Source organism: Arthrobacter sp. zg-Y877, from assembly GCF_030373105.1.
Lineage (GTDB): Bacteria > Actinomycetota > Actinomycetes > Actinomycetales > Micrococcaceae > Arthrobacter_B.
In genome coordinates this window covers 1-228,138 of the sequence record NZ_JAUCPU010000003.1, presented here as the reverse complement: position 1 = coordinate 228,138, position 228,138 = coordinate 1, and the positions used below count along the sequence as shown (strand labels likewise).

At 66.4% G+C, this 228,138-nt stretch carries 213 protein-coding genes, 3 tRNA genes and 1 riboswitch (1 of these 217 only partly in view); of the genes, 157 read left to right on the top strand and 59 right to left on the bottom strand.

Going from position 1 to position 228,138, the window contains the following annotated elements; all coding sequences use genetic code 11:
* The 5 genes from QNO03_RS08540 to sufU all read left to right on the top strand — a co-directional run.
* A protein-coding gene (locus tag QNO03_RS08540; RefSeq protein WP_289602968.1) for a LuxR C-terminal-related transcriptional regulator crosses the window boundary here: on the top strand, positions 1–19 show its final stretch. It extends 2,213 nt beyond the left edge of the window; 19 of the gene's 2,232 nt are visible here — the last part of the coding sequence; its start codon lies beyond the left edge, outside the window; the stop codon is at positions 17–19.
* A 295-nt stretch (positions 20–314) separates the two neighbouring features.
* Positions 315–3,074: a helix-turn-helix transcriptional regulator gene (locus tag QNO03_RS08535; RefSeq protein WP_289602967.1), complete on the top strand. Its 2,760-nt coding sequence runs from the start codon at positions 315–317 to the stop codon at positions 3,072–3,074.
* Positions 3,071–5,824, top strand: coding sequence for a helix-turn-helix transcriptional regulator (locus QNO03_RS08530; RefSeq protein ID WP_289602966.1), 2,754 nt, complete (start codon positions 3,071–3,073; stop codon positions 5,822–5,824). The genes QNO03_RS08535 and QNO03_RS08530 overlap by 4 nt, the downstream gene beginning before the upstream one ends.
* Positions 5,825–5,943: 119 nt before the next feature.
* Positions 5,944–7,260, top strand: a complete 1,317-nt coding sequence (locus QNO03_RS08525; protein WP_283995894.1) for a cysteine desulfurase — start codon at positions 5,944–5,946, stop codon at positions 7,258–7,260.
* Positions 7,261–7,722: a Fe-S cluster assembly sulfur transfer protein SufU gene (gene sufU / locus QNO03_RS08520; RefSeq protein WP_289602965.1), complete on the top strand. Its 462-nt coding sequence runs from the start codon at positions 7,261–7,263 to the stop codon at positions 7,720–7,722.
* A 156-nt stretch (positions 7,723–7,878) separates the two neighbouring features.
* Here the strand turns inward: sufU and QNO03_RS08515 are convergent, their stop codons facing one another.
* The 3 genes from QNO03_RS08515 to QNO03_RS08505 form a co-directional block, all read right to left on the bottom strand.
* A complete protein-coding gene (locus QNO03_RS08515) occupies positions 7,879–8,709 on the bottom strand; it encodes a hypothetical protein (protein WP_289602964.1) in 831 nt (276 codons plus the stop codon).
* Positions 8,710–9,238: 529 nt separating this feature from the next.
* Positions 9,239–10,552 (bottom strand): UDP-glucose dehydrogenase family protein, encoded by a 1,314-nt coding sequence (locus QNO03_RS08510; RefSeq protein ID WP_289602963.1) that lies wholly within the window; start codon positions 10,550–10,552, stop codon positions 9,239–9,241.
* A 69-nt stretch (positions 10,553–10,621) separates the two neighbouring features.
* The gene (locus QNO03_RS08505; RefSeq protein ID WP_289602962.1) at positions 10,622–12,217 is read right to left on the bottom strand and encodes a sensor histidine kinase; all 1,596 of its coding nucleotides are present in this window, start codon (positions 12,215–12,217) and stop codon (positions 10,622–10,624) included.
* Positions 12,218–12,409: 192 nt separating this feature from the next.
* On the opposite strand from QNO03_RS08505, the gene QNO03_RS08500 reads away from it, so the two are divergent.
* Positions 12,410–13,234 (top strand): response regulator transcription factor, encoded by an 825-nt coding sequence (locus tag QNO03_RS08500; protein WP_289602961.1) that lies wholly within the window; start codon positions 12,410–12,412, stop codon positions 13,232–13,234.
* 96 nt (positions 13,235–13,330) lie between these two features.
* On the opposite strand, the gene QNO03_RS08495 is transcribed toward QNO03_RS08500, so the two are convergent.
* Both QNO03_RS08495 and QNO03_RS08490 read right to left on the bottom strand, forming a co-directional pair.
* Positions 13,331–15,007, bottom strand: a complete 1,677-nt coding sequence (locus tag QNO03_RS08495; protein ID WP_289602960.1) for a sensor histidine kinase — start codon at positions 15,005–15,007, stop codon at positions 13,331–13,333.
* A gap of 101 nt (positions 15,008–15,108) precedes the next feature.
* On the bottom strand, positions 15,109–15,483 hold the full coding sequence (locus QNO03_RS08490; RefSeq protein WP_229949817.1) for an Hpt domain-containing protein: 375 nt from the start codon (positions 15,481–15,483) through the stop codon (positions 15,109–15,111).
* 611 nt (positions 15,484–16,094) lie between these two features.
* Here QNO03_RS08490 and QNO03_RS08485 point away from each other — a divergent pair.
* The 5 genes from QNO03_RS08485 to QNO03_RS08465 all read left to right on the top strand — a co-directional run bounded on the left by QNO03_RS08485 (position 16,095) and on the right by QNO03_RS08465 (position 19,539).
* Positions 16,095–16,601, top strand: coding sequence for an alternate-type signal peptide domain-containing protein (locus tag QNO03_RS08485; protein ID WP_289602959.1), 507 nt, complete (start codon positions 16,095–16,097; stop codon positions 16,599–16,601).
* Between the two features lie 85 nt (positions 16,602–16,686).
* Positions 16,687–17,235, top strand: coding sequence for a hypothetical protein (locus QNO03_RS08480; protein ID WP_289602958.1), 549 nt, complete (start codon positions 16,687–16,689; stop codon positions 17,233–17,235).
* A 14-nt stretch (positions 17,236–17,249) separates the two neighbouring features.
* A complete protein-coding gene (locus QNO03_RS08475; RefSeq protein ID WP_289602957.1) occupies positions 17,250–18,011 on the top strand; it encodes a signal peptidase I in 762 nt (253 codons plus the stop codon).
* Complete coding sequence (locus tag QNO03_RS08470; RefSeq protein WP_289602956.1) at positions 18,011–18,952, top strand: hypothetical protein; 942 nt, start codon at positions 18,011–18,013, stop codon at positions 18,950–18,952. Before QNO03_RS08475 ends, QNO03_RS08470 begins: the two co-directional genes overlap by 1 nt.
* Complete coding sequence (locus tag QNO03_RS08465) at positions 18,949–19,539, top strand: hypothetical protein (RefSeq protein ID WP_289602955.1); 591 nt, start codon at positions 18,949–18,951, stop codon at positions 19,537–19,539. Before QNO03_RS08470 ends, QNO03_RS08465 begins: the two co-directional genes overlap by 4 nt.
* On the opposite strand, the gene nhaA is transcribed toward QNO03_RS08465, so the two are convergent.
* The 4 genes from nhaA to QNO03_RS08445 all read right to left on the bottom strand — a co-directional run bounded on the left by nhaA (position 19,536) and on the right by QNO03_RS08445 (position 22,599).
* On the bottom strand, positions 19,536–20,900 hold the full coding sequence (nhaA, locus tag QNO03_RS08460) for a Na+/H+ antiporter NhaA (RefSeq protein WP_289602954.1): 1,365 nt from the start codon (positions 20,898–20,900) through the stop codon (positions 19,536–19,538). The genes QNO03_RS08465 and nhaA overlap by 4 nt on opposite strands.
* Positions 20,901–21,067: 167 nt before the next feature.
* Positions 21,068–21,289 carry an SCO4848 family membrane protein gene (locus QNO03_RS08455; protein ID WP_289602953.1) on the bottom strand — a complete coding sequence of 74 codons (222 nt, stop codon included), beginning with the start codon at positions 21,287–21,289 and terminating at the stop codon, positions 21,068–21,070.
* Positions 21,290–21,292: 3 nt separating this feature from the next.
* Entirely contained in the window at positions 21,293–21,796 is a 504-nt protein-coding gene (locus tag QNO03_RS08450; RefSeq protein ID WP_289602952.1) for a DUF2505 domain-containing protein, read from the bottom strand.
* A gap of 125 nt (positions 21,797–21,921) precedes the next feature.
* Positions 21,922–22,599 (bottom strand): hypothetical protein, encoded by a 678-nt coding sequence (locus QNO03_RS08445; protein WP_289602951.1) that lies wholly within the window; start codon positions 22,597–22,599, stop codon positions 21,922–21,924.
* 280 nt (positions 22,600–22,879) lie between these two features.
* Between QNO03_RS08445 and mfd the strand changes: the two genes are divergently transcribed.
* Positions 22,880–26,479, top strand: a complete 3,600-nt coding sequence (mfd, locus tag QNO03_RS08440) for a transcription-repair coupling factor (RefSeq protein ID WP_289602950.1) — start codon at positions 22,880–22,882, stop codon at positions 26,477–26,479.
* Between the two features lie 9 nt (positions 26,480–26,488).
* On the opposite strand, the gene QNO03_RS08435 is transcribed toward mfd, so the two are convergent.
* The 4 genes from QNO03_RS08435 to QNO03_RS08420 form a co-directional block, all read right to left on the bottom strand.
* On the bottom strand, positions 26,489–26,626 hold the full coding sequence (locus tag QNO03_RS08435; RefSeq protein ID WP_229949839.1) for a hypothetical protein: 138 nt from the start codon (positions 26,624–26,626) through the stop codon (positions 26,489–26,491).
* Positions 26,627–26,777: 151 nt separating this feature from the next.
* Complete coding sequence (locus tag QNO03_RS08430; RefSeq protein WP_229949840.1) at positions 26,778–27,029, bottom strand: hypothetical protein; 252 nt, start codon at positions 27,027–27,029, stop codon at positions 26,778–26,780.
* Between the two features lie 39 nt (positions 27,030–27,068).
* Entirely contained in the window at positions 27,069–27,743 is a 675-nt protein-coding gene (gene deoC / locus QNO03_RS08425) for a deoxyribose-phosphate aldolase (protein WP_289602949.1), read from the bottom strand.
* 135 nt (positions 27,744–27,878) lie between these two features.
* A complete protein-coding gene (locus tag QNO03_RS08420; protein WP_289602948.1) occupies positions 27,879–28,040 on the bottom strand; it encodes a hypothetical protein in 162 nt (53 codons plus the stop codon).
* A 232-nt stretch (positions 28,041–28,272) separates the two neighbouring features.
* Between QNO03_RS08420 and QNO03_RS08415 the strand changes: the two genes are divergently transcribed.
* The 3 genes from QNO03_RS08415 (at position 28,273) to QNO03_RS08405 (ending at position 31,494) form a co-directional block, all read left to right on the top strand.
* Positions 28,273–29,304, top strand: coding sequence for a hypothetical protein (locus tag QNO03_RS08415; RefSeq protein WP_289602947.1), 1,032 nt, complete (start codon positions 28,273–28,275; stop codon positions 29,302–29,304).
* 283 nt (positions 29,305–29,587) lie between these two features.
* Positions 29,588–29,929: a DUF7793 family protein gene (locus QNO03_RS08410; RefSeq protein WP_289602946.1), complete on the top strand. Its 342-nt coding sequence runs from the start codon at positions 29,588–29,590 to the stop codon at positions 29,927–29,929.
* Positions 29,905–31,494 carry a putative bifunctional diguanylate cyclase/phosphodiesterase gene (locus QNO03_RS08405; protein WP_289602945.1) on the top strand — a complete coding sequence of 530 codons (1,590 nt, stop codon included), beginning with the start codon at positions 29,905–29,907 and terminating at the stop codon, positions 31,492–31,494. The genes QNO03_RS08410 and QNO03_RS08405 overlap by 25 nt, the downstream gene beginning before the upstream one ends.
* A gap of 20 nt (positions 31,495–31,514) precedes the next feature.
* On the opposite strand, the gene QNO03_RS08400 is transcribed toward QNO03_RS08405, so the two are convergent.
* From QNO03_RS08400 to QNO03_RS08390, 3 genes are read right to left on the bottom strand one after another with little or no spacing between them, the layout of a single operon-like run.
* Positions 31,515–32,078, bottom strand: coding sequence for a dihydrofolate reductase family protein (locus QNO03_RS08400; protein WP_289602944.1), 564 nt, complete (start codon positions 32,076–32,078; stop codon positions 31,515–31,517).
* A 17-nt stretch (positions 32,079–32,095) separates the two neighbouring features.
* On the bottom strand, positions 32,096–33,859 hold the full coding sequence (locus tag QNO03_RS08395) for a phospho-sugar mutase (protein WP_289602943.1): 1,764 nt from the start codon (positions 33,857–33,859) through the stop codon (positions 32,096–32,098).
* A gap of 55 nt (positions 33,860–33,914) precedes the next feature.
* Positions 33,915–34,715 carry a purine-nucleoside phosphorylase gene (locus QNO03_RS08390; RefSeq protein WP_229949857.1) on the bottom strand — a complete coding sequence of 267 codons (801 nt, stop codon included), beginning with the start codon at positions 34,713–34,715 and terminating at the stop codon, positions 33,915–33,917.
* 91 nt (positions 34,716–34,806) lie between these two features.
* Between QNO03_RS08390 and QNO03_RS08385 the strand changes: the two genes are divergently transcribed.
* Both QNO03_RS08385 and QNO03_RS08380 read left to right on the top strand, forming a co-directional pair.
* The gene (locus QNO03_RS08385; RefSeq protein ID WP_229949859.1) at positions 34,807–36,213 is read left to right on the top strand and encodes an NAD(P)H-quinone dehydrogenase; all 1,407 of its coding nucleotides are present in this window, start codon (positions 34,807–34,809) and stop codon (positions 36,211–36,213) included.
* Between the two features lie 222 nt (positions 36,214–36,435).
* Positions 36,436–37,851, top strand: a complete 1,416-nt coding sequence (locus QNO03_RS08380) for an MFS transporter (protein WP_229949861.1) — start codon at positions 36,436–36,438, stop codon at positions 37,849–37,851.
* A gap of 92 nt (positions 37,852–37,943) precedes the next feature.
* Here the strand turns inward: QNO03_RS08380 and QNO03_RS08375 are convergent, their stop codons facing one another.
* The gene (locus QNO03_RS08375; RefSeq protein ID WP_289602942.1) at positions 37,944–39,746 is read right to left on the bottom strand and encodes an acetyl/propionyl/methylcrotonyl-CoA carboxylase subunit alpha; all 1,803 of its coding nucleotides are present in this window, start codon (positions 39,744–39,746) and stop codon (positions 37,944–37,946) included.
* A 431-nt stretch (positions 39,747–40,177) separates the two neighbouring features.
* Here QNO03_RS08375 and QNO03_RS08370 point away from each other — a divergent pair, with 431 nt between their 5' ends.
* The gene (locus tag QNO03_RS08370; protein WP_289602941.1) at positions 40,178–40,930 is read left to right on the top strand and encodes an endonuclease domain-containing protein; all 753 of its coding nucleotides are present in this window, start codon (positions 40,178–40,180) and stop codon (positions 40,928–40,930) included.
* A 191-nt stretch (positions 40,931–41,121) separates the two neighbouring features.
* Here the strand turns inward: QNO03_RS08370 and QNO03_RS08365 are convergent, their stop codons facing one another.
* From QNO03_RS08365 to QNO03_RS08345, 5 genes are all read right to left on the bottom strand, one after another.
* Positions 41,122–41,757, bottom strand: coding sequence for a Maf family protein (locus tag QNO03_RS08365; RefSeq protein ID WP_289602940.1), 636 nt, complete (start codon positions 41,755–41,757; stop codon positions 41,122–41,124).
* Between the two features lie 93 nt (positions 41,758–41,850).
* A complete protein-coding gene (locus QNO03_RS08360) occupies positions 41,851–43,242 on the bottom strand; it encodes a dicarboxylate/amino acid:cation symporter (protein WP_289602939.1) in 1,392 nt (463 codons plus the stop codon).
* Between the two features lie 183 nt (positions 43,243–43,425).
* Positions 43,426–45,156 carry a DUF885 domain-containing protein gene (locus QNO03_RS08355; protein WP_502874567.1) on the bottom strand — a complete coding sequence of 577 codons (1,731 nt, stop codon included), beginning with the start codon at positions 45,154–45,156 and terminating at the stop codon, positions 43,426–43,428.
* Positions 45,157–45,199: 43 nt separating this feature from the next.
* A complete protein-coding gene (locus tag QNO03_RS08350; protein ID WP_289602938.1) occupies positions 45,200–45,457 on the bottom strand; it encodes an acyl-CoA carboxylase epsilon subunit in 258 nt (85 codons plus the stop codon).
* Positions 45,454–46,977, bottom strand: a complete 1,524-nt coding sequence (locus tag QNO03_RS08345) for an acyl-CoA carboxylase subunit beta (RefSeq protein WP_442860273.1) — start codon at positions 46,975–46,977, stop codon at positions 45,454–45,456. Before QNO03_RS08345 ends, QNO03_RS08350 begins: the two co-directional genes overlap by 4 nt.
* A gap of 320 nt (positions 46,978–47,297) precedes the next feature.
* On the opposite strand from QNO03_RS08345, the gene QNO03_RS08340 reads away from it, so the two are divergent.
* The 6 genes from QNO03_RS08340 to QNO03_RS08315 all read left to right on the top strand — a co-directional run bounded on the left by QNO03_RS08340 (position 47,298) and on the right by QNO03_RS08315 (position 52,119).
* Positions 47,298–48,155, top strand: coding sequence for an SDR family oxidoreductase (locus QNO03_RS08340; protein WP_229949878.1), 858 nt, complete (start codon positions 47,298–47,300; stop codon positions 48,153–48,155).
* A 79-nt stretch (positions 48,156–48,234) separates the two neighbouring features.
* Positions 48,235–49,095 (top strand): biotin--[acetyl-CoA-carboxylase] ligase, encoded by an 861-nt coding sequence (locus QNO03_RS08335; protein ID WP_289602937.1) that lies wholly within the window; start codon positions 48,235–48,237, stop codon positions 49,093–49,095.
* A gap of 34 nt (positions 49,096–49,129) precedes the next feature.
* Entirely contained in the window at positions 49,130–49,699 is a 570-nt protein-coding gene (locus QNO03_RS08330; protein ID WP_289602936.1) for a PH domain-containing protein, read from the top strand.
* The gene (locus QNO03_RS08325) at positions 49,692–50,837 is read left to right on the top strand and encodes an adenylate/guanylate cyclase domain-containing protein (protein WP_289602935.1); all 1,146 of its coding nucleotides are present in this window, start codon (positions 49,692–49,694) and stop codon (positions 50,835–50,837) included. Before QNO03_RS08330 ends, QNO03_RS08325 begins: the two co-directional genes overlap by 8 nt.
* 106 nt (positions 50,838–50,943) lie before the next feature.
* Positions 50,944–51,774 carry a PP2C family protein-serine/threonine phosphatase gene (locus tag QNO03_RS08320; RefSeq protein ID WP_229949885.1) on the top strand — a complete coding sequence of 277 codons (831 nt, stop codon included), beginning with the start codon at positions 50,944–50,946 and terminating at the stop codon, positions 51,772–51,774.
* Between the two features lie 27 nt (positions 51,775–51,801).
* Complete coding sequence (locus QNO03_RS08315) at positions 51,802–52,119, top strand: DUF6457 domain-containing protein (protein ID WP_229949890.1); 318 nt, start codon at positions 51,802–51,804, stop codon at positions 52,117–52,119.
* A 75-nt stretch (positions 52,120–52,194) separates the two neighbouring features.
* Here QNO03_RS08315 and QNO03_RS08310 read toward each other — a convergent pair whose 3' ends face one another.
* A complete protein-coding gene (locus QNO03_RS08310) occupies positions 52,195–54,543 on the bottom strand; it encodes an FdhF/YdeP family oxidoreductase (protein WP_289602934.1) in 2,349 nt (782 codons plus the stop codon).
* 233 nt (positions 54,544–54,776) lie between these two features.
* Between QNO03_RS08310 and ligA the strand changes: the two genes are divergently transcribed.
* Together ligA and QNO03_RS08300 are read left to right on the top strand one after the other, a co-directional pair.
* On the top strand, positions 54,777–57,032 hold the full coding sequence (gene ligA, locus QNO03_RS08305; RefSeq protein WP_289602933.1) for an NAD-dependent DNA ligase LigA: 2,256 nt from the start codon (positions 54,777–54,779) through the stop codon (positions 57,030–57,032).
* Positions 57,029–57,823, top strand: coding sequence for an inositol monophosphatase family protein (locus QNO03_RS08300; protein WP_289602932.1), 795 nt, complete (start codon positions 57,029–57,031; stop codon positions 57,821–57,823). The genes ligA and QNO03_RS08300 overlap by 4 nt, the downstream gene beginning before the upstream one ends.
* On the opposite strand, the gene QNO03_RS08295 is transcribed toward QNO03_RS08300, so the two are convergent.
* Both QNO03_RS08295 and QNO03_RS08290 read right to left on the bottom strand, forming a co-directional pair.
* The gene (locus QNO03_RS08295; RefSeq protein WP_289602931.1) at positions 57,792–58,388 is read right to left on the bottom strand and encodes a GNAT family N-acetyltransferase; all 597 of its coding nucleotides are present in this window, start codon (positions 58,386–58,388) and stop codon (positions 57,792–57,794) included. The two genes, QNO03_RS08300 and QNO03_RS08295, sit on opposite strands and share 32 nt — an antisense overlap.
* A 56-nt stretch (positions 58,389–58,444) precedes the next feature.
* Complete coding sequence (locus QNO03_RS08290; protein ID WP_289602930.1) at positions 58,445–59,197, bottom strand: class I SAM-dependent methyltransferase; 753 nt, start codon at positions 59,195–59,197, stop codon at positions 58,445–58,447.
* 147 nt (positions 59,198–59,344) lie between these two features.
* Here QNO03_RS08290 and QNO03_RS08285 point away from each other — a divergent pair, with 147 nt between their 5' ends.
* From QNO03_RS08285 to QNO03_RS08250, 8 genes are all read left to right on the top strand, one after another.
* Positions 59,345–59,812, top strand: a complete 468-nt coding sequence (locus tag QNO03_RS08285) for a TraR/DksA family transcriptional regulator (RefSeq protein WP_289602929.1) — start codon at positions 59,345–59,347, stop codon at positions 59,810–59,812.
* Between the two features lie 143 nt (positions 59,813–59,955).
* Positions 59,956–60,450 carry a GNAT family N-acetyltransferase gene (locus QNO03_RS08280; protein WP_229949908.1) on the top strand — a complete coding sequence of 165 codons (495 nt, stop codon included), beginning with the start codon at positions 59,956–59,958 and terminating at the stop codon, positions 60,448–60,450.
* Between the two features lie 173 nt (positions 60,451–60,623).
* The gene (gene gatC, locus QNO03_RS08275) at positions 60,624–60,920 is read left to right on the top strand and encodes an Asp-tRNA(Asn)/Glu-tRNA(Gln) amidotransferase subunit GatC (protein ID WP_227924393.1); all 297 of its coding nucleotides are present in this window, start codon (positions 60,624–60,626) and stop codon (positions 60,918–60,920) included.
* A gap of 8 nt (positions 60,921–60,928) precedes the next feature.
* On the top strand, positions 60,929–62,431 hold the full coding sequence (gatA, locus tag QNO03_RS08270; RefSeq protein ID WP_289602928.1) for an Asp-tRNA(Asn)/Glu-tRNA(Gln) amidotransferase subunit GatA: 1,503 nt from the start codon (positions 60,929–60,931) through the stop codon (positions 62,429–62,431).
* Positions 62,432–63,949: an Asp-tRNA(Asn)/Glu-tRNA(Gln) amidotransferase subunit GatB gene (gene gatB / locus QNO03_RS08265; RefSeq protein WP_229949914.1), complete on the top strand. Its 1,518-nt coding sequence runs from the start codon at positions 62,432–62,434 to the stop codon at positions 63,947–63,949.
* 98 nt (positions 63,950–64,047) lie between these two features.
* On the top strand, positions 64,048–64,947 hold the full coding sequence (locus tag QNO03_RS08260) for an aminoglycoside phosphotransferase family protein (RefSeq protein ID WP_289602927.1): 900 nt from the start codon (positions 64,048–64,050) through the stop codon (positions 64,945–64,947).
* Between the two features lie 20 nt (positions 64,948–64,967).
* Positions 64,968–66,125, top strand: coding sequence for an NAD(P)/FAD-dependent oxidoreductase (locus tag QNO03_RS08255; RefSeq protein WP_289602926.1), 1,158 nt, complete (start codon positions 64,968–64,970; stop codon positions 66,123–66,125).
* A gap of 184 nt (positions 66,126–66,309) precedes the next feature.
* Positions 66,310–67,197, top strand: coding sequence for a hypothetical protein (locus QNO03_RS08250; protein WP_289602925.1), 888 nt, complete (start codon positions 66,310–66,312; stop codon positions 67,195–67,197).
* 230 nt (positions 67,198–67,427) lie between these two features.
* On the opposite strand, the gene QNO03_RS08245 is transcribed toward QNO03_RS08250, so the two are convergent.
* Positions 67,428–67,727, bottom strand: a complete 300-nt coding sequence (locus QNO03_RS08245; protein ID WP_229949921.1) for an acylphosphatase — start codon at positions 67,725–67,727, stop codon at positions 67,428–67,430.
* A gap of 95 nt (positions 67,728–67,822) precedes the next feature.
* On the opposite strand from QNO03_RS08245, the gene QNO03_RS08240 reads away from it, so the two are divergent.
* The 3 genes from QNO03_RS08240 to QNO03_RS08230 are packed head-to-tail and all read left to right on the top strand — an operon-like array spanning position 67,823 to position 71,046.
* A complete protein-coding gene (locus tag QNO03_RS08240) occupies positions 67,823–68,383 on the top strand; it encodes a dihydrofolate reductase family protein (RefSeq protein ID WP_289602924.1) in 561 nt (186 codons plus the stop codon).
* A gap of 42 nt (positions 68,384–68,425) precedes the next feature.
* Positions 68,426–69,214 (top strand): CPBP family intramembrane glutamic endopeptidase, encoded by a 789-nt coding sequence (locus QNO03_RS08235; protein ID WP_289602923.1) that lies wholly within the window; start codon positions 68,426–68,428, stop codon positions 69,212–69,214.
* Between the two features lie 29 nt (positions 69,215–69,243).
* Positions 69,244–71,046 carry a glycoside hydrolase family 2 protein gene (locus QNO03_RS08230; RefSeq protein ID WP_289603257.1) on the top strand — a complete coding sequence of 601 codons (1,803 nt, stop codon included), beginning with the start codon at positions 69,244–69,246 and terminating at the stop codon, positions 71,044–71,046.
* Between the two features lie 118 nt (positions 71,047–71,164).
* Here QNO03_RS08230 and QNO03_RS08225 read toward each other — a convergent pair whose 3' ends face one another.
* Together QNO03_RS08225 and QNO03_RS08220 are read right to left on the bottom strand one after the other, a co-directional pair.
* Positions 71,165–72,109 (bottom strand): hypothetical protein, encoded by a 945-nt coding sequence (locus QNO03_RS08225; protein ID WP_289602922.1) that lies wholly within the window; start codon positions 72,107–72,109, stop codon positions 71,165–71,167.
* 169 nt (positions 72,110–72,278) lie between these two features.
* Positions 72,279–72,929, bottom strand: a complete 651-nt coding sequence (locus QNO03_RS08220; protein ID WP_229949929.1) for a VOC family protein — start codon at positions 72,927–72,929, stop codon at positions 72,279–72,281.
* A 159-nt stretch (positions 72,930–73,088) separates the two neighbouring features.
* Positions 73,089–73,205: riboswitch (SAM riboswitch) on the top strand.
* A 77-nt stretch (positions 73,206–73,282) separates the two neighbouring features.
* On the opposite strand from QNO03_RS08220, the gene QNO03_RS08215 reads away from it, so the two are divergent.
* Positions 73,283–74,599, top strand: a complete 1,317-nt coding sequence (locus QNO03_RS08215; protein WP_289602921.1) for a bifunctional o-acetylhomoserine/o-acetylserine sulfhydrylase — start codon at positions 73,283–73,285, stop codon at positions 74,597–74,599.
* 38 nt (positions 74,600–74,637) lie between these two features.
* Positions 74,638–75,762 (top strand): homoserine O-acetyltransferase MetX, encoded by a 1,125-nt coding sequence (metX, locus tag QNO03_RS08210; RefSeq protein WP_289603256.1) that lies wholly within the window; start codon positions 74,638–74,640, stop codon positions 75,760–75,762.
* 16 nt (positions 75,763–75,778) lie between these two features.
* On the opposite strand, the gene QNO03_RS08205 is transcribed toward metX, so the two are convergent.
* A complete protein-coding gene (locus QNO03_RS08205; RefSeq protein WP_289602920.1) occupies positions 75,779–76,558 on the bottom strand; it encodes a VOC family protein in 780 nt (259 codons plus the stop codon).
* A gap of 111 nt (positions 76,559–76,669) precedes the next feature.
* Between QNO03_RS08205 and QNO03_RS08200 the strand changes: the two genes are divergently transcribed.
* Positions 76,670–77,110 (top strand): SRPBCC domain-containing protein, encoded by a 441-nt coding sequence (locus tag QNO03_RS08200; protein WP_229949936.1) that lies wholly within the window; start codon positions 76,670–76,672, stop codon positions 77,108–77,110.
* 9 nt (positions 77,111–77,119) lie between these two features.
* On the opposite strand, the gene QNO03_RS08195 is transcribed toward QNO03_RS08200, so the two are convergent.
* Positions 77,120–77,971, bottom strand: a complete 852-nt coding sequence (locus tag QNO03_RS08195; RefSeq protein WP_502874566.1) for an SGNH/GDSL hydrolase family protein — start codon at positions 77,969–77,971, stop codon at positions 77,120–77,122.
* Between the two features lie 84 nt (positions 77,972–78,055).
* Here QNO03_RS08195 and QNO03_RS08190 point away from each other — a divergent pair, with 84 nt between their 5' ends.
* Positions 78,056–78,718, top strand: coding sequence for an alpha/beta hydrolase (locus tag QNO03_RS08190; RefSeq protein ID WP_289602919.1), 663 nt, complete (start codon positions 78,056–78,058; stop codon positions 78,716–78,718).
* On the opposite strand, the gene QNO03_RS08185 is transcribed toward QNO03_RS08190, so the two are convergent.
* Positions 78,715–78,945 (bottom strand): RNA-binding S4 domain-containing protein, encoded by a 231-nt coding sequence (locus QNO03_RS08185; RefSeq protein WP_229949942.1) that lies wholly within the window; start codon positions 78,943–78,945, stop codon positions 78,715–78,717. The genes QNO03_RS08190 and QNO03_RS08185 overlap by 4 nt on opposite strands.
* Positions 78,946–79,016: 71 nt before the next feature.
* On the opposite strand from QNO03_RS08185, the gene QNO03_RS08180 reads away from it, so the two are divergent.
* The 8 genes from QNO03_RS08180 to QNO03_RS08145 all read left to right on the top strand — a co-directional run bounded on the left by QNO03_RS08180 (position 79,017) and on the right by QNO03_RS08145 (position 90,599).
* The gene (locus QNO03_RS08180; RefSeq protein ID WP_502874565.1) at positions 79,017–80,063 is read left to right on the top strand and encodes a DMT family transporter; all 1,047 of its coding nucleotides are present in this window, start codon (positions 79,017–79,019) and stop codon (positions 80,061–80,063) included.
* Between the two features lie 155 nt (positions 80,064–80,218).
* Entirely contained in the window at positions 80,219–81,607 is a 1,389-nt protein-coding gene (locus QNO03_RS08175; protein ID WP_229949946.1) for a glycine--tRNA ligase, read from the top strand.
* Positions 81,607–82,512 (top strand): GNAT family N-acetyltransferase, encoded by a 906-nt coding sequence (locus tag QNO03_RS08170; RefSeq protein ID WP_229949948.1) that lies wholly within the window; start codon positions 81,607–81,609, stop codon positions 82,510–82,512. Before QNO03_RS08175 ends, QNO03_RS08170 begins: the two co-directional genes overlap by 1 nt.
* Before the next feature lie 115 nt (positions 82,513–82,627).
* Positions 82,628–83,800, top strand: coding sequence for a tRNA dihydrouridine synthase DusB (dusB, locus tag QNO03_RS08165; protein WP_289602918.1), 1,173 nt, complete (start codon positions 82,628–82,630; stop codon positions 83,798–83,800).
* A gap of 8 nt (positions 83,801–83,808) precedes the next feature.
* Positions 83,809–85,092, top strand: coding sequence for a deoxyguanosinetriphosphate triphosphohydrolase (locus QNO03_RS08160; RefSeq protein WP_289602917.1), 1,284 nt, complete (start codon positions 83,809–83,811; stop codon positions 85,090–85,092).
* Between the two features lie 124 nt (positions 85,093–85,216).
* Entirely contained in the window at positions 85,217–88,267 is a 3,051-nt protein-coding gene (locus tag QNO03_RS08155; RefSeq protein WP_289602916.1) for a thioester domain-containing protein, read from the top strand.
* 113 nt (positions 88,268–88,380) lie between these two features.
* On the top strand, positions 88,381–90,453 hold the full coding sequence (gene dnaG / locus QNO03_RS08150) for a DNA primase (RefSeq protein ID WP_289602915.1): 2,073 nt from the start codon (positions 88,381–88,383) through the stop codon (positions 90,451–90,453).
* A 73-nt stretch (positions 90,454–90,526) separates the two neighbouring features.
* Positions 90,527–90,599 (top strand) — tRNA-Asn (locus tag QNO03_RS08145).
* Between the two features lie 34 nt (positions 90,600–90,633).
* Here QNO03_RS08145 and QNO03_RS08140 read toward each other — a convergent pair.
* The gene (locus QNO03_RS08140; RefSeq protein WP_289602914.1) at positions 90,634–91,080 is read right to left on the bottom strand and encodes an NUDIX hydrolase; all 447 of its coding nucleotides are present in this window, start codon (positions 91,078–91,080) and stop codon (positions 90,634–90,636) included.
* A gap of 112 nt (positions 91,081–91,192) precedes the next feature.
* On the opposite strand from QNO03_RS08140, the gene QNO03_RS08135 reads away from it, so the two are divergent.
* The 8 genes from QNO03_RS08135 to QNO03_RS08100 all read left to right on the top strand — a co-directional run bounded on the left by QNO03_RS08135 (position 91,193) and on the right by QNO03_RS08100 (position 98,217).
* Positions 91,193–91,265, top strand: a tRNA-Asn gene (locus tag QNO03_RS08135).
* 268 nt (positions 91,266–91,533) lie between these two features.
* Positions 91,534–92,970 carry a sugar porter family MFS transporter gene (locus QNO03_RS08130; RefSeq protein ID WP_289602913.1) on the top strand — a complete coding sequence of 479 codons (1,437 nt, stop codon included), beginning with the start codon at positions 91,534–91,536 and terminating at the stop codon, positions 92,968–92,970.
* Positions 92,971–93,068: 98 nt separating this feature from the next.
* Positions 93,069–93,857: a phage holin family protein gene (locus QNO03_RS08125; protein WP_289602912.1), complete on the top strand. Its 789-nt coding sequence runs from the start codon at positions 93,069–93,071 to the stop codon at positions 93,855–93,857.
* A 36-nt stretch (positions 93,858–93,893) separates the two neighbouring features.
* Positions 93,894–94,529 carry a CDP-alcohol phosphatidyltransferase family protein gene (locus QNO03_RS08120; RefSeq protein WP_289602911.1) on the top strand — a complete coding sequence of 212 codons (636 nt, stop codon included), beginning with the start codon at positions 93,894–93,896 and terminating at the stop codon, positions 94,527–94,529.
* A 48-nt stretch (positions 94,530–94,577) separates the two neighbouring features.
* The gene (locus QNO03_RS08115; protein ID WP_289602910.1) at positions 94,578–95,507 is read left to right on the top strand and encodes a DMT family transporter; all 930 of its coding nucleotides are present in this window, start codon (positions 94,578–94,580) and stop codon (positions 95,505–95,507) included.
* Positions 95,507–96,700: a glycosyltransferase gene (locus QNO03_RS08110; RefSeq protein ID WP_289602909.1), complete on the top strand. Its 1,194-nt coding sequence runs from the start codon at positions 95,507–95,509 to the stop codon at positions 96,698–96,700. Before QNO03_RS08115 ends, QNO03_RS08110 begins: the two co-directional genes overlap by 1 nt.
* A gap of 60 nt (positions 96,701–96,760) precedes the next feature.
* Positions 96,761–96,834: transfer RNA gene (locus QNO03_RS08105), tRNA-Ile, on the top strand.
* Positions 96,835–97,032: 198 nt separating this feature from the next.
* Positions 97,033–98,217, top strand: coding sequence for an acyl-CoA dehydrogenase family protein (locus QNO03_RS08100; protein WP_229949972.1), 1,185 nt, complete (start codon positions 97,033–97,035; stop codon positions 98,215–98,217).
* Between the two features lie 74 nt (positions 98,218–98,291).
* On the opposite strand, the gene QNO03_RS08095 is transcribed toward QNO03_RS08100, so the two are convergent.
* Positions 98,292–98,867, bottom strand: a complete 576-nt coding sequence (locus QNO03_RS08095) for a M23 family metallopeptidase (RefSeq protein ID WP_289602908.1) — start codon at positions 98,865–98,867, stop codon at positions 98,292–98,294.
* A 458-nt stretch (positions 98,868–99,325) separates the two neighbouring features.
* Between QNO03_RS08095 and rpsB the strand changes: the two genes are divergently transcribed.
* The 6 genes from rpsB to QNO03_RS08065 all read left to right on the top strand — a co-directional run bounded on the left by rpsB (position 99,326) and on the right by QNO03_RS08065 (position 104,643).
* Positions 99,326–100,231 carry a 30S ribosomal protein S2 gene (rpsB, locus tag QNO03_RS08090; RefSeq protein WP_229949976.1) on the top strand — a complete coding sequence of 302 codons (906 nt, stop codon included), beginning with the start codon at positions 99,326–99,328 and terminating at the stop codon, positions 100,229–100,231.
* 129 nt (positions 100,232–100,360) lie between these two features.
* Positions 100,361–101,200 carry a translation elongation factor Ts gene (gene tsf / locus QNO03_RS08085; RefSeq protein ID WP_229949986.1) on the top strand — a complete coding sequence of 280 codons (840 nt, stop codon included), beginning with the start codon at positions 100,361–100,363 and terminating at the stop codon, positions 101,198–101,200.
* Positions 101,201–101,335: 135 nt separating this feature from the next.
* Complete coding sequence (pyrH, locus tag QNO03_RS08080) at positions 101,336–102,067, top strand: UMP kinase (RefSeq protein ID WP_229949989.1); 732 nt, start codon at positions 101,336–101,338, stop codon at positions 102,065–102,067.
* Between the two features lie 292 nt (positions 102,068–102,359).
* Positions 102,360–102,917, top strand: coding sequence for a ribosome recycling factor (frr, locus tag QNO03_RS08075; RefSeq protein WP_229949991.1), 558 nt, complete (start codon positions 102,360–102,362; stop codon positions 102,915–102,917).
* Between the two features lie 77 nt (positions 102,918–102,994).
* On the top strand, positions 102,995–103,882 hold the full coding sequence (locus QNO03_RS08070; protein WP_229949993.1) for a phosphatidate cytidylyltransferase: 888 nt from the start codon (positions 102,995–102,997) through the stop codon (positions 103,880–103,882).
* Positions 103,883–104,064: 182 nt separating this feature from the next.
* Positions 104,065–104,643 (top strand): DivIVA domain-containing protein, encoded by a 579-nt coding sequence (locus tag QNO03_RS08065; protein WP_229949995.1) that lies wholly within the window; start codon positions 104,065–104,067, stop codon positions 104,641–104,643.
* 56 nt (positions 104,644–104,699) lie between these two features.
* Here the strand turns inward: QNO03_RS08065 and QNO03_RS08060 are convergent, their stop codons facing one another.
* The 4 genes from QNO03_RS08060 to QNO03_RS08045 are packed head-to-tail and all read right to left on the bottom strand — an operon-like array spanning position 104,700 to position 108,562.
* The gene (locus tag QNO03_RS08060; protein ID WP_289602907.1) at positions 104,700–106,196 is read right to left on the bottom strand and encodes a sodium/solute symporter; all 1,497 of its coding nucleotides are present in this window, start codon (positions 106,194–106,196) and stop codon (positions 104,700–104,702) included.
* Between the two features lie 26 nt (positions 106,197–106,222).
* Complete coding sequence (locus tag QNO03_RS08055) at positions 106,223–106,603, bottom strand: hypothetical protein (protein WP_229950000.1); 381 nt, start codon at positions 106,601–106,603, stop codon at positions 106,223–106,225.
* Complete coding sequence (locus QNO03_RS08050; RefSeq protein WP_229950002.1) at positions 106,600–107,340, bottom strand: LytR/AlgR family response regulator transcription factor; 741 nt, start codon at positions 107,338–107,340, stop codon at positions 106,600–106,602. The genes QNO03_RS08055 and QNO03_RS08050 overlap by 4 nt, the downstream gene beginning before the upstream one ends.
* A 10-nt stretch (positions 107,341–107,350) precedes the next feature.
* A complete protein-coding gene (locus QNO03_RS08045; protein WP_229950004.1) occupies positions 107,351–108,562 on the bottom strand; it encodes a sensor histidine kinase in 1,212 nt (403 codons plus the stop codon).
* Positions 108,563–108,788: 226 nt separating this feature from the next.
* Between QNO03_RS08045 and QNO03_RS08040 the strand changes: the two genes are divergently transcribed.
* Both QNO03_RS08040 and QNO03_RS08035 read left to right on the top strand, forming a co-directional pair.
* Complete coding sequence (locus tag QNO03_RS08040) at positions 108,789–109,160, top strand: DUF485 domain-containing protein (RefSeq protein WP_229950006.1); 372 nt, start codon at positions 108,789–108,791, stop codon at positions 109,158–109,160.
* Positions 109,161–109,228: 68 nt separating this feature from the next.
* Positions 109,229–110,785 carry a monocarboxylic acid transporter gene (locus QNO03_RS08035; protein ID WP_289603252.1) on the top strand — a complete coding sequence of 519 codons (1,557 nt, stop codon included), beginning with the start codon at positions 109,229–109,231 and terminating at the stop codon, positions 110,783–110,785.
* A gap of 37 nt (positions 110,786–110,822) precedes the next feature.
* Here QNO03_RS08035 and QNO03_RS08030 read toward each other — a convergent pair whose 3' ends face one another.
* Positions 110,823–111,311, bottom strand: a complete 489-nt coding sequence (locus QNO03_RS08030) for an Lrp/AsnC family transcriptional regulator (RefSeq protein ID WP_289603251.1) — start codon at positions 111,309–111,311, stop codon at positions 110,823–110,825.
* Positions 111,312–111,489: 178 nt separating this feature from the next.
* On the opposite strand from QNO03_RS08030, the gene pdhA reads away from it, so the two are divergent.
* Genes pdhA through QNO03_RS08015 form a run of 3 tightly spaced genes read left to right on the top strand, consistent with a single transcriptional unit; the run spans position 111,490 to position 115,003 of the window.
* Positions 111,490–112,623, top strand: a complete 1,134-nt coding sequence (pdhA, locus tag QNO03_RS08025; RefSeq protein WP_502874564.1) for a pyruvate dehydrogenase (acetyl-transferring) E1 component subunit alpha — start codon at positions 111,490–111,492, stop codon at positions 112,621–112,623.
* Positions 112,620–113,639 carry an alpha-ketoacid dehydrogenase subunit beta gene (locus tag QNO03_RS08020; RefSeq protein WP_289602906.1) on the top strand — a complete coding sequence of 340 codons (1,020 nt, stop codon included), beginning with the start codon at positions 112,620–112,622 and terminating at the stop codon, positions 113,637–113,639. Before pdhA ends, QNO03_RS08020 begins: the two co-directional genes overlap by 4 nt.
* Complete coding sequence (locus QNO03_RS08015; RefSeq protein ID WP_289602905.1) at positions 113,639–115,003, top strand: dihydrolipoamide acetyltransferase family protein; 1,365 nt, start codon at positions 113,639–113,641, stop codon at positions 115,001–115,003. Before QNO03_RS08020 ends, QNO03_RS08015 begins: the two co-directional genes overlap by 1 nt.
* A gap of 81 nt (positions 115,004–115,084) precedes the next feature.
* Here QNO03_RS08015 and QNO03_RS08010 read toward each other — a convergent pair whose 3' ends face one another.
* Together QNO03_RS08010 and QNO03_RS08005 are read right to left on the bottom strand one after the other, a co-directional pair.
* Positions 115,085–115,552: a GNAT family N-acetyltransferase gene (locus QNO03_RS08010; RefSeq protein ID WP_229950012.1), complete on the bottom strand. Its 468-nt coding sequence runs from the start codon at positions 115,550–115,552 to the stop codon at positions 115,085–115,087.
* 62 nt (positions 115,553–115,614) lie between these two features.
* Complete coding sequence (locus tag QNO03_RS08005) at positions 115,615–116,244, bottom strand: TetR/AcrR family transcriptional regulator (RefSeq protein WP_289602904.1); 630 nt, start codon at positions 116,242–116,244, stop codon at positions 115,615–115,617.
* Positions 116,245–116,386: 142 nt separating this feature from the next.
* Here QNO03_RS08005 and QNO03_RS08000 point away from each other — a divergent pair, with 142 nt between their 5' ends.
* From QNO03_RS08000 to QNO03_RS07915, 18 genes are all read left to right on the top strand, one after another.
* A complete protein-coding gene (locus QNO03_RS08000) occupies positions 116,387–117,991 on the top strand; it encodes a carboxyl transferase domain-containing protein (protein WP_289602903.1) in 1,605 nt (534 codons plus the stop codon).
* A 6-nt stretch (positions 117,992–117,997) separates the two neighbouring features.
* Positions 117,998–120,184 carry an acetyl/propionyl/methylcrotonyl-CoA carboxylase subunit alpha gene (locus QNO03_RS07995; RefSeq protein WP_289602902.1) on the top strand — a complete coding sequence of 729 codons (2,187 nt, stop codon included), beginning with the start codon at positions 117,998–118,000 and terminating at the stop codon, positions 120,182–120,184.
* Positions 120,171–121,334, top strand: a complete 1,164-nt coding sequence (locus QNO03_RS07990) for an acyl-CoA dehydrogenase family protein (protein ID WP_229950019.1) — start codon at positions 120,171–120,173, stop codon at positions 121,332–121,334. Before QNO03_RS07995 ends, QNO03_RS07990 begins: the two co-directional genes overlap by 14 nt.
* A gap of 44 nt (positions 121,335–121,378) precedes the next feature.
* Complete coding sequence (locus tag QNO03_RS07985) at positions 121,379–122,161, top strand: CoA transferase subunit A (protein ID WP_289602901.1); 783 nt, start codon at positions 121,379–121,381, stop codon at positions 122,159–122,161.
* Between the two features lies 1 nt (position 122,162).
* Positions 122,163–122,804, top strand: coding sequence for a CoA transferase subunit B (locus QNO03_RS07980; protein ID WP_289602900.1), 642 nt, complete (start codon positions 122,163–122,165; stop codon positions 122,802–122,804).
* Between the two features lie 31 nt (positions 122,805–122,835).
* Positions 122,836–123,342, top strand: a complete 507-nt coding sequence (locus tag QNO03_RS07975; protein WP_289603249.1) for a MaoC family dehydratase — start codon at positions 122,836–122,838, stop codon at positions 123,340–123,342.
* Positions 123,343–123,387: 45 nt separating this feature from the next.
* A complete protein-coding gene (locus QNO03_RS07970) occupies positions 123,388–124,200 on the top strand; it encodes an HpcH/HpaI aldolase/citrate lyase family protein (RefSeq protein WP_289602899.1) in 813 nt (270 codons plus the stop codon).
* Between the two features lie 31 nt (positions 124,201–124,231).
* A complete protein-coding gene (locus QNO03_RS07965) occupies positions 124,232–124,909 on the top strand; it encodes an NAD(P)H-binding protein (RefSeq protein WP_289602898.1) in 678 nt (225 codons plus the stop codon).
* Between the two features lie 69 nt (positions 124,910–124,978).
* On the top strand, positions 124,979–126,223 hold the full coding sequence (gene dxr, locus QNO03_RS07960; protein WP_289602897.1) for a 1-deoxy-D-xylulose-5-phosphate reductoisomerase: 1,245 nt from the start codon (positions 124,979–124,981) through the stop codon (positions 126,221–126,223).
* Between the two features lie 37 nt (positions 126,224–126,260).
* Complete coding sequence (locus QNO03_RS07955; RefSeq protein WP_289602896.1) at positions 126,261–127,604, top strand: M50 family metallopeptidase; 1,344 nt, start codon at positions 126,261–126,263, stop codon at positions 127,602–127,604.
* Positions 127,605–128,030: 426 nt separating this feature from the next.
* The gene (locus QNO03_RS07950; RefSeq protein WP_289602895.1) at positions 128,031–128,498 is read left to right on the top strand and encodes a hypothetical protein; all 468 of its coding nucleotides are present in this window, start codon (positions 128,031–128,033) and stop codon (positions 128,496–128,498) included.
* A gap of 494 nt (positions 128,499–128,992) precedes the next feature.
* On the top strand, positions 128,993–129,631 hold the full coding sequence (locus QNO03_RS07945) for a MarR family transcriptional regulator (protein ID WP_289602894.1): 639 nt from the start codon (positions 128,993–128,995) through the stop codon (positions 129,629–129,631).
* Positions 129,632–129,988 carry a hypothetical protein gene (locus QNO03_RS07940; RefSeq protein ID WP_229950035.1) on the top strand — a complete coding sequence of 119 codons (357 nt, stop codon included), beginning with the start codon at positions 129,632–129,634 and terminating at the stop codon, positions 129,986–129,988. It abuts the gene before it with no gap.
* Positions 129,989–130,036: 48 nt separating this feature from the next.
* Complete coding sequence (locus QNO03_RS07935) at positions 130,037–130,327, top strand: YciI family protein (protein WP_229950041.1); 291 nt, start codon at positions 130,037–130,039, stop codon at positions 130,325–130,327.
* A gap of 137 nt (positions 130,328–130,464) precedes the next feature.
* Positions 130,465–131,631 carry a flavodoxin-dependent (E)-4-hydroxy-3-methylbut-2-enyl-diphosphate synthase gene (ispG, locus tag QNO03_RS07930; protein WP_229950043.1) on the top strand — a complete coding sequence of 389 codons (1,167 nt, stop codon included), beginning with the start codon at positions 130,465–130,467 and terminating at the stop codon, positions 131,629–131,631.
* Entirely contained in the window at positions 131,606–132,490 is an 885-nt protein-coding gene (locus tag QNO03_RS07925) for a GNAT family N-acetyltransferase (RefSeq protein ID WP_354003890.1), read from the top strand. Before ispG ends, QNO03_RS07925 begins: the two co-directional genes overlap by 26 nt.
* 172 nt (positions 132,491–132,662) lie before the next feature.
* On the top strand, positions 132,663–134,462 hold the full coding sequence (locus QNO03_RS07920) for a proline--tRNA ligase (RefSeq protein WP_289603247.1): 1,800 nt from the start codon (positions 132,663–132,665) through the stop codon (positions 134,460–134,462).
* A 6-nt stretch (positions 134,463–134,468) separates the two neighbouring features.
* Entirely contained in the window at positions 134,469–135,266 is a 798-nt protein-coding gene (locus QNO03_RS07915; RefSeq protein WP_289602893.1) for a sulfite exporter TauE/SafE family protein, read from the top strand.
* On the opposite strand, the gene QNO03_RS07910 is transcribed toward QNO03_RS07915, so the two are convergent.
* Together QNO03_RS07910 and QNO03_RS07905 are read right to left on the bottom strand one after the other, a co-directional pair.
* Positions 135,263–136,249, bottom strand: coding sequence for an aminoglycoside phosphotransferase family protein (locus QNO03_RS07910; RefSeq protein WP_289602892.1), 987 nt, complete (start codon positions 136,247–136,249; stop codon positions 135,263–135,265). The genes QNO03_RS07915 and QNO03_RS07910 overlap by 4 nt on opposite strands.
* Positions 136,250–136,334: 85 nt before the next feature.
* Positions 136,335–137,576: a DUF4439 domain-containing protein gene (locus QNO03_RS07905; RefSeq protein WP_289602891.1), complete on the bottom strand. Its 1,242-nt coding sequence runs from the start codon at positions 137,574–137,576 to the stop codon at positions 136,335–136,337.
* A gap of 86 nt (positions 137,577–137,662) precedes the next feature.
* On the opposite strand from QNO03_RS07905, the gene rimP reads away from it, so the two are divergent.
* The 5 genes from rimP (at position 137,663) to rbfA (ending at position 143,268) form a co-directional block, all read left to right on the top strand.
* Positions 137,663–138,289 (top strand): ribosome maturation factor RimP, encoded by a 627-nt coding sequence (rimP, locus tag QNO03_RS07900; RefSeq protein WP_502874563.1) that lies wholly within the window; start codon positions 137,663–137,665, stop codon positions 138,287–138,289.
* Positions 138,290–139,261 (top strand): transcription termination factor NusA, encoded by a 972-nt coding sequence (gene nusA / locus QNO03_RS07895; RefSeq protein ID WP_229950054.1) that lies wholly within the window; start codon positions 138,290–138,292, stop codon positions 139,259–139,261.
* A gap of 48 nt (positions 139,262–139,309) precedes the next feature.
* Complete coding sequence (locus tag QNO03_RS07890; protein WP_331460344.1) at positions 139,310–139,705, top strand: YlxR family protein; 396 nt, start codon at positions 139,310–139,312, stop codon at positions 139,703–139,705.
* A gap of 132 nt (positions 139,706–139,837) precedes the next feature.
* Positions 139,838–142,723, top strand: a complete 2,886-nt coding sequence (infB, locus tag QNO03_RS07885; RefSeq protein ID WP_289602889.1) for a translation initiation factor IF-2 — start codon at positions 139,838–139,840, stop codon at positions 142,721–142,723.
* 71 nt (positions 142,724–142,794) lie between these two features.
* Positions 142,795–143,268 carry a 30S ribosome-binding factor RbfA gene (rbfA, locus tag QNO03_RS07880; RefSeq protein ID WP_229950058.1) on the top strand — a complete coding sequence of 158 codons (474 nt, stop codon included), beginning with the start codon at positions 142,795–142,797 and terminating at the stop codon, positions 143,266–143,268.
* A gap of 80 nt (positions 143,269–143,348) precedes the next feature.
* On the opposite strand, the gene QNO03_RS07875 is transcribed toward rbfA, so the two are convergent.
* Together QNO03_RS07875 and QNO03_RS07870 are read right to left on the bottom strand one after the other, a co-directional pair.
* Complete coding sequence (locus tag QNO03_RS07875) at positions 143,349–146,195, bottom strand: glycoside hydrolase family 3 protein (RefSeq protein ID WP_289602888.1); 2,847 nt, start codon at positions 146,193–146,195, stop codon at positions 143,349–143,351.
* Between the two features lie 167 nt (positions 146,196–146,362).
* Positions 146,363–147,520 carry a pyridoxal phosphate-dependent aminotransferase gene (locus tag QNO03_RS07870; protein WP_289602887.1) on the bottom strand — a complete coding sequence of 386 codons (1,158 nt, stop codon included), beginning with the start codon at positions 147,518–147,520 and terminating at the stop codon, positions 146,363–146,365.
* A gap of 75 nt (positions 147,521–147,595) precedes the next feature.
* On the opposite strand from QNO03_RS07870, the gene truB reads away from it, so the two are divergent.
* The 8 genes from truB (at position 147,596) to QNO03_RS07830 (ending at position 155,547) form a co-directional block, all read left to right on the top strand.
* Positions 147,596–148,504, top strand: a complete 909-nt coding sequence (gene truB, locus QNO03_RS07865; RefSeq protein ID WP_289602886.1) for a tRNA pseudouridine(55) synthase TruB — start codon at positions 147,596–147,598, stop codon at positions 148,502–148,504.
* Positions 148,505–148,879 (top strand): hypothetical protein, encoded by a 375-nt coding sequence (locus tag QNO03_RS07860; protein ID WP_289602885.1) that lies wholly within the window; start codon positions 148,505–148,507, stop codon positions 148,877–148,879.
* Entirely contained in the window at positions 148,876–149,325 is a 450-nt protein-coding gene (locus QNO03_RS07855; protein ID WP_229950068.1) for a hypothetical protein, read from the top strand. Before QNO03_RS07860 ends, QNO03_RS07855 begins: the two co-directional genes overlap by 4 nt.
* An 84-nt stretch (positions 149,326–149,409) precedes the next feature.
* A complete protein-coding gene (locus QNO03_RS07850) occupies positions 149,410–150,072 on the top strand; it encodes a DUF4345 domain-containing protein (protein ID WP_289602884.1) in 663 nt (220 codons plus the stop codon).
* Between the two features lie 103 nt (positions 150,073–150,175).
* Positions 150,176–151,159, top strand: a complete 984-nt coding sequence (locus QNO03_RS07845) for a bifunctional riboflavin kinase/FAD synthetase (RefSeq protein WP_289602883.1) — start codon at positions 150,176–150,178, stop codon at positions 151,157–151,159.
* Between the two features lie 145 nt (positions 151,160–151,304).
* Complete coding sequence (gene rpsO / locus QNO03_RS07840) at positions 151,305–151,574, top strand: 30S ribosomal protein S15 (RefSeq protein WP_229950074.1); 270 nt, start codon at positions 151,305–151,307, stop codon at positions 151,572–151,574.
* A gap of 346 nt (positions 151,575–151,920) precedes the next feature.
* On the top strand, positions 151,921–154,146 hold the full coding sequence (locus QNO03_RS07835; RefSeq protein WP_229950076.1) for a polyribonucleotide nucleotidyltransferase: 2,226 nt from the start codon (positions 151,921–151,923) through the stop codon (positions 154,144–154,146).
* A complete protein-coding gene (locus QNO03_RS07830; RefSeq protein WP_502874562.1) occupies positions 154,147–155,547 on the top strand; it encodes a M16 family metallopeptidase in 1,401 nt (466 codons plus the stop codon). It abuts the gene before it with no gap.
* Positions 155,548–155,628: 81 nt separating this feature from the next.
* Here the strand turns inward: QNO03_RS07830 and QNO03_RS07825 are convergent, their stop codons facing one another.
* Both QNO03_RS07825 and moaA read right to left on the bottom strand, forming a co-directional pair.
* Entirely contained in the window at positions 155,629–155,889 is a 261-nt protein-coding gene (locus QNO03_RS07825) for a MoaD/ThiS family protein (protein WP_289602882.1), read from the bottom strand.
* A complete protein-coding gene (gene moaA, locus QNO03_RS07820) occupies positions 155,890–157,053 on the bottom strand; it encodes a GTP 3',8-cyclase MoaA (protein ID WP_442860277.1) in 1,164 nt (387 codons plus the stop codon). It abuts the gene before it with no gap.
* Positions 157,054–157,091: 38 nt separating this feature from the next.
* Here moaA and modA point away from each other — a divergent pair, with 38 nt between their 5' ends.
* The 9 genes from modA to QNO03_RS07775 all read left to right on the top strand — a co-directional run bounded on the left by modA (position 157,092) and on the right by QNO03_RS07775 (position 164,496).
* Positions 157,092–157,916, top strand: coding sequence for a molybdate ABC transporter substrate-binding protein (gene modA / locus QNO03_RS07815; RefSeq protein WP_289602881.1), 825 nt, complete (start codon positions 157,092–157,094; stop codon positions 157,914–157,916).
* 43 nt (positions 157,917–157,959) lie between these two features.
* The gene (locus QNO03_RS07810) at positions 157,960–158,760 is read left to right on the top strand and encodes a molybdate ABC transporter permease subunit (protein WP_289602880.1); all 801 of its coding nucleotides are present in this window, start codon (positions 157,960–157,962) and stop codon (positions 158,758–158,760) included.
* Positions 158,757–160,334, top strand: coding sequence for a molybdopterin-dependent oxidoreductase (locus tag QNO03_RS07805; RefSeq protein WP_289602879.1), 1,578 nt, complete (start codon positions 158,757–158,759; stop codon positions 160,332–160,334). Before QNO03_RS07810 ends, QNO03_RS07805 begins: the two co-directional genes overlap by 4 nt.
* A gap of 110 nt (positions 160,335–160,444) precedes the next feature.
* Positions 160,445–161,761 carry a molybdopterin molybdotransferase MoeA gene (locus QNO03_RS07800; protein ID WP_289602878.1) on the top strand — a complete coding sequence of 439 codons (1,317 nt, stop codon included), beginning with the start codon at positions 160,445–160,447 and terminating at the stop codon, positions 161,759–161,761.
* A gap of 46 nt (positions 161,762–161,807) precedes the next feature.
* Entirely contained in the window at positions 161,808–162,302 is a 495-nt protein-coding gene (gene moaC / locus QNO03_RS07795; protein ID WP_283995895.1) for a cyclic pyranopterin monophosphate synthase MoaC, read from the top strand.
* Positions 162,299–162,790: a MogA/MoaB family molybdenum cofactor biosynthesis protein gene (locus QNO03_RS07790; RefSeq protein ID WP_229950087.1), complete on the top strand. Its 492-nt coding sequence runs from the start codon at positions 162,299–162,301 to the stop codon at positions 162,788–162,790. Before moaC ends, QNO03_RS07790 begins: the two co-directional genes overlap by 4 nt.
* Positions 162,780–163,217, top strand: coding sequence for a molybdenum cofactor biosynthesis protein MoaE (locus tag QNO03_RS07785; RefSeq protein WP_289602877.1), 438 nt, complete (start codon positions 162,780–162,782; stop codon positions 163,215–163,217). The genes QNO03_RS07790 and QNO03_RS07785 overlap by 11 nt, the downstream gene beginning before the upstream one ends.
* A 17-nt stretch (positions 163,218–163,234) precedes the next feature.
* A complete protein-coding gene (gene dapB, locus QNO03_RS07780) occupies positions 163,235–163,993 on the top strand; it encodes a 4-hydroxy-tetrahydrodipicolinate reductase (RefSeq protein WP_289602876.1) in 759 nt (252 codons plus the stop codon).
* Positions 163,994–164,001: 8 nt separating this feature from the next.
* Positions 164,002–164,496: a hypothetical protein gene (locus tag QNO03_RS07775; protein WP_289602875.1), complete on the top strand. Its 495-nt coding sequence runs from the start codon at positions 164,002–164,004 to the stop codon at positions 164,494–164,496.
* On the opposite strand, the gene QNO03_RS07770 is transcribed toward QNO03_RS07775, so the two are convergent.
* Both QNO03_RS07770 and QNO03_RS07765 read right to left on the bottom strand, forming a co-directional pair.
* Positions 164,493–165,680, bottom strand: a complete 1,188-nt coding sequence (locus QNO03_RS07770) for a heparan-alpha-glucosaminide N-acetyltransferase domain-containing protein (protein ID WP_289602874.1) — start codon at positions 165,678–165,680, stop codon at positions 164,493–164,495. The two genes, QNO03_RS07775 and QNO03_RS07770, sit on opposite strands and share 4 nt — an antisense overlap.
* A gap of 35 nt (positions 165,681–165,715) precedes the next feature.
* Complete coding sequence (locus tag QNO03_RS07765; RefSeq protein WP_289602873.1) at positions 165,716–166,387, bottom strand: SDR family NAD(P)-dependent oxidoreductase; 672 nt, start codon at positions 166,385–166,387, stop codon at positions 165,716–165,718.
* An 86-nt stretch (positions 166,388–166,473) separates the two neighbouring features.
* On the opposite strand from QNO03_RS07765, the gene QNO03_RS07760 reads away from it, so the two are divergent.
* From QNO03_RS07760 to QNO03_RS07730, 7 genes are all read left to right on the top strand, one after another.
* Positions 166,474–167,280, top strand: a complete 807-nt coding sequence (locus tag QNO03_RS07760) for a helix-turn-helix transcriptional regulator (RefSeq protein WP_289602872.1) — start codon at positions 166,474–166,476, stop codon at positions 167,278–167,280.
* Positions 167,281–167,346: 66 nt separating this feature from the next.
* Entirely contained in the window at positions 167,347–168,264 is a 918-nt protein-coding gene (gene dapA / locus QNO03_RS07755; RefSeq protein WP_229950097.1) for a 4-hydroxy-tetrahydrodipicolinate synthase, read from the top strand.
* Positions 168,265–168,270: 6 nt separating this feature from the next.
* Entirely contained in the window at positions 168,271–169,962 is a 1,692-nt protein-coding gene (locus tag QNO03_RS07750) for a ribonuclease J (RefSeq protein WP_229950099.1), read from the top strand.
* A gap of 96 nt (positions 169,963–170,058) precedes the next feature.
* A complete protein-coding gene (locus QNO03_RS07745; protein ID WP_289602871.1) occupies positions 170,059–172,950 on the top strand; it encodes an FtsK/SpoIIIE family DNA translocase in 2,892 nt (963 codons plus the stop codon).
* Positions 172,929–173,561 carry a CDP-diacylglycerol--glycerol-3-phosphate 3-phosphatidyltransferase gene (gene pgsA, locus QNO03_RS07740; RefSeq protein ID WP_442860278.1) on the top strand — a complete coding sequence of 211 codons (633 nt, stop codon included), beginning with the start codon at positions 172,929–172,931 and terminating at the stop codon, positions 173,559–173,561. Before QNO03_RS07745 ends, pgsA begins: the two co-directional genes overlap by 22 nt.
* A complete protein-coding gene (locus tag QNO03_RS07735) occupies positions 173,558–174,043 on the top strand; it encodes a CinA family protein (protein ID WP_289602870.1) in 486 nt (161 codons plus the stop codon). The genes pgsA and QNO03_RS07735 overlap by 4 nt, the downstream gene beginning before the upstream one ends.
* 146 nt (positions 174,044–174,189) lie before the next feature.
* A complete protein-coding gene (locus tag QNO03_RS07730; RefSeq protein WP_269437869.1) occupies positions 174,190–174,615 on the top strand; it encodes a helix-turn-helix domain-containing protein in 426 nt (141 codons plus the stop codon).
* A gap of 165 nt (positions 174,616–174,780) precedes the next feature.
* Here the strand turns inward: QNO03_RS07730 and QNO03_RS07725 are convergent, their stop codons facing one another.
* Complete coding sequence (locus QNO03_RS07725; RefSeq protein ID WP_289602869.1) at positions 174,781–175,377, bottom strand: MarR family winged helix-turn-helix transcriptional regulator; 597 nt, start codon at positions 175,375–175,377, stop codon at positions 174,781–174,783.
* A 105-nt stretch (positions 175,378–175,482) separates the two neighbouring features.
* Between QNO03_RS07725 and QNO03_RS07720 the strand changes: the two genes are divergently transcribed.
* The 8 genes from QNO03_RS07720 (at position 175,483) to dapF (ending at position 183,909) form a co-directional block, all read left to right on the top strand.
* Positions 175,483–175,707 carry a DUF3046 domain-containing protein gene (locus QNO03_RS07720; RefSeq protein WP_289602868.1) on the top strand — a complete coding sequence of 75 codons (225 nt, stop codon included), beginning with the start codon at positions 175,483–175,485 and terminating at the stop codon, positions 175,705–175,707.
* A 239-nt stretch (positions 175,708–175,946) separates the two neighbouring features.
* The gene (recA, locus tag QNO03_RS07715) at positions 175,947–176,999 is read left to right on the top strand and encodes a recombinase RecA (protein ID WP_229950108.1); all 1,053 of its coding nucleotides are present in this window, start codon (positions 175,947–175,949) and stop codon (positions 176,997–176,999) included.
* A 129-nt stretch (positions 177,000–177,128) separates the two neighbouring features.
* On the top strand, positions 177,129–178,055 hold the full coding sequence (locus QNO03_RS14645; RefSeq protein ID WP_354003889.1) for a regulatory protein RecX: 927 nt from the start codon (positions 177,129–177,131) through the stop codon (positions 178,053–178,055).
* A 137-nt stretch (positions 178,056–178,192) separates the two neighbouring features.
* Entirely contained in the window at positions 178,193–179,461 is a 1,269-nt protein-coding gene (locus QNO03_RS07705) for an aggregation-promoting factor C-terminal-like domain-containing protein (RefSeq protein ID WP_289602867.1), read from the top strand.
* Between the two features lie 101 nt (positions 179,462–179,562).
* Complete coding sequence (locus QNO03_RS07700; RefSeq protein ID WP_289602866.1) at positions 179,563–180,363, top strand: aggregation-promoting factor C-terminal-like domain-containing protein; 801 nt, start codon at positions 179,563–179,565, stop codon at positions 180,361–180,363.
* Positions 180,364–180,434: 71 nt separating this feature from the next.
* Complete coding sequence (gene miaB / locus QNO03_RS07695) at positions 180,435–181,955, top strand: tRNA (N6-isopentenyl adenosine(37)-C2)-methylthiotransferase MiaB (RefSeq protein WP_289602865.1); 1,521 nt, start codon at positions 180,435–180,437, stop codon at positions 181,953–181,955.
* A complete protein-coding gene (gene miaA / locus QNO03_RS07690; RefSeq protein WP_502874561.1) occupies positions 181,955–182,953 on the top strand; it encodes a tRNA (adenosine(37)-N6)-dimethylallyltransferase MiaA in 999 nt (332 codons plus the stop codon). The genes miaB and miaA overlap by 1 nt, the downstream gene beginning before the upstream one ends.
* Positions 182,950–183,909, top strand: coding sequence for a diaminopimelate epimerase (gene dapF, locus QNO03_RS07685; protein ID WP_289602864.1), 960 nt, complete (start codon positions 182,950–182,952; stop codon positions 183,907–183,909). Before miaA ends, dapF begins: the two co-directional genes overlap by 4 nt.
* A 12-nt stretch (positions 183,910–183,921) precedes the next feature.
* On the opposite strand, the gene QNO03_RS07680 is transcribed toward dapF, so the two are convergent.
* A complete protein-coding gene (locus QNO03_RS07680; RefSeq protein ID WP_289602863.1) occupies positions 183,922–184,533 on the bottom strand; it encodes a class I SAM-dependent methyltransferase in 612 nt (203 codons plus the stop codon).
* Positions 184,534–184,699: 166 nt separating this feature from the next.
* Between QNO03_RS07680 and hflX the strand changes: the two genes are divergently transcribed.
* Together hflX and QNO03_RS07670 are read left to right on the top strand one after the other, a co-directional pair.
* Positions 184,700–186,271 carry a GTPase HflX gene (hflX, locus tag QNO03_RS07675; RefSeq protein ID WP_229950123.1) on the top strand — a complete coding sequence of 524 codons (1,572 nt, stop codon included), beginning with the start codon at positions 184,700–184,702 and terminating at the stop codon, positions 186,269–186,271.
* Complete coding sequence (locus QNO03_RS07670; RefSeq protein ID WP_289602862.1) at positions 186,264–188,309, top strand: ATP-dependent DNA helicase; 2,046 nt, start codon at positions 186,264–186,266, stop codon at positions 188,307–188,309. Before hflX ends, QNO03_RS07670 begins: the two co-directional genes overlap by 8 nt.
* Before the next feature lie 85 nt (positions 188,310–188,394).
* Here the strand turns inward: QNO03_RS07670 and lexA are convergent, their stop codons facing one another.
* Positions 188,395–189,204 (bottom strand): transcriptional repressor LexA, encoded by an 810-nt coding sequence (gene lexA, locus QNO03_RS07665; RefSeq protein ID WP_289602861.1) that lies wholly within the window; start codon positions 189,202–189,204, stop codon positions 188,395–188,397.
* Between the two features lie 470 nt (positions 189,205–189,674).
* Between lexA and QNO03_RS07660 the strand changes: the two genes are divergently transcribed.
* The 8 genes from QNO03_RS07660 (at position 189,675) to QNO03_RS07625 (ending at position 195,811) form a co-directional block, all read left to right on the top strand.
* Complete coding sequence (locus QNO03_RS07660; protein WP_229950128.1) at positions 189,675–190,085, top strand: LysM peptidoglycan-binding domain-containing protein; 411 nt, start codon at positions 189,675–189,677, stop codon at positions 190,083–190,085.
* A gap of 80 nt (positions 190,086–190,165) precedes the next feature.
* The gene (locus QNO03_RS07655; RefSeq protein ID WP_289602860.1) at positions 190,166–191,266 is read left to right on the top strand and encodes a histidinol-phosphate transaminase; all 1,101 of its coding nucleotides are present in this window, start codon (positions 190,166–190,168) and stop codon (positions 191,264–191,266) included.
* A gap of 136 nt (positions 191,267–191,402) precedes the next feature.
* Positions 191,403–192,020: an imidazoleglycerol-phosphate dehydratase HisB gene (gene hisB, locus QNO03_RS07650; RefSeq protein WP_229950133.1), complete on the top strand. Its 618-nt coding sequence runs from the start codon at positions 191,403–191,405 to the stop codon at positions 192,018–192,020.
* A complete protein-coding gene (gene hisH / locus QNO03_RS07645; RefSeq protein WP_289602859.1) occupies positions 192,017–192,655 on the top strand; it encodes an imidazole glycerol phosphate synthase subunit HisH in 639 nt (212 codons plus the stop codon). Before hisB ends, hisH begins: the two co-directional genes overlap by 4 nt.
* Before the next feature lie 8 nt (positions 192,656–192,663).
* Entirely contained in the window at positions 192,664–192,822 is a 159-nt protein-coding gene (locus QNO03_RS07640) for a CG2302 family histidine operon protein (protein WP_229950136.1), read from the top strand.
* 22 nt (positions 192,823–192,844) lie between these two features.
* Positions 192,845–193,594: a bifunctional 1-(5-phosphoribosyl)-5-((5-phosphoribosylamino)methylideneamino)imidazole-4-carboxamide isomerase/phosphoribosylanthranilate isomerase PriA gene (gene priA, locus QNO03_RS07635; protein ID WP_289602858.1), complete on the top strand. Its 750-nt coding sequence runs from the start codon at positions 192,845–192,847 to the stop codon at positions 193,592–193,594.
* Between the two features lie 2 nt (positions 193,595–193,596).
* Positions 193,597–194,445, top strand: a complete 849-nt coding sequence (locus QNO03_RS07630; protein ID WP_289602857.1) for an SseB family protein — start codon at positions 193,597–193,599, stop codon at positions 194,443–194,445.
* Between the two features lie 34 nt (positions 194,446–194,479).
* Complete coding sequence (locus QNO03_RS07625; RefSeq protein ID WP_289602856.1) at positions 194,480–195,811, top strand: MFS transporter; 1,332 nt, start codon at positions 194,480–194,482, stop codon at positions 195,809–195,811.
* 112 nt (positions 195,812–195,923) lie between these two features.
* Here the strand turns inward: QNO03_RS07625 and QNO03_RS07620 are convergent, their stop codons facing one another.
* Positions 195,924–196,352 carry a DUF1844 domain-containing protein gene (locus QNO03_RS07620; protein ID WP_229950142.1) on the bottom strand — a complete coding sequence of 143 codons (429 nt, stop codon included), beginning with the start codon at positions 196,350–196,352 and terminating at the stop codon, positions 195,924–195,926.
* A gap of 389 nt (positions 196,353–196,741) precedes the next feature.
* On the opposite strand from QNO03_RS07620, the gene infC reads away from it, so the two are divergent.
* From infC to QNO03_RS07595, 5 genes are all read left to right on the top strand, one after another.
* Positions 196,742–197,758 (top strand): translation initiation factor IF-3, encoded by a 1,017-nt coding sequence (infC, locus tag QNO03_RS07615; protein ID WP_229950146.1) that lies wholly within the window; start codon positions 196,742–196,744, stop codon positions 197,756–197,758.
* A 109-nt stretch (positions 197,759–197,867) separates the two neighbouring features.
* Positions 197,868–198,062 carry a 50S ribosomal protein L35 gene (gene rpmI / locus QNO03_RS07610; protein ID WP_146363238.1) on the top strand — a complete coding sequence of 65 codons (195 nt, stop codon included), beginning with the start codon at positions 197,868–197,870 and terminating at the stop codon, positions 198,060–198,062.
* 119 nt (positions 198,063–198,181) lie between these two features.
* On the top strand, positions 198,182–198,835 hold the full coding sequence (rplT, locus tag QNO03_RS07605) for a 50S ribosomal protein L20, sunset domain variant (RefSeq protein WP_289602855.1): 654 nt from the start codon (positions 198,182–198,184) through the stop codon (positions 198,833–198,835).
* Between the two features lie 18 nt (positions 198,836–198,853).
* The gene (locus QNO03_RS07600) at positions 198,854–199,771 is read left to right on the top strand and encodes a TrmH family RNA methyltransferase (RefSeq protein WP_289602854.1); all 918 of its coding nucleotides are present in this window, start codon (positions 198,854–198,856) and stop codon (positions 199,769–199,771) included.
* Between the two features lie 127 nt (positions 199,772–199,898).
* Complete coding sequence (locus QNO03_RS07595) at positions 199,899–200,846, top strand: cation diffusion facilitator family transporter (protein ID WP_289602853.1); 948 nt, start codon at positions 199,899–199,901, stop codon at positions 200,844–200,846.
* Here QNO03_RS07595 and QNO03_RS07590 read toward each other — a convergent pair.
* Positions 200,779–202,032, bottom strand: coding sequence for an MFS transporter (locus QNO03_RS07590; RefSeq protein WP_289602852.1), 1,254 nt, complete (start codon positions 202,030–202,032; stop codon positions 200,779–200,781). The genes QNO03_RS07595 and QNO03_RS07590 overlap by 68 nt on opposite strands.
* Positions 202,033–202,242: 210 nt before the next feature.
* On the opposite strand from QNO03_RS07590, the gene QNO03_RS07585 reads away from it, so the two are divergent.
* On the top strand, positions 202,243–203,055 hold the full coding sequence (locus QNO03_RS07585; protein WP_289602851.1) for a putative protein N(5)-glutamine methyltransferase: 813 nt from the start codon (positions 202,243–202,245) through the stop codon (positions 203,053–203,055).
* 9 nt (positions 203,056–203,064) lie between these two features.
* Positions 203,065–203,547, top strand: a complete 483-nt coding sequence (locus tag QNO03_RS07580) for a (deoxy)nucleoside triphosphate pyrophosphohydrolase (RefSeq protein ID WP_289602850.1) — start codon at positions 203,065–203,067, stop codon at positions 203,545–203,547.
* A gap of 4 nt (positions 203,548–203,551) precedes the next feature.
* Here the strand turns inward: QNO03_RS07580 and QNO03_RS07575 are convergent, their stop codons facing one another.
* A complete protein-coding gene (locus QNO03_RS07575) occupies positions 203,552–204,664 on the bottom strand; it encodes an Rv2578c family radical SAM protein (RefSeq protein WP_289602849.1) in 1,113 nt (370 codons plus the stop codon).
* 38 nt (positions 204,665–204,702) lie between these two features.
* Entirely contained in the window at positions 204,703–205,212 is a 510-nt protein-coding gene (locus QNO03_RS07570; RefSeq protein ID WP_289602848.1) for an eCIS core domain-containing protein, read from the bottom strand.
* 104 nt (positions 205,213–205,316) lie between these two features.
* Here QNO03_RS07570 and pheS point away from each other — a divergent pair, with 104 nt between their 5' ends.
* The 3 genes from pheS (at position 205,317) to QNO03_RS07555 (ending at position 209,675) form a co-directional block, all read left to right on the top strand.
* A complete protein-coding gene (pheS, locus tag QNO03_RS07565) occupies positions 205,317–206,414 on the top strand; it encodes a phenylalanine--tRNA ligase subunit alpha (protein ID WP_289602847.1) in 1,098 nt (365 codons plus the stop codon).
* A complete protein-coding gene (pheT, locus tag QNO03_RS07560) occupies positions 206,415–208,955 on the top strand; it encodes a phenylalanine--tRNA ligase subunit beta (RefSeq protein ID WP_289602846.1) in 2,541 nt (846 codons plus the stop codon).
* A gap of 102 nt (positions 208,956–209,057) precedes the next feature.
* On the top strand, positions 209,058–209,675 hold the full coding sequence (locus tag QNO03_RS07555) for an HAD family hydrolase (RefSeq protein ID WP_289602845.1): 618 nt from the start codon (positions 209,058–209,060) through the stop codon (positions 209,673–209,675).
* 11 nt (positions 209,676–209,686) lie between these two features.
* Here the strand turns inward: QNO03_RS07555 and QNO03_RS07550 are convergent, their stop codons facing one another.
* Together QNO03_RS07550 and QNO03_RS07545 are read right to left on the bottom strand one after the other, a co-directional pair.
* Entirely contained in the window at positions 209,687–210,073 is a 387-nt protein-coding gene (locus QNO03_RS07550; RefSeq protein ID WP_289602844.1) for a hypothetical protein, read from the bottom strand.
* Positions 210,074–210,135: 62 nt separating this feature from the next.
* Positions 210,136–211,098 (bottom strand): quinone oxidoreductase family protein, encoded by a 963-nt coding sequence (locus QNO03_RS07545; RefSeq protein WP_289602843.1) that lies wholly within the window; start codon positions 211,096–211,098, stop codon positions 210,136–210,138.
* Positions 211,099–211,218: 120 nt separating this feature from the next.
* On the opposite strand from QNO03_RS07545, the gene argC reads away from it, so the two are divergent.
* From argC to QNO03_RS07490, 11 genes are all read left to right on the top strand, one after another.
* Positions 211,219–212,250, top strand: coding sequence for an N-acetyl-gamma-glutamyl-phosphate reductase (argC, locus tag QNO03_RS07540; RefSeq protein ID WP_289602842.1), 1,032 nt, complete (start codon positions 211,219–211,221; stop codon positions 212,248–212,250).
* Positions 212,250–213,446, top strand: a complete 1,197-nt coding sequence (argJ, locus tag QNO03_RS07535) for a bifunctional glutamate N-acetyltransferase/amino-acid acetyltransferase ArgJ (protein ID WP_289602841.1) — start codon at positions 212,250–212,252, stop codon at positions 213,444–213,446. The genes argC and argJ overlap by 1 nt, the downstream gene beginning before the upstream one ends.
* 13 nt (positions 213,447–213,459) lie before the next feature.
* The gene (gene argB, locus QNO03_RS07530) at positions 213,460–214,386 is read left to right on the top strand and encodes an acetylglutamate kinase (RefSeq protein ID WP_289602840.1); all 927 of its coding nucleotides are present in this window, start codon (positions 213,460–213,462) and stop codon (positions 214,384–214,386) included.
* On the top strand, positions 214,379–215,677 hold the full coding sequence (locus tag QNO03_RS07525; RefSeq protein WP_289602839.1) for an acetylornithine transaminase: 1,299 nt from the start codon (positions 214,379–214,381) through the stop codon (positions 215,675–215,677). The genes argB and QNO03_RS07525 overlap by 8 nt, the downstream gene beginning before the upstream one ends.
* On the top strand, positions 215,674–216,639 hold the full coding sequence (gene argF / locus QNO03_RS07520; RefSeq protein ID WP_289602838.1) for an ornithine carbamoyltransferase: 966 nt from the start codon (positions 215,674–215,676) through the stop codon (positions 216,637–216,639). The genes QNO03_RS07525 and argF overlap by 4 nt, the downstream gene beginning before the upstream one ends.
* Positions 216,636–217,172, top strand: coding sequence for an arginine repressor (locus QNO03_RS07515; protein ID WP_229950188.1), 537 nt, complete (start codon positions 216,636–216,638; stop codon positions 217,170–217,172). Before argF ends, QNO03_RS07515 begins: the two co-directional genes overlap by 4 nt.
* Before the next feature lie 99 nt (positions 217,173–217,271).
* Positions 217,272–218,480 (top strand): argininosuccinate synthase, encoded by a 1,209-nt coding sequence (locus QNO03_RS07510; protein ID WP_289602837.1) that lies wholly within the window; start codon positions 217,272–217,274, stop codon positions 218,478–218,480.
* 4 nt (positions 218,481–218,484) lie between these two features.
* Positions 218,485–219,942 carry an argininosuccinate lyase gene (gene argH, locus QNO03_RS07505; protein WP_289602836.1) on the top strand — a complete coding sequence of 486 codons (1,458 nt, stop codon included), beginning with the start codon at positions 218,485–218,487 and terminating at the stop codon, positions 219,940–219,942.
* Positions 219,943–220,040: 98 nt separating this feature from the next.
* Positions 220,041–220,562 carry a pyridoxine/pyridoxamine 5'-phosphate oxidase gene (locus tag QNO03_RS07500; protein ID WP_289602835.1) on the top strand — a complete coding sequence of 174 codons (522 nt, stop codon included), beginning with the start codon at positions 220,041–220,043 and terminating at the stop codon, positions 220,560–220,562.
* Positions 220,563–220,629: 67 nt separating this feature from the next.
* Positions 220,630–221,487 (top strand): SRPBCC domain-containing protein, encoded by an 858-nt coding sequence (locus tag QNO03_RS07495; RefSeq protein ID WP_289602834.1) that lies wholly within the window; start codon positions 220,630–220,632, stop codon positions 221,485–221,487.
* Between the two features lie 59 nt (positions 221,488–221,546).
* Positions 221,547–222,224 carry a DNA-3-methyladenine glycosylase gene (locus tag QNO03_RS07490; RefSeq protein ID WP_289602833.1) on the top strand — a complete coding sequence of 226 codons (678 nt, stop codon included), beginning with the start codon at positions 221,547–221,549 and terminating at the stop codon, positions 222,222–222,224.
* A 97-nt stretch (positions 222,225–222,321) separates the two neighbouring features.
* On the opposite strand, the gene QNO03_RS07485 is transcribed toward QNO03_RS07490, so the two are convergent.
* Positions 222,322–223,314 carry an aldo/keto reductase gene (locus QNO03_RS07485; RefSeq protein ID WP_289602832.1) on the bottom strand — a complete coding sequence of 331 codons (993 nt, stop codon included), beginning with the start codon at positions 223,312–223,314 and terminating at the stop codon, positions 222,322–222,324.
* Between the two features lie 172 nt (positions 223,315–223,486).
* Between QNO03_RS07485 and QNO03_RS07480 the strand changes: the two genes are divergently transcribed.
* From QNO03_RS07480 to tyrS, 3 genes are all read left to right on the top strand, one after another.
* Positions 223,487–224,041, top strand: coding sequence for an adenine phosphoribosyltransferase (locus tag QNO03_RS07480; RefSeq protein WP_289602831.1), 555 nt, complete (start codon positions 223,487–223,489; stop codon positions 224,039–224,041).
* Positions 224,042–224,190: 149 nt separating this feature from the next.
* A complete protein-coding gene (locus QNO03_RS07475) occupies positions 224,191–226,452 on the top strand; it encodes a HelD family protein (RefSeq protein ID WP_289602830.1) in 2,262 nt (753 codons plus the stop codon).
* Positions 226,453–226,465: 13 nt separating this feature from the next.
* Positions 226,466–227,791 carry a tyrosine--tRNA ligase gene (tyrS, locus tag QNO03_RS07470; protein WP_289602829.1) on the top strand — a complete coding sequence of 442 codons (1,326 nt, stop codon included), beginning with the start codon at positions 226,466–226,468 and terminating at the stop codon, positions 227,789–227,791.
* Positions 227,792–227,856: 65 nt separating this feature from the next.
* On the opposite strand, the gene QNO03_RS07465 is transcribed toward tyrS, so the two are convergent.
* Positions 227,857–228,138, bottom strand: a 282-nt coding sequence (locus QNO03_RS07465; RefSeq protein ID WP_289602828.1) for a hypothetical protein, incomplete at its 5' end; no start/stop codon positions are given.

Genomic DNA, 228,138 nt, shown 5'->3' with positions numbered 1-228,138 from the left:
GGAGCGCACGCAGCTCTGAATTGCTGCCGCCGATTGCGTGCGGGCACAGGGTTGCAAGTGGTTTGGACCCATGAATTACGTAGAGGGGCACTGGGTGAACCCTCCATTTCCAAGTAACCGCGTATTGCGACTAGGGAGCGCTACTCGTGTAGCACCCGGGGGCCCTTCCTACTCTGGTGCCCAGCAGCAGCGGCGGGTCCGCAGCGGCACCCGCATGGCGGTGGTGCCGTGCTGCGGATCCATCCCAGGAACCTGTTCCAGAACCGCTTGTACGTGAACCGAAAAACCTGAACCGACAGAAACCGGGTCTCAAAGTGCAGCCTCATGATGATCAGCCGTCCTTCAACCATCTATCCACTGCCGACCTGCCGGCCGCTGCAGTGAATGCTGCAGTGAACGCCGCGGCCCGGCAGGGGGCACAGTCCGCCGTCGTGGGCAGGACAGAGCTGCTGGAGGAAATCCTGCGGCACCTGTCGGGGGCCGCCCGGGGGTCCGGCTGCCTCCTGGTGGGGGAGGCGGGCATCGGCAAGACCGCCGTGATGCAGCACGTACTTCGAAACCTGCAGGAAGATACCTACATTGTGCAGGTGCGTGGCTCGGAGTTCGCGGGGCGTACGCCCTTCGGTGCGCTGACGTTCCTGCTCTCGGACCTGGACCCGGAGCTTTCCACCCATCCGGTGATGATCCTGCGCGGACTGACCAGGCTGGTTGCGGAACGTTCCGGCGGGCGGCCCGTCCTCCTGGCCGTGGACAACGCCGAGGAGCTTGACGAGTTCTCCGCCATGGTGCTCACCCAGATGGTACTCAACCGCAGTGCGGGGATGCTCGTGGCGTTCCGCGACTTCAGTTCAGCTCCGGCGGAATTCGCCGGGCTGTGGCGTGACGGCATTCTCGCCCGGGTGGATCTTGAACCTTTGAGCGTGTCGGAAACCGCCGCGTATCTCGGTTCGCTGCTGGGAGGTACGGTCTCGCGGGCAGCTGCGGCCGCTGTCCATGGCTACGCCGGTGGCAACCCGCACCTGCTCTCCCTGGCACGGACGGACTTCCAGGACGCAGGACGGCTCCGGCAGCATAACGGCTGCTGGATCCTTGCACCAGGCCAGGAGCTGCACGGCGGACGGGTGGCCTCAGCAGTCATGGGCAGTCTTGCCGGCCTGACGCCCGCACAGACACGTTTGCTGCAGCTGCTGTCCATGGCGGAGTCGCTTCCGCTTCCTGTTGTCCTTTCGAGGCTGGACAGCCCGGACCTGGATGCATTGCAGGAACAGGGAATAGTCACCCTCGATGCACGTCCGGTTCCGGATGTGCTGATTACGAGCCCGGTAACGGCACGGTCTGTCCGTGCTGGACTGAGCCGTGCACGGCAGCGCCAGCTTTTCGAAGAACTCGCGCCGGCATTGAACGAGGGGCTGGTCCTGGATCCACTCGTCCTGGCCCGCTGGCTGAACGGAATCGGCGAACTGCCTGCCCCGGAGCTGGTGCTGCGGGCGGCGCGCCAGGCCACCGACTCGGGACAGCCGGAGACCGCCGTCGGGTTGCTGTCAGCAGCCTTCGACGGGGAGGGGACTGCCGGGGCCGCCGTCGAGCTGGCGCGGGCGCGCACGGCACAGGGGGAATACGGCGCAGCCCTGGGAGTGCTTGCCCGCTTCCGCGGCAGCGACTCGGTTCCCTCGGCCGAGGACCGGATCCGGCTGCAGCTCGCCGAAGGACGGGTGCTGTGCATCCAGGCAACAGGGCTGCGCGACCCCCGCTCCACGGAGGCTCCCACGGAACCGGCCAGGATGCGGCACACGGACCTTTTCGAACAGGCGGAACGGGAAATCGGTGCGCTCGCCACAGCGGACGGGGCGGATACCGCTGATCTGGTGCGGGAACTGGTCCTGGCCCGCGCCGAATGCCACTCCGCCCACGGCCGGTTCCAGGCGAATGCCTCCTACCTTGCCGATCTCGAGATCGCCGATGCGGACTTCCGGATCCTGCGGGCCGCCTGGCTATGCGAGGCCTGGAGCATGACCAACCGCCAGGACGACGCCGTTGAACAGGCTGCACGGGTGGAACGCCAGCTTCAGGGCGCCGGGCTCAGCACCGGAACACGTATCCGGGTAGTCAGCAGGCTGCTGCATACGTACGCGCTGGCGGGAGCGCTTCCGGCCTGCGAACGGCTGCTGGCACGGTCGGCTGCGGACGGCATGGAGGGAACGTACACCGAGTTGGCCGAGGGGTTGCTGCATGCCTTCGCCGGCAGGCCCGAAGCCGCGCTCGCCGCCCTGACTCCCGCCGTCAGCCAGTTGATGGCCAGCGGACCTGCCGCATTCCTTCCGCTGGCCGCGGCGGCGGCGGCGTACTGCCACGCGGCCGAGGGGCGGAGCGAGGAAGCCCGCCGCTACCTGCAGGTACAGCGTTCGGCGGCCGACGGCGGCCCCTGGGCGGTCCGGCGCGGTGCCCGGCATTTCGCGGCCCTCAGCGAAGCAGCGCTGGGATCGGAGACCGGCAGCGGACGCTTCTCATCCCTCGCCGCGCAGGACCATCGGCGGGGGGCCTACGCGTACGAACTCCTGGCCCGGTTTACCGCCATGCGGCTGGGGGATGAGGAAAGCCTGGATGATGTCCTCTCCGTGGCGGCGAACCAGCAGGGGGACTTCGCCGCGCTGTGCGAGCTGTACGCCAAAGGCCTGGGCAACGGGGACGCCCAGGTCTTGCTGCGGGCATCGGAGGTTGCCGCCGGGATTGGACACGTACTGTTGGCCCGGGAAATCTCCGAGCATGCCCTGGGGATCGCCTCCGGGGCAGGAGACCGGGCGACCGTACGTTTTATCCACCGCAGCCGCCGGGTGGCAGCCACCGATGCACCGCCCGAAGCCGCCGACGAGTTCCTTGGCGCGCTGACTGCCCGGGAGCGCTCCATTGCACGGAAGGCAGTGGCCGGCACGAGCAATAAGCAGATCGCCGAGGACCTGGGCATATCGGTGCGAACCGTCGAAGGGCATCTCTATCAGGTCTACTCCAAACTCCATGTCGGCAGCCGGCGGGAGCTCGCACGCACTATTGCTGAGCAGTCAGGGGCGAAGAAATGACGTATTGGGGGCAGGGCCGCCAGCTGTTCGGCCGGGACCGCGAACTTGCCGAAATCACTAACCGCCTGCTGGAACCGGGGCTGCGCGGCGTCGTGCTTCTCGGGGCCGAGGGGATTGGCAAGTCGTCGCTTGCAGAATTGGCAGCGGAACGGCTGGGCTCCATCATGGCTCCCTACTACGTGTGCGGAAGCCCCGTATTGTCACGGATGCAGTACGGCATCCTCTCCACTTATCTGGGTGCCGCCACAGCCGCTGAAATGGAGTCTCCGCTTGCGGTGCTGAGAGCGGTGCGGGCGCATTTCCAGCGGCTTGCGGAAACCAGTGGGATGCAGACCCTGCTGGTGGTGGACAATGCCCAGCACATTGACGAGGCCAGCGCCCACCTGCTCAGCCAGCTGGCCATGTCGGGGGAACTGCGGCTGATGGTTATTTCCCGGGCACGGGCACCAAGGATCCACGAGCTGCTCTCGCTGGCACGGGATGGTCTGCTGGCGCGGATAGACCTGGGTCCGTTGCCCCGCCAGGCAGTTCATGAGTTCTGTGTGAGCGTCCTCGGCGGGCCGGTGCTGCAGGCATCCAGTACCCTGCTGAGCCGGATGTCCGGCGGCAATCCGCTCTACGTCAAGGAACTGATGGCGCGCGCCCGGCGGCAGCAGCGGTTGATGGAGGTGAACGGGGCCTGGTACCTGACGGAGGAGCCTGACAGCCTCGACACCTCGCTGGTGGATCTGGTCAAGGGCATGCTTGCTTCCCGCAGCCCGGCGGAACGCCACGTCCTCGAGACCGTTGCCCTCGCCGAGCGCCTGCCGCGTTCCATCGTGTCTTCCGTCTCCGACGAAGAAGCCGTGCGCTCGCTGGTGATCGACGGCATCCTGGAGATCCTGCCGGACCGGGACGAATCGGCGCACCTCGTGCAGCCGCTGCATGAAGACATTATTCGCAGCCTGGTCCCGGCGGCCCGCAGCGCCGAAATCCGTGCCCGGATCATGGAACGCTACCACCCCGGATCGCTGCAGGATCCCGGCGGACCGGCAGCCCTGGACGCCCTGCTCCGCCACGCCGAGTGGGCAATGGACTGCGGCGAACGGCTTGCCCCGGAGGACCTGCTCGCGGCTGCCCGGGCGGCAAACGGGATGGGGGACGCTGCAAGGGGCCAGCGTTTCGCGTCCGCAGTGGATTCCCTTCCCCTCCGCAGGGCGGCGGAAGTGGAGGTTGCCGCTGCCTATGTATGGCAGGGCAGCTACGGCCTGGCCCGCACGCACCTGGAAGCCCTGGCTGCCGTGGCTGACGACGCCGGCCCCTGGGATGAGCGCAGCCTTCAGCGGGGGGCTTTCACCACCGCGATGATGCTCCGCCAGACCAACGCGCAGAGCACGGATGTGAACGCCCTGGCACACAGATGGATCGAAGTGGCGACAGGGCTGGTCCCGAAGGACGCGGCGTCCGCCCAAACCCCTCCCGGGGTGTCCGCCGGTGCGGGGGTGCTTACCTCCGCCGCGCTGATCCTCGACGGCGCGTATACCGAAGCCTGCAGCCGGCTGGCTGCGCTCGCCGCGGAAGAGGGTGAGCCGCAGACAATAGGCGACGCCGAGCGGGCACTGCTCATCCACGGGCTCTATGCGGAAGTCCTGGCGGCGTGCGGCGAGGTGGGGCAGGCGCTGCAGCAGGCGCAGGCCGCCACCAATCTGCTCGACGCCAGCGCCGGGCAGCTGAGGAGCTACTCGGGATTCGTGTTCGTACGCCACGCCCTGGCCCTGCTGCACGGCGGCCGGTTCGCCCAGCTGGAACAACTCATCACCCGGATGCATAACGGACCCCGCCACCTGCTGACCCTGCTGGGTGGAACGCTCGGCGTTTTCGAGGCGGCACTGGAAATCCACCGGGGCAGGCTGCATGAAGGGCTGCGGCGGCTCCGGCCGGCAGTGGAAGCACTGCGGGGGAGGGATCCTGAGTCGCTGCTTCCCTATGCGCTTGGACTGGCCGGCTACGCGTCAACGGTGGTCGGGGACGGCACCCCCGCCGCGGGGTTCGGGACCCAGGTGCATTCCGCCGGGTATACGGGTCCCCCGCATTTGTGGCTCACGGCTCAGGCGTACGCGGCGGCGGCTGAAGCCTCGCAGGCCACCGAGGGGCCCACCACCGGCGCGCTTGCCGGCCTTGCCGCCGAGGCGCGGGAGGCGGGACTCCGCAGCACTGAAAAGGACATCCTGGAACTGTGCCTCGCGGTGGGCGATCTGGGGCAGGTCACCCGGCTGGCCGAGTTGACGGCGGACTTCGAAGGAGGGGAAGCTCAGGCACTGCATGCCTACGCCGCAGCAGTTGCTTCCGGCAATCCGGACCGCATGGTGGCGGCAGCGGAGGACGCCATCCGCGCCCAGAAGTACCTGGTCGCCGTGGAGAGCATTGGACACGCCATCCGGTTCTACGGGAACCACGGCAACCTGCGCCGGCAACGCGCGCTCATCCAGCAGCTGCGCCGGCGGCGGGAGGAACTGGCCGGAGTAACGGTGTCGTATCTGAGCCCGTCCCTGCATCTGGTCCGCCTGACCCGGCGGGAGCACGAAATCGTGGACCTGCTGCTCTCCGGGGCGACCACCAAGGACATCGCTGCGCACTTCACCCTGTCGCAGCGGACCGTGGAGGGGCACGTGTACCGGATCTACGTAAAGCTGGGCATCAGCCGCCGGGCGGATCTGGAATCGGCGTACCGTGCGCTGGAGCCGGGCCCGCGCAGCGGCTCCCTGTTGTAGCGCCGGCACGGGCGCCCACTAAGGCTGCACTCACATGCGGCCGGTGTTCCCTGCATGGAATGATTAGGGCAGACTTGTCTTGCGAAATGCCTCGGGCAGTCCCTAATTGAGGAGTTTTTGTGTCGGTTGTTTCCACTCCCGCGAGCCTTCACCGTGCCGGCGGTTCCATGGACAATGCCGAGGTGGAGCGGATCCGGAACGACTTTCCGATCCTCGACCAGGAAGTCAACGGGCACCGGCTTGTCTACCTCGACTCCGGCGCCACCTCGCAGAACCCGCTGAGCGTCATCGAGGCTGAACAGGAGTTCTACGAGCAGCGGAATTCGGCCGTCCACCGCGGCGCCCACACACTGGCCGTTGCGGCCACCGATGTCTACGAGCAGGCCCGCGAAACGGTGGCCGCGTTCATCAACGCCCGCCCCAATGAGCTGGTGTGGACTTCCAACGCCACCGAGGGGCTCAACCTGCTGGCCTATTCCTTCTCCAACGCCTCCCTGGGTCGTGGGGGAGAGGCGGCGGCGCGCTTTGTCCTGAAACCCGGCGACGAAATAGTCGTCACGGAAATGGAACACCACGCCAACCTGATCCCCTGGCAGGAACTGGCGGCCCGCACCGGGGCCACGCTGCGCTATGTACCGGTGGACGACGACGGCGCGCTGCGGCTGGAAGAAGCCGAACGCATCATCGGTCCGCGCACCAGGATCCTGGCCTTTTCCCACGCCTCCAACGTGCTCGGGACCATCAACCCGGTGGACACCCTCGTGGCCATGGCCCACCGCCACGGCGCCCTGGTGGTGCTGGACGCGTGCCAGTCGGTGCCGCACATGCCGGTGGATGTGAAGGCCCTCGACGTCGACTTCCTGGTCTTCTCCGGCCACAAGATGCTCGGTCCCACCGGAATCGGCGCCCTTTACGGCAAGTCCGAACTGCTCGACGCAATGCCTGTTTTCCTCACGGGCGGCTCCATGATCACCACGGTCACCATGGACAAAGCGGAGTATCTTCCCGCCCCGCAGAGGTTCGAGGCAGGAACGCAGCGCATCTCCCAGGCAATGGCCCTGGGCACGGCGGCTAATTACCTCACCGAAACAGGGATGGACCGCATCCACGCCTGGGAGGCTGCGCTGGGCCAGCGCCTGGTGGAAGGCTTGGAGCGGATCGACGGAATCCGTGTCCTGGGCCCGAAAGCCGGCGTGGAGCGGATCGGCCTCGCGGCGTTCGACGTCGACGGCGTCCACTCCCACGACGTGGGCCAGTTCCTTGATGACCAGGGGATTGCAGTGCGGGTAGGCCACCACTGCGCACAGCCGCTGCACCGCCGGCTGGGGCTGGTTTCCACTACCCGTGCCAGCACATACCTCTACAACACCACCGGCGACGTCGACGCATTCCTGGCCGCCGTTGCCGGAGTCCGTCCCTTCTTTGGAGTGAAGTAAATGAGCTCGGACCTGCAGCAGCTCTACCAGCAGATCATTTTGGAGCATGCGAAGCGGCGCCGCGGCGACGGGCTGCTCGATGCTCCGGCCGGGGTTGCTTCAGGGGAATCCCATCAGCTGAACCCCACGTGCGGAGATGAAATCACGCTGCGCGCCGTCGTGGACGGTTCCACTGTGGAGGGTGTCAGCTGGGAGGGGCAGGGCTGCTCCATTTCCATGGCCTCGGCGTCGGTGCTGACCGAGCTTGCGACCGGCACGGACCGGGACACGGTTCTCTCACTTGTGGACGAGTTCCGGACGCTGATGCGCTCCCGCGGCAGCATCGAACCGGATGAGGAAGTGCTCGGGGACGCCGCGGCGTTTGCGGGCGTGGCACGGTATCCGGCGCGGGTGAAGTGCGCCATGCTGGCCTGGGTGGCGCTGGAGGAAGCGCTGCTGGCAGCGAACCCGCCGGTCGGCTAAGGGCTCCGAAACGGCTGAGGGCTCCGAAAGCAGCTCCCACCGGACCCGCGCAGGACCCACAAAGGAAGGACCCACGGCCCGGTGTGAACCGGGGCCGTGGGTCTGTGACCGTGATTGCTACTGCGGCTGCGGTGTCGTAGCCGCTTCAACCCGCAGCTACACGCTGTCCGTCCGCCGTCGGCTGATCATCACGGCTGCACCGCCTGCCAACAGCGTGCCGATGCCAGCTGCTCCCCACAGGGCCAGGGACCCATCGGCTCCCGTCGTGGCCAACGTGGCCAACGTGGCCGGGTTGCTCCGGACTGCTCCACCGCTGGAAAGCACGTTGATGCCGGCTGCCGGTGGAACGACCGGATCGTTGGGCGGGTCGATGAGCAGAACCTGCGGATCGGTTGGGTCGGCCGGTGGGAGCGCTATCTCAGTCGACGGGTCCGTGGGGTCCGCGGGCGGATCGATAACGGTGACGGGCGGGTCCGTCGGCTCCTCCGGTGGATCGGTAGGCTCCGGTGTCTCCGTTTCCTCGCAGTCATCGTCATGGCCGTGGCCGGGCTTGTCCTTGTCGGGTTTCCCGTGGCCGTGGCCGGGCTTGTCCTTGTCGGGTTTCCCGTGGCCGTGGCCGGGCTTGTCTTTGTCGGGTTTCCCGTGGCCGTAGCCGGGCTTGTCTTTATCCGGTTTCCCGTCGCCCCTGTCGGGTTTCCCGTGGCCGTAGCCGGGCTTGTCTTTATCCGGTTTCCCGTGGCCGTGGCCGGGCTTGTCTTTGTCGGGTTTCCCGTGGCCGTGGCCGGGCTTGTCTTTGTCGGGTTTCCCGTCGCCCCTGTCGGGTTTCCCGTGGCCGTAGCCGGGCTTGTCTTTATCGGGTTTCCCGTCGCCCCTGTCGGGTTTCCCGTCGCCCTTATCCGGTTTCCCGTGGCCGTAGCCTGGCTTGTCTTTATCGGGTTTCCCGTCGCCTTTATCCTCCCTTTCCCCGCCACTGCCGGATTTACCCATATCCCCAACATCTGGTTCACCATTGTCGGGCTCTCCTGCTGTTTCTGCGGGAGCAGCAGGAGCCGCGGGTAGCTCCAGGCCGGGAGAGGGCGCTGGGTCGGCTGGCTCTGTGGGTACGTCAGGTGCCTGGGTATCGGCGGGAGGTACCGCATCAGCGGCCGGATCCGTTTCCCCGGCCTGTGCAGTACCGGTCCCGGCGAGCATCAAAACGCCCGCAAGCATAAAGGCGGAAGTGGTTTTCTTCATATTGGGTCCCCAAAAGTCATTAGATATCGGAAGGCCGAACAATGTCGGCAGAGGCCGACCGGCAGGGGGAACCTAGCAGTCGGGCTGCAATATCTGAATGCGTATTTAGGCGACCAAGTAGGCATTACTCGGGTATCGAGAAACGCTGTGTTTTAAATGCGTTTACACCACGTAATTCGTTTGCACGTGTTTCTCCGGGCTTGGCGGGGAATGCGCAGCGTCGCCCGTGAAGGGCAGGCCGGGAGGGGCATTTAGCTTTCGTTGTCTCCCGGCCGGGTGGTCCTCAGGGCCGGCCCATGCCCTTGTAGTTCCAGCCTGCAGCCCGCCACGCGGCCGGGTCCAGGACATTGCGGCCGTCGATGATGTTCTTGTCGGCGACCAGTGGCCCGGTGGATACCGGGTCAAGAGACCGGTATTCCTTCCACTCGGTGAGGAGCACCACCGCGTGGGCACCGAGCAGGGCGTTTTCGGTGGCCGGTTCGTAGCTCAACTCGGGGAAGCGGCCCTTGGCGTTCTGCAGTGCCTGGGGATCGGTCACTGTGACGGTGGCACCCTGGAGCTGGAGCTGCGCTGCGGCACTGAGGGCGGGGGAGTCGCGGACGTCGTCGCTCTCCGGCTTAAAGGCCGCACCCAGGATAGTCACGCGTTTACCCAACAGGGATCCACCGCAGACCTCCCGCGTCATCTCCACGACCTTGGACCGGCGCCGCATATTGATGGCGTCCACCTCCCGGAGGAAGGTGAGGGCCTGATCGGCGCCGAGTTCGCCGGCACGGGCCATAAAGGCGCGGATGTCCTTGGGCAGGCAGCCTCCGCCGAACCCGACGCCCGCATTCAGGAAACTCCGCCCGATGCGTTCGTCCATGCCAATGGCATCGGCGAGGGCCGTGACGTCGGCTCCGGACGCGTCACACACCTCCGCCATGGCATTGATGAAACTGATCTTGGTGGCGAGGAAGGAGTTTGCGGCGGTCTTGACCAGCTCGGCCGTCGCGTAGTCCATGGTCAACCGGGGTGTGCCTGCGGCCAGCGGCGCCGCATATGCCTGGTCGAGGACCGCGGCGGCGGCAGCGCCTGACGGGCCTTCGGGCAGTCCGTAGACCAAGCGGTCAGGGGAGAGGGTGTCCTGTATGGCGTGGCCCTCGCGCAGGAATTCCGGGTTCCAGGCCAGGACGGCTCCGGGTGCTTCATGCGCCAGATACTCGGCCAGCCGGGCGGCGGTACCCACCGGAACCGTGGACTTGCCCGCTATGACGTCTCCGGGTGCCAGATGCGGTGCCAGCCCGGCGACGGCTGCATCCACGTAGCGCATGTCTGCCGCGTATTCGCCCTTTCGCTGCGGCGTCCCAACGCAGAGGAAATGAACCTCAGCGCCGGCCGCATCGGCCGGATCCGTGCTGAACGCCAGCCGGCCGCTCCCGAGCGCTTCCGCAAGAAGCTCAGGCAGCCGGGGCTCGAAAAAGGGAGCGCGTCCAGCGGCCAGGTCGCCGATCCTTGCTGCGTCGACGTCGATACCCACTACGTCGTGCCCCAGTTTCGCCATGGAAACCGCGTGGACGGCCCCCAGATAGCCGCAGCCAATAACGGAAATACGCACTGTTCCCCTATGTTTCATCACGGTTTTTCGGGCCGCAACAACCTTATCCTGCGCGCAGGACAGGCGGTATCAGGGGACTTCGACCGGCAGGACCACACGGAAGGTGCTTCCGGCACCGAGCTCTGAGGTGAAGGAGATGCGGCCCCCGTGTGCCTCGACAATGGACTTCGTAATGACCAGTCCCAGGCCGACGCCGGGGATGGCGGCCTTCTTTACCTGGCCTGTCCGGAAAAACTTAGTGAACACATCCCGCTGGTCCTCCTCACTCATACCGATGCCGGTGTCCTGGACCTCCAGGACTACGTGTCCGCCCTCCCGGCGGGAACGTACGGTGACCGAGCCGCCGTCGGGAGAGTATTTGACGGCGTTGGAGAGGAGGTTATCGAGCACCTGGGAAATCCGGTCCGGATCAACCTCTGCTTCCAGCGTCGGTTCACAGTCACAGTCCACGGTGACTCCAATGACCGAAGCCCGGGGCCTCACGGTATCCAGGCTGGCACGGACGAGTTCGGCGACGTCCGTTTTCCGGCGGTGCAGGTGCATGGTCCCTGAAGCGGTGGTCAGCAGATCGGCAACCAGCAGCAGCAGGCGTTCGGCATTGCGCTGGGCAACCCGCAGCGCGCTGTGGAGGTGGCCGGGGACCCCGTCCATCTCCGGGTCATCCAGGACCAGGTCGAGGTAGCCGATGATCGACGTCAGGGGTGTCCTGAGCTCGTGCGACACGCTGGAGACGAAGTCTTCCTTGGCATTGAGTGCGTTCACCATGTCGGTCACGTCGCTGTAGGCCAGCACCGAGCCGGCAAACTCCCCGTTGTCCCGCAGCGCCCGGGAACAGACGGCCAGAGCGCGCTGGTGGTTGGCCGGCCCGACCCACATGATGACATCGGAAAAGGACTCTTCACGCAGTGCCCGCTGGGCCGGGCGTTGGGCCGGCGCCAGGGGCGTGACCTGGTCCAGATCGAAAATGAGGGCGTCCTCGCCATGGATGGGTACGCCATCCGCGATGGCGAGGGCATGGTTGGCCCGTTGCCGGCTGTTCATGAGGATGGTCTGCCCCTTGGCGTCGATGGCCATAACGCCAACGTCCACCGTCTCCAGCACTCCATCAAGCAGCTGGGAGCGCAGCCGTGTTTCCTGCAGACTGCCCTGCAGCTGCGCCTCGGCCGCGGTGAGCCGTGCACGTTGAACGGATGTATCGTTCTCCACCGTCGAGACCACTATGGCGATGCCCATCATGACGAACGGAATAAGCAGCGGAGCGGCCAGTTCTACCAGCTCGGGTGATCCCTGGCTGAAAATCGGGGCCCACAGCACCAGCGTGGTGCAGACATAGCTGAGTATCCAGGCCGCACGTGGGGCCGCACCGGACCAGGCCATCCAGAAAACAGGGAAGACGGCCAGGAAACTCAGCCCGATTACGGAGTTTCTGCCGTCATGGTAAAGGCCGCCCACCACAGCGAAATCCAGCACAGGGATAATCCAATAAGCCAGCGGGGAATACCGCTCCCACGGCACCGCCACGCAGGCCGCAGTCAAGATGGCAAGAAGTACCAGGCCTAATTGAAAACTGCGGCTGCCGAAAACGGCGGGGGCGACGACGGCAGTAATCGGCAGCGCTACGGCAACCGAAATCACGAGTGGGAGCTGGCTTATCAGCAGTCTCAATCGAAGACTTAGTTCATTAAACTGCGATTTGATCCCCATCATGGCAGCCGCACGGTCTTGGAGACTGGACATATAAAATTGGAACCCCCGGATTCCTATAGTGGTAGCTCAGATTATAGGGGTGCTCCTGTAAGATACGGTGCAAGGGGTGCGGACAATCAGAACGTCCGCGGGACAGGAAAAAATACAGGCATGGAAATACAGCGCGTAGCCGTCATCATCGAAGACGACGCAGATATCCGGGATCTTCTATATGCAGTTCTGCAGCAGTCCGGTTTTAAGGTCTTCACTGCACCGAACGGCTCGGAAGGCGTCGAAACCGTGCGGCTGCATAATCCCACGGTCGTCACCCTGGATCTGGGCCTCCCCGACATTGACGGGTTCGAGGTGATTCGGCAGCTGCGGCAGTTCAGCGACGCGTACATCGTGATGCTCACCGCCCGCGCCGAGGAGCTCGATACCCTGATGGGACTCGAAGCCGGAGCAGACGACTACATCACCAAGCCTTTCCGGCCGCGGGAGCTCCGCGCACGGATCTCGGCCATGCTCCGCCGCCCGCGCGGGGAATCCGGTGCAGCGTCAGACATCCCCGATTCCGGCGGTACTGCTGCTTCCGCTCCCGAAGGGGCGCCGGTGGCAACCCTCACGGCATCAGCCCCCGTGTCCGCGCAGGTGGTCCCGGCCGCTCCGGGGACGTTCGCCCACAACGGCCTGACCCTGGACCCGGGCACCCGGACCACCGAGATTAACGGTGAGGGCGTGGAACTGACCCGCACCGAATTCGACCTGCTGCATGCCCTTCTGGAGGGAGGCCGGCTGGTACGGACCAAGACGGATTTGGTCCGGCGGCTGCGCGGCGAGGAATATGACACGGGCTCCTTCATCAGCGATGCGGATGAGCGGACCGTGGAAGTGCATGTGGGTAACCTCCGCCGCAAACTTGGCGACGATTCGAAGTCGCCGCGCTGGCTCGAGACCGTACGCGGCGTCGGCTACCGTCTGGCACCGCAGGTTTGATGGCGCGGTTCCGGGTCCCTGACCCGGAACCCCGCCGCCCGTGCCCGGGCCTAAACGCCGGCCGGGCCTAAACGCCGGCCATACGCGGCCCGGCGCCTATGCGCCGGCCGGCAGTTCGACGGTAAAGGCGGTGCCGCGTCCCTGGGCGCTTTCCACCCGGATGCTGCCGCCGTGCGCTTCGACAATATCCTTGGTGATCGCCATCCCGAGTCCTACTCCGGGGATGCCCGCCAGCCGCACCGTGCCGGCCCGGAAGAACTTCTCAAAGACATCCTCCACATCGTCGGCGGACATGCCCATACCGGTATCCGCCACACGGAACACCGCGCTGCCGCCTTCACGCCAGGCACTTACCGTAACCGTGCCGCCGTCGGGGGAGTATTTGACGGCGTTGGAAAGCAGGTTGTCCAGTACCTGGGTGATGCGGTGCGGATCCGCGGTCAGCGGCAGGTCGGCGGGGGTGTCGTCGACCAGTACGACGCCGGCCTCCCGGGCCTTTGTCTCTGCTGTGCCGAGACTGCTGCGGATGAGTTCAGCGAGGCACACAGGGCGGGTCTCCAAATGGACTGTGCCCGAGGCTGCGGTGAGGAGGTCCGACACCAGGCGAAGCAACCGCTCGCTGTTCCGCAGTGCAATCCGCAGGGATCCTGGGATCCCGCCCTGCAGCTGGCTGTCCTCGGCTTCGTCCAGCGCGAGCTCCAGATAACCCATGATCGACGTCAATGGGGTGCGGAGCTCGTGCGAGACGCTGGCAACAAAATCGTCCTTGGCTGCCAGCGCTCCGACAAGGGCGGTCACGTCGGAGAAAACGAGGACCGCGCCATTGAAGCCGCCGTCGTCGGTGCGGAGTACGGCCCCGGAAGTGTTGAGGGCCACCTGCGCGCCGGGAGGGCCCAGCCACAACTGGACGTCGCGGAAGTCCGAGCCTTGCAGGGCGCGTGCAACGGGACGCTGGTCATCGGGAACCGGAGTGGTGCGGTCAAGGGTGTAGAGGAGCAGGTCGCGTTCATGCGGGTCCACCGTCCCGGCCGGCAGGGCACGCTCCTGGAGGAGCCGTTGACGGCTGTTCATGTGCCGGGGCAGACCGTCCTCGTCCACCAGGAGGACGCCGACGTCGATCGCGTTCAGCACTCCGTCGAGCTGCTGGGACCGCCGCTTGCTCTCCGCCAGCGCAGCTTCAAGGAGCCGGTCCTTGTTCTCCAGGGTTTCGCGCTGGGAGCGGATATCTTCCCGGAGCACTGAGACAGTGACCGCGACGCCGAAGCTCACCAGTGGAACGAGCAGCGGGGCGGCAAGATCCGCTCCGTCGAAGGGCCCGGAACCGCCCAGGATGAACGGATGCCAAACCGACAGCAAGGGGCAGAAAAGACTCAGTGCCCGGGCGGCTACGGGGGAGACCCGGGACCACGACATCCAGAAGACCGGGAAAACGTGGAGAAGGCTCAGGCCGGTAAGGATGCCAGTGCTGCCATGGTGCAGCATGGCGATGGCGACGAAGTCGAGCAGTGGAATGATCCAATACGACGGGTACCAGAGGCGGTTCCATGGAATAGCGATGCACGCGGCGGTAACGAGCACCAGCATGATGAGTCCCGCAACGAATTCCTGCCGTTCGAAGACCTCCGGCAACTGCCAGGCAGCGACGGCGCTGATCACCCCCACAACGATGACCAGCGGTGCCTGGCTCAGCGCTGTCCGGAAACGCAGCGGCAGTTCATGGAATTGCGAGCTTATGCCGAAAAACCCCAGCGTCGACTGCGACAACCGCGACATGCGTGACCCCCTTGTAAGCACAACAGGGTCTAACGATACCGGTGGTACAGGTGTCAAATGACCGTGCCGGTCCGGTGCGGACCCGCCGGAAGGACGGTCCCTTACCGGGACACTTCCACATCCAGGGAAGCCGAGAGAAAAGACATGGTCTCGGTGCCGCAGCGGTCAATCGTCTGGACCATATTCCTTAGTCCGGCCAGGTCATAAGCGGCCACCAGATCCTGCGCCTGGCTGGCCAGGGCAGACAGGCGTTCGGCCCCTGCCATGTGGCTGGAAATCTTGATGCTCAGGACTACGTCCATCGCAGCATCGAAGTCCTGGTGTTCCACAGCCTGCACGAGGCGGGTGAACCGTCCGTCCCACATGGAGAGGTAATTCCCGATGTACTGCCGGCACGTACGTGCGCCCATCTGCTCACTGAGGTCCAGGAGGGTGCCCAGGGCAATCAGCCGGGGCTGTCCGCCGCGATGCATCATGCGGCACTTCCCTGATGGTGGTGGCGGGAGGCGGCCGGGCCGGGCCGGAGCCGGCAACCGGTGACGGCCAGCGGCTGGACCGGTGTCCCGGTCCGCTGGTCCCGCGGGAAAGAGAGGTACAAAAAAATTTCCTTCGAGTGTGGGGCTCGTCGATGGTCGTGAAACTGTCCTGGCAGGGAAACTTCCTGCGACACGTCCCACAGTGGCACTAAAACCTCAGGATGGAGTGCCCGCGACACTCAAGATCGAGGCAATATTTAGTGCGCGGTTTAGTGCGCCCTTTAAAGCGTTCCGGCGGGCTCCGCCGAACGCCGGGCGGCATCCCTCCCCAACGTTCCGGTGGATGCCCGCACCAGGACCGGTCCGTCGACGTCGACTGCCCCCGGCACTGCATTCCGGCCATGCAGGAGGTGCGTTTCGCTGGTTGACTCCGGTTCGTGGGACCCGGTTGAGGGGACATTGCGGTTGTCTTGCGCAGCAGTTGAGGTTTTGCGGAATGTTTCTCCAACCCTGTGTGAAGGGCGCCGCGATTCTTGAGGACGGCCGGGGAAAGTGGAAGCCAACGGCAGGAAGAACTTCCTGGCCCAAGACTTTCGAACAAGGGGAACAAGATGAACAAGATGGCTAAAGGCGCACTGGCAATCGGTCTCGGCTCGGCAATGCTGCTCGGCGGCGGCGGAACGCTCGCCGTCTGGAATGACAAGGCAACCGCCGATGCGGGAATCATCCAGGCCGGCAGCCTGGATGTCGCAGCCGAGCCGGGTGTCTGGACCAACGCCGCCGGCGTGATCGACATTGCCTCGTACAAGGTTGTACCGGGCGAGCAGCTCACCTTCACCCAGAACGTCGACGTTACCCTCGAGGGTAACCAGATGAAGGCCCAGCTGAGCCTGGACCCCGTCGCGGCCAACAGCTTCAAGGGCAGCGCGTATCCCGTGGTGACCTACACGAAGGGCGGCCAGAAGTTCGATCCCGCGAAGGACTTCCTGACCACCACCAGCGAGATCACCGCGAAGGCCGTCTTCACCTTCAACCCGAACACCACGGGTCAGCAGGACATGGGCGCGACCCTGGACCTCTCGAAGGTCAACTACATCCTGACGCAGGTCGCCAAGTAACACCCGCCCCACCCCCTTGTTCTAACCCTGGTTGTGCGCGGCGCCTACGCACCGCGCACAACCTGTTCCCCTGGAGGAAGAATCCGTGAAGAGCCTACTGAAAGCAGCCGGGTTGATCCTGGCCGCTGTCGTACTGGGGCTCATGACGGTCCAGGGGAGCTACGCACTGTGGAACGTTATGGTTCCCCAGAACGCCGGCACCGTCCAGGCAGCTGACTTCACTGTCCTGGTGAATGAAGCCAACATGGCCTCCACCCCGGCCCTGGCGCTTAACGCCGGCGGATTGAACCGCGGAACGGCGGCCTACACCGCCGTGCGGGTGACCAACACGGTCAACGTCACCGCGCAGTCCCCGTTGGTCCTGCAGCCGTCGGTATCGCTTCCCCCGGCCGCCAGCATGCTGAACGGGAACCTGACGGTAGCCACCACGGTTCTCCCGGGATCGGCCGCCTGCCCCGAAAACCTTGCCTACAAAGCGGGCGCCCCTGTTCTTCCGGTCCTGGCTACGGGAACCACCCAGACCATTTGCTTCAAGGTTTCGCTGAACAGCAATACCCCGGCGAACCAGCTCGGACAGCCGGTCAACATCCCGGTAAACCTCAGCGTGGCGCAGCTCGCGCCGGCAGCTAAGTGACGGATAGGAAAACCATGTCGAGTGGCCGCAGGACAGCAGAGAAGCCCGCCAGCCCGCTGCGTTTCATCGGAGCCGGTTTGAGCTACCTGGCCCTGTGTGCCACGGCTCTGGTTGCCCTGGTCCTGATAGTCATTCCGCTGGTGACCGGTTCGCAGACCTTCAGCGTCCTGACCAGCTCCATGGCACCGCACTACGCTCCGGGCACCTTCCTGGTGGTCAAACCCACACCGTTCGAGGAACTGCGCACCGGCGACGTGATCACCTACCAGATCGAGTCCGGCAGCTCTGCAGTCATCACCCACCGGATCAATTCCATTGGCACCGCCCAGGACGGGGAACGGACCCTGTTCACCAAGGGTGACAACAATGCCATTGTCGACCCCGAGCCGGTACGCGAGGTCCAGGTCCGCGGCAAGCTCCTCTACGCCGTCCCCTTTATTGGTTTTGCCGCCAACGCCCTGGGCAACTCGGACCGGGGCGAGGCCATCCAGTGGGGCGCGGTAGCGCTGCTCGGCTACGGCATCGTCACCATGGTCCGCGGTGCCCTGGCCAAGAAACGTGGAGAAGGCGACTCCGGGCCGGCTGAAGCCGACAACGGAAACCCCGGCAATGACCTCACCGACGGCGGCGCGGCCCCGGTGCAGGCTCCCCGTGCCAGCGTCCCCATGCAGGATCCCTTCGGCCATGACGATCCCCACCTGGAAGAGTGCGAGCACTGCAACCATGACAGTGCACACCCGCACATCCACAGCCGCCGGAAGCCCGTCGCTGTCTGATGCCCTTCCCTGGACGGGCGAAGCAGTGGCTCACCGCCGGCGCGGTGGGCTTTGCCGCCGCAGCCATCACGTTTGCCGGTTCCCCTGCGGCCGTTGCCGCCGGCAGCTACCTCACCTTCAGCCCTGACGGCAGCACGTACAGCCCCACCCTCGACGGCCCCGTCTTCGCCGAAAGCGCCCGGTTGGTCCCCGGTGGATCCACCGGCGGAAGCGTCTGGATCCGCAATGACGGTGCCGATGCGGCTTATCTTTCGGCCGGTGCCGTCAGCGCCGGGATGGATCCGGAGCTCGTGGGCATGCTCAGTGTGAGCGCATCCGCCGGTGCCGTGGGCGGGCCGCCGGCAGTCCTGGGCTCCAACGGGATGTGCAGCGACGTTTATCAGGGATGGGTGCTGGGGGCCGGGGACGCCGTCCGCATCCAGCTCACTGCCGGCCTGTCGCCGGACGCTCCGAACGCGGCCATGGGCCGCAGCGCCCGGTTCGACGTCGTGTTTTACCTGCAGTCCACGGACATCGCAGGTACCGGTCCCAGCGCCTGCGAAGCACTGGGGATTCTCGACGCTTCCGTGCCGCCGTCGGACACCGGAGTGGCGGCAGGCAACGCCCCCGGCAACGACGCCCGGACTACCGGCCGGCCGGCACCTGCGCCGCGGCCGGGATCCGGGACGGTGCCGGGCCTGGCACCAGCCGGTGACGGAGGCGCGGCAGCCCTTGCCGGATTCCCTGCCGCACCGGCGGCCCCCGGCGAGGAGGACAGGGACGCCGCCTTCAACACCAACGTTCCGCCCGTGGCCGCCGGACGTTTGGAAGAGTCATCGCCGGCGTCGTTCGAGAGCACGGTGGAACCCGTGATCCGTTCCCTGTCGGGTACGCTCCTGATAGCACTTTCGGTGGCCTTCTTCGCCACCGCGGGAATCCGACTACGAAGCAGGAGCCGATGAGCAGGAAATCGCAGCAGGGGGCTGCGGAGAGCGCCGAAGCTGGACAGGACACGCGGTCCGGACCGGCAGCGCGGCTGCGTCCCCAGCCGGGGTTACGCACCGCTGCGGCCGCGTTTATCGTGACTGTGCTCCTTGGCCTGGGCGGGACTGCCGCGTACGCCTACTGGAGCCAGTCCACGACGGCGACCATCACGGTCCTCCCGACGGCGAAGGTCCGGACGCCCGGCCCGCTTCATTGCAACCCCTGGGGCACGAATGAGCTTTCCTGGAAGACCGTTGCCGACGTTGATTCTGATGTGGTCTACGTGCTCACCTTCGCCGTGGGTTCGACCAGCAAGACCTATGCACTTCCGCTGACCACGACGGAGGTGAAACCCGTATATCTGTCCGGCCTGGCATCGGCGCTCGGGACCAGCAAAATGGTGCCGCTGACCGTAACCCTGCGGACCGCCACCGTGAACAAAGCCGTTCCGGCAGCCACGGCCATCGCCGCCTCCGACATTCTGGCCGCGTCGGAAGCGTCCACGCTCCAGATGTCCTACTGGTCGCTGGTGGCGGGGGCCGGCAACTATCCCTGCGCCGGCTAGTCGTCCCGGCCTTCGTACACGTCAGGGATCCCATCCGAGTCAGCGTCAACCCGCTCCCGGGCCTCGATGAGACGGTACCGCCGGTTGCGGGCGGTCAGCAGGACCGAGGCCAGCAGGGCGGCGAGGACCGAAGCCATCAGGATGCCCACCTTGGCATCGTCGTTGTGCAGTGACCCGACGTCAAAACTCAAATCGTTGACCAGCAGGGACACGGTGAAGCCGATACCGCCGAGGATGCCTATCCCGGCCAGGTCCACCCAGCGGACGTCCGGGTCCAGTTTGGCCCGCGTCCCTGTAGTGACAGCCCAGGTGGTGAGCAGGATGCCGATGGGTTTGCCTACCACCAGGCCCAGGATGATCCCGACCGCCACCGGGTCTGTGACGGCCGCACTTACCCCACTCCATCCGCCGAGGGCAACACCGGCGGAAAAGAAGGCGAAGATAGGCACGGCGAAGCCGGTCGAGACAGGCCGGAAGCGGTGCTCGAAGATTTCCGAGAGGCCCGGGCGCTCCGGGTCGGCGGGCAGTTTCTGCCGGTCCGGCCCGCGGCGCAGCACGGGCACCGCAAAGCCCAGCAACACCCCGGCCACGGTGGCGTGGACACCGGATGCATGCATCAGTGCCCACGTGGCGATACCGAGGGGCAGCAGGAACACCCAGGCGGGCCAGGCGCGGGAGCCGAAGAAGCGGGGGACGCGCTGGACCAGGAACGTGAACGCGGCCAGCGGCAGCAGCATCCAGAGCAGGTAGCTCAGGTGCACGTCTTCGGAGTAGAAGAAGGCAATGATGGCGATCGCGATGAGGTCATCCACCACGGCGAGGGTCAGCAGGAAGATCCGCAGTGCGCTGGGCAGGTGCGAACTGATCACAGCGAGCACGGCCAGGGCGAAGGCGATGTCGGTGGCGGTGGGGATAGCCCAGCCCCGCAGGCCGTCCGAACCGGCAATCACGTTGACGGCTACATAGACCAGGGCGGGGACGACGACGCCGCCCGCGGCGGCCGCGATGGGAACGATCGCCTGCCTGAGGTCTCTCAGGTCCCCCGCAATGAATTCCTTTTTCAGCTCCAGGCCGACCAGGAAGAAGAAGATGGCCAGCAGCCCGTCAGCCGCCCAGGTGCCGATGCTCAACTTCAGGTGCCACGGTTCGTAGCCGATTTCGAAATCACGTACGGCGAAATAGGTGTCTGCCGCCGGGGAGTTGGCCCAGACCAATGCGGCGACGGTCGCAATCAGCAGCAGGATCCCGCCCACGGTTTCCTTACGGAGGATCTCGCCAATGCGGAGCGTTTCACCGTAGCTGCGCCTGCCCAGGATGGTGCGCGCGCCGGTTGGCTTGGGGGAAGAGGGGTCTGAGGCCATGGGATGGATCCTAACGAATTCGGGTACGGCAAACTTATTGCCGACCAGACTTCCCGGCGCACCATGTACCAGTCTAACCGGCTCAGGGCGCCAGCGCGTGACGCACGCCGCACCGGGCAATGAAGCGCCCCGGCAGGAAACCTGCCGGGGCGCGTGACAAACGGAACTCAGCCGATGAGGCCGCGGACCCCGATCACGAGGGTGGCCAGTGCGAAGACCATGGCCGTGCTGATCTTCATCAGGTTCATCGTCATGTAACGGGTGGGTGCCCCGTTGGTGTCCCGTGCCTGCGGGGACCTCAAGACGTCCCGCAGATAGGGCGGCCACATGAGGAGGGACCAGAGGCCGGCGATAACCAGGACCAGTGCAAGGGGAGTAGGGAGGTCCATGGGTTAGTGCTGCCGGCTTTCAATCCACTTGCCGGCCTGGCCCGCCTGGATGGTCAGTGCCTTGCCGATCATCGGCTCGGCCGCCTTCGCGATCTTGTCGCCAAGGAACGGGATGGAGGAAGCCACCTTGCCGTCGACGTCGACGCGGGTGCCCTCGGGGGTGCTGATAAGGCGCTGTACGGCGTTGACCTTCAGCGGCACCCCGCCCACGGAGAGTTCCACTTCGGCTTCCCGGGATCCGTCTGCGGCAGGGGCGGCCCACTGTTCCTTCTGGGTGACCGTCAGGGTGGCGCCAACGAACTTCTTCACCATGTCCGGCAGCCGGTCCGTCGGCATGGTCCGCACAGCGGTGAGGACGAAGGCTCCCGCAGTGTCACCGTCTACGGAAGCGGACACCAGGGAGCCGCCGACGTGCTCGCTGATGCTGCGCAGGAAACCTTCATCGGCGAATGTGTCCGTCACGGTGCGTACGTCGTAGGGCAGGATGGTTGATGCGTTCAGGGCCATGGGTCCTCCGTAAGGTGGGCGGGAAGCCGGAATCCGCGGGACTGCAAGCCCGCCGACCGGCCAACCCTCATCCTAAACCGGACCTTTCGCTGCCCCGAAACTGCCCGGACCTCCGGGTGCCCGGGCTAGGGTTCCAGGTTGATGCAGCCCACCGGGTTCCCGGCTGCGCCGCCCGGTCCTGCGTCGAGGATGAGGAGGGACTCGGCGCCGTCGTCCGGCAGCGTCCACGGCACCGTCGTTCCTGCGGTGGCGGTGCCGGCGGCGTCGGTCGTGAAGTCCAGGACCAGGCCACCCTGCGGGCCCTGATACTCCGGGCCCGCATCGGCCGGGTCCTCGCCGCAGTCATCCCGGTGCAGCCGGGCACTGAACGTCGTATTCGCCGCGAAGCTCTGCGCCTGCAGCTGCACGGTAGTGTCCTCCGGGGTTTCCCCGACAGTCACGATGGCAACGGACTCGTCAGGGATCAATGCCGTGTTGTAGGTGGTCGCGACGGCGTCATCGCAATACGGCCCAAACGTTCCTTCAAGGATGCCGCCCGGAGTGGGGGAGGCGGTGAACCTTCCGCACCGGTCGGGGTTGGAGGTGCGGCCCGGAATGCCGGCCGCCTGGCAGTTTTCTTCGCCGGGGCTGTTCGGGGAGATGGTGGCGCAGGACGACGGGCCGGAAGCGGACTCCGTGCCGGTGGAGGTGGAACCACCCTCGGGATCGTTGTAGCCGTCGCCGTCGGGGTTGCCGGCGCAGCCGGCAAAGGTGAGCGCGAGTACGGCAAATCCGGTGGCCAGAAGGGTCGCGTTGCGAGCCATGGGGCAGTCCTTACGTCGGTCAAAGGCGAGACTGAAGAAAGGGGAATTGCTGTCCGGTTATGCCCGTGCCCTTCCAGCGTGGCAGGCGCTCCAGCGAAAATCCAGATCCACGGCGGCTGGGCGGTTCAGCTGGCCGGGACGGAGGCGCGTGGCCTGTTTTCCGCTCTCAGCGGCAGCGCCATACCACCGGGCCGGCAGCGGGTAATGTTGAAGAAAACCCCGGGGTTCCGTTTGTGAACTTCGGGTATTTGCGTTGCCGTCATGAAGGAGAAACCACCCCATGAGCCTGAACGGACTGCGTGCCGCCCTCGCTGAGGACCCCTCGTACGCAAGGGTGCGGACCCTTTCCTCCCGGCCACCCGCAGGCCGCAGTGAAGATCTTCAGATCGGAGCGCCGCAGGGCATGCGCGCTGCCTTGCTGGCGGAAGTCGTGGACGGGATTGCGGCGGCCGGGGCCGGCGACGGCGTCCCTCCGGTGGTGCTGGCCGTCACGGCAACGGGCCGCGAGGCCGAGGACCTGGCGGCTGCGCTGCGCAGCTACCTGCCGCTGGCCGGTATTGAGGAATTCCCCAGCTGGGAGACCCTGCCGCACGAGCGCCTTTCTCCACGCTCGGATACCGTGGGACGGCGCCTGTCCGTGCTCCGCCGGCTGGTTCATCCGGAAACCGCGCCGGTCCAGATAGTGGTTGCCCCCGTGCGTGCCGTGGTCCAGCCCCTGGTGGCCGGGCTCGGCGAACTGAAGCCGGTGGCCCTGAAGGTCGGCCAGGAACAGCCTTTCGACTCCGTGGTGCAGGCGCTGGCAGAGGCCGCCTACGCACGGGTGGATATGGTTTCCCACCGCGGCGAGTTCGCCGTCCGCGGCGGCATCCTCGATGTTTTCCCGCCCACCGAGGACCACCCCATCCGCATCGATTTCTTCGGTGACGAGGTGGATTCCATGCGCTGGTTCGCGGTCGCTGACCAGCGGACCCTCACCGGGGAGCACGTCACCCATCCCTCCGAGCTGTACGCCCCGCCGTGCCGGGAAATCCTGATCACGCCGTCGGTGATGAGCCGTGCCGCCAAGCTCAAGGACCAGATGCCCGCAGCTGCGGACATGCTGGAGAAGATCGCCGGCGGGATTGCCGTGGAAGGCATGGAATCCCTGGCTCCCGTTCTCGTGGATTCCATGGTTCCGCTGATGGGCGAGCTGCCCCGGGGATCCATCGCCGTGGTCATCGAGCCGGAAAAAGTACGTGCCCGGGCCCACGACCTGGCTGCCACGAACGAGGAGTTCCTGGCAGCGGCATGGGCGACGGCGTCCGACGGCGGCGCCGCACCCCTGGATCTTTCGGCCGGGCTCGCAGCGGACCTCGACGCCGCCAGCTTCCGCTCCCTGGCGGACACCCGCACGGCTGCGCACGCCAACGAAGTCGCCTGGTGGTCCATCACGTCCTTCAACCCCGATGACGAAACCGTCCTCGATATCGACACCCTGACCATCAACGCGCGCGAACCCCGCGGGTACCGCGGCGACGTCGCGGAAATGATGGACTTCATCGGCGGCCGCGTCCGGGACGCCTGGCGCGTGGTGGTGGTGACTGAAGGCCCCGGCCCGGCCGCCCGCCTGGCCGAACTGTTCCGGGAAAACGACATCCCCGTCTCCCTGGTCGATTCCGTGGACGAGGAACCGCGTCCCGGCGTCATCTCCATCACCACCGCCAGCGCCGGCCGCGGGTATGTCTTCGACAGCCTCAAGACCGGCCTGCTGACCGAGGCTGACCTGCTCGGCCGCGCCAGCACCTACTCCACCCGCGACATGCGCAAGATGCCCTCGAAGCGGCGCAACGCCGTCGACCCGCTGCAGCTGCAGGAGGGCGACTTCGTGGTGCACGAGCAGCACGGCGTGGGTAAGTTCATCGAGCTGATCCAGCGCGCCACCGGCGCCGGCACCAACAAGACGGTGCGCGAGTACATGGTGCTCGAATACGCGTCCTCCAAACGGGGTGCGCCGGGGGACCGGCTCTTTGTTCCCACCGACCAACTGGACCAGATCACCCGGTACGTGGGCGGGGAAACCCCTGTGCTGTCAAAGATGGGCGGCTCCGACTGGGCCAAAACCAAGAGCCGGGCGCGCAAGGCGGTCAAGGAAATTGCGGGCGAGCTGATCCGGCTCTATTCCGCGCGGATGGCGTCCAAGGGCCATGCCTTCGGCCCGGACACCCCCTGGCAGCGTGAACTTGAGGAAGCCTTCCCCTATGTCGAGACCCCGGACCAGCTGACCACCATCAACGAGGTCAAGGCGGACATGGAACGGGAAGTGCCCATGGACCGGCTCGTTTCGGGCGACGTGGGCTACGGCAAGACCGAAATCGCGGTACGGGCTGCATTCAAGGCCGTGCAGGACGGCAAGCAGGTGGCGGTTCTGGTGCCCACCACACTGCTGGCCCAGCAGCATATGGAAACCTTCGCCGAACGCTTCTCCGGTTTCCCCGTCCGCGTGGATTCCCTTTCCCGCTTCCAGACGGCCAAGCAGGCCAAGGCCACCATTGAGGACGTCAAGGCCGGCTCGGTTGACGTCGTCATCGGCACACACCGCCTGTTGTCCCAGGAGGTCCAGTTCAAGGATCTGGGCCTGGTGATCGTGGATGAGGAACAGCGCTTCGGTGTTGAACACAAGGAAGCGCTGAAGAAGATGCGCACCAACGTGGACGTGCTGGCCATGAGCGCCACCCCAATTCCGCGGACCCTGGAGATGTCCCTGACCGGGATCCGCGAGACCTCCACGCTGGCCACCCCGCCCGAGGAACGGCACCCGGTGCTGACCTACGTGGGTCCGTACACGGACAAGCAGGCTTCCGCCGCGATCCGCCGTGAGCTGATGCGCGAAGGCCAGGTGTTCTTCGTCCACAACCGGGTTTCGTCCATCGACCGCACCGCCGCGCACCTGCGCGAGTTGGTTCCGGAGGCACGCATCGCCGTCGCCCACGGCCAGATGAGTGAGTCCAAGCTCGAGCAGATCATCGTGGATTTCTGGGAGAAGCGTTTCGATGTGCTCGTGTGTACCACCATCATCGAAACCGGCCTTGATATCTCCAACGCCAACACCTTGATAGTTGACCGGGCGGACCACTTCGGCCTGTCGCAGCTGCACCAGCTGCGCGGCCGCGTGGGCCGTGGCCGTGAGCGGGCCTACGCCTACTTCCTGTACCCGTCGGAGAAACCGCTGGGCGAGGTCGCACTCGAGCGGCTGAAGGCCGTGGCGACCCACAACGAACTGGGTGCGGGTATGCAGCTTGCCATGAAGGACCTGGAAATCCGCGGCGCAGGAAACCTGCTGGGTGGGGAGCAGTCCGGCCACATTGCCGGCGTCGGCTTTGACCTGTACATCCGGCTGGTCGGCGAAGCCGTGGCGGATTACCGCGGCGAGGCCGAGGAGAAGGCCGCGGAAATGAAGATCGAGCTGCCGGTTAATGCCCATCTGCCGCACGAATACGTGCCGGGGGAGAGGCTGCGGCTGGAGGCCTACCGCAAGCTGGCCTCGGCACTGACCAACGAGGCCATCGACGAAGTCCTGGCCGAGCTGGTGGACCGCTACGGCGAGCCGCCGCAGGAAGTGAAGAACCTGATCGACGTCGCCCGTTTCCGGGTGGACGCACGCGCCGCCGGGCTGACCGACGTTGCGCTCCAGGGGAACTTCATCAAGTTTGCTCCGGCGGACCTGCCCGAATCGCGCACCATGCGGCTGCAGCGCATGTACCCCGGCGCACTGGTGAAGCCCGCGTTGAACGCCGTGCTGGTGCCCAAGCCGAAGACAGCCAGGATAGGCGGCCGGGATCTGGTGGACGCCGAAATCCTGGCCTGGGCCAAGCAGGTGCTTGACGCCGTGTTCAAGGAGTAAGGCGGCTGGCTAGCCTGTCACCGCTATAACGAAGACAGCTGCGGCAGCCACGACACACGAGGCGAGTACCGCGTAGCCAATGAGGAGAATCCGCTGCTGCCGGGCCCGGTCCCGGCGCCATTCCCTACGGGTCATGGTGGTAGTCATGAAGCCGAATCTAGGGACCGGCCGGCAGAGGCGCTAAGAGTAGGAGACACCTGCCTGTCCGCAGCCACTACTCAGTTAAACACTGATGCACCCGAGCCCGAAGGCTGGGGTGCATCAGTGTTTAGAGCAACTGGCCTGTGAACGGCCGGGCCTACTCGTTGTGCGAGTAACCCTTGGCGAGCTCCGTGGTGGTGTCGGAACGGCCGATGCTGAATGCCACGAGGTACATGCCGGTCGCAGCAATCAGCAGGACTGCCATGGGCCAGACATTGTCCAGGGTCAGCCAGTTAACCGCGTAGATGGCGCCAAGGAAGATGGCGAACATCACGGCGAAGATGAGGACGTTGCTGACCAGATGGCCCTCGCCCGAGTGTGAAGGCTGCTTTGACCGTGTTCCAACCATGAAGTTCTCCGTTTCAAAAAGTGTCAGTAGCTATGCCGGTCAGTAGTCCGACGTGGCTTTGCTTCCATTAACAATAGCGATTCCCGAGCTCGCTCCGATACGCGTGGCTCCTGCATCGATCATTGCCTGTGCGTCTTCGAGGGAACGGACACCGCCGGAAGCCTTGACTCCGAGGTCCGGGCCGACCGTACGGCGCATCAGCGCGACGTCGTCGGCCGTCGCTCCGCCGCCGTTGAATCCGGTGGAGGTCTTCACGAAATCAGCGCCGGCTTCGACGGAGGCTTCGCAGGCCAGAACCTTCTGCTCTTCATTGAGCAGCGAGGTTTCGATGATGACCTTGAGGATGCCACCGGCAGCGTGGACGGCGTCGGCCACTGCGGCGATGTCCCTGACCAGGGCAATCCGGTCGCCGCGGCGGGCGGCTGCGATGTCAATGACCATGTCGATTTCATCCGCACCGTCCTGAAGCGCCCCCTGGGCTTCGAAGACCTTCACTTCGGTGGTGGTGGCGCCCAGCGGGAAGCCAATGACCGAGCAGGTGAGCACTCCGCTGCCCTTCAGGGCATTGTGGACGGTGCCGACCCAGAGCGGGTTTACGCAGACGGACTTGAACTGGTATTCAGCGGCTTCGGAGCAGACCCGGAGGATGTCGTCGCGGCTGGCCTCGGGTTTGAGGAGCGTGTGATCAATATACGAGGCAATGGGTGTAGACATGGGTTCTATCTTGCCATAGCGGAGTTGAGGCGCGTGGCCGGGATCACTGCCGGCGCCGGAGAAGTACCGCGGTTAGTGCCATAGCAAAGACCCGGCCGCCTTATGTTCTTCGGCCGGGTCTTTGCGGTGACGCTGTTAGTCCCGCGTGGGCCACATTCCGAAAATGGAAACAACGTTCGTTTTCACGGTTACTTTTTCCGAGGCTGCCGCGGAAACAGATGCGGCCGACGCCGGTGCCGCCACACCGGCCCCGGTGATGACAGCGGTCAGCAGCATTGCTGCACCAAGCTTTTTCATGTTCTGCTCCTAGGAAGATGTAGGACTGAGGAATTCAGACACTTGGAGTATAGCCACACGTCAAGCTGAGAAAATATTGATTCTGTTGCTGGTGCGGCAATCCTGCGGGGAACCTGCGGTGGTGTTAGGTTTAGTGATTCTGGAGCCGGGCGGCGTTTGCTGGAAGGAACCGGTGGCAGCTCCCATAAGCCCGAATCCCTCTGGATGAATACCGTGAGAAGGTGCCTGACACGTGGATAGCAATACAGCGTTCGTCTTGAACGAATACCGTGCCATGCAATCGCAGCAGCAACGGGATTACCGGGCCGCCATAAGTCATTCGCGGTCCGCAGCAGAAGCCGCACGGAAAAGCGGGGACGCTTTAGGCCTTTGTCGCATGGAGTTTCAAACGGGTCAGCTCCAATTTGACCTCGGGCTGATTCAGGATGCCATTGCAACCTGCAGAAGGCTGCTGAATTCCGACGCGATAAAGCAGTATGCCGACTTCGAGTCCCGCACCCGAGTGCTCTTGTCGCGCATTTTCCATAATGACGGTCAAATGCACGATGCGCTCAAAGTCGCGAGGGAAGCCTCACGCATTCCGGCGGACGACCTGTCGCTGGATGCACGCCGAAGTGTTCAGCACGCGTTGGTCGCTGCGCTTGCTGAGGATGGCGATACTGAGGCGGCATGGGCCGAGGCCATGAATCTTGCCGGCATGCTGGAGGGGGAAACCAGCTACTACGATCTCGGAGTTGCACAGTGGACCATCGGGAACGTGGCGTTTATGTCCGCCCGGCTGGATGAAGGACTGGCGTACCAAAGCCTGGCAATGGAAAACCTGTCACGCTTGGACAACGTCAATCTCTGGGCCCAATTCAACAAGGCAACCGCGCACATGCGCTTGACGGCGGGGCTTACCGGGCCGGAAACGGCAGAGTTCGTAGAGCGGGCCGAGGTGGCCTTTGCTGTCGCCGGAGGTAAGGAAATCGATCTGTACGAAGTCCGGATCACACGTGCCTGGTGGGAACTTGCGTCCGGGAATCCATCCACCGCGGAAGAGCTGCTGCGTCCACTGGACAAGGAGCTTGCTGGTCCCTATCCCTTCCTTCAAGCGCGGGTGCTGCTGTTATTGGCACGCTGCTTCCACGCCCTGGGGCGCACCGGCGAGGCCCTGAGAAGTGCCAGACAGAGCGAAGGCATCTTCATCGAGGTCGGTGCCGACGTGTTTGCGTCCGAGTCCCGGGCGTTTGTTGCAGTCCTTCAGGAGGCGCCGACGTCATGATGTGCCATGAAAAATGGTTTCGGAGTGGGGAACTCGATATTTAAGCATCGAAGGCGCACAATACAGACTTAGGTACCGATCCGGGGCGGTCATGCTGTGGCCCTTCGGTACGGTGAAGCAGATCCGCTGCATTGAGGTCCTGCGCGGCGACTTGGGGGAAGCTATGGCAAGACACGACACCGCGGACCGCAGCGGCGCAGAACCGTCCACCGTCACACCGGGAAACGCACGTACGTCTCCCGGACAGGGGCTGCAGTGCCCGCCACCTCTTGGGACGGTCCAGGTGAGCCTGGCTGATGAGGGCCACCTGGTGCTGGTGCTCCCACCCGGAGAGGTGGTTACCGGGTCCATGGCTGCCCAAGCAGCCGAGGAAATCGACCGCCTGGCTTCCCTGCACAGCCTGCCAATGCTCCTGACCCTCTCCGGGGTCGAGTCTATTTCCCGCAGCGCCCGGGATGTCTTCAGCGCCGCGCGGTCCCTTACCGCCGTCGCCGTGCTGGGGATCTCCCCGGTGGATCGGGTGATAGCCAATTTCCTGCTCGGGGGAGAGGTCCAGCCGTGTCCCACACGGTACTTCTCCTCGGAAGATGCGGCGCTTAGATGGCTGAAGCGGTACAGCGCGTGACACTGGAGCACGGTCAGGATGTAACGTCGGATCCCCGCCTGGACCGGATCGTCGAGGGCATTGTCAGTATCGCGGCCGGAAACCTGACGGCCCGCATCCCCATCTCGCCGACCCGGGACCAGATCGACGCCGTCAGCACCGGTATCAACCTCCTGGCAGCCGAACTGGACGACGTCTACCAGGACATGGAACACCGGGTGGAGTCCCGCACGCTGGAACTGCGGGAAGCACACCGGCAAATGGAGCGGATGGCCTTGTCGGATCCGCTCACGGGGCTGGGGAACCGGATAGCCCTGATGCAGCAGGTGGAGCTGTCCCTCGAGGACATGGCCGGCGGAGCGGCGGCGCCCGGCGTCCTGATGATTGATTTGGACGGTTTCAAGGAAATCAATGACAGTTTCGGGCACCGGGCAGGTGACCTGGTGCTGCAGGAAGTCGCCTCCCGGATGCTCGCATCCGTCCCGGAGGGAAGCCTCGTGGCGCGGCTGGGCGGCGACGAATTCGCCGTGCTGCTCCCCGCCGTCGGGCGGCCCTCCGCACATGGCGTTGCCGAAGCGATCCAGGCCTCCCTCGGAGTCCGGATTCTCGTGGAGGAACTGGATGTCTGGCCCCGGGCAAGCATCGGTGCCCATGTGGCCCAGGCAGGGCAATCCGCGGAAGACCTGCTGCTGTATGCCGATACGGCAATGTACGTGGCGAAGGAGGAAGGCCCGGGGCTGATCAGGTCCTTCGAACCTGTGATGCTCTATGCCCGCCAACTGCGCCGGGAGATGGTTTCTGAACTGCGGAACGCCGTGGACCGGGACGAGTTCCGTCTGGCGTACCAGCCGGTGGTTGACCTGGTGACCGGCCGGATGCAGGGCGTTGAGGTCCTGCTCCGCTGGGAGCACCCGACGCAGGGGCTGACCATGCCGGATGCCTTCATTCCGATGGCCGAGGAAAGCGGTGCCATCCTGCGTATCGGGCGCTGGGTGCTGCGGTCCGCACTGGAGCAGCTGGCAGCCTGGCGTGCGGAAGGGCGGAGCCAGGAGGGATTCCACGTCCGTGTGAATGTTTCGCCGTCCGAGCTGCAGAACATGGACCTGGTGGACTATGTCCGGGCTGCCCTGCGGGACACGGGTGCGGCGCCGCAGGATCTGGTCCTCGAGATCACGGAGAGCGCCTTTGTTGGCGGCGGGGACGTGGAGACCTACTCCATGAGGTCACTCAAGGCTCTGGGCGTCCGCCTGGAAATCGACGACTTCGGTACGGGCTATTCATCCATCAGTTATCTGCGCAGGCTGCCGGTGGACACGGTCAAGGTGGACCGGGCCCTGATTGCCGATATCAGCCGTGACGAGGGCCAGCTGCAGTTTGTCGACGCAGTCCATCGGCTGATTCAGGCCGCCGGGATGGAAGCGGTTTTCGAAGGCATCGAAACACGCAACCAGGCGGGGCTCCTGCGCCGGATGGGCTGCTCCAGCGGGCAGGGGTACTTCTTCAGCCGGCCCCTGACGGCTGATCAGGTGGGGACGCTCCTGGCCAGCGGCAGCCGTCTGCCGCTGGCCACCGAACTGCTGGCCTGATCCGCTCCGGCGGACCTGGTTCAGGACCCTTTCAGGACCCGGTAGCGCAGGAACACGACCCCGTTGCCAAACCGTCTCTCCTCCAGCAGCTCGAGCTCCAGACGGAGCCCGTCCGGCAGGAACCGCTTCCCGCCGCCAATGACCACGGGTGAGAGCAGCTGCTGCAGCTCGTCGACCAGTCCCGCTTTCAGTGCCTGGCCGGCGAGGTTCGCACCGCCCACGGACACGTCGCCGTCGGACGCCTCGACCAGGGCCCGCACGGCAGCGGGAGCGAATTCCCGCTCCAGCCGGGTGCGCGGCGCGGTGACTTCGGAGAGGGACCGGGAAAAGACCACCTTGTCCGCCGCCTGCCAGATCCGGGCGTATTCCAGGATGGCAGGGGGCTCGCCTTCGGCCGGCACTGAATCCCAGTACGTCATCACCTCGTACAGCTGCCGCCCGAGCAGATACGTACCGATGCTGCGGTCGAGTCCGTTGACGAAGCTATGCACCTCTTCATCGGGCATGCTCCAGTCAAAGGATCCGGCCTCATCCGCTACGTACCCGTCGAGCGAAGTGATGCTGGTGTAGATCAGCCGTCCCATGCCGGCCTCCCGCCTGGTTAGAGTCCCAGGGCCGTCCGTACATCCGCCAGCACGGCGTCCAGCGTCGCGCGGGCATTCGAACGCGCCGCCGGCAGCTCCGCGGCCGAACCGACGGGCTCAATCACCTCGAGGTAGCACTTGAGCTTGGGTTCGGTTCCGCTGGGCCGGATGATGACCCGGGTGTTGTCCCGGGTAATGTAGCGCAGCCCGTCTGTGGGCGGAAGGCCGTTGGCGCCCTCCGCGAGGTCGACGGCGGTGTCCACTTCCGAGCCGGCGAAGGATTTCGGCGGGTGCTCGCGCAGCCGCTGCATCATTTCGGTCAGCAGCCCCAGGTTTTCCACCCGGACGGAGAGCTGGTCGCTCTGGTGCAGGCCGTGCTTCAGTGCGAGCTCGTCGAGTTCGTCAAAGAGCGTGCGCCCCGCAGCCTTCAGTGCGGCCGCAAGTTCCGCGATCAGGACTCCGGCGGAGATGCCGTCCTTATCCCGGACCTGCCCGGGTGCAACGCAGTATCCCAGCGCTTCCTCATACCCGTAGACCAGGTTCGGCACCCGGGAGATCCACTTGAAGCCGGTGAGGGTCTCCTGGTGCTCAAAACCTGCAGCGTCCGCAATGCGTGCCAGCAGGCGGGAGGAAACAATCGAGTTGGCGAAGACGACGCCGGCGCGGGTCTTCTCGCCCCGGACCTTCCAGCGGCCGTCCGCAATACGGCGGGCGATGTGGCGGCCCAGCAGGGCACCCACTTCGTCGCCGCGGAGCATGCGCCATTCACCGGTGGCCGGATCCTTGGCGGCGACGGCGGCGCGGTCGGCGTCCGGGTCGTTGGCCAGGACAAGGTCCGCGTCCCGGTCCACGGCAAGCTTCAGGGCCAGGTCCAGTGCACCGGGTTCTTCCGGATTGGGGAAGGCGACGGTGGGGAAGTCCGGGTCCGGCAGTGCCTGCTCCGGAACCAGGGTGACCGAGGTGAAGCCGGCGCCGCGGAGTACGGCGGACATGGTTTCGCCGCCGACGCCGTGCATGGGTGTGAGGACGATGTCCAGGTCCCGTGCGGGGTAGCCTTCGCGGTGCGCGAGGTCGTCCACGCCGCCGATGTAGTCGGCAATCAGTGACTCGGAGACTTCGGTGTAGCCGTCCGGTGCCAGCTCAATGGACTCCAGCGGCACGGTGTAGTCGATCCGGGCGGCAATCTCGGCGTCGTACGGGGTGACGATCTGTGCGCCGCGGCCCGGCCCCTTGACCGTGCGTCCACCGAGGTAGACCTTGTAGCCGTTGTCCGCCGCCGGGTTGTGGCTGGCGGTGACCATGACGCCCGCATCCGTGTCCAGCGCACGCACCGCGTAGGCGAGCAGCGGCGTCGGCAGCGTGCAGGGCAGCAGGAACGTTTCAATGCCCGCGGCACCGAAGACGGCAGCTGTTTCCAGGGCGAAGTCCTTCGACTTGTACCGGGCGTCGTAGCCGATGACGGCGCTGGGGGTCCAGCTGTCGCCGGCAGTGTCCTGGAGGAAGGACGCGATACCGGCAGCGGTGCGCCGCACCACCACGCGGTTCATCCGGTTGGGGCCGGCGCCCAGCTCCGCACGCAGCCCCGCCGTCCCGAATTCCAACGTGCCGGCGAAGCGGTCCGCCAGTTCTTCGGCCGCCGCCGCTGCCGCAGCGTCCGTACCGTCCGAGATGGTGCGCAGGAGGGTGCGGAGCTGGCGCACAGTGTCAGGATCGGGATCGCTGTCGGCCCATTCCTGCGCGACGGCGGTGAGTTCTTCGAGTTCAGCGGGAATCAGAGTCATGTTGTGTACCTACTGTTGTGGTGCTGGTGCGGATAGCTGAGCGGCGCCGAAGCTGCTAGATCTTGTTGATGATCTCGGCGAGCAGCTTGGAAATGCGCGGTCCGGCGGCCTGTCCGGCTTCCAGGACCTCACCGTGGCTCAGTGCCACCGGGCTGATGCCTGCTGCCAGGTTGGTGACCAGGGAGATCCCGAAGACCTCCATGCCGGCGTGGCGCGCGGCGATGGCTTCGAGGGCCGTGGACATACCTACCAGGTCGGCGCCGATGGTCTTGGCGTAACGGACCTCGGCGGGGGTTTCGTAGTGCGGCCCCGTGAACTGGGCGTAGACACCTTCATCGAGGGTGGGGTCCACGGTGCGGGCTACATCGCGCAGGCGCGAAGAGTAGAGGTCGGTCAGGTCCACGAACGTGGCGCCTTCGAGCGGGGATGCGGCCGTGAGGTTGAGGTGGTCGCTGATGAGCACCGGGGTGCCGGGCTGCCAGTCGGGGTTCAACCCGCCGCAGCCGTTGGTGAGGACCATGACCTTGGCGCCGGCGGCTGCTGCCGTGCGGACGCCGTGGACGACGGCGCGGACACCCTTGCCCTCGTAGTAATGCGTGCGTGCACCCAGGACGAGGGCGCGCTTGCCGTCGGTGGTGAGGACGGAGCGGATGGTGCCGACGTGCCCCTGCACGGCCGGAGCGGAGAAGCCCGGGATATCGGCGGCGGAGAGCGTAGCAGTGGTCTCGCCGATCAGTTCGGCGGCTTCACCCCAGCCGCTTCCGAGCACGAGGGCAATGTCGTGGGAGGGCACGCCGGTGTGCTCTGCAATGTAGTCGGCGGCCTGCTGGGCAAGTTCAAATGGGTCGTTAGTCACTTAACAAACTTACAGCCTGCAGGGACCACCGGAGTCCGCGCCGGAGGCCGCCGTTTGAGCAGCGTCACTCGATGGGACAGAATAGAGCCTTGTGACCAGCCAACTAGATTTTACTGCCCGGAAACTCGCGATTCTCGGAGGGGGCCCCGGCGGCTATGAGGCTGCCCTCGTGGCGGCATCCCTCGGTGCGGACGTAACCATTGTCGAACGGCAGGGGCTGGGCGGCTCCGCGGTGCTCACCGACGTCGTTCCTTCCAAGACGCTCATTGCCACCGCCGACGTGATGACCCGGATGAACGCTGCCCGGAACCTCGGCGTGGAATTCGGCGACGTGGCCTCCCCGGTCTTCGCGGACCTCAAGGTGGTCAACCACCGTCTGCTGGCCCTGGCCAAGGAGCAGTCCAATGATATCCGCAGCACCCTCGAACGGGTGGGCGTGAAGGTGAAGATCGGCGACGGCCGGCTGCTGGACAACTCCACCATTGAGGTCACGGCCCCGGACGGCACCGTGGAAACGGTCACGGCCGAGGCGCTGCTGATTGCCACCGGTGCAAACCCCCGCGAGCTGGACACATCCGTGCCGGACGGCGAGCGGATCTTCACCTGGAAGCAGATCTACAACCTCACCGAGGTTCCGGAGCACCTGATTGTCATCGGCTCCGGCGTGACCGGCGCTGAATTCGCGTCCGCCTACAACGGCCTGGGGAGCAAGGTCACACTGATCTCCAGCCGCGACCGCGTGCTGCCGGGCGAGGATGCGGATGCCGCCGTCGTCCTGGAGGACGTCTTCCAGGCCCGCGGCATGACGGTGCTTAGCCGGTGCCGTGCGGATTCCGTGAAGAACACCGGTGACGGTGTGCTGGTGACCCTCGCGGACGGGCGCACCCTTGAGGGCAGCCACTGCCTCGTGGCCGTCGGCGCCATCCCGAACACGGCCGGAATCGGTCTGGAAGAGGCCGGCGTGCAGCTCGACGAGCGCGGCCAGATCCGGGTCGACGGCGTCTCCCGCACCACGGCGGACAATGTCTACGCCGCAGGGGACTGCACCGGTGTGTTCAACCTGGCGTCCGTGGCGGCCATGCAGGGCCGCATCGCGGTGGCGCACCTCATGGGCGACGGCGTGAGGCCGCTGAAGCTCAAGACAGTGGCGTCGAACATCTTCACGTCCCCGGAAATTGCATCCGTGGGTGTCACCGAGGCCGACGTCGCCGAGGGCCGCTACCAGGGCGACGTCATCAAGCTCTCCCTGCACACCAACGCCCGCGCCAAGATGATGGACGTCAAGGAAGGCTTCGTGAAGATCATTGCCCGCAAGGGCTCCGGAAGCGTGATTGGCGGCGTCGTGGTGGGGCCGCGTGCCTCGGAGCTGATCTTCCCGATCGCCATTGCCGTCACGCAGAAGCTGCATGTGGATGACCTGGCCAACACCTTTGCCGTGTACCCGTCCCTCACCGGATCCATTTCGGAGGCTGCCCGGCGGCTGCACGTGCATCTGTAGGGATTACTCTTTTCATTCCCGCGTCCGCGGCGGATTATCCGTCGCGGGCGCGGGATTTTTTATGTCCGGATTAGTGGATTGCGGGAAGCCCATTGCCCGGTTTTCCGGAGCGGCAGATGACGGATGACGAAATATGTGTCCAGTATTTGGACAGAAATCTCACATGACGGACTCAGGCTCCTAGGATATGGATACTTCAATTCCTCTTGCGAAAGAGTTCCAATGTCTACAAAGAATCCCTCCGCGTCAGCGGCGCCGGCTAAAGCCAATTCCAAGGGCCGTGTGATTGTTGCCAGCCTCGTCGGAACCTCCATCGAGTTTTATGACTTCTACGTCTACGCAACGGCCGCGGTCCTGGTCTTTCCCCGGTTGTTCTTTCCAAACGCCGAGGGGGTAACCGCCCTGCTCAGCTCGTTCGCCGTGTTTGGGGTGGCCTTTATTGCACGGCCGCTGGGCTCCATCGTCTTCGGGCACTTCGGTGACAGGGTGGGCCGCAAGGGAACCCTGGTGGCCTCTCTGCTGACCATGGGCATCGCCACGTTCCTGATCGGCTGCCTGCCGACCGCGGAAAACGGCTGGACGATCCTTGCTCCGGCAATGCTGGTGGTCCTGCGGTTTGCCCAGGGCCTGGCCCTAGGTGGGGAATGGTCCGGAGCAGCGCTGCTCGCCACAGAGAATGCACCGGCCAACAAGCGTGCCGTCTGGGGAACCTTCCCGCAGCTGGGCGCGCCGATCGGCTTTATCCTGGCCAACGGCCTGTTCCTGCTGCTGAGCTTCCAGCTGGATGCCGAGCAGTTCGACTCCTGGGGCTGGCGCGTGCCGTTCCTGGCCAGCGCCGTCATGGTGATCATCGGCCTGTACGTCCGTCTGAAGCTGGTTGAGACGCCGGCCTTCCAGAAGGTTGTGGATTCGGGCGAGGTCAGCAAACTGCCCCTGAGCCGCGCCTTCAAATACAGCTGGCGCCAGATGATAGCCGGCACCTTCATCATGCTGGCAACGTATGTGCTCTTCTACTTGATGACCACCTTCACCCTGTCCTACGGCACCGCTGCCAAGTCCGAGGAAGCCGCCCGTGCCGCGGCGGAGAAGAGCGGCAAGGTATTCGACCCCGAAACCTTCGCCGCCGGCCTGGGCTACGCCCGCAACGATTTCCTGATCATGCTGATTATCGGCGTGGTGTTCTTCGGAGTCTTCACGCTCGTCGCCGGTCCGCTGGCGGAGAAGTTCGGACGCCGCAAGACACTGCTGGTGGTGACCGCCGGCATCTTCCTCTTCGGCTTCACGTTCTCGCCGCTGCTGGGCGGCGGAACCGTAGGGGTGATGGCGCTGCTGATCATTGGCTTCACCCTGATGGGGCTGACCTTCGGACCCATGGGAGCCCTTCTGCCCGAGCTGTTCCCGACCAATGTGCGCTACACGGGCTCGGCCATTGCCTACAACTTCTCCTCGATCCTGGGTGCGGCAGTGGCACCGTTCATCGCCGTCGCCCTGTGGCAGGCCGCGGACGGCAGCCCGTGGCTGGTGGGCATCTACCTGTCCTCCATGGCGGTGCTGACCCTGGTAGCCCTGTTCGTGACGAAGGAGACGCGCGACGTCGACTACGAAAACAACTCCAGTGAGGCCGTGAAGGTCGTCTAGCCGGTTCAATGCAGCAGGCCCGGTTCCCTTGGTGGGAACCGGGCCTGCTTTATTTTCGGTGCTTCTGCTGGTGTCTCCCCGTTTGTCCGGGATTAGTCCTGGATGGAGGCGATGACGGCACCGGCGGAGACTGTCACGCCGGGGAGGGCGCTCAGGCCCGTGATGGTGCCGGACTTGTGCGCAGTCAACGGCTGTTCCATCTTCATGGCTTCCAGCACCACGACGAGGTCGCCCTCGTTGACTTCGGCTCCATCCTCGACGGCAACCTTGACGATGGTTCCCTGCATGGGGGAGGTGAGGTCGTCGCCAGCGGCAGCGGTGGACGCTCCGCCCCGGGAGCGTTTGCGGGCCTTGCCGTTGCCCCGAGTGCCGTTGGACGCGCCGTTGGCAGGGGTGCCCAGCCCGGCCGGCAGCACCACTTCCAGCCGCTTGCCGCCTACCTCGACGGTGACGCGCTGGCGCTCGTCGTCGTCGCCTGTTCCCGGTTCGCCGTTCCACGCCGGAATGGTGTTCACAAACTCGGTCTCGATCCAGCGGGTATGCACGCCGAACGTGTCCTCGCCCGTGAATGCGGGGTCTGCTGTGACGGCGCGGTGGAAGGGCAGCACGGTGGGGAGCCCGGCGACGTCGATCTCCGCCAGCGCGCGCCGCGCCCGCTCCAGTGCCTGGCGGCGGGTGGAGCCGGTGACAATCAGCTTGGCGAGCATGGAATCGAAGTTCCCGCCCACGGTTTCACCGGCTTCGATGCCTGAGTCCACGCGGACGCCCGGCCCGGTGGGCAGCTTGAATTCGGAGACCGTGCCGGGAGCGGGCATGAAATTGCGGCCCGGGTCTTCACCGTTGATGCGGAACTCGAAGGAGTGTCCGCGCACTTCGGGATCGCCGTAGCCCAGTGCTTCGCCGCGGGCGATGCGGAACTGTTCGCGGACCAGGTCCAGCCCCGTGACTTCCTCGGACACCGGGTGTTCCACCTGGAGCCGGGTATTGACCTCCAGGAAGGAGATGGTGCCGTCCTTGCCGACCAGGAATTCGCAGGTTCCGGCACCCTGGTAGCCGGCCTCCTTCAGGATGGCCTTCGACGCCGAGTAGAGGCTGGCGTTCTGTTCCTCGCTGAGGAACGGTGCCGGTGCTTCCTCGACCAGCTTCTGGTTGCGGCGCTGCAGGGAGCAGTCGCGGGTGGAGATAACAACTACGTTGCCGTAGGCGTCGGCCAGGCACTGGGTTTCCACATGGCGGGGTGCGTCAAGGAACCGCTCGATGAAGCATTCGCCGCGGCCAAACGCGGCCGTTGCCTCGCGTACGGCGGAATCAAACATCTCGGGGATTTCCTCGCGGGTCCGGGCCACCTTGATGCCGCGTCCACCCCCCCCGAATGCAGCCTTGATGGCCAGGGGGAGTCCGTGCCGGTCCGCGAAATCCAGGACGTCCTGAGCGGATTCCACCGGATCCTGCGTGCCCGGAACCAGCGGGGCGCCGACCTTGGCGGCGATGTGCCGGGCCTGGACCTTGTCGCCCAGGGAGGAAATCGCGCTGGGGGAGGGGCCGATCCAGGTCAGTCCCGCGTCAATGACGCGCTGGGCAAATTCGGCGTTTTCCGAGAGGAAGCCGTAGCCCGGGTGGACGGCGTCGGCGCCTGCGCGGGCTGCGGCGTCGAGGATCTTTCCCATATCCAGGTAGGACTCGGCGGCGGTGCTGCCGCCCAGCGCGTAGGCCTCATCTGCGAGGCGGACGTGCAGGGCATCGCGGTCCGGATCGGCGTAGACCGCAACGGCGGCAATTCCTTCGTCTCGCGCGGCCCGGATAACCCGTACGGCAATCTCGCCGCGGTTGGCAATGAGGATCTTGGTGAGTGCCTTTGCGGGGGTCGCAGCAGGCGCGGGCGTGTTCTGGCTCATTGGTGCACTGGCTCCTTTTGATCTCTTCGGAGCCTAGCGCGGTTTTGTGGTCTCGGGCCATAATACGTGCTGTTTCTGCGTGGGAACGGTCCGTTCGTTGTGGGGATTCTACAAAGCGGAGGCTGCCCGGGTGTGAGGCGATGCGCCTCCCAGCTTTCCTCCACATGTCGATTGGGTTTGCTGGCCGCTTCACCGTCGGTGCTGCAGGGGTGGGGCAGACATGCTGGTGAGTAGTTGCTGGACTTATGAGACCACCCAGTCCGCTTCCTGATGCGCTCCGCACCCAACCCTTTACTGTCTTGGAAGCTAAAGTGCACGGCGTCGGAGCGGAACGTCTCCGTGCATCCGATCTGCGTGTCCCGAGCCGCTCGATCCGCGTGCCTCGGGGGATGCCTGGCGATCTGGCGGGGAGCTGCAGACCATATATCGACTTGCTGCCGGACGCGGTCATCAGCCACGCCACGGCTGCCAGGCTGCATGGCTTGGTGCTGCCGCGGCGGCTCGCGGAGGAACCGCTGCTGCACCTGAGCCGGCGTCCCGGGTATGGGATGCCGCGACGACGAAATGTGGTGGGACACCGGCTCGATCTGTCCGAGCCGGAGACCGAGGTGGTCATGGGCCTGCCCGTGACCGGGATTGCCCGCACCTGGATGGATCTCGCGGGCGCATTGTCGTCTGATGAGCTGATTGTTATGGGGGACCAAATCATCAGCGAGCATCACCGGAGCTTTGGCCCGCCGCGATTGGCTCTCGTTCCGTTGGAAGAGCTTAGGGAATTCATTACGGGTAAGGCACATGTTCCCCATCTCGCTAAGTGCCGAAATGCCTTGGACTGCCTGCGGGTGGGCGTAGATTCGCCGCCGGAGACCCTGCTGCGGCTTATGCTGCTGAAGGACCCACAGCTGCCCGAATTCCTGCCCAATGTTGCCATCTGCAATACCGGGGGAGAGGCCCAGGTATGGACGGACCTCGGGTGCCGGGAATTCCGAACATGTCTCGAGTACGACGGCGCGCACCATCTCACCCCGGAACAGCAGGCCCGTGACCACTACAGGGATCTCAAAACCGCCGAGCTGGGCTGGATGCAGGTGAAAATCAGCAAAACTGACTTCGCCCAGGGGCAGCACCGCGTCCGGGCAAAAGTGCGGCGCGGTCTGGCAATAGCTGGATGGCGTCCCGTATAGGGCAGCGGGGATCCGCGTTGATAGTACAGATAATGGGGCTCTGTGCCCCGGATAAGCCCGTTATCTGTACACCGATGGGTGATCAGCGCCGGATAAGCCCGTTATCAGTACACCGATAGGTGATCAGCGCCGGATAAGCCCGTTATCTGTACAGAAGATGCAGGGCAGGGGCGCCCGCCACGCGAAAGAAACTACTTCCAGAGGTCGATGATCCGCACGTCGGCGCTGGCCAGAAGCTGGCGGAGCGTCGACACGGAGAGCCCGACGACGGCGTGGGGATCGCCGTCGACCCGCTCGATGAACGCCCCGCCCAGGGAATCGATGGTGAAGGAGCCGGCCACCTGCAGCGGCTCACCGGTGGCGATGTACGCCTCGATCTCTTCCTCGGTCAGCTTCGCAAAATGCACCTCAGCCGAGGAAACCGCACCCAGGGTCGCCCCGGAGCCGTCTTCGTCGGTATCGCGGCAGTCCACCAGCCAGTGCCCGGTGTGCAGCACCCCGGAAGACCCGCTCATCCGGCGGATCCGTTCGCGCGCGACGTCGGCCTCCCACGGCTTGCCGTGCGCCTCGCCTTCGAACTCGAACACTGAATCGCAGCCGATCACCAGTGCCCCGTCCGCCTCCGGCAGGGAGGCTACGGCTTCTGCCTTCGCGCGGGCCAGCAGCAGGGCCGTGTCGTGGGGGTCCGTCATGCCGTAGCGGGCGGTGACGGCATCTTCATCCACGTCGGAGACGAGGACGGTATGGGCAATGCCGGCATCGGTCAGCAGCTTGGTACGGGCGGGGGACGCGGAGGCCAGGATGAGGCTCAGATTCGGGTTGGTCACGGGATCAAGCCTAGTGCCGGTGCGGACCGGCCCGGAAACCAAAAACGCCGGACCGCCCCCGAAGGGACAGCCCGGCGTTTACTGCAGGAGGAGTCAGCTCTTGGACTCGACGAGCAGCGGAACCTCGATTTCCTCGGAGTCATCCGCGAACGGATCGCCCTGCCGGCGGGCGTTGTACAGCCCGGCATCCAGCAGTCCGTTGCGCTTGGCCACGAGGGTGGGGACCACGGTCTGTCCGGCCACGTTGACGGCGGTGCGGCCCATATCCAGGATCGGGTCGATGGCCAGCAGCAGGCCGACGCCGGCCAGCGGCAGGCCGAGGGTGGAGAGCGTCAGCGTCAGCATCACGACGGCGCCCGTGGTGCCTGCCGTGGCAGCCGAACCCAGCACGGAGACCAAGGCGATCAGCAGGTACTGCGTGAAACTCAGGTCAATTCCGAAGAACTGGGCCACGAAAATCGCGGAGATTGCCGGGTAGATGGAGGCGCAGCCGTCCATCTTGGTGGTTGCACCCAGCGGCACGGCGAAGGAGGCGTAGGCCCGGGGTACACCGAGGTTGCGTTCGGTCACCCGCTGCGTCAGCGGCAGTGTTCCCACGGAGGAGCGGGAGACGAAGGCCAGCTGGATGGCCGGCCAGGCGCCGGAGAACCACTGGCGGATGGAAAGGCCGTGGGCCTTGATGAGGACCGGGTACACACCAAACAGCACCAGGAACAGGCCGATGTAGATGGTCAGGGCGAACATGCCCAGGGAGCCGATGGTGTCCCAGCCGTACGTCGCCACGGCGGTGCCGATGAGGCCGACGGTGCCGACCGGAGCCAGGCGGATGATCCACCACAGGACCTTCTGGATGACTGCCAGGGCAGAGGCGTTCAGCGCCAGGAAGGCTTCGGCGGGCTTGCCGACCTTCAGGGCGGCGATGCCGACGGCGATGGCGATCACGAGGATCTGCAGCACATTGAAGCTGACGCTCGTGGTGACGTCACCGGACTCCGCAACCTTGGAGCTCGCACCGAGGCCCAGGAAGTTAGCCGGCACCAGGCCGGTCAGGAATCCTACCCAGCTGCCCTGGCTTCCGCTGAACTCGCTGCCCTCGACGTCGGCATTGCTGCCGGGCTGCATCAGGACGCCCAGCAGGATGCCGATCGTTACGCTGATCAGCGCCGTGATGGCGAACCAGAGCAGTGTCTGCCAGGCAAGCCGGGCGGCGTTGGACACGGCCCGGAGATTGGCGATCGAGCTGACGACGGCCGTGAAGATCAGCGGGACGACGGCGGCCTTCAGCAGCGATACGTAGCTGGTGCCGATCGTGTCCAGCGTGGTGGTAAGCCAGTTCGGTTCGTCGTCAACGGTGCCCATGGACTTGGCCAGCAGGCCCAGCGCGAGGCCCGCAATGAGGGCGGCGATGATCTGCGGGCCGAAGGACGTTGCCCACTTGGGCAGCCGCCGGGCAGGGGATTTCGGGGAAGAGGTCTGTGAGGTCACCCGAAAGACTCTAGCTGCCGTTCCTTATCAGACCTGTCTCGAAGTTGCGAAATGTTACGCAGGCCTTGGCGGGCAGCGCCGGGTCGCCGGTTCGGCAATCCCCGGCAATCCCCGCCAGTCCCTGCAGCTGCGCCAGTGGCCCGGGGCATTCCCCGGGCCACTGTGACGAAGATCGCAGAACCGCTATCCGTCCAGCAGTGCCCGCCGCAGGGTGTCCAGGCCCACGGAACCCAGCTGCAGGGCACGGGTGTGGAAGGCCTTCTGGTCGAACGCGTCGCCCTCGCGGGTGCGGACCTCGTCGCGGATCTGCTCCCAGAGCCGCTGGCCCAGTTTGTAGGAGGGCGCCTGGCCCGGCCAGCCCAGGTAGCGGGTGAACTCGAAGTTCAGCTGCCCCTCGCTGATGGACATGTTTTCCTTCAGGAACGCGTAGCCCTTGTCGGCGGTCCAGGTGCCCTCGCCCCAGCGCTCGGGAATCTCCAGTTCCAGATGGACGCCGATGTCAAAGACCACGCGCGCTGCCCGCATCCGCTGCGCATCCAGCATGCCCATCCGGTCACCCGGATCGCTGAGGTAGCCCAGCTGCTCCATCAGCCGCTCGGCGTAGAGCGCCCAGCCCTCGCCGTGGCCGGAGACCCAGCAGACATTCCGCCGCCAGTCGTTGAGCAGCCCGCGGGACGCCGTCGCCGTCGCAATCTGGAGGTGGTGGCCCGGAACGCCCTCGTGGTAAACGGTGGTGGTTTCCTGCCAGGTGGTGAAGGTGTCCTCACCGGCCGGCACGGACCACCACATGCGGCCCGGACGGGAAAAATCGTCGCTGGGCCCGGTGTAGTAGATGCCGCCCTCCTGCGTGGGGGCAATCATGCACTCGATCCGGCGCATTGGCCCGCTGATCTCGAAGTGGGACCCGGCGAGGTCGGCAACGGCGCGGTCTGCCAGGTCCTGCATCCAGGCCTGCAGTTCATCCGTTCCGTGCAGCTGGCGTGCCGGATCCGCGTCCAGGATCCGCATCGCCTCGGCCACGGTCGCACCGGGCCGGATCTGCTGGGCCACGGCTTCCTGCTCCGCGATGATGCGGTCCAGTTCCTCGACGCCCCACCGGTAGGTCTCCTCCAGATCCACGGCGGATCCGAGGAACTGGCGGGACATCAGCGCGTAACGCTCCCGGCCCACGGCATCCGCCGCCGGTGCAGCGGGAAGGAGTTCCTCCTCCAGGAAGGAGGCCAGGCCTGCATAGGCGCGGCGGGCCGAGTCGGCTCCGCTCCGTACCTCTGCCAGCAGTCCCTCAGACAGTTCGCCGCCGTCGGACAGCGAGGCGTTGGCGGCGAGGGCAGCGAAGAATCCGCCGTCTTCGGCATATGCGGAGGCCTGCTCCATCACGATCTTTACCTGCCGGCGGGCAGCCACCCGGCCGCGTTCGATTCCGCTGCGCAGACTGGTGATGTAGCCGGCGACGGCATCCCCTACGTTGTTCAGGCGGCCCGCAATATGGTGCCACTGTTCCTCAGTGTCCGTGGGCATGAGGTCGAAGATGGTGCGGATGCCCTGCGCGGGGGAGGCAATGTTGTTCAGTTCGGCCAGGTCCCAGCCCGAGGCGTGGATCTCCAGGTCAAGGCCGAGGCGCTCGCGCATGGCATCGAGGGTCACGCGGTCGACGTCGTCCGCCGGCTCCAGGCCGTCCAGCCGGCTGAGCGTCTCCCGGACGGCTTCGGCGTAGGACTCAAGGCCGGCCGGCGAATAGTCACCGTATTCGGTCTCCCGCCCCGGGATGCCCAGGGACGTGGCGAAGGATGGATCCAGGTGCAGGAAGGTGGCGGTGAAGGCATCGGCAACGGCGTCGATGGCGGTGGGCTGGCGCGCGGGGGCGCTGCCGGCAGAGGGGAACTCGGGCGGGGAGGATGGTGTCGTTTGGCTCACAAACGTAGCCTAACCGCACACCCGCCCGGGGGTCCCAATGTGTCTAGCGGAAGCTCCGCCGCCAGGAGCCGGGACCGGGTTTCGGGTCCAGGCGCAGGTTCCGCCGGCGGACCCAGGCCCGGTGTGCCGGCCGGGCAGGGGGAAGCGGTGCGGCCTGCGCGCCGAGCCCGGCGACGACGGCGGCCAGGGCTGCCAGCTCCTCTGGGGTGGGGTTGCCGGAGACCACCGAAAGCAACGGCTTCGGTTCCAGGTCTCCGGTACCGACAGCGTCTGCGGTACCTACGGCGTCTGCGGAACTCACAGCGGCATGTTTCCATGCTTCTTGGCGGGCAGGGAGGCCCGCTTGTCCCGCAGGGCCCGCAGGCCGCGGATGAGCTGCAGGCGCGTCTCCGAGGGGGCGATCACTGCATCCACGTAGCCGAGCTCGGCAGCCTGGTACGGGTTGAGCAGCTCGTCTTCATACTGTTCGATGTATTGGCGCCGCACGTCCTCAACGTCGCCGCCGGCGTCGGCCGCTGCCTTGAGCGGGGCGCGGTAGAGAATGTTCACGGCGCCCTGGGCACCCATCACGCCGATCTGCGCGGTGGGCCACGCGAGGTTGATATCGGCACCGAGCTTCTTGGAGCCCATCACGATGTACGCGCCGCCGTAGGCCTTGCGTGTGATGACCGTCAGCTTGGGCACGGTGGCCTCGGCGTAGGCATAGAGGAGCTTGGCGCCGCGGCGGATGATGCCCTGGAATTCCTGGTCCTTGCCGGGCAGGAAGCCGGGGACGTCCACGAAGGTCAGGATCGGGATGTTGAAGGCATCGCAGTTGCGGACGAACCGGGCCGCCTTTTCGGAGGCGGCGATGTCCAGGGTGCCGGCAAACTGCATCGGCTGGTTGGCGACGATGCCCACGGTGTGCCCCTCGACCCGGCCGTAGCCGATGATCACGTTGGGTGCGTACAGGGCCTGCATTTCCAGGAAGTGTCCGTCATCAAGGACATTTTCGATGACGGCCCGGATGTCATAGGGCTGGTTGGCGGAGTCCGGGATCAGCTCATCGAGCGCCAGATCAGCTTCGGTGGGCTCGGGATCGGAGTCGAAGGCGGTCAGCGGCGCTTCGGCGAGGTTGTTCGAAGGGAGGAAATCGAGCAGTTCGCGGACGAACTCGATGGCGTCCTCTTCATCGGAGGCCAGGTAGGCGGAGGTTCCCGTATTGGCATTGTGCTGCCGCGCGCCGCCGAGGGTCTCCATGTCCACGTCCTCGCCGGTGACGGTCTTGATGACATCGGGGCCGGTGATGAACATGTGGGAGGTCTTGTCCACCATCACCACGTAATCCGTGAGGGCGGGGGAGTAGGCGGCGCCGCCTGCGGACGGCCCCATGATCAGCGAAATCTGGGGAACGACGCCGGAGGCGTGGACATTGTTGCGGAAAATATCGGCGAACATGGCCAGCGAGGCAACGCCTTCCTGGATGCGGGCGCCGCCGCCGTCCAGGATGCCGATCACCGGGCAGCCGTTGCGCAGGGCAAATTCCTGCACCTTGACGATCTTCTCGCCGTTGACCTGGCTCAGGGAGCCGCCGTACACACTGAAGTCCTGGCTGTAGACAGCCACGGGCCGCCCGTCCACGGTGGCGTAACCGGAGACCAGCCCGTCACCGAGCGGCTTTTTCTTCTCCATGCCGAAGGCGGTGGAGCGGTGTACGGCCAGGGCATCGAACTCCACGAAGGATCCCGCATCCACCAGCAGGTCGATGCGCTCGCGGGCGGTGTGCTTGCCGCGGGCATGCTGCTTTTCCACGGCAGCCGCACCCGAGGGCACCGCTGCCATGGCCTGGCGGCGCCGGAACTCGGCAATCTTGCCGGCCGTCGTATGCAGGGACAGGTCCTGGTCGATGCTCAAGGGGGCCTCCGGGTGCTTCAGTTGAGACGCCGTTCGGCCTCCACAGGGAAGGCGGTGCGGGCGTTAAGTAGGTTCCGCACAAAATGCGTGGCGGTTTATCCAGTCTAATGAGCGCATGCAGGGGGACCGAGTGTAGAAAACCTACAATTTCGTCTCCCGCCGGTTGGTCCGGGCGCGTCGTGGACGGACAGCGGCGTACTGATGTTACTCACTAGTAACATCGGTGGAGGGTGCATTACCCTGTGGCTATGAGCATCCCCAACAGCACCCCGGAAACGGCGTCGCGGTCTCTGGCCGGACGCACCATCCTGATGTCCGGCGGCAGCCGCGGCATCGGCCTGGCCATCGCCCTGCGCGCCGCAGCCGACGGCGCGAATATCGCCATGCTGGCGAAGACTGCGGAGCCCCATCCAAAGCTGGAAGGGACCGTGTACACGGCCGCCGAGCAGCTGGAGGCAGCCGGCGGCAAGGCACTGCCGATCATCGGAGACGTGCGCCGCGACGAAGATGTCGCCCGTGCCGTCGAAGCCACCATCGAGCAGTTCGGCGGTATCGACATTGTCCTGAACAATGCCTCCGCCATCGATCTCTCCGGCACCGACGCCGTGACGATGAAGAGCTACGACCTGATGGCCGATATCAACACCCGCGGCACCTTTATGCTTTCCAAGTTCTCCCTGGACGCCCTGCGCCGCTCGGACAACGGGCACATCCTGACCCTTTCCCCGCCCCTGAACCTTGATCCCAAGTGGGCGGGCGGCTACCTGGCCTACACGATGGCCAAGTACGGTATGTCCCTCACCACCCTCGGCCTGGCCGAGGAACTGAAGAACGACGGCGTCGCCGTCAACTCCCTCTGGCCGGTGACCGGCATCGACACCGCGGCCATCCGCAACATGCCCGGGGGAGCAAAGCTGGCTGCGGCCTCCCGCAGCACGGACATCATGGCCGATGCCGCCCACGCCATCCTCACGCGCCCCAGCAGTTCCTCCACCGGCAACTTCTACACCGACGAGGAGGTGCTGCGGGAGGAAGGCATCACGGATTTCAGCCGCTACGCTCCCGGGGTCCCGGCGGACAAGCTGATGCCGGACTTCTTCCTCTGACCTTCCCCGCGGGAGGGGGCGCCCGGGATTGTCCGGGCGCCCGCGTAAGATCGGAACCATGCAACTGCACTACTCCAGCATGGAAAGACCGGCACTGGATGCCGGCCGCCTGAGGGCAGCCCTGGTGGCCCCGAATGGTCCGTTGGCCGCGCTGGAGGTAGTGGAGGAGACCGGCTCCACCAATGCCGACCTGGCCGACGCCGCACGGCTGCGCCCCTGGGAAGCGGCGGACCTGACCGTCCTCACCGCTGAACTCCAGACCGCGGGCCGCGGGCGGATGGACCGCAGCTGGGTTGCGCCGGAACGTTCCTCATTATTTGTCAGCGTGCTGCTGCGTCCCGTAAATGCCTCCGGGCGCCCTCTGCCCACCATGTCCTACGGCTGGCTGTCCCTGCTTGCCGCCCTGGCCATGGCCGAGAGCGTCGCCGCGCGCACCGGCGTCGAGGCGCGCCTGAAATGGCCGAACGATGTCATGGTCGACGGCCGCAAACTTGCCGGTGTGCTGGCACAGCTGGTGCCCGCGTCCGACGGCGGCCCGCCCGCCGTCGTGGTCGGTGCCGGGCTGAACGTCAGCCTCACGGATGACGACCTGCCTGTTCCCACCGCCACCAGCCTGCTGATGGAGTACGCTTCCACCACCGACCGCAACATCCTCCTGCAGGATTACCTGCTGGCGTTCACCGCCCGGTACCGGTCGTTCTGCTCGGTCGACGGCGACCCGGAAGCCGTTGCATCCGGTGCGTCGCTCCGCGATGAGGTCACCGCACGCCTGGACACCCTCGGCCGCGCCGTGAGCGCCCAGCTGCCCGGAGGCGGCGTCCTTACCGGCCGCGCCGTGGCCCTGGCACCGACCGGTGCGCTGGTGATTGTCGACGACGCCGGCGCCACCCACACCGTCAGCGCGGCCGACGTCGTGCATCTGCGGCCCGAGCCGTCGTGAGGGCACCACTGAACCGCCTGCGCGGAGGGGTGCCGTGCGCCTGAAACTCTCTCCCGGCGAGCACATTATTGCCGCCGGCCGGCCGCATGCCCGCTCACTGTGGAAACCGCTGGTGCTTGCCGGAACCACCGGTGCCCTGGGTGGATACGCCATCGGATGGCTGGGGCGTGACTCGCTGCCCGGACAGCTGGGCGAGTGGAGCCCCTACCTGCAGGTCGCCGCCGTCGCCCTGGCCGTGCTGGTGCTGGCCCGCTACTGTGTTCCGCCCGTGCTGCGCTGGCTGGCTGGACGCATCATCCTCACGGACCGGAGACTGATCCAGCGGCAGGGAGTGCTCCTGCGCCGTGAACACGAAATCGCCCTTGCCGCCATTTACCAGCTGGAAATCCGGCAGTCCGTGCCGGACCGGATGCAGCGCAGCGGAACGCTCATCCTCGATCTGGGACACGGGCGGATCATGCAGTACCCCGCGGTACCCGAGGTGCACCGTTTCCGCTCCATTGTGGTCTCTGCCATCGGACAACTGCCGCTGACGGCAATGTTCGATGGTGTAGATATGGAAGGTGACGGGCAATACGACTACGAAGGGAGGGACGATGACTGACGCGCACGGCGGATTCGGCCCCGCAAACCACCCCGAACCGATACCGCAGCCGGTGGACGCCACGCCGACGCGACGTCCCGACTACTCGCTGGCCAGTACGGGCACCGAGATTGACCGCGAGGACGTGCGGCGGCTGGAAGCCCAGTTGCTGGGCGGCCCGCGTACCCTCCGGCGCCGGGAGGCCGCTGCCGAGGCAGGGGTGTCCCTGCTCTCGGCCCGCAAGCTCTGGCGGGCCATGGGGTTTCCAAACCTCGACGACGACGCAGTCTTCTTCACCGAACAGGACCGCGAGGCCCTGACCACCGTCATTGAGCTGGTGCGCGATGAGCAGCTCACCGAGGAAGCGGCCATTTCCATCATGCGGTCCATCGGGCAGATGACGGACCGGATGGTTGTGTGGCAGGTTGAAGCGCTGGTGGAGGAAATGGTGGTGCGCCGCGGCATCACGGACGCCGAAGCCCGCAAGCGGCTGGTCGAAGCCCTGCCCGATCTGATTGAGCCGCTGGAAAAGACCCTCGTTTATGCCTGGAAGCGCCAGCTCAATGCTGCTATTCAGCGCCTCGCCCTTCGTGCAGAGGCCGGACTGGCGAGCCACGACGACGGTGCCTCCGACGACGCCCCGCTGCCGCTGGCCCGGGCGGTGGGTTTTGCGGATCTTGTTTCCTACACCAGCCTTTCCCGGCAGATGAATGAGAAGACGCTGGCCCAGATGGTGCAGCGCTTCGAACACATGTGCGCGGAGATCATCTCGGTGGGTGGCGGACGGCTGGTGAAGACCATCGGCGACGAAGTCCTCTTCAACGCGGAAAGCCCCGAGGCCGGAGCCGAGATTTCGCTGGCGCTGGCCAAGGCCTTCACCGAGGATGATCTGCTGCCCTCGGCCCGGGTCTCACTGGTCTGGGGACGGGTGCTCTCGCGGTTGGGCGATATTTACGGTCCCACCGTAAACCTCGCGTCCCGGCTGACGTCCCTGGCCGAGCCGGGCACCGTCCTTACCGATGCATCCACCGCCGCGGCGCTGAAGGACAATCCCAAGTTCGTGCTTATCCCGCACCAGCCGCGCAATGTGCGGGGCTTCGGCGAAATCCATCCGGTGACCCTGGCCCGGGGGACCGGTTCGGGGCTGGTGCTGGACTAGCGACGCGGTTCCGTCACGGCGGAGCGGCAGGTGCCTGCGTCGGCTAGGGTATTCAAGAGACCTCGTAAGCCAGATCACTTTTGTGAACCTTCCGGATAGGGCGTGAATGAACTCCGACGAAACGACATCCCCGGATACTGACGTGCATGCCGTTTTTGGTTATGCGTCCGACCGGGGACTGCGCCGCGAACTGAATGAGGATTCACTTATCGCCGCCGATCCGATCTTTGCGGTCGCGGACGGTATGGGCGGCCACGAGGCCGGGGAAGTGGCCAGCAGCATCTGCGTGCGGACCCTGGGCGATTCCCCGATTGTGGGGAAGCACCTGCCCGAGTTCTCCCCCCAGCAGTTGGAGGCCCTGATCCTGGAGGCCGACGAACGCATTCGTACAGCCACCGGCGGACGTGCCGGAACCACGCTGACCGGTGCCGTTCTGGTCCGGGAAGGGGGACGGCCCCACTGGCTGGTGTTCAACGTGGGCGATTCCCGCACCTACCGGGTAAACCACGGGGTGCTGGAGCAGGTCACCGTGGACCACAGTGAAGTCCAGGAACTCGTGGACCTGGGGCAGATCACTGCCGCCGAAGCCCTGGTACACCCACGCAGGCATGTGGTGACGCGGGCCCTGGGCACGGGCAATGACGCCGAGGCGGATCTGTGGCTTATTCCGGTGGAGGCCGGCGACCGGCTCGTGGTCTGTTCCGACGGGCTGACCGGCGAGGTGGCCGACGAACACATCGAACAGATCCTTGCGTCCGCGGAGAACCCGCAGGACGCGTGTGCTGCCCTTGTGCAGGCCGCGCTGCGTTCGGGCGGACGGGACAACATTACGGTCCTGGTGGTGGACGCCGTGGGCGGTCCCGACCGTTCCGAATCCGCCGCCGTCACGCTGCCGGGAACGCCGGACCCCGCTGAGCCTAATAAGCTTGACGAATAACAACCGCACCACACTGAAGGAGCCGCAATGAGTACTGACCCGGATATGGAAGAGCGCCGCCTTAGTGACTGGAGCAGGCGCCTGACGCAGGCGCTGCAGATCCTCGATCTTGAAGTGGACCACAAGATGCTCGTGGAACTCGGGGAGAAGTCGGCCCAGACGGTGTCCGGCAACGCAGGCGTGATCAGCGCCTTCGTCGTTGGGTATGCAGCCGGACTTACCACCACCAGCGGCCGTAAGGGCGCAGACGAGGCCGTCCAGAAGGCTGCCGATACTGCTTTCCAGCTGGCCGAGACCGGTATCGACGGACCGGATAATCCGGGTTGGAAGGGCTCTGCCCAGTAAGCAGCCGCGTTAGATACACAGAGTTAGACACACAACAGGCCAGGACCGAAGTCCTGGCCTGTTGTGTATGCGGGATCAGGCGGTGGCTGCCGCGTGGCGCATCTTATCCTCGGGCTTGGCGTCCGGCTGCGCAGCCGGTTCCACCCGGACCACTACGGCCTTGGAGACCGGGGTGTTGCTGCCCTCGGCTACATGGTCCATCGGTACCAGGACGTTGGCCTCGGGGTAGTAGGCGGCGACGCAGCCCTTGGGGGTGGGGTAGGAAACCACCCGGAAGTTACGCACCACCCGCTCGACGCCGTCCTTGTAGACACCGTGGATATCGATCTGCTGGCCGTCCACCAGACCGAGTTCCTCAATATCCCCGGAGTTCATGAACAGGATGTGGCGGCCGCCCTTGATGCCGCGGTACCGGTCATTGTGTCCGTAGATAGTGGTGTTCCACTGATCGTGGGAGCGCAGGCTCTGCAGCAGCAGCGTGCCTTCCGGACGCTCAACGGCTTCGAGGTCATTGACCGTCAGGACGGCCTTGCCCGTGGGCGTGTTGAAGGTCCGCGAATCGCGGGGACCGTTGGGGAGCACGAACCCGCCGTCCTGGCGGATCCGCTCGTTGTAGTTTTCGCAGCCTACAACCACGCGGGAAATGTGGTCCCGGATCAGGTCGTAGTCCTTCTCGTAGCCTGCCCAGTCGGCATCGATCTTGTCACCGATCACCAGGGCGCCGAGGCGCGCCACGACGGCTGGCTCGGAGAGCAGGTTCTTGGACACCGGCTTCACTCCGCCGTGCGAGGCATGCACCACGCAGACTGTGTCTTCCACGGAGACAAACTGGCGGCCGGACTCCTGGTCGTCGAATTCCGTGCGTCCCAGGACCGGAAGGATGAGTGCTTCCTTGCCGGTGACGAGGTGCGAGCGGTTCAGCTTGATGGACATCTGGACCGTCATATCGGTCTTCACCATGGCGGCTTCGGCGAACTGCGTGTCCGAAATGGCGGAGATCAGGTTTCCGCCCAGTGCCATGAAGAACTTGATGCGTCCGTCATGCATCCGGTAGAACGTTTCGACGGCGTCGGCCCCATGCTCGCGGGGCGGGTCGAAGTTGAACTCCTTGCCCAGCGAATCGAGGAACGCCGGGGGCATCTGCTCCCAGATGCCCATGGTGCGGTCGCCCTGGACGTTGCTGTGCCCGCGGATCGGGGCGGCGCCGGCGCCAGGCTTACCGATGTTGCCACGCAGCAGCAGCAGGTTGATGATCTCCTTGATGGTGGCGACACCCTTTTTCTGCTGGGTGATGCCCATGGCCCAAGTGATGATCACCTTTTCCGCACGCAGGTAGCGGTCGGCCAGCTCGTCGATTTCCTCGACGCGCAGCCCGGTTGCTTCGAGGACTTCGGCGTCGTCGAGCAGCATGATGTGTTCCTTGAGGTCCGCGAGGCCCTCGCAGTGCTTTTCCAGGAAGTCGTGGTCAAGGACCGTTCCCGGATTCTTTTCCTCGGCCTCGAAGACCCGCTTGGAGATGGCCTGGAGCAGGGCCATGTCGCCGCCGAGCCGGATCTGCAGGAACTGGTCGGCCAGTTCCGTGCCCTTGCCGGCGATGCCGCGGGGCTTCTGCGGGTTCTTGTAGCGCTTCAGCCCTGCTTCGGGGAGCGGGTTGACGGCGACGATGTTGCCGCCGCTGCGCTTGCAGTGCTCCAGTGCGGTCAGCATGCGCGGGTGGTTGGTGCCCGGGTTCTGGCCCATCAGGATGATCAGGTCGGCTTTTTCGAAGTCGTCATAAGCCACCGTGGCCTTACCAATGCCGATGGTCTGGCCCATGCCCCAGCCCGAGGACTCATGGCACATGTTGGAGCAGTCCGGCAGGTTGTTCGTACCGTAGGCGCGGATGAACAGCTGGTAGAGGAAAGCGGCCTCGTTGGAGGTACGCCCGCTGGTGTAGAACGCGGCCTCGTCGGGGGAGTCCAGAGCCTTGAGTTTGTCGGCCACAATGCCGAGCGCCTCATCCCAGCCAACGGGACGGTAGTGGTCTTCGCCCGCAGGCTTGTACAGAGGCTCGGTGAGCCGGCCCTGCATACCCATCCAGTATTCGCTGCGTTCGCGCAGTTCGGTGAGGCTATGCTCTGCCCAGAACTCCGAGGGAATAACCACAGGAGTGGCTTCCCACGTAACGGCCTTGACGCCTTCTTCGCAGTATTCGAACGGGCTGCGGTCCTTCGGATCCGGCCAGGCGCAGCTCGGGCAGTCAAACCCGTGCTTCTGGTTCATGCGGAAGGTGGTACCGAGGGCACGGGAAAGACCCATGTGCTCGATGGCAGGCTTCATGGAGTGGTAGACAGCAGGGATTCCCGCCGCCCATTCCTTCGGATGGCCCTTAACCTGTATCTCGTTCTCGTCTACTTCTTTTACGCGGGGTTCATTCTTGGCCACGCCGCACTTCCCTTCATTGCATAACTTCAGGGCCACCGAAGCGGCTTCTGCCTCTCCCGTAGTTTACCTATGATCAGGCCTAGCAGCCCCGGCGCACCGCCCGCAAGCGTTGCGGGGTGTGCGGACATTGATCCCGGGGCGGGGGTGCAGGGCAGAACCAGGGGCGGCAACAGAACCCGTGGGGAAGCCTTCCGGCTCCCGCAGAACAGGCCCGATGGGGCAAGATTGGTTAGGTGAGCACAGCCAAGACATCCCCGGAAACCACGGACACCGCAGCCGCCGTTGAGTCGGTCAGCACAGATACCCCGCCGGCAGGGGACCTGCGCGAGGAGTACCAGGTACTGGCCGAACAGGTACGCCGCTACCGCTTCGCGTACTACAACGACGACGCGCCGCTGGTCTCGGACGCTGAGTTTGACCGGCTCTACCGCCGCCTCGAAGAGCTGGAGGGGCTGCACCCCGAGCTGGTCACCAATGATTCACCCACTCAGGAAGTGGGCGGCGAGGTGTCTTCCGCCTTCGCGCCGGTGGAACACCTGCAGCGCATGTACAGCCTCGAAGATGTCTTCTCCCTGGATGAACTCGACGCCTGGGTACGCAAGGCCGAGGCCTCCGTGGCCAACATTGCTCCCGGCACGAAGATCAAGTGGCTCACCGAGTTGAAGATCGACGGACTTGCCGTCAATCTGCTCTACCGCAACGGTGAACTGGTCCGGGCCGCCACCCGCGGCGACGGCACCACGGGCGAGGACATCACCCACAACGTGCTCACCATCACCTCCATCCCCCGCACCCTCAAGGGCGAGAACCTGCCGGCGGAAATGGAAATCCGCGGCGAGGTCTTCATTCCCTCGAAGGAATTCGCACACCTGAACGAAACCATGGTCGAAGCGGGCAAGGCCCCCTTCGCGAACCCGCGCAATGCCGCCGCCGGTTCGCTGCGGCAAAAGGATCCGGAAGTCACTGCCCGCCGCCCGCTGAGCATGTACGTGCACGGCATCGGAGCCCGCGAAGGCCTCAACGTGGCCAGCCAGTCCGAAACCTATGAGCTGCTGAAGCAGTGGGGATTGCCGACGTCGCCCTATTACAAGGTGCTGGACACCTACGAAGAAGTACTCAAGTACATTGCCGACAACGGCGAACACCGTCATGACCTCTCGCACGAGATCGACGGCATTGTGGTCAAGGTCGACGACTTCGGCCTGCAGCGTGCCCTGGGTAACACTTCCCGTGTTCCGCGCTGGTCCGTGGCGTACAAGTACCCGCCGGAGGAAGTGAATACCAAGCTGCTGGACATCCGCGTGAATGTCGGCCGCACCGGGCGGGTCACGCCGTACGGGATGATGACGCCGGTGCTGGTTTCGGGGTCCACGGTGGAAATGGCCACGCTGCACAACCAGGACGTGGTGAAGGCCAAGGGGGTGAAGATCGGCGACACCGTGGTGCTGCGGAAAGCCGGTGACGTGATTCCGGAAATTGTGGGTCCCGTCGTCGCGCTCCGGGACGGCAGCGAACGCGACTTCGTGATGCCCACGCACTGCCCCTCCTGCGGCACGGAGCTAAAGCCGGCGAAGGAAGGGGACGTGGATATCCGCTGCCCCAACTCCAAGTCCTGTCCCTCGCAGCTGCGTGAGCGCGTGTTCCATCTGGCTGGCCGCGGCGCGTTCGACATCGAAGCGCTCGGCTGGGAAGCGGCCATTGCCCTTACCTCGCCGGCCGAACCGGAAACCCCTCCGCTGACCAGCGAGGCGGGTCTGTTCGACCTGAAGATCGAGGACCTGGCCGAGGTGCGGATCGAACGGCCAAAGCGCGTCAAGGGTGTAGTGGACGGCACCGAACTGGTGCCGTACTTCTACACGAAGGGCACGGCCAAAAAACCGTCCGTGCCCAGCGCCACGACGCACAAGCTGTTCACCGAACTGGAGAAGGCCAAGACCCAGCCGCTGTGGCGGGTTCTCGTGGCGTTGTCCATCCGGCACGTGGGCCCGACGGCTGCCCGTGCGCTCGCCGGGTCCTTCGGCTCCATGGAGGCCATCCGGTCCGCTACGGAAGACCAGCTGGCCCACGTGGACGGTGTCGGGCCCACCATCGCCGCCGCGCTGAAGGAATGGTTCGCCGAGGACTGGCACCGCGAGATCGTGGATGCCTGGGCTGCCGCCGGAGTGCGGATGGCCGATGAACGGGACGAAGCCACACCCCGCACCCTGGAGGGCCTGACCGTCGTCGTGACCGGCACGCTGCCGAACTTCAGCCGGGACGAGGCGAAGGAAGCCATCCTGACCCGCGGCGGCAAGGCTTCCGGTTCGGTTTCCAAGAAGACCGACTATGTGGTGGCCGGGGAAAATGCCGGCACCAAGCTCGACAAAGCCGAGCAGCTGGGCGTGCGTGTCATCGACGAAGACGGCTTCCGGACGCTGCTGGCCGAGGGGTCTGTTCCCGGCGGGGCAGGGCCGGCTGCTGAGTCCGAGCCTGCTGGAGAATCCGAATGATGCCGCTGCCCGATGCGGCGGATCCGCTGGAACTGCTTGAGGTGGCCCGTGAAGCTGCGGCAGCCGGTGCCGCGGTGCTCGCCCAGCGTTCCACCGGCGGCCTGAACGCGGTAAACAAAAGCGCCGACGGCGACTGGGTCACCGATTTCGACACCGCCGCCGAGGTGGCGGTCCGGGAGGTCCTGGCCCGCCTGCGCCCGCACGACGTCGTGATGGGGGAGGAGCTGGAGCCTGCGGTTCCTGTGCACCCGTCCGGCATCCGCTGGTCCATCGATCCGCTGGACGGCACCACCAACTTCATCCGCGACATCGTTTATTACGGCACGTCCGTTGCGGCGGTGAACGACGACGGCGAGTGGCTGGCCGGCGTCGTCCACGCTCCGGCGCTGGTGCGGGTGTATTCGGCGGCGCGCGGGCATGGTGCCTGGTTGGCCGCGCACGGCAACGTGCGGAGGCTGACCGGTCCCGACACGCAGCGGGTGGGCAAGGTGCTGGGGACCGGGTTCTCCTACGACGCCGGGGTTCGTGCGGAGCAGTATGCCGCTTTGCCGGATCTGGCGGGGAACTTTGCCGATGTGCGGCGGCTCGGGTCTGCCGCCCTGGACCTTTGTATGGTCGCGGACGGGACACTGGACGCCTACATCGAGCGGGGTCTCAACGAATACGACTATGCTGCCGGTGCCCTGATTGCCGAGGAAGCGGGCGTGCGGGTGCAGCGCCCGCCGCAGCCGGCCAACGACGCCGAGCGGCTCGACGCGGTCACGGCTGCCGGGATTGTGCTGCCGGAGTAGCGCGCCATTCATCGGCCAGGAGCGCGTAACGGAGGTCGTCGAGCCAACGGCCCGAGCGGTGCAGGGACCCCTGACGGGACCTCCCCTCACACCGCATACCCACCTTTTCCATCACCCGCCAGGATGCGGTGTTGTCGGCGAAACACTCCGCGACAACGCGGCGCAGGCCCAGTTCCTCGAAACAGATGCGCACAAGTTCGGCCACTGCTTCGCTCGCATACCCCCGCCCGGCGAATTCCGGAGCTATGGTGTAGCCGATCTCCGCCTGCGTGCCGCGCGCCAGTTCCTCTACTTCCCGCTGGGCCCAGGCGTCCTGGCGGGCGAGATAGAGGTCACCGACCAGGGTTCCGGCTTGTTCCACGACGAGGATGGCGGCCAAACGCTCCGGCTGGCTAAGCCGCTCCACGAAGGCATCCATATCCGTGGCCCGGGCTGTTATCCATTGAGCGACCTCGGGCGTCCGGCGGTACTCAAACATGCGCGGCAGGTCTTCGACTACGGCGGGGCGGATAGACAGGCGTGGGGTGAGGACGGGCCAGCGGGGGCCGGGAGGATTGGCGGTCATGGCACCATCATGACCTATCCCCGTCCCCGGAGACGCCGGGATGTTCCGGCAGCCCGCTAACGTCGGGCGGCGATAATGATCTCCCGGCTCTCCGCTGCCAGGAACGGGCCGCCTTCCCAGTCCCCGAACCAGTCGACAGAAGTGAAGCCGGCCCGGTCCAGCAGATCCTTCAGTACCTCGGCCCGCACGAACTTCAGCGTGCTGCGGCTGACGAACCGTTCGCCGTCGGACCGGAAAACGGTGCGGTCCTCGAAGGTAACCAAAACACCGTCGGGCTGGTCTTCAGCCGCGATCAGCTCCCATTCCACCTCCAGCGTTCCCGCTGAGGAATCCTGGATCGCCGGTCCGGCCCTGCCGCTGTCCCACTCCAGCCAGGCCTTCGCCGTTGGATTGCGTGTCTCGAAATAGAAGGTTCCCCCGGGTACGAGCCGGGACCGGACGGCTGTCAGCGTCTCGAGAATCTCGGCCTCTGTCAGCAGGCACTGGAACGCGTGCCCGGTCATCAGGGCGGCATCAAACGGACCCGGAGGCAGATCCGGCGCGGCGCCCTGCAGCCAGGTAATATTCCCGCCGCCGTCGCGCGAACGCGCCACCTCCAACATCCCGGAGGCCGGATCGACGCCGGTCAACGTGTGTCCCGCCTGCGCCAGACGCACGGCGAAACTGCCGGTACCGCATCCGACGTCGGCAATCCGGAGCGGCTTATCGCCGATCAACCCTGCGTAGAAGTCGGTGTCCCACTGCCCGGCATTGTCTTCGTCATAGAGCGCCACCAGCCGCGGCTCGCTGTAGAACGTGTCAACCATCATTCCCCCGGATTTCCGACTGTTGACCCGAATCCTACCGGGATTAAGCCCTCAGGAAAGGACGGTCCGGAGCAGCCGTTTTGCGCGTTCGAGCGGCGGATAATTTATCCGATGCATCCAGTGCAGCACTGACTCACAGGAGGAATACGCATGCCTCGAAAAGCACCCCCGGCCCCGCGGAAGACTATCCACGGGACCTCCGGGCCCGGGCTGCCCTCGCAGTCGCCGCCCGCGCCCCAGGCCGTGCCCCAGACTCCACCGGACCTGGACGCCGCCTACTTCGCCCGCCTGATCGATGAGCGGATGGAGCACACCCGAGAGCAGATAAGTACGCTGACGGCAGTCATCCGGGAAGTCACGCTGGCCGCCAAGGATATTCCCGCAGACGACGAACATGATCCCGAAGGAACCACCGTGTCCGTGGAACGGGCCAACGAGGTGGCCCTGCTCGCCGCAGCGGAAACGTCCCTTCTGGAACTGATGGAGGCACGCGAACGCCTGAACACAGACGCTTACGGAATCTGTGAACGGTGCGGGACCCCCATCCCGGCAGCAAGGTTGGAGATCCGTCCGGAAACCCGTTTCTGCGTGGAGTGCGCGGCCGCCCGCCGCCGGTAGCGCGCGGCCGCCTGCCGCCGGTGGTGCGCGGCCGCCCACGGCGCGGAACCATGTGCGCCGCCTCACCGCTGTCCGGAGAGCCTCCCGGACGGGGATAGAATCTACGTGCACTTCAACCATGACCTTAAGGATTCGTACCACGCATGAGCATCACCATCCGGCTTGCCACCGAGGCTGACTATGAAGACATCCGCCGGATCACCCGTGAGGCTTACCTGCACGGCAACCACATCGAAGCCGACAATCCGTACGTCAAGGAACTGGAAAACGTAGAGGACCGGGCCAAGCACACCGAGCTCTGGGTCGCCGAGCTCGACGGCAAGGTGGCGGCCTCTGCCGCCATTACCTACACCGGCCAGCCCTACACGGACATTGCCATTGAGGGCGAACTGGAATTCAGGATGCTCGCTGTTGACCCCGCCCTCCAGCGCGGGGGAGTGGGCCGCGCGATGGTCAACGCCATCGTCGACTACGCCCGGAACAAGGAAGGCATCGAGGCGGTCAGCCTGACCAGCATGACCACCATGAAGAAGGCGCACGCCCTTTACCTGTCCTGCGGGTTTGAACGGGTTCCGGAGCGGGACTGGACCGTTCCCGGCGAAGACTACATTCTCTGGGTCTTCCGCAAGGCGGTTTAGTTCTCCGTCCAACACACGGCCCCTGCCGTCCCGGCGCCCGACGGCGGCGGGACGGCTTTTGCATGTCGGCGGGCATGTGGCGGCGGCCTCCATGCCGTGCCCCCGGACGCCGTAGACTGGAACCGATACCGGTGAAAGCCGAAACACGTTCCTATAAGACGCATGGGAGACTCATGTCTGAGATCAATCGTGAGGCTGTGGCGCATCTTGCGCGGCTGGCCCACATTGAGATGACCAACGACGAGCTGGACAAGATGGCCGGCGAACTCGATGTCATCGTGGATTCGATCAAATCCGTAAGCGAAGTTGCCGGCGAGGACATCCCGGCGACCTCCCACCCCATCCCGCTGGTCAACGTCTTCCGCGAAGACGTTGTGGGCCAGACGCTGACCAATGAAGAAGCCCTGTCCGGCGCCCCGGACAATGCCGCCGGCCGCTTCAAGGTCCCTGCCATCCTGGATGAGGAGTAAAAGCTTCCATGAGTGAACTGATTACATCAAGCGCCGCACAGCTGGCCGCCAAGCTGGCCAGCGGTGAGGTATCCGCCGTCGAGGTTACGCAGGCCCACCTGGACCGCATCGCCGAGGTCGACGGCGCCATCAACGCCTTCCTGCACGTCAACACCGATGAAGCGCTGGCCGTTGCCGCCGACGTCGACAAGGCCCGCGCCAACGGCGAGGACCTGCACGAACTGGCCGGCGTGCCCATCGCCATCAAGGACCTCATCGTCACCAAGGGCCAGCCCACCACGGCAGGCTCCAAGATGCTCGAGGGCTGGATGAGCCCCTACGACGCCACGGTGATCTCGAAGATCCGTGCCGCCCGTATGCCGATGCTCGGCAAGACCAACCTGGACGAGTTCGCCATGGGCTCCTCCACGGAACACTCCGCGTACGGCCCCACCCGCAACCCGTGGGACCTGGACCGCATCCCGGGCGGCTCCGGCGGCGGCTCAGCTGCCGCCGTCGCCGCCTTCGAAGCACCGCTGGCGCTGGGAACCGACACCGGCGGATCCATCCGCCAGCCGGCCGCCGTCACCGGTTCAGTGGGCGTGAAGCCCACCTACGGCGGCGTCTCCCGCTACGGTGCCATCGCCATGGCTTCCTCGCTGGACCAGATCGGCCCGGTTTCCCGGACCGTGCTGGACGCTGCGCTGCTGCAGGAGCTCATCGGCGGACACGATCCCCGCGACTCCACCTCCCTCACGGATCCGGTAGGTGCACTGGCCGACGCCGCCCGCAACGGCAACGTTGCCGGGATGCGCATCGGCGTCATCAAGGAACTGCAGGGCGAAGGCTACGAAGCCGGCGTCCAGGCCCGCTTCACCGAGTCCCTCGACATGCTGCGCGACGCTGGTGCCGAAATCGTTGAGGTGTCCTGCCCCAACTTCAAGTACGCACTCGGTGCCTACTACCTGATCATGCCGTCCGAGGCCTCCTCGAACCTGGCCAAGTACGACGGCGTCCGGTACGGCATGCGCGAGCTGCCCGCCGAGCCGCCGCTGACCATCGAACGCGTTATGGGTGCCACCCGCGCCGCCGGCTTCGGCGACGAGGTCAAGCGCCGCATCATCCTGGGTACCTACGCACTCTCCGCTGGGTACTACGACGCCTACTACGGCTCGGCCCAGAAGGTGCGCACCCTGATCCAGCGCGACTTCAACGCCGCGTTCGCCCAGGCCGATGTGCTTATTTCCCCGACCTCGCCGAACACGGCCTTCAAGCTGGGGGAGAAGCTGGACGATCCGCTGGCGATGTACCTGAACGACGTCGCCACCATCCCGGCCAACATGGCCGGCGTCCCGGGTATCTCCATTCCCGGCGGCCTGTCCGACGGCCTGCCCGTCGGCATCCAGTTCCTGGCCCCGGCCCGCGAAGATGTCCGCCTTTACCGTGCCGGTGCAGCCCTTGAGGGCATGCTGGAACAGAAGTGGGGCGGCCCGCTGCTGGCCTCGGCACCCGTACTCGGAGGAGTGAAGTAAATGTCCGTCCACATCCAGGATGAAACCCTGTCCTTCGAAGAGGCCATGGAGAAGTACGACCCGGTACTGGGGTTCGAGGTCCACGTGGAGCTGAACACCAAAACCAAGATGTTCTCCGACGCCCCGAACATCTTCGGCGACGAACCCAACACGGCCGTCACCCCGGTGGACCTGGGCATGCCCGGCGTCCTGCCGGTCGTGAACAAGAAGGCCGTGGAGTACTCGATCCTCATTGGGCTCGCGTTGAACTGCAAGATCGCCGAATCCTGCACCTTCGCCCGGAAGCAGTACTTCTACCCGGACACACCCAAGAACTTCCAGACGTCCCAGTACGAAGACCCCATCGCGTACGACGGCTACCTGGACATTGAGCTTGAAGACGGCACCATGTTCCGCGTCGAAATCGAACGCGCGCACATGGAAGAAGACGCCGGCAAGCTCACGCACATGGGCGGCGCCGCCGGGCGTATCCAGGGTGCCGACTTCTCCCTGGTCGACTACAACCGCGCCGGCGTGCCGCTGGTGGAAATTGTCACCAAGCCGATCGAGGGCGCCGGATCGCGTGCTCCCGAGCTGGCCAAGGCCTACGTGGCGGCCATCCGGGAAATCGTGAAGAACCTGGGTGTCTCCGATGCCAAGATGGAGCGCGGCAACGTCCGCTGCGACGCCAACGTTTCCCTGCGCCCCTACGGCCAGGAAAAGTTCGGCACGCGTTCGGAAACGAAGAACGTGAACTCGCTGCGCGCCGTCGAACGCGCCGTCCGCTTCGAGATCCAGCGCCACGCCGCCGTCCTGGACTCCGGAAACGAAATTGTGCAGGAAACCCGGCACTGGCATGAGGACACCCGTTCCACCACCTCGGGCCGGCCGAAGTCCGACGCCGATGACTACCGGTACTTCCCGGAACCGGACCTGCTGCCCGTGGTCACCACCACGGAGTGGATCGAAGAGCTGCGCTCCCGCCTGCCCGAGCCGCCGGCCGAGCGCCGCAAGCGGCTGAAGGAAGACTGGGGCTACTCCGACGCCGAGTTCCGCGACGTCGTGAATGCCGGAGTTATGGAAGCCATTGAGGAAACCATTGCCGCCGGTGCTTCCGCTCAGGTTGCCCGCAAGTGGTGGATGGGTGAAGTTGCCCGCCGCGCCAAGGAAGCCGAAGTGGACCCGGTGGACGTCGGCGTCACGCCCGAGCTGATCGTCGAACTGGACCGCCTGGTCCAGACCGGCAAGATCAACGACAAGCTGGCCCGCCAGGTCCTAGACGGCGTCCTCGCCGGCGAAGGTACCCCGGAGGAAGTCATCGAGAAGCGCGGCCTCGCCGTGGTGTCCGACGACGGCCCCCTGCTTGAGGCAATCGATGCAGCACTGGCGGCACAGCCGGATGTTGCGGACAAGATCCGCGGCGGCAAGGTCCAGGCCGTCGGCGCCATCGTCGGCGGCGTAATGAAGGCCACCCGCGGACAGGCCGACGCCGGCCGCGTGCGCGAGCTGATCCTGGAACGCCTCGGCGTACAGGGCTAACGTACCGGCAGATTGACGGGGGACCCCGGCAGGCATCGTGCCTGCCGGGGTCCTGCTGTTTCATGGCCGGGAGCACACTTCGCAGGTACGCTTTCGAAATGGCCAACCTTCCCGCCGCCGAAATCTCCGCCGATCCCGCGCTGGTGCGGCAACTGGTGCTGGAACAGCATCCGGAGCTGGGCGGGCAGGCACTGCGGCAGGTGGCGAGTGGGTGGGACAACTACATATACCGCCTCGGAACCGAGTACGCGGTCCGGCTGCCGCGCCGCCGCTCTGCTGCCGGACTGACCGCGAACGAACAGCGCTGGCTGCCGCAGCTGACCGCCGGTGTCCCCGTCCAGACCTCCGTCCCGCTGTACTGCGGAACCCCGTGCGAGCTCTACCCGTGGCCGTGGAACATCACCGCCTGGTTCGATGGCCAGGATGTGTCCCTGTCACCCCGCGACCGCAATGTTTCCCTGGCCGAGCCGCTGGCCGGTTTCCTCAACGCCTTCCACCGCCCGGCGCCACCGGATTTTCCCCGCAACGCGGTCAGGGGCGGGCCGTTGTCCGGGAGGGACGAAGCAGTGCAGGGCAGGTTGAACAGCGGGATGGTGCCGCACGCCGCCCGGGTACAGGAACTCTGGGACGAGGCACAGAACATCCCGGCATGGACCGGCCCCCCGCTGTGGCTGCACGGAGACCTCCACCCGGCGAACCTTGTGGCCAAGGACAACACCCTGCAGGCCGTCATCGACTTCGGTGATCTCACTGCGGGCGACCCGGCCACCGACCTTGCCGCCGCGTGGCTGGTGTTCGACGCCGAAGGCCGGCAGAAGTTCCGCAGTGCCCTGGGCAGCCAGTACGACGGCGACCCTTACGTGTGGGAGCGGGCCCGCGGCTGGGCGGTCTGCATGGCTACGAACCTCCTGGCGAACTCCGATGACGCGCCCGGGCTGTACCTCGTGGGCTCGGAAACCCTGATGGAAATCCTCACCGGTGACCGGGAGAGGTTCTGAGCAGTGGAAAGGATCATCCTGTGAGCCAGGCAGAGGCTGAAACCCGGCACGAGGACCTTGAATGCGAGGTCCTGGTGATCGGAGGCGGAATCGCCGGACTGTCCCTGGCCGGCGAACTGGCCTCACGGCTGGGCGCCTCGCAGGGGGCATCGGGAAACGAGGCCGCCCGCGTGGTCCTCGTGGAAGCTGAACCGACACTGGGCTACCACACGTCCTCCCGCTCGGCCCGGCAGCTGATTCCCAGCTACGGCCCTCCGGCCATCCAGGACCTGACCCTGCGGACGCTGGCCTTGATCCGGGCGGCGGAGGCGCGCCTGCCGGAACCTATCCTGGCGCCGCGGCGCTTCCTGCTGATCGGAGACGAAGAAACCGTGCGGGACCGGGCAAGCGCCCATATGCATCCGGTCATGCAGGCTGAAGCCCTCGGACTGGCGCCGGAACTGAGGCCGGAGGCCTTCACCGCCGCAGGCTTAGACACAACCTCGGTGGCCTGCAACACGGACGCGCTGCTGGAGTATCACCGGGCACGTCTGGCGGCCGCCGGCGGACGGGTCCTGACCGGCCGGCGGGTGGAGTCGGCCCGGCGGACGGGGGAGGGGGATGCGCAGCGGTGGGAAGTCAGGTCTGCGGGGACACGGTTCCAGGCCCGGGTGGTAGTCAACGCCGCCGGTGCCTGGGCGGACACCATTGCGGGAATCTTCGGGGCGGAACCACTGGCGCTCACGCCCTACCGGCGCACCGCCGCCGTCGTCGATGTTGAACGGCCGCTGGAAGCCGGGGCACCCATGGTGGCCGACGCTGCCGACCGGTTCTACTACCGGCCCGAGGGTGGGCAGGTACTGATCTCTCCCGCCGAAAGGGAGCCGAGCGTGGCGGAGGATGCCAGGCACCGGGACACGGAGGTGCAGGCACTGGTGGATCTGATCAACAGCGTCACAACCATGGGCATTACCGGGGTCTCGCGCGCGTGGACCGGACTGCGGACCGAGGCGCCGGACGGGCTGCCCGTGGTGGGGTGGGACCCGACCGTTCCAGGGTTTTTCTGGCTGGCGGGTCAGGGCGGTTACGGGTTCCAGACATCGTCCGCGATTGCAGAGCTGGCGGCGGGGATCCTGTGCGGTGAATCCGTCGGAAACGGCCCCGCCGAAGCACTGAGTCCCGCCCGTTCCAGAGTGTGACCAAAGTCTCATCCTTTGGCGCGTAACGAATCAGCCAACGTGCGCGGGAATGGTCATTAGGCTCCCGAGACATGCCTAGAGTTAGTACCAAGCCCGTCCGCGAATGCTTCAATGCCTCGCAAAAAAGTCAGTGCCCGAAAGGTTAGTCTCAGTGCCAGATTTCTTGCCGCCGAAAGTTGTTGGCGTGCAGCAGCGTCCGCTTTATATCCGGGTACGTTCGATCCTGACAATTCTTAGTACCCTGTGGCTGGTTTTCGCTGTTATCGGCATCGGGTTCTTTTCGGGAGGGACCACGTCCCTCGCATTTTCGCTGATTCTTCTTTACGGCACAGGCGCGGCCCTGTTGATCGTCATTTCGGCTCTTTACCGGGTCCTCACCCGTGCCGCCGTCCAGCGCGCGGAAGCTGTTCCCGAAGACAATGCCGCCGCTGTGTTCGTTGACACGACCCGGTCGGCAACCGAAGAGATCATGGCGGCCCTGCGCCCGGCAGTTCCCCATGGCCGGCCCGCCGTATCCGTGCGGATGCCCCAATCCGTGGACGCCGTGGACGTCGCTGCCGCCCTGGCGGCACGAACCGCCGTCATGACCTCCGCGGCTGCCGCGGACAAGGCCGCAGCCGCCGCCGCGGCGATGGTGGCCGGCGGGAAACCGGCAACGAGCAAGTCAGTTGTGAACAAGTCTGCCGTGAACAAATCGGCCACCAAGAAGAAAGCCACACCGAAGCAGCCTTCCCAGCCGAAGAAAACCCAGGCGGGTAAGTCCCGCCCCGCCAACAACGCGGGATCGCGCGGCACGGGTGGCCAGGCCGGCACGGCGCCGAAAAAGGGTACCGGCGGCAAGAAGCCCGGTTCGGCGGGCAAAGGCTCATCCGCGGGCAAGGGCTCAAAGAACGGGACAGCCAGTGGGACGAAGGGGCCTTCCGGGGCAGGCCGGTTGTCCATGACAGTAGCCGGCATCCGCACCGCCCAGCAGGACCTGCTGCCGCGGCTGGCCGGAGCTCCGTCCTGCCGCTTTCCCGGCGGCCCCGCAGGCTTGGGACCTGCAGGTCCGCACCAGCTCGTGGCCGCCTGAAGGCGAAATACTCAGGTAGCTATCAGGTTGCCTTCAGCGCCCACCCAGACGAGACGTTTATTGTCGTTAGTACCTCATAAGGGTGCGAGTGATGAATGGACCGAGTAGTGACCGGTCCGGACGCCGGCAGACTAGGTTGTTTCCCCCAACCAGCCCAAGTCTGCCGGCGTTTTCCCTTTTAACCGGCCGATGGGGCCCGGCCCGGTTTGGGGCAACCCAGCCAGACACAGTCATTCGGCGCGGAAATCCTCAAATTCCCCGGCAGCCGGGGAAAAGGATTCCTCGACGTTGGCCACGACTCCCGGTGCCTTCGGTCCGCGCAGAAATTCCAGCAGTCCGTCGAGCGCCGGCCCCCTGCCCTCGGCCACCACATGGACCGATCCGTCGGCTGCATTGGAGACGACGCCGGTCAGGCCCAGCTGTACCGCCTGGCGAAGCGTGCGGTACCGGAACCCCACACCCTGGACCTCTCCGGTGACCCGGGCGGTCAGTCGGCGGGCGGTTCCTTCCGGATGCTCTTCCTCGTTCATCCGCATAGCCTAGCGCGGAGAAACACGTGGGCGGCCGGTAGCCCGGGAATCTCCGCACCCTTGTTCTCCGCAATGCGTCCGGGTTGGGTTGTTGGATGGGAAAACTCATTTATTCGCTCTCCTCCACCTTGGACGGCTACAACTCAGACGCCCGGGGAGACTATTCCTGGGCCTTTCCCGGGGAAGCAGTGGTTGCGGCCATCACCGAAGACATGGCCAATGTGACCACACATCTGTACGGACGGCGCATGTACGAAACGATGGCCATCTGGGAGACCGATCCGTCCGCTGCGGAGGAGTCACCGGTATCGGCGGATTTCGCTGAATTCTGGAAACGGTCGCGGAAAGTTGTCTTTTCGAGGACCTTGGAAAATGTCTGGACGGAACGGACCCGCCTGGAGAGGGAATTCACCCCTGAAGCAGTGGAGCGGGCGAAAGCCGAAACACCCGGAGACCTCATCATTGAAGGCCCCACCCTGGCCGGGACCGCCCTCCTGATGGGACTGGTCGACATAGTGGAACTGATGATCTGGCCCGTCACGGTGGGAGGCGGCACCCGGGTCTTTCCCGACGGGCTGAGGGCAGGTTTCCGGCTGGTCCGCGAACGGCGCTTCGAGGAGAACGGTATGGTCCAGGTCCGGTACGAACCCCGGTGACCCTGCCGTGCCGGCCGGGTGGCATCCGGCACAATGGTGTCCATGCGTGCTGCCTTCCCCTCCGCCCCCGCCGGATCCCTGGATCCGGATGCACGGCGGATGCTGGTCTTCGAAATCCTGATTGTGCTGGGACTTTCGCTCGGCAGGTCCGGGGTTTACGCCGTCGTCGAGCTCATCGAGAAAGCCACCCAGGCACCGCTGGGCGACCAGACCACCACACTGAATCCGGTCCTCGACGAGCGGCCCTACTTCGACCTGGTGTACCAGCTGCTGGGCATCTTCTTTTCGCTGCTGCCGGTGGCGCTGGTCCTGTTCCTGCTGACCGAACCCGGAAAATCCGCATTCCGCCGCCTCGGCTTTACGTTCGCCCGGCCGCTCCGCGACTTCGGGCTTGGCGTCGGGCTGGCGGCCGTGATCGGCGTCGGAACCCTCGGAGTGTATGCGGCCGGCCGGGCGCTGGGAATCACCACCGCCATCATCCCGGCCGCGCTGGACACCTACTGGTGGACGCTGCCCGTGCTGATCCTCTCCGCCATGCGGCATGCCGTGCTGGAGGAAGTGATTGTGGTGGGGTACCTGTTCCTGCGGCTGCGGCAGCTGGGCTGGGGGACGCCGGCGATTATCCTCACCAGCGCCCTGATCCGGGCCAGCTACCACCTGTACCAGGGGATCGGTCCGGGCATCGGCAACTTCCTGATGGGTCTGCTCTTCGGGTACGCCTACTACAAGACCCGCCGCGTGATGCCGCTGGTGATTGCGCACGCGCTGGTGGACATTGCCGGGTTTGTCGGGTTTGCCCTGTTCGGATCGGCTATCGGGATCGGCGACTGAACGTCACATAGGCTGGTCCGGTGACACTGATGACCCCGTGGGGCGAAGCATTGAACCCCGAATCCGTCCTGCCCGAATACCCCCGGCCGCAACTCGCCCGGGACAGTTACCTGAACCTCAACGGCTACTGGCAGTACGCGTTCACTTCCGCCGGACAGGCGCAGGCACCGGACGACGGCGAGTGGGACGGCGAGATCCTGGTGCCGTTCTCACCCGAGGCCCCGCTGTCCGGAGTTCGCCGGCACCTGCAGCCGCAGCAGCTGCTCTGGTACCGGCGGACCCTGACCTTGCCGGAGGGCTTTGCAGGCGAACGGGTCCTGCTGCACTTCGGAGCCGTGGACTCCAGCTGCTGGGTCACCGTCAACGGCGTCCCGGTGGGCAGGCACGACGGCGGCTACCTGCCGTTCTCCCTCGACATCACGGACGCACTGGCCGCCGGTCCCGGTTCCCCCGGGGCCGAGCACGAAATCGTGGTCCGGGTGCGGGACCTGAGCAACACCGGATCCGCCAGCCGGGGCAAGCAGACGCTGGACCGCGGCGGCATTTGGTACACCGCGCAGTCCGGGATCTGGCAGACGGTCTGGCTGGAAGCCGTACCCCGGGTAAGCATCACCCGTCTGGCGCTTGTGCCGGATCTGGGCTCCGTGACCGCCACGGTCCTGGTGGATGACGTCCGCCCAGCCCCGGACAGCACTGGCCTGCGGGCGGAAGTCACCGTATCCGCGCACGGGCAAACGGTGGCGGACGCCGTCGTCGTTCCCGGTGTCCCGGTGCGTCTTCCTGTGCCCGACCCGCACCTCTGGTCCCCGGAGGATCCGTTCCTCTACGACATCACTGTGCGCCTGCTCGCCGACGGGATCGAGACCGATCGGGTCCGCAGCTACACAGGCCTGCGGACGGTGGGGATGGGGCGCGACGGCGCCGGGCACCTGCGTTTGCTGCTGAACGGGCAGCCGTATTTCCACGCAGGTTTGCTGGATCAGGGGTACTGGCCGGACGGGCTCTACACGGCGCCGTCGGACGATGCCCTTGCCTCGGATATCCGTGCCGCGAAGGACCTGGGGTTCACGATGCTGCGCAAGCACATCAAGATCGAACCCCTGCGCTGGTACTACCACGCGGACCGGCTGGGCATTCTGGTCTGGCAGGACCTGGTCAACGGCGGCAGCACCTACCGGCACTCCGTGGTCACTCCTCCCGCCCAGGAGGCAGCGCACCTGCGCGATGATGACTATCCAACTTTCGGGCGGTCCGACCTGCAGGGCCGGGAACAGTTCCTGGCCGAACTGCGCGGCACGGTGGAGACGCTTGGCAACAGTCCGTCGATCGCCGTGTGGGTGCCGTTCAACGAGGGGTGGGGCCAATTCGACGCCAATGCCGTCACCGACCTGCTGCGCGGCCTGGACCCGACGCGGACCATCGACCATGCCAGCGGCTGGCATGACCAGGGCGGGGGAGACCTCAAGAGCGTGCACGTGTACTTTGCGCCGTTCCGGCTGCGGAAGGGCTGGCTCGCCGGTGACCGCGCCGTCGTCCTGTCCGAGTACGGCGGATACAGCCTGCGCATCCCCGGCCACACCTTCAACGACAAGGAATTCGGCTACCGGCGGTTCCGGTCCCGGAGTGCCCTGGCCCGGGCCTACGAGCGGCTGCACCGGCGGCAGATCGAACCGGCCGTTGCGGGCGGGCTGGCTGCAACGGTTTACACCCAGCTCACCGACGTCGAGGACGAGGTGAACGGCCTGCTCACCTATGACCGCCGGGTGGTGAAGATTGATGCGGCGCTGGTGCGCCGGATCAATGCCCGGCTCATCCGGGCTGCGCGGCGCTGAGGGTTTTGCTGCCATTTTGCCTGCGGTTTGTGGAAATCGTACGGTTTGGGAAACAGCTGCCACGCCGCAGCGCAGGGATTTCCCAAACCGGCAGCAGAATCCCGAAGTGGTAGAGAAATCACCCGTGGCGGCGGCTTCGGAGCAGCCCGGCACCGAGCATTTTCCTTGTCAGACTCTCCGGATGTTCACCCGGCCTGCCGATGTCGTTCCAGGACCAGCGGACCACGACCGTACCGGTGGCCCGGATGGCGTCTTCCCGGCGTTTTTCCTGCGTAAGCGTCTCCCACGAAGGTTTAATCGTGGACACGTTTGCGCCGTATTTCACGGCACCGTCGAATTCACCCACAAGGTCGTGTTCCGCCCAGTAAAAATCCGTGCGGAAACGCCCCGCAGGTGTCCTGAATTCATGTTGCAGCTCGGGAGCTGGAAACCCCAGCCGGTGCAGGACGGCACGGGAATATGACTCACCGGCCGACTCAGAACGTGCATCTGCAAAGTCGACAACCCGTCGGGCCCGCAGCCGTTTGGCCTGGTCGGGCAGGTTCCCGGCTAGTTCCCTCAGGTTTTCTTTCTTCAGCCCGGGAAGGCCGCGGAGGGGGTCCGGGTTCATCACACGGTCCATGGCCGGAACTGCGCGCTCAAAGTCCAAATAGGCAGCCATGTCCAGGACCGTCTGGGCCCTGGAAGTTAGTGTCAACCCGTCCACGACCTCCAAGGGTTCCAACAGCCGGCGCGCGCTCCAGCGGAGGTCTCCCCGGCGTCGGCCGTGGGAGGCAGCGGATGCCAGCAGCAACACTTCGGAACCTGTGCCGATCACCGGCAGTCCCCAAATGGTGGCTGCTGATTGTTGAATGAGCACACGTTGTCCCGGCACCTGCTCCGCGGTGGCCCGCACCCGGACCAGATTCTGTTCCCAACGAGGTAGCTGCCGCCACACGTCCGAGCGGACGTAGATCCCGCTGCGCAGGCGGATCAGCTCGCCCGCCCGGCACCGCAGCGCCAGGGAACGCCGTCCGGAACCGTACAACTCCGCGTCGGACGCGAAAAGCAGTTCAGGTTTCATTCGCTCAGGCTGGAGAACCCGAGGTCGGACCGGGAGGGTGGACTACCTTCATGTGGAAAACCTGACCGGTTCCGGAGAAATCGACCGGTTTGGGAAACTGCTGCCACGCCGCAGCGCAGGGATTTCCCAAAACGGCAGCAGGAAACGAAACCGGCAGCAGAACCCAGAACTAGATCTCGACGGGACCGTTCGCGGTGTCGAAGGTGACCGACATGATGCCCGGCGTACCGGCAGGGGCAATCCAGGTGACGTCCACGTTCTCCAGCGGCTTCTCCACCGGATGGCCGAGCCAGTCTGTGACGCGTGCAGCGGATCCGGCGATGGTCAGCGACTTCAGCTTCACCGAGCCGGGCATGCCGGGGATCGCGTTGGAGGGGTGCAGTTCCTCGGTGTTGTCATCCCAGCGCAGCAGGTAGGGCACCTGCGGGTCAGCGATGAGACCGTTGATGCCGATCTGCCGCCAGGTGAGCTCCTGGCCATCGGGGAACTTGCGGTTGCCCGGCACGGAGGACCGGCCCAGGCGTTCCTCGAAGGGGGAGAGATCGTCCACGGCAACACACCAGCCCATCCAGCCGCCACCGCATTCGGAGCGCTGGCGCACGGCCTGCCCGAAGGGAGCCTTGTCCGACGCCGGGTGGTTCAGTACCTCCACCACCTCGACGTACTGGTTGTTGGCCAGGGGCAGGATCATATTGCGGGTACCGAACCGGGGGTGGACGCCACCCTTCACGAAGTCGGCACCGAGAGCAGCGGCAATCCTCTCTGTGGTGGCCAGAAGACCGTCGGATTCACAGGCATAAGAAACATGGTCCAAGCGCATGCGGCCCATTGTGGCACGTTGTGATACCCGTCTCGACCAAGGGATGCCTAAGTGCGGATTTTTTCCCTCTCCCGCGCCAAACCACCACCGTAGCGACGGGTTTTTCATGGTCCGTCACAGAGCTTGCAGAACGCCGCTAGATCGGTTTCCATTGGTGCAGGTCATGAGTGCCAGCAGATAGCCCCGGCTTGCTGGCCGGCAACCCTCCAACCGCGGTGGGGTGCCCCGGGTGAAGACCTGGCCGTACGCCAAACGGGCGTCCGGCAAGCGCGGGTCCCACGACCCCACCGGATATCCGGCGTACCCGGATGCACCCCGGCGGCGTTGTGCGGCCCCTGGTTTGAGGGAGCATCATGAGTGCAGATTGGTCATTTGAAACCCGCCAGATCCACGTAGGCCAGGAGCCCGACGCCGTCACCGGCGCACGTGCCCTGCCCATCTACCAGACAACGTCCTTCGTTTTCCCCAGTGCCGAAGCCGCAGCCAACCGGTTTGCGCTGGCCGAACTGGAACCCATTTACACCCGGATCGGAAACCCCACCCAGGAAGCGGTGGAAAACCGGATCGCGTCGCTGGAGGGCGGCGTCGGCGCCCTGCTGCTGGCTTCCGGACAGGCGGCGGAAACCTTCGCGCTGCTGAACGTGGCGCAGGCGGGCGACCATGTGGTCGCCAGCCCCAGCCTCTACGGCGGCACCTACAACCTGCTGAAGCACACCCTGAAGCGGTTCGGTATTGAAACCACCTTCGTGCAGGACCCGGACAACCTGGACCAGTGGCGCGACGCCGTCCGGCCCAACACCAAGGCGTTCTTCGGCGAGGTGGTTTCCAACCCCCGGCAGGATGTCCTGGACCTGGAAGGCATCAGTGCCGTGGCCCATGACGCGGGCATTCCGCTGATCGTGGACAACACGCTGTCCACGCCGTACCTGATCCGCCCGATCGAGTGGGGCGCCGACATTGTGGTCCACTCGGCCACCAAGTACCTCGGCGGACACGGAACCGCCATTGCCGGCGTGATCGTGGATTCGGGCAACTTCGATTTCGCTGCCGATCCGGAGAAGTTCCCCGGCTTCAACACGCCCGATGAAAGCTACAACGGGCTCGTCTACGCCCGGGACCTGGGCGTCAACGGAGCGCTGGGGGCGAACCTCGCGTTCATCCTCAAGGCACGCGTCCAGCTGCTGCGCGACCTCGGATCCGCGGTGTCGCCCTTCAACGCCTTCCTGATCGCGCAGGGCCTGGAAACCCTGAGCCTGCGGATCGAACGGCACGTATCCAACGCCGTCGCCGTAGCGAACTGGCTGGAACAGCACGACGACGTCGTGTCCGTGGCGTACGCGGGCCTGGAGTCCAGTCCGTGGTTTGACCGCGGCCGCACCTACGGTCCGCGCGGTACCGGCGCCATTGTCTCCTTCGAAATCGAGGGCGGCATAGACGCCGGCAAACGCTTCGTCGACGGACTGGAACTGCACTCGCACGTGGCCAATGTGGGCGACGTGCGCTCCCTGGTGATCCACCCGGCATCCACCACGCACAGCCAGCTCGGAGCTGAAGCGCAGCTGGCGGCCGGTGTCAGTCCGGGGCTGGTCCGCCTCTCCGTGGGCGTCGAACATATCGACGACATCCTCGCGGACCTCGACGCCGGGTTCCGGGCTGCCAAGGGAGCGTAGGCTCCGTGACCCGGAACCCGGCACCCCAGGGCAAGTCCCTGCAGGTGCCACCGCTGCAGCACCCCACCGCTAAGGACGGGGTGCTGCAGTATGCCTCCATAGGGGGACTGGAGCTGGAAACCGGCGGGTACCTGCCCGACGTCGTCCTCGCCTACGAGACGTGGGGCCAGCTGAACCCGGAGGCGGGCAATGCGGTCCTGGTTCCGCATGCCCTGACCGGAAGCAGCCATGTGGCGCGGGGGAGCAGCGGCGAGCCGGGCTGGTGGGAGGAGCTCGTGGGCCCGGGGCGGACCGTGGACACCAACCGGTACTTCGTGGTCTCGGTCAACATGCTCGGGGGGTGCTACGGATCCACCGGTCCGGCATCACCGGACCCGGACGGACTGCCCTGGGGGTCGAGGTTTCCGTTCGTCACCATCCGCGACTCGGTCCGGGCGGAGGCGCGGCTGGCGGACCGGCTCGGCATTGCCCGCTGGCATGCGGTGCTGGGTGGTTCCCTCGGGGGAGCGCGTGCCCTGGAATGGGCGGTGACCGAGCCGGACCGGGTGCTGCACTGCGGGGTGATCGCGGCGACGGCGGCCAGCACGGCGGAGCAGATCGCCTTCGCCCAGGCGCAGCTGACCGCGATCCGCCTCGATCCCGATTTCAACGGGGGCGACTACTACAACGGTTCCCCGCCGCTGGCCGGACTCGGGCTGGCCCGGAGGATCGCGCACATCACCTACCGGTCCGAACCGGAGCTGGAATACCGGTTCGGCCGTTCTCCGCAGGGGGCCGAGGACCCGTTCGGAGCGGCAGTCCCAGCGGGGAGGGGCCGGTATTCCGTGGAGAGCTACCTGGACCACCAGGCCCGGAAGCTGGCCGGCCGGTTCGACGCGAACAGCTATCTGGTGCTCACCGAGGCCCTGGTCAGCCACGACGTCGCCCGGGGCAGGGGATCCCTCCGCGCCGCGCTCGCAGGCACAACCGCGGCTTTCTTTATTGCAGCGGTGGAATCGGACCGGTTGTACTTTCCCCAGCAGTCGGCGGACCTGGCCGCAGCCCTTCCACGGGGGACCTCCGTCCACCTCATCCGGGCACCCATCGGGCACGACGGTTTCCTGACCAGCGTCCAGGAGATTTCCGGTGCCCTGAAGCGGGAGGTGTTCGGGCAGGCGGGCTAGGCGTGGGACAGGAAAGCTAGGCTTCGGTGGCCGCCATCAGCCAGAATGCTGCTCCGGTGGGGTCGGCGAGCTGCACCAGCCGCCCATAGTCGGAATCTTCGGGCAGGCGGAGCACCGATCCGCCCAGTTGTTCCGCCTGCTCCGCAGCGGCGCCAATGTCCGCATGGCCGAAGTAAATCTCCCAGTGGGAAGGGATGCCCCCGGGCAGTTCAGCGGCGGCGTCCATGACTCCGGCAACCGGGCGGTCCTCGCTCTGCAGGGTGGTGTACCTGAAATCCTCCGTGTCGGAGAGAACTTCCGTTTCCCAGCCGAACACGGTCCGGTAAAAGTCCAGGGCAGCCGCATAGTCGTTGGTCATCAGTTCGTACCAGACAGGGGCACTGGGTTCGTCAATACGGGCGAACCCGCGGTGGGTCTCCGGCTGCCAGACGCCGACGGTTCCGCCGGTCGGATCGCCCAACACCGCCACGCTGCCCTGGTCCACGGCCATGCCGGGGCCGAGCAGAACCTGCCCTCCGGCGGCGGTGGCCGAATCGGCAGTTGCACGGGCATCGTCGGACGAGAGGTACACGGTCCAGAAATCGGGAAAGCCCGTCTCCTGGGAGTTCTGCATCAGGCCGGCCACCACGGATCCGTTCCGCAGGAAATGGAAGTAATGTCCGTACTCCCGGCCCAGATCCACGGCATCCCAGCCCAGCAACCCCGCATAGAATTCCCGTGCCCGGCCGGGGTCCGAAGAAGAAAGGTCCGCCCAGCAAGGGGCGCCGGCAGGGAAATGGTCGGGTGCAGCGGGCATGGCGGTCATCACCTCTTCAAAGGGAGATACCGGCAGTTATACCAATCCCTATCCGCGGACAACAGGGATTTCCCCTTGCCCGCAGCAGCAATTCATGGGAGAACATTCCCCATGGCAGATCGGATCTCTCTTTCCGGCCGGGCGCAGTGCACCCCGGAGGTTCTATGGCACGTGCTCGTCGATAACCGGGCGGCCTGGTGGCCGGACATGGACTTCGCTCCGCACCCGGGTGCACCTCTGAAGGAACGGTGGAGTGAGGACGGCGTGGAGCACACCGCCACCGGTACGGTACTGGCCGTCGCCCCGGGTCGGCTGCTTTCCTTCCGCTGGACCGCACCCGAATGGGGTGCTCACACGGTAGTCAGTTTCGAACTGACCGATGAGGTCGATGCCACGGGGGTAGCGGTGACCGAGAGCGGCTTTGCGGGGCTCGACGCCGGAGTGGGCGCCGAACTCTCCGCAGCCCACCGGGAAGGGTGGGCCTTCCACCTGGCGAACCTCATTGAGCAGGCCGAAAAAACCGACCAGGCACAGCATTCGGGCGGTTCCTGACAAACAGCCCTAGTCCGCAGACCCCTGCGGCATGCGCTGCCCGAACATCGGACCGGCTTCGGGACGCTTCGCGGAAATCCCGTCACCCGAGGACTGGTGGCGCACCCGGCGGACGACCCAGGGGAAGAGGAATTCCCGTGCCCAGACCAGGTCCTCGGAGCGGGCCGTGCGCCAGTTCTTGGCCGGCAGCGGCTTGGTCTCCAGGGGCTGCAGGGAGTGCGGTACATGCAGGGTATCCAGCACCATGGCAGCGATGGTGTGATGTCCCAGCGGTGAGAAGTGCAGCCGGTCCGGTGCCCACATCTGCGGATCACCCAGTTCACGCAGCGCCCACATATCGGCGACGATGGCCTTATGCCGCTTGGCGACGGTCCGGAGGTTTTCGTTGTAAATGGCGGCCCGCCCGCGGACGGAACCCAGTACGGGAGTGTTGCCCAGATCCGGACCGGTGAACAGCACCACCCCGGCACCGGAGGCCCGGAGCCGGGCAACCGCACCGTCCATACGTTCGGCGAGCCGGTCCGGATCTCCACCGGGACGGATCACGTCATTGCCGCCGGCGCAGATGGTGACCAGATCGGGCTGAAGGGCAAGGGCCGGTTCCAGCTGCTCATCAATAATCTGGTCCAGCAGCCTGCCCCGGACAGCGAGGTTGGCGTAGGCGAAATCCGGGTGTTCGGAGGCGAGTTCCTCTGCGACGCGGTCCGCCCAGCCGCGGTTCCCGCCCGGGCTGTCCGGGTTGGGATCCCCGATCCCTTCGGTAAAGGAATCACCCATCGCCACGAACCGCGTCCAGAGGTGCAGGGGAGGCTGTTCCGGCTGGGTTTCGGTGGGAAGGGCGGCAGCAGGCGGAGTACTCACCGCTCAATACTGACAAACGGCCCTTCGGCTACGCGACCGTAGGTTTTAAACAGGTTGCAAATATCGGCATGCCAGAATAAAAGCATGACGAAATCCGCGTGGAATCCTGTTGTCCTCTGGTCAAAACCCGAAGCCGAACGGGCAGGTACCCCGCTGCTGGTGCTGTTCCATGGCTACCTGGCCAACGAAGAGGACCTGATGGGGCTGGCCGATTATCTGCCGGCGGAGTTCACCATCGCCTCCGTCCGGGCACCGCAGGCACAGGGGCCCGGGTACACCTGGTTCCCGCTGATGAGCGAGGCCGACTACTCAGTCGACGCGGTGGTGGAGTCCGTGGCGGATGTCGCGGCGTGGCTGGACACCGTTCGGGACGGCCACACCAGCGTGAGCCTGCTGGGCTTCTCCATGGGAATGGCGGTGGCTACCACGCTGCTGCGCCACCGCCCCCGGGACTTCGCCGCCGTCGTCGGGCTTTCCGGGTTTGTTGTCCCGTCGCAGGACAATCCGTTCTTTCACGACGACGACCTGCAGCCTGGCGGCGTGCCGTTCTTCTGGGGCCGCGACCAGGCAGACCCGGTCATCGACGCACCGCGGATCGAATACACGCACGCGTGGCTCAATGCCCGCACCGCGCTGACCAAAATCCTCTACTCGAACATGGGCCACGGCATCAACATGCAGGAACTGGGCCATGTGAAGGAGTTCCTGGTGCACACGGTGCTGCGCGCCGGCAACCGGGTGGGTTAGCCCTCGCGGGTAATCCGCAGCGTCTCACCGTTGACGGACACCACATCACCGGCATGCAGCTGGCGGCCGCGGCGCTCTTCGATGTCGCCGTTCACCTTCACCATGCCGTCTTCGATCAGCTGTTTGGCCTCGATGCCGTCTTCGGCCAGATTGGCAAGCTTGAGCAGCTGGCCCAGGCGGATCATTTCGTCACGAATGGGCAGGTCTTGGGGATTGGGGGAACTCATGCCTCCATTCTGCCCGATTTTGCCGCCCCGGCCTTCCCGAAGACGGCCGGCGTGAGCGGTAGGGTGGTCGGGTGCCACATGCTGTGCGGATGTCCCCGCTGATCGGTCTGCCCCTGTCCCTTCTGGCCGGAGTTGCCATTCCGTCCCAGGCCCGCGTCAACGGCGCCCTGGGGGAGCGGCTCGACGACGGCCTGGCCGCCGCGCTGGTCAGCTTTGTAGTCGGACTGGTGGTTATGGTCATCATCAGCCTGGCCCTGCCCCGCGGCCGCGCCGGAGCCGGACAGTTGATTCCCTCGCTGCGGGAACGCCGGTTCCCCCGGTACTACGTCCTGGCCGGCATGATCGGCGGATACTTCGTCCTCTCGCAGACCCTCACCGTCGCCGTGCTGGGTGTAGCGGTGTTCACCGTGGCTGCCGTCGCCGGGCAAACCCTCACCGGACTGGTGGTTGACCGGCTCGGCATCGGACCGGCCGGCAAGAAGGCGCTGACAATGATGCGCGTGGTGGGAGCGGTGCTGACCATCGCTGCGGTGGCGTGGGCAGTCAGCCCGAAGCTGAGCGGAGGGTCGGAGCCATCCGAATGGCTCCTGCCGGTGCTGCTGCCCCTGACGGCCGGCATGCTGATGAGCTTCCAGCAGGCCATGAACGGTACTACCGGCATGCATTACGGCACCCCCATCACGGCCACGCTCGTGAACTTCATCGCCGGCACCGTCCTGCTGGCCGTGATGTGGGGGATCAAGGTCGCCGTGTCGGGAGCCGGCAATCCGCTCCCCGGGGAATGGTGGCTCTACCTGGGCGGCCCGCTGGGCTGCATCTTCATCGGCGTCGGCGCCCTGTTGGTCCGCAGCCTGGGTGTGCTGCTCACCAGCCTCGGCCTCATCGGCGGGCAGCTGATCGGCTCGCTCCTGCTGGATATTGTCTTCCCCGCACCGGGCAGCGTGGTGGTGGCGGCCACTGTGCTCGGGACCCTGCTGACGCTGCTCGCCATCGTGCTGGCCACGCTGCCGTGGAACATGCCCGGCGGCGGGCCGTTCCGCCGTCGTCGTACCGGGACAACGGGGGCCGGGAACGTGCCGTCCCGGAACCGGAACGCCGCGCCCAAGCCGCCCCGGTAGGTCCGCGGGCGCTGTCGCCTTAAGCTGGTAGTTGTAGCTTTGCCCGGCGGCGAACTTCCGTGCACCCTTTTGGTGGTGGCGCGGATGCCAAAGGGACCAGAAGAGGACCGCACCCAGCGGCCCTCTAGACACGAAAAGAACGGCGGTACCATTCCATGGCTTCGACCAAATCCAAGCTGGATCCCATCATCTCCCTCGCCAAGCGCAGGGGGTTTGTCTTCCAGTCGGGTGAGATTTACGGCGGGTCCCGGTCCGCATGGGATTACGGCCCCCTGGGTGTCGAATTCAAGGAAAACATCAAGAAGCAGTGGTGGCAGCACATGGTCCGCGGCCGCGACGACGTCGTCGGGCTGGATTCCGCAGTCATCCTTCCCCGCCCGGTCTGGGAAGCTTCCGGACACGTGGAGGTCTTCTCCGATCCGCTGGTCGAGTGCCTCAGCTGCCACAAGCGCTACCGTGCCGACCACCTCGAAGAGGCCTACGAGGAAAAGAAGGGCCACGCCCCCGAAAACGGCCTGGCCGACATTGCCTGCGCCAACTGCGGCACCAAGGGACAGTGGACCGAGCCGCAGGAATTCTCCGGCCTGCTCAAGACCTTCCTCGGCCCGGTGGCCAATGAAGAAGGCATGCACTACCTGCGCCCGGAGACGGCCCAGGGCATCTTCGTAAACTTCAACAACGTGCTGACCACGTCGCGCAAGAAGCCGCCGTTCGGCATCGGCCAGATCGGCAAGAGCTTCCGCAACGAAATCACGCCGGGCAACTTCATCTTCCGCACCCGCGAGTTCGAGCAGATGGAAATGGAATTCTTCGTCGAGCCGGGCACGGACGAGGAATGGCACAAGTACTGGATCGAAAACCGCTTCAACTGGTACACCGGCCTGGGCATCAACCCGGACAACCTGCGCCTCTTCGAGCACCCGCAGGAAAAGCTGAGCCACTACTCCAAGGGCACCACCGACGTCGAATACCGCTTCGGTTTCCAGGGCTCCGAATGGGGCGAGCTCGAAGGCATTGCCAACCGCACCGACTTCGACCTCGGAACGCACTCCAAGCACTCCGGCACCGACCTGAGCTACTTCAACCAGGCCACCAACGAGCGGTTCACCCCGTACGTGATTGAGCCCGCCGCAGGCCTGACCCGTTCCTTCATGGCGTTCCTGGTGGACTCCTACACCGAGGACGAGGCACCCAACGCGAAGGGCGGCGTCGACAAGCGCACCGTCCTGAAGCTGGATCCGCGCCTGGCACCGGTCAAGGCCGCCGTGCTGCCGCTGAGCCGCAACGAGGACCTCTCGCCCAAGGCCAAGGACCTCGCCGCACAGCTGCGCCGGAACTGGAACATCGACTTCGACGACGCCGGCGCCATCGGCCGCCGCTACCGCCGCCAGGACGAGATCGGCACCCCGTTCTGCATCACCGTGGACTTCGACACACTCGAAGACCACGCAGTCACCGTGCGTGAACGCGACACGATGGCGCAGGAGCGGGTGAGCCTGGACAAGGTTGAGGGTTACCTCGCCGAACGCCTGATCGGCGCGTAATGGCTATCTCGTTCCGCGAATGGCGTGAAGATGACGACCTCAAACTCAACCAACTCTGGGGCGACCCGGAAAGCGCGCAGGCCGGGCAGTTCCGTGCCGTGCTGCGGCCCTCGTCCAACGAGCCGTGGAGCCGCTGCATCGTGGCCGAAGACGACGGTATCCCGGTAGCCGCCGGCGTCGTCTACGAAACGAGCCTGCATCCGGACCGGCTGTGGGCCTATGTGGAGGTTGCCCGGGAAAACCGGCGCACCGGACTGGGCAGCACCCTGCTCGACATGCTGCGCAAGGAAGCCGAGTCCGCGCCGTCGGGCGTGCGGAAGCTGCGCGCGAAGGTGGAGCCGGGCACCCCTGCCGCCGCGTTCGCCGAGGCCGCGGGATTGACTCTGATCCAGCGTTCCTGCGTGGTTTTGGTGGAGCCGGGCCGGTTGAAGCTGCCCGTGTTCACCGATGACGGGCCCCAGCTGGATGAGGCAGCCACCGGTTCGGTGGAGCTCACCCAGGCCGTGGTCCAGTTCTACAACGCGGTACACGGCTGGGACCGCGCCGACATGAACCTCGGCCGCGCCCAGCAGATGCTGCTCAACGATGCCACCGGTGCCTCCGGCGCCGTGGTGCTGCGTGACAAGCCGAAGAAGGACGGCGGCAAGATCGCCGCCTTCGCCGTGAGCTACACGCAGGAACGCACGGATGAGCCCGCCGACGTCCTGGTCGGGTACGACACCACCCTGGACCTCGACGAGGCACAGGCCGCGGTCGAGTCCTTGGTGGCCATGCTGGCGTACCAGTACCCGGTGCAGCTGGAAGTGGATGAATCCATGACCGCCGTGGTGCGGGCACTGGAACCGCTGATCAAGGCCGGCGTCGCCCGGCAGATCGGCAGCGAAACGCTGATCCTCAGCGACTAGCACGCAGCACCACAGGAGGCGGTTCCGGCATTATGCCGGGACCGCCTCCTGCGCGTTGGGCACATCACCTGCGGCGCGGCATTCCGGATTTGCATCGGCTTGCGAGAATAGTCAGGTGACTGTTTTATCTCCGGAACTCAAGCTTGAACTTCCCCCGCTGCAGCTGGGCCCCATCACCGTGGACACCCCGGTGATCCTGGCGCCCATGGCCGGCATCACCAACAAGGCCTTCCGCCGGCTCTGCCGCGAATACGGCGGTGGACTCTACGTGACTGAAATGGTCACCTCCCGCGCCCTGGTGGAACGTTCGCCGGAGTCCATGCGGATCATCAAGCACGACGACGACGAAAAGGTCCGGTCGGTCCAGCTCTACGGCGTGGACCCCAAGACCGTCGGTGCAGCCGTCCGCCTCCTGATCGAGGAGGACCGTGCCGACCACATTGACCTGAACTTCGGCTGCCCGGTCCCCAAGGTCACCCGCAAGGGCGGCGGCTCCGCCCTGCCCTGGAAGCTGGACCTGTTCACCGCGATTGTGCAGACCGCCGTGAAGGAAGCCTCCCGGGGAAACGTGCCGCTGACCATCAAGATGCGCAAGGGTATTGACGAGGACCACCTGACCTTCCTCGACGCCGGCCGGATCGCCCGTGATTCCGGCGTGGCCGCGGTGACCCTGCACGGCCGCACGGCATCGCAGTTCTACTCCGGCAAGGCCGACTGGTCCGCCATCGCCGAGCTGCGTGAAGCCCTGCCGGACATGAACGTCCTGGGCAACGGCGACATCTGGTCCGCCGAGGACGCCATCCGCATGGTGCGCGAAACCGGTGTGGACGGCGTCGTCATCGGCCGCGGCTGCCAGGGCCGCCCGTGGCTGTTCGGCGACCTGGAAGCAGCCTTTGAGGGGCGCTCCGAACGGCACCGGCCGGGATTGAAGCAGGTGTCCGACAGTGTGTACCGGCATGCCGAACTGCTGGTGGAGACCTTCGGCGACGAAGTCATTGCCCTGCGGGACATCCGCAAGCACATGGCCTGGTACTTCAAGGGCTACGTAGTCGGGGGAGACCTCCGCGCTAAACTGGCGACGGTACCGTCCCTGGCGGTGCTCCGTGAACTGCTGGACCAGCTGGACCCCGATGCACCGTACCCCGGCACAGACGCCGAGGGGCCGCGCGGACGGGCCGGAACACCCAAAAAGACAGCGCTGCCGGAAGGCTGGCTGGACGGGCGGGAACTTAACGCCGCCCAGAAATCCATCATTTCCGCAGCCGAACTCGACGTATCAGGCGGCTAAAGCACCCCATGACCTTCCCGCAGGCAGTCCAGACCGCTGGCTACACCGACGTTGACCTGGCCCGTTGGGTCCAGGAACCGGCGAAGAACACCAACCGCACCCAGTTCGGCCGCGACCGGGCACGGGTGCTGCATTCCTCCGCACTGCGCCGGCTCGGCGCCAAGACCCAGGTGGTCGCCCCGGACACGGACGACTTTGTCCGCACCCGGCTGACGCACAGCCTCGAAGTGGCGCAGGTGGGCCGGGAACTGGGCAACGCGCTGGGCTGCGACCCCGACGTCGTCGACGCCGCCTGCCTCTCCCACGACCTGGGGCACCCGCCCTTCGGGCACAACGGCGAGACCGCCCTGAATGATATTGCGCATGCGATCGGCGGCTTCGAAGGCAACGCGCAGACGCTGCGGCTGCTGACCCGCCTGGAACCGAAGATCATTGCTCCGGACGGCACCCCGGCCGGGTTGAACCTGACCCGCGCCAGCCTGGACGCCGCCACGAAGTATCCCTGGTCCATTGCGGACGCCCCGCTGGTGAACGGCCACCGCACCACGAAATTCGGTGTCTACGAGGATGACCTGCCCGTTTTCACCTGGCTGCGCGACGGCGCTCCGGCCGGCCGCTCCTGCCTCGAGGCCCAGGTGATGGACCTCGCGGATGACATCTCGTACTCCGTGCACGACGTTGAGGACGCCATTGTGGCCGGCCATGTGCAGCTCAAATGGCTGGACAACCCCGACCAGCGCGCCCGCGTGGTGGGCTACACCCAGCAGTGGTACCTGCCCGGCGTCGAGGCGGCCGCGATTGAGGCTGCACTCGCACGGCTGGAAGCCACCAACGTCTGGGTGCGCGAGTCCGACGGCAGCCGCCGGGCCATGGCCGCGCTCAAGGACATGACCAGCCAGCTGATCGGCCGGTTCTGCAACAGCGCACTGGAAGCCACCCGCGGCATCTACGGCACCGATCCGCTGACCCGGTACAACGCCGAAATGGTGGTCCCCGAGGGCACCCAGCTGGAAATCGCCGTCATGAAGGGGCTGGCGACCACGTTCGTTATGACCACCGACCAGCGCCAGCCGCTGTACGAGCGCCAGCGCGAAATCCTCACGGCCCTGGTCGCCCAGCTCGAAGCCACCGGCGACCGGCACCTGGAGCCCATGTTCGCGGCGGACTGGCGGGACGCGGCCGACGACGGCGCCCGGCTGCGCGTCGTCGTCGACCAGGTGGCTTCGCTGACGGATGGTTCGGCACTCGCCCTGCACGAGCGGCTCGTAGGCCCGGTTCCGGCGCTCTGGTAGGAATCCCCGCCTGCTCTCTGGTGGAGGGGCAGCTGGACCGTTAGCCTCTGGCGCGGGGTGGTTCAGCGTTCGGCGATTCACTATTGCCGGGCGGTCGGCCGGACACGCGCACCAGAGGACCGCTATGAGCACTCAGCAGACACCCCGTTCCCGCCAACCACGTCGCGTCAGGGACGGAAGTCGAAGGTTCCGCTCCCGGAGCCTCCTGGTTTTCCTGCTGGGCCTGGCGATGTTGCCGCTGGGGCTGCCCGCGCAGGCCGCCGTGGATCCCGGGCCTCTTCTGGGTGCGCCTCCTGGCAGCAACACGAACACGGACATCGTGATCACGTCGCTCGGCGCCGGGACAAGGGTGCAGGGAGGGTTGCCGCCCCTGGGGCAAACCTGGCCCATTGATGCGTATCCCGACGGTGTTCCGGCCGGGTACCAGACGGAAAACGTAAGCTTTGCCGGCATCATCAATACCCAGGACGCCAGCGGCACCACCACGGCCGAGATGTACTGCATCGACCTCCGCACCTCCACACGGGTCGGTATCGGCTACGGAAACGGCAGCTGGGACGAGTCCAACGTCCCCAACATCGGATACGTCAACCGGATCCTGAACAACTATTATCCGAGCACGAATCTTCCGGCGGGCGTGAACAACAACACGCGGGCCGCGGCCGTGCAGGCTGCCATCTGGTTTTTCACGGACGGATATGTGGTGAACCGGCAAAGCTCTCTCTACCCGATTGTGGCTTCGATCGTGAATGCCACCATTGCCGCCGGGCCGTTGGAGGAGCCCGACCCTCCGGCCATTGCCATCACACCGCCCACCACGGGAGCCCCCGTGACCGGTGTTGCCGGGCCGCACACGGTGACGTCGGAAGCGGATGAAATCGAGGTGACGATCGATGAAGGGTTCAGCCTCTACGCTGATGCCGAAGGTACTGTGCCGCTCAATAGTCCCGTGCCCAGCGGAGCGCAGTTCTGGGTGCGAAGCGATACCGGCGCCACGGGCCCGGCAAACATCTCGGCACGTGCGGCCGTCACCGTACCCACGGGCAACGTCTATCTATACGACGCCGGGACTGCGGGGGTGGAGAACGCGCAGAAGCTGATCCTGGCGGTCACCCGGGAGCTCAGCTCCAACGCGACGGCGGCCGCCGCGTTCACCGAAGTTGGATCGCTGACCGTTACCAAGTCCATTGCCGGCCCTGCAGCAGGCAGCCAGGGTGCCGTGGTGATCAGTATCGACTGCGGCACTGATAACCAGTTCACCTTTAGCATCGAGGCGGAGACCACCGGAACGCCGTCGCAGACCTTTAATGACATTCCCGCGGGGTCTACCTGCACCATCACCGAACCCACCACCGGAGCCAACGAAAGCGTCCAGGTGAGCACCATCCTGCCCGGCGCGGTCACCATCGTGTCCGGAACGACGGCGACGGCGGCGGTCACCGACACCTACACCTTCACGCCGGGAACGCTGGTGGTCACGAAAACCAATACCGGGGAGGCCGCCGGGGCCCAGGATGAGGTGACGATTTCTGTCGTCTGCACCCTGGACGGGGCCACCGTCCTGGACACCACGGTCACCATTCCGGAGGGGACCATTACCCCGGAGGCGGCCGAGTTCCCCGACCTTGCCGCCGGCACCAGCTGCACCGTGACGGAAACGGTTGACGGTTCAACCGCTGCTGTGGCCGTCACTGTGACCGGGGAAGGGACCGTAACGGTTCCGGCCGCGGGCAGCGTTACCGCCGCACTGGCGAATGACTACACCTTCACTACCGGAACCCTCGCCGTCCGCAAGGACATCGCCGGGACCGGGGCGGGCCGGCAGGGCGCCGTCACGCTGCAGGTGACCTGCTCCTCCGGCCTGAACCAAACCTTCACCATCCCGGCCGGAACCATCGAACCCACCACCGAGGAATTTGAGGGCCTTCCCTCCGGCACCACCTGCACGGTTACGGAGACCGCTAACGGGGCCACGACCGAGGTCAGCGTGACCACGGCTGTGACTCCTGCCGGCGGTGCCGTGACCATTCCTGCCGGTGACGGCGTGGAAGTGGTCTATACAGACACCTACACGGTGAACCCGGGCGCCCTGATCGTCGACAAGGTGATTGCCGGACCGGCAGCACGGCAGCAGGGCCCCATCACCGTGGAGGTCATCTGCACCGCTGGCGGACAAGAGGTGATACGGCAGGGCATCACCATCGAAGCAGGTGCCGGAGGAACCGTTCCCGGCACAGTCAGCGGAATTCCGGAAGGTGCCAGCTGCGGGGTCACCGAACCCGTTACGGGTGAAACTCCCGCGGTGGGCGTCACCGTGGACCTGCCGGAAGACGTAACCATAGCCGCCGGGGGAACAGCGGAAGCTACCATCACCAACACTTACGCGGTGAACCCCGGCACCTTGAACGTCACCAAAGTCATTGCCGGTGCGGGGGCCGGGAACCAGGAATCCGTGGAGGTCGATGTCCTGTGCACCCTGGACGGGGCCACAGTGTTCGAGGAGGTTTCCCAGGTGCCGGCCGGGACCACCGAAAACGTCGGGGCGCAGTTCTCGAATATCCCGGCAGGTGCCTCCTGTGCCATTACGGAACCGGTGACCGGGGCCACCGCCGCGGTCACCGTGACCACCGAATTGCCCGCGGACATCGAAATTCTCGCCGGCGATACCGTCGACACGACGGTGACGAATACCTACAGCTTGCTTCCGGGTGTCCTAGTGGTCACCAAAGTCATCACCGGGGCTGCTGCGGGCGAACAGGGTGAAGTCGTCCTGGAAGTCCGGTGCGGCACGGACGGGTCCGCCCTGGACGAGACGGTAACCATTCCTGCCGGCACCACAGGAGAGGTGACCACCGAGTTTGCGGGCCTCACCGCGGGCAGCGAATGCGCCGTCACTGAGACCAGCACGGGTGCAACCTCAACTGTGGAGGTGGAATCCACGTTGCCCGCAGCGGTGACGGTAGCGGCCAGCGACACTGTGACGGCCGTGGTCACCAACAGCTACGAATTCGCTGCCCGGCCCGCATTTGTTCGTCCCGAGCTGCAGCCCGCCCGTCCGGACCTGCCGGCTACCGGTGCCACCTCGGTTGCAGGTCCGCTGGCCCTGGCCGCCGGGCTGCTCCTGAGCGGGGGGCTGGGAATCTACCTCAGCCGCCGTCGGCAGGCAGAGGAGTAACGGATAAGGACACAACAGCGGGGGCGTTCCCGGCCGGCTTCGGACGGCAGGGACGCCCCCGCTGCTGTGCCGGGAAAGGTGCCGGTTTGGCGGGGAAGAATAGACTGGGTGTTATGGCCGGACTGATCAAGCGTGAAGATATCGATGAAGTGCGGCTGCGCACTGACATCAAAGCAGTGATCGACGGTTATGTGACCTTGAAATCGGCGGGCATCGGCTCCTTCAAGGGCCTGTGCCCCTTCCATGACGAGCGCTCGCCGTCGTTCCATGTGCGGCCGCAGGTGGGCTCCTACCACTGCTTCGGCTGCGGGGAGAGCGGCGACGTCATCTCCTTCGTGCAGAAGATGGACCACGGCACCTTCTCCGAAACAGTGGAGAAACTCGCAGCCCGTCTGGGCTACGAGCTGCACTACGAAGACGGCGGCACGGGTCCGCGCCGTGAAGACGTGGGCAAACGCCAGCGCCTGCTGGATGCCCACAAGGTGGCAGCGGAGTTCTTCCGCAGCCAGCTGGGCACGCAGGGCGCCGCAGCGGCGCGGAATTTCCTGCAGGAACGCGGCTTCGACCCGTCAGCGGCCGAACATTTCGGGGTCGGCTACGCACCGCAGGGCTGGGATTCGCTGCTCAAGCACCTCACGTCCAAGGGATTCACCCGCGAAGAGCTGGCTGAGACGGGCATGTTTTCCACCGGCTCGGACGCGTCGCGGTTCTATGACCGGTTCCGCGGCCGGCTGATCTGGCCGATCCGCGACCTCACCGGTGCCGTGATCGGCTTCGGCGCGCGCAAGCTCTACGAAGACGACCAGGGCCCGAAGTACCTCAACACCCCGGAAACCCCGCTCTACAAAAAGTCCCAGGTGCTCTACGGGATTGACCTTGCGAAGCGGGACATTGCCAAGACCCGGCAGATCGTCGTCGTGGAGGGCTATACCGATGTGATGGCCTGCCATCTGGCCGGCATCACCACCGCCGTTGCCACCTGCGGGACGGCGTTCGGCACCGACCACATCAAGATCGCCCGCCGGCTGCTTTCCGACGACGGCACCGGGGGAGAGGTCATCTTCACCTTCGACGGCGACGCCGCCGGACAGAAAGCCGCCCTGCGTGCCTTCGAAGAGGACCAGCGGTTCACTGCGCAGACCTACGTGGCCGTGGACCCTAACGGTATGGACCCCTGCGACATCCGGCAGACCCACGGCGACTCGGCGGTAGCCGAGCTGATCCATTCCCGCCGCCCCTTGTTCGAGTTCGCCATCCGGTCAACGCTGCGTAAGTTCGATCTCAACACGGTGGAAGGCCGCATCTCGGCCCTGCGTGCCGCGGCGCCGGTGGTCGCGGACATCCGTGATCCGGCCATGCGGCCGGCATACGCGCGGGAGCTCGCCGGCTGGCTGGGTACCGACGTCGACGACGTCACCCGGGCGGTCAACGCAGCAGCGAAGCGCGGGAAGGCCGGAGACAGCTCCGGCCAGCAGGTACCGGCCGGACGCCGCCAGGACGGACAGCAGAACTCGCAGCAGGTCTCTCAGCGCGGCCAGCAGCAGACCGGGCAGCAGTATGGGGGACAGCAGCGCGGCGGCCAGCAGCAGTACGGCCAGCAGCGCGGGGGGCAGGCACAGTACGGCCAGCGCGATGACCGGCAGCAGTACGGCCAGCGCGGGGGACAGCAGCAGTACGGCCAGCAGCAGGAACCGGAGGTCGCGCCCGCTTTCGGCCGTCCGGATCCGAATGATCCTGCCGCCAGGATGGAACGCCAGGCGCTGGAAGTCGCCCTGCAGCAGCCGGGCATGCTGGACGCCGGGCAGTGGGAACGCTTCAAGGCAGCCCGGTTTACCGTGCCCGCCTATGTCGCCGTCCACGACGCGGTCCGTGCGGCAGGGGAAGCCGGCGACTCGCCTGCCGCCTGGGTGGAGCGGGTACGCGAGGAGCTGCCGGACGCACTGCGTGGTTTCGTCAGCGAATTGGCTGTCACGCCGCTGCCCGCACGGGACGCCGATGCGCTGCTGCTGTACTGCCGTGACATCCTGAACCGGCTCTTTGAGCTGCAGGTGACGCACCTCAAGGCGGAGAAGCTGGGCCAGCTGCAGCGCCTGGATCCCAATGCCGATCCGGAACTGTTCCACCAGCTCAACCGGGAACTTATGGAGCTCGAGACGCAGCGCCGCGCACTGCGCGGAGACCAGTAACGGCCCGGGTTCCTCCGGCCGGGCGCCGATTTCGTTTCGGCGCGGAATCTCTGTAAAGTAAAACCTGCCGCTTTCCCCCGTAGCTCAATTGGCAGAGCATTCGACTGTTAATCGAAGGGTTACTGGTTCGAGTCCAGTCGGGGGAGCAACGATAAGACTCCTGGCCTGCAGACATGCAGGTCAGGGGTCTTTTTTGTACTGTCCCAGCTCACCCAGCATCGCGCCCAGCCCGGCAGCGAGGACGTGCGCCTGGGGAAGCGGCATCCACCAGCAGGTCCAGGAGGCGGGGGATCCGCCGTCGTCCGGATCCGGCTCCCCAGCCTCCCAGCGGGCCGAGAGGTCACTGACCGAAACCTCCAGCTGGTAAAAGTGCCGGGTAGCCAGCTCGAACCGCTTCGGCCGCAGATCGTAGACGGATTTGCCGAGGTACCTCTGCACCCTTCCGGTCAGTCCCGTTTCCTCCTGCAGTTCACGGACTGCAGCCTGAGCCGGCTCTTCACCGGGCCGGATGGTCCCGGCAGGGACCTGCACGCCCGTGACTTCGAGCGGCACCGCGTTGTGGGTGAAGACCAGCAGATGATCCTGCTGGACGGCATAGCAAACGACTTTCCGGACCGGTTTGATCATGCGCAACAGTCTCACAGTCCGGCAGTGCTCCAACCTGACAGCCCGCGGGAGAGGGGATTTATCTCCGGTTCGGATGCACCGGCAACGTCCTGTATAGTTGAGGACGCCGCTTTCCCCCGTAGCTCAATTGGCAGAGCATTCGACTGTTAATCGAAGGGTTACTGGTTCGAGTCCAGTCGGGGGAGCAACGCAAAGGGTCTGTGACCGGGTTTTCCCCGGGCGCAGGCCCTTTTTCTTTGCCCGCGGACGGCGCTCCCGGAGCGACCCATGGGGGAGTGCCCATTGGCGTTACCCGCGTACCGCACCCGGCATCGGAGCGGCCCTGTTCGGCGGCCGGAAGAGCGCTTCGGCTACCGTGCATGCACAAGCATGCTTAGGGTTATGCGTAGGCTTAAGTGTTTTGACACCAGTCACGTGTACGCAGCAAGTTGAAGAGAAAACGAGGAACGGTCGATGGGCGCGACTCAGCCAGGACCTAACAAGGGCGGATCCGAACGGATAGCCCACCCCGGCAAGGTGATCGGTGTCACCGTTGCCGCAGCGGTGGGTGGTCTGCTGTTCGGCTTCGATACCGCCGTCATTAACGGTGCCGTGGATGCCATTGGTGAGGAGTTCACCCTTAGCCCGGGCATCCTTGGTTTTACCGTAGCCATCACCCTGCTCGGCTGCGCTGCCGGCGCATGGTTCGCCGGCCAGCTGGCGGACAAGCTGGGCCGCAAATTGGTTATGGTCGGCGCCGCCGTACTGTTTGCCGCCAACTCCGTGGGGTCGGCCCTGGCCTTCTCCGAATGGGACCTCATGCTCTGGCGGCTGATCGGCGGCCTCGCCATCGGTACCGCGTCAGTGATCGCCCCCGGCTACATCGCGGAAGTGGCGCCCGCGAAATGGCGCGGCGCCCTGGGCTCCGTCCAGCAGTTGGCCATCACCCTCGGCATCTTCGCTGCCCTGCTGTCCGACGCGTTCCTGGCCAATACCGCCGGCAGCGCGCTCGGCGAACTTTGGTGGGGCCTGCCCGCCTGGCGCTGGATGCTGCTGGTCGGCGTCTTTCCCGCCATCGTCTACGGTGTCCTGGCACTGACCATTCCGGAATCCCCGCAGTACCTGGTCCGGAAGAACCGGGACGCGGAAGCAGCCAAGGTCCTCACCAGTATTTCCGGCGTCACGGACACGGACCGCAAGATCGCCGACATCCGTGAGAGCTTCAAGAGTCCCCAGCCGACGTTCCGCGACCTGCGCGGCCCCCGCTTCGGACTCCAGCCCATCCTCTGGGTCGGTATGGCCATTGCAGCGTTCCAGCAGCTGGTCGGCATCAATGCGATCTTCTACTACTCCACCACCCTGTGGCGGTCCGTGGGCTTCAGCGAGAGCGATTCATTCACGACGTCGGTGATCACCTCGATCGTGAACGTGCTGATGACCCTGGTCGCGATTGCCTTCGTGGACCGCATCGGCCGGCGCAAGCTGCTGATGATCGGCTCGGCGGGCATGTTCGTGGGCCTGCTGGCAGCCACGGTTTCGTTCTTCCAGGCTGTGGACGTAGACGGTGAGGTGTCGCTCCCCGGCATCTGGGGGCCGGTCGCCCTGGTCGGAGCGAACCTTTTTGTGGTCTTCTTTGCGGCCACCTGGGGTCCGGTCATGTGGGTGACGCTCGGCGAGGTTTTCCCGAACAACATCCGGTCGCTGGCCCTGGGCCTGGGCGCCATGGTCAACTGGATCTTCAATTTCATCGTTACCCTTGCCTTCCCGTGGGTCAGCGATAACTTCGGGGTCTGGATCATGTACGCCATCTTTACCGCATTCGCAGTGCTGTCCTTCTGGTTCGTGAAGACGAAACTTCCAGAGCTGTCCGGCCGCGAGCTCGAGGACCGCGAGGGCCTCGAAACGTCCTGACCTGCACATGATGCTGATGTGCTGGCAGTTATCGCTGAGGAGAATGGTAATTTGGGGTTATGGCAACGGTGAATACTCAACAGACGGAGGCTGGGCGCATGAACCGCTCCGCTAGCACTCGGACGCAGCGCACGGCAGGAAGCTCGTCGCTGGTGGGGCTGGCGAAGGTTCTGGCCCGCCTGACACCGCGTCAGCTGAATGACGAGTTTGCCCTCGCCACAGCGGAAATGAAGCAGAAGGGCATCAAAGCCGGCATCGCGGCGGCCTTTATGGTGGTGGCGCTGCTGATGGTTGCTGCGCTGGCCATTTCCCTGCTCGTGGCCGCCATCCTGGCGCTTTCACTGGTCCTCCCGGGCTGGCTGGCCGGTCTGCTGGTCGCCGCGCTCTTCCTTGTGATCGCAGGCATCGCCGGGTTTATCGGCTACAGCCGCTTCAAGAAGGCACTGCCCCTGCTTCCCGAAGAGGCCATCCGCGGCGTGCGCTACGACGTCGGCGTGCTGAAGGAAGGCCGCAGCTTCGACCCGGCAACCCTGGACAAGCCCAAGGAGCCGAAGGAGAAGAAGGACAAGAAGGCGGAGAAGGCCGACCAGCCCGAAGGCCCGAAGCCGCCCACGCCCGAGGAACTGCGCACCCGTGCCCGGCAGCGCCGCGAGCACCTCGCCGCCGTCCGTGACGGACTGGGCGAAAAGGTCGACGTCAAGGCACGCATCAAGGAGCTGAAATCCCGCCGCGCCGCCGCATCACGCGGCACCGGGGACAGCACCGGTGCGCCGTCCACGTCGGACGATGTCCTGGCCATGATCAAGGAACGCTGGCAGCCGCTGTCGGTAATGGCCGCATCCCTGCTTGCACTGCTCATCATGTTCCGGCGGCTCGCACAAAAGTAAGCTGTACTCGTACATCTTTGACGAGGGGAACGGACCGTGATCAGATTCATCGGTGCCGGAGCGCGTCCCGATACGGAAATCACCGTATTGGAACGGTTCTGGACCATACCGAATCTGGTCACGGTCCTTCGCTTTCTCGGCATCCCCCTGTTTGTGTTGTTCGTCAGCCAGGACCGCTATGGGAGCGCCTTCCTGACCCTGGCAGCGGTGGGGTGCACGGACTGGGTGGACGGATATCTGGCCCGCCGGCTGAACCAGGTTTCCACGACGGGTCAGTGGCTGGACCCCGTGGCGGACCGCGTCGCGCTCATCATCGTGGCGGCCACCTTCGTGGTGGACGGCATTGCCCCGGCCTGGCTGATCCTCAGCATCGCCATTCCCGACGCCCTCCTGACCATCAACTCGCTGCTGCTCTTCCGGGGCAGCCCCCAGGTGGAGGTCAGCATCCTTGGCAAGATCCGCACCGCGCTGCTGGTCCTTGGCGCGCTCCTGCTGCTGCTGGACCGGGTTGAAGGGTTTGGGTTCCGGGAGCTGGCGTCCGCCGGCCTGCTTATGCTCGCCCTGGGGTGCATCGGCCACGTCGCAGCCTCCGCCGGATACCTGGTCGCCGCCTGGCGGAAGTATCTGCACCAGCGCGGGCACGCCACGGCCGGAACCGGCCATGCACCCTAGGACTCCATCCCTCCGGCCGGTAGCCGCGCCAACCCCGGGAGCGCGACGATGGTAGGCATCGCCGTCGCCTGCGCCCTGGCCAGCGCCTTCTTCCTTGCCTTCGGCGCCCAGCGGCAGGGAAGCGCAGTCAGCGCCGACACCGGCGGGCTGTCCCTGAACTCGTCCCAGATCACCCGCCTGCTGCGCAATCCCCGCTGGCTTTTTGGGCTGCTCCTGCTGGGCACCGGCATGGCCCTGAATGTGGCCGCGCTGTCCATGGCTCCGCTGACGGTCGTGCAGCCCATCGGTTCCATTGCCCTGGTGATCACCACCGTGGTGAATTCACGGGACCAGGGCCTGCACCTGAACCGCATCACCGTCGCAGCGATCACGGCGTGCGTCGCCGGGAGCATGCTGTTCGTGTCGCTGGCCATCCTCGTGACGCGCACCGAACAGGTGGTGGAGCCCCGGCAGGAACTAACCATTGTCCTCATCCTCGCCGTCGTTGTGGTCTTCTTCGGCAGCCTGAACCTGGTCTTCGGCAAGCGGCTCAAAGCCATTGCCCACATCCTCGGTGCCGGCGTGCTCTTCGGGTTCGTGGCCGTCCTGACCAAGGTCATTGCCGGCGACCTGCTGAACCCCAACGGCCGGTTCCTGCTGAACGTCCCGTGGTACACCATCGTGGCCATTGCCGCTGCCGGTGCGCTGGGATCCTGGTTTGTGCAGAACGCCTACTCGAGCGGCCCGCCGGACCTGGTGATCGCCGGACTGACCGTGATCGACCCGATGGTGGGGATCGCCATCGGCATCGGAGTCCTGCACGAACTGCGCCCGGATGTCCCGGCCGTCGCCGCCGTGGCCATGTCGATTGCTGCGCTCATTGCTATTGTTGGGGTCGTTGCCCTTTCGAGGTACCACCCTGACGTCATCCAGCGTCGGAACGAAGAGCGGAGGCGGCAAAAGCCGGCCTCAAAGAATCCGAAAGCAGGACCTTCATAGTGACCGACGCCCCGGTAGACAAACCGCTGACGATCCTCATTGCCTGTGACACGTACCCTCCCCACCTGAACGGCGCCGCCCAGTTCGGCTTCCGGCTGGCCCAGGGAATGCACGGGCTCGGGCACAATGTGCACGTCCTGGCGCCGAACGACGTCGACGGCGGCAGCCGCAGCGACCTCGAGGGTGAATGGCCGGTCCACCGCCTGCGTTCCCACGGAGTTCCCACCCACGAATACTGGCGGATCTGCCTGCCGTGGGAGATCAAGAAGGAAATCACCCTGCTGTTCGACCGGGTGCAGCCCGACGTCGTGCATATCCAGTGCCACTACATGGTGGGGGAGTACACCCTCTACGAGGCCCGCAGGCGCGGCATCCGCGTGATCGCGACCAACCACTTCATGCCGGCGAACCTGGACCCGTTCCTGCCGTTCCCGAAATGGCTCAAGCGGATTGTGGCCACCAACTCCTGGAAGGACATGGGCAAGGTGATGGGCCAGGCCCAGGTAGTCACCACGCCTACGCCGCTGGCTGCCGAAGCAATGCACCGCCACGCCTTCCTGCACGACGTGATGCCGCTGTCCAACGGGATTGATGCATCGGTGTACGAGCTGCATGAGGGTGAGCAGATCACCCCGCACGAGGCTCCCACGGTCCTCTTTGTCGGCCGGCTGGCCGAAGAAAAACACGTGGACGTGCTGATTGATGCCGTCGCCAAGACCCCCACCCACCTGGGCGTGCGGGCGGAGATTATCGGCGGCGGCGAGGTCCGCTCTGCCTTGGAAGCCCAGGTGCAGCGGCTGGGCCTGCAGGACCGGGTGGTCTTCCGCGGGCTGGTCTCCGATGAGGAACTGCGCGAGGCGTACCTCCGGGCGGATCTGTTCTGCATGCCCGGCACCGCCGAACTGCAGTCCCTGGTCACGCTGGAGGCCATGTCGGCCTCGAAGCCCGTACTGCTCGCTGACGCGATGGCCTTGCCCCATCTGGTGGACAAGGGCCGCAACGGGTACCTCTTCACGCCGGGGGACAGCGACGAGCTGTCCGGCCGCATCACGGAGATCCTGGAACTGCCCCCGGAGCAGCGGCGGGAAATGGGCAAGTTCAGCCGCGAGATGGTGGACCGGCACAGCCTGCAGGCCACGCTGGCCACCTTTGAAGGCCTCTACCGCGGGAAACCGGCGGAAGGCGTCGTGTGAACTGATTGGTTGTCCAGTCCCCGGACCCACTAGGATGGCATCGTTGCCTTTTGGGCATCCGGGGCTGTAGCTCAGCTGGTCAGAGCAGCGGACTCATAATCCGTGGGTCGTGGGTTCAAGCCCCACCAGCCCTACCGGCAAAACCCGCCAGGTCATGTACCTGGCGGGTTTTTCATTGGAGATCCCCTGCCCCGGCAGGCCGCGTGGTGCCCTGGCGGGAACAAATCCGGCTGGACGTTGTGATCGTTGTTACTCGTGGGTAACATGGTCCCTGCCGGTTCCCGAAGGGTTCCAGCAGATCACCGATGATCAGCAGCGAAGGAATATTTTCCATGGGAATTATCGACGTCGACAACCTTCCGTACCCGGACGGCGACTTCTACGCATTCGAGGACCTGCTCACTGACAAGGAGCGCGACCGCCTGCACGAAATCCGTGCCTGGCTCGCAGCAGAGGTCAAGCCGCATGCAGCGGACTGGTGGAACGCCGGTGAATTCCCGCACCACATGATCCCCAAGCTTGCCGAACTGGACGTTATGAGCCCGGTGTACCGCCAGGGCTACTCCAACCTCTTCGCCGGTCTCTGCCACGCAGAAGTGACCCGCGCCGACACGTCCTTTGCCACCTTCCTCGGCGTTCACGACGGTCTCTTCACCGGCTCCATTGAAGCGCTGGCTTCCGAGGAGCAGAAGGCAGCCTGGCTCCCGGACATCTACGCCATGAAGAAGATCGGCGCGTTCGGCCTGACCGAACCGCTGGGCGGATCCGACGTCGCCGGCGGCACCCGCACCACCGCCCGCCGCGAGGGGGACAACTGGATCCTCAACGGTGAAAAGCGCTGGATCGGTAATGCCACGTTCTCCGACTGGGTAGTCATCTACGCCCGCGACCTTGAAGACAACCAGGTCAAGGGCTTCCTCGTGGACACCAAGACCCCGGGCTACAGCGCAACCAAGATCGAAAACAAGATTGCCCTGCGGACGGTACAGAACGCGGACATCGTTCTCGACAACGTTGTGGTGAGCGATGACTTCCACCTCAAGGGCGCCAACAGTTTCCGTGACACCAACAAGGTCCTGAAGGTCACCCGCCTGGCTGTCGCCTGGCAGGCAGTCGGCCAGCAGATGGCCGCCTTCGACGTCGCCCGCAAGTACGCCGTGGAGCGCAAGCAGTTCGGCAAGCCGTTGGCATCCTTCCAGCTGGTGCAGGAACAGCTGGTAAAGATCCTGGGCAACACCGTCGCCTCACTGGGCATGATGGTGCGCCTGGCACAGCTCGAAGACCTGGGACAGGCCAAGGACGAACAGTCCGCCCTGGCCAAGGCCTTCACCACCGCACGGATGCGTGAATCCGTAGCCCTGGGACGCAGCATCCTGGGCGGCAACGGCATTGTCACCGACTACGGCATGGCGAAGATCTTCGCCGACGCCGAAGCTATCTACTCGTACGAAGGCACGTATGAGATCAACACTCTGGTCACCGGACGCGCGATCACCGGAGTGGCTGCGTTCGTCTAGCCCTCCCGGGATCCCGTCTGCGGGACCAGTAAAGAACCCCGGCCGGGTCCTGCACAAGGACCCGGCCGGGACGTTTAACGGGACGGCACCGGCAGCAGCACCGAGGGCCGCCGGTCGGAAACATAATTCAGCGGATCCACGTAGTCCCCATTCAGACGCACTCCCCAGTGCAGGCATGCCAGGCTGCAGTGCGCTCCGGAGCCGACCGACCCGATCGCGGTGCCTTTAGTCACTTCCGTGCCCACCGGAACGGAAGCCTCGACGGGTTCGAAACTGCTCTTCAGGCCGCCGCCGTGGTCAATCGTCAGGACCGGCCGGTCCACCACCCGGCCGGCAAAGACAACGAGTCCGTCCGCCGGGGCCAGTATCTCCATGCCGCTGGAGGCTGCGAGATCCACTCCCCGGTGTCCCGCAAGCCACGGCTGCGCCGGAGGATCAAAGTAGCGGATACGGGTGGGTGCCGGGTCCAGCGGCCAGTCCCAGGGCGGCGAATACGCGGCAGCCGTGCCGGGTGTTGGAACGGCAGCCTGACCGGGGGCGGAAACAGCAGAGGAAGCGGGGTCCGCGGGGGCGGGGTCCGCCGTCGCCGCCGGTGCCAGTGCGGCCGCAGCCAACACCGCGGCAAGCAGCAGCGGATGGGGTTGGTTCATTTGGCAAGAGTGCGCCCGGACGGGTTCCGTCAGATCCCAACCCGGGCGGCCTGTGGAGCGCGGGGGGACCGAAGCCGGGCGGGGAGGCAGGGTGCAGGAGCGGGGGAAGGAGCAGCCGGGCGCTGTAGTACACTTGACGGAGCAGCTTGCTGTGCCATGGGACCCTGCCCGGACGCTCGCGTCCGGATCTGGTCCAGGTTCAGCCCCTGGGGATTTACCCCCGGGGATTGAATAACAGGCACGGAAATCTGACTACGCGTGTCCCAATTATCTCCGCCACGGCGGGGGTGCATCTCCAACGGTCCGGCAACGCCGGCAGGGGAAGCATGCTGAAGCCCTCAGGGGTAACGGCTGATGGACACCAGGAGCTCCGCCCGCCCGGGCGTACAGCTAAAACCGTCAATTGGCAGTAGGACCAGTGCGCCGTGCGCACGGCTGCTGCCGGAAGGAGTGACGACATGCCCGTCGTTACCATGCGCCAGCTGCTCGACAGCGGCGTTCACTTTGGTCACCAGACCCGCCGTTGGAACCCGAAGATGAAGCGTTTCATCTTCACCGAGCGCAACGGCATCTACATCATTGACCTGCAGCAGTCGCTGTCCTACATCGACCGTGCCTTCGAGTTCGTCAAGGCCACTGTCGCCCACGGCGGAACCGTCCTGTTCGTCGGCACCAAGAAGCAGGCACAGGAAGCCATCGCAGAGCAGGCCACCCGTGTTGGCCAGCCCTACGTGAACCAGCGCTGGCTCGGTGGCATGCTCACCAACTTCCAGACTGTCGCCAAGCGCATCCAGCGCATGAAGGAACTCGAAGAGATCAACTTCGACGACGTTGCTTCCTCCGGCCACACGAAGAAGGAGCTGCTGCTCCTCCGTCGTGAACTGACCAAGCTGGAAACCAACCTCGGCGGCATCCGCAACCTGACCAAGGCTCCGTCCCTGCTCTGGATTGTTGACACGCAGAAGGAACACCTCGCCATTGACGAGGCCAAGAAGCTGAACATCCCCGTTGTTGCCATCCTGGACAGCAACTGCGATCCGGACGACGTCGACTTCCCGATCCCGGGCAACGACGACGCCATCCGCTCCGTGAACCTGCTGACCCGCGTCATTGCCGACGCCGTGGCTGAGGGCCTGATCGTCCGCCACAACAAGTCCGGCAACACGGAAGCTCCGGCTGAGCCGCTGGCTGAGTGGGAGCGCGAGCTCCTCGAAGGCGCTGCTGAGACCCCGGCCGCTGACGCCGCTGCTGAAGCTCCGGCCGCTGAAGCTGCCGAAGCTCCCGCCGCCGAAGCTGCTGAGGCTCCCGCCGCTGACGTCGACGCCATCGTTGACGCCCCGGCAGCCGAAGTAACCGAGAAGTAAAGAACGTATTTCCTGAGTCCGGGGATCGATTCCCACGGACCTTAGGTTGTGGTGCGGCTGGCCGGTATAACCGGCCAGCCGCACTGGCAGAACCGCACCAATACTTATTACGGGAGGACTGGAGTCCAAATGGCGAACTACACTGCTGCTGATATCAAGGCACTGCGCGAACGCACCGGCGCAGGCATGATGGATGTAAAGAAGGCTCTGGACGAGGCTAACGGCGATGCCGACAAGGCCATGGAGCTTATCCGCATCAAGGGCCTGAAGGGTGCGACCAAGCGTGAAGGCCGTTCCACCGCTGAGGGCCTGGTTGCTGCCAAGGTCATCGACGGCACCGTCGGCGTCATGGTCGAACTGAACTGCGAGACTGACTTCGTAGCCAAGTCCCCGAAGTTCATCGAGCTGGCCGACAAGGTCCTGGCCGCTGCTGTTGAGTCCGCTGCCGGCGACGCCGAAACCCTCCTCGCTTTCAACGTCGACGGCAAGCCGCTGTCCGAGGTTGTTGTCGAAGAAGGCGCCATCCTCGGCGAGAAGGTTGTTGTCCGCCGCGTGGCACGCATCGAAGGCAAGACTGTCGACGCTTACCTGCACAAGACCTCCAAGGATCTTCCGGCGCAGGTCGGCGTGCTGTTCGCTGTTGACGGCGAAGGCGCAGAAGCTGCAACCGCAGCCCACGACATTGCCGTGCACACCGCTGCATACGCTCCGACCTACCTGACCCGCGACGAAGTTCCGGCAGAAACGGTCGAGAACGAACGCCGCATCGCTGACGAGACGGCCCGTGCCGAGGGCAAGCCCGAAGGCGCACTGGCGAAGATCGTGGAAGGCCGCCTGACCGGTTTCTTCAAGGAAATCGTCCTGGTGGACCAGCCGTTCGCCAAGGACGCTAAGAAGACCGTAGGCAAGGTGCTCGAAGAAGCCGGTGTTGCACCGGCAGGCTTCGCCCGCTTCCGTGTAGGCGCCTAATTATTTAGGCAGCAACGGCTTCGACGGAAACGTCATCAAGACAGAGGGGGTGGTCACCGAGGTGACCACCCCTTTTGCCTGTCCAGAACAGCTCACTAGTCTTAAAGCAGTAAGCACCTATGCCCGGGAGGCACAATGGCCCACGTACTGAAAGAAACCGATTCCCCGCGACGACGGGTCCTGCTGAAGCTCTCCGGCGAGGTGTTCGGCGGCGGCAAGCTGGGCGTGGATCCCGACACGGTGCGGGCAGTGGCGAAGCAGATCGCAGCGACTGTCGGTGAAGTGGAGGTGGCCATCGTCGTCGGCGGCGGAAACTTCTTCCGCGGCGCCGAACTGTCCACCAGCGGCATGGACCGCTCCCGCGCGGACTACATGGGCATGCTCGGCACAGTTATGAACTGCCTTGCCCTGCAGGATTTCCTGGAGCAGGCCGGCGTCGAGACCCGGGTCCAGAGCGCCATCACGATGGGACAGGTTGCTGAGGCGTACATCCCGCGGCGCGCCATCCGCCACTTGGAAAAGGGCCGCGTTGTCATTTTCGGAGCCGGTGCCGGACTGCCCTACTTCTCCACGGATACTGTTGCCGCCCAGCGTGCCCTCGAAGTCCACGCTGACGAGGTCCTCATGGCCAAGAGCGGCGTTGACGGTGTCTACACCGCCGACCCCAACAAGGATGCCAGCGCAGTGCGGCTCCAGACCCTGACCTACGACGACGCCCTGCGCCAGGACATCCGGGTGATGGACCAGACGGCCATGACCATGTGCAAGGACAACGACCTGGACATGGTGGTCTTTGGCATGGAGGGTGAAGGCAACGTGACCCGCGCCATCCGTGGCGAGAAGATCGGCACCATCGTTTCGAACTAGGGTCCGGTGATGGTCCCTGCGGGACCTGGAACGGCGGCAACGAAATCCCCTCGGCCGCAGGCGGCCTCCGGAATTTAAAGCCGCCTTCCTCCAGGTCCCTACGGGACCGAGCGGGCCCCCTGATTTCGAAACGCAATACCTTGTTCTCCGCAGCGGGGCGGTTGCCGTTCAACCTTCAGCCCTGAGGCGGGGCTCGGTGCAGGGAACCCGCACCCTTTTGGCTTAGGATGATATTAGAGTCCAGCCACTAAGCGGGTAGCGCTTTGTGGACACTGTTTTATGAGGAGAGACCGTGATCGAAGACACCTTGAAAGAGGCCGCCGACAAGATGGACAAGGCGGTGGAGGTCGCTAAGGAAGACTTCGCTGCTGTCCGCACGGGCCGCGCCAACCCGGCACTGTTCAACAGGGTGCTGGTGGACTACTACGGTTCCCCGACCCAGCTGCAGCAGCTGGCGTCGTTCGCCACGCCGGACGCACGTACCCTGCTTATCACTCCGTACGATGTCTCCGCCCTGCGGGCCATCGAGCGGGCACTGAGCGACTCCGAAGTGGGAGCCAATCCGTCCAACGACGGCAAGGTCATCCGGGTCATCATGCCCGAGCTGACGCAGGACCGCCGTAAGGAATACGTCAAGATCGTCCGCGGCAAGGCTGAGGATGCGAAGGTCTCCGTCCGTAACATCCGCCGCAAGGCCAAGGACGGCATTGACCGCCTGGTCAAGGACAGCGAGGTGGGCGAGGACGACGGCGCCCGCGCTGAAAAGGATCTTGATGCCCTGACCAAGGCGCACACCGATTCCATCGATGAGCTCCTCAAGCGCAAGGAAGCCGAGCTTCTCGAGGTCTGATGAGTGACGCCCAGCCTCCCACCCAGGCTGGCGGTTCACCGTCCGTCGAGACAGTTCCGGCAGCAAAGGCCACGGACATGAGCGCAGCTGAACCCGGACAGGTCCGGAGCCGCCGCTCCCGCGACCGCCGGGGTACGGACAAGCCCGTAAAGGTCTCACGAGCCGGACGAAACCTGCCTGCAGCCATTGCCGTAGGCGTGATCCTGCTGGGGTCACTGCTGATCGGTCTGCTTTTCTTCCCGTTCGCGATTGTGATCATCGCCGTCGGCTTCGCCGCCGTCGGCGTCTGGGAAGTCAACCGTGCCCTCGAAGTCCGCGGCATGAAGGTGCCGCAGGTGCCGGTCCTGGTCGGCTCCGTCGCGCTGCCGTTCGCGGCGTTCTTCGGCGGGACCGAGGCCTTGGCCTTTGCCATGGTGGCAACCGCCGTCGCAATCCTCCTGTGGCGCAGCATCGACACTGCCGCTGAAGCGATCCAGAGCATCCTCGCGGGAATCTTCGTGGTTCTCTGGGTGCCGTTCCTGCTGAGCTTCGCCCTGTTGCTGCTGCGCGAACCGGACGGACAAATCAGCGTTGCGGTGCTGCTCCTGCTTGTGGTTTCCAATGACACGTTCGGCTACCTGGTAGGCGCGTTCTTCGGCAAGCATCCGATGGCGCCGAAGATCAGCCCGAAAAAGTCCTGGGAAGGCTTCGCGGGATCCGCCGTCGGCGCCGCCGTCGTAGGCGTTGGTGCCGCGGTCCTGTTCCTGGACCAGCCCTGGTGGTTCGGCGTGGTTCTAGCCGTCGCCACCGTTGCTGCAGCCACTGCCGGTGATTTCTCCGAGTCCATGGTCAAGCGGGAACTCGGCGTGAAGGACATGTCCAACCTCCTGCCGGGCCATGGCGGAGTGATGGACCGCCTGGATTCAGTCGTCTTCGCTTCTCCGGTGGTCTTCCTGCTGTCTGTCCTGCTTTCCTCCGTTTCCTAGGCCGGCCGGCGTAAAACCGTAACGGTCCGGCAACGTCCGGTGTGCCTTGGCAGGTCCTTTGGTGCGGGCATCGTAAGATGTTTCACAGTTTTTAGACGTTGCCGGGCAGGAATCCTGTGGTAGAAAACCGGCTCCACCGGCAACGACTCCATAGGCAATAACCACAGAGGAACAGTAAATTCATGGACGATGCGCGGCAGGCCAGTGCCCCTTTCGAACGGGTGGGACGAAGGGACTACGGCTACAACATCCGCCAGGTCGATGAGTTCCTGACCAAGGCCCGGAACTACTACAACTCCGATTCGACGTCGGCCCACCGGGTCACCAGCGCCGATGTCCGGTCCATGGCCTTCGATCCGGCCAAGGGCGGCTACGAGCCGCAGGCGGTGGACGCGGCCCTGGACCGCCTGGAGGATGTCTTCGCGCAGCGCGAGCGTGACCACCTCATTGCCGAGCGCGGAGAAGAAGCGTGGCTGCTGCAGATCGGCCGGATGTCAGCGGTGCTCCGTGCCCGGCTGCACCGCAAGCCGGGGGAGCGGTTCCGCCGGCCGGCCAAGAAGCGCGTGACCAGCTACAACGTCAAGGACGTTGATGCCCTGTGCAACGAGCTCCTCGGCTACTTTGAACATGACCGGCCGCTCAGTGTTGACGTGGTGCGCCGCGCCGTCTTCCGCGAGACGAAGGGTGGCCAGGGCTACGAGGAAAGCCAGGTGGACGCCTTCCTGGACCGCGTCGTCGAACTGATGGCGTCCATAGACTAGGAACGCCCCACGCCCCGCGCCCCACGTCCCCACGCCTACGGCGTTCCGGCCCACGCCTACGGCGTTCCGGCCCCCGGCCGGTCCCGGTCGAGGGGCTCCGGGGTATGCAGCCGGGCCAGGAATTTTGCCGCACCGCCCGGCGCGGAACCGGCAGTCATCCGGGACACCAGCACCATCACGCCAAAAGCCGCAGGCACTGTCCACGCAGCAGGCTGCTCGATCCAGGCGGGAATTGCCGCGCCGGTCCGGGGCAGGACAGCGCCGGCCGCCATCGCACCGCCGCACAGCAGCGCACCCGTCAGCATCCCCGCACCGGCACCGGGTGCCGTGAGCCGGCGCCACCAGACCCCGAGCACGAGCAGGGGGCAGAGGGTGGACGCGGTGAACGCAAACACCATGCCGACGCTCCCCGCCAGCGCCGAGGATTCGGTGAGCAGGGCAATGCCCAGCGGTACGACGGCGGCCAGCACGGCTGAGACCCGGAACCCACGGACGCTGCCGCGGAAGAATTCCTGGCTGATCACCCCCGCCAGCGAGACGGTCAGTCCGCTGCTCGTGGAGAGGAACGCGGCAAACGCTCCGGCAGTGACCAAAGCTGCCAGCAGGTCCCCGGAGGCCCCGTCGAAAACACGCCCGGGCAGCAGCAGCACGGTTGAGTCCGACGCCCCCTCGGCCGCAAGGTCCGGGGCATAGATCCTGCCCAGCACCCCGTAGGTGATCGGGAAGATGTAGAACAGCGAGAGCAGGCCCAGGACAATCAGCGTGGTCCGCCGGGCGGACGCTCCGTCCGGGTTGGTGTAAAAACGCACCAGCACGTGCGGAAGGCCCAGGGTGCCGCAGAGCAGGGCGATGCTCAGGGAAATGTTCCGGTAGAGCGGTGCATGCGTTTCCGGGTTCAACGCCTCGGCCAGGAGCTGCCCGCCGTCGGCCCCCGGCGGTCCGTCGCCGGCAAGCCGGAACAGAATGAAGAGCACCGGCACCGCAATGGCCACCAGTTTCAGCCAGTACTGGAAGGCCTGGACAAACGTAATGGAGCGCATTCCTCCGGTCACCACGCTCAGGCAGACGACGCCGGTCACTACCAGGCAGCCGATCCACGCGGGGAGCCCGGTGGTGATGCGCATGGTGAGGGCCGCGCCGTGCATCTGCGGCACGATGTACAGCCAGCCGATTGTGATCACCAGCAGGCTGGTCAGCCTCCGCACCGGAAGGGACTCCAGCCGGGCGGCGGCGAAGTCCGGAACCGTGTAGGCCCCGGAGCGGCGCAGCGGAGCCGCCACGAAGAGCAGGAGCATCAGGTAGCCGCCGGTATAGCCGATGGGGAACCACAACGCATCCACGCCGGAAGCGACAATCAGGCCGGCCACCCCTAGGAAGCTGGCCGCCGAGAGGTATTCACCGCCGATGGCCGACGCATTCCACCAGGGCTTCACGGTGCGTGATGCTACGTAGAAGTCGCTGGTGGTCCGTGAAATCCGCAGTCCGTAGAACCCGATCAGCAGTGTTGCGGCGCAGACCAGGGCCAGCGCTGTGTAGCCGATGCCGGGACTCATAGCCGCTGCCGTGTCCAAGGCCACTGCTACTGCCCGTCCATCAGGTCGCGGTACCGGTTTTCGTTGCGCTGGGCGCTGAGCACGTAGAGCAGACCGCAGCCGATGACGAGCGGATACACTCCGACGCCGAGCAGGATCCACGGTGCGGGGACGCCGAAGACCGACAGTTCGGCGATCACCGGCAGGAACGCCAGCAGCACCGGGACGCCAAGGAGGATCAGCAGGAATCCGCCGCCGACCACCAGTGCCAGCCGGAGCTGGCTGCGGATCAGCGAGCCGATGATCAGCTCGCCCACTTCGGACTGTTCATCAAGTTCCCGGGACACGGGGAAGGGTGCCGCCCCGGTGCCGGGCGCGGTGACGCGGATCCGCTCCGGCACCGGATCCGGGGTGGACTGCCCGTTCACTGCGTGGGCCGGACGCGGCCGGCGTCGAGCGTGGTGCGCACTGCCGGCAGATGCCGCCGGCTGACCGGCAGGTCCACGTCGCCCAGCCGCACACTGGTCCGGCCGCCCGTCAGCCGTACCTGGCGGATGTGGCTCCGCGCCACCAGGAACGACCGGTGGATCCGCACGAAACCGGCACCGGCCCACTGTTCTTCCAGATCCGCCAGCGGTACCCGGATCAGGTAGCTCGCGTCCGCGGTGTGCAGCCTGGCGTAATCGCCCTGCGCCTGGACGTAACGGATCTCGCCGCGCGGGATGATTTTGGTCGTGGCACCCTGGACTACGGTGACGACGTCGGCGTCTTCGGGCTCGGCGTCGGAAACGGTCTCGCAGATCCGCCGCACAGACTCGGCCAGCCGCTCCGGCCGTACCGGTTTAAGCAGGTAGTCCAGTGCGGCCAGGTCGAAGGCGTGCAGGGCCTGGTCCTCGTCCGCGGTTACGAAGACGACGGCGGGGGGACGTTCCCGCCGGCCCAGCGCCTTCGCAATCTCCAGTCCGGAGAGGGCGGGCATGTGGATGTCGAGGAACACGGCGTCGACGTCGCGGGTCTCTATCTCGTGCAGTGCCTGGGCGCCGCTGGCGGCCCGGTGGACCGTGCCGATGCGGGCATCCTGGCCCAGGAGGTAGGCGAGCTCCTCGACGGCGGGGGCTTCGTCGTCGGCCACTACGACGGTGAGCGGCCGGAGGGGTTTGCGCATGGTGAACAGGTTACGCGTTCGTTGGGCGGTTCTCGGGCTGCGACTTGGGAACACGCATGGTGATCAGGGTTCCGGCGCCGGGGGCAGTGTCAATGACCAGCCCGTGGTTTTCGCCGTATACCTGCCGCAGCCGCACGTCCACGTTGCGAAGACCCACGTGGTCGCCGTCGGCATGCCCGGCCAGGACGGAGCGTAGGTAGTCGGGGTCCATGCCCACTCCGTTGTCTTCGATGGTGATCACCGCGTCCGCGCCGGCGTCGACGGCGGCAATGCTGATCCGTCCCTGTCCGTCTTTGGTTTCCAGGCCGTGGCGGACAGAGTTCTCCACCAGCGGCTGCAGGGACAGGAACGGGATGACAGTGCCCAGCACCTCGGGGGCAATCTGCAGGGCGACCTTCAGCCGTTCCCCAAAGCGCGCCCGTTCCAGCAGCAGGTACCGGTCAACCGATTCCAGTTCCTGGGCGATGGTGGTGAAGTTGCCGTGCCGGCGGAACGAATAGCGGGTGAAATCGGCGAATTCGACCACAAGTTCCCGGGCACGGGAAGGATCGGTATTGATATAGGAAGCGATGGCGTTCAGCGAGTTGTAGATGAAGTGCGGGCTGATCTGCGCCCGGAGCGCCCGGACTTCGGCCTCCATCAGCTGGGCCCGGGAGGCGTCGAGCTCGGCCAGTTCCACCTGCGTGGCAAGCCAGGCCGCCACCTCGTTGACCGCCCGGACAAGTCCGGCGCGGACCTCCGGGGCGAAGATGGCGACGGTTCCCACCGTCTGGCCGTTCACCGGCAGGGGAGAGATCAACAGTTCGCGTCCGGTGTCCTGCAGCCCAAGGGCCCGCAGCGCGGCACCACGGAAGACCCGGGTCCGGCCGGAACCCAGGACCAGTGCCGCAGCGGCCAGCAGCCGCTCCCGGCGGAAGGGCGAGTCATTGACCGTGCCGTCCCAGGCCAGGACGGCCGACGCATCCGTGATCACCAGCGTGTCGCAGCCCAACAAGTCACGCAGGTGACGGCTGGCCCGGCCCGCCCCGGCGGGGGTCAGCCCGGCGCGCAGATGTGCGGACGCGAGCGAGGCGGTGTGGAGGGTGGCGTAGGTGGCCCGCTCGGCGTCGGACCCCAGATCCCGCTGCGATCGGCTGAGCCGGAAACCGAGGGTGCCCACCGCTGCCACTGTCAGGACGGCTATGGCGCAGACCAGGGCGATGTCGACGGCGGGACTCAGCATGGACCAACCCTAACGTCCCGGAGCCCGCACTGCCGTTTAGCGCTGTTGAGTGCTGTTCGGCGCCGTTCACCGCATGGAACTGACCGTTCACCGACGCCGGAGCGCGCTGGGCGGACACGTATGACGTGAGTGTAGGAAAGTGATGAGCGTCACAGCTTGCACAGCGTCGTGTCCTGACCTCCACAGGTGGATGCCGCGCCGAGCGGGCCCCTATGAAGGAGGAACAATGGCTGAAGAGCAGCCGGTTTCACACGCTGCGCACCCGGAACAGGTGGACTTCCGGGAAGTCCAGAGCTCGCCCGAGTTCCAGGAACTGCGCAAGCGCCAGCGCAGCTTTATTTTCCCGATGGCCGTGGTTTTCCTGGTCTGGTATTTCGCCTACGTCCTGCTGGCCGATTACGCGCACGGGTTTATGTCCACCCCAGTGATCGGGAACATCAACATGGGCCTGATCCTCGGCCTGCTGCAGTTCGTGAGCACGTTCGGTATCACCATGTGGTACGTCAGCTACGCCAACCGCAAGATGGACCCCATCGCGGCGGACCTCCGCCGTGACCTTGAGGCACACGGAGTGCGCCGCCCGGAGGAGACCAAGTGAACAGCCTGCACATTTCCGCCGCCACCGAAGTCACGGCGGAGTCCATCAAGGACACCGGACTGCTGAACATGATCATCTTCGGCGTGTTCGTTGCCGTCACCCTCGTGGTGGTGCTGCGCGCGAGCCGCAACAACAAGACGGCCGCCGACTACTACGCGGCCGGCCGGTCCTTCACGGGCCCGCAGAACGGCACCGCCATTGCCGGCGACTACCTCTCGGCCGCCTCCTTCCTGGGTATTGTCGGAGCCATCGCGGTCAACGGCTACGACGGCTTCCTGTATTCGATCGGGTTCCTCGTCGCCTGGCTGGTGGCACTGCTCCTTGTCGCCGAAATGCTCCGCAACACAGGCAAGTTCACGATGGCGGATGTGCTGTCGTTCCGCCTCAAGCAGCGTCCTGTCCGCATCGCCGCAGCCATCACGACGCTCGCTGTCTGCTTCTTCTACCTCCTGGCGCAGATGGCAGGCGCCGGCGGTCTGGTGTCCCTGCTGATAGGTATTGACAGCAAGGTCGGACAGTCTGTGGTGATCAGCGTCGTCGGCGCCCTGATGATCATCTACGTACTGGTCGGCGGCATGAAGGGCACCACCTGGGTGCAGATCATCAAGGCCTTCCTGCTGATTACCGGTGCGGCCGTCATGACGGTGTGGGTCCTGGCCCTGCACGGGTTCAACCTCTCGGAGCTCCTTGGAGCGGCCGTCGAGACGACCGGCAACGCCGCCATCCTGGATCCGGGGCTGCAGTACGGCAAGTCGGAGACCTCCAAGCTGGACTTTGTCTCCCTCGGACTGGCCCTGGTGCTCGGCACCGCAGCCCTGCCGCACGTGTTGATGCGCTTCTACACCGTCCCCACGGCAAAGGAAGCCCGCCGTTCGGTCGTGTGGGCCATCTGGCTGATCGGCATCTTCTACCTGTTCACGCTGGTTCTCGGCTACGGAGCCGCGGCCCTGATCGGTTCGGAAGCCATCGCGAGCGCTCCAGGCGGAGTGAACTCGGCAGCACCGCTGCTGGCCTTCGCACTGGGTGGACCGGTGCTGCTGGGACTGATCTCCGCCGTTGCCTTCGCCACCATCCTCGCGGTGGTTGCCGGCCTTACCATCACGGCAGCAGCGTCCTTCGCCCACGACATCTACGCCAACGTCATCCGCAAGGGTGAGGTCGACGCAGACGGTGAGGTGAAGGTAGCCCGCAGCACGGTGGTGGTGATCGGCATCATCTCGATCCTGGGCGGCATTGGTGCACAGGGGCAGAATGTCGCCTTCCTGGTGGCCCTCGCCTTCGCAGTGGCGGCCAGTGCCAACCTGCCCACGATCGTCTACTCGCTCTACTGGAGGAAGTTCTCCACGCAGGGTGCCCTGTGGAGCATGTACGGCGGCCTCGGGTCGGCAATCCTGCTCATTGCGTTCTCGCCCGTGGTTTCAGGTGCGGAAACCTCCATGATCGCCGGTATGGACTTCCAGTGGTTCCCGCTCAACAACCCCGGAATCGTTTCCATCCCGCTGGCCTTCTTCCTGGGCTGGCTGGGCACGGTGTTGGATAAGAACACCGAATCCGCCGTCAAGCAGGCGGAAATGGAAGTCCGGTCCCTGACCGGCGTCGGCGCCGAGAAGGCCGTGGACCACTAAAGGTCCCGTTCAACCGCAGTACAAAGGCAGGCTCCGCTTAGGCGGGGCCTGCCTTTGCTGCAGCAGCGCCGCGGTGCAGCAGGGGAGCGGCGCGCAGGGGAATGAGTTCGCCCATGGCCAGGTTGGTGTCGCAGCGTTCAACGCCCTCAATGGCCAGGATCTGTTTGTTGATGCGGAACAGGTCCTCGGCGTCCGCCGCCACCACACGCAGCAGGAGATCGGCATCTCCGGTAAGGCCGTGGGCCTCCGTCACCTCCGGCAGGCCGGCCAGGTCCGCAGTGATCCGGGCCAGGCTGGGTTGGTGGACATGCACATGGACAAAGGCCATCAGCGGATAGCCGAGCGCCGCAGTGCTGATCCGGCGTTCAAACGGCAGGAACGCCCCCTTGCGTTCCAGGCCCGCCAGCCGGGCCTGGACAGTGTTGCGAGAGAGGCCGAGTTCCGCTGCCAGGGCCACCGCCGTCCGGGTTGAATCCTCCGTGAGGGCCAGCAGAAGCCGGAGGTCGGTGGCGTCCAGGGGCTGCATAGTGCGCAACGCTAGCACGGGGATTTTCCTCTTTATAGGGCAGGATGCCCAGTTTTTCCGGGAATGGTTGTGCCGGGTGCTGGGTGTGAGTAGGGTCACACTTACCCGGGCAATGGAGCCCGGGCATCGGTTTGGTCCCGCCACCCAGGGGCCGAAACACGGAAGGATGCGTATCCAAGTGTCCCTGCATTCCCCGGTGCGGCACCCGGAAAACTCCGGCAGCACACCCACCGACCCCTACGTCCAGCTGATCACTCCGGACGGTGTCCGCACCCCGGACCCCCTCTATGACCGATGGGTCCAGGACATCGACGGTGCCCGCCTGCGGGAGCTGTACATCGATATGGCCGTCATCCGCCGGATCGACACTGAAGCCACCGCCCTGCAGCGGCAGGGCGAACTGGGGTTGTGGCCGCCGCTGCTCGGCCAGGAAGCCGCGCAGATCGGGTCGGGACGCTCGCTGCGAACCTCGGACTTCGTTTTCTCCAGCTACCGGGAGAACGGCGTCGCCTACTGCCGCGGGGTGGGCATGGAGGACCTGATGCGGGTCTGGCGCGGCAACGCCGCCGCCGGCTGGGACCCCTACACAGTCAACATGGCACCCACTCAGGTGATCATCGGTGCCCAGGCACTGCATGCCGCCGGCTATGCCATGGGCATCACGCGTGACGGTTCAGACGACGCCGCCGTCAGCTACTTCGGCGACGGAGCCACCAGCCAGGGGGACGTCAACGAAGCCATGGTCTTCGCCGCCAGCTTCAGCGCCCCCGTGGTCTTCTTCTGCACCAACAACCAATGGGCGATTTCCGAGCCGGTGACCCTGCAGGCCCAGGTGCCCATCGCCAACCGCGCCCCCGGTTTCGGCATCCCGTCCATCCGGGTGGACGGCAACGACGTGCTGGCCGTGATGGCCGCAACCCGGGAAGCCTTGGACCGTGCCCGCACCGGCAACGGACCCACCTTCATTGAAGCCGTGACTTACCGGATGGGTCCGCACACCACGGCGGACGATCCCACCCGCTACCGCGACGACGCCGAACTGGAACAGTGGCGCGCCAAGGATCCGCTGTCCCGGGTCCAGGCACTGCTGGCGTCCATGGGACTTTTCACCGACGAATTCGAGGCAGAGGCCCGCACCCGTGCCGACACCGCAGCTGCCGAGCTGCGTGCGGCCTGCCTGGGCATGCCCGACCCTGTACCCGCGGACGTTTTCGCCCATGTCTATTCCGAGCCGCACTCCTGGCTGGACCGCCAGCAGGAGCAGTATTCGCGCTATCTCAGCGCTTTCGCCGGCGAGGAGAACCGTAAATGACCAGCATGACTTTCGGCCGGGCGATCACCGCCGGCCTGCGGCGCGCAATGGAGCAGGATCCCCGGGTCCTGATTATGGGTGAGGACGTTGGCAAACTCGGCGGCGTCTTCCGGATCACCGACGGACTCCAGCAGGACTTCGGGCCGCAGCGAGTGGTGGATACCCCGCTCGCCGAGTCGGGAATCATGGGTACCGCCGTCGGCCTGGCCTTCCGCGGCTACCGGCCCGTGGTGGAGATCCAGTTCGACGGGTTCATCTACCCGGCCTTCGACCAGATTGTGTCCCAGGTGGCGAAGATGCATTACCGCACCCGTGGAGCCGTGAAGCTGCCACTGACCATCCGTGTTCCGTTCGGCGGCGGCATCGGCTCACCGGAACACCACTCGGAATCACCCGAAGCCTATTTCACCCACACCTCCGGGCTGCGCGTGATCAGTGTGTCCAATCCCCAGGACGCGTACACGATGATCCAGCAGGCCATCGCCTCCGATGACCCGGTGCTCTACTTCGAACCGAAGCGCCGCTACCACGTGAAAGGCGAGGTGGATGAAGCCGCAGTTCCGCAGCTGCCCATGGGCGCCGCCCGCGTGGTGAGCGAAGGCAGCGACGTCACGCTGGTGGCCTACGGGCCGCTTGTTCCCACCGCCCGCGATGCCGCGGTGGCTGCCTCGGATGAGGGAGTCTCCATTGAAGTGATTGACCTGCGGTCGCTGGCGCCCATCGATTTCGCCACCGTGGAGGCATCCGTCCGGAAAACCGGCCGGCTGGTGGTCACGCATGAGGCTGCCCAGTCCGGCGGACTCGGTGCCGAGATTGCGGCCAGCATCACCGAGCGCTGCTTCGAGTACCTGGAGCACGCCCCGGTACGGGTGACGGGTTTCGATATCCCGTATCCGCCGGCCCGGCTCGAATCCCATCATCTTCCGGACCTCGACCGGATCCTCGACGGAGTGGACTGTGTCCTGGACCGGCCCAGCTCCCTGTCCGGTGCGGTCTCCGGATCGGCGGCGGGCTGATGCTGCGCGAATTCCGCCTTCCGGACCTGGGGGAGGGGCTCACCGAATCCGAGATCCTGAACTGGCACGTCAATGTGGGGGACAACGTCGAGCTGAACCAGGTGATTGCCGACGTGGAGACCGCCAAGGCCATAGTCGAGCTTCCGTCACCGTACGCCGGAATAGTGGCCCGCCTGCACGAACAGGCCGGAACCGTGGTCGAGGTCGGGTCGCCGATCGTGTCCTTCGAGGTGACCACGGGTGCGGATGCGGCCGACGCCGGTGGGGAACCCGTGCCGGCTAAGCGGGAGCCGAACCTGGTGGGCTACGGGGCCGTGCCGGATGCCACCGGCCGGCCGGCACGACGGCGGCGGCCGGCTTCCGGCCCCGCACCCGCAGCACCGCCTGCTCCCGCAGCACCACCTGAACCTGTTCCGTCACCTGTACCCGCACCCGACCCGACGGCCGCACCTTCCCGGGAGCGGCCGCGGTCCACGCCGCCGGTCCGCAAACTGGCCCGGGACATGGGGGTGGACCTTACCGAGGTGCAGGGATCGGGACCCGGCGGGCTCGTGGTGCGTGCCGACGTCGTCCGCGCTGCGTCACCGGCAGTTCCACTCGACGCCGCCTTGCCGATCGCCGCCTTGCCGATCGCCGGGCCAACGGCGCCGGCAGCAGCGCCGGAACGGGAGGAGCGGACACCGGTCTCGGGGATGCGGAAGCACACTGCGGCCGCCATGGTCGCGAGTGCCTTTACGGCGCCGCACGCCACTGTCTTCCTCACCGTGGATGTCACTCCCACCATGGACCTGCTGGCGCGGCTCCGGCAGCAGCCGGCCTTCAACGGGGTGAAGCTGTCCCCGCTGACGCTGGCAGCCAAGGCGGTCTGTCTCGGGGTGCGGCGCTTCCCTGCCCTGAACTCGCGGTGGGATGAGCAGGCGCGGGAAATCATCACATACAACTACGTGAACCTCGGCATTGCCGCGGCTACGCCGCGCGGGCTGATGGTTCCGAATATCAAGGATGCCCAGACGCTGAGCCTGCACGGACTTGCCGCTGCGGTGACGTCGCTGGCGCAGACAGCACGGGACGGGAAAACCCAGCCGGCGGACCTGGCCGGCGGAACCATCTCCATCTCCAACGTGGGGGTGTTCGGCGTCGACGCCGGAACGCCCATCCTGAATCCCGGTGAAGCAGGCATCCTGGCACTGGGAGCGGTCCGGCGGCAGCCGTGGGAGTACGAAGGGGCTGTTGCCCTGCGCTCGGTGATGACGCTGAGCCTCTCCTTCGACCACCGGCTAGTGGACGGCGAGCAGGGGGCAGGGTTCCTGGCCGACGTTGGGGCAGTGCTGGCCGAGCCCGCACTGGCGCTGGCCATGGCTTAGCCCTGCGTTTAAACGCAGGCAGGGCCCGGACCGGATCAGCTCCGGTACGGGCCCTGCTCGTTTGGAACCAGGGTGGGGAGCCTAGTTCAGCTCGAGTTCGAGTTCCTTCACGACGGCGCCGCGGGCATTGGCGAAGCCCTGCGTTTCACCGATGACGGTGAAGCCGTATTTCTCCAGGATGCGGATGGAGCTGGCATTGTCCGCAACGGCGCGTGCGCGGATGGGACGTTCGGTGAACTCTTCGAGGAAGAGCCCCACTGCGGCGGTGGTCAGGCCCTGGCCCCAGTGCTCCTTGTCGATCCAGTAGCTGATCTCGGGGATGTCCCCATCCCGGTAGGCGAGGATGCTGCCTACCACCTCGCCGTCCGCCACGATGGTGCGCACGGTGATGGCCGGGTCATTGAGGATGCTCTGCCAGTGATGGTCAAAAACGCCGCGGTCCGCCGGGTTCTTGGCACTGAACGCAGCCATATGGTTGGCACTCGGGTCCAGCTGGTGGGAGAAGAACTCCTCCAGGTCGGCGGGAACTACGGCACGAAGCTCAATCACGGCAGGTCTTTCTGCTCGGGGGTGGAGTTCAACCTGCCGGGAAGGGCCGGCAGGACTTGCAGCTACTGGGCGTTCAACGCCGCCCACGCCATTCTATCGAGCAGCGAACGCAGCTTTGCCGTCTCACGGGCGCTTGTGCTCCCGTGGACGGAATGGGACGTGGAATTGATCAGGCCGAAGACGCCCTGGGCCCGGCGGCGCAGCAGCGGAAGGTCGGTGCCCGGATGCAGGGCGGACAAGGCATCCACCCAAACCTCTACATACTGGCGCTGCAGCGAGCGGACCCGCCGCTCATCGTTTTCAGGCAGGCTGCCGAGATCCCGGTCCTGGACCCGGATCACGTCCGCCTGGCGGAGGGCGAAGTCAACCTGGAATTCCACCAGGCCGCGCAGGGCGATTTCCGGCGTCGCTGATTCGGCAGCTACCGCCTTCCCGCCCTCGAGCAGGTCCTGGCTGACTCCGATCAGCAGGGCGGAGAGCACCGCGGGCTTGCCGCTGAAATGCCGGTACACCGCCGGGCCGCTGACACCTGCGGCGGCGCCGAGCTCCTCAATGGAGACCCCGTTGTAGCCGCGCTCGGCAAACAGAGCCGCGGCGGCGTCGAGCATCGCTGCCCGCCGTGAGGCTTTCGCCTGGCTGCGGCCCGTTATCCGGACCGCGTCATTAGCTGCTTGGTCACTTGCTACGTCCATTCCCACCCTCCTGATTGGATCGCGCATTTATCCCCATTGTGGTGGACACCTCAGTTATTAACCAATAACCTGACTTGGGTTAGGGGTTATTAACCCAGCTTAGTGCACGGTTATCCCTCGCCACTGTTGCAGAAAGATGTCAATGGAGACACTGAAATCCGGGCTGGACACAGCTGCGGCGTCCTTTATGGAAAACACCGCGGCGCAGCAGGCCCTGGCACAAGAGCTGCGCGGGCGGCTGGCCGCGGCCGCCGTCGGCGGACCGGAGCTGTCCCGCGAGCGGCACACGGCACGGGGAAAGCTGCTGCCCCGGGAGCGCGTTGCCCGGCTGCTGGACGAGGGCAGCCCCTTCCTGGAGGTCGCGCCGCTGGCCGCCACGGACATGTACGACGGCGAGTGCCCCGGAGCGGGCCTGATCGCCGGCATCGGACTGGTGCAGGGCCGCCAGGTGATGGTCCTGTCCAATGACGCCACGGTCAAGGGCGGCACCTACTATCCAATGACCGTCAAAAAGCACCTGCGGGCCCAGGAAATTGCCTTGGAGAACCGGCTGCCGTGCATTTATCTCGTTGACTCCGGTGGAGCTTTCCTGCCCCGCCAGGATGAGGTGTTTCCCGACCGGGAGCATTTCGGCCGGATTTTCTTCAACCAGGCACAAATGTCCGCCGCGAAAATTCCGCAGGTCGCCGCCGTCCTCGGTTCCTGCACCGCGGGCGGTGCCTACGTTCCCGCGATGAGCGATGAAACCGTGATTGTGCGCAACCAGGGCACCATCTTCCTGGGCGGTCCGCCGCTGGTCAAAGCTGCCATCGGCGAGATCGTGACCGCGGAGGAGCTGGGCGGCGGAGACATCCACTCACGCATCAGCGGGGTCACCGACCACCTGGCCGAGAATGACACCCACGCCCTGGAAATCGTCCGCAGCATCGTGGAGACGTTTCCCCGGCAGGACCCCGTGATGGACCTGGCCGAGGTCCGGCCGCCGGCCTATGACCCGGAGGAAATCTACGGCGTCGTGCCCACCGATCTGCAGACCCCCTACGACGTGCGCGAACTGATTGCCCGCCTGGTGGACGCCAGCGAGTTCCACGAGTTCAAGAAGGAGTACGGCACCACCCTGGTGACCGGATTCGCCCGGCTGCACGGCCACCGGATCGGCATCGTGGCAAACAACGGGGTGCTGTTCAGCGAATCCGCACTCAAGGGCGCCCACTTCATTGAGCTGTGCGACCAGCGCGGCATCCCCCTGGTCTTCCTCCAGAACATCTCCGGCTTCATGGTGGGCCGGGACTATGAAGCCGGCGGCATCGCCAAGAACGGCGCCAAGATGGTCACCGCCGTCGCCACCTGCAGGGTTCCCAAGCTGACGGTGGTGGTGGGCGGATCCTTCGGGGCCGGCAACTACTCCATGTGCGGACGCGCCTACTCGCCGCGTTTCCTGTGGATGTGGCCGGCGGCCCGGATCTCCGTGATGGGCGGCGCCCAGGCCTCCTCGGTCCTGGCCACCGTCAAGCGGGACCAGATTGAGGGCCGCGGCGGGGAATGGTCCGCCGAGGAAGAGGAAGCGTTCCGGGCTCCCATCCGCGAAACCTATGAAACCCAGGGCCGCCCGTATTACTCGACGGCCCGGCTCTGGGACGACGGCATCATCGACCCCCTCGATACCCGCACCGTCCTGGGCCTGGCCCTGGATGTCTGCGCCAATGCGCCCCTGCCGGAGACTTCCTTCGGCCTGTTCCGGATGTGAGCGACTATGACCCCGCAGCCCTATAACGCCGCACCGCTCTTCGACACTGTCCTCGTCGCGAACCGCGGTGAAATCGCCTGCCGCGTGATCCGCACCCTGCGGGCGCTGGGGATCCGTTCGGTGGCCGTCTACAGCGACGACGACGCCGGTGCCCGCCATGTGCGTGAGGCCGACGTCGCGGTCCGGCTCGGCCCGGCGCCGGCGCGGCAGAGCTACCTGTCCGTGGACGCCGTCCTGGCCGCCTGCCGCAGCACCGGAGCGCAGGCAGTGCACCCCGGATACGGCTTCCTGAGCGAAAACGCGGATTTCGCCTCCGCCCTGGCGGACGCCGGGATCACCTTCATCGGCCCGCCCGTAGGCTCGCTCGAGCTGATGGGGGACAAGATCTCCGCCAAGAACCATGTGAAGGCCCACGGGGTGCCGGTGGTCCCGGGCATTGCGGAACCGGGCCTGGACGATGCCCGGCTGCGGGAGGCAGCGGCCGGCGTCGGCTATCCCCTCCTGATCAAACCGTCGGCCGGCGGCGGCGGAAAAGGCATGCAGGCAGTGCTGGCGCCCGAGGACCTGCCGGCGGCACTGCAGACCGCCCGGCGGGTCGCGGCCTCGGCCTTCGGCGACGACACGCTGTTCCTGGAGCGGCTGATTGCCTCACCCCGGCATATCGAGGTGCAGATCCTCGCGGACACGCACGGGAACGTGATCCATCTGGGGGAGCGGGAGTGCTCCCTGCAGCGCAGGCACCAGAAGGTCATCGAGGAAGCACCCTCGGTGCTGCTGGACGCCGCCACCCGGGAACGCATCGGCGAGGCCGCCTGCAACGCCGCCCGGTCCGTGGACTACACCGGCGCCGGCACCGTGGAGTTCCTGGTCTCCGACGCCGCTCCCGACGAGTTCTTCTTTATGGAGATGAACACCCGCCTCCAGGTGGAACACCCGGTCACCGAAATGGTCACGGGAGTGGACCTGGTCGCCGAGCAGGTCCGGATTGCCGCCGGGCATCCGCTGTCCCTCAAGCAGGAGGACGTGGTCCTCACTGGGCATGCGGTGGAAGCCCGGATCTACGCCGAGGACCCGCAGCGGGACTTCCTGCCGACATCGGGGTCCGTGCAGTGGCTGCGGGAACCCGACGGCGAGGGCATCCGCGTGGACTCCTCGCTGCTGCCCGGGCTGGCCGTCTCCTCGAGCTATGACCCGATGCTGGCCAAGGTGATTGCCTGGGGCCCGGACCGCGCCGCCGCGCTGGCCCGCCTGGACACCGCGCTCGCGGATACAGCCGTGCTGGGCATCGGAACCAACGTGGAATACCTACGACTGCTGCTGGCCGATCCCGATGTGAGGGCCGGACGGCTGGACACCACCCTGATCGAACGGCGGCTGCCCGGGCTCAAGTTCCGGTCCCCGCAGCTGCCCGAGTTCGCCGCCGCCGCGCTGCTGTATCTGCAGGGCTTGACCCCGGCAGGCGCGGGTGCGGGCACGGGGTCGCCCTGGCGGCGGGCGGACGGCTGGCGGATCGGCGGCAGCGGCGCCGGCGGTCCGGACGGGCAGGGAAATGCCGGCGGGGCGCCCCTGCACCTGGTGTTCGCCGCCCCAGTACCGGACGGCGACGACGTCAGCGTGAGCGTGACCGGCACTGCCGCACAGGCGACGGTACGGATCGGCGGGACCGTGCACAGGGCGGCCCTGCTGGGCGGAACCGGGACCGCGTCAGAGGCACGCGTACGCCTCACCCTGGACGGCGTCCTGCATTCCTTCACGGCTGCCACCGAACCGGACACCGGTGCCTTCTGGCTGGCAGGTGCGGGCGCCGGGGAACTGTCCACCGTGCGCCTGCGGCTGCGCAGCCGCCGGGAACAGCTGGACCGCTCCACCGCGGCGGCCGGCCGGGAAGCGGGCGAAGCCGACCCGGTGGTGCGCTCGCCGATGCCAGGAACCGTGGTGGCCGTAGCCGTGGCGGACGGTACCCGGGTGCTGGCCGGAGCGCCGCTGCTCAGTGTGGAGGCCATGAAGATGGAACACCAGCTGCGGGCTCCGATGGACGGCATTGTCCATCTCAGCCTGAAACCCGGAGACCTGGTGAAAGCCGACCAGGTCCTGGCAACACTCACACCGGAGCCCGCATCCGGCACCACAGTCCCCGCCGACCCGCACACCGACCCGCACACCGAGCAAGGAGCAGACCATGCCCGACTTTGAACTCAGCGAGGAATACCAGGATCTCTCCGACACGGTGCGCGACTTCGCCGACGAGGTCATTGCCCCCGTGTCCGCCCAGCACGACGCGGAACACAGCTTCCCGTACAAGGTGATCTCCCAGATGGGGGAGATGGGACTGTTCGGGCTGCCCTTCCCGGAGGAGTACGGCGGAATGGGCGGGGACTACTTCGCCCTCGCGCTCGCACTCGAGCAGATTGCCCGTGTGGACCAGTCCGTGGCCATCACCCTGGAAGCCGGGGTGTCCTTGGGCGCCATGCCCATCTACCGGTTCGGCAACGAAGAGCAGAAGCAGCAGTGGCTGCCCCTGCTGGCCAGCGGTGAAGCGCTCGCCGGGTTCGGCCTCACCGAACGCGAGGCAGGTTCCGACGCCGGCGGCACCAAGACCACCGCCCGGCTCGAGGACGGGCAGTGGGTGATCAACGGCAGCAAGGAGTTCATCACCAACTCCGGCACGGACATCACCCGCCTGGTGACGGTCACCGCCGTCACGGATACCGTCACGGAACCGGACGGTTCGGTGCGGAAGCTGATCTCGACCATCCTGGTGCCTACCGAAACCCCGGGCTTCACGGCCGAAAAACCGTACAACAAGGTGGGGTGGAATGCCTCCGACACCCATCCGCTGACGCTCACCGACGTCCGGGTGCCCGAAGCCAACCTGCTGGGTGCCCGCGGCCGGGGCTTCGCGAACTTCCTCCAGATCCTGGACGAGGGCCGCATCGCCATCGCGGCCCTGGCCACCGGTGCCGCGCAGGGGTGCGTGGATGAGTCCCTGCGCTACGCCAAGGAACGCGAGGCCTTCGGAGCGGCCATCGGCACCTACCAGTCCATCTCCTTCAAAATCGCGCGCATGCAGGCCCGGGCGCACACCGCCCGGCTGGCTTATTACGACGCCGCCGCCCGCATGCTGGCCGGCCGCCCGTTCAAGACGCAGGCCGCCATCGCCAAGATGGTGGCCGGGGAGGCAGCCATGGACAACGCCCGCGACGCCACGCAGATCTTCGGCGGCTATGGCTTCATCAACGAGTTCCCCGTGGCCCGCCACTACCGCGATTCCAAGATCCTCGAAATCGGCGAGGGCACTACTGAGGTGCAGCTGATGCTGATTGCCCGCAGTATGGGCCTGTGACAGGAGACAGCCATGGACCTCACTGAGCAGGAACGGACAATGCCATGATCAACAAGGTGTACCCCGATGCAGCCGCCGCCGTCGCCGACATCCCGGACGGCGCGTCCCTGGCTGTGGGCGGCTTCGGACTCTGCGGCATCCCGGTGGTGCTGATCGACGCGCTGCATAACGCCGGCACCACCGGTCTGGAGACCGTGAGCAACAACTGCGGCGTGGATGACTGGGGCCTGGGCCGGCTGCTCGCCGACCACCGGATCCGGCGCACCACCAGCTCCTACGTGGGCGAGAACAAGGAATTCGCCCGCCAGTTCCTGGCCGGGGAGCTGGAAGTGGTCCTTACCCCCCAGGGCACCCTCGCCGAGAAGCTGCGCGCCGGCGGCGCCGGCATCCCCGCGTTCTACACCCCTGCCGGAGTGGGCACCCAGGTGTCCGACGGCGGCCTGCCGCAGAAATACGACGCCGAGGGTGGCGTGGCACTGGCCTCCGCACCGAAGGAGGTCCGCAGCTTCGGCGGCGCGGACTACGTGCTGGAGGAATCCCTGACGCCGGACTTCGCCCTGGTCCATGCCGCCAAGGGGGACCGGCACGGCAACCTGGTGTTCCACGCCGCCGCCATGAACTTCAACCCGCTCTGCGCCATGGCTGGCCGGATCACCGTTGCCGAGGTCGAGGAGCTGGTGGAACCCGGGGAGCTGGACCCCGAGCACATCCACGTTCCGGGAATCTTCGTGCAGCGGGTGGTCCTGGCCGCCGCCGGCGAGAAGCGCATTGAAAAGCGGACGGTCACGGCCGCCGCAGACAACACCAATGGAAGTAAGGAGGGCTGACATGGCACTGTCCCGCCAGGAACTGGCCGCCCGGGTCGCCCGGGAACTGCATGACGGCCAATACGTGAACCTGGGCATCGGCATGCCCACCCTGATTCCCAACTACATCCCCGAGGGGGTGGAAGTGGTGCTGCACTCCGAAAACGGCATCCTCGGCGTCGGGCCGTATCCCACCGAAGAGCAGCTGGATCCGGACCTGATCAATGCCGGTAAGGAAACCGTCACCGTGAACAGCGGTGCCTCCTTCTTCGACTCCGGCGCCTCCTTCGGCATGGTGCGCGGCGGGCATGTGGATGTTGCCGTTCTGGGCGCCATGGAAGTGGCGGCGAACGGCGACCTGGCCAACTGGATGGTGCCCGGGAAGATGGTCAAGGGCATGGGTGGAGCCATGGACCTGGTGTTCGGTGCCAAACGCGTAATCGTGATGATGGAACACCTCGACCGGACGGGCCAGCCCAAGATCGTGCGCGAATGTTCCCTGCCGCTGACCGGAAAGGGATGCGTGGACCTGATCGTCACCGACCTGGCCGTGATCGAGGTGGGGCCGGAGGGGCTGGTGCTTCGCGAGACCGCCCCCGGCGTCAGCGTCGAGGAAGTGGTTGCGGGCACCGGTGCGCCGCTGGAGGTTTCCCTTGACGTATGAGGAGCCCGACGCCGGCACGGAGGAAGTGGCGATGGCGCCCCGGGTCGTTGAGCAGCGCGGCCTCTGGTACGAGGAGTTCGAACCGGGGACCATTTACCGGCACCGGCCCGGCCGTACCGTCACCGAGGCGGACAACGTCCTGTTTACCACCCTGACCATGAACACCCAGGGACTGCACTTGGATGCCGCCTACAGTGCTGCCCAGCCCTTTGGCCGGCGGCTGGTGAACTCCATGTTTACGCTGGCCACCATGGTGGGCCAGTCGGTGGGGCAGCTGACGCAGGGCACCCTGGTGGCGCAGCTGGGGCTGGGGGAGATCAGCTTCCCGCATCCGCTCTTCCACGGGGACACCCTGTATACCGAAACCGAAGTGGTGGATAAGCGGCTCTCGTCCTCCCGGCCAGGCCAGGGGATTGTGACGCTTGCCCACACGGGCCGGAACCAAAGTGGTGAGATCGTGGGGCGGTGCACCCGGACGGCCCTGATGTGGACGGCCGGGGGATACGAAGCGCAGGAGGCAGGTGCAGGCACGCGGTAGGTTGGATATTCGTCAGCGCAACCGGAAATACCGAGGAGTCTCACCATGACCACCTTCCCCATGGGACCAGCACTGCTTTTCTGCCCGGGGGACCGGCCGGAACGCTTCGGCAAGGCTGCCGAGCGGGCAGACGCGGTCATCCTGGACCTCGAAGATGCCGTGGCTCCGCGGGACAAGGAAGCTGCCCGGAAGAACCTCATCGCCGCGGACCTGGACCCGGAACGCACCATCGTCCGGGTCAACCCCCTCGGGACCGAAGACTTCGAGCGGGACCTCGCCGCCCTGTACCAGACCCCGTACCGCACCGTGATGCTGGCCAAGACGGAGGACGGACCCGCCGTCGCCCGGGCGCTCGCAGGTTTCACCGTCGTCGCACTGCTCGAGACGGCACTGGGTGTTGTGCGGGCGGTGGACATTGCTGCCACCGAAAATGTTGCAGCACTCATGTGGGGCGCCGAGGACCTGCTGGCGTCGCTGGGCGGGGAATCCAGCCGCCACCAGGACGGCAGCTACCGCAGCGTTGCCATGCACGCCCGGTCCACGGTGCTGCTGGCCGCCGGTGCCTTCGGCAAGGGCGCCATCGACTCGATCTACGGCAACATCCCCGATATCGAGGGATTGGAGGAGGAAGCGCGCGACGCCGTCGCCTCCGGTTTCGCAGCGAAGGCCTGCATCCATCCGGGCCAGGTCGCTGCCGTCCGTGGCGCCTACGCGCCGGACCCCGCCGACGTGACGTATGCCGAACAGGTGCTGGCCGAGGCGCGAAACCACGGGGGAGTGTTTAACTTCCGCGGACAGATGATCGACGGTCCGCTGCTGAAGCAGGCCGAGCAGACGCTGCGCCGGGCGCAGGGCTGAAACTGCCGGTGACGGCCGCTACGCTGTCATCATGCGCATAGTCATAGCGGGAGCCCACGGAAGAATCGCACGCGAACTGGGCCGCCTGCTGGCGGCCGACGGCAACGATGTTGCCGGCCTGATCCGCAATCCCGACCACGCGGCGGACCTGGAAGCGGACGGCGTCGCACCCGTGGTGCTGGACCTTGAAAACAGCACCCTCGAGGACGTGATCCAGGTCCTCACCGGTGCCGCCGCCGCCGTGTTCGCCGCCGGGGCCGGGCCGGGCAGCGGGGCGGCCCGCAAGGACACCGTGGACCGGGCCGCTGCCGTACTGCTGGCCGACGCCGCCGAGCAGGCCGGCGCCGGGCGCTTCCTGCAGGTCTCCTCGGGTGGCCTGGACGCCGTGCGCGGAGGGTCCCGCCCCGACGGAATGGACGAGGTGATGTACGCCTACCTCGTCGCCAAACTGGCCGCCGAAGAGGACCTGATGGCCCGCAGCCAGCTGGACTGGACCATCCTCCGCCCGGGCATCCTGACCAACGACGCCCCCTCGGGACTGGTGGAGCTGGCTCCGGCAGTGGACCGCGGGCCCATCCCACGCGCCGACGTCGCCGCCGTCCTGGCCGAGCTGCTCCGGACCGGCAGCGGGGTGCATCAGGCGCTGGGCGTGATCTCCGGGGACACTCCCGTTGCCGAGGCCGTCCAGGCCCTGCAGACCGCGGGCTAGGCTGCCGTTCCCTGCCGCACGGTTTCCCCGGCAATGCCGAAGCGAGCCCGGCTGCGGGATACTGGAGGCATGCAGCCTCCAGTATCGATCTCCTCCGACCACGACTACGTCCGTTCCCGCCGACCGGGCTCGGACCACCTGCCCCGCCGCGTGGTCCTGCTCGGTTCCACCGGGTCGATCGGAACGCAGGCCATCGACGTGGCCGACGGCGCCCCGGAACGGTTCCGCATCGTGGCACTGGCCGCCGGCGGATCCAACCTGGAGCTCCTGGCCCAGCAGGCCGTCCACACGCGGGCCGAAGCGGTCGGCTGCGCCGCCGTCGACCTGCCCACCCTGCACCGGCACATCTCTGACGCTGCAGCCGCAGCGGGGATCACCGGATATGCCCCGGAGCTGTTTGTTGGAAAGTCGGCAGCGACCGCTATTGCGGGGTGGACCGAAGCCGACGTGGTCCTCAACGGCATCACCGGGTCGATCGGACTCGAACCCACGCTGGCTGCCTTGGCTGCCGGACACCTGCTGGCCCTGGCGAACAAGGAATCCCTGATCGTCGGCGGGGAGCTGGTGAAGCGTGCCGCTGCCCCCGGGCAGCTGGTTCCCGTGGATTCGGAGCATTCCGCGCTGGCACAGGCGCTGCGCTCCGGAACCCACGCCGAAGTGGACCGCTTGGTGGTCACGGCTTCCGGCGGCCCGTTCCGTGGACGGAAGCGCTCCGAACTGGCCGATGTCACGCCCAAGCAGGCGCTGGCCCACCCGACCTGGAACATGGGCCGGGTGATCACCACCAACTCGGCCAGCATGGTCAACAAGGCGCTCGAAGTCATCGAGGCGCATCTGCTCTTCGACATCCCGCTGGACCGGATCGACGTCGTCGTCCATCCGCAGTCCATGGTGCATTCCATGGTGCAGTTCGTTGACGGCTCCACGATTGCCCAGGTCTCCCCGCCGGACATGCGCCTGCCCATCGCCCTGGGGATGGGCTGGCCGCACCGTGTGCCGGGCGCTGCGCAGGCCTGCGACTGGACACAGCCCACCGAGTGGACTTTTGAACCGCTGGACGGGGAAGCCTTCCCCGCTGTGGCCCTCGCCAAGCGGGCGGCTGCCGCCGGAGGCACGAATATGGCGGTCTACAACGCGGCCAACGAGGAAGCCGTGGACGCCTTCCACGACGGGTTGATCGGATTCACAGACATCGTTGATACGATCGCGGCCGTACTTGAGGAAGCCCCGGACTCGGGGCCGCTCACGCTGGAATCGCTGCTGGCCGCGGAGGCCTGGGCACGTGCCGCTGCGCGGAAGCGTTGTGGAAGATGACAAACCCCGCAGCCGCAGTTGAACTGAAGGAAACCCGTTGACCATTCTGCTATTCATCCTTGGCGTGCTGTTCGTGGCGGTGGGCATTGCTGCCTCCATCGCCCTGCACGAAGTGGGCCACCTGCTGCCGGCCAAGGCCTTCAAGGTCCGGGTCACCCAGTACATGATCGGTTTCGGCCCCACCGTCTTCTCCCGGACCCGGGGCGAGACCGAATACGGGTTCAAGGCGCTGCCCCTGGGCGGGTACGTCTCCATGGTCGGGATGTTCCCGCCCAACAAGCAGCACGACGGCGAGGTGCGGCGCTCCAGCACCGGAATGTTCCAGCAGCTCGCCACCGAAGCCCGGCAGGCCGAGACGGACCGCCTGGTCGAGGGCGACGAGAACCGGGTCTTCTACAAGCTTCCCGTCTACAAGCGCATCATCATCATGCTTGGCGGGCCGTTTATGAACCTGCTGATCGGCGTCGTGCTCTTCGCCGTCCTGCTGATGGGCTTCGGCACCGCGCAGACCAGCACCACGCTGTCCGAGGTCAACAAGTGCGTGATCACCGCCGAGCAGCAGGCGGCCACCGGCCAGACCGACTGCACGGAGGCCGATCCCGCTGCTCCCGCGTACGAAGCCGGCCTGCTTCCCGGGGACACCATCACGAAGTTCGACGGCCGGGACGTCACGTCCTGGGAAGAGCTGACGGCCTGGATCCGTGAGGCGGCCGGGCAGAGCGTTCCGCTTACGTACGAACGGGACGGCGTCGAGACCCAGACCACCATCACGCCGCTGCTCACCGAACGTCCGGTGCTGGACGACGACGGTGCCGCCAAGACCGACGACGACGGCAACTACCTCACGCAGGAAGTGGGGTTCATCGGCGTCGGCGCGGAGCAGGAACTGGTGCGCCAGCCGGCCGGCGCCGTCCTGCCCACAGTGGGGGAGAACCTGGCCAACATTGCCGGAGTGGTGATCAACCTTCCCCAGCGCGTGGTGGACGTGGCGCAGGCAGCGTTCTCCTCCGAACCCCGCGACCCGAACGGTCCCATGAGCGTGGTGGGTGTGGGCCGCATTGCCGGGGAAATTTCGTCCCAGGAAGTCATCCCGGTTGAGTCCCGGGTGGCGACGCTTATCGGCCTGGTGGCCAGCGTGAACCTGGCGCTGTTTGTCTTCAACCTGATTCCCCTGCTGCCCCTGGACGGCGGCCACGTGGCCGGTGCCCTGTGGGAGGGGCTGCGCCGCGGCGTGGCAAAGCTGTTCCACCGTCCGGACCCGGGGCCCTTCGACATGGCGAAACTGCTCCCGCTGACGTATGCCGTGGCGGTGCTGCTGATGGGGATGGGTGCGCTGCTGATCTACGCGGACATCGTGAAGCCGGTCAGCCTATTCAACTAGGTTTACCTGTGCTCCGGCCCGCCGGGGGCCCCGCTCCGGCGCCCGGAACGGCGGCAACGAAATCCCTTGCTCGCAGAGCTCGCCGGGATATTAAAGTCGCCTAACCCGGGCGCCTGCACGGTTCCAGGGGCTCCGGCGCCCGGAATGGGGCCGAACTGGGAAGAATCGACCGGTTTGGGAAATCCCTGCACTGCGCAGCGGAGGCTTTTTCCCAAACCGTACGGTTTGTCCCGAACCGGAGGGATTCGGGATGCGGGCGCCCGGCTTTTCCCTCCGTTTTGTCCGGACCCCTGCGGTTTGGGTAGATCCCTGCGATGCGCGGCGGAGGGATTGCCACAAACTGCAGGGATTACCTCAAACCGGAGGGGTGCGGGGCTCGGAGGGGGAGTCGCATCCTTCAAAAGCCGGCATGGCAGACTGGCAGGCATGATTCCCGGGGGAGAGGCAGAAACAACCACCTTTCGTACCGTCATGCCGGTGCGGTACCGGCTGATCGTGGGGCTGTTGGGCTTCGTAGCCACTGGCGGGACCGTCCTTGCCACTATCGGAGCTGGACCGGCACCGTTCGTAGTTGGCCTGCTGATGGCCTTGGCGTTCAGCGCCGTCGTCTTGATGACCGCTCGTGTCAGGGTGGGACCTAAAAACGTGCAGATCCGAGTGGCGGCAGTGTTTGCCACGGAGATTCCCTACCGGGAGATCAGGGGGGTCTCAGTAGGACCGGTGACGGGGCTGCGCGAGGGTATGGGGCTCCGGATCCTTCCCGGGGCCACCGGCTACCTGGTGGGCGGACCATCGATTCGGATCGAATGCGGTCCGATCGCCGTGCTGGTGTCCTGCCGCGAACCGGAACGACTCCTGTCCAGCCTGGCCCGACAGGGCGTGCCCACGGCATAGGGCTCGGGTGTTCAGCCGGACCCAAGATCCCCCAAATCCCGGTCCCGCCGGCGTCCCGTCCCAGCTCGATCTCATGCTGGCCCGCGTCCGCTGAACAGCAGAGGGTCCCACGGATTGGGGCTGGAGGGTACTGGGGGGACCACATTGGTCTCACCAGCACCACCGGCTGGGACGCTGTGCACCACTCTGGCTGGGATGCTGTCTGACTGGGACACACCGGCCGCATCAGCCACACCAGCTCCACCAGCCTGGCCCGCTTGCGGCCCAAGCCCCGGGTACGCGACCTCCACCAGCCCTGCCCGCTTGCGGCCCAAGCCCCGGGTACGTCAGCTTCACCAGCCTGGCCCGACAGGGCGTGCCCACGGCATAGGCATCCCAGGCCCCAGCCACACCGGCCCTCGCCGCTTGCTGCCCAAGCCCCGGGTCCCCGGTTGCAAATAGAATTGAACCCATAAAAAGTTGCAACTCAGTTTGCATACGTTTACGGTTGCAACATGTTCGTCCTCACCATAGACCAGCGCAACAGCCAGGGCAGCGGAGACCAGGTTCCGCAGCTGCTGGACGCCCTCGCAGGCCTCCCCATGCTCCTGGCCTTCGAACGGTCGGTGGGAGATGAAATCCAGGGTGTCTGTACCTCCGCGGAAACCGTTACCGACGCCGTGCTCCAAGTCCTTCGGGACGGGAACTGGTACGTGGGCGTCGGCGTCGGCGCAGTCCATGAACCCCTCCCGGGTAGTCCCCGCGAAGCAGGAGGCCCCGCATTCGTTGCGGCCCGGCAGGCGGTGGAGCGGGCCAAGAAAAGCGGCGACCGGCCACCTGTAGCCGTGGAGGGATCACCAGGCGCCCCCGAAGCCGAAGCGGTGCTGATCCTGCTCGGACGCCTGATCGCGGAACGGACAGCAGCCGAATGGCGGATCCTGCAACACGTCGAACCCGGCAAATGGGGTGCCCAGACGGCCGCCGCCCGTAAGCTCGGCATCAGTTCCCAAGCCGTGAGCAAAGCGGCCCGGCGGGCCGGCTGGCAGGAGGAATGGGCTGCCCGGCCGGCGGCGGCGGTGTTGCTGGAGCGCGCGGATGCCCTGGCACGCAGCCCCGCAGACAGCACGGCCAACTCCTCAACGAAGGACGGATAAATGACGATTGTCTGGGTCGTGACCGGGCTGCTGGCCGCAGGGTTCCTCGGCTGGCCCGTGACCTACGGCGTCCTCCGCCTGGCCCGCGCCGTCGAGCAACCGCGCCCGGCGCCCGAACCCAACGCCATCCTGCGCGGCGGCCTGGCCATCGGGGTGCTGGAACGCCTGGCGGTGGCGGCCGCCGTCCTCGCCGATGAACCGGTGGCCATCGCCTACGTCGTGGCGGTGAAAGGCCTGGGCCGCTATGCCGAGCTCAAAGAAACACCGGCAGCCGCCGAACGGTTCATTATCGGCACCCTGGCGTCCATGCTCTGGGCTGTAGCGGTCGCCGTTCCCATCCGTCTGTACCTGCTCTAAACCGCCGTCCGACCGGCCATAGTCCGGGCATCCCGTAGGCTTGGGGACATGAGTATTTTCGCAGTTGAGTATGTCTACGACGCCGATTCGGCCGATCTCCGCGACCAGCACCGCCCTGCACACCGCCAGTGGCTGCAGCAGCTCGTGGACGAGGGGCACGTCCTTTCGGCAGGCGCATTCGTAGACGGCGCGGGGGCTCTGCTCCTGTTCGTCGCAGAGGATGAAACCGGTCTGCTGGCTCTGCTGAAGCAGGACCCGTTCGCCGTCGTCGGCGCCATCTCCGGCATGAAGACCACAGCCTGGAAGCCGGCCCTCGGAGCGTTCTCCGACCTGGCGTAACCATACGTTCTAAGCCCAGAGTGATATTGGCCCGCCCCCGGCAGTCTCTGCCCGGGCCGGGGTGATAATAGGAAGGGCGCGTTTCATGCGCGCGTTTCACAGCCTAATACCTGCCGTTTCGGCACATGGAGGACGTTTTGACCTCGGTCAACCTTGGAATGCCAGCAGCACCGCCACCCACCCTCGCGCCGCGGCGCAAGACCCGCCAGATCAAGGTGGGCTCGGTCGGTGTCGGATCCGATTCCCCGATCAGCGTCCAGTCCATGACGACGACGCCCACCACTGACATCAATGCGACCCTGCAGCAGATCGCCGAGCTGACGGCGTCGGGCTGCGACATTGTCCGTGTGGCCTGCCCCAGTGCCGACGACGCCGCCGCGCTGCCGATCATTGCCAAGAAGTCGCAGATCCCCGTGATCGCCGACATCCACTTCCAGCCGAAGTATGTCTTCGCCGCCATCGAAGCCGGCTGCGCCGCGGTCCGGGTGAACCCGGGCAACATCCGCAAGTTCGACGACCAGGTCAAGGAAATCGCACAGGTCGCCAAGGACCACGGCACCTCCATCCGCATCGGCGTTAATGCCGGTTCCCTGGACCCGCGCCTGCTGGCCAAGTACGGCAAGGCAACCCCTGAAGCACTGGTCGAATCCGCCGTCTGGGAAGCGTCCCTCTTCGAGGAACACGACTTCCACGACTTCAAGATCTCGGTCAAGCACAACGACCCCGTGGTGATGGTGCGCGCCTACGAACTGCTGGCCGAACGCGGCGACTGGCCGCTGCACCTGGGCGTGACCGAAGCCGGCCCCGCGTTCCAGGGCACCATCAAGTCCGCCACCGCCTTCGGCGCCCTGCTGTCCAAGGGCATCGGCGACACCATCCGGGTTTCCCTCTCCGCTCCTCCCGTGGAGGAGATCAAGGTGGGCAACCAGATCCTGCAGTCGCTGAACCTGCGCCCGCGCAAGCTCGAGATTGTCTCCTGCCCGTCCTGCGGCCGTGCCCAGGTGGACGTCTACACCCTGGCCGAGCAGGTCACCGCAGGCCTCGAAGGCATGACCATCCCGCTGCGCGTTGCCGTCATGGGCTGCGTAGTAAACGGACCCGGTGAAGCACGCGAGGCGGACCTGGGTGTAGCCTCCGGTAACGGCAAGGGCCAGATCTTTGTCAAGGGCGAAGTCATCAAGACCGTCCCTGAGGACCAGATCGTTGAAACACTCATCGAAGAAGCGATGAGGATCGCAGAAGATATGGGAGAACCCGATGGCGAGGATGCTGGGACGGGTGGCCCCATGGTTACCGTCAGCTAAGCCTGATATCCGCAGCGCCGCCTCCGGTGCGGCGCTGCGGATCCTACGCGACGAGGACACCGTTGCGCTCTGGGACCTGGCCGCGGCCGACCCGGTGGCGAACATCTTTATGCTCTCCCATCTGGAATCGGCGCGCACGGCCGCGCCCACCTCCTCGGGCGGACGCGTGGTGGGAGTGTTCGACGGCGGCACGCTGGTTGGCGCCTGCTGGGCCGGAGTGAATGTGGTGCCCATCGGTCTTGACGCAGACACCGGCCCGGAGGTCGGGCAGTATCTGGCCCGGTCACGGAACCGGTTCTCCTCGATTTTCGGCCCCGCCGACGCTGTGCTCTCCCTTTGGTCCGAGCTCCGGTCCGTCTCCCCGCAGCCCTTCGACGTCCGGCCCGAGCAGCCCCTGCTGCAGATGGCGGCCCCGTCGCTGGTGGCCCCCGCACCCGGACTGCGTCCCGCACACCCAAACGAGCTCGACGTACTGCTGCCCGCCTGCACTGCCATGTTCGAGGAAGAAGTGGGCTACTCACCGGTGGCCAACGGGGACCGGCACTACCGGCAGCGGGTGAAGGGACTGATCGAACGCCGCCAGTCACTGGTGGACTTCGACGCCGCCGGGCGGGTGGTCTTCAAGGCCGAACTCGGCACGGTCTCCAGCCAGGCCGCCCAGGTCCAGGGTGTCTGGATGAACCCCGAATACCGCGGACAGGGGCTGAGCGCCGCCTACATGTCCGCCGTCGTCGGCGCTGCACTGGACGTCGCCCCGGTAGTGAGCCTGTACGTGAACGCCTACAACTCGGCAGCCCGCGCCACTTACGACGCCGTCGGCTTCGAGCAGGTGGGCACCTTCGCCACCATCCTGTTCTAGCCCGGCAGCTGTCCACCCGGCCCGGAGCAGTGCCTGGACCGGCCGTGCAGTGACCGGGCCGGTCCCGCCGTCGTCCTACGCCTGTCCGGCATCGGCGGGCGCACGCGCTAGATTAGTAGGGCATACATTCTTGACGGATGCAGCCGCGTGGCTGCAGAAACGGATTCCCAGCGTGGTCCTTCGACTTTCCACCCTTTTCCTGCGCACCCTGCGCGAAGACCCGGCCGACGCCGACGTCGCCAGCCACCGGCTCCTGGTCCGCGCCGGCTATATCCGCCGCGCCGCACCGGGCATCTACTCCTGGCTCCCGCTGGGCCTGCGGGTGCTGGGGAAGGTGGAGACCATCATCCGCGAGGAGATGGAAGCCATCGGCGCGCAGGAAGTGCATTTCCCCGCACTGCTGCCGCGCGAGCCCTACGAGACCTCCAACCGCTGGACGGAATACGGCGAGAACCTGTTCCGCCTGCAGGACCGCAAGGGTGCGGACTACCTGCTGGCACCGACCCACGAGGAAATGTTCACCCTCCTGGTCAAGGACCTCTACAACTCCTACAAGGACCTTCCGGTGTCCCTGTTCCAGATCCAGACCAAGTACCGCGACGAGGCACGGCCGCGCGCCGGGCTGCTCCGCGGCCGCGAATTCATCATGAAGGATTCCTACTCCTTCGACATGGATGACGAAGGCCTGGACGCCAGCTACCAGGCGCACCGTGAAGCCTACCTGCGGATCTTCGAGCGCCTGGGCCTGGAGATCGTCGTCGTCTCGGCCGTCTCCGGAGCCATGGGTGGCTCCAAGAGCGAAGAGTTCCTGCACCCGATGGCGGTTGGCGAGGACACCTACGTGCGCTCCGCCGGCGGCTACGCGGCCAACGTCGAAGCCGTCACCACCGTGGTTCCGGCCGACGTCGATTACTCCGGTGCCCCGGCCGCCCGTGTGGTGGACACCCCGGATACCCCCACCATCGACACACTGGTGAATGACGTCAACGCCCGCTTCCCGCGGGAGTCCGGCGAGTGGTCAGCTGCGGACACCCTGAAGAACGTGGTCCTGGCCGTCACCCTGCCCACCGGCGAACGCCGCATCGTCGTGGTCGGCGTGCCGGGGGACCGCGCCGTGGACCTCAAGCGCATCGAAGCCAACATCAGCTCCCACGTGGGTATGGGCGGCGAGCTGGCCGTCGACGCCGCCACGGACGAGGACCTCAAGAAGCACCCGGGCCTGGTCAAGGGCTACATCGGCCCGGGCATGGACCCGGCCGAGCCCGTGCTGGGCACCGAGTCCGCCACGGGCCTGCTGTACCTCGTGGACCCCCGCGTCGTCAGCGGCACCAGCTGGATCACCGGCGCCAACGAGCCCGGCAAACACGTCATCGGACTCGTTGCCGGCCGTGATTTCACCTGGGACGGCACCATCGAGGCCGTAGAGGTGCGTGAGGGCGACGAAGCACCGGACGGCTCCGGTCCGCTCGAAGCTGCCCGCGGCATCGAAATGGGCCACATCTTCCAGCTCGGCCGCAAGTACGCCGACGCCCTGGGCCTGAAGGTCCTGGACCGCAACGGCAAGCTGGCCACCGTGACCATGGGGTCCTACGGCGTCGGGGTGACCCGTGCGGTGGCAGCCCTGGCCGAGTCCCACCATGACGACAAGGGCCTGACCTGGCCCCGCGCGGTCGCCCCGGCCGACGTGCACGTGGTCGCAACGGGCCGCGGCGAGGAAATCTTCGAGGCGGCTGCGAAGCTCGCCGAAGAGCTCGAGGCTGCGGGACTGGAAGTCATCTATGACGACCGGCCCAAGGTGTCCCCGGGCGTGAAGTTCGGCGACGCCGAGCTCATCGGCGTTCCGACCATCCTGGTGGTCGGGCGCGGCCTGGCCGACGGCGTCGTGGAAATCAAGGACCGCGCCACCGGGAACGCCGAGAACGTTCCCGTCGCCGAAGCGGTGGAGTACGTGCGCCGCGCCGCCGCGCAGTAACCTCCGGTGGTCTCGGGTCTCGAGGACGTCACGTTTGCCACCATCGCCCTTGTGGTGGTGGCAGGCCTGGCGGCCGGCTGGGTGGATGCGGTGGTTGGCGGCGGCGGGCTGATCCAGCTCCCCGCCCTCCTGCTGGTGCCCGGCATCAGCCCGGTGCAGGCGCTGGCGACCAACAAAATGGGTTCCATCTTCGGGACCACCACCAGTGCCGTGACCTACTACCGGCGGGCCCATCCGGACCTGAAAACGGCGCTCCCCATGGCCGGCGTTGCCCTGGCGGGAAGCTTCGGCGGCGCCGTCCTGGCGGCGTCGCTGCCGTCGTCGGTCTTTAAACCCATCATCGTGGCGGCCCTCGTGGCCGTAGCCGTCTTCACCGCCACCAAACCAACGGTGGGTGAGCTGACGAAGCTGCGCCATACCGGTGGCCGCCACTACGGCACCGCTGCAGGCATCGGCCTGCTGATCGGTTTCTACGACGGCCTGATCGGCCCGGGCACGGGCTCCTTCCTGATCATCGCGATGGTCACCCTGCTCGGATATAACTTCCTCGCGGCCAGTGCCAAGGCCAAGATCGTGAACATGGCAACCAACCTCGGTGCCCTGGCCTTTTTCCTTCCCCACGGCTCGCTGCTCTGGGGCCTGGGCCTGGTGCTCGGCTTCGCCAACATGATCGGCGGCTATCTCGGTGCGCGGATGGCGGTTCGGCAGGGCAGCAAATTCATCCGGGCGGTTTTCCTGGTGGTCGTTGGCGCCCTGATCATCAAGCTCGGCCACGACGTGTGGGTGGAGAACATCCGGGGCTAGGCCGCCGGCAGCTCCTGGACCGGGGGAATCCCCGGGTGCCTGCGGCCGGCCAACGCTGACGCCACCCACACGGAGCGCTGCGCATCTCCGTGCCGCCCCTCGCGCACGTAATCCAGGGCGTTCGCCACCTCCCGCAGGATGCTCCAGTCCAGGGCGGCTTGCCGGTCCAGTCCCGCAGCGGAGCAGAGTGCGTCCAGCCGGGCGAGGAGTGCCTCTTCCGGCGCCTGGATGCCAAGATCCTGCAGCCGGTTCCACAGCATCGGAGCCACGGCGTACTCGGCCTCGCCAAAGACCGCCTGCGGATCGATGGCCACGTACCCGCCGGGCTCTCCCGGACGGGCCAGGACATTTGCGTAGTGCAGGTCCGCGTGCACCAGGACATCCCGGACGGACCGCCGGCCCACCGCGCCGCGCGTCTGGCAAACCTGCAGCGCCGCCTCCAGCAGCCAGCGTTCAAACGGCTGCCCCAACTCCTCCCACACCGCCGGCAGTTCATCCGAGAGCTGTTCGGCCTGCTCGGCGAGGGAGGGGACGGCAGCCCAGTGGGGTGAGTCGGATTCGGGCACACTCAGCCGGCGCACCAGGGACCCCCAGATCCGCACGGCATCCGCCATCTCCACGTCCAGCAGTGTCCGGTCCGGATCCAGCCGCTCCAGGACCAGGCAGGTTCCGGCGGCATCGCGGTCGAGGAGCCGCACGGCCGCGTTCCCGTTCCACAGGGCCAGGGCCGCCGCCTCGGTGACCGCCTCCGGATGCGGAAAAGGGAACTTCAACACGGCCGGCGTACCGTCCGCTGCCCGGACGGGCAGGACCAGTGCCCCGTGCCCGTGCCAAGGCGCCGCGCCGGGCGGATCCGGAACCAGCTGGAAATCCGCCAGGGAGCTTTCGACCAGGCCGGGCAGTTCCGCCAGCCATGTCCGGCCGTCCCTGCTGACGAGGTAGCGCCGGCGCAGGGCGTCAGGGACGACGACGGCGGGTGCCATGCGCTTCCTCCTTAGCGGTCGGGATGTGCGGACTACAGCGGGTGGAGCCGGGGACGGCTGGGCCGGGGGACCGGCAGGCGAATGGTCAGTTCCACGGCAGGTTCTCCGGAACGGCATCCAGCCCCGGTGTTGCGGGGACAGTGTCCGCCTGCAGGTACAGGTCCTCCGAGACGTCGGCGAGCCGGGCAATCGCCCAGCCGCGGAGGTTGCCGTCGGACAACGCCACGAGGTCAGCGTAGACCGCCGGAAACTGCTGTTCCAGTGCGGGCAGGGCATCGGCCGGATTCCGAAGGAAACCTGCATCAAGCCGGTAGGCAGCCACCGGGGCGATGGCGGGCAGGCACAGCTCGGCCAGGTAAGCGACGGCATCCGTTCCGGAGGATTCGTGCGCAGCGGCACGTTCACGCCACTGTTCACCGCGTTCCGCCGCGGAAGGAGCCTGCGCGAAGGCGACCTCGTACGCGTAAGCGGCCCCGAACTCCGCGTCGATGGCGGCCGTGAGGGCGTCGGCCGCGCCGGGTGCCGCAGTGCCTGAGCCACTGCTTCCGTCTCCGTCCGGCGCCGGCTGCGTGCTGCCGGACCCGGGCTCCGGACGTTGCGCGTCCGGGCACGCGGACGCGTCCGGGCCGGCGCCGGTCCCGGACGGTTCCGTGTCCGCAGCCGGGGATCCGCCGTCAGTGCCGGGGAACTCCTCATCCGGCAGCGCCAGGCCATAACGGTTGGCGTTCCGGGTGGCCCACACCTGCTGTGCGGCGCCGGTTGCGGCAAGCAGCCGTGCCGTGCCGGCGTCGGCCCGCCAGGCGGCCTGCAGGTTGGCCTGCGCCGAAGCGGCCAGGGCCTGCACGTAATGGTCCAGGTTCCGTCGGTCCGGCCCTGTTCCAGCTGCGGCAGTTCCGGAACCGGTGCCGTCCGTGCCGGCGCCGCCGGGGACGCGCAGCGGCTCCTCGGAGCTCCTGCGGGTCGGCACGGCGGCAGGATGGCGTCCTAGGCCGGTCAGGAGGGCTGCCTGGCTGCGCAGGCCCTCGGCCTGGGCCGTGAACTCCGCGGCCCCGCCGTTTCCTCCCTGGACGGCCAGCACGCGCGCCTCTGCCGCCAGCTTCCCGGCGTCGGCCTGCGCCTGGGTCAGGGCCAGGTCGGAGAAGGTCCGGGTGGAGTCCGCGGCATCACCGGTTCCGGCTACCAGGCCGAAACTGAGGACCACTGCTCCCAGTGCGAGAAACAACACAAGACGCCGGACGCGGGCACCCCAGCGGCCCCGGCCGCGGGCGCGGCCGGGCTCGGCTCCGGGGTTCTCCAAAGGCGCATCCACAACTGTCGATAATGCCACGAACGCGCTCCCATCTGCATCGATGCCTCAAGGGCCGCGGAATGTCGGTAGTCTAGGACTACAACAACATCTAGTGGGAGGCAGCTATGGCGGTTCGGCCCAACCCCAAAAAAGACACGTCGTCGGATTACCGCAGGAATGCGATGCGTGCAGAAGTGGCCGCGGAAACACAGCGGCTGAAGAGTTACCTGGCCCCCACGGTAGAGATGCAGGATTTGTTCCTCGAGGACATCGAGATCAAGATGGCCGGCGCCCACCGCACCGTCCACGTCATTGTGGACCTTCCCGAGGGCGAGTCCGGAGGCGTGAGCCTGGACCGGATTTCAGCCGCGGCGCAGGTCATTTCCGAGGCGATGGATAACGATCCCGGCGACGACGGACGCCCGTACAACCTCGAAGTCTCGTCCCCCGGCGTGTCCCGTCCCCTCACCGAGCCGCGCCACTGGCGCCGCAATACCGGCCGGATGGTCTCGGTTTCCGTGGAGCGCGGAGACGACGTCATGGGACGGCTCGTTTCCGTCGAGGACGACGGCATTACGTTGATACCGGAAATCCCGGTCAAGAAGGGGATGAAGGCGAAGCAGGGGGACCAGGTCCACCTGCCGTTCGCGGACATCCGCAAGGGGCGCGTGGAAGTTGAATTCGCCCACCTTGAAGACGACCCGGCAGGCGATGACGCCCCGGATGATGAAACCACAGCTGAGGAGGCCTAGATGGAAATAGATATGAGTGCGCTGAGGCTGCTGGAACGCGAACGGGAGATCCCGCTGGATCTGCTCGTCCCGACCATTGAGCAGGCCCTGCTGGTTGCGTACCACAAGACCAACGGCGCCCAGGACCAGGCACGGGCGGAACTGGACCGGAAGACCGGCCACGTGACCATCTGGGCTGCCGAGCTCGACGACGACGGCGCCACCGTGGGGGAGTTCGACGACACCCCCGCAGGTTTCGGCCGGATCGCCGCCAGCACGGCACGGCAGATCATCTTGCAGCGCCTGCGCGACGTTGAGGATGACAACATCCTCGGCGAATTCAAGGGCCGTGAAGGCGAACTGGTCTCGGGCCAGATCCAGCAGGGGAACAACCCCCACATGATCCAGGTGAACCTCGGTTCGGTGGAGGCACTGCTGCCCCCGCCCGAGCAGGTCCCGGGAGAGAAGTACACCCACGGATCCCGCCTCCGGGCCTTCGTCGTCGACGTACGGCGCGGCTTCAAGGGCCCGTCCATCACCCTCTCACGGTCCCACCCGGGTCTGGTCCGTAAGCTCTTCGAACTGGAAGTTCCGGAAATCGCCGACGGCAGCGTGGAGATCGTGGCGCTGGCACGCGAAGCCGGACACCGGTCCAAGATTGCCGTCAAGGCCAACATTCCGGGCATCAACGCCAAGGGAGCCTGCATCGGTGAAATGGGTTCGCGTGTCCGTGCCGTCATGAACGAGCTGCACGACGAGAAGATCGACATTGTCGACTTCAGCGAGGATCCGGCGACCTTCATCGCCAACTCCCTCTCGCCGTCGCGCGTGAACTCCGTGACCATCACCGACGAGGACCTGCGTTCCGCCCGGGTCGTTGTTCCCGACTACCAGCTTTCCCTGGCGATCGGCAAGGAAGGCCAGAACGCCCGGCTCGCCGCAAAGCTCACCGGCTGGCGGATCGACATCGTTTCCGACGCGAAGGCCTCCTAGGCTCCGGTGCCGGAAGCGGATGCGGCGCCGAACGAGAAAGGCGCTAGAATGTATAAGGCCGGGTCACCCTCCGCCTCCCATACAACGGCAGCCGCTTCCGGCGCCGCTCCGGGAAATCGGGTATCCAGGCACGTTCCGCAACGAACGTGCATAGGGTGCAGGAAAAAGGATGACCAAGCTGTTCTGCTGCGGCTGGTCCGTGTCAGCATGGAAGGCGGCAACGCCGTCCATGTGGACGAGGACCGCCGAATGCCGGGAAGAGGTGCTTGGTTGCACCCCGACACGGCATGCCTGAGATTGGCAGTGAAACGTTCGGGTTTTCCGCGGGCCTTCAGGGGTGCCGCGGAAATAACGGACGTTGAACGTTGGTTCAAGGCCCTTGAGGACGTTCCGACCGGGAACGGACTCAAAACCGTCCAACCTGAAAGCGGGTCAGAAATCTGATGGAAACCCGATGAGTACCCAGCGATGAGTACTTTGTTGTGCTCTGTGATGGGCCCCGCTGCAACTGCAGTGGAAGCCCGCAGTAAATAGACGGTTCGTACCTGGCTCGGTGCGGACCGAGACAGGAGAAATGTGGCCAAGGTCCGCGTACACGAGCTTGCTAAAGAGCTCGGCATTACCTCGAAGGATGCAGTTGCAAAACTGCAGGAACTGGGCGAATTCGTCCGTTCCGCCTCATCAACTATTGAGGCCCCGGTAGTCAAGAAACTTCGGGGCGCCTTCCCGGCGTCCGAGAACAAGGCCGCCCCGGCGGCCCCCGCGAAGGCCGACGCTCCGGCGTCGCAGCCCGCACCATCATCCCCCAAGCCCGGCTCGAAGAAGCCTGCTCCGGCAGCACCCGAGGCTGAGCAGCCGGCACCGGCAGCGTCCGCTCCCGCAGAGGCCGCTCCGGCGGCACCTGCCCAGGAAGCACCGGCAGCTCCCGCCGCTCCGGCAGCTCCGGCTCCCGCAGCAGCCGAGACAGGTACGGAAGACGCCGCCAAGGCATCTTCGGCACCCCGTCCCGGTGCTCCGCGGCCCGCTGCAGGCGGCCCCCGCCCGGGCAACAACCCGTTTGCACCTTCCCAGGGCATGCCGCGTCCGCGTGGCCGCGGCGACGGCGAGCGGGGAGCCGGGGCACCCCGTCCCGGCAACAACCCGTTTGCACCCTCGCAGGGCATGCCGCGTCCGGGTGGACGCCGCGATGAGGCCGAGCGTCCCGCAGCAGGCGCGGGCGGCCCCCGCCCCGCAGCCGGTGCAGGTGGACCCCGTCCCGGCGCACCGCGTCCGGGCGCTCCCCGCCCCGGTGCAGCACGTCCCGGCGCAGCAGCACGTCCGGGCGCACCGCGTCCGGCAGGAGCCGGTGCCGGCGGCACCCGCCCCACACCGGGCATGATGCCCAACCGCACCGAACGTCCGGCAGCCCCGGGCCGTCCGGGTGCCGGTGGCGGACCCCGCCGTGGACCGGGCGGAGCCCCGGGTACCGGCGGCGGCGGCGCACCTGTAGGCGGCGGCTTCGGCAAGGGCGGCCGCGGACGCGGCGGCACTGCCGGTGCTTTCGGCAAGGGCGGCGCAGGCCGCGGCAAGCAGCGCAAGTCGAAGCGGGCAAAGCGGCAGGAACTGGAGCAGATGTCGGCTCCGTCGCTGGGTGGCGTTTCGGTACCCCGCGGCGACGGCAACACTGTTGTCCGTCTGCGCCGCGGCGCGTCCATCACGGACTTTGCCGACAAGATCGAGGCAAACCCGGCCGCACTGGTCACCGTGCTGTTCCACCTTGGTGAAATGGCAACGGCCACGCAGTCCCTGGACGAGGAGACCTTCGGTGTCCTCGGCACGGAGCTGGGTTACAAGATCCAGGTTGTCTCGCCGGAAGACGAAGAGCGCGAACTGCTGAGCACGTTCGACATCGACTTCGAGGCGGAACTGGAAGCCGAAGGCGACGACGACCTCGAGGCACGTCCTCCGGTAGTCACCGTTATGGGCCACGTCGACCACGGTAAGACCCGCCTGCTGGACGCCATCCGCAACTCGAACGTTGTCGAAGGCGAACACGGCGGTATTACCCAGCACATCGGTGCCTACCAGATCGATTTCGATCACGAGGGCATCGAGCGCGCCGTCACCTTCATCGATACTCCGGGCCACGAGGCGTTCACCGCCATGCGTGCCCGTGGTGCGAAGGTCACCGACATTGCGGTCCTGGTTGTCGCAGCCGACGACGGCGTTATGCCGCAGACGGTGGAAGCGCTCAACCACGCACAGGCAGCCAATGTGCCGATCGTTGTGGCAGTGAACAAGATCGATAAGGAAGGCGCCAACCCGGAGAAGGTCCGCGGCCAGCTGACCGAGTACGGTCTGGTTCCCGAAGAATACGGTGGCGACACCATGTTCGTTGAGGTTTCGGCACGCCAGAACCTCAACATCGACGCACTGCTCGAGGCCGTACTGCTTACCGCAGACGCTGCCCTGGACATGCGCGCCAACCCGAACAAGGACGCCCGCGGTATCGCTATCGAAGCCAACCTGGATAAGGGCCGCGGTGCAGTTGCCACTGTGCTGGTCCAGTCCGGAACGCTGAAGGTCGGCGACACGATCGTGGCGGGAACGGCCCACGGCCGCGTCCGTGCCATGTTCGACGAGAACGGCGACACCGTCACCGAAGCCGGACCGTCGCGTCCGGTCCAGGTGCTCGGCCTGTCCAACGTTCCCCGTGCCGGCGATACGTTCTTCGTGACCGATGACGAGCGCACCGCCCGCCAGATCGCTGAAAAGCGTGAGGCTGCGGACCGCAACGCCGCCTTGGCCAAGCGCCGCAAGCGCATCAGCCTTGAGGACTTCGACCAGGCTGTTGCTGACGGCAAGGTCGACACCCTTAACCTCATCCTCAAGGGTGACGTTTCCGGTGCCGTCGAAGCCCTGGAAGACTCGCTGCTCAAGATCGACGTCGGCGAAGGCGTGCAGCTGCGCGTCATCCACCGCGGCGTCGGTGCCATCACGCAGAACGACGTCAACCTGGCGACGGTGGACAACGCCGTCATCATCGGCTTCAACGTCAAGCCGGCCGAGCGCGTTGCCGACCTGGCAGAGCGTGAAGGCGTGGACATGCGCTTCTACTCCGTCATCTACGCAGCAATTGATGACATTGAGCTTGCACTCAAGGGCATGCTCAAGCCCGAGTACGAAGAGGTCCAGCTCGGCACCGCCGAGGTCCGCGAAGTCTTCCGCTCCTCCAAGTTCGGAAACATCGCCGGCTCGATCGTCCGCTCCGGTGTCATCCGACGCAACGCCAAGGCACGGGTCACCCGTGACGGCAAGGTCATCGGCGACAACCTCACCGTTGAGTCGCTCAAGCGGTTCAAGGACGACGCCACCGAGGTCCGTACGGACTTCGAGTGCGGTATCGGCCTGGGCTCGTTCAACGACGTCAACCAGGGCGACATCATCGAGACCTTCGAAATGCGCGAGAAGCCGCGCGTCTAATCCGTGGCCCGGGCCGCCGGTTCCCCCGGCGGCCCCGGGCGACGATTTCCAGTCTTTAGTAAGGAGAGGTTATGGCAGATCCAGCACGCGCTGCGAAGCTCGCTGACCGCATCAAGGTAGTAGTGGCCCAGGCGCTCGAGCGCCGGGTGAAGGATCCGCGGCTCGGTTTTGTGACCATTACCGACGCACGGGTCACCAACGATCTGCAGCACGCCACTTTGTACTACACCGTCTTCGGTGACGAGGAACAGCAGGCAGACACCAAGGCTGCACTGGAATCCGCACGCGGAATCCTGCGCGCCGAGGTAGGCAAGAACATCACCGTCCGCCTGACGCCCACGCTGGAATTCGTTGCCGACGAAATTCCGGTGAACGCCAGCCACCTGGAGGAACTGATCCGGGCGGCCAAGCAGCGCGACGCCGAACTGGCAGCGCTGAAGGAAGGCGCCACCTACGCCGGCGACGCCGATCCGTACCGCAAGGACGATGAGGACTTCGACGAAGACCTCGAATCCGACGCACCGGTGGACGCCGACGCAAAGTAGGTTCGATACACACAGAAGGGAGCGGTTCCGTAAAGGAACCGCTCCCTTTGTGCGTTGGTACGGCTGGTGTTGCTGCCGGTTCAGCCCCGCGGCTGGATCTCCGTCACCAGCGGGGTGTCCTCGACGGAGGAACCGACGTACACGGGCACAGTGCCTGCGGGAGTGACCCACTGATCAGCGGCGGTGTCCCAGTAGGAGAAGGACTGGATGTCCAAGGGGAGCCTGACGCGTTGGCTTTCTCCCGGGTCCAGGTTTACTTTCTCCCAGCCCGCCAGGGAACGCTCGGCGGTTGCCACCGGGGCAGGAAGCCGCCCGGCGTAGGCCTGCACCACTTCACTGCCGGCCCGGTCGCCCGTGTTGGTCAGCTGTACGGAGACTTCCAGCTGTCCGTCCCTGCAGCCGTCCCTGCCGTGCCCGTGCCCGGAGCCGTTGGCGTTGCCGGCACTGCAGGTGACCCTGAGGTCGGAGTACTCGAAGTCCGTGTAGCTCAACCCATAGCCGAAGGGGTACGCGGTGGGGAGACCGAACTCCCGGTAGCCGCGGTAGCCCTCGAAGATTCCCTCGCTGAACTGCGCCGTCACGCCGTCGATGCCGGGGAACTGCTCGGGTGCGGCGGTGGGAGTCAGCTCATCGCTCACGGGTATCGTGATGGGCAGCCGGCCGGATGGGTTCGTGTCGCCGAACAGCAGGCCGGCGATGGCGGTGCCCTGGTTCTGGCCCGGGTACCAGGCCTGGACAACGCCTCCCACCGCATCCTGCCAGTCGACCACCTCCACCGCAGCGCCGGTTGTCATCACTACCACGGTGTTGGGGTTCGCCGCCCCCACCGCCCGGATCAGGTCCGCCTGCTGGTTGGGCAGCGCCAGGTCCGGCAGGTCCGCGCCCTCGCTGGAGAAGTCCCGGACCATAACGACGGCGGCATCCGCCCCGGCAGCCGCGGCCGCCGCGTTTTCGGCCTGCGGCAGGGGTGTGCCTTCCGGAGGCACCCAGCCGAGCTTGATCTGGGCTGCGGCCTGGTTCCATTCGGAGCCGGTGTCATACACGTACGAAAGTTCCACCGAGTGACTGGAGCCTGCGGCGAAGTCCAGTGGCACTGAAACCGTCTGGTTCGAAGCTTCAGTGGACGGGGTGAAGAACCCGGGTTCGTTCACCACCTGGTTGCCGTCGACGGTGAGCGTGGTCCGCCCGTTGGTGACCACCTGCAGCTCGTAGGTGCCGGTGACCGGGGCAGTGAGGGTGCCCGTCCAGCGGGCCGACATGTCGGCATTCAACGTGTCCGGCTGGGCGGGGAAATTCGGTGACGAGGCACCCAGCCCGCTGAAGGTCAGGAAGCCCGCGTTCAGCCCGGCATAAGGGTCCACCCGGTCAAGGTAGGGGGTGCCGGAGAAGTCCTGGTTCAGGAAGTACTGGGCGCTGAGTCCGGTACCCGGTGTTCCGCCTACAGGGGTCAGGAACGACGACGGAATCGGCTGGGCCCCGGGCAATGCGGCTACGGAGGTCACAGGATCGGTGCCGGGCACGAAGGCCACCTCCGTCCCGGTACCGGCCACCCGGTTCCGGATGCCTTCCAGTGCGGAGGTCTCCACCGCGGGATCGGCGACGTATGCACTCCCGCCGCCTTGGACAACAACGTCCGCATCGGTGCCGATGACCGCGATCGAATCCAGCTCCCCGGCGTTGAACGGCAGCAAGTCGTCCTCGTTCTTCAGCAGGACCATGCCTTCTTCGGCGAGGTCGGCTGACTCCGCGTTATGGTCCTCGAACGCGACCGGCAGGCCCGCATAGCTGCGGTCGAAGAGCCCCAGGGCGAACATGGGACGCAGGATGCGCCGGACGGCGTCGTCGATCCGCTCGATCGGGACGTCCCCGGCATTGACGGCATCGATCAGGGGCTGGCAGAACAGGCAGGTGCCGGCCTCGCCCGCGACCGGGCTGAAGTTCCCCGGCTGCAGCTGGTCCAGCCCGTTGTTGATGCCCAGCGTGGTGGTCCGGGCACCGTAATCGGTCAGTACCCAGCCTTCAAACTCCAGCTGGGTTTTGAGGATCTCGTTCAGCAGGTACCCGCTGTCGCAGGATTGTTCCCCGTTGACCTGGTTGAACCCGCACATCACGGAGCCCGGATGGGACCCCTGAAGGGCGATGGCGAAGGGACGGGTGTAGATTTCCTGCAGCGTCCGTTCATCCATGACGTTGTTCAGGCCCTCGAGGCGGTTGGTTTCCTGGGTGTACGCGGCTATGTTCTGCTGGTTCGAAATCACCCCGCCGTAATCCTGGGTGGTTTCGGAATAGGCGGCGCCCATGACTCCCTGCAGCAGCGGATCCTCGCCGAAGGACTCAAAGTTCCGTCCGTTCTGCGGCACCCGGGCAATGTTCAGCGAGGGCGCCAGCAGCAGGTTCAGACCGTTCCGGAAGGCTTCGTCCGTGGCCACCTGGGAATGGCGCTCGGAAACGGTCCGGTCCCAGGAGGCGGCCACGCTGATGGCGGAGGGCAGCAGCGTGGACTCCCCGTTGTTGTTGATGTCGTTGGCTTGGCGGATGCCGTTGCGGCCGTCCGTCATGGTGAGGGCAGGAATGCCCAGGCGCTCGATCGGCGCGTTGTAAAAGCCGTAGTTGCTGTTCAGCTCGCCGTGGAGCATGTCCACTTTTTCTTCCAGCGACATCTGGACCAGCAGGTCGTTGGCCCGTTCGGTGGCGGACCGGTCCTCGTCCCACCAGGAGCGGCCGTTTGAGCGGTCCGGCTGTCCGCCGTGGGCTCCGGCCATCCCGGAGGGAATGACCAGTGCGGCCGCACAGACCGTGGCGGCAAGGACTCTCCGGGCGGAGCCGGGGGGCCGAAGGCGGGGGCCGGGGCGGCCGCTGCCGCCGGGGGAGGTCCGCCGCATGCGGGCGGCCAGGGCATGGACAACTACAGCAGGTGACTTTTTCACGGGCGTTCTCCTCGCAGGATGCGTTGCAGTGCGAGACTGCTCCAGCACGCACCCGCCCGCGGTTCCCCGGCTGGAGGGCTCAGAGCCTAAGCTTCGGGCCTGCCGCCGTAAACCGAGACGGCCGGTATTGGCTGCGGCGCCCGTCCCGAGTCTGCGCAAAAGGCCGCTTAGGCCGCGTCCGCCGGTGCAGGCAGCCGGCCGACGCCTTCCACCAGCTCGTCACGGTCCCCGCACAGCGCAATCCGGATCCAGCCTTCGCCGATGGATCCGAAGGCGGTGCCGGGAGCTACGGCCACCGACTGCTCTTCGAGGAAGCGCAGGGTCCAGTCCCGGACGTTCCCTCCGGTGGAGGCGGACAGATCGGCCCAGAGGTAGAAGGCGCCCCGGGCCTCGAGATAGGGGATTCCCTTCCCGGCGAGGACGGCGCAGGCGGCGTCGCGGTTGGCCCGGTAATGCGCGGAGGCCATTGACACATAGTCCTGCGGTCCGGTCAGCGCAGCCAGCGCCGCGTACTGCGAGGGGGAGGCCACGCAGGAAACGATGGATTCCATGACGGTGCTCAGCGCCGGTTCCAGTCCCTCGGGCAGGACCAGCGCACCGATGCGCAGTCCGGTGAGGCCGTAGGTCTTGGACAGCGTGAGGGAGGTGATCACGCGCTCCCCGGAGCCGCCGTCGAACGCCAGCGGACTGACGTGGGGCACGTCGAAGGTGAAGGCCTCGTAGCACTCATCCGAAATTATCCAGAGATCGTGCCGCCGTGCCAGCTCCACCAGCTGGCGGGTGAGTTCTTCGCTGAAGACAGCCCCCAGCGGGTTGGACGGTGAATTCAACAGCAGGACCCGGGTGCGTGGCGTCAGCAGTGCCTCGATGTCCTCGATCCTCGGCTGGAACCCGTGCCCGGGATACAGCGGGTACTCCACCGGCACCGCGTGCAGCAGCTGTGCCGTCATGGCGAACGTCGGGTAGCCCGGATTCGGCACCAGGACCTCGTCGCCGGCATCCAGCAGCAGGCTCATGGCCAGGTGCAGGCCCTGCTGCGCCCCGGCGGTGACAAAGACCCGGTCGGGGGAGATGTCCCGCCCGCAGGAAGCGCCGGCATGACGGGCGAAGGCGGCGCGCAGGGGAGCGATGCCCGCATTGGGGGTGTAGCCGGTTTCATCCCGGTCCAGCGTGGCCCGCGCAGCGTCCAGGATATGCGCGGGGGTGGGGAAGCCGGGCTCGCCGATACTCAGGACTATGGCGTCCGGTTTCGCCCAGGCGGCCTGCGTGATTTCACGGATCTGGTTCGCCGGGACCTTCCGGACGTGTGGTGAGAGCTGTGCCATATCCGAATGCTATCGCCGCTGCCGGCCGTGGCGGTGCGGCAGTTGCGCCGCGCGGCGCAACATATACTGAAAGGCGTGAATTCAGGGCAGGTCCAATCGGGACTGATTATTGTGGACAAGCCGCAGGGATGGACGAGCCACGATGTGGTCGGACGCCTGCGGAGACTGGCAGGCACCCGGAAAGTCGGGCACGCAGGCACCCTGGATCCGATGGCGACCGGTGTGCTGGTGGTCGGCATCAACAAGGCCACCCGCCTGCTGACCTACATTGTCGGGACCACCAAGACCTACGAGGCGACCATCCGGCTGGGCCAGTCAACCGTGACCGACGACGCCGAGGGCGAAGTCACGGCCGAAACTATCGCCGCCGCGGTGACGGACGAGGACATCCGTGCAGCGGTGGCCAACCTCACCGGGGACATCCAGCAGGTCCCGAGCAGCGTCAGCGCCATCAAGGTCAACGGCGAACGCTCCTACGCGAAGGTCAGGGCCGGCGGAGAAGTGAACCTGCCGTCCCGCCCGGTTACCGTTTCCCGCTTCGAAATCCATGACATCCGCCGCGAAAACGGCGGCCGCCTCCGCGACGTCGATGTCACCGTTGACTGCTCCTCCGGCACCTATATCCGCGCGCTGGCCCGTGACCTCGGTGCTGCGCTCGGCGTCGGCGGGCACCTGACCGCCCTCCGCCGGACCTGCGTGGGCCCGTTCGGCATTGAGTCCGCCTCCACCCTCGACGAACTGGCGGAGGACCTGCGGGTCCTGGACCTGGACGACGCCGCCGCGGACCTTTTCCCGGTGCGTACCCTCTCCGCCGCCGAGGCCGAGGACCTCTCCCACGGCCGCCGGATCACCGCCACCGGCAACGGAGAGCCCGGACCAGTGGCTGCCATCGACCCGGACGGCCGCGTAGTGGGCCTGCTGGAGGACAAGGGCACGCAGGCGAAGGCCCTGCTGGTCTTCGCCCCCGGAAACGAGAAGGCGTAAATGGGTCTGGACCCGCTGTTCCTTGTCGGCTCCCTGGTGTGCCTGGTGTCCGTGGTGCTGTGCATCGGCGCCGCCGCACTGAAGCACGGACCGAACGACCTCACCATCCTCTCCGCCGCCGCAGTCGAACTGTTCCTGCTGGTCTACGGAGTGGCTTCCCTCATCCGCCTGGCCGGCGGCGAGGGGATTGCCGGTGAAGCCTGGGAATTCTGGGGCTACCTGCTGACCGCCCTCATCATTCCGGTCGGTGCCCTCTGGTGGTCCCTCATGGACCGGACACGGTGGAGCAACATTGTGCTCGCGGCCGTGGGAATCACCGTATTTGTCATGCTGTTCCGGATGGAACAGATCTGGGACGGAGCAACTCTTCTATGAACCGCAGTATCAACCCCGACGACGCCGGGTCCAAGGACATCCCACAGCCGGCGGCCCGTAATGCCGGTCCCGGCCGCCTGCTGGTGGCGGTCTACGCGATCTTTGCCCTCGCAGCCTCGGCCCGGGCGGCCTTCCAGATCCTCACCAAGTTCGACCACGCCCCGCTGGCCTACCTGCTGTCCGCCTTCGCCGCGGCGGTCTACGTCGTGGCGACTGTCGGCCTCGCCCGGTCCGGCGCCACGGCCTACCGGATTTCCGTGGCAGCCGTCGGCGTGGAAATGGCCGGCGTCCTGGCCGTGGGGATCTTCGGGCTGGTCGACCCCGCCGCCCTGCCCGACGATACGGTCTGGTCCGGCTTCGGCAGCGGCTACGGCTATGTACCCCTGATCCTGCCGATGGTCGGGTTGTGGTGGCTCTACCGGCACCGCGCCGACGCGCGCCGATGAAATAAGTATGCTTACCTGTTCCGCGCCGGTGCGTGAGACGATGGCAGGAACAACGAGCCGTTCTAACTCCGTCAAGGGGGAGCCATGAGCAACACAGCGCCGACACCGGGCGACAGGTCCAATCCCGCAGGCACCGGCCTGCCCGAATCCCAGGGACGGGACGCCCAGGCACCGTCACCCCAGGCGCCGTCTTCGCAGGCACCCCGGACGCAGCCCGGCAAGCAGTCAGCCCGGAAGCAGGGACGGAACACCCGGCAGCCCAAGGCCGCCAAGCCTTTCAAGAGCAGTGACGACTGGGGTGTCTTCCGCGCCGTGGTCATCGGCGTCGGCATCCTGGTGGCCGGCTTCGGGCTTTACAACCTCATCACGGGAACGGCAGGACTGCCCGAGGGGTCCGCGGGAGAGGTCAACCCCACCCTGGAGAGCCAGTACCGGTTCTTCGCCGCCATGATGGTCGGCGTGGGCGCCGCGTTCGTGGCCATAGCCGTGAAGTTCCAGTGGGCAAACATGCTCTGGCTCGTCTGCCTGATGGTGTTTCTGGGCGGCATCGGCCGGGTGCTGTCGTGGGCGTTCTCCGGAACTCCGCACTTCACCTTCATCGTGCTGATGATTGTTGAACTCGCGTTCCCGCCCGCACTGCTCGTGTGGCACCGGTTCATCGCCAAAACATCCGACCTGCGCCGCCAGTACACCCAGCAGGACACCGGGGAGGCCGGCGGTCCCGGTATTGCGGGCGGTTCCCGGTAAGCGCCGCTGATCGGACATAATGGATAGGTCCGCGACGGTGAAGCCGCGCGGAGCCGGTCCTGCCGTTCGACCGGCACCGGAAAAATGCTGCTAAGGAGCCTGTGTGTACTACTGGAATGACCTGGCGGAAATACCTGCCGATATCGGTCCGACAGTAATCACCATTGGCAACTTCGACGGCGTGCACCTGGGCCACCAGCATGTGCTCAACCGCCTGGTGAAGGTGGCACGCGCGCAGGATGCGGCCGCCGTCGCCATCTCTTTTGATCCGCACCCCGCACAGGTCCACCGCCCCGGAAACGCACCGGAACTGATCATGGGAACCATGGACCGCGTGCAGGCGCTGGCGGATACCGGGCTGGACGGCCTGTTGATGATGCATTACACCCTGGAGCTGGCGTCCCTGACCGCCGAGGAATTCGTCCGCCGGGTACTCGTGGACGCCCTGCACGCGAAGACCGTCGTCATCGGCCACGACGTACGCTTCGGCAAGGGCAACGCCGGAGACCTGGACACCATGCGCGGTCTCGGCCGCGAACTGGGCTTCGCCGTTGAGGCAGTGGATGATTTCGGTGCCCTTCCTGACGGGCCCGACTCCGGCCGGCGCTGTTCCTCCACCTGGATCCGCGAGGCACTGCGCGAAGGCGACGTCCGGACCGCCGCGCGCCTGCTGGGCCGCAGCCACCGGATGCGCGGAGAAGTGGTGCATGGCGCTGCCCGTGGCCGCGAGCTGGGTTTCCCCACGGCCAACCTGGCTCCCGAGGCTTCGGGGCTGATCCCCGCCGACGGGATCTACGCCGGCTGGCTGGTGGATGAAGCCGGCACGCGGTGGCCTGCCGCCGTGTCGGTGGGATCCAACCCGACCTTCGAGGGCGTGAGCCGGCAGGTGGAAGCCCACGTCATAGACCGCCCCGCCGAGAAGGTGGAGGACTTCGACCTGTACGGGCAGCACGTTGTGGTGGAATTCGTGGACCGGCTGCGCGGCATGGTGGCGTACACCGGCCCCGAGGCCCTGGTGGAGCAGATGCGGCTCGACGTCGGACGCACCCGTGAGGTCCTTTCGACAGAAAGCGGCACGGGCAGGTAAACTGGACTCAAATTCGGCTGCGGTCCGTGGCGGCTGAATTTCTTTATGTTCCGGGGTATATGCCCCAGGGTCCGCCCAAGGAGCAGAAAGATTCCCGGCAGCGAAGTGCTGACTCGGGCCTCACGGCACAACTGTAGGAGTTACATTGGCACTCGATCCCGCTGTCAAGCAGGAAATCATTCGGGAATTCGCTCGCGCTGAAGGGGACACCGGTTCCCCTGAGGTTCAGGTTGCTGTGCTTTCACGGCGCATCCTCGACCTGACCGAGCACCTGAAGACGCACAAGCATGACCACCACACCCGCCGTGGCCTGATGGCCCTGGTTGGTCGCCGTCGTCGCATGCTTACCTACCTGCGCGACACCGACATCGCCCGCTACCGTACGCTCATCGAGCGCCTCGGCCTGCGTCGATAGTCTTTGTGAAAGGCGGCACCTGTGCACTGCACGGGGAGCCGCCTTTTGCGCAGGCAGGCATGGACACCGGGAAAGCCGGAAGCGCACCTGTCTGATCTCGGTCCCCTTCGGGCGGGCCGGCGAAGGTAGTTAAGCAGTAAATAAGCAGTAAAAGTTGCACAGCAAACATCACAGGAGTCAGCCAGCATCGCAGCATTCGCGGTCCTCGGTAGTGGTCTCCGGGAGATTCTGCCCGAGGACCTCGATCGAAGACCGGGTGTTGAACGTGCGGCCCATGCCGTACGGAAAGAAGTTCGAAACGGTGCTGGGTGCCTCCGCCCACAGAAGAAACGGAGGTGACTCTCATATGGAGGGTCCCGAAATTCAGTTCGCAGAAGCCGTTATTGACAACGGCAAATACGGCAAGCGCGTCATCCGGTTCGAAACCGGCCGCCTTGCCCAGCAGGCCGCCGGTGCGGCGATGGTCTACATTGACGAAGACACCGCCCTGCTCTCGGCCACGTCCGCAGGCAAGTCCCCGCGTGAAGGTTTCGACTTCTTCCCGCTGACCGTGGATGTCGAGGAGCGTATGTACGCTGCCGGCCGCATCCCGGGCTCGTTCTTCCGCCGCGAAGGCCGCCCGTCCACCGAAGCCATCCTGGCCTGCCGCCTGATGGACCGCCCGCTGCGCCCCGCCTTCGTGAAGGGCCTGCGCAACGAGGTCCAGATCGTGGTCACCGTCCTGGCGATCAACCCGGACGTCCTCTACGACGTGGTGGCAATCAACGCTTCGTCCATGTCCACCCAGCTGAGCGGCCTGCCGTTCTCCGGCCCGATCGGCGGCGTCCGCGTTGCCCTGGTCGACGGCCAGTGGGTTGCCTTCCCGAAGCACTCCGAGCTTGAGCGCGCAGTGTTCTCGATGGTGGTTGCCGGCCGCATCGCCGGTGACGACGTCGCCATCATGATGGTGGAAGCCGAAGCCACCGACAACGCCTGGACCCTCATCAAGGAAGAGGGCGCCACCGCCCCGACCGAAGAGGTTGTGGCAGAAGGCCTGGAAGCGGCCAAGCCGTTCATCAAGGTCCTGTGCGACGCCCAGTCCGACCTGGCTGCCCGTGCCGCCAAGCCGACCGTCGAGTTCCCGATCTTCCTGGACTACCAGGATGACGTGTACGAGGCCGTTGAAGCCGAAGCCGCCGAGAAGCTGGCCAAGGTCTTCTCCATCGCCGACAAGCAGGAGCGCGACACCGCCGCCGACGCACTGAAGGACGAAGTGAAGGCCGCACTGGCCGGGAAGTTCGAAGGCCGCGAAGGCGAAATCTCCGCTGCCTTCCGCTCCGTCACCAAGCACGTTGTGCGCCAGCGCATCCTCAAGGAGCAGGTCCGCATCGACGGCCGTGGCCTGACGGACATCCGCCAGCTCACCGCCGAGGTCGAGGTTCTGCCCCGCGTGCACGGTTCGGCCATCTTCGAGCGCGGCGAAACCCAGATCATGGGTGTCACCACGCTGAACATGCTGAAGATGGAACAGCAGATCGACTCGCTGTCGCCGGTAACGCGCAAGCGCTACATGCACAACTACAACTTCCCGCCGTACTCCACCGGTGAAACCGGCCGCGTGGGTTCGCCCAAGCGCCGCGAAATCGGCCACGGTGCCCTGGCAGAGCGCGCGCTCATGCCGGTGCTGCCGACGCGCGAGGAATTCCCGTACGCCATCCGCCAGGTCTCCGAAGCCCTGAGCTCCAACGGTTCCACCTCGATGGGTTCGGTCTGCGCCTCGACGCTGTCCATGCTCAACGCCGGTGTTCCGCTGCGCGCTCCGGTTGCCGGTATCGCCATGGGCCTGGTCTCCGACCAGGTCGACGGTGAAACCCGCTACGCCGCCCTGACCGATATCCTCGGCGCCGAAGATGCCTTCGGCGACATGGACTTCAAGGTCGCCGGTACCTCCGAGTTCGTCACGGCCATCCAGCTGGACACCAAGCTCGACGGTATCCCCGCCTCCGTGCTCGCTGCAGCACTGAAGCAGGCCCGCGAAGCCCGCCTGCACATCCTCGACGTGATGCAGGCCGCGATCGACGCTCCGGACGAGCTCTCCGAGTTCGCCCCGCGCATCATCTCGGTCAAGATCCCCGTGGATAAGATCGGCGAGGTCATTGGCCCGAAGGGCAAGATGATCAACCAGATCCAGGAGGACACCGGCGCTGACATCTCCATCGAAGATGACGGCACCGTCCTCATCGGTGCAACCGACGGCGGCTCCGCCGAGGCTGCCCGCTCGGCGATCAACGCGATCGCCAACCCGCAGGTCCCCGAGATCGGCGAGCGTTACCTCGGTACGGTAGTCAAGACCACCACCTTCGGTGCTTTTGTCTCCCTGACCCCGGGCAAGGACGGCCTGCTGCACATCTCCGAGCTGCGTAAGCTCGCCGGCGGCAAGCGCGTGGACAACGTCGATGACGTCGTCTCCGTGGGCCAGAAGGTCCAGGTGGAAATCACCAAGATCGACGACCGTGGAAAGCTTTCGCTCTCCCCGGTGGTTGCTGAAGACGCCGAAGGCGAAGAAGCAGCAGAAACCGAGTCTGCAGAGTAAATGCAGGACTTCTCCGATGGAAACCGTTCCGTGTCCACTTCCTCACCGAAGGGGCACGGGACGGTTGTCCAGCTTCCGCTGACCACTCTTTCCTCCGACCCGACCCTCGTAGTCGGCACTCCGGGAGGCGCCGTCGTGCGCCGTTCGGTACTGCCCGGCGGCGTCCGGGTCCTGACCGAGGAAATGCCCGGCCAGCGAAGCACGGCCATCGGATTCTGGGTTGGTGTCGGCTCGCGGGATGAAGCCGCGGGCCGGCACGGCTCCACACACTTCCTTGAGCACCTGCTGTTCAAGGGCACCACCCGGCGCTCGGCGCTTGATATTGCCTCGGCCTTTGACGAGGTGGGCGGCGAGTCCAATGCGGCCACGGCCAAGGAAAGCACCTGCTACTACGCACGGGTGCTGGATACCGATCTTCCGATGGCCATTGACGTCATCACCGACATGGTCACGTCCGCCGTCCTGGATCCGGAGGAACTGGAACAGGAACGCGACGTCATCCTGGAAGAGATCGCCATGGACAATGACGATCCGGCTGATCTCTGCCACGAAAAGTTTTCCGAGGCTGTCCTGGGCGAGCATGCTCTGGGCCGTCCCATCGGCGGCACCCCCGAGGCCATCCGCAGCGTCTCCCGCGAAGCGGTCCTCGAGCATTACCGGCGTTACTACCGTCCGGAGGAACTGGTGGTCACTGCCGCCGGGGGACTGGACCACGAGGAGGTCTGCACCCTGGTGCTGCAGGCCCTGCGGACCGCCGGCTGGGAGCTGGACCCGGCGGCAACGCCCGCACCGCGCCGGAACACCGAGCCGGCAGTGATTTCCGGGACCGCCGGAGTCCAGGTCATCAACCGTCCGGTGGAGCAGGCCAACATCGTCATGGGCTGCCCCTCGCTGACCGCCACCGATGACCGCCGCTTCGCCATGAGCGTGCTGAACACGATCCTTGGCGGCGGGATGTCCTCCCGCCTGTTCCAGGAGATCCGCGAGAAGCGCGGCCTGGTCTACTCCACCTACTCGTTCTCGGCGTCGTACGCCGACGCCGGCTATTTCGGCATGTACGCGGGCTGCTCGCCGGCCAAGACCCGCCAGGTCATCGACCTGCTGGGCAGCGAACTTGAACGCCTTGCAGCCGACGGCGTCGAGCCGGCCGAGCTGGCCAAGGCCCTGGGCCAGATCTCCGGCGGAATGGTGCTTGGCCTCGAGGACTCCGGCTCGCGGATGTCGCGCCTGGGCCGGGCGGAACTGGTCAGCGGCGAGTTCATCGACATTGACGAGTCCCTGCGCCGGATCCATTCGGTCACGGCAGAACAGGTGCAGGAACTGGCCGCCGAGCTCGCGGCGGCGCCGCGGACCATCACCGTGGTGGGCCCGTTCGAATCAGCCGCGGAACTGGGCTTCTAACTCCTCAAGCAACTTCCCAAGACAAAAGGCACACCCGGCGTCCGGGTGTGCCTTTTGTCTTATCTGGGGTTAGAGCAGGCGTTACCCGCCGGCGAACGGCGGCAGGATGTCGACGACGTCGTCCGCCTCCAGCAGCATGCCGGGATAGCGTGCTGCCGTCTCATTGACCAGGAACGTGCTGCGCGCAATCACGGTCGCCAGGGCCGGAACGCCGGCGCCCTGCGCCGGGTAGCGGGCGGCAAGTTTTTCCGTCAGCTCGGCCAGCGTCAGCGGGCCCATATCGAGTTGTTCTTCTTCTATGCCGGCTGCCGCTTTCGCAGCACCGAAGTATCGGATCAGCACTTAGCCGCCTATCGCACTCATGGTTCGGTCGGGCTGGACGTAGTCGGAGTCGCCAAGCCCGGTGTGGGCCATGCCGTGGGCCTTGGGCTTGCCCCACATGGCTTCCTGCCAGCGGCGGACGACGGCGTCGTCATCCACCCCGCTGCGCAGCAGGTCCCGCAGATCCGTTTCCTCGTGGGAGAAGAGGCAGCTTCGCACCTTTCCTTCCGCCGTGATTCGGGTGCGGACGCACTCGGCGCAGAACGGCTCGGTGACAGAGGCAATAATGCCCACCGTTCCGACCACCGTTGCCGGATCCGCGTTCCGGCGTACCTCCCACCGCTGGGCCGGCGCGCCGCCGCGCTCCCGGGGGTCCGGCGTCAGCACGAAGTCCCGTTCCAGCAGCGTCCGCATCTCCAGGGCAGTGATCATCCCGTCCCGGGTCCAGCCGTGGTCGGCGTCCAGGGGCATCTGCTCGATGAAGCGCAGCTCGAAGCCGCGGCTGACCGCCCATTCCAGCAGGTCCGGAGCCTCGGCGTCGTTGATTCCGCGCATGAGGACCGCATTGATCTTGATCAGGCCCAGGCCCACCCGGGCGGCTTCCTCCACCCCGCGCAGCACCCGGTCCAGGAACGGACGGCGGGTGAGCTGGGCGAACGTGTCCGGGTGCAGCGAATCCATGGACACGTTAATGCGGGTCAGCCCGGCATCCTTGAGGGCCTGGGCCTTCTTGTCCAGGCCGAGGCCGTTGGTGGTCAGCGAAATGGGCAGGTCCGGATGGTTGGCATGGATGCCCGCCACGATCTCCACCAGGTCCGCGCGCACCAGCGGCTCGCCGCCGGTCAGCCGCAGTTCGCGCACACCCAGCCGGTCCACGCCAAGGCGGACCAGGCGCACGATTTCGTCCCGCGAGAGAACCTTGTCCCGGGCCAGCCAGTCGAGGCCTTCGGCGGGCATGCAGTAGGTGCAGCGCAGGTTGCATTTGTCCGTGAGCGAAAGCCTCATGTCGGTGGCCTTCCGGCCGTACCGGTCCAGCAGCCCGTCCGCGGGCGTGAGCGCGAGCGCAGACGCGGGAGGGGGCAGGGGAGCGGATGTAGTGCTGCTGCCCACCGGGGATTGGCGGGCGCTGATGTCTGATGTACTGGGGGAAGGGCTGATTACAGGCATTCCCAGCTGAGTTCCCATCCCTCGAGGTTACGCCCTTTCACAGTTAGGCTCTATAAATGCGCTTTGTTCTCCGGGCCCGCCGGGCCCCGGCGGCGTGCGTTGTGATGATTCTCACCGCTTTCACCGCCCTTACCGCCGGGTGCGCGTCTCCAGAGCCCGCCGGCAGCACGGACGGTGGTGGCCGGATCACGGTCTTTGCGGCGTCGTCACTCACCGATGTGGTGGAGTCACTGAACGCGGCGTACGACGGCGGCGGGCGGCTGCGCGTGAACGTGGGGTCCAGCAGTCAGCTGGTGGCGCAGCTGCAGTCCGGCGCGGAAGCGGATGTTGTGATCACCGCCGACCTTGAGGCGCTCGAACCCCTGCGGAACGGCCTGGACCGGGAAGCGGTGCTGGCCAGCAACCAGCTCGTGTTGGCCCTGGCCGCCGGCAACCCCGCCGGGATCACAGTGTTACGCGATGTTGCGGCCGACGGCGTCCGCGCGGCCCTGTGCGCACCCTCGGTCCCGTGCGGCCGGGCCGCGGACCGGGTGCTGGCTGCGGCCGGCGTCGCCGTGCCGGACCCGAGCCTTGAGGACAGCGCCCGTTCCGTGCTGACCAAGGTCTCCAGCGGGCAGGCCGACGCCGGACTGGTCTACCGGACCGATGCCCTGGCCGCGGCCGGAGCGGGCGTGACCTACCTGCCGCTGACCGATCCCGGGCCCAACCGGTATCCGGCCGCCCTGACCGCCCAGGGGGCGGAGAACGCGGACGCGGCAGCCTTCTTCGACTGGCTCGCCGGCCCCGACGCGGCGGCAATCCTCGCCGAGGCGGGTTTCGGCCCTCCGGAACCGGGCAGCGGCCCCGCAGACACTGCCCCGGGGAGCACCGATGCCCCTTAGGTCACCCGGTACCCGCGGGCCGGCCTCCGGCTCCACTTCCGCCATGAGCCGGGAGGCCCGTGCCACCACTCCAGGCTGGCTGTGGCTGCCGGCCGGACTCGCCCTGCTGCTGTGCGCGGGCCCCGTTGCCGCCCTGCTGCTCAATGTGCCCTGGACGTCGCTGCCGGAGCTGCTCAGCACGGATGCGGCGCGGACTGCGCTGGGACTGTCCCTGGCCACCTCCGCCGGCTCCACGCTCCTGTGTGTGCTGCTGGGCCTGCCCCTGGCTGTGCTGCTCAGCAAGCTGGAGGGGCCGTGGATCCAGCTGATGCGCGGCATCCTGCTGATCCCGCTGGTGCTCTCGCCCGTGGTCTCCGGCATCGCCCTGCTGTATTTCTGGGGCCGGCAGGGGATTGCCGGACGGCTGCTGGGCACCGTGGGCCTGGACGTCGGGTACTCGCCGGCCGCCGTCGTAATTGTGCAGGTGTTTGTCTCGCTGCCCTTCTTCGTGGTCGCCTCGCTGAACAGCCTGTCCGCCGTGGACCGGGACCTGGAAATGGCTGCGGCCACGTCCGGGGCCGGCCCCACCGCGATCCTCCGCCACATCACCCTGCCGCTGGCACTGCCCGGCATTGTGGCCGGCACCCTGCTGGCCTTCGCCCGGTCGCTGGGCGAGTACGGGGCCACCATCACGTTTGCCGGGAGCATCGCGGGAAGCACCCGGACCCTGCCGCTGCAGATTGAACTAAGCCTGAACTCCAACCAGCCCCAGGCCGCCCTGGGCATCTGCCTGATGCTTATTGCCCTGTACCTGCTGGTCCTGCTGCTGGCCCGGGTCGCCACCGGACGGTTGCTGCCGCGATGAGCGGCCCCGGGCAGGGCGGGCGCGGCGCCGGCGGCGGAACCGGCCGGACACGCTCACACCGGTGGTGGGCGGTGGCCGCAGGGCTGGTCGCCGCCGCCCTGGGCGTCGCGGCCGGGGAACTGCTGGCCGCCATCGTCAGCCCGTCGCTGTCTCCGGTGTCCGCGGTCGGCTCGGTAGTGATCGATGCCGTCCCCGGCCCGGTCAAGGACGCCGCGATTGCCCTGTTCGGTACAGCGGACAAAACAGCGCTGCTGGTGGGGATGGGACTGGTCATCGCCCTTGCGGCCGCCGCTGCCGGCCGCCTGGAACTGCGCCGTCCGCCGTCGGGTGCCGCGGTCCTGGGCCTCTTCGGAGCCGCGGGCCTGGCGGCGGTTTTGTCCCGCCAGCAGTTCTCCCTGCTGTCGATCCTGCCGCCCGTGGCTGCCGCCGTCGTCGCCGTCCTGGTCCTGCGGGCACTCGCGGCCCGGATCCGGGACCTGGCTGCGGCACCGACGGAAAACGACGCCGCGGTGCGCCGTCGCACGGTGCTGGCCTCCGTAGGCGGGGGAGCGGCTGTGGCCCTGATCGGTGCGGCGCTGGCAGGCATTGCCCGCGGCGGGCAGGTGGGCGTCACCGCCCTGCGCGGGGCTGTCCGGCTTCCGGCTCCGTCCCGGCCCGCCGCACCCGTGCCGGCCGGAGCCGGGCTCGCCGTCGACGGGCTGGCACCGCTGGTGACGCCGGCCGCGGACTTTTACCGGATCGACACAGCCCTCAGCGTGCCGCTGATCGATCCGGCGGACTGGCGGCTGCGGGTCACCGGAATGGTGGACCGCGAGGTGGAGCTGAGCTACGCGGAGCTGCTCGCCGAGCCGCTGCAGGAAAGCTACGTCACCCTCGCCTGCGTTTCCAACGAGGTGGGCGGGGACCTGATCGGCAACGCACGGTGGCTGGGGCTGCCGGTCCGGGAGCTGCTGGCCCGGGCCGGTATCCGGCCCGGTGCGGACATGGTGCTGTCCACGAGCCGGGACGGCTGGAGCGCCTCCACCCCGTTGGAGGCGCTGACCGATGACCGGGACGCGCTGCTGGCCGTGGGCATGAACGGGGAACCGTTGCCGCTGGAACACGGCTTCCCCGTCCGGCTGGTGGTCCCCGGACTTTACGGGTACGTCTCCGCGACCAAATGGGTCACCGAGCTGCGGGTCACGCGGTTCGCGGACGAAACCGCGTACTGGACGGACCGGGGCTGGGGCGAGCGTGGTCCGGTCAAGCTCTCCTCACGCATCGATGTTCCCGGCCGGGCGCCGGTCTCCGCCGGTGTTGTCACCGTGGCCGGCGTGGCGTGGGCCCAGCACACGGGCATCAGCGCGGTACAGGTGCGGGTCGACGACGGCGGCTGGCAGGACGCCGAGCTCGCCCCCGGAATCTCCGCCGACACCTGGCGCCAGTACCGGATCAGCGTGGACCTGGCACCGGGCGGCCACGACCTCGCCGTGCGCGCCGTGGATGCCAACGGGGTGCGGCAGGCCGAAGAAAAACGGCCGGTGCTTCCCGACGGAGCCACGGGGCTGCATACAATTCGGGTGACGGCCCGCTGAGGACCGTCCACCGGCATCGATCCGCTCCGCCATCTGCATCCATCAGTCCGCTCCTGCCCGTCCGCATTCCAACAGCCCGCATCCCGCCCGTCCGCATTCCAAGGAGGAACATGTCCGCACAATCCGTCCCGCCGGGTGTCCCGGCGGCGGTGCCCGCCGTTCCGCCCGCAGCCGGACCGCGGCCGGTGGAAGTGCACCGGAAAGCGGTCGAGGATCTCCTGGGGGACTGGTTCCGGGCGCATCCACCCACGGGGGAGACCATCCAGCTTGATCAGGCGGCCGGCCGGATCCTAGCCGCGGAGGTCCGGGCCCCGGGGAACCTGCCGCCCTTTACGAATTCCCAGATGGACGGTTACGCGGTCCGCACCGCCGACCTCGCCGGCCAGGTAACCGGGTCCGGCAGTGCTGCACTGGTTTCCCTATCCGTCGCCGCACCGATCCCCGCCGGATCGGAAGCGCCGCCGCTGCACCCCGGAACAGCCGCCCCCGTCATGACCGGAGCCATGCTGCCCGGAGGCGCCGACGCCGTCGTACCGATCGAGGCCTGCACTCCCGACTATTTCCTGCCCGGCTCTGGTCCCGGCAGCGCCGCCACCGTCGCCGTCCCGGCCGACGCGTCCGCCGGCCAGTTCGTCCGCAGGGCCGGCAGTGACATTGCCGCCGGAGCCCTGGCGCTTCCCGCCGGCACAGTCCTGGGACCGCTGCAGCTGGGACTGCTTGCCGCCCTCGGCCTGGACCGGGTCACCGTCCGGGCACGGCCGCGGGTGCTGCTGCTGGCCACCGGCGATGAGGTGATTGAGCCCGGCATGCCGCTGGGACCGGGCCAGATTCATGACGCAAACACCACCCTGCTCCGCAGTTCGCTGGAGCAGGCGGGTGCAGAGGTACTCCGGTCCCGGATCCTGGTGGACTCCCCGCAGGAGTTCCTGGACCGGCTCCGTGCCGACCTCGCCGCCGACACACCGGACCTGGTCCTCACCTCCGGGGGCATCAGCAAAGGTGCCTACGAGGTGGTCCGCCAGGCCCTGGCCGCGCAGGACGTGGAGTTCCTGTCCGTGGCCATGCAGCCCGGCGGTCCGCAGGGCATCGGTACGGTCCAGGGCATCCCGTTCCTCGGCTTCCCCGGCAACCCGGTCAGCTCGCTGGTGTCCTTCGAAATGTTCCTGCGTCCGGCCCTGACCGCCGCCACGGGAGCACCGCGTCCCCGGACCGAAGTAGTGGCGCGCCTCTCAGCGCCGCTGGGGAGCCCGGCCGGCAAGCACCAGGTGCGCCGGGGCCGGTTCACCGCCGGGACAGTGGAACCGGTGGGTGGTCCGGGGTCCCATCTGGTCCACGCCCTGGCCTCCTCCAACGCCCTGATCTCCGTCCCGGTGGGGACCGAACACCTCGAGGCGGGCGCGGAAGTGACAGTATTGCTATTGGAATAACCCGACCGCGTCCCGCCCGGACGCCGTGTCCCGAAAGGACCCTGCAGTGAGCGCCGAACCCGAAGACCTCCACCCCGCCGGACTGACCCACGTCCGTGAGGACGGCTCCGCGCACATGGTCGATGTGTCCGCCAAGGTTGAAACCACGCGGCAGGCCACCGCCCAGGCCGTGCTGTGCAGCACCGCCGAGGTAATCCGCCTGATCGCCGACGGCGGCCTGCCGAAGGGCGACGCGCTGGCCGTGGCCCGGGTTGCCGGCATCATGGCCGCCAAGCAGACCTCCAACCTCATCCCGTTGTGCCATCCGCTGCCGCTGACGAAGGTCACTGTGGATTTCACCCCGCAGGACGGCAATGTCCTGATCGAGGCCACGGTCAAGACCAAGGGGCTGACCGGCGTCGAAATGGAGGCGCTGACCGCCGCTTCCGTGGCCGCCCTGACGCTGTACGACATGATCAAGGCCGTGGATAAGCACGCCCGGATCACCGACACCATGGTGCTGGCCAAGTCCGGCGGCAAGAGCGGGGACTGGACCCTGTGAGCAGCCCAACACCCCGGCGCACCGCCGGGGTCCTGATTGCCTCCACCCGCGCCGCCGCGGGTGTCTACCAGGACGAATGCGGGCCGCTGATAGCCGACTGGCTGTATGCCCTGGGCTACGACATTGTGCTGGCCGAAGTGGTCCCCGACGGCGTGGAGGTCGCTGCATCGCTGCAGCGCATCCTCGCGCTGAAACCGTCTGTCCTGCTGACCAGCGGCGGCACGGGGCTGAGCCCGGACGATGTCACCCCCGAATCCACCGAACCGCTCCTGGACCGCCAGGTGCCCGGAGTGATGGAAGCCATCCGCGCCAAGGGACTGGCCGCGACGCCGATGGCCGCCATCAGCCGCGGTTTCGCCGGCACCGCCGGAGCCACCTTCGTGGTCAACCTGCCCGGTTCGCCGGGCGCCGTCGCGGACGGGCTCGCCGTACTTGAACCGATCATCGGCCACATCTGCGGCCAGCTGGAAGGAAAACGTGAACACTAGCGAAGTCATCCACGCGGCGGTTTCCGCCGAACCGCTGAACAGTGCCGACGCCGAACGCGCCGCCTGGTCCCCGGACTGCGGTGCAGTGGTGCTCTTCAGCGGCATTGTGCGCAACCACGACGACGGCAAGTCCGTCACCGCCCTGGCCTACAGCTCCCACCCCACCGCCCAGTCAGTGCTGGACTCGGTCGCCAACGGGATTGCGGCCAAGTATGACGGCATCCGGATCTGGGTGGCCCACCGCACCGGAGACCTGGAGATCGGCGACGCCGCCCTGGTGGCGGCCGTGGCCTCGGCCCACCGCGGCACGGCGTTTGCCGCCTGCAGCGAGCTGGTGGACACCATCAAGGCCAATGTACCCATCTGGAAGGAGCAGGGGTTCACGGACGGCAGCACCGAGTGGGTAGGCGTCAGCGACCGGCCCTGACCGGTAATCTGGTGCCTATGAGCGAAAAACTTGCCGTAGCGGTCCTCGGTGCCGCAGGCCGGATGGGATCCGAGGCGGTCGCCGCCGTCGAGGCGGCGGCGGACATGGAACTCGTCGCCGCGCTGGGCCGGACCGATCCGCTGGAAACCCTGGTCTCCGCCGGTGCGCAGTACGTGGTGGACCTGACGGTGCCGGACAGCACCGAGGCCAACGTCCGCTTCGCCGTCGAACACGGCATGCACGCCGTCGTCGGCACCACCGGCTGGGACGCGGACCGGCTGGCCCGGCTCACGGAGCTGCTGGAACGCTCTCCCGGCACCGGTGTGCTCATCGCCCCGAACTTCGCCCTGGGGTCGGTGCTGGCCTCGGCGTTCGCAGCCAAGGCGGCCCGTTACTTCGAGTCGGTGGAACTGATCGAACTGCACCACCCGGACAAGGTGGACGCCCCGTCCGGCACCGCCGTACGCACCGCCCAGCTGATCGCGGCCGCCCGGGCCGAGGCCGGCACCGCGCCGTCGCCCGATGCCACCACCAAGGCGCTGGAAGGTGCCCGCGGCGCGGAGGTGGACGGAGTGCACGTGCATTCGGTGCGGCTGCGGGGCCTCGTCGCGCACCAGGAAGTCCTGCTGGGGGGACCCGGCGAGCAGTTGACCATCCGCCACGATTCCTTTGACCGTGCCTCCTTCATGCCCGGCGTCCTGCTGGGCCTGCGGCAGGTGGCGGACCACCCCGGACTGACCGTCGGACTTGACGGCTACCTCGACCTGAACGACTAAGGAACACGTTGTCTTTCTTCACCGGCCTTTTCGCCAACCGCGCCAAGCTGGGCGTTGCGCTCGTGACCCTGCTGCTCGCCTTTTACCTGGTGGTCTCCGCCCAGCGCGGCCTGCAGCTGTTGACCGCTCCGGAGCTCACCGCGAAGTTCATGGGTGCCGCGTACCTGGTGCTGCCGGTGGTGGGTGCCTGGGCGCTGATCCGCGAACTCATGTTCGGGGCACGCACGGAAAAGATGGCCGCGATCCTGGCCGCGGAAGGCCGGCTGCCGGTGGATAACCTGCCGCGCACACCGGCGGGACGGATTGTCCGCGAAGCGGCCGATGCCGAATTCCCCCGCTACAAGGCCGAAACCGAGGCGGCACCGGAGGACTGGCGCAGCTGGTTCCGGCTCTCCTGCGCCTACGACGCCGCGGGGGACCGCACCCGGGCCCGCCGGACCATGCGGCAGGCCGGGAAGCTCTTTGCCTCAAACCGGCCGACGGAGAACGCGCCGGGCGTCTAGCGTTTCGGCCGGGCAGCGGCCGTGCCGCGCCCGGTTTTGCCCCGGGCCAGCCGGGAGGCACCCGAGGTAACGAGTTCCAGCGGTCCCCGGGCATTGATCTTCTGGAACAGGATGGCCAGCACCACGTAGAACGTCACCTGGATCCAGTAGACCGGCAACGGCTCCAGCGGCGGGTTCTGCAGGTCCACGATGGTCATCACCCACACGTGCATGCTGTACAGCGTCAGTGTCATGGCACCGGCGGCGGAGAGCGGCAGCAGCAGGTTCGGCCGGGCCCGCGTGAGCAGCAGGCAGATGCCCAGTACCGCCGCAGCCGTGCCGGAGGTATGCAGCATGTCGAGGCTGGTGTTGGAATGCGGTCCGGACAGGGCCAGCCACCACCAGGAACCGGTCTGTTCCACCGAAGACAGATTGACCTCCATCATCCGTTCCAGCGGCCACACCTGTCCCGAGTCGGTGCCGGCGAGAACGCCCAGCCCGCCCAGTTCCCGGAGCAGGTAGGAGGACATGAACTTGGCGGCCACGGCGGCGAAAACCCCCGCGGCAAGCAGCCCCACCTGGACGCGCAGGTCGGTCAGCGCGAGCCGCCCGATGACCAACCCGAGCAGGATGTAGCTCAGCCACTGCAGTACGGGGTAGAAACCGGTGACGAAAACGTCAGCCGCCAGCACCCCCGGGGTTCCCCAGGCGTCCCAGGTCAGGTTTCCCTCGATTTCCGACGGCGACAGGTTCCGCAGCAGCCATCCCCGCAGCAGGTACGCGAGCACGGGGGAGAGGAGCAGCCAGCCACCGGCCCAGCAGGCGAGGCGCCGCAGCGGCATCCCCAGGAAAGGCAGCGCCAGCAGGAACAGGACGGCGTAGTGGAACAGGATGAGGGCGATGTTGGTTTCCAGGCCGCCCAGCGCCAGTCCCACCACGGCGATGATGAGCGCACGCACTGCTATTCCGCGCCGGTCCCGGCCCACCGCCTTGGCGTCATGGGGTTCACTGCCGCCGGTCAGCAGCGCGAGTCCAACGCCCGCCACCACCGCGAACAACGCCGAGGAACGGCCGGAGAACACCAGTCCGGTGAGTGTGGGATCGCCGGTTTCCGGGTGGTAGAGCGGCAGCGCATGCGTGGCAATCATGCCCAGGAGGGCGATGCCGCGGGCAGCGTCGATGCCGGTCAGGCGGCGTTGGATCATGCACAGAATCGTCTCACAGCCCGCCGGGCCGGACCCTATCCGGCCAGGACCGTGACCGGACCTTCCTCCGGACCGGAGAACGCGTGCCACAGTGCGTCCGCAACGCTGTCCGGTTCGTGTTTCATTCCGCGGCCCACGGGCCCCACAATGACCACCTGCGCCACCCGGATGCCGGCCGGTGCCAGGTGCCGGTGCAGCAGGTCAACGTAGGCCGTTTCCGCGGCGGTGGTGACCACGCTGGCCGCACGGTCCGGCGAGGGCCGGAGGGCGCCGCTCCCTGTCGTGAACAGAAGGCTCCCGCCGCCGCGGTCGATCATGCCCGGGACCACTTCCCGCACCGCGGTCGCCGCTCCGCCCACATTCAGCGCCAGTGCCGCGAGGAACTCTTCGGCGCCGGTGTCCAGCACCGGTCCGATCAGGTCCGTGCGGGGGAGCGGGCTGAAGCACATCACGTCCACGGGGCCGCTGCGGGACAGCAGGGCTTTCAGGGCCGGCTGCAGCGAACCCGGATCCGCGGCATCAGCAGCTTCCCAGTGCACCTGCCTTCCCTCGGTCTCGAGTGTTGCTGCGAGCGCACGCAGGTGCTCCTGGGACCGTGCCACCAGCGCCACTGTGCCTCCCGGCGCGGTGAACCTGAGGGCCGTTGACAGGCCGATCCCCTGACCGGCACCGATGACCAGTACTACTTGCGGCTGTGCATCCATCATGCTTTGATGCTTCCCCCGAACCGGCCCGTGCGGAACGCCCCGGCCCTCCCGGGTGCGGTGCACCCACCCTGGACTACACTGCGGGTGTGTCTTCGCCTCTGGGGGATTTCCTCATCCACCGCCGGTCCCAGCTCCAGCCGTCCGACGTCGGCCTCGGCAGCAACGGCCGGCGCCGCGTGCCCGGCCTCCGGCGGGAGGAAGTCGCGCTGCTGGCGGACGTCAGCGTCGACTACTACATGCGCCTGGAGCAGGGGCGGGAGCTGTCTCCCTCGGCCCAGGTGGCGGCAGGGATCGGCCGTGCGCTGCTGCTCGACGAGCACGGGCTCGCACATTTGTACCGCCTTGCCGGGTTGACCCCTCCGCGCACCACGGCCACCGACGCGACGGCGGACCCACAGCTGGTGGCCTTCCTCAATGAGTGGCCCGATCATCCCGCCGTTGTCCTCGGACAGGCCTTCGACGTCCTGGCCGCCAATCCTTTGGCGGAGGCACTGTTCCTGGGTTTCCGGCCCGGCCGCAATCTCCTGCAATCGGTTTTCCTCGACCCTGCCGCAGGCGCGCTGTACCGGGACTGGGATGTAGTCGCTGCGAGCATGGTGGCCGGCTTCAGGCTCCTGGAAGCCAGACAGCCGCATGATCCCCGGATCAGTACGGTCCGCGCGCAGATGCTGGCAGATCCCCGCTTCAATGCACTGTGGACAAGCCCCGACGTGCGCGGAGAGCGCCTGCGGTCCAAGCGCTTCCGGCACCCGGCAGCGGGGGATCTTGAGCTGCACCTCCAGGCTTTCGACGTCCGCGCATCAGCGGGGCAGGAACTGGTCCTCTACCGTGCCGAGCCGGGATCGGCTTCCGCCGCGGCCCTCAAGACACTGCAGGGGTCCATCTTCCCCTGAAGCCGGCGGCTCCACTTCCTCCGCCTTGTTGTCCCATTGCGCCGCGTAACGGGTAACGTTTTACCCATGGATTTCCAAAACCGCACGCTTCCCTTCGGCACCCTCGTCACCGCCATGCTGACCCCGTTTACCGAGGACGGGGACGTGGACTTCGACGCCACGGCTTACCTCGCGAACAAGCTGGTCGACGACGGCTGCGACGGCCTGGTGGTTTCCGGCACCACGGGCGAGACCTCCACCCTGGAGGACAGCGAGAAGGAAGACCTGTTCCGTGTGGTTGCCGAGACCGTAGGCGGCAGGGCCAAGGTCATTGCCGGAACCGGCACCAACCACACCTCCCACTCGGTGGAGATGGCCCGCCGGGCCGAGCGTGCCGGCGTCGACGGCCAGCTGGTGGTGACCCCGTATTACAACAAGCCCACGCAGGCGGGCGTGATCGCGCACTTCGACGCCGTCACTGCCGCCACCGACCTCCCGGTCATGGTCTACGACATTCCCGGACGTTCGGGGATTGCCCTGAGCACCTCCACCATCTTCAAGCTGGCGGAGAACCCCCGGATCCTGGCCCTGAAGGACGCGAAGGGCGACTTCGCCGGCATCACCCGGGTACTGGCCAACACCACCCTGGACGTGTACGCGGGCGACGACGGCCTGACCCTGCCCTGGATGGTGGCCGGGGCCGTCGGCGTCGTCAGCGTTTCCGCCCACGTGGCCACCGCGCAGTTCCGTGCCCTGGTTGATGCCGCGGCCGCCGGGGACTTCGCCACCGCCCGCCGGATCCACTTCGAACTGGACCCGGTGATCCGTGCGGTGATGACCCACATCCCCGGTACCGTCTCGGCCAAGCAGATCCTCGCGATGCAGAAGGTCATCCCCTCGGCCGCCGTCCGGCTGCCGCTGGTGGCGCCCGACGCCGTCGAGATGGAAGCCATCCTGACCGACCTTGCCGAAGCCGGCATGGACTTCTCCCGGACCGAGGCCTAGGCACCCATGAGCGAAACCGCCGGAACCGGCCTGCTGACCCCGCCGCCGCTGGAAGAAGGAACCCTCCGCATCGTCGCCCTGGGCGGGCTGGGGGAAATCGGCCGGAACATGGCCGTGTTCGAAATCGGCGGCAAGCTGCTCATCGTGGACTGCGGGGTGCTCTTCCCCGAAGAGACCCAGCCCGGCGTCGACCTGATCCTGCCGGACTTCTCCTACATCGAGGACCGGCTGGACGATGTGGTCGGCGTGGTGCTCACCCACGGGCACGAAGACCACATCGGCGCGGTGCCGTACCTGCTGCGGCTCAAGAACGACATTCCGCTGGTCGGCTCGCAGCTGACGCTGGCGCTCGTGGAAGCGAAACTGCAGGAACACCGCATCAAGCCGTTCTCCCTCACGGTCACCGAGGGACAGATCGAGCAGCTCGGCCCGTTCGAATGCGAATTCGTGGCGGTCAACCACTCCATCCCGGACGCGCTGGCGGTGTTTATCCGCACCGAGGCCGGCACCGTACTGCACACCGGCGACTTCAAGATGGACCAGCTGCCCCTGGACGGCAGGATCACGGACCTGCGCGCCTTCGCCCGCCTGGGCGAAGAGGGAGTGGACCTGTTTATGGCCGACTCCACCAATGCCGACGTGCCCGGGTTCACCACCGCCGAACGGGAAATTGGCCCGGTGCTGCAGGAACTCTTCGGCAAGGTGGACAAGCGCATCATCGTCGCCTCCTTCTCCTCGCACATCCACCGCGTGCAGCAGGTCCTCGACGCCGCCGCCGCGCACAACCGCTTTGTCTGCTTTGTCGGCCGGTCCATGGTGCGCAACATGGCCATCGCCGAAAAGCTCGGCTACCTGAACGTGCCCGAGGGTATCCTCGTGGACCTGAAGAACGTGGACGAACTGCCGGACAACAAGGTGGTGCTGATGTCCACCGGGTCCCAGGGCGAGCCCATGGCGGCACTGTCCCGGATGGCCAACGGGGACCACCGCATCCGCATCGGCAAGGGGGACACGGTCATCCTCGCCTCGTCCCTGATCCCGGGCAACGAAAACGCCGTGTTCCGCGTGATCAACGGCCTCATGCGCCTCGGTGCCGACGTCGTGCACAAGGGCAACGCGAAAATCCACGTCTCCGGGCACGCCGCAGCCGGGGAACTGCTCTACTGCTACAACATCCTCCGGCCGAAAAACGCCATGCCGGTGCACGGCGAAACCCGCCACCTGATCGCCAACGGCCGGCTGGCGGCCGCCACCGGTGTCCCGGAACAGAACATCATCCTGGCCGACGACGGCACCGTCGTGGACCTGCGGGACGGCAAGGCCCGCGTGGTGGGGGAAGTGGAGTGCGGCTTCGTGTATGTGGACGGCTCCAGCGTCGGCGCGATTACCGACACCGACCTGAAGGACCGGCGGATCCTCAGCGAGGAAGGCTTCATTTCCATCATTTCCGTGGTGAACCGCAGCACCGGCACGATCGTTTCCGGGCCCGAGATCCACGCCCGCGGGTTCGCCGAGGGCGACGCAGTGTTTGACGAGATCATCCCGAAGATCAGCGCGGCCCTGGAGGAAGCGGTGCGGTCCAACACGGACCACACCACCTACCAGCTGCAGCAGGTGGTCCGGCGGGTAGTCGGCACCTGGGTCAACCGGCGGCTCCGGCGCCGGCCCATGATCGTGCCGGTGGTGGTCGAGGCTTAGCGCCGGCCGTGGTAGGCGGCCCGAAAGTTCTCCCCAAGCCGTTCCGGGCCGCGTAAATCCGGGGAACCGGGGGCGCCATCGGGTAGCGTGGCTCGTATGGCGACTCGTACTTCCCCTGCCGCAGGCAGCGGTGCTTCCGGCCGGACAACGGCCCGGAGCTCCGGCGGCAACTCAGGCAAGACTTCAGGCAAAGGCAGCTCACGCGGCGGATCCGGAGGCCGGGGGACCTCCACCTCGCGCCAGGCGCCCCCGGACCAGCTGCCCCTGCCGCTGCGTGCCGTCGAGAGCGCCTGGATGGGTATTTCCCGCATTGCCGGCGGCGGTGTCCGCAAACTCGGCGCCGATGTTTCCCCCGACTACGAGATCCGCCGCGACGGCACCGGCTTCTTCCTGATCCTGCTTGCCCTGGCCGTGGCCACCGTGGAGTGGTGGGCCCTGCGGGGACCGGTCGCCGACGTTATCCACGCCGGTGCTGCCGGAACGGTCGGCTGGATGGCAGTGGTGCTGCCCTTTATGCTCACCACCGGAGCCATCCGCCTGTTCCGCTACCCGGAGCGCCACCGCGCCAACAGCAGGATCAGCATCGGCCTGGTCATTATGCTGCTGGCCGGTTCGGGCATCACCCACATCATCGGCGGCCTGCCCGCCCTGTCGGACGGGTTCGACCGGCTCTGGGTCTCCGGCGGCATTGTCGGCTTCCTGGTTGCCGGGCCGCTCTCCGCAGTCCTCACCCAATGGCCGGTGCTGGTGCTCCTGGCTTTCCTGGCGTTCGTGAGTATCCTCATCGTCACGGCCACGCCGTTCCGCCACATACCGCTGCGCCTGCGGGCGCTTTATGAACACCTGATGGGCCAGGACCTGGCCCCGGATGATCCTGAAGCGCACGACCAGAGCTACCTGTACGGCGCGCCCAAACCGGAGAAGGTCCGCAAGCCGCGCAAGAGCCGGCGCGAGAAGGAAGCCGAGGCCGCCGCGCTGGAAGGCTTCGCCGGCGACGAAGCGTTCGAACGTGCCCTGCTGCAGGACGAAGAAGAGGAAGCGGCAGCCGCCGCAGCCGCTTCCGCACCGGCCGTTCCGCCGGGGGTCCGCCGCCCTACGCAGGCCGAACTCGCCACCCAGAAGATCCGCCGCAACCAGGGCCTGCCCGTCGACGGGGACATCGACTCGGCCGAGCCGCCCACGGAAGCCATCAGCACGGTTCCCGGGGCCACCGAGGTCCTGAACCTGGCCGCGGTCCCGCCGGTACCGCCCGTACCCTCCCGGGCCGTGCAGCCGGTACCGCCGTCCACCCCCATCCCGCAGCGCACCGAGCAGCTGCAGCTTTCCGGCGACATCACCTATACGCTGCCGCCGTCGGACTTCCTGCCCCCGGGCCCTCCCGCAAAGGAGCGCTCGGAAGCCAATGACGCCGTCGTCGCTGCCCTGACGCACACGCTTGAGCAGTTCAACGTTGACGCCAAGGTCACCGGTTTCTCCCGCGGTCCGACGGTCACCCGCTACGAGATCGAACTGGGTGACGGCACCAAGGTGGAGCGGGTGACCGCGCTGTCCAAGAACATTGCCTACGCCGTGGCCAGCTCCGACGTGCGTATCCTCTCGCCCATTCCCGGCAAGTCCGCGATCGGCATCGAAATTCCGAATGCGGACAAGGAAGTTGTGGCCCTGGGCGACGTCCTGCGGTCCAACTCCGCCCGGAAGACCGAACATCCCATGGTGATGGGTGTCGGCAAGGACGTCGAAGGCGGCTTCGTCGTGGCCAACCTGGCCAAGATGCCCCACCTGCTGGTGGCCGGCGCCACCGGTGCCGGTAAATCCTCCTTCGTGAACTCCATGATCACGTCCATCCTGATGCGCTCCACCCCGGACGAGGTCCGCATGGTGATGGTGGATCCCAAGCGCGTGGAACTGACCGCGTACGAGGGCGTCCCGCACCTGATCACCCCCATCATCACCAACCCGAAGAAGGCAGCCGAAGCGCTGCAGTGGGTGGTCCGCGAAATGGACACCCGCTATGACGACCTCGCGAACTTCGGGTTCAAGCACATCGACGACTTCAACAAGGCCGTCCGCAACGGCAAGGTAGTGCCGCCGGCCGGCTCCAAGCGGGTCGTCCGGCCCTACCCGTACCTGCTGGTCATCGTGGACGAGCTTGCCGACCTGATGATGGTCGCCCCCCGGGACGTCGAAGACTCGATCGTGCGCATCACCCAGCTTGCCCGTGCCGCCGGCATCCACCTGGTGCTGGCCACCCAGCGGCCCTCGGTCGACGTCGTTACCGGCCTGATCAAGGCCAACGTGCCCTCACGTATGGCCTTCGCGACGTCGTCGGTCACCGACTCCCGCGTGGTCCTGGACCAGCCCGGCGCGGAAAAGCTCCTGGGCCAGGGTGACGCCCTGTTCCTGCCGATGGGATCCAACAAGCCCATCCGTGTGCAGGGTGCCTGGGTCACCGAGTCGGAGATCCACCGGGTCGTGGAGCACGTCAAGAACCAGCTCCAGGCCGTCTACCGCGACGACGTCACGGTCACGGCGCCCAAAAAGCAGATCGACGACGATATTGGAGACGACCTCGACGTCCTGCTGCAGGCGACCGAACTGGTGGTGACCACCCAGTTCGGGTCCACCTCCATGCTCCAGCGGAAACTGCGCGTCGGCTTCGCCAAGGCCGGACGGCTCATGGACCTGCTCGAGTCCCGCGGCGTCGTCGGACCGTCCGAGGGCTCCAAGGCCCGCGACGTGCTCGTCAAGCCGGATGACCTGGCTGCCACTCTCGCCGCCATCAGCGGCGGGGAAGCTCCGGCGGCATCCGGGGGAGTCGACGCCGGTGCGCTGGCGGACAACGCCAACGCCAACCACGGCTTCGACCCCGACGGTCCGGTGGACCTGGTCGCCGCAGACCTGGACGGCCGCCCGCAGGTGACCGAATACCACGACGGCGCGGACGACCCGGACGGCTCCGAAGACGCATGGAACCTCACCGGCCGGTGAATCTTCGCTACGCTGAAGGCGTGAGCAATTCTCCTACCGAGAGGGTCCCGACCCTCAATATCGCCAATGCACTGACCGTCGCGCGGATCCTGATGGTCCCGCTCTTTATCTGGTTCCTTGCGGCCGACGACGGCCGTGACGGCCTGTTCCGCTGGCTCGCCGTGGCAACGTTCGCGGTCGCCATCTACACCGACAAGCTCGACGGCGATATTGCCCGCAGCCGCGGACTGATTACCGACTTCGGCAAGATCGCCGATCCGATCGCCGACAAGCTGCTGATCGGCTCGGCTCTGGTCATGCTGTCTTTGCTGGGGGAGCTGTGGTGGTGGGTAACCATCGTCATCCTCGTCCGCGAACTCGGCATCACACTGATGCGCTTCGTGGTGATCCGGTACGGGGTTATGGCAGCCTCCCGTGGCGGCAAACTGAAGACCGTTGTCCAGACGTTCGCCATCTTTGTGTTCCTGCTTCCCCTCACCGCGTGGCTGGGTGCCTGGGCCTGGTGGATCGGTGCCGTGCTCATGGCTGCCGCCCTTGTGATCACCGTGGTGACCGGCGTCGACTATGTCCTGCAGGCAGTGAAGCTTCGGCGGGCCGGTAAGCGCGGATGAACCTGCCGCCGGACGCCGTTCCGGCGGGAGAAGTCCTTGCCGCAGCGCGCCGGGCGGGGCTGACCGTCGCCACCGCCGAATCCCTGACAGCCGGGATGCTGTGCGCCGAACTGGGGTCGGTTCCCGGTGCGTCGTCCGTTTTGCAGGGCGGCGTGGTCGCGTATCAAAATAGTGTCAAGCTTTCCGTCCTCGGGGTTCCGGCGGAGCTCCTGGCAGAAGCCGGATCCGTCGACGGAAGGGTTGCCGGGCACATGGCGGCCGGAGCGCGGCGTGTCCTTGGCGCCGACGTCGGGGTGTCCACCACCGGGGCGGCCGGGCCTGAGGCACACGACGGGAAGCCGGTTGGTACCGTGTTCGTGGGGATAGCCACTTCCGAAGGAACAGCCTTCCGGGAATTCCATTTTTCCGGGGACCGCACGGCCATCCGCACGGCGGCATGCGAAGCAGCGCTGTCTCTGCTGGCGACAGCACTGGACCGGTAGCAAAGCGGGAGGCGGCCAGGCCGGGAACAAAACCGGCAGGGCTTCAGTTGTTAGTATCAGGAACCGCCAAGGTTCTTTTATTACGATCTTTGGATAGGCCTGCGGTACCGCCGCAGTCCGCACTCACAGGGAGCAGGACGATACACATGGTTAAGCAACCCGTATCCGTGAACGGCGTGGTCCGCTGGCGGGATGTAGGGTTGGCGGAAGACGCACACCGGGAGCCTAAGGAGCGCAAGATGGTAGTTCTTCGTCACGAGATTGGTGATGTTCTCCGCGACGTGCGCCAGCGCCAGGGCCGTACCCTGCGTGAGGTGTCACATAGTGCCCGTGTCTCTCTCGGCTACCTCAGCGAGGTGGAGCGCGGACAGAAGGAAGCGTCATCCGAACTCCTGTCCTCAATCTGCAGTGCCCTCGATGTGCCCTTGTCCCTGATGCTCCGCGAGGTCAGCGACCGGGTGGCCAGCGCCGAAGGCGTGGCAATTCCAGATACCGTACCGTCGGAGTTTTCCCGGGAGTTCGCGCGCGAATTTCCCGAAGACCTGGCACGGGACCTGGCCCGCACATCCTAGTACCACACCCCGCAGTGCTGCTTCCAGGCCGGAGCTAACCGGCTGCAGCGGCAGCGCTGCCCCATAGACATACCCCTGATGCCGCGGCAGCGGGGCGATATACAGTAAAGACCCCCGCAGATAGGGTGCCTGCGGGGGTCTGCTCTGTCCGGCTGCCGGTGCTGGTCAGCTGCGGTTCTCATTCCGGCTTGGGTTCTCATCCTGGTCTGCGGTGCCGTCCGGTGCGCTGCCGCCGCTGCCGTCGTTGTCCTCAGCGGGCTGTTTATCCGCCTGGCCGGCGGCGGGCCGGACCGAGGCATTCAGCTTGTGCAGCAGCCGGACCAGGGTCTGCAGCTCCTCCGTTTCCCACCCGGTCCACGTCCGGCGGAAGTGCTCCTTGCGCGCCGTAGCCGTACCCTCCAGCCGGGAAGCGCCCACCTCCGTGAGGTTGATCGGCTGGGCCCGCCCGTCCACCGGATCCGTATGTTTTTCCACGAGCCCCAGCGTCTGCAGCATCGCGACCTGGCGGCTCAGCGACGGCTTACCCACGCCTACCGCTGCGGCGAGGTCCGTCAGGCGCATTGGGCCCTGCTGATGCAGCAGAACCATGAGGCCGTAGGCGGAAGGTTCCATGTCCGGATGAACCTCCCGGGCCATCCCGAGCGAGCTGGCCCGGGCTCTGCGCCACAGCACACTGAGTTCCTGCTCCAGGTCCTCGATCGCTGCGTCGGTGCTCCGTTCGGCGCCGTCGGGTGCCCCTGCGGGACCGGATGTCTCGGTCATCCTCCATTGTAGGATCGGGGGTTCCGGTGCGGCACCGTAAAACGTCCGCCATGGGGGAGCGCAGCCCGGTTCGCTGCCGGGTTTCGTGCGTGAGAGGATTAATCGATGCGTATCAGTGACTTCTGGCGGCTTATGGATGACGAGTTCGGACCGGCCTACTCACGCGTCCTCGCAGCGGACCTGGTCCTCGGCCAGCTGGGCGGTGTGACCGCCGCCCGGGCACTCGAAAAGGGCCTGGAGCCCAAATCGGTGTGGCTGGCAGTCTGCGAGATCCAGGACGTGCCGCCGGAACGCCGGCTGGGCCGGGACATCAAGCCGAAGGCCAACTAGTTCCGGAAAAGCCGGACATCGGCGGGAACAGACACGCCGGGCCGGTATTCGAATATTTGTTCGGATAAAGATATGCTCCTACACAGGGGCCGGTCCTGGCGGATGCGGCCCGGGGATATCCACAAGATAATGAGTAATACGTTCCGGTCAGCCGTTTTGTCAGTGCCGCCGGATAGGGTCGTAGATAAGAAATGACGACCGGCCTACGGGCCGCCCACAACCACAACACGAGGTGAAGAATGGCTGCTCCAGCCGACCGCGCAAAAGCCCTAGAGGCAGCGCTGGCCCAGATCGACAAGAATTACGGCAAGGGCTCGATCATGCGCCTGGGCGACGAGGTCCGCGCCCCCGCCGAAACGATTTCCACCAGCTCCGTCGCGTTGGATGTGGCGCTGGGCATTGGCGGCCTGCCGCGCGGCCGCGTGGTGGAGATCTACGGTCCGGAATCCTCCGGTAAGACCACCCTGGCCCTCCATGTGGTGGCTAATGCGCAGAAGAACGGCGGCATCGCCGCGTTCATCGACGCCGAGCACGCCCTGGACCCCATTTACGCCGCCAAGCTGGGCGTGGATACGGATTCACTGCTCGTGTCGCAGCCGGACACCGGTGAGCAGGCCCTGGAAATCATGGACATGCTGATCGGTTCCGGTTCGGTCGACGTCGTGGTCATTGACTCCGTTGCCGCACTGGTTCCGCGCGCCGAAATCGAAGGCGATATGGGCGACAGCCACGTTGGCCTCCAGGCCCGGCTGATGAGCCAGGCGCTGCGTAAGATCGCCGGCCGCCTGAGCCACACCAACACCACTGCAATCTTCATCAACCAGCTGCGTGAAAAGATCGGCGTCTTCTTCGGCAGCCCGGAAACCACCACCGGCGGTAAGGCACTGAAGTTCTACGCCTCCGTCCGGATCGATGTCCGCCGCATCGAGACGCTGAAGGAAGGCACCAACCCGGTTGGTAACCGCACCCGTGCCAAGATCGTCAAGAACAAGATGGCTCCGCCCTTCAAGCAGGCTGAGTTCGACATCATGTACGGCGTTGGCATTTCCCGCGAGGGCGGTTTGATCGACATGGGTGTGGAACACGGCCTGGTCAAGAAGTCCGGTGCCTGGTTCACCTATGACGGCGACCAGCTGGGCCAGGGCAAGGAAAACTCCCGCAACTTCCTCAAGGACAATCCGGATCTGGCGGACGAGCTGGAGCGGCGTATCCGCGAAAAGCTGGGGATCGGCGTTCCCGCCGCCGAAACTCCGGCAACACCCAAGCTGAAGGCAGTCGGAAAGGACTCCTAGCAGTCCACGTTCCTGCAGCCACGGGAGGCCGCCCGCACGCGCGTGCGGCCTTCCCGTGGCATGGCGAACCCGGACTGCTGGCTCCTGACTGCTGACTCCTGACTGCCCAGGGCCTTGGAGTAGATACCTATGAATACCCCGCAGCACGAGACCCTCGCGGAATTGAAGCAGCGGCTCGCCGACATCCAGGCCCGGACGGCCGAAGCGGAAACCCCCGGCGGGGTAGTCCGCCCCGGAGACGCCCCTGCTGCGGACGAGGCGAAGACAGCCCCCATGACAGCCCGTGGTGCGGCAGACGCCGGCACCACCAAGCGTGCCCGCCGCCGGAAGCCGCAGTCCAGCACGCCGGAAGCCTTCAAGGAAGACGGATTCGGCGAGGAAGCCCCCGCCGATGAACCGTGGGGTGAACCCGGGACGACCACCCGCAAGCGGGGAGGGAGAAAATCCGGTTCCGGCCGACAGGGCTGGGGGCGGCAGGATGCCGCCGGGGACAGTCCGGACCCGACCCCCGAGGACCAGTTCACCGGGTCGGAGGGGGAGGATCCCCTGACCCCGGAGGAAGCCTATGCAGAGGCGAAGGCGATAGTCCTGCGCCAGCTCACGGCCGCTCCCAAAAGCCGCCGGCAGCTCGAAACCAAGCTTGCCGAACGGGACATTCCAGCCGATGCCGCAGCTGCAGTCCTGGACCGCTTCGAAGAAATCCAGCTGGTTGACGATGCCGAGTTCGCCCGCTTATGGGTCCGCAGCAGGTCGCAGAGCAAGTCGCTCGCCCGCGGCGCCCTGCGGCGTGAACTGACGGAAAAGGGTATCGCCCCGGATCTGGCTGCGGAGGCGCTTGAACAGGTCAGCGCCGATGATGAACTGGAGGCGGCCCGCGCCCTGGCCCGGAAAAAACTCCAGAGTTCCGCCGATCTTTCAGACCGCGGCGTGCGCGATAAGCAAACCCGCCGCCTGGTGGGAATGCTGGCCCGGAAAGGCTATTCGCCCTCGCTGGGTTTCCGCGTGGCCGGTGAAGTGATCAGCGAAGCACGGGACAACGGGAGCGGCTCCGTCTAAGCTCCCGGAACAGCCCCCCGGACGCATGGGCTTTTGCAGTGGTGTCAATTCGACGCGCCGTATCGTATGCTGTGCCGACTATGTTAAAGATGAGGTTGGCGGGGCCCCTGTTGCATACGGCGGAACGATCCCCCAGATTGCGGCTCCGGTCGGTTCCACTCTATGCAGCGCTTCTCAGCGGCGTTCTTGCCTCGGCGGTGCTCACGGCGGCGCCCGTTTCCGCTGCCGACCCGTACCCCTCCTGGGAAGACATCCAGCAGGCAAAGTCCTCCGAATCGGCCAAAGCCGCCGAAGCCGACAAGCTTGAAGGCCTGCTGACCGGACTGCGCGAGGAGGCAGGCAGTCTTGGCGATGCCGCCGTGACGGCCAGGAGCCGCTACAACGCGGCGAAGGACGCCCTGGCTGCCAGCGACAAGGAACTCGCCTCGCTGGCTGCGCAAAAGGAGGCAGCCGCGGGGCGCTCGGCAGAGTTGCTGCGCCAAGTCGCCGCTCTCGCAGCCCAGACCTACAAGACCGGGGGCGCGGCATCGGACAGCACAGCCTTGCTGCTGCTCGACCCCGAGGCCTCGGCTGATGCGCTGCACGGCGCGGACCTGATGGACCGGGTCTCGTCGCGGGCAGGGAACCTGTACGCCGAAGCCATGGCGGCGGAAAAAATTGCCGCCGGGCTGGGGGAACAGGAACAGCAGGCCCGGAACGTCCGTGCCGGGCTGGCCGCTGACGCAGAGCGGGCGCTGGACGACGCAGGAGCTTCCGCAGCCGCCGCCGGCAAGGCCGTGGAGGAAGAAGAAGCCCGGAAGTCTCAGCTGCTCGCCCAGCTGGCGGACCTGCACGGCAGTACTGCCGAGGCGGAGGAAGCACGGCTGCGGGGGATAGCGGCTGAAAAGGCATTTGCAGAGCAGCAGGCCGCAGCCGAGCGGGCGGCACGTGCCGCGGGATCCGGCCAGGCCGGTCAACCGGGTCAGCCGGGGAAGCCGGGGGCACCAATCCAACCGGCCGCCCCTGCTCCGGCGCCTGCACCCGTTCCGGCTCCCGCTCCGGCACCCGCTCCCGCCCCGGTTCAACCCGCGCCGGCGCCTGCCCCGGTACAGCCGGTGGATGATCCGGCAGGGGCACAGAACTACGCTGCAGGGCTCATGGGTGCCTACGGCTGGGACTCCAATGAGTTCCGCTGCCTGGTGAATCTTTGGAACCGGGAGTCGAATTGGCGTACGAGTGCGGATAACCCCTACAGCGACGCCTACGGTATCCCGCAGTCCCTGCCCGGCAGCAAGATGGCCACCCACGGCGCCGACTGGCAAACGAACTACCGGACCCAGATCAACTGGGGACTGGACTACATCAAATGGCGCTATAAAGCTCCATGCGGTGCATGGGCCCACTCAGAGCAGGTCAACTGGTACTAGCCGCCTACCTGCTGCGGCCCACCACGCTACCTGCACCAAGTCAATAACGCCGTTACCGTTTTGAGACTTTTCCCAGAAAACTCCGATAGCGTCCTGCGCTTGTGACCTCATTAGACTCTTCGCGACGTGAACAGACCCGTATCCGGCGAGCCCTGCGGCGACGCCGGCGGCTTGGCTTCGGTGCAGCAACAGCGGCCGGCTCCCTGGCGGTTCTGGGGATTTCCGGAACTGTCCTTGGCACCGCAGGGGGCACGATGCGGGCCGCCGCTGGTATCCAGCTGGTGAACCTTGCCGGGCCGCTGGTCGCCAACGATGCGGCGGGATCCGGTGAGGCAGCCAAAGATGAGGCGTCCAACGATGCGGCGGCAGAAGCGGCGCGGCCGGAGGATGGCCGCGGCGGTGGCATTGCGCCGGACCCGGCCGCCGCGGGAGCAGCCACCAACGCTCCCGGTCCGGAACCGGAGGCCGGAGCTGAAGGGGAGCTGAGCGTCATGGCAATGCCGACGGCGGAGGAGGAGCAGCGGAAGGCAGCAGCTGAGGCTCAAGCGCAGCAGGCTGCCCAGGAGGCCGCCGCCCGTGCCGCGGTGCCCGTGGACGATCCCGCCGCAGCAAAGGCCTACGCCGCGTCGGCCTTGCCGGCCCGGGGCTGGGACGCCTCCCAGCTGACCTGCCTGGACAAGTTGTGGACCAAGGAGTCGGAGTGGTTGACCAGTGCAGTCAACCCCAGCAGCGGTGCCTACGGTATTGCGCAGTCCCTGCCCGCCGAGAAGATGGCATTGTCCGGGGAGGATTGGAACGTCAACTTCCAGACCCAGATCACCTGGGGGCTGGAGTACATCTCCTCCCGGTACGGCAGTCCCTGCAGTGCGCTCACTTTCCATTACGCGAATAACTGGTACTAGGGATAACTGGCACGGGGAAAATTGCCGCGGGGCATACCGGGCGGCACCGCTGTTCGACGTACCCTAGGAGGGTGAGTTTGACTGTTTCCTCTCCTGCCCCCGCGGCCCCTGCTGTGCAGCCCCGCACCTATGAGGTGCGCACCTTCGGCTGCCAGATGAACGTGCATGATTCGGAGCGTATTTCAGGGCTGCTGGAAGGCGCCGGTCTGGTGCCGTCCGACGGCGAACTGGCCGACGTCGTCGTGTTCAATACCTGTGCGGTGCGGGAGAACGCGGACAACAAGCTGTACGGCAACCTCGGCCTGCTGGCGCCGGTCAAGGAGAAACGGCCCGGAATGCAGATTGCCGTGGGCGGCTGCCTGGCCCAGAAGGACCGGGACACCATCCTGCGGAAGGCACCGTGGGTGGACGCAGTTTTCGGCACCCACAACATCGGCTCGCTGCCCGCCCTGCTGGAACGGGCACGGCACAATGCCACAGCCGAACTGGAAATCCTCGAATCACTGGATGTCTTTCCCTCCACCCTGCCCACCAAACGGGACTCCGTGTATTCGGGATGGGTCTCCATCTCCGTGGGCTGCAACAACACCTGCACCTTCTGCATCGTGCCCTCGCTGCGCGGCAAGGAACGGGACCGGCGGCCGGGGGAGATCCTGGCCGAAATCCGCGCCCTGGTGGACGACGGCGCCATCGAAGTCACGCTGCTGGGCCAGAATGTGAACTCCTACGGGGTGGAATTCGGGGACCGCGGGGCTTTCGCGAAGCTGCTGCGTGCCTGCGGAGACATCGAAGGGCTGGAACGTGTCCGGTTCACCAGCCCGCACCCCGCCGCATTTACCGACGACGTCATTGAAGCCATGGCCGAGACCCCCAACGTGATGCCGCAGCTGCACATGCCGCTGCAGTCCGGTTCGGACAAGGTCCTCAAGGACATGCGCCGCTCCTACCGCTCGAAGAAGTTCCTGGGCATCCTGGACCGGGTCCGGGAACGGATGCCGCACGCCGCCATTTCCACGGACATCATCGTTGGATTCCCGGGGGAGACGGAGGAGGACTTCTGCGCCACGCTCGACGTCGTCGAGCAGTCCCGTTTCGCGAACGCCTTCACCTTCCAGTACTCGAAGCGCCCGGGCACCCCGGCGGCCGAGCTTGCCGACCAGCTGCCCAAGGCTGTGGTGCAGGAACGGTATGAGCGCCTCACCGCACTGCAGGACCGGATTGCCGCAGAAGAAAACGCCAAGCAGATAGGCACCACGGTCGAGGTGATGGTCACTGCCGCGCCCGGCCGCAAGTCCGGTGAAACCGGGCGGCTCTCCGGACGTGCCCGGGACCAGCGCCTGGTGCATTTCTCGGTGCCCGACGGCGCGCCGGTGCCGCGCCCGGGTGACCTGGTGACCGTGCCCGTTACGGCTGCGGCTGCTTTCCATCTGATCTCCGACCCTGCCGGTCCGGCCGATTACTCCCTGCGGCGCTCACGGGCGGGCGATGCCTGGGACCGGTCGCTGGCCGAATCCTGCGGTGTGCCCGCCGGACCGGCAGCAGCCCGCAGCGGTGTGTCCCTGGGTATGCCGGCCCTGCCCCCGCGTTCCTGATGCATGTGAACCCTTCCGAAGCCGGCCGCGGAACCCCTGCAGTGCCTGACCTGGGCGGCACCGGACGCTCCGCCGCTGAACGTCCCGTGATCGCCGTCGTCGGCCCCACCGGCTCCGGTAAGTCCGATCTGGGTGTTGCCCTCGCGCTGGAACTCGGCGGGGAGGTGATCAATGCGGATTCGATGCAGTTCTACCGGGGCATGGATATCGGCACCGCGAAGATTACCGTCGCCGAGCGGCGCGGTGTGCCGCACCACCTGCTGGACATCCTGGATGTCACCGACGAGGCCAGCGTGTCGGCGTTCCAGGGCTCCGCGCGTGCCCTGATCGAAGAGATCCGGGGACGGGGAAACTTCCCTATCCTGGTGGGCGGTTCCGGCCTGTACGTCCGGGCTGCCCTGGATGTCCTGGAATTCCCGGGTACCGATCCCACTGTCCGTGCCGGCATCGAGGCCGAGCTGGAGGTCCTGGGCCTGCCGGCCCTGCAGGCGAGGCTCCGGGACGCGGACCCGGTGTCCGCCGAGCGGATCTCCGATGCCCGCCGGGTGGTGCGCGCCCTGGAAGTGTTTGAGCTGACCGGACGCCCGTTCAGTTCCTTCATGCCCGTGCGGGAGTATGTTTCACCCGCCGTACAGATTGGCCTGAGCGTGGAGCGGCCGGTGCTGCACGAGCGCCTGGCCCGCCGGGTGGACGCCATGGTCGACCAAGGGCTGCTCGAGGAGGTCCGGCGGCTGGAGCCGGCCGGGCTGCGGACGGGCCGCACGGCGTCGCGCGCCCTCGGCTACGCCCAGTTCCTCGCCGTCCTGGACGGGAAAGCCACCACTGCGGAGGCCGCCGAGGCCACTGTGATCGCAACCCGCCAGTTCGCCCGGCGGCAGCTGACCTGGTTCCGTGCCGATCCCCGGATCACCTGGCTGGACCATAACGACCCCGACCTGCTCAGCCATGCAGCGGCAGCCGTCCGGACGGCGTGCCCGCCCAGTATCCTAGAGAAGTGACCAACACTTCTTCCGTCTCCGCTGCTTCCCTGTCCGCCTCCGGCTTTCCCGCTTCTCTTTCCGGACTGCCCTTCGCGAAGGGACACGGCACGGGCAACGACTTTGTGCTGGTAGCCGATCCCGGGGGTACCCGTGAATTGTCCGCCGGAGACGTCGCCGCTGTCTGCGACCGGCACCGCGGCGTAGGTGCCGACGGTTTCATCCGCGCCGTCCGCTCTGAGCATGTCCCCGAAGGCCGCGCCCTGCTGCAGACGGCTCCCGAGGCGGAATGGTTTATGGACTACCGCAACTCGGACGGCAGCGTCTCGGAGATGTGCGGCAACGGAGTCCGTGTGTTTGTGCACTTCCTGCTGGCCGAGAATCTGGTGGAACTGGCGGAAGGCGCAAGCCTGGTCATCGGCACCCGCGCCGGCCTCAAGACCGTCACCCGGACGGCCGGCGGCTACGCGGTGGACATGGGCCCCTGGGAGTTCATCTACCCCGACCACGCGGCGGCCAAATCCATGGATACCGTCGTGGACGCGGACGGGCTCGAAGTTCCCCGGCCCGGCCTCTCGGTCAGCATGGGCAACCCGCACACGGTAGTGGCCCTTGCCGAACTGAAGGAACTCGCAGCGACCAATCTGGCCAAGGCACCGTCGGTGCAGCCCGAGCCCGCCAACGGAACCAACGTGGAGTTTGTGGTGCCCGCCGAGCCGCTCGTGGAAGACGGCGTGGGACTGGTGACCATGCGCGTGCACGAACGCGGAGTGGGTGAAACCCTCTCCTGCGGCACGGGGGCCTGCGCCGCCGCCGTCGCCACCCGGTTCTGGGCCGGACCGGAAGCACCGGATGCGTGGGCCGTGACCGTACCGGGCGGCGTCGTCGGCGTCCGTTTCCTTACCGGTCCCGAGGGGCGCGAACATGTGGAACTGAGCGGGCCCGCCGTGCTCGTGGCCCGCGGAGTCCTGCTCTAGGCCCCGCGTTTCCTAGGCGCTGCGCTCCACCTTCAGGATCCGGAAGGACTTGGCGGTGCTGTGCCGCGAGACGGCGAAGCTGGCAGGAAGCGTTTCAGCCAGCCAGCGCTGCAGGGAGTCGGCACCGAGATTCTTCTGCACCACCAGCCAGGCCGTGCCGCCCGGGGCCAGCCGGGGGAGCCAGAGCAGCAGCAGGGAATGCAGCTCCTCCTTGCCGATCCGGATAGGCGGATTGGACCAGATGGTGTCAAAGCGCACTTCCGGATCCACCTCCCCGGGCAGGGCGGCTGTGATGTTCGTGCAGCCCAGCGCGGCGGCGTTGTCGCGGGTCAGCGCGAGGGAGCGCTCGTTAACGTCGACGGCGTAAACCCGTGCGGCCGGGGACTTCAGCGCCAGGGTCAGCGCAATGGGACCCCAGCCGCACCCGATGTCCAGGAAGTTGCCCGTCTGCGGCGGGGCGGGGACCTCCTCCAGCAGCACAGCGGTGCCCTTATCGATTCCGCCTGGGCTGAAGATTCCGCCCGCGGTCTGCAGCGTCCGTTCGGTCCCGTTAAGGCTGACGCGCAGCGGCCTGCGGACCTCGGGTCCGGACGGAGTGGAAGAGAAATAGTGGTCTGAACCCATAACAGTCCAGATTAGTCGTTCAAGGCTCCCGGCATGGAATTTATGGGCCGCCACCCGGGTTGTAGAAGACGGTGGGCGTGGCAGGCATCCATTGCGGAGAAGGTTGTTTCTCCCCGAAAATGTCAGTCACTGGCCTACCATGGAAGTACGTCCTCATAAGGAGAATATGACCATCCACAACCCCCGTGCCACGAGTTCTGACCAGAATTCCACCCCGGAACTGAGCCCTTCGGATATCCAAGGGGTCATCGACAGGATTCTCGCCAAGGACACCGCGGTCGAAACCAAGACCGCCGCTGCCGGCGACCAGACGCGCGGGCGCGCTCTGGCACTATCCGACGACGACAACGGGCACTCCGCCCACGACGGCGAGCAGCAGGACCTGGAAGAACGCCGCGCACTTCGCCGCGTTGCAGGCCTCTCCACGGAACTCGAGGACGTCACCGAGGTTGAATACCGCCAGCTGCGGCTGGAGCGGGTTGTCCTCGCCGGACTCTGGAGCGAAGGCACTTCCGCCGACGCGGAGAACTCCTTGAAGGAACTCGCGGCCCTGGCAGAGACCGCGGGCTCGGAAGTCCTCGACGGAATCATCCAGCGCCGCCAGAAGCCGGACCCCGGCACCTTCCTCGGCTCCGGCAAGGCCCAGGAACTCAAAGAGATCGTGATGGCCACCGGAGCGGACACGGTCATCGTGGACAGCGAACTGGCTCCGTCCCAGCGCCGCGGGCTGGAAGACATCGTCAAGGTCAAGGTCATCGACCGGACAGCGCTCATCCTGGACATCTTCGCCCAGCACGCCAAGTCCCGCGAGGGCAAGGCCCAGGTCGAGCTGGCCCAGCTGGAATACCTCCTGCCGCGCCTGCGCGGCTGGGGTGAATCCATGTCCCGCCAGGCAGGCGGCCAGGTCGGCAGCGCCAGTGCAGGTATGGGTTCGCGTGGTCCCGGTGAAACGAAGATCGAACTGGACCGCCGGAAGATCCGCACCCGGATGGCGAAACTGCGCCGCGAAATTGCGGCCATGAAACCGGCACGCGAAACCAAGCGGGCCAACCGCCACCGCAACTCCGTGCCCTCGGTAGCCATCGCCGGCTACACCAACGCGGGCAAGTCCTCGCTGCTCAACCGGCTCACCGATGCCGGCGTGCTGGTGGAGAATGCCCTCTTTGCCACCCTGGATCCCACCATCCGCAAGGCCCAGACCGAAGACGGCATTGGCTACACGCTGGCGGACACCGTCGGCTTTGTCCGGTCGCTGCCCACCCAGCTGGTCGAAGCCTTCCGGTCGACGCTGGAGGAAGTGGCCGACGCAGACCTCATCCTGCACGTGGTTGATGCCTCGCACCCGGACCCGGAGGGGCAGATTGCGGCCGTCCGTACGGTCCTGGCCGAGGTGGACGCCCGCAAGGTCCCCGAAATCATCGTGCTGAACAAGGCCGACGCCGCAGATCCGTTCGTCCTGGAACGGCTGCGTCAGCGCGAGTCCCGGCACGTGGTGGTTTCCGCCCGCACCGGTGAAGGCATCCCCGAGCTGATGCAGGCCATTTCCGAGGGGATTCCGCGCCCGGGTGTCGACCTTGAATTGCTGGTGCCCTACGAGCGCGGCGACGTCGTCTCCCGGCTTCACCAGCAGGACGCCGAAATCCTCGCCCTGGAACATGGCGAGGAGGGCACCCGGCTGCATGTGAAGGTCCGTGAAGGACTGGCAGCGGAGCTGGAGCCGTTCGTGGCCCATGGGTAGGAAAGACACACAGGGGCCGGAGCAGGTCCTGGAACTGCTCGACACCGCGGTGTCGGCCATGGGCGGGCAAAACCGCCCGGGCCAGCACGAGATGGCCCGGCAGGTGGCCGAGGCCATCGAATCCGGCGACCACCTGCTGGTCCAGGCGGGCACCGGTACCGGCAAGTCCCTGGCGTACCTCATTCCGTTGATCGCCCATGCCCTGGAGAGCGACAAGCCGGCCCTGGTCTCGACCGCGACCCTCGCCCTGCAGGCCCAGATTGTGGGGCGTGACCTTCCGCGCCTGCTGAAGACCCTCGAGCCGCAGCTTCCGCGGGAGGTTGATGTGGCGCTGCTCAAAGGCCGCAGCAACTACGTCTGCCTGCACAAGACCGGCGGCGGCTTCCCCGAAGAAGATGAAGCCGGAACGCTGTTTATGATGGGCGGCGAGCAGGCCGTCACGCACCCGGTACCGGCCGGCGGGCCCACCTCGGCGCTGGGGCGCGACGTCGTCCGCCTGCAGGAATGGGCGCAGGAGACCGAAACCGGTGACCGGGATGAGCTGCTGCCCGGTGTCAGCGACCGTGCCTGGCGCCAGGTGTCCGTCACCTCCATGGAATGCCTGGGCGCGCAGAAGTGCCCGGTGGCGGATTTGTGCTTCAGCGAACGTGCCCGGGCCAAGGCCGCCGAGGCCGACCTGGTCATCACGAACCACGCCATGCTGGCCATCAGTGCCTTTGAAGGACTCGCTGTCCTGCCCGATTACGACGTGGTGGTGATTGACGAGGCCCACGAACTGCAGGACCGCGTCACCGGTGCCGTCACCGGGCAGCTCTCCGGAACCATCATCTCCGCCGCGGTCTCGGCCGCACGCAAGCACACCTCCGCCACGATGGAGCCCCTGGCCGCAGCCGGCCGGGCGTTCGACCAGGTCTTTGCCCCGGTTCCCTCCGGCCTGCTGGCCGCCGGGTTGTCCGAAGACCAGGAACTGGTCCTGGGCCAGGTCCGCGAAGCGTGCCGCACGGCCCTGTCGGATTCCAAGCCGGAAGGTTCGGACGGAGTGGACGGCGGGCGGCAGATGGCCCGTTCCCGGCTCATGGCGGTCCTGGAACTGTGTGAGCGCGTCCTCGACGCCGTGAACTCGGGTGAGGTGCTCTGGGCCTCGCGCGCAAGCACCTTCACACCCGGAGCCGGCTACACAGCTCCGGAGGAAGATGCACCACCCACGCTCAACGTGGCACCGCTGTCCGTGGCCGGACGGCTGCGTGAAGGCCTCTTCGACGGGCACACCGTAGTGCTGACGTCGGCCACACTGGCCATCGGCGCGGAGTTCGGCCCGGTGGCCGGAGCCCTGGGGCTGCTGGGTGCCGGTGCGCCCAAATGGTCCGGCACCGACGTCGGGAGTCCGTTCGACTATCCCCGGCAGGGTGTCCTGTATGTGGCCAAGGACCTGCCGAAGCCGGGGCGCGGCACGTCCCCGCAGCAGCTGGATGAGCTGGAGGCGCTGATCACGGCCTCCGGCGGGGGAGCGCTGGGCTTGTTCTCCTCCCGCCGCGCCGCCGAAGAAGCGGCGGAAGCCATGCGCAAACGCGTGGACTTCCCGATCCTCTGCCAGGGGGAGTCCACCATGTCCGCCCTGGTGCAGCAGTTCGCCGACGACGACGAAACGTGCCTGTTCGGCACCATGTCCCTGTGGCAGGGTGTGGACGTTCCCGGTGCTTCCTGCCGGTTGGTGATCATGGACCGGATTCCGTTCCCGCGCCCTGATGATCCACTGATGACCGCGCGGACGCGGGCCGTGGCCAAGGCCGGTGGGAACGGCTTTATGAGCGTTTCAGCCACCCATGCCGCGGTCCGCCTGGCCCAGGGAGCTGGACGCCTGATCCGGGCGTCCGGGGATAAGGGCGTCGTCGCGGTGCTCGACTCACGCCTGGCGACGGAACGGTACGGAAGCTTCCTGCGGGCAGCGCTGCCGCCCTTCTGGGCGACTACTGACCGTTCCGTGGTGCTGAAGGCGCTGCAGCGGCTTGCCGCGGAACCGGCAGGCGCGGGGAAGTAGAAACGCAAAAAGCAGCGCCGCCGGAGACCGGCGGCGCTGCTTTTGAGTTGTCCTCCTAGGTGGCCGCGTCCTCTTGAACGAACGCCTAGAGCGAACGCATGACGCTGACAACCTTGCCCATGATGGTGGCTTCGTCACCGAGGATGGGTTCGTAGCGGGTGTTCTGCGGCAGCAGCCAGGTGTGTCCATTGCGCTGCCGGAACGTCTTCACGGTGGCCTCATCTTCGAGGAGTGCGGCAACAATGTCGCCGTTTTCGGCGGTGGGCTGACGGCGCACCACCACCCAGTCCCCGTCGCAGATGGCGGCATCCACCATGGAGTCTCCGGCGACCCGGAGCATAAAAAGGTCACCGTGTCCGACCAGCTGGCGCGGAAGGGGAACCACCTCTTCAACCTGCTGGTCCGCAAGGATAGGACCGCCGGCGGCGATGCGTCCCACCAGCGGCACCATGGCCGTGTCGATGGCGGTGGTGAGGTCGGGAACGCTCTGCGAACCCGCAGAGCGGTTGGCATCGTCCATGCGGGACACGGAGCCGTCCTTTGACGCAGCCTTACCGCCGGTGCCGGCGCTGTCTGCCGTGTCGGCGCCTCCCCGGCGCGGGGAGCCGTCACGGAGCAGGAGCGGAACCAGGATCTCCATGGCGCGCGGGCGCTTGGGATCGCGGCGGATGTAGCCGAGCTTTTCCAGCTGGCTCAGCTGGTGGGTGACGCTCGACAGGCTGGCCAGCCCAACGATGTCGCCGATTTCCCGCATTGACGGGGGATAACCGTTGGTATTCACCGAGCGCTGGATGGTCTCCAGGATCTTGGTCTGCCGGGCAGTGAGGCCCTTGGTGCGCCCCGCCGGCGCGGGCGCGGCAGAGGAGGGGGTGCTGCCATTGGTAACACGGGCCACGTCGGCTTCCCTTCACAGTCGGCCTGCGGATGCGGGCCGGATGGTTCTAGCGGTGTATCTGGGTCTGTGCTGCTGAGCTGCTGCTGCGCTGGTGAGGTTCGCTGCAGCTGGGTTTTGCTGTTCTGTCCTGCTGACTTTGGCGTGCCGGCCCCCGCCTGCCAAAGAATCGCCGAGCCGTTTTGTCAGTGGCGGATGGTTAGTTGATGTCAGCCGCTTCCTGCAGGTTCAACGCTAAGGGAGTGCAGAAGATTTTTCAAACATATATTCGAGCGAGTCTCGACAATGTTCGTAGATAAGTGCTAGAAATGTTCGAGTACACGTTAGAACGTATGTTCGACTACGGCCCGCCGACACCTCGTCGGGCTCACCAGATGTTCGAATGCAGTTTCGAGCCACAGTATTTTCCCGGTGCTCTTGCGGGAGATGCGGGGGACCGGCATTGCTGCTTTTCGGACCGGAAAGGTATTGACATGTCAGTACACGTACTTCCCTTTGCATCCGCACACAGCCACGCTCCTGCCCGCAATCATGCTGCTGCCCGCAGCCTTGCTCCCGCTGCATCCGCTGAATCCGCGCCGCTCCGCCTCACCCGCCGCGGCCGCCTGATCCTCGTCGGTGCACCCCTGATGCTCGCAGCCGCTGCCCTGCTGGCTTTCCTGGGCTTCTTCACTGCGCCCGCCATGGCCTCCGGCGGCTCCCCGGAGCAGACCCGCACCATCCAGGTGGGCGTCTCCGCCGGCGACTCCCTGTGGTCCCTTGCCACGGAGTTCGCCCCGGACCGTGACCCCCGCACCGTGGTGGCTGACATTGTGGAACTGAACAACCTGGACAACGCCACCGTTCCGGCCGGCCGCCAGCTGTACATCCCCGTTTCCCGCTGACCGTCGCCCCCTATGACGTTTTCCGGCGGTCTGCAGGACCCGGATGCAGTTCCCCGGGCAGGGCGTCCTAAGCTGTAGGGGTGAATGAACAGCTGGAAAACCTGAACCGACTTCCCCTGCGAGACGATCTGCGCGGCCTCACCCCTTACGGTGCCCCGCAGCTGGACGTGCCGGTTCTGCTGAACGTGAACGAAAATACCCATGGACTTCCGGAGCATGTGCGCCGGGCCATTCTGGCGGAGATTGAATCCGTCGTTTCCGGCCTGAACCGGTATCCGGACCGGGAATTCACCGAGCTGCGGGAAAACCTGGCCAAATACCTCGGCCACGGACTGACGGCCGGGAATATCTGGGCCGGCAACGGTTCCAATGAAGTGCTGCAGCAGATCCTGCAGGCCTTCGGCGGTCCCGGCCGGACCGCCATGAGTTTCCCGCCCACCTACTCGATGTATCCGCTGCTCTCCAGCGGCACCGGCACCGCCTACGTCACCGGAACCCGGGAAACGGACTTTTCCCTGACCCCCGAATCTGCTGCGGAGCAGATCCGGGCGCAGGCACCGCACATCATCATCCTGTGCACCCCGAACAACCCGACAGGCACTGCCCTGGGTCTGGACGTCATCGAAGCCGCCTACGAGGCCGGCCGGGCGTCCAATGCCATCGTGGTGGTGGATGAGGCGTACGCGGAGTTCTCCCACGCGGATACCCCCAGTGCCCTGCAGCTTCTGCCCGGACGGGAACGGCTGATCGTTTCCCGCACCATGTCCAAGGCGTTCGCCCTGGCCGGAGCCCGCATCGGTTACCTGGCTGCCGCCCCGCAGATTACCGACGCGCTGCGCCTGGTCCGGCTGCCCTACCACCTGTCCGCCATCACGCAGGCCACGGCCAACGCCGCCCTCACGCATTCCGACGCCCTGCTCGCGAACGTCGAGGACATCAAAGGCCAGCGGGACCGGATCGTGGAGGAGCTCCGCGGTCTGGGACTCTCCCCGGCCCCCTCGGATGCAAACTTTGTGCTGTTCGGCGGGATGGAGAACCCGCGCGCCGTATGGGAAGGCCTGCTCGAATCAGGTGTGCTGGTCCGGGACATCGGTATTGAAGGCCATCTGCGCGTCACCGCCGGTACCGAAGCCGAGACAACGGCGTTCCTGGACCGGCTGCGGGAACTGCTTTCAGCCTGAGTATCCGGACGCACCCGTGTACGGGAAAACCTGTCCAATGCCGGACGTTTCGGGGAGTCCGTACGTTCGGGACTAAACTGATGTCCTGCCGGAGCTTTGCCTATTGCCCCGGCCCCAACCTTCGTGAAGGAACCCCATGACCGTGGAGACCGCCACCGGACGCACCGCCCGCCTCGAGCGGACCACCAGCGAGTCGTCCGTCGTCGTCGAGCTGGACCTGGACGGCACCGGCCGCGCCGACATCAGCACGTCCGTACCGTTCTACGACCACATGCTGACCGCGCTGGCCAAGCACTCACTGATGGACCTCACGGTCCGGGCCACAGGCGATACCCACATCGACGTCCACCACACGGTGGAGGACATTGCCATCACCCTCGGCGAGGCCCTGAAGGTTGCCCTGGGCAGCAAGGCCGGCATCCGGCGGTTCGGCGAAGCCACCGTACCCCTGGACGAGGCACTGGCCAACGCCGTCGTCGACATTTCCGGGCGCCCGTACCTGGTGCACACCGGGGAGCCCGCGGGCCAGGAATACCACCTCATCGGGGGACACTTCACCGGATCGCTCACCCGGCACGTCTTTGAGGCCATTGCTTTGCATGCCCAGATCTGCCTGCACATGCGGGTCCTGGGCGGGCGCGATCCGCACCATATCGTCGAGGCCCAGTTCAAGGCCTTCGCCCGCGCGCTGCGTGCGGCCGTCGAGTCCGATCCGCGCGTTGAGGGCATCCCCTCGACGAAGGGAGCACTGTGAGTCCCCGTAACGTCACCGTTCTGGACTATGGTTCCGGCAACATCCGTTCGGCCGTGCGTGCCCTGGAGCACGCCGGCGCCAGTGTCACCCTCAGCGCCAAACCCGATGACGTGCTGAACGCCGATGGACTGGTGGTGCCCGGCGTCGGAGCCTTCGCTGCGGTAATGCAGGGCCTGAAGGATGTTGACGCCATCCGCATGATCGGGCGCCGCGTAGCCGGCGGCCGGCCGGTGCTCGGTATCTGCGTGGGCCTGCAGGTCCTCTTCGATGAAGGCGTGGAACACGGCGTCCGGACCAAGGGCATGGGCGAATGGCCCGGAGTGGTCGAACGCCTGGCCGCCGACGTCGTCCCGCACATGGGCTGGAACACCGTCACGCCGCCGGAGGGTTCGGCCCTGTTCGAGGGCATCGAGGACCAGCGCTTCTACTTTGTGCACAGCTACGGCGTGCAGAAGTGGGATTTCGATGTCACGCAGCCGGCCATGCGCCCGCCGCAGGTGACCTGGGCCGACCACGGCGGACCGTTCATCGCCGCCGTCGAGAACGGTGCGCTGGCAGCCACCCAGTTCCACCCGGAAAAATCGGGGGATGCCGGCGCGGCATTGCTCAACAACTGGCTGAAGACCCTGGGTTAGGCGCCGGTATGTGGAGCGTTGTCCTTATGGGCCTGGCCGGGCTGCTGATCGGCGGAGCAGTGTCTTTCCGCAGCCAGGGAATGTCCAAAATCATCGTCATCAGTTTCTGGGTCCTGGCCGGAATGGCCCTGCTGGGTGCCTATCTCCTGACCCTCGACCTGTCCTGACCCCACCATCGAAAGCATCCTGATGTCCCTCCTCGAAACCCCCGTCCTTGAACTCCTGCCCGCCGTGGATGTTGCGGACGGCCAAGCCGTGCGCCTCGTGCAGGGTGAAGCAGGCAGCGAGACCAGCTACGGCGATCCGCTGGACGCGGCCCTGGCCTGGCAGAACGACGGTGCCGAGTGGGTGCATCTGGTGGACCTCGACGCGGCCTTCGGGCGCGGCTCGAACCTGGACCTGCTCAGCCGCGTGGTGAAGTCCCTGGACATCAAGGTGGAACTCTCCGGCGGCATCCGCGACGACGAGTCCCTGGAGAAGGCACTGGAGCTGGGTGCGGCGCGGGTCAACCTGGGCACCGCAGCACTGGAAAATCCCGGCTGGACCGCCAGTGCCATCGCCCGCTACGGCCATGCGATCGCCGTCGGGCTCGACGTGCGCGGCACCACCCTCGCGGCCCGCGGCTGGACCCAGGAAGGCGGCGATCTCTGGGAGGTCCTGGCCCGGTTGGAAGAAGCCGGCTGCCCGCGCTACGTGGTCACCGATGTCACCAAGGACGGCACGCTGCGCGGACCCAACCTGGAACTGCTGCGCGAGGTGCTCAAGCGCACCGACCGGCCCGTGGTCGCCTCCGGCGGCATCTCCAGCCTCGATGACCTGGCAGCACTGCGGGAACTGGTGCCGCTGGGTCTAGAGGGCACCATCGTGGGCAAGGCGCTCTACGCCGGTGCCTTCACGCTGCCCCAGGCCCTCGACGTCGCCGGGCACCCGGCCCGCTGAGCATGGCGGCTCGTGAACTTCCCGGCCACATCGCCGCTGCGCTTGCCGGAGCCGGTGGCCCCGTCGATTCCGCCGGCCGTCCCTGGTCCGGCCGGGATCTTGCGGGCGACGGGAACCCGCTGCACAACTTCGATGCCGATGACGGGCTGGCCGACGCAGGCTATACCGAAGCGCTGAAGAACCTGATCGCCGGAAGCGGCACTGAAGCGGACGTCGTGGCTTCGCTGGCCACTGCCCGTGTCTTTGTGCCCATCGTCGCTGTCCTCGGGGAGGAAGCCGAATCGGAGCACGGCCTCACCGCCGATAAGCAGGCCGACATGGCGCTGGTATCGCTGACCGCTCCGGACGGCCGTAAGGCACTCCCGGTCTTTACCTCGGTGGCAGCCCTGGAACACTGGCATCCCGAAGCGCGGCCCGTTGCCGTCTACACCGCCCGTGCAGCACTGTCCGCCGTCGCCGAGGATGCCCAGCTGCTGGTCATTGACCCCGGCGCGGAATTTACCTTCGTGGTCCGCCGCCCCGCTATGTGGGCCCTCGCCCAGCAGCGGAAGTGGGTGCCCTCCTATGCCGACGCGGAATTGGTATCCATGGCCGAAACGGCAGCGGCGCCGGACCGGCGGATCCTGGCCGTAACACTCCAGCAGGGGCAGGGAACGGCGTCCCGGACCGCAGCCGGCGCTCCCGTGACCGGGGGAGGGGCAGGCCCTGAGCTTAGAATGGTGCTTCAGCTTGCGCCCGGACTCGATCCGCAGGACGTCTCCGCCCTCGCGGCCGGCCTGCAGCAGCGCCTGACTGCCAACCCCGAGTTTGTTGAGCGCGTGGATTCACTGGACCTGAAAATCACCCGCTGACCCGTCCGGCGCAGCCCGCCAGAAGAGAACCACTGTGAATTTTGGCCTGTACCGCGAGATGCTGCGGATCACACCCATCCGCCGCGTCCTGCTCATCGGAATGATCGCCCGTTTCCCGCACTCCGCAGCTGGTGTCCTGTTGACCCTCCACGTGGTCAACACCATGGACAAGGGCTACGCCGCCGCCGGAGCGGTCGCCGCCGTCGTCACCATCGGCATTGCGGTCGGTGCCCCCTGGCGCGGCCGCCGCGTGGATATGGTAGGACTGCGCCGGGCGCTGATTCCGTCGGTCATTGCCGAAGCAACGATTTGGAGCATCGCTCCGCACGCCAGCTTCGAATGGCTGCTGGTCCTTGCCCTGATCGGCGGTCTGTTCACCCTTCCGGTCTTCAGCGTTGTCCGGCAGTCCCTTGGCGTCCTGGCCACCGGCGAGCAACGGCGCACCGCCTTTGCGCTGGACTCCATCGCCACTGAGCTCGTCTTTATGATGGGCCCGGCACTGGGTGCGGTGATAGCTACACAGATCTCGTCTGTCATCGGACTGACGGCCGTCGGGCTGTCCGCGGCGGTGGCGGGCCTGCTGCTGATCTGGTTCAATCCGCCGACCCGGTCACTGGAACCGCGGAACTCGGTGACCGCCGCGGATGAGCAGGACGCAGCCGCGGCAGCCGCTGTCGCAGTGGCCCCGGCGAATGTGCAGGAAGCGCCGATGGAACTCACCGGTGCAGGCCTTCCGAAGGGGCCGCAGAACCTGTTCGGCCGGCTGCGGAACGGGGTTGCGGGCAACTTCGGCTGGTTCAACCCGAGCGTGGCAGTGGTCTTTGCCGTCGCCGTAGGCGCGGGCCTGCTGCTGTCCAGCACCGACGTCGGCATGGTGGCGTCGGTGGAGGCAGGAGGCAATCCGTCAGAGGTCGGCATTGTTTTCGTAGCGTGGTGCGCGGCCTCCGCTGTCGGCGGGATCGTCTACGGTGCCATGGACCGGCGCATCTCCCCGATGCTGCTTCTGCTGGCGATGGCCGTGCTGACCATACCCATGGCCTTTGCCACCGGCACCCTCAGCCTGGCACTGCTCTCGATTCCGGCGGGCCTGCTCTGCGCACCGGTGCTGTCATCCGCCTCCGAACGCGTGGCGGACCTGGTGAGCGAGGAACGGCGGGGTGAAGCCATGGGGTGGTACGGCTCGTCAATGACCGCCGGCACCGCGCTGGGCGCGCCTGTGGCAGGCCTCGCCATCGACGTCATCGGCCCGTGGTCGGGCTTCCTGATGGCCGGCGGCGCCGCATCGCTGCTGGTGCTGGCGACCCTCGCGGTTCGGTGGTTCGTGCGGCGGCCGGCAGCCAACGCCAAGACCGGCTCCGCCCTGTAGCAGTGCGCCAGGGAAGCACCGGCACAAAAAAGCCCGAAGAGCCTGCCCGGACTATCCGGGGCGGGGCTCTTCGGGCGTGTGGCGGTGGAGAAGACGGTGCTGGAGGTTATGCCTAGCTGACGGGGCCGGTGAACTTCTCGCCCGGACCCTTGCCCGGTGCATCCTGGAGAATGGACGCCTCACGGAAGGCCAGCTGCAGGGAACGAAGTCCGTCGCGCAACGGTCCGGCATGCTGGCTGCCGATTTCCGGAGCGGCGGCGGTGACAAAACCGGCCAGCGCGGTGATCAGCTTCCGGGCCTCGTCCAGGTCCTTCAGCTCCTCGGCGTCATCACCCTCAGCCAGGCCGCATTTCACGGCTGCTGCGCTCATCAAGTGGACGGCCGCCGTCGTAATGACCTCGATGGCCGGAACTTCGGCAATGTCGCGCATCTGCTCGGCGACTTCCTGCTGTGCTGCTGCCGCAGATTCGGACTCTGCGGATGTTCCGGGGAAGGAGTGGCGGGTTGCTTCCCCTGCCGGATTGCTCTGTGGGCTACTCATACTGGTAAGCTTGTCACAGACCGACTGGTTGTCGTTACTTTCAATGCTCCTCGCGGGCAGGATGAAGATCACACTTCTCCTGGAAGCCTACGGCGCCGGTATGCAAGCGGAGACCCCTCCCACCCGCGTCAGCCTGACCGCCCTCGTAGGCGTCAGAGTTGCCGGGTTCAGGTCGGCCCCGGACGGGCCGCAGTATTACTGCAGCACATTCCGGGAGCCAACAGCCTTCGAACAGGTTTCGAGGCTGTTGCCGCCGACCCCACTACGGGCCTTCGATTGCGCTTGCAATTGGAGGCCTTCTTCATTTGCAGGCGGTAGCCGTTTTTGAACTACACAGGAGCTGCAACATTAGCGAGCCAAGAATCAATGATCGGATCCGCGTCCCCGAGGTGCGGCTGGTAGGTCCGGCAGGTGAACAGGTCGGAGTTGTCCGGATTGAGGACGCACTTCGCCTGGCTGCCGAGTCTGACCTGGATCTTGTTGAGGTAGCACCGCAGGCCAAGCCTCCGGTGTGCAAACTAATGGACTTCGGCAAGTACAAGTACGAAGCCGCCGTCAAGGCACGTGAAGCCCGGAAGAACCAGACGAACACCGTTCTGAAGGAAATCCGTTTCCGCCTGAAGATCGACACCCACGACTACGAAACCAAGCGTGGACACGCCATGCGCTTCCTGGCCGCCGGTGACAAGGTCAAGGCCATGATCCAGTTCCGTGGACGTGAACAGCAGCGCCCGGAAATGGGTATGAAGCTGCTGAACAAGTTCGCGGAGGACGTTGCAGAAGTAGGCGTGGTTGAATCCACCCCGCGGATCGACGGCCGCAACATGGTTATGGTCATTGGACCGGTCAAGAACAAGGCAGAGGCCAAGGCCGAAGCCCGCCGCGCAACACAGCGGGCCGATGCCAAGGCAGCGAACGAGGCTGTTCGCAACGGCGAGGCTCCTCCCCGTGTGGATACCTCTTCGGACAAGGCGCCTCTGACGCAGAGCCTCGCGGATCTGCTGCCGGACGGACTGCGTCTGGGTTCCTCCGCTGCCGAGGCCGACAAGGCCCGTGCAGAGCAGGAACAGGCTGAGAAGGAACAGGCCGCAAAGCGCGCCAAGGCTGCTGCCCAGGAAAAGGCCGCAACCGAGGCACGCCGTGTTGCCGCAGCCAGCAAGCCGGCCGCAGCGCCGGCCGCTGAAGCTGCTGCTGCTCCCGCCAGCCCCGCTGAGGCTGCCAAGCCTGCTGAGGCCGCGAAGCCTGCCGCAGCGCCGAAGCCTGCAGCTGTGCCGAAGCCGGCCGCGGCAAAGCCTGCGCCCAAGCCCGCTGCACGGCCCAAGCCCGCCGCAGCACCGAAGCCTGCCGGCAAGCCGTCCTCCTCACGGGGGACCACCGGCCAGAACAAGCCCGGAACTGCAGAGTAGTTTCACTGCGCTGCGCCTGTTCCGGCGTCCAGTAATAAGCCCTGGCACCCGCAAAGGTGTCCAAAGCCCCGCGGGCCTGCCCGCGGAAACCTAAAGGAGATCGGTAGACATGCCGAAGATGAAGACCCACAGTGGCGCCAAGAAGCGCTTCAAGCTGACCGGTACCGGCAAGCTCAAGCGCCAGCAGGCTAACCGCCGCCACTACCTGGAGCACAAGCCCTCCACGCTGACCCGCCGCCTCGCCAACGACAAGCTCGTGGCACCGGCGGATGCCAAGGTCATCAAGAAGATGCTCGGCATCTAGCCAGTCCCCGATAGCTGTCCCGTCCGGGACGGCGTCACCCATCAAGCTTTCCCCGCCTGGAATCCCAGGTGCAGAGACTTTTTTGAAGTCGGGGAGATTTACCAATAAGGAGTACGCACGTGGCACGTGTGAAGCGGGCGATTAACGCCCACAAGAAGCGTCGGGTTATTCTCGAGCGCGCCAAGGGTTACCGCGGACAGCGTTCGCGCCTGGTCCGTAAGGCCAAAGAGCAGCTGCTGCACTCGTTTGTGTACAGCTACGGCGACCGCCGCAAGCGTAAGGGCGACTTCCGCCGCCTGTGGATCCAGCGCATCAACGCTGCTTCCCGCGCCAACGGCCTGACCTACAACCGCCTGATCCAGGGCCTGAAGCTGGCCGAGATCCAGGTTGACCGCCGCATGCTGGCCGAACTGGCCATCAATGACGCCGCTGCCTTCGCCGCACTGGTCCAGCTCGCCAAGAACGCGCTGCCGTCCGACACCTCCGCTCCGGCCGTTGCCGCTGCTCCGGTCGCCAAGACTGCTGCTGCCCCCGCCGCCAAGAAGCCGGCTGCTGCCGTTGCCACCGCCCAGGGCGGTTTCAAGGCTTCCGAGGGCGACGCTCCGGAAGGCTTCGTTATCAAGGGCAACCTTGGTTCCGGTAAGTACCACGTCCCGGGTTCCACCTGGTACGAGCAGACCGTTGCCGAGTACTGGTTCAACTCTGTTGAATCCGCCAAGGCTGCGGGCCTCGAGCCCGCCGGCGGAGAATCCCGCCAGAAGTTCCAGGGCTAATTCGGTTTCCTACAGCCGATGAACCTTGAAGGGCGCCCGCAGGCACCGCTGATGTCCAACCCCCGAGCTGATCGGGTCCGCGATACAGCGAAGCTTGCCGGGCGCTCTTCGCGCTTAAAAACCGGCCGCTTCCTGGCCGAAGGGCCGCAGGCCGTGCGGGAGGCGCTTTCCGCGCACCGCGCGGCGGCGGCCGGCGGCGGTCCCGCCGTCGTGCACGAGGTCTACGCCACGCAGGCGTGCCTGGACCGCCTTCCGGAACTGGCGGACCTGGCCCGGGGCGTGACCCTGCGCCTTGCCACCGACGAGGTCCTGGCCGCGATGGCGGACACCGTTTCCCCGCAGGGCATCATCGCTGTCTGCCACACTTCCACGGCCACGCTGGAAGACGTGCTCGCATCCGGTGCGAAGCTCATCGCCGTCCTGTGCGAGGTGCGGGATCCGGGCAACGCCGGAACCGTGCTGCGGGCCGCCGATTCCGCCGGCGCCGACGCAGTAGTCCTGACGGCGTCCAGCGTCGACATTTACAACCCCAAAGCGGTGCGGTCCACCGCGGGCTCCCTTTTCCACCTGCCGGTGGTGACAGGTGCGGAGTTCACCGCTGTCATCGACGCCCTCCACGCAACCGGTGTGACCGTCCTGGCTGCGGACGGCTACGGCAACGTGAACCTGGACCGGCTCCAGGACCTCAGTGCGGTACGCCGCTTCGGCACGCGCGGCGACGGCGGAAGCGAAGCACTGTCCGACGACGGCGTTCCCCGGCTGGAAGCCGCCACGGCGTGGCTCTTTGGCAACGAAGCCCAGGGCCTGTCCGACGCCGAACTCGCCGCCGCCGACCACCGCGTTGCAGTCCCGCTTTACGGCCGGGCGGAGAGCCTGAATGTCGGCACGGCGGCAACCGTCTGCCTGTACGCCTCTGCCCGCGCACAGAACGGGTAACCCCAGGGTCCTTCCGTAGCCGGCGGAACCCGGCACGGACCGCCGCTTCTCCATGTAGCGTATTGGTAACAGCTATCTTCGGACAGCTGAATCAACCAGTCCATTACCAAAGAGAAACGGGACTTATATGTCTGCCAGCGGCGGTAATAAGGCGATTGTCGCGGCACTGAGCGCCAACCTGGCCATTGCGGTCATGAAGTTCATTGCCTTCGCCTTGACGCGTTCATCCTCCATGCTGGCGGAGGCTATCCACTCGGTTGCCGACTCCGGCAACCAGGCACTGCTGCTTGTGGGCGGCAAGCGCGCACGGCGCCAGGCCAGCCCTGAGCACCCCTTCGGCTACGGCCGGGAACGCTACGTCTACGCGTTCATCGTCTCGATTGTGCTCTTCAGCGTCGGCGGTTTGTTCGCCCTCTACGAGGCCTACCACAAGTGGCAGGACCCGCACCCGATCGAAGGCCGCTGGTGGTGGGTGCCGCTCGCCGTCCTCGTGGGTGCGATCATTGCCGAAGCGTTCTCCTTCCGCACCGCCATCCGGGAATCGAACCACACACGCGGCAAGCAGAGCTGGAAGCAGTTTGTCCGCACCGCCAAGGCGCCGGAGCTGCCGGTCGTCCTGCTCGAAGACCTCGGTGCCCTCCTCGGCCTGGTCTTCGCCCTGTTCGGCGTGAGCATGACCCTGCTGACCCACAACGGCATCTGGGATGCGCTGGGCACCGCCATGATCGGCATCCTGCTGGTCGTGATTGCCGTGATCCTGGGCATGGAGACGAAGTCCCTGCTGCTCGGTGAGTCTGCCACGCAGGACGATGTCCGCAGGATCGAAGCGGCCATCCAGGAGGATCCCGATACGCGGATCATCCACCTCAAGACCCTGCACCTGGGTCCCGAGGAACTGCTCGTGGCCGCCAAGATCACCATGGCCAAGTCGGAAACGGGCCAGGAAATCGCTGACGGCATCAACGCCGCTGAGGCACGGATCCGTGCCGCAGTGCCGATCGCCGGGGCTATTTACCTGGAGCCGGATATATTTGTTGCGAAGAACGCGCAGGACGCCGGTCAAGTGACCCGCTGATCAGCGCAATAGCCAAACCAAGCAGGGCGAGTACCGCTCCCACCACAGCGGGGGAGCGGTACCCCCAGCCCCAGGCAATAACCACGCCGCCCAGCAGGGCACCGAGGGCATTGGCCAGGTTCAGGGCCGCATGGTTCAGGGACGACGCCAGTGACTCGGCGCCGGGCGACACATCCAGCAGCCTGGTCTGCAGCGGAGGCGTCAGCATCGAGCCGATCAGCCCAACCAGGAAGACGAGCACCATGGCCGTCGCCGCGTACTGCACCGCCCAGGCGTACGCCAGCAGAATCACGATGGTTCCGCCCAGGATCGCGTAGATACTGCCCATCACGTTGATATCGGCCAGCCGGCCGCCAGCCACATTGCCGACCACCTGGCCCACGCCGTAGAGCCCGACGACGATGGGCAGGATGTTTTCGGAGATGCCTGCCACTTCGGTCATGGTGGGCGCGATGTAGGAATACACGGCAAAGAATCCGCCGAAACCGACGGTTCCCACCAGCAGCGCCAGCCAGACCTGTGCACGCCCGAGGGCACTGAGCTCATTCTTGATGCTCGCACCGGCCAGTGTTGCCTGGTACGGCACGAACCGGGCCACCATGGCCACCGTCAGGAGCGCGATTGCCGCGACCAGGACAAACATCCACCGCCATCCGGCTTGCTGCCCCAGCCAGGTAGCGAACGGCACCCCCACGACATTGGCGATACTCAGGCCCAGCATGACCATGGAGATGGCCCACGCCCGGCGCGTGGGAGCAACCAGGGAGGCAGCGATGACCGCTGCCACCCCAAAGAACGCGCCGTGCGGCAGACCGGACAGGAACCGGGTGAAGAGCAGCCAGGAGTAGTCCGCGGCAAAGAACGAGGAGAGGTTACTCAGGGCGAAGAAGAGCATCAGGCCCAGGACCAGTATCTTCCGCGGCACCCGGGCGCCCAGGGCCGCAAGTACAGGAGCACCCACCACCACGCCGAACGCGTAGGCCGAAATGACATGGCCGCCGGCGGGAACGGAGATGCCGAGATCATCGACCATCTCCTGCAGCAGTCCCATGATGCTGAATTCCGTGGTGCCGATGGCAAAGCCGCCCACGGCCAGGGCAACTATCGCCTTGGCTGCCGTGGTTCGGCGTCCGCCGGGGGTGCGCTGGCCGGACAGGGAAATGGACGCGGTGGTGCTCCGGGACATGCTTCGCTTTCACAAGTGGGGATGCGGCTGCGCCGCTGAGGACGGCGTCCGCGGTCAACGGACAGGAAGTGCTCCTGCCGGACGCCACGACGGCTTCGTCACCTACAGCCTAGTGCACGGCTGGGCATGAGGAAGGCTCCCTGCTGCAGGTGGGCATGGCCGGCACACGGGGCACTGGTGCCGGCAGTGTCGGTCTGTCACCGTTAATGCGTGCAGAGCCACGAAAGTCCCGGGGGGCTGGTGTCCCGCCTGCGGGATGCAGGGTGTGTGTTCGCCGAAGAAGAAGCGCTTCTGCTGCTGTCGGACGCTCCCGGCGCAGCGGTGCTGGACCGCAGGGTCGCCCAACGGCTGGCCGGACAGCCGTTGGAGCAGGTGCTCGGCTGGGCGTCTTTCGGAGGTCTTCGGGTAGCGCTGCGGCCGGGGGTCTTTGTTCCACGGCGGCGCACGGAGTTCCTGGCCGCACAGGCGGTCCATGTGCTTGCAGGACGGAGTGCGGCCCTGGTGGTGGAGTTGTGCTGCGGATCGGGGGCGGTCGCGATGGTGGTCTCGGCGGCCGTACCGGGCTGCCGGATCTACGCCGTTGACCTTCACCCGGAAGCAGTCGAATGTGCCCGCGGCAATCTGCCGCAGGCCTCGGTCCTGAAGGGCGACCTCTTTCTGGCGCTGCCCCAAGAGCTGCGCGGGAGGGTCGACGTCGTTGTTGCCAATGCACCCTACGTTCCCACCGCGGCGTTGGCCACGCTGCCGCGCGAAGCACGGAACTACGAGCCCGCCGCCACCTTCGACGGCGGCCCGAACGGACTCGATACGGTGGGACGCATTGTCAGCGAAGCTCCGCAGTGGCTCGGCGCCGGGGGGAAGGTTCTGCTCGAATGCAGCGGGGACCAGGCAGCTGCCGTGGCCGGGATGCTTGCTGCAGCAGGACTGTCCCCGCAGATCCTCCGGAATGAGGAAACCGATGCCACGGTGGCCGTGGGCAGTGCGCCGCCCCGGAGGACGAAGGGCAGCGGGGAAACCGGTTAAGCTCGGTGGATGCATTCACAAGAGAACTCCAGCCAGGCCGGTACGGCTGTTCCCCAGGATTCGCCGCGCGTGCAGGTGGTGGGCGCGGCGCTCCTGGATTCCCTCGCCAGGCCCTCGAAGCTCCTGGCGGCACGCCGAAGCGCTCCGGAAGCGTTGGCGGGGCTGTGGGAGTTCCCCGGCGGAAAGGTGGAGGCCGGGGAAGGCTGCACGGAAGCGCTGCACCGCGAACTGGCAGAGGAGCTCGGGATCCGAGTCGAGCTGGGCGCCGAAGTTCCTGGCCCCTCGGAGCAGGGCTGGCCGCTCAACCGCTCCGCGGCCATGCGCGTGTGGCTGGCGGAAGTCACCGACGGGACACCCGAGCCGCTGGAAGACCACGACGAGCTTCGCTGGGTGGACCTCACCGAAAGGACACTGACGGCACTTCCATGGATACCGGCAGACCTGCCGATCGTTACGGCACTGCTGGACGCCGTCGCCGCCCGAAAGGCTTAGGGCCCTAGAAGAGTGCGTCCTGGCTCGCCGGGACCGCAGCCGCCGCCTGTGCGGCAGGAGTCTTCGACGAGACAGCCGGCCGCAGGAACCGGGCACCGCCGGTGAAACCGTACTTGGCCTTGAAGAACCGGATCCGCCCGGCCAGCCAGTCCCGGTATTCCTTGGAGGCGTACGTGCCCTTGCCGTACAGGTCGGCGTACTTGCCGGAGAGCTCCGGGTAATGCCGGGCCAGGAACTGCAGATACCACTCGCGGGCTCCCGGGCGCAGGTGCAGGGCACCCGCCGTGACACCCGTAGCCCCGGCAGCTGCGAGCGCAGAGAAAAGGGCGTCCAGGGATTCGTCGCCGTCGGTCAGCCAGGGCAGGATCGGCATGGCCATGACCGAACATGGCAGGCCGGCATCCCGCAGCCGGCTGATCAGCTCCAACCGGGCCCGGGGCGTAGGGGTTCCCGGTTCAGCCACCTTGGCCAGCTCCGGATCCACGAGCGCCAGCGAAATGCCCATGCCGATTTCGGTCTGCGCGGAGGCTTCCTTCAGGAGCGGGATGTCGCGGGCCAGCAGGGTGCCCTTGGTCAGGATGGAGAACGGGGTGCCGCTGTCCGCCAGGGCGCGGATGATGCCCGGCATCAGTTTGTAGCGGCCCTCGGCGCGCTGATAGGGATCCGTGTTGGTGCCCATGGCCACATGGTGGTGCTGCCAGGAGGGACGGCTGAGTTCGCGCCGCAGGACCTCGGCTGCATTGACCTTAACCACCAGCTGGCTGTCGAAATCGGCACCGCTGTCCAGGTCCAGGTAGGTGTGGGTCTTGCGGGCGAAACAGTAAACACAGGCGTGGCTGCAGCCGCGGTAAGGATTGACGGTCCATTCGAAGGGCATGTTGGAGCCGCCGCCCACCTTGTTCAATACCGACTTGGCAACGACCTCGTGGAACGTCACCCCGGCAAAGTCCGGAGTGCGTACGGAGCGGACCAGGCCCTGCAGCGGAAGCAGGGGATCGGTGGTGCCGGGCCCCGGCAGGGGCAGTACCGATTCGGATGCCGCCGGGCCGGCAGGTTCGGTGCCGCTATCGTCGCCCTGCGCGGGCGGTGCATTGAGTTCCTGACCTTGCCACCTCATTCCCTCATTAGAACATATGTTCGAAAGAGGGGGTAGATCTATCTGCTGCGGAACGGCCGGCGGGACCGGCCCGGATGAGTAGCCCGCGGGTGCCGCCGCCTGCGCGGCCGATACCCGCCGTCGTGGAGGCCGGCCAGGCGTTCAAACGGATTGGCCGACGCCGGGTCGCCGGCCACCACGCGTGAGAGGGTGGACGCAGCGGCATACAGGGGGAGGAAGAACGGCCCCAGCAGGGCGTACTGGGTACTGTGCCGCATCTCATGCCGCAGCAGCCGGCTGTCCGGTGCGTGCAAGCGGCGGGCCGTGGATGAACGGTAAAACACCACGTTCCCCACCGTGAAGGCCGCAGCGCGGGGCAATGACAGCGGATACCCCTCGGCCAGGGTGATTTTCTGCGGTCCGGTCCTGGTCGCGCATCCGGTCAGACGGGCCAGCACCATGCCGGCGGGAGTGGAAAGGTTCAGCAGGTTGATCCAGTGACGTGCCGAGGCGGCACGCCCTGGCGGGAAGTCCGGGCGCGGCGAGGGGGAGGGACGAACGGACGGCATGGCAACCTCCCTGCGGGAGTATGACGGCCCGGTGAGGGGCGTCTACTAGACTTGCAATGATAAGCCAGAACCCAACTAGGGCCGGAAACAGGTAAGCACAGTACATGTCTAACTCCACACCGGGGACCGGTTCCCCAGATACCTCCCCAGAGGGCACCCAGCCCGAGCCGCCGAATCCGCTGGACGAAGGCGCTATTGCCGCCGCCGTCGAGCAGGCGCTCGCCGCCATTGCCGCCGCCGCGGACCTCAACGAGCTCAAGGACGTCCGGATTGCCGTCACCGGAGAGAAATCTCCGCTGAGTGGAGCCAACCGGACCATCGGCAAGCTCCCCAAGGATCAGAAGGCCGCCGCCGGGAAGCTCGTTGGCCCCGCCCGCGGCCGGATTAACTCCGCGCTCGCCGCCCGCACCGTCGAACTCGAAGCGGAGCGGGACGCCCGGATCCTCGTCGAAGAGGCCGTGGATGTCACCGCGGCTCCCCGCCGCCGGCGCATCGGCGGACGGCATCCCATTTCCACCCTGCAGGACCGGGTGGCGGACGTCTTCGTCGGAATGGGCTGGGAAATCGCCGAAGGACCGGAAGTGGAATCCGAGTGGTTCAACTTCGACGCACTGAACTTCAAGCCGGACCACCCGGCCCGCGAAATGCAGGACACCTTCTTCGTGGAGCCGCCCGAAGCGCATCTGGTCATGCGTACACACACCTCCCCGGTCCAGGTCCGGTCCATGCTCGAGCGTGACCTGCCGATCTACGTGCTCTGCCCGGGCAAGGTGTTCCGCACCGACGAACTCGACGCCACCCACACCCCGGTCTTCCACCAGTTCGAGGGCCTCGCCATCGACAAGGGCCTCACGATGGCCGACCTCGTCGGTACCCTGGAGCACTTCACCCGTGTGCTCTTCGGCGATGAAGCGAAGGTCCGGCTGCGGCCGAACTACTTCCCCTTCACCGAACCCAGCGCCGAGCTGGATATCTGGCACCCCGGTGCCAAGGGCGGCGCCCGCTGGATCGAGTGGGGCGGCTGCGGCATGGTCAATCCCAACGTGCTCCGCGCCGCCGGGATCGACCCCGAGGTTTATACAGGTTTTGCCTTCGGCATGGGCATTGACCGTGCCCTCATGTTCCGCAACGAGGTTTCGGACATGCACGAAATGATTGAAGGCGACGTACGTTTCAGCGAACACTTCGGGATGGAGATCTAAGTGAGAATCCCACTTTCCTGGCTGCGCGAGTATGCCCAGGTACCGGCGGACGCAACCGCCGAAGACGTGATGGAAGACCTCGTGAAGGTCGGCCTGGAGGAAGAGGACGTCCACCGTCCCACCGACGAGCTGCAGGGCCCCATTGTGGTGGGCCAGGTGCTCAGCATGGAGCCGGAGCCGCAGAGCAACGGCAAGACCATCAACTGGTGCTCGGTCCGCGTTGTGCCCGAAGGGGCAGAGCAGACCCTGACCGGCGACGGCATTGACCCCTCCGGTGTCCAGGGCATCGTCTGCGGTGCGCACAACTTCAAGGTGGGGGACAAGGTTGTTGTCACCCTGCCCGGCGCCGTGCTGCCCGGGGACTTCCGGATCAGCCCGCGCAAGACCTACGGCCACGTCTCCGCCGGCATGATCGCCTCCGTGCGTGAACTCGGTATCGGCGAGGACCATGACGGCATCCTCGTGCTCTCCACCCTGGGGCTGGACCCCGAGGTCGGCACGGACGCAATGGAACTGCTGGGCCTGTACGACCAGGCAGCGGAAATCAACGTCACCCCGGACCGCGGCTATGTCTTCTCCATCCGCGGCGCCGCCCGCGAATACGCCCACGCCACCGGCACCAAATTCACCGACCCGGCGGCCGCCGTCGCCGTGCCCATCGCCGACGGCATGGGCTACCCGGTCCGGCTGCAGGACGAGGCCCCGATTTACGGCAAGCCCGGCTGCGACCGGTTCGTTGCCCGCACCGTCCGCGGCGTCGATACCTCCCGGCCCACCCCGCCGTGGATGTCCTCGCGCCTGCGCCTGGCCGGCATGCGGTCCATCTCGCTGGTGGTCGATATCTCCAACTACGTGATGCTCGAGCTCGGCCAGCCGCTGCACTTCTACGACCTGGACAAGCTCACCGGCGAGATCGTGGTCCGCCGCGCCGCCGACGGCGAAACGCTGAAGACCCTGGACGAGAAGGACCGCCGGCTTTCCCCGGAGGACCTGCTGATCACGGACGGCTCCGGTGCCATCGGCATTGCCGGCGTGATGGGCGGAGCCACCACCGAGGTTTCCGGCGGAACCCAGAACGTCCTGATCGAAGCCGCCCACTTCGAAGAAGTCAGCATTGCCCGCTCCCGGCGCCGGCATAAGCTGCCCTCGGAAGCGTCCAAGCGCTTCGAACGCGGCGTGGACTGGAACGTAGCCGACGTCGCCGCGCAGCGTGCGGTCGACCTGCTGGTGGAACTCGCCGGCGGCACCGCCGACGAAGCGATCACCGACGTCGGCACCGCTCCGGAGCCCCGGCGCATCGAACTGCCGGCACAGTTCCCGGCCCAGCTGATCGGCCTGGACTTCACCGAATCCCAGATCACCGGGACGCTGGAGGACCTGGGTGCCTCGGTCGAAAAGACCGACGCCGGCTACCTGGTGACGCCGCCGAGCTGGCGTCCGGACCTGGAGACGCGGGAAGACCTCACCGAGGAAATCATCCGCCTGGTCGGGTACGACAAGATTCCGTCCACCCTGCCGGTCGCCCCTCCCGGGCGCGGACTGACCCGCCTGCAGCAGCAGCGCCGCCGACTTCTGCAGTCCCTCGCGGCTGCCGGGCTCACCGAGGTGCTGGCCTACCCGTTCGTCACCGAGGCGGACAACAACACCTTCGGCGCACCGGAGCCGGGTACCCGAACCGCCCTGAAGCTCGCCAACCCGCTCAGCGCCGAATACGGCTACCTGCGCACCTCGGTGCTGCCCGGACTGTTCGAGGTGGCCAAGCGCAACATGTCCCGCGGTTTCCGTGACCTGGCACTTTTCGAGTCGGGCACGGTCTTCCTGCCCGGTGAGCACCTGGGCACGGAGAGCATTCCGCCGCTGGGCGCGAAGCCGTCCGAGGACGTCCTGGATGAGCTATACGCCGGCATTCCGGACCAGCCGCTGCACGTGGGTGTCCTGCTCGCCGGCCACGAATCCGCTCCCGGGGCCGGCAACACGCCGCGTGCCTGGGACTGGGCCGACGCCCTCGATTTCGCGCGGCTGATGGGCGACGTCCTGGGTGTGGAACTGGTGGTGGAGCAGGGTACCCACCAGGCGTTCCACCCCGGCCGCACCGCACGCATTGCCCTGCGCAGCGGTGAGACCGTGGGCTACGCCGGCGAACTGCACCCCAAGCTCCTGGCCGAACGGGACATGCCGGCCCGCACCGTTGCCGCGGAACTGAACGTGGACGCCCTCTTCGACGCCGCCCCCGACGTCATCGTCGCCCGTCCGATCTCCAGCTTCCCGATCTCCACCCAGGACGTGGCACTGGTCGTGGCGGAGGACGTTCCCGCCGAGCAGGTCCGCGAGGCCCTGCGCGAGGGAGCCGGGGAGCTGCTCGAAGACGTGGCCCTGTTCGATGTGTACGACGGACAGGGCATTGAGCCCGGGCACAAGTCGCTCGCCTTCGCGCTGCGCTTCCGAGCCCCGGACCGGACACTGACCGCCGACGAAGCCTCCGAGGCCCGTGCGGCAGCAGTAGCCCTGGCAGCTGAACGGTTCGGAGCCGTCCAGCGCTAGCCACTGGGAACCTCTTTGCCGGCCCCTTCGGATCATGGATCCGAAGGGGCCGGCTTTGCCTTAACGCCTCCGGTGCACCGCCCGGCTCGCTAGGCTGTGGCGATGACTCCTTTATCCCGCGGCGGGGACTGGTACCTCTTCGACTACGGCATGGTGATTTCGACGGCGCCGTCCCCGGAGGATTGGCGGTTGCTGGAACAGGCCACCGGCCTTTCAGACCTGGCAACGGGTACGAGCCGGTACTGGGAAAAGCGCGAAGAGTTCGACGCCGGCCGGCTGACCCCGGCGCAGTACTGGGGAGGCGTGCTTGGCGAGGCCGTGCCGCCCGAGACGGTAAACACCCTGGAGGCGTTGGATGCGGCGCAGTGGTCCCACCTGAACCCGCGAACGATGGAGGTGCTCCAGACGCTGCATGGCGAGGGTGCGGCCCTGGCCCTGCTCTCCAACATGCCCGAGGGCATGTCACGGAGGTACTCGGCTGAATCGCCCTGGGCGCCATATTTCTCGAAGCTGTACTTCAGCGGGCAGATGGGCCTGGTGAAGCCGGATCCGCGGATCTTTGACCGCGTCGTTGCCGATCTGGGGGCGGCACCCAAGGGCATCATCTTCGTTGACGACAACCCGCAGAACATCTCGACCGCGCGGGATATGGGATTTCAAACGGTGCTCCACACCAGCGGAACAGACCTCCGGGCGGAGCTTGCCGGTCTCAGCCGGTAACCCGCGTGGTGTCAGCGCCCACCCTTGGCGATGTAATCCGGTCCGTCGTAATGCAGATTCAGTGTGTCGATCACGCCGTCATCGAAGGTAAAGAATTCCGCGAACCGGACCGGACCGCCGGGCATCTGCGCGTCGTACAGGACCGCGGACCCCGACTCATCGTGCACTTCGCGAAGGACGTTGATGCCCCGCACGGTTCCAATGAAGCCTGCAACCCCCTGCAGGAAGCCGTCCGTGGCGTCGGGGCGATGGCCCGCGAGGGAACCGGTGAAGTCCAGCCGGTCTGATAGGAGGGTACGGAGTTCGCTGCCATTACCGAAGGCCTGCGGTCCGGCTGTTAAGACGCGGTAATAGTCCTGGAGTAAAGCCGGGGCAGACGGGCAGAGGACGTTGGCCATGGATACTCCTTGCTAGAGCCTGCTGGTGTTCCAGAAATGCCAGTATGAGGGCGCCGTATCCGTTAGGGAACGAGCAGCACCTTTCCGGTGGTCTTCCGCCCTTCCAGATCCGTGTGCGCCCGCGACGCCTCGGCCAGCGGATAGGTCTGTCCGATCCGTACGTCCAGTTTTCCGGCCAGGACCGCGTCAAACAGTTCGCGTACCCGCCACTGGCGTTCCTCCGGCGTGAGCAGGTGGTGCGCGATGGTAGGCCGGGTGAGGAACAGGGAGCCGGAGGAATTCAGCCGCTGGATATCGAACGGCGGCACCTGACCGGAGGCGGCGCCGAAGAGCACCAGCATGCCCCGGATGCGCAGGCTGGCCAGCGAACCGTCGAAGGTCGCCCGGCCCACGCCGTCGTACACCACATCCACGCCCCGGCCCTCCGTGAGGTCACGCACCTGCCCGGCGAAGCCGTCGTAGCGCAGCACATGGTCGGCGCCGGCACCGCGCGCCAGGAGTTCCTTCTCCTCGGTGGACACCGTGGTGATCACGGTGGCGCCCTTGGCCTTGAGCAGCTGGATCAGCAGCAGCCCGACACCGCCCGCTCCGGCATGCACCAGTACCGTCTGTCCCTCCTGTACGACAAAGGTGGAGTTGCACAGGTACTGCGCAGTGATGCCCTGGAGCAGCAGGGCAGCGGCGGTGTCATCCCGGATTCCTTCCGGCACCGGCAGCGCCACCTCCGCGTCCAGCAGCATGTACTCGGCGTAGGCACCACCGCCCTCCGCGGTAGCCACCCGGTCGCCTTCCCGGAAGCCTGACTCGAGTCCGGCAGCCACGACAGTTCCGGCGGCCTCGGAGCCGGGTGTGAAGGGATATGACATGGGGTAAACCCCGGCGCGCTGATAGGTGTCGATGAAGTTCACGCCCACGGCAGCGACTCGAACCAGCACCTGCCGCGGTCCGGGCTCCGGCAGTGCGACGTCTTCATAACGCAGGATTTCCGGTCCGCCCGGTTGCGGGACGACAATTGCTTTGTGCATGGCATGGCCTCTTTTACTGGCTGGTACGTGCTGGGCTGTTCCCGCCGTTCGATGTGCTGCCCATCATACTGTTTGCATAAATATTGGTGACACTGCATAAATGTGCTGTAGGGTGAAGGCATGACGATTTCCGTAGCGGTCTCCGGTGCCAGCGGCTATGCCGGCGGCGAAGTGCTGCGCCTGCTTGCCGGCCATCCGGAGGTGACCATCGGCGCCATCACTGCCCACAGCAACGCCGGCAGCCGGCTGGGGGAGCTGCAGTCGCACCTGCATTCCCTGGCCGACCGGGTGCTGGAGGAAACCACCGTCGAGACCCTGTCCGGACACGACGTCGTCTTCCTCGCCCTGCCGCACGGGGCCAGCGCGGCCATCGCTGCCCAGCTGGATCCGGACACCCTGGTGATCGACGCCGGTGCCGACCACCGGCTCGAGGATCCGCTGGCGTGGGAAAAGTTCTACGGTTCCCCGCATGCCGGCACCTGGCCCTACGGCCTGCCCGAGCTGCCGGGCCACCGCAGCCGGCTCAAGGGCGCCCGCCGCATCGCGGTCCCCGGCTGCTACCCCACAAGCTCCCTGCTCGCCCTGGCTCCCGGCTTCGCCGCCGGGCTGCTGGAACCGGACGACGTCGTCATTGTTTCGGCCTCCGGCACCTCGGGTGCAGGCAAGGCCGCCAAGCCGCACCTGCTGGGCTCTGAGGTCCTGGGCGGCATGAGCCCGTACGGCGTGGGCGGCAGCCACCGGCACACCCCGGAAATCGAACAGGGCCTGTCCGCGGCCGCCGGCGAGTCCGTCGCCGTGTCCTTCACGCCTACGCTCGCCCCGATGGCCCGCGGCATCCTGACCACGGCCACCGCAAAGGTGCGCCCCGGGATCGACGCCGGCGCCCTGCGCGCCGCGTGGGAACAGGCGTACGCCGGGGAACATTTTGTCCGTGTCCTGCCCGAAGGACAGTGGCCCGCCACCAAAATGGTGGTCGGCTCCAACTACGCCGTGATGCAGCTGGCCTACGACGCCCATGCTCGCCGGGTAATCGTCAGCTGCGTAATCGACAACCTCAACAAGGGAACCGCCGGCGGCGCCGTGCAGTCCATGAACATTGCCCTCGGCCTGGAAGAAACCGCGGGACTGACGCAGCAGGGGGTGGCACCGTAATGAGTGTCGAATCAACGATCGGCAGCACCACGGGTATCACCGCCCCGGCCGGCTTCCGTGCCGCAGGGGTGGCTGCGGGCCTGAAGGACTCCGGCGGCCGCGACGTCGCCCTGGTGGTCAACGACGGACCGTCCAAGGCAGCAGCAGCGGTGTTCACCCGCAACCGGATCACCGCAGCCCCGGTGCTGTGGTCCCGGCAGGCGGTCTCCGATGGACGGGCCGACGCCGTGGTCCTTAACTCCGGCGGGGCCAATGCCTGCACCGGCCCGCAGGGATTCCAGAACACCCACGCCACCGCGGAAAAGGCGGCCGGACTCCTGGGGCTCAGTGCCTCGGATGTCCTGGTCTGCTCCACCGGCCTGATCGGCGTCCAGCTGCCCATGGACAAGCTGCTCTCCGGCGTTGAAGCCGCCGCCGGCGCCTTGTCCGCCGACACGGGTGCGGACGCCGCGCATGCCATCATGACCACCGATACCGTGCCCAAGCAGGCTGTGTTCACGGGTACTGACGGTGCGGGCCGGACCTACCGGATCGGAGGAATGGCCAAGGGGGCGGGCATGCTTGCTCCCGGACTGGCCACGATGCTGGTGGTCCTGACCACCGACGCCGACCTTGCCGCCCCGGCCCTGGACACCGCCCTCCGGACTGCCACGGCCGTCACCTTCGACCGCACCGACTCGGACGGCTGCATGTCCACCAACGACACCGTGGTCCTGCTGGCTTCCGGTGCCTCGGGTGCGGCACCGGATGCCGGCGCCTTCAGCAGCGGACTCACGGAGGTCTGCTTCTCCCTGGCTCAGCAGCTGATCACCGACGCCGAGGGGGCGAGCCACGACATCGCCGTCACCACGGTCAACGCCGCCACCGTGGCCGACGCCGAGGCGGCATCGCGCGCCGTCGCCCGCTCCAACCTCTTCAAGACCGCCATCTTCGGCAACGATCCCAACTGGGGCCGGGTGCTGTCCGCCGTCGGCACCACCGATGCAGCGTTCGAACCGGACCGGATCGACGTCACCATCAACGGTGTGCAGGTCTGCCGGAACGGCGGGATCGGCGATCCCCGGGAGGGCGTCGACCTGTCTCCGCGGGCGGTCAGCGTCGAAATCGACCTGCATGCGGGGAGCGAAAGCGCCACCATCTGGACGAACGATCTCACCACGGATTACGTCCATGAGAACTCTGCGTACAGCAGCTGACCGGGGGATAGGCATGATCACACCAGCAGCGGCCGGCGAACGGCTGCGCGCACAGGACAAAGCGGCAACGCTGGTCGAGGCGCTGCCCTGGATCCAGCGTTTCGCCGGCACCACCATGGTCATCAAGTACGGCGGCAACGCCATGGTTAATGACGAGCTCCGGAAGGCCTTTGCGGAGGACATTGTGTTCCTCCACCATGCAGGGGTGCACCCGGTGGTCGTCCATGGCGGAGGGCCGCAGATCAGCGCGCTGCTGGACCGGCTCGGGATCGCCTCCGAATTCCGCGGCGGCCTGCGGGTCACCACTCCCGAAGCCATGGATGCCGTACGCATGGTCCTGACCGGCCAGGTGGGCCGAGAGCTCGTCGGACTGCTCAACGCGCATGGTCCCTACGCCGTCGGACTCTCCGGTGAGGACGGAGGCCTGCTGGAGGCCGTCCGCACCGGCGCCGTAGTGGACGGCGTGGAAGTGGACCTCGGCCTGGTCGGGGAAGTCGTGGGGGTCAACCCCGGGGCCATCCAGGACATCATTGCCGCCGGGCGGATCCCCGTGATCAGTACGGTGGCGCCGGAGGTGAACCCCGACGGCGGCACCACCGGACAGGTGCTCAACGTCAACGCGGACACGGCCGCCTCCGCCCTGGCGGTAGCGCTGGGTGCCTCGCGACTGGTGGTGCTCACCGATGTCGAGGGCCTCTACGGCGACTGGCCGGATAAGTCCTCGCTGATCTCCTCCCTGACCACGGGAGAGCTGAGGGCCATGCTGCCGGACCTCGAGGCCGGAATGATCCCCAAAATGAACGCCTGCCTTGCCGCTGTGGACGGTGGGGTGGACCGTGCCGCCGTGGTGGACGGACGGATGGCCCACTCCATGCTCCTGGAAATCTTCACCGAAGCCGGAATCGGCACCCAAGTAGTACCGGAGGACGGTCATGAGTAACCCCGAAAGCCAGCTGCCGCAGCCCGGCACCGCAGCTGCGTACGGCCAGGGCGAATGGCTGGAGCGCTACGGTTCCTCCCTGATGGGCGTCTTCGGCGCTCCGCAGCGCGTACTCGTGCGCGGCAGCGGCTGCTATGTCCAGGACGCGGACGGGAAGCAGTACCTCGACCTGCTGGGCGGGATTGCCGTCAACGCCCTGGGCCATGCCCATCCCGCCCTCGTCGCCGCGGTGTCCGAGCAGCTCGGCACGCTCGGCCACATCTCCAACTTCTTCACCAGTCCTGCCCAGATACAGCTCGCCGAACGGCTGCTGGCGCTCGCAGGTGCACCGCAGGGGTCCAAGGTCTTCTTCGCGAACTCGGGTACGGAAGCCAACGAGGCCGCCTTCAAGCTGGCCCGGCGCAATTCCGGTCCGGGCCGCACCCGGATCCTGGCCCTTGAGGGAGCCTTCCACGGCCGGACCATGGGAGCCCTGGCGCTCACAGCCAAGCCCGCCTACCGGGAACCGTTCGAGCCGCTGCCCGGCGGAGTGGAACACCTTCCGTTCGGCGACATCGACGCGCTGGTCTCCGCGGTGGACGAGACCGTGGCCGCCGTGTTCCTGGAGCCGATCCAGGGCGAGGCGGGCGTGCGGATGCTCCCCGCCGGCTACCTGCAGGCGGCCCGCGAGGCCACCCGTTCTGCCGGTGCGCTGCTCGTTATTGACGAAGTGCAGACGGGAATCGGCCGCACCGGAAAGTGGTTCGCGTCCGAAGGTGTGCTCCCGGATGCCATGACGCTGGCCAAAGGGCTCGGCGGCGGATTCCCCGTCGGCGCACTGATCACCTTCGGCGACAGGCCGTCCAGCCTGCTGGCTGCGGGAATGCACGGCACCACCTTCGGCGGGAATCCGGTGGCCGCCGCGGCTGCCCTGGCGACTCTGTCCGTCCTGGAGTCGCAGGACCTGCTGGCCAACGTGCGTGCCACGGGCGAGTACCTGCGGCGGGAACTGGCCGCAATGGACTCCGTGGCCGAGGTCCGGGGGGATGGCCTCCTCATCGGCATCGAGCTGCGCGACGACGTCGCTCCCGCCGTGGTCGCCGCCGCCCTGGAAGCCGGTTACATCATCAACAGCACCGGGCCGGCAACGCTGCGGCTCGCGCCTCCGCTGATCCTCACCGTAGAACAGGCCGGTACGTTCCTGGCGGCCCTGCCCGGTATCCTGCACTCGGTCCGGGCATCGGCTTCCGGGACATCCCCCAGTGCCGCCACCCCCAGCACCGCCGGCATAACCACCGAAGGAAAACCATGACCCGTCATTTCCTGGTCGACACCGACCTCACCCAGGCGGAACAGGCCGAAGTCCTGGATCTGGCCGACGCCTTGAAGAAAGACCGCTACCGGCACCAGCCGTATGCGGGTGAATCCACCGGCCGCAAAACCGTTGCCGTCATCTTCGACAAGACCTCCACCCGGACCCGGGTGTCCTTCGCGGCCGGCATCTCGGACCTGGGCGGCGTGCCGCTGATCATCGGTGCGGGGGAGTCCCAGCTCGGACACAAGGAGAGCGTCGCGGACACCACCAAGGTGCTCGAACGCATGGTTTCCACCATCGTCTGGCGGACCTACGCACAGTCCGGCCTGGAGGAGATGGCCGCCAACTCCTCGGTTCCGGTGATTAACGCACTGTCGGACGACTACCACCCCTGCCAGCTGCTTGCCGACCTGATGACCATCCGCGAACACAAGGGCAGGCTCGCCGGCCTCACCCTCGCCTATCTCGGCGACTGCGCCAACAACATGGCCAACTCCTACCTGCTTGCCGGTGTAACCGCCGGTATGCACGTCCGGGTGGCCGGTCCGCTGGGCTACCTGCCGGATCCGCGGATTGTCGACGCCGCCGCGGCCCGCGCCGACGAAACCGGCGGGTCCGTCACCATCACCACCGATGCCGTTGAAGCCCTGGCCGGCGCCGACGTCGTCGCCACCGACACCTGGGTGTCCATGGGCCAGGAGGCAGAAAAGGCGGCCCGGCAGGAACTGTTCCGCAGCTACGCCGTGGACGCCGGTGCCATGGCAGCAGCCGCGGAAGACGCCGTCGTGCTCCACTGCCTGCCCGCCTACCGCGGCTACGAAATTTCCGCCGACGTGCTTGACGGGCCGCAGTCCGTGGTCTGGGACGAGGCAGAGAACCGCCTGCACGCACAGAAGGCGCTGATGGTCTGGCTCATGGCGCAGTCAGGCATCACCGAGGCTCCGGAGGTGCGGGCATGACCATGCCGGCAACGAAGACCGCGCGCCAGGCGCGCATCCGCAGCCTCCTGACCGGTCTGTCCGTCCGGTCGCAGGCTGAACTTGCCGCCCTGCTGGCCGGCGACGGCGTGCAGGTCACGCAGGCGACGCTCTCCCGCGACCTGGTGGAACTCGGGGCGGTGCGTATGCGCGGCAAGGACGGGGCACTGGTTTACGCCGTCCCGTCCGAGGGCGGGGAGCGTGCACCCAAATCGGGAGTAACCCAGGAAGTCCTCGATGCGCGGCTGGCCCGGCTGTGTGGCGAACTACTCGTCACGGCCGAGGCCTCCGCCAATATCGTGGTGCTGCGCACTCCGCCCGGAGCTGCGAACTTCCTGGCCCTCGCCATCGACCATTCGGTGCTTCCCTCAGTTCTGGGCACCATCGCCGGTGACGACACCGTGATGATGGTGACGCGGGACCCCGACGGCGGCCCCGACCTGGCCGCACGGTTCCTGCGGATCGCCGATGAGGCCAGCAACAACGGGTCCGCCCCCGAGAGCCGGATCCTGTAGCACCGGGTCTCCGGTGCGGGGACCTGTTCCAACAAACTTTCATCCTGAACCAACCAGCGGCCCGTACGGGCCGCAATCAATGCAAGAGGAGCGAAATCCGTGAGCGAACGTATTGTTCTGGCCTATTCCGGTGGCCTGGATACGTCAGTAGCCATTGGCTGGATTGCCGAGGCAACCGGTGCTGAAGTCATCGCCGTGGCTGTTGACGTAGGGCAGGGCGGCGAGTCCCTGGAGACCGTGCGCCAGCGGGCCCTGGACTGCGGCGCCGTGGAAGCCTATGTGGCCGATGCCCGCGAGGAATTCGCCACCGAGTACTGCATGCCGGCGCTGAAGGCCAATGCCCTCTACATGGATGCCTACCCGCTGGTCTCGGCACTTTCCCGTCCCGTGATCGTCAAGCACCTGGTGGCTGCTGCCCGCCAGTTCGGTGCCAGCACCGTCTCGCACGGCTGCACCGGCAAGGGCAATGACCAGGTCCGCTTCGAGGTCGGCATCCAGACCCTGGGCCCGGACCTGAAGTGCATCGCACCGGTCCGCGACCTGGCCCTCACGCGGGACAAGGCCATTGCCTTTGCCGAGCAGAAGAACCTGCCGATCGTCACCACCAAGAAGAACCCCTTCTCCATCGACGCCAACGTCTGGGGACGCGCCGTGGAAACCGGCTTCCTCGAAGACATCTGGAACGGGCCCACCCCGGACGTGTACGAATACACCTCCGATCCGGCGTCCGCTGCCGCTCCCGACGAAGTAGTCATCACCTTCAAGGAAGGCGTGCCGGTCGCGATTGACGGCAAGCCGGTCACCCCGCTGCAGGCCATCGAGGAGATGAACCGCCGCGCCGGCGCCCAGGGCATCGGCCGGATCGACATCGTCGAAGACCGCCTCGTGGGTATCAAGAGCCGCGAAATCTACGAAGCCCCCGGCGCCATGGCGCTGATGGCAGCACACCGCGAACTGGAAAATGTCACGGTGGAGCGCGAGCAGGCCCGGTTCAAGAAGACGGTCGGCCAGCGCTGGACCGAGCTGGTCTACGACGGCCAGTGGTTCTCCCCGCTGAAGCAGTCCCTTGACGCGTTCATTGGGGACACCCAGAAGTACGTCTCCGGCGACATCCGGATGACCCTCGACGCCGGACGCCCCGTCGTCACCGGCCGCCGCTCCGAGTCGTCGCTGTACGACTTCAACCTGGCCACCTACGACACCGGTGACAGCTTCGACCAGTCCATGGCCCGCGGCTTCATCGAGCTGTTCGGGATGTCCTCCAAGGTGGCCTCCGGCCGCGACCAGCGCCTAGCAGAAGGTAAGTAAGCAGATGACAGACGGCACGTCGCCAGGCGAAGCAGCGGGAACCGGGACCCCCGGGTCCACCGTCCAGGGTGCCCTGTGGGGCGGCCGGTTCGCCGGCGGTCCCGCAGACGCCCTTGCGGCGCTGAGCAAATCCACCCACTTCGACTGGCGGCTTGCCGGCTATGACATCGCCGGCTCCCGCGCCCATGCCCGGGTGCTGCACAAGGCCGGCCTGCTCGACGACGGCGAGTTGGAGGGCATGCTTGCGGCCCTGGACCAGCTTGACGCCGACGTGAAGTCCGGCGCCTACGTGCCGGCGGAGTCCGACGAGGACGTCCACGGTTCCCTGGAACGCGGACTGATCGAACGGGCCGGCCCGCAGCTGGGCGGCAAGCTCCGTGCCGGCCGGTCCCGCAACGACCAGATCGCCACGTTGGGCCGGATGTACCTGCGCGACCACGCCCGGATCATTGGCGCCGGCGTTGTGTCCGTTATCGATGCCCTGGTGGGCCAGGCGCAGGCGAACCTCGGGGTGGCCATGCCCGGACGCACCCACCTGCAGCATGCGCAGCCCATCCTGCTCAGCCACCACCTGCTGGCCCATGCCTGGTCGCTGCTGCGCGATGTGCAGCGGCTGGCGGACTGGGACAAGCGGGCGGCGGTCTCTCCGTACGGTTCCGGGGCCCTGGCGGGTTCCTCGCTGGGACTGGATCCGAACGCGGTGGCTGCGGAGCTGGGCTTCGACTCCGCGGTCTGGAACTCCCTGGACGGGACGGCCGCACGCGATGTCTACGCGGAGTTCTCCTGGGTGGCCGCCATGATCGGCGTCGACCTCTCCCGCGTCAGCGAGGACATCATCCTGTGGGCCACCAAGGAGTTCTCTTTCGTCACGCTCGATGACGCGTACTCCACCGGATCCTCGATCATGCCGCAGAAGAAGAATCCCGATGTGGCCGAACTTGCCCGCGGCAAGGCCGGACGTCTGATCGGCGACCTGGCCGGACTGCTGGCCACCCTGAAGGGCCTACCGCTGGCGTACAACCGCGACCTGCAGGAAGACAAGGAACCGGTCTTCGACGCTGCCGACACCCTCGAAGTCCTGCTCCCGGCAGTGTCCGGAATGATCGCAACCCTGAAGTTCAACACCGAGCGGATGCAGTCCCTGGCCCCGCAGGGCTTTGCCCTTGCCACCGACATTGCCGAGTGGCTGGTCCGCCAGGGCGTGCCGTTCCGTGAGGCGCATGAACTCTCCGGATCGGCCGTCCAGCTCGCCGAGGGCCGCGGCGTCGAACTGTGGGACCTGACCGACGATGACTATGCCGGCATTTCACCGCACCTGACGCCGGACGTGCGCTCCGTTCTCAGTACCGAAGGATCGCTGGACAGCCGCAGTTCCCAGGGCGGCACCGCCCGGTCCGCTGTGGAGCTGCAGTTGGCGGAGCTGACCCGGCAGGTCGGCGAGGTCCGCGGTTACGTGGGCTGATTCTGCCGACACTGCGGCGGACCTGGAACAGGACGGACCCCGGGGGAGTTTCCCCGGGGTCCGTTCCCGTACAGCGGGCGACGGTTAGGCTGGGCGCCATGAATGATTCCTTCCGGGCCCGGCTGCGTGCCCTGCCGGACTTTCCCGAGGACCTGCCGTCCTTCGACCCGGCTGCGGCGCCGGGGGACCCCGTGGAGTTGTTCCGCCTCTGGCTGGAGGGTGCGCTGGCCGCCGGGGTGCGGCAGCCGCATGCGTTTTCCCTCGCAACCGCGGACGCCGGCGGGCGTGTTTCCTCCCGGATGCTCATTCTCAAGGACATCGACGACGACGGCGGCTGGCAGTTCGCCACCTCCCGCGCCTCGCGCAAAGGCGGGGAACTGGCGCAGAACCCAAACGCCGCGATGAACTTCTACTGGCCGGAACTGGGCCGCCAGATCCGGGTGGCCGGGGACGTGGTGCACCTGTCAGCTGAAGCGTCGGCCGCCGACTGGGACGCCCGTCCGGCATCGGACGGAAGCCCGAACCCGACATGGCAGCTGTATGCGCTGAAGCCGCGGGAGATCGAATTCTGGCAGGCCCGGGCGGACCGGCATCACATCCGGCATCAGATGGCGTTCTGAGACACCTGCCCCTCCCGGCGTCGCACCCGTCGAAGCTACCCTTGAAACGACCCCAGGAGGACACGCCATGACCGAGTCCAGCCCCGCCAAAACCCCCGTCCCCACCGGGCGGATCGAGCGCCGGCCAGACGGCTACACCCTGGCCTTTGAGCGCCGGCTTGATTTTCCCGCAGCCCACATCTGGGATGTCCTGACCAACACGGACAAGGTCGCCCAGTGGCTCGGCATGGTCACTCCCGGCTGGCAGCTCGGCAAGGAATACCGGCTGGACATGGGGAACGCCGCGGTGACCGGAACCGTGCTGCAGATGAGCCCGGGACTCAGCCTGCAGTTCACCTGGGAAGACCCGCTGGGGGACGAATCCGTCCTCGACTGGCAGGTGCTGGAAACCTCCGACGGCGCCCTGCTGCAGTTCCGTACGCACGAGACCAGCGCGGATTTCCTCACGGAAGGAGCCGCAGGCTGGCAGGGAATCCTGGAGGCCTTTGACGACGTGGCCGCCGGCCGGGAACCTGCCCGCGCGTCCATGGACCAGTGGCAGGCACTCCGCGACGCCTACGCGGAGCAATTCGACGTCTCGCCAACCATGGGACACGTGGATACTGCCGGGATCGTCATCGAGCGCTGGTACAACGCACCCGTCGATGAAGTCCGCGGTGCACTGGACCGTACGGCGTCGGAGTTGGGGATCGGCGGGGAAGCCTCCGTCGACATTGCCGACGACGGGGGGCGGGTGCGCGTCGTCGTCCGGCAGCCGGTGACCGGCGGGAACGGTGAACCGGACGAGGCATCCGGCGTGCTCGCCGCCTGGCACCAGGCCCTGGATGCGGCCGGAGACCACCTCGCAGGCGATCCCTGGCATCCCAGTTCCCGCAGGTTGGCCGCACTGAAGGAGTTTTACGGCAGTTCCGCAGGGGACGCCTGAACGGGCAGCCCGGGTCCACCCTGAAAAACCGCCCCGGGTCTTCTTGCTAACGTCGGAGTATGGCTTTTTCGAATGACCGGCACCGTCTGGCCGTGCCTGCCACGGAGGCGGCCCGCCACCTGCTGGGCGCCGTGCTGACCCACGACGTCGACGGCGAACGGGTGGGCGTACGCATCACCGAGGTGGAGGCCTACATGGGCGACGCCGATCCGGGCTCCCATGCCTTCCGCGGCCAGACCGCCCGCAACGCGACAATGTTCGGTCCCGCCGGGCACCTGTATGTGTACTTCACCTACGGCATGCACTACTGCGCAAACGTGGTCTGCGGGACCGAAGGGGAAGCCACCGGACTGCTGCTGCGTGCGGGCGAGATCGTTGAGGGAGCCGACATCGCCGCAGTGCGCCGCGGAAACCCCCGCACGGCATTGGACCTCGCCCGTGGCCCGGCCCGGCTGGCGCAGGCGCTGGGGATCGCCCGGCCGCTGGACGGCGCGGACCTGTTCGCGCAGCCGCTGCATCTTGCCCTGCCCGCCGAACCCGTCAGTGCGGACCGGATCTCCACCGGACCACGCGTAGGCGTCAGCGGCCCCGGAGGAACGGACGACTACCCCTGGCGGTACTGGCTGACGGGGGATCCCACCGTGTCCAAGTACCGGCCCGCGAAGCCGCGGCCCCGGCCCGCGGCGGGAGCTACCGTCCTGCAGCCGTCGAAGGCAGCACGGGCAAGCGCACATTAAAACCAAACGCACATTAAACGCAGAACGGCGTTCAGGGAAACCCTGAACGCCGTCCGTGAGGCTGGAAGCCGTGAAGCTAAAAGCTAAAAGCTAAAAGCTAGGAGCGCGGAAGCGGAGCCTGCGCGGAAATAAGCTTCTTTTCCAGCAGTTCGTCCCAGAACGCCCCCGGAATCTCGGCCTTCATGGCCGCGACATCCTCTGCCACGCGTCCGGGCCGGCTTGAGCCCGGGATGACCGCAGCGACAGCGGGGTGGGCAGCGGAGAACTGCAGGGCAGCAGCCTTCAGGCTCACGCCGTGCCGCCCGGCTACCGAGCCCAGCTCGGCGATACGTGCCTTGACCTCCGGGGGAATCTCGGCGTAATCGAACTTGTCGCCGCCCAGCAGGGCACCGGAGTTGAAGGGTCCACCGACAATAATGCCAACGCCCAGCTCCTGCGCCTTGGGCATCATGCGCTGCAGGGCACGCTCGTGCTGCAGCAGCGTGTACTGGGTGGCGGAGAGGCTCATGGTGGGAGCAGCCTCGTCCATGTCCATGGCCAGCTCGATTGGTTCGGTGGTGTTAACGCCGAGGCCCCAGCCGTTGATGACGCCCTCGTCCTGGAGCCGGGCGAGAACCCGGAACGCGCCGGTCCTGGCCTCGTTGAACTTGGCTACCCACTCATCGCCGAGGAAGTCCCGGGACGTGTCATGGATGAAGACAAAGTCCAGACGGTCCGTCTTCAGCCGCTTCAGGCTCTCCTCGATCGACCGCAGGGTCGCATCCGTGGTGTAGTCCGTGGCGATCTTGTTCGAACGCCCGTGGGTGAAGAGGCCGGGGCTCTTCTCCTCTTCCTCGTCCAGGATCAGCCGTCCCACTTTGGTGCTGAGCACATACTCGTCGCGGTTGTGCTGGGAGAGGACTTCGCCCAGGCGGGATTCCGCAAGACCGGCTCCGTAGAAGGGCGCGGTGTCGAAGTAGCGGATGCCCTCGTTCCAGGCGGCTTCAACTGTTGCCAGCGCCTCGTCCTGGGGAATGTCACGGAACATGTTTCCCAGCGGAGCCGTGCCGAATCCGATTTTGTTCTTGAGCACTTCGTGCAGGTTAGCCATGTGTTGAAATCCTTGACTGTTGGTGCGGCAAAATTCCGGGCTCTTTCGAAGCAGCCCGCCAGTTGGCAACCTCCGCACTTTGTCCTTTATTCCGGTACGCCGGGGCGAGACAAGTGCCACAGCGCCCCGGCGGGCCGTGGGAGGCCAGCCCCTGAGCGGGTAAGGTGGACGGGTGAAAGATGCCCCGGCAGAACCGGTTAACCACGAGTCCATTGAACAAACCATCGATCGCCTGGGCGCAGTCATTCCCGATTACCCCCAGCCCGGAATTATCTTCCGGGACCTGACCCCGGTCTTTGCGGACGGCCCGGCCCTCCGTGGCGTCGTGGATGCCCTCATCGCCCCGTTCGAGGGCCAGTTCGATTTCGTGGCAGGCGTCGAAGCCCGTGGCTTCCTCCTGGCCGCAGCCGCTGCCTACGCCTCCGGCAAGGGTGTCATCACGGTCCGCAAGCCCGGCAAGCTGCCGCGTGAGGTCTTCTCCGAGAGCTACTCCCTGGAATACGGCGAGGGCGCCTTGGAACTGCACCGCGACGATATGCCCGTGGGCTCCCGCGTCCTGATCCTCGACGACGTCCTGGCCACGGGCGGAACCCTCGGTGCGGCTGCCCGCCTGATCCGCAAGGCAGGCGCGGAAGTGGCCGGATTCGGCGTCGTGCTGGAGCTGGGCGATCTCGGTGGACGGGACCGCCTCGGCGAGACCCCCGTCACCGCACTGGTCCGTTACTAGGCACCGGCGGGCCTGCCCCGCGGTGCCGGCCCACGACACGCGTTCCTCGCAGGCAGCAGCTGAGAGAGAAACCGCATACATTAGTGACCTGCAAAAGTGCAAATGCACTGTAAGATTGACGCTCTGCCTTTGCGAGAGGGAACGCGAACATGCCTGAAACACCTTCGGCTTCCAACGAGCTGGAACACGAGCGTCAGTACGTCGCCGGTCTGTACTCACGCCTCGATGAGCTGCGTGAGGAAAAGCGGGAGCAGCTGGCCGCGATCCGGCGCAGCCAAGCCTCGGGTTCCCACCAGAACCGTTCTGAGCGGGATGCCTTCGCCACCATGTACGAGGACCGCCTCGCGCAGCTGAACGCCGTGGACGACCGGCTCGTTTTCGGCCGCCTGGACCTCGACGACGGCGAGGAACGCTACATCGGCCGCATCGGCCTGTCGACGGCGGAGCTGCAGCGCCTGATGGTCGACTGGCGTGCCCCCGAAGCCGGCACGTTCTACCAGGCCACCGCCTTTGAGCGCCAGGGCGTGCGGCGGCGCCGGCACCTGATCCTGAAGGGCCGCGACGTGCAGGCCATCGAGGATGATGTGCTGGACTACTCCATGCTCGAGGACGAGGCAGCGCTGCAGGGCGAAGGCGCGCTGCTCGCGGCACTGAACTCGAAGCGGACCGGACAGATGTCCGACATTGTCGGCACCATCCAGGCCGAACAGGACCGCATCATCCGGGCACCCCTTTCCGGAACCCTGGTGGTGCAGGGCGGTCCGGGCACGGGCAAAACCGCCGTGGCACTGCACCGCGCCGCCTACCTCCTCTATACCCACCGCGAACGGCTGAAGTCCGCCGGCGTGCTGCTGGTGGGACCCTCCAACGCCTTCATCCGGTACATCGAACGCGTGCTGCCGTCGCTGGGCGAGACCGGCGTCGTGATGTCCAGCCTCGGACAGCTGATGCCGGGCATCACCGCCACCCATGAAGAGGACCCCGCGACCGCCGAGGTGAAGGGCCGGCTGTACATGGCCGACGTCGTCGCCCGCGCGGTGGCCAACCGGCAGCGCCTGCCGCGCGAGCCGCGCAAGCTCAACGTCGAGGGCACCATCCTCACGCTGACGCCCAAGCAGGTGCAGCGCGCCCGGGACAAGGCCCGCGCCACCGGCAAGCCGCACAACGAGGCCCGCGTGACCTTCGTGAAGATCCTGCTGCGCGAGTTGACCGAGCAGATGACCGAGCAGCTCGAGGAATCCGCCGGTGCCGGCAACAGCACCGACCGTGCCTACCTCGCCGAGGACGTCCGCAGCGCCCGCGACGTGCGCGTGGCCCTGAACCTGTGCTGGATGCCGCTCACCCCCGAAAAGCTCATCACGGAACTGTTCAGTAAGCCCGGACACCTGGAAGCGGCCGCACCGCAGCTGTCCGACTCGGAACTGGACCTGCTGCGCCGCAGCCCCGACGCACCCTGGACCGAATCCGACGTGCCGCTGCTGGACGAAGCCGCCGAACTCCTCGGCGAACTGGACGCCTCCGCAGGCCGGGAAACCGCCCTCCGTGAAGAACAGCGCAAGCGTGACCTTGCCAACGCGGAAAGTGCCATTGCGAACACTGAGGGATTCCTGGAGGACTCCGGTGCCCACGGCATCCTGTCCGCGGAGGACCTGGCGGACCACAACGCGGTGGGGGAGCAGCGGCTGACCGCCGCCGACCGTGCCGCCGTCGACCGGACCTGGGCCTTCGGGCACATCGTGGTCGACGAGGCGCAGGAGCTTTCCGCCATGCAGTGGCGGCTGCTGATGCGCCGCTGCCCGCTGAAGTCCTTCACCGTGGTCGGCGACATTGCCCAGACCAGCTCGGCGGCCGGGGCAACGTCCTGGCAGGCCGCACTGGATCCCTTCGTGGGGGAGCGGTGGACGCTGGAGGAACTGACAGTGAATTACCGCACCCCGGCACAGATTGCCGAGGCAGCTGTGCGGATGGCCAACGCGGCCGGACTCGTGGTTTCCGCTCCGAAGGCGGTCCGCGAGGGCCGCTGGGCGCCGTTCCTCGATGAGGTTGCCGAGGGCGCGCTCATCCAGCGTCTGCTGGACACCCTGCCCGAGGATCTGGAAGCGCTCGACGGCGGCCTCCTGGCCGTTATCGCCGAAGACCACCGCCTTCCCGACGTCCGCCGGGCGCTGACCCAGGCCTACGGTGCGCGCGTGGGATCCGGTGCAGGCGGCCTGGAACAGGACATCGTCGTGACGTCTCCGCGGGAGGCAAAGGGCCTGGAGTTCGACGGCGTCGTCATCCTGGAACCGTCCGAACTCCTGACCGCGGCCGCCGGCAAGGTCGGCGACCTGTATGTGGCCATGACCCGCCCCACCCAGCGGCTGCGTCTGATCGCAGCCAACGGGATCCCGGCAGGTATTCCCGAAGACTGATAATTTAGAAGGCGTGTCAGACAATATCGAGAACCCCGAGGGCCTCGGCGCCCAGCAGAACGATTCCTCCTTCGCCAACATCTGGCAGGAACTCAAGTGGCGGGGCCTGATCCAGGTCTCCACCGATGAGGCGGAGCTGGAAAAGCTCCTCGCCGGGGAGCCGATCACGTATTACTGCGGCTTCGACCCGACGGCGCCGAGCCTTCACCTGGGCAACCTGGTCCAGCTCCTGACCATGCGCCGGCTGCAGCTGGCCGGCCACCGGCCGCTGGCGCTCGTGGGCGGTTCCACCGGGTTGGTCGGTGACCCGCGTCCGACGGCGGAACGCACCATGAACACCAAGGAAACCGTCGGCGAGTGGGTCGGCTACCTGCAGGGACAGGTGCAGCGTTTCCTCAGCTTCGAGGGCAGCAATGCCGCACGCATGGTGAACAACCTGGACTGGACCGCTCCGATGAGCGCCATCGACTTCCTGCGGGACATCGGCAAGCACTTCCGGGTGGGCACGATGATCAAGAAGGAGATTGTCTCCTCCCGGCTGAACTCCGACGAAGGCATCAGCTACGCCGAGTTCAGCTACCAGGTCCTGCAGGGCATGGACTACCTGGAACTCTTCCGCAACTACAACTGCGTGCTTGAAACAGGCGGTTCGGACCAGTGGGGCAACCTGACCAGCGGCACCGAACTGGTGCGCAAGGTCGAGGGTAAGACAGTCCACGCGCTGGGCACGCCGCTGATCACCAACAGCGACGGCACCAAGTTCGGCAAGAGCGAAGGCAACGCGGTCTGGCTCGACGGCACCATGACCAGCCCGTACGCCATGTACCAGTTCTGGCTCAATACGTCCGACGCGGACGTGGTGAACCGGCTGAAGGTCTTTACCTTTATGAGCCGGGCACGGATCGAGGAACTGGCCCGCGCTGTTGAAGAAGCACCGCACCGGCGTGAGGCCCAGCGTGCGCTGGCGTACGACGTGACATCGCTGATCCACGGGACCGAAGCAACCGATAAGGCCATTGCCGCTTCGGCTGCACTGTTTGGCCAGGGTGAGGTCCGGGACCTGGATGAGGGCACCTTGAAAGCGGCCACTGCGGAGCTGCCGGCCGTCACCGTGTCGCGGGAATCCCTGGGGATTATCGACCTGCTGGTTGCTTCCGGCCTTTCCGGCAGCAAGTCGGAGGCACGCCGCACGGTCGCCGACGGCGGTGCTTACGTCAACAACGTCAAGGTCACCGACGCCGACGCAGTGCTGGGCGGGGAGGACCTGCTGCACGGCAAGTACCTGCTGCTGCGCCGCGGCAAGCGGAACCTTGCAACCGTCGAGGTCTCCGCCGTATAGTTTTAATGCTTCCTTCGGGAGGCAAATGAGGGGCTGAAGGCCGGCCCTGGAGGCTGTGCGGCGGATCACCCGGATCCGGTTTGCAAGGACCGGAACCGGTGTGTAAAGTTGCATGAGTCGCCGCGGCCGGGACGCTGGAAAAGCGCCCGAGCATGGCGGCCAAACCCCATCACAAAACAGAGTCCAACCAGTGCGCCCTTCACGGGGACGGTGGAAAAGACTCCGGTGAGTGCTGGGTCCGGAACGGCGGAAACGCTTTTCACGGTGGTCCGGATCACGGATACCGCGAATTGCGGAAAACGCCGGAATGGAATAAGATATATAAACATTGCAGCGAAGAAGAAAAG

What these genes read in the sequence shown, in the direction of transcription:
- QNO03_RS08530 (WP_289602966.1), top strand. Translation starts at nt 3,071, where the DNA reads ATGACGTATTGGGGGCAGGGCCGCCAGCTGTTCGGCCGGGACCGCGAA.
- sufU (WP_289602965.1), top strand. Translation starts at nt 7,261, where the DNA reads ATGAGCTCGGACCTGCAGCAGCTCTACCAGCAGATCATTTTGGAGCAT.
- QNO03_RS08515 (WP_289602964.1), bottom strand. Translation starts at nt 8,709, where the DNA reads ATGGGTAAATCCGGCAGTGGCGGGGAAAGGGAGGATAAAGGCGACGGG.
- QNO03_RS08500 (WP_289602961.1), top strand. Translation starts at nt 12,410, where the DNA reads ATGGAAATACAGCGCGTAGCCGTCATCATCGAAGACGACGCAGATATC.
- QNO03_RS08495 (WP_289602960.1), bottom strand. Translation starts at nt 15,007, where the DNA reads ATGTCGCGGTTGTCGCAGTCGACGCTGGGGTTTTTCGGCATAAGCTCG.
- QNO03_RS08490 (WP_229949817.1), bottom strand. Translation starts at nt 15,483, where the DNA reads ATGATGCATCGCGGCGGACAGCCCCGGCTGATTGCCCTGGGCACCCTC.
- QNO03_RS08485 (WP_289602959.1), top strand. Translation starts at nt 16,095, where the DNA reads ATGAACAAGATGGCTAAAGGCGCACTGGCAATCGGTCTCGGCTCGGCA.
- QNO03_RS08475 (WP_289602957.1), top strand. Translation starts at nt 17,250, where the DNA reads ATGTCGAGTGGCCGCAGGACAGCAGAGAAGCCCGCCAGCCCGCTGCGT.
- QNO03_RS08470 (WP_289602956.1), top strand. Translation starts at nt 18,011, where the DNA reads ATGCCCTTCCCTGGACGGGCGAAGCAGTGGCTCACCGCCGGCGCGGTG.
- QNO03_RS08465 (WP_289602955.1), top strand. Translation starts at nt 18,949, where the DNA reads ATGAGCAGGAAATCGCAGCAGGGGGCTGCGGAGAGCGCCGAAGCTGGA.
- nhaA (WP_289602954.1), bottom strand. Translation starts at nt 20,900, where the DNA reads ATGGCCTCAGACCCCTCTTCCCCCAAGCCAACCGGCGCGCGCACCATC.
- QNO03_RS08455 (WP_289602953.1), bottom strand. Translation starts at nt 21,289, where the DNA reads ATGGACCTCCCTACTCCCCTTGCACTGGTCCTGGTTATCGCCGGCCTC.
- QNO03_RS08450 (WP_289602952.1), bottom strand. Translation starts at nt 21,796, where the DNA reads ATGGCCCTGAACGCATCAACCATCCTGCCCTACGACGTACGCACCGTG.
- QNO03_RS08445 (WP_289602951.1), bottom strand. Translation starts at nt 22,599, where the DNA reads ATGGCTCGCAACGCGACCCTTCTGGCCACCGGATTTGCCGTACTCGCG.
- mfd (WP_289602950.1), top strand. Translation starts at nt 22,880, where the DNA reads ATGAGCCTGAACGGACTGCGTGCCGCCCTCGCTGAGGACCCCTCGTAC.
- QNO03_RS08435 (WP_229949839.1), bottom strand. Translation starts at nt 26,626, where the DNA reads ATGACTACCACCATGACCCGTAGGGAATGGCGCCGGGACCGGGCCCGG.
- QNO03_RS08430 (WP_229949840.1), bottom strand. Translation starts at nt 27,029, where the DNA reads ATGGTTGGAACACGGTCAAAGCAGCCTTCACACTCGGGCGAGGGCCAT.
- deoC (WP_289602949.1), bottom strand. Translation starts at nt 27,743, where the DNA reads ATGTCTACACCCATTGCCTCGTATATTGATCACACGCTCCTCAAACCC.
- QNO03_RS08420 (WP_289602948.1), bottom strand. Translation starts at nt 28,040, where the DNA reads ATGAAAAAGCTTGGTGCAGCAATGCTGCTGACCGCTGTCATCACCGGG.
- QNO03_RS08405 (WP_289602945.1), top strand. Translation starts at nt 29,905, where the DNA reads ATGGCTGAAGCGGTACAGCGCGTGACACTGGAGCACGGTCAGGATGTA.
- QNO03_RS08400 (WP_289602944.1), bottom strand. Translation starts at nt 32,078, where the DNA reads ATGGGACGGCTGATCTACACCAGCATCACTTCGCTCGACGGGTACGTA.
- QNO03_RS08395 (WP_289602943.1), bottom strand. Translation starts at nt 33,859, where the DNA reads ATGACTCTGATTCCCGCTGAACTCGAAGAACTCACCGCCGTCGCGCAG.
- QNO03_RS08380 (WP_229949861.1), top strand. Translation starts at nt 36,436, where the DNA reads ATGTCTACAAAGAATCCCTCCGCGTCAGCGGCGCCGGCTAAAGCCAAT.
- QNO03_RS08375 (WP_289602942.1), bottom strand. Translation starts at nt 39,746, where the DNA reads ATGAGCCAGAACACGCCCGCGCCTGCTGCGACCCCCGCAAAGGCACTC.
- QNO03_RS08345 (WP_442860273.1), bottom strand. Translation starts at nt 46,977, where the DNA reads ATGGCAGCGGTGCCCTCGGGTGCGGCTGCCGTGGAAAAGCAGCATGCC.
- QNO03_RS08340 (WP_229949878.1), top strand. Translation starts at nt 47,298, where the DNA reads ATGAGCATCCCCAACAGCACCCCGGAAACGGCGTCGCGGTCTCTGGCC.
- QNO03_RS08335 (WP_289602937.1), top strand. Translation starts at nt 48,235, where the DNA reads ATGGAAAGACCGGCACTGGATGCCGGCCGCCTGAGGGCAGCCCTGGTG.
- QNO03_RS08325 (WP_289602935.1), top strand. Translation starts at nt 49,692, where the DNA reads ATGACTGACGCGCACGGCGGATTCGGCCCCGCAAACCACCCCGAACCG.
- QNO03_RS08320 (WP_229949885.1), top strand. Translation starts at nt 50,944, where the DNA reads ATGAACTCCGACGAAACGACATCCCCGGATACTGACGTGCATGCCGTT.
- QNO03_RS08315 (WP_229949890.1), top strand. Translation starts at nt 51,802, where the DNA reads ATGAGTACTGACCCGGATATGGAAGAGCGCCGCCTTAGTGACTGGAGC.
- QNO03_RS08300 (WP_289602932.1), top strand. Translation starts at nt 57,029, where the DNA reads ATGATGCCGCTGCCCGATGCGGCGGATCCGCTGGAACTGCTTGAGGTG.
- QNO03_RS08295 (WP_289602931.1), bottom strand. Translation starts at nt 58,388, where the DNA reads ATGACCGCCAATCCTCCCGGCCCCCGCTGGCCCGTCCTCACCCCACGC.
- QNO03_RS08290 (WP_289602930.1), bottom strand. Translation starts at nt 59,197, where the DNA reads ATGATGGTTGACACGTTCTACAGCGAGCCGCGGCTGGTGGCGCTCTAT.
- QNO03_RS08285 (WP_289602929.1), top strand. Translation starts at nt 59,345, where the DNA reads ATGCCTCGAAAAGCACCCCCGGCCCCGCGGAAGACTATCCACGGGACC.
- QNO03_RS08280 (WP_229949908.1), top strand. Translation starts at nt 59,956, where the DNA reads ATGAGCATCACCATCCGGCTTGCCACCGAGGCTGACTATGAAGACATC.
- gatC (WP_227924393.1), top strand. Translation starts at nt 60,624, where the DNA reads ATGTCTGAGATCAATCGTGAGGCTGTGGCGCATCTTGCGCGGCTGGCC.
- gatA (WP_289602928.1), top strand. Translation starts at nt 60,929, where the DNA reads ATGAGTGAACTGATTACATCAAGCGCCGCACAGCTGGCCGCCAAGCTG.
- gatB (WP_229949914.1), top strand. Translation starts at nt 62,432, where the DNA reads ATGTCCGTCCACATCCAGGATGAAACCCTGTCCTTCGAAGAGGCCATG.
- QNO03_RS08260 (WP_289602927.1), top strand. Translation starts at nt 64,048, where the DNA reads ATGGCCAACCTTCCCGCCGCCGAAATCTCCGCCGATCCCGCGCTGGTG.
- QNO03_RS08245 (WP_229949921.1), bottom strand. Translation starts at nt 67,727, where the DNA reads ATGAACGAGGAAGAGCATCCGGAAGGAACCGCCCGCCGACTGACCGCC.
- QNO03_RS08240 (WP_289602924.1), top strand. Translation starts at nt 67,823, where the DNA reads ATGGGAAAACTCATTTATTCGCTCTCCTCCACCTTGGACGGCTACAAC.
- QNO03_RS08235 (WP_289602923.1), top strand. Translation starts at nt 68,426, where the DNA reads ATGCGTGCTGCCTTCCCCTCCGCCCCCGCCGGATCCCTGGATCCGGAT.
- QNO03_RS08230 (WP_289603257.1), top strand. Translation starts at nt 69,244, where the DNA reads ATGACCCCGTGGGGCGAAGCATTGAACCCCGAATCCGTCCTGCCCGAA.
- QNO03_RS08225 (WP_289602922.1), bottom strand. Translation starts at nt 72,109, where the DNA reads ATGAAACCTGAACTGCTTTTCGCGTCCGACGCGGAGTTGTACGGTTCC.
- QNO03_RS08220 (WP_229949929.1), bottom strand. Translation starts at nt 72,929, where the DNA reads ATGCGCTTGGACCATGTTTCTTATGCCTGTGAATCCGACGGTCTTCTG.
- QNO03_RS08215 (WP_289602921.1), top strand. Translation starts at nt 73,283, where the DNA reads ATGAGTGCAGATTGGTCATTTGAAACCCGCCAGATCCACGTAGGCCAG.
- QNO03_RS08205 (WP_289602920.1), bottom strand. Translation starts at nt 76,558, where the DNA reads ATGCCCGCTGCACCCGACCATTTCCCTGCCGGCGCCCCTTGCTGGGCG.
- QNO03_RS08200 (WP_229949936.1), top strand. Translation starts at nt 76,670, where the DNA reads ATGGCAGATCGGATCTCTCTTTCCGGCCGGGCGCAGTGCACCCCGGAG.
- QNO03_RS08190 (WP_289602919.1), top strand. Translation starts at nt 78,056, where the DNA reads ATGACGAAATCCGCGTGGAATCCTGTTGTCCTCTGGTCAAAACCCGAA.
- QNO03_RS08185 (WP_229949942.1), bottom strand. Translation starts at nt 78,945, where the DNA reads ATGAGTTCCCCCAATCCCCAAGACCTGCCCATTCGTGACGAAATGATC.
- QNO03_RS08175 (WP_229949946.1), top strand. Translation starts at nt 80,219, where the DNA reads ATGGCTTCGACCAAATCCAAGCTGGATCCCATCATCTCCCTCGCCAAG.
- QNO03_RS08170 (WP_229949948.1), top strand. Translation starts at nt 81,607, where the DNA reads ATGGCTATCTCGTTCCGCGAATGGCGTGAAGATGACGACCTCAAACTC.
- QNO03_RS08160 (WP_289602917.1), top strand. Translation starts at nt 83,809, where the DNA reads ATGACCTTCCCGCAGGCAGTCCAGACCGCTGGCTACACCGACGTTGAC.
- QNO03_RS08155 (WP_289602916.1), top strand. Translation starts at nt 85,217, where the DNA reads ATGAGCACTCAGCAGACACCCCGTTCCCGCCAACCACGTCGCGTCAGG.
- dnaG (WP_289602915.1), top strand. Translation starts at nt 88,381, where the DNA reads ATGGCCGGACTGATCAAGCGTGAAGATATCGATGAAGTGCGGCTGCGC.
- QNO03_RS08140 (WP_289602914.1), bottom strand. Translation starts at nt 91,080, where the DNA reads ATGATCAAACCGGTCCGGAAAGTCGTTTGCTATGCCGTCCAGCAGGAT.
- QNO03_RS08130 (WP_289602913.1), top strand. Translation starts at nt 91,534, where the DNA reads ATGGGCGCGACTCAGCCAGGACCTAACAAGGGCGGATCCGAACGGATA.
- QNO03_RS08125 (WP_289602912.1), top strand. Translation starts at nt 93,069, where the DNA reads ATGAACCGCTCCGCTAGCACTCGGACGCAGCGCACGGCAGGAAGCTCG.
- QNO03_RS08115 (WP_289602910.1), top strand. Translation starts at nt 94,578, where the DNA reads ATGGTAGGCATCGCCGTCGCCTGCGCCCTGGCCAGCGCCTTCTTCCTT.
- QNO03_RS08100 (WP_229949972.1), top strand. Translation starts at nt 97,033, where the DNA reads ATGGGAATTATCGACGTCGACAACCTTCCGTACCCGGACGGCGACTTC.
- QNO03_RS08095 (WP_289602908.1), bottom strand. Translation starts at nt 98,867, where the DNA reads ATGAACCAACCCCATCCGCTGCTGCTTGCCGCGGTGTTGGCTGCGGCC.
- rpsB (WP_229949976.1), top strand. Translation starts at nt 99,326, where the DNA reads ATGCCCGTCGTTACCATGCGCCAGCTGCTCGACAGCGGCGTTCACTTT.
- tsf (WP_229949986.1), top strand. Translation starts at nt 100,361, where the DNA reads ATGGCGAACTACACTGCTGCTGATATCAAGGCACTGCGCGAACGCACC.
- pyrH (WP_229949989.1), top strand. Translation starts at nt 101,336, where the DNA reads ATGGCCCACGTACTGAAAGAAACCGATTCCCCGCGACGACGGGTCCTG.
- QNO03_RS08070 (WP_229949993.1), top strand. Translation starts at nt 102,995, where the DNA reads ATGAGCGCAGCTGAACCCGGACAGGTCCGGAGCCGCCGCTCCCGCGAC.
- QNO03_RS08065 (WP_229949995.1), top strand. Translation starts at nt 104,065, where the DNA reads ATGGACGATGCGCGGCAGGCCAGTGCCCCTTTCGAACGGGTGGGACGA.
- QNO03_RS08060 (WP_289602907.1), bottom strand. Translation starts at nt 106,196, where the DNA reads ATGAGTCCCGGCATCGGCTACACAGCGCTGGCCCTGGTCTGCGCCGCA.
- QNO03_RS08050 (WP_229950002.1), bottom strand. Translation starts at nt 107,340, where the DNA reads ATGCGCAAACCCCTCCGGCCGCTCACCGTCGTAGTGGCCGACGACGAA.
- QNO03_RS08045 (WP_229950004.1), bottom strand. Translation starts at nt 108,562, where the DNA reads ATGCTGAGTCCCGCCGTCGACATCGCCCTGGTCTGCGCCATAGCCGTC.
- QNO03_RS08040 (WP_229950006.1), top strand. Translation starts at nt 108,789, where the DNA reads ATGGCTGAAGAGCAGCCGGTTTCACACGCTGCGCACCCGGAACAGGTG.
- QNO03_RS08035 (WP_289603252.1), top strand. Translation starts at nt 109,229, where the DNA reads ATGATCATCTTCGGCGTGTTCGTTGCCGTCACCCTCGTGGTGGTGCTG.
- QNO03_RS08030 (WP_289603251.1), bottom strand. Translation starts at nt 111,311, where the DNA reads ATGCAGCCCCTGGACGCCACCGACCTCCGGCTTCTGCTGGCCCTCACG.
- QNO03_RS08020 (WP_289602906.1), top strand. Translation starts at nt 112,620, where the DNA reads ATGACCAGCATGACTTTCGGCCGGGCGATCACCGCCGGCCTGCGGCGC.
- QNO03_RS08015 (WP_289602905.1), top strand. Translation starts at nt 113,639, where the DNA reads ATGCTGCGCGAATTCCGCCTTCCGGACCTGGGGGAGGGGCTCACCGAA.
- QNO03_RS08005 (WP_289602904.1), bottom strand. Translation starts at nt 116,244, where the DNA reads ATGGACGTAGCAAGTGACCAAGCAGCTAATGACGCGGTCCGGATAACG.
- QNO03_RS08000 (WP_289602903.1), top strand. Translation starts at nt 116,387, where the DNA reads ATGGAGACACTGAAATCCGGGCTGGACACAGCTGCGGCGTCCTTTATG.
- QNO03_RS07995 (WP_289602902.1), top strand. Translation starts at nt 117,998, where the DNA reads ATGACCCCGCAGCCCTATAACGCCGCACCGCTCTTCGACACTGTCCTC.
- QNO03_RS07990 (WP_229950019.1), top strand. Translation starts at nt 120,171, where the DNA reads ATGCCCGACTTTGAACTCAGCGAGGAATACCAGGATCTCTCCGACACG.
- QNO03_RS07985 (WP_289602901.1), top strand. Translation starts at nt 121,379, where the DNA reads ATGATCAACAAGGTGTACCCCGATGCAGCCGCCGCCGTCGCCGACATC.
- QNO03_RS07980 (WP_289602900.1), top strand. Translation starts at nt 122,163, where the DNA reads ATGGCACTGTCCCGCCAGGAACTGGCCGCCCGGGTCGCCCGGGAACTG.
- QNO03_RS07975 (WP_289603249.1), top strand. Translation starts at nt 122,836, where the DNA reads ATGGCGCCCCGGGTCGTTGAGCAGCGCGGCCTCTGGTACGAGGAGTTC.
- QNO03_RS07970 (WP_289602899.1), top strand. Translation starts at nt 123,388, where the DNA reads ATGACCACCTTCCCCATGGGACCAGCACTGCTTTTCTGCCCGGGGGAC.
- QNO03_RS07965 (WP_289602898.1), top strand. Translation starts at nt 124,232, where the DNA reads ATGCGCATAGTCATAGCGGGAGCCCACGGAAGAATCGCACGCGAACTG.
- dxr (WP_289602897.1), top strand. Translation starts at nt 124,979, where the DNA reads ATGCAGCCTCCAGTATCGATCTCCTCCGACCACGACTACGTCCGTTCC.
- QNO03_RS07950 (WP_289602895.1), top strand. Translation starts at nt 128,031, where the DNA reads ATGATTCCCGGGGGAGAGGCAGAAACAACCACCTTTCGTACCGTCATG.
- QNO03_RS07945 (WP_289602894.1), top strand. Translation starts at nt 128,993, where the DNA reads ATGTTCGTCCTCACCATAGACCAGCGCAACAGCCAGGGCAGCGGAGAC.
- QNO03_RS07940 (WP_229950035.1), top strand. Translation starts at nt 129,632, where the DNA reads ATGACGATTGTCTGGGTCGTGACCGGGCTGCTGGCCGCAGGGTTCCTC.
- QNO03_RS07935 (WP_229950041.1), top strand. Translation starts at nt 130,037, where the DNA reads ATGAGTATTTTCGCAGTTGAGTATGTCTACGACGCCGATTCGGCCGAT.
- QNO03_RS07910 (WP_289602892.1), bottom strand. Translation starts at nt 136,249, where the DNA reads ATGGCACCCGCCGTCGTCGTCCCTGACGCCCTGCGCCGGCGCTACCTC.
- rimP (WP_502874563.1), top strand. Translation starts at nt 137,663, where the DNA reads ATGGCGGTTCGGCCCAACCCCAAAAAAGACACGTCGTCGGATTACCGC.
- nusA (WP_229950054.1), top strand. Translation starts at nt 138,290, where the DNA reads ATGGAAATAGATATGAGTGCGCTGAGGCTGCTGGAACGCGAACGGGAG.
- QNO03_RS07890 (WP_331460344.1), top strand. Translation starts at nt 139,310, where the DNA reads ATGTATAAGGCCGGGTCACCCTCCGCCTCCCATACAACGGCAGCCGCT.
- rbfA (WP_229950058.1), top strand. Translation starts at nt 142,795, where the DNA reads ATGGCAGATCCAGCACGCGCTGCGAAGCTCGCTGACCGCATCAAGGTA.
- QNO03_RS07870 (WP_289602887.1), bottom strand. Translation starts at nt 147,520, where the DNA reads ATGGCACAGCTCTCACCACACGTCCGGAAGGTCCCGGCGAACCAGATC.
- QNO03_RS07860 (WP_289602885.1), top strand. Translation starts at nt 148,505, where the DNA reads ATGGGTCTGGACCCGCTGTTCCTTGTCGGCTCCCTGGTGTGCCTGGTG.
- QNO03_RS07855 (WP_229950068.1), top strand. Translation starts at nt 148,876, where the DNA reads ATGAACCGCAGTATCAACCCCGACGACGCCGGGTCCAAGGACATCCCA.
- QNO03_RS07850 (WP_289602884.1), top strand. Translation starts at nt 149,410, where the DNA reads ATGAGCAACACAGCGCCGACACCGGGCGACAGGTCCAATCCCGCAGGC.
- QNO03_RS07835 (WP_229950076.1), top strand. Translation starts at nt 151,921, where the DNA reads ATGGAGGGTCCCGAAATTCAGTTCGCAGAAGCCGTTATTGACAACGGC.
- QNO03_RS07830 (WP_502874562.1), top strand. Translation starts at nt 154,147, where the DNA reads ATGCAGGACTTCTCCGATGGAAACCGTTCCGTGTCCACTTCCTCACCG.
- moaA (WP_442860277.1), bottom strand. Translation starts at nt 157,053, where the DNA reads ATGGGAACTCAGCTGGGAATGCCTGTAATCAGCCCTTCCCCCAGTACA.
- modA (WP_289602881.1), top strand. Translation starts at nt 157,092, where the DNA reads ATGCGCTTTGTTCTCCGGGCCCGCCGGGCCCCGGCGGCGTGCGTTGTG.
- QNO03_RS07810 (WP_289602880.1), top strand. Translation starts at nt 157,960, where the DNA reads ATGAGCCGGGAGGCCCGTGCCACCACTCCAGGCTGGCTGTGGCTGCCG.
- QNO03_RS07805 (WP_289602879.1), top strand. Translation starts at nt 158,757, where the DNA reads ATGAGCGGCCCCGGGCAGGGCGGGCGCGGCGCCGGCGGCGGAACCGGC.
- QNO03_RS07800 (WP_289602878.1), top strand. Translation starts at nt 160,445, where the DNA reads ATGTCCGCACAATCCGTCCCGCCGGGTGTCCCGGCGGCGGTGCCCGCC.
- dapB (WP_289602876.1), top strand. Translation starts at nt 163,235, where the DNA reads ATGAGCGAAAAACTTGCCGTAGCGGTCCTCGGTGCCGCAGGCCGGATG.
- QNO03_RS07770 (WP_289602874.1), bottom strand. Translation starts at nt 165,680, where the DNA reads ATGATCCAACGCCGCCTGACCGGCATCGACGCTGCCCGCGGCATCGCC.
- QNO03_RS07765 (WP_289602873.1), bottom strand. Translation starts at nt 166,387, where the DNA reads ATGATGGATGCACAGCCGCAAGTAGTACTGGTCATCGGTGCCGGTCAG.
- dapA (WP_229950097.1), top strand. Translation starts at nt 167,347, where the DNA reads ATGGATTTCCAAAACCGCACGCTTCCCTTCGGCACCCTCGTCACCGCC.
- QNO03_RS07750 (WP_229950099.1), top strand. Translation starts at nt 168,271, where the DNA reads ATGAGCGAAACCGCCGGAACCGGCCTGCTGACCCCGCCGCCGCTGGAA.
- QNO03_RS07745 (WP_289602871.1), top strand. Translation starts at nt 170,059, where the DNA reads ATGGCGACTCGTACTTCCCCTGCCGCAGGCAGCGGTGCTTCCGGCCGG.
- pgsA (WP_442860278.1), top strand. Translation starts at nt 172,929, where the DNA reads ATGGAACCTCACCGGCCGGTGAATCTTCGCTACGCTGAAGGCGTGAGC.
- QNO03_RS07735 (WP_289602870.1), top strand. Translation starts at nt 173,558, where the DNA reads ATGAACCTGCCGCCGGACGCCGTTCCGGCGGGAGAAGTCCTTGCCGCA.
- QNO03_RS07730 (WP_269437869.1), top strand. Translation starts at nt 174,190, where the DNA reads ATGGTTAAGCAACCCGTATCCGTGAACGGCGTGGTCCGCTGGCGGGAT.
- QNO03_RS07725 (WP_289602869.1), bottom strand. Translation starts at nt 175,377, where the DNA reads ATGACCGAGACATCCGGTCCCGCAGGGGCACCCGACGGCGCCGAACGG.
- QNO03_RS07720 (WP_289602868.1), top strand. Translation starts at nt 175,483, where the DNA reads ATGCGTATCAGTGACTTCTGGCGGCTTATGGATGACGAGTTCGGACCG.
- recA (WP_229950108.1), top strand. Translation starts at nt 175,947, where the DNA reads ATGGCTGCTCCAGCCGACCGCGCAAAAGCCCTAGAGGCAGCGCTGGCC.
- QNO03_RS14645 (WP_354003889.1), top strand. Translation starts at nt 177,129, where the DNA reads ATGAATACCCCGCAGCACGAGACCCTCGCGGAATTGAAGCAGCGGCTC.
- miaA (WP_502874561.1), top strand. Translation starts at nt 181,955, where the DNA reads ATGCATGTGAACCCTTCCGAAGCCGGCCGCGGAACCCCTGCAGTGCCT.
- QNO03_RS07680 (WP_289602863.1), bottom strand. Translation starts at nt 184,533, where the DNA reads ATGGGTTCAGACCACTATTTCTCTTCCACTCCGTCCGGACCCGAGGTC.
- hflX (WP_229950123.1), top strand. Translation starts at nt 184,700, where the DNA reads ATGACCATCCACAACCCCCGTGCCACGAGTTCTGACCAGAATTCCACC.
- QNO03_RS07670 (WP_289602862.1), top strand. Translation starts at nt 186,264, where the DNA reads ATGGGTAGGAAAGACACACAGGGGCCGGAGCAGGTCCTGGAACTGCTC.
- QNO03_RS07660 (WP_229950128.1), top strand. Translation starts at nt 189,675, where the DNA reads ATGTCAGTACACGTACTTCCCTTTGCATCCGCACACAGCCACGCTCCT.
- hisB (WP_229950133.1), top strand. Translation starts at nt 191,403, where the DNA reads ATGACCGTGGAGACCGCCACCGGACGCACCGCCCGCCTCGAGCGGACC.
- QNO03_RS07640 (WP_229950136.1), top strand. Translation starts at nt 192,664, where the DNA reads ATGTGGAGCGTTGTCCTTATGGGCCTGGCCGGGCTGCTGATCGGCGGA.
- priA (WP_289602858.1), top strand. Translation starts at nt 192,845, where the DNA reads ATGTCCCTCCTCGAAACCCCCGTCCTTGAACTCCTGCCCGCCGTGGAT.
- QNO03_RS07630 (WP_289602857.1), top strand. Translation starts at nt 193,597, where the DNA reads ATGGCGGCTCGTGAACTTCCCGGCCACATCGCCGCTGCGCTTGCCGGA.
- QNO03_RS07620 (WP_229950142.1), bottom strand. Translation starts at nt 196,352, where the DNA reads ATGAGTAGCCCACAGAGCAATCCGGCAGGGGAAGCAACCCGCCACTCC.
- rpmI (WP_146363238.1), top strand. Translation starts at nt 197,868, where the DNA reads ATGCCGAAGATGAAGACCCACAGTGGCGCCAAGAAGCGCTTCAAGCTG.
- QNO03_RS07600 (WP_289602854.1), top strand. Translation starts at nt 198,854, where the DNA reads ATGAACCTTGAAGGGCGCCCGCAGGCACCGCTGATGTCCAACCCCCGA.
- QNO03_RS07595 (WP_289602853.1), top strand. Translation starts at nt 199,899, where the DNA reads ATGTCTGCCAGCGGCGGTAATAAGGCGATTGTCGCGGCACTGAGCGCC.
- QNO03_RS07590 (WP_289602852.1), bottom strand. Translation starts at nt 202,032, where the DNA reads ATGTCCCGGAGCACCACCGCGTCCATTTCCCTGTCCGGCCAGCGCACC.
- QNO03_RS07580 (WP_289602850.1), top strand. Translation starts at nt 203,065, where the DNA reads ATGCATTCACAAGAGAACTCCAGCCAGGCCGGTACGGCTGTTCCCCAG.
- QNO03_RS07575 (WP_289602849.1), bottom strand. Translation starts at nt 204,664, where the DNA reads ATGAGGTGGCAAGGTCAGGAACTCAATGCACCGCCCGCGCAGGGCGAC.
- QNO03_RS07570 (WP_289602848.1), bottom strand. Translation starts at nt 205,212, where the DNA reads ATGCCGTCCGTTCGTCCCTCCCCCTCGCCGCGCCCGGACTTCCCGCCA.
- pheS (WP_289602847.1), top strand. Translation starts at nt 205,317, where the DNA reads ATGTCTAACTCCACACCGGGGACCGGTTCCCCAGATACCTCCCCAGAG.
- QNO03_RS07555 (WP_289602845.1), top strand. Translation starts at nt 209,058, where the DNA reads ATGACTCCTTTATCCCGCGGCGGGGACTGGTACCTCTTCGACTACGGC.
- QNO03_RS07550 (WP_289602844.1), bottom strand. Translation starts at nt 210,073, where the DNA reads ATGGCCAACGTCCTCTGCCCGTCTGCCCCGGCTTTACTCCAGGACTAT.
- QNO03_RS07545 (WP_289602843.1), bottom strand. Translation starts at nt 211,098, where the DNA reads ATGCACAAAGCAATTGTCGTCCCGCAACCGGGCGGACCGGAAATCCTG.
- argC (WP_289602842.1), top strand. Translation starts at nt 211,219, where the DNA reads ATGACGATTTCCGTAGCGGTCTCCGGTGCCAGCGGCTATGCCGGCGGC.
- argJ (WP_289602841.1), top strand. Translation starts at nt 212,250, where the DNA reads ATGAGTGTCGAATCAACGATCGGCAGCACCACGGGTATCACCGCCCCG.
- argB (WP_289602840.1), top strand. Translation starts at nt 213,460, where the DNA reads ATGATCACACCAGCAGCGGCCGGCGAACGGCTGCGCGCACAGGACAAA.
- QNO03_RS07525 (WP_289602839.1), top strand. Translation starts at nt 214,379, where the DNA reads ATGAGTAACCCCGAAAGCCAGCTGCCGCAGCCCGGCACCGCAGCTGCG.
- argF (WP_289602838.1), top strand. Translation starts at nt 215,674, where the DNA reads ATGACCCGTCATTTCCTGGTCGACACCGACCTCACCCAGGCGGAACAG.
- QNO03_RS07515 (WP_229950188.1), top strand. Translation starts at nt 216,636, where the DNA reads ATGACCATGCCGGCAACGAAGACCGCGCGCCAGGCGCGCATCCGCAGC.
- argH (WP_289602836.1), top strand. Translation starts at nt 218,485, where the DNA reads ATGACAGACGGCACGTCGCCAGGCGAAGCAGCGGGAACCGGGACCCCC.
- QNO03_RS07500 (WP_289602835.1), top strand. Translation starts at nt 220,041, where the DNA reads ATGAATGATTCCTTCCGGGCCCGGCTGCGTGCCCTGCCGGACTTTCCC.
- QNO03_RS07495 (WP_289602834.1), top strand. Translation starts at nt 220,630, where the DNA reads ATGACCGAGTCCAGCCCCGCCAAAACCCCCGTCCCCACCGGGCGGATC.
- QNO03_RS07490 (WP_289602833.1), top strand. Translation starts at nt 221,547, where the DNA reads ATGGCTTTTTCGAATGACCGGCACCGTCTGGCCGTGCCTGCCACGGAG.
- QNO03_RS07485 (WP_289602832.1), bottom strand. Translation starts at nt 223,314, where the DNA reads ATGGCTAACCTGCACGAAGTGCTCAAGAACAAAATCGGATTCGGCACG.
- QNO03_RS07475 (WP_289602830.1), top strand. Translation starts at nt 224,191, where the DNA reads ATGCCTGAAACACCTTCGGCTTCCAACGAGCTGGAACACGAGCGTCAG.